Annotated in this window: 190 protein-coding genes, 4 tRNA genes, 2 pseudogenes and 1 riboswitch (1 of these 197 running past the window's edge); of the genes and pseudogenes, 109 read left to right on the top strand and 87 right to left on the bottom strand. The window is 72.8% G+C overall.

Annotation, left to right across the window (positions count from 1 at the left end; genetic code table 11):
* Positions 1-701 precede the first annotated feature (701 nt).
* From ACFZCD_RS28950 to ACFZCD_RS28980, 7 genes are all read right to left on the bottom strand, one after another.
* Entirely contained in the window at positions 702-1,112 is a 411-nt protein-coding gene (locus ACFZCD_RS28950) for a hypothetical protein (protein ID WP_391835892.1), read from the bottom strand.
* Between the two features lie 58 nt (positions 1,113-1,170).
* Positions 1,171-1,404, bottom strand: coding sequence for a DUF397 domain-containing protein (locus tag ACFZCD_RS28955; protein WP_391835894.1), 234 nt, complete (start codon positions 1,402-1,404; stop codon positions 1,171-1,173).
* Positions 1,405-1,459: 55 nt separating this feature from the next.
* Positions 1,460-2,278, bottom strand: a complete 819-nt coding sequence (locus tag ACFZCD_RS28960; RefSeq protein ID WP_391835896.1) for a helix-turn-helix domain-containing protein — start codon at positions 2,276-2,278, stop codon at positions 1,460-1,462.
* A gap of 14 nt (positions 2,279-2,292) precedes the next feature.
* Positions 2,293-2,802: a DUF6879 family protein gene (locus tag ACFZCD_RS28965; protein ID WP_391835898.1), complete on the bottom strand. Its 510-nt coding sequence runs from the start codon at positions 2,800-2,802 to the stop codon at positions 2,293-2,295.
* Positions 2,786-2,995: a hypothetical protein gene (locus ACFZCD_RS28970; RefSeq protein WP_391835900.1), complete on the bottom strand. Its 210-nt coding sequence runs from the start codon at positions 2,993-2,995 to the stop codon at positions 2,786-2,788. The genes ACFZCD_RS28965 and ACFZCD_RS28970 overlap by 17 nt, the downstream gene beginning before the upstream one ends.
* Before the next feature lie 519 nt (positions 2,996-3,514).
* Positions 3,515-3,712, bottom strand: coding sequence for a DUF397 domain-containing protein (locus ACFZCD_RS28975; RefSeq protein ID WP_391835902.1), 198 nt, complete (start codon positions 3,710-3,712; stop codon positions 3,515-3,517).
* 22 nt (positions 3,713-3,734) lie between these two features.
* Entirely contained in the window at positions 3,735-4,604 is an 870-nt protein-coding gene (locus tag ACFZCD_RS28980; RefSeq protein WP_391835904.1) for a helix-turn-helix domain-containing protein, read from the bottom strand.
* A gap of 281 nt (positions 4,605-4,885) precedes the next feature.
* Between ACFZCD_RS28980 and ACFZCD_RS28985 the strand changes: the two genes are divergently transcribed.
* Genes ACFZCD_RS28985 through nadE form a run of 3 tightly spaced genes read left to right on the top strand, consistent with a single transcriptional unit; the run spans position 4,886 to position 6,365 of the window.
* A complete protein-coding gene (locus ACFZCD_RS28985; RefSeq protein ID WP_391835906.1) occupies positions 4,886-5,236 on the top strand; it encodes a DUF6415 family natural product biosynthesis protein in 351 nt (116 codons plus the stop codon).
* Positions 5,233-5,484, top strand: coding sequence for a hypothetical protein (locus tag ACFZCD_RS28990; RefSeq protein ID WP_391835908.1), 252 nt, complete (start codon positions 5,233-5,235; stop codon positions 5,482-5,484). The genes ACFZCD_RS28985 and ACFZCD_RS28990 overlap by 4 nt, the downstream gene beginning before the upstream one ends.
* A 47-nt stretch (positions 5,485-5,531) precedes the next feature.
* A complete protein-coding gene (gene nadE, locus ACFZCD_RS28995; RefSeq protein ID WP_391835910.1) occupies positions 5,532-6,365 on the top strand; it encodes an ammonia-dependent NAD(+) synthetase in 834 nt (277 codons plus the stop codon).
* A 76-nt stretch (positions 6,366-6,441) separates the two neighbouring features.
* Here the strand turns inward: nadE and ACFZCD_RS29000 are convergent, their stop codons facing one another.
* Both ACFZCD_RS29000 and ACFZCD_RS29005 read right to left on the bottom strand, forming a co-directional pair.
* Positions 6,442-6,999: an RDD family protein gene (locus tag ACFZCD_RS29000; protein ID WP_391835912.1), complete on the bottom strand. Its 558-nt coding sequence runs from the start codon at positions 6,997-6,999 to the stop codon at positions 6,442-6,444.
* Positions 7,000-7,083: 84 nt separating this feature from the next.
* Positions 7,084-8,616, bottom strand: coding sequence for a CehA/McbA family metallohydrolase (locus tag ACFZCD_RS29005; protein WP_391835914.1), 1,533 nt, complete (start codon positions 8,614-8,616; stop codon positions 7,084-7,086).
* 316 nt (positions 8,617-8,932) lie between these two features.
* Here ACFZCD_RS29005 and ACFZCD_RS29010 point away from each other — a divergent pair, with 316 nt between their 5' ends.
* The 4 genes from ACFZCD_RS29010 (at position 8,933) to ACFZCD_RS29025 (ending at position 15,096) form a co-directional block, all read left to right on the top strand.
* Entirely contained in the window at positions 8,933-9,793 is an 861-nt protein-coding gene (locus tag ACFZCD_RS29010) for a TIGR03619 family F420-dependent LLM class oxidoreductase (RefSeq protein WP_391835916.1), read from the top strand.
* Positions 9,794-9,991: 198 nt separating this feature from the next.
* Positions 9,992-12,586, top strand: a complete 2,595-nt coding sequence (locus ACFZCD_RS29015; protein ID WP_391835918.1) for a bifunctional FO biosynthesis protein CofGH — start codon at positions 9,992-9,994, stop codon at positions 12,584-12,586.
* 113 nt (positions 12,587-12,699) lie between these two features.
* Positions 12,700-13,902 carry a hypothetical protein gene (locus ACFZCD_RS29020; RefSeq protein WP_391835920.1) on the top strand — a complete coding sequence of 401 codons (1,203 nt, stop codon included), beginning with the start codon at positions 12,700-12,702 and terminating at the stop codon, positions 13,900-13,902.
* Positions 13,903-13,974: 72 nt separating this feature from the next.
* Complete coding sequence (locus tag ACFZCD_RS29025; RefSeq protein ID WP_391835922.1) at positions 13,975-15,096, top strand: ADP-ribosylglycohydrolase family protein; 1,122 nt, start codon at positions 13,975-13,977, stop codon at positions 15,094-15,096.
* 104 nt (positions 15,097-15,200) lie between these two features.
* Here ACFZCD_RS29025 and ACFZCD_RS29030 read toward each other — a convergent pair whose 3' ends face one another.
* The 3 genes from ACFZCD_RS29030 to ACFZCD_RS29040 form a co-directional block, all read right to left on the bottom strand.
* A complete protein-coding gene (locus tag ACFZCD_RS29030; RefSeq protein WP_302868790.1) occupies positions 15,201-15,404 on the bottom strand; it encodes a DUF397 domain-containing protein in 204 nt (67 codons plus the stop codon).
* 187 nt (positions 15,405-15,591) lie between these two features.
* Positions 15,592-16,455 carry a helix-turn-helix domain-containing protein gene (locus ACFZCD_RS29035; protein WP_391836196.1) on the bottom strand — a complete coding sequence of 288 codons (864 nt, stop codon included), beginning with the start codon at positions 16,453-16,455 and terminating at the stop codon, positions 15,592-15,594.
* Positions 16,456-16,891: 436 nt separating this feature from the next.
* The gene (locus tag ACFZCD_RS29040; protein ID WP_391835924.1) at positions 16,892-17,674 is read right to left on the bottom strand and encodes a GPP34 family phosphoprotein; all 783 of its coding nucleotides are present in this window, start codon (positions 17,672-17,674) and stop codon (positions 16,892-16,894) included.
* Positions 17,675-17,937: 263 nt separating this feature from the next.
* Between ACFZCD_RS29040 and ACFZCD_RS29045 the strand changes: the two genes are divergently transcribed.
* Together ACFZCD_RS29045 and ACFZCD_RS29050 are read left to right on the top strand one after the other, a co-directional pair.
* Complete coding sequence (locus ACFZCD_RS29045) at positions 17,938-20,652, top strand: D-alanyl-D-alanine carboxypeptidase (protein WP_391835926.1); 2,715 nt, start codon at positions 17,938-17,940, stop codon at positions 20,650-20,652.
* A gap of 157 nt (positions 20,653-20,809) precedes the next feature.
* Complete coding sequence (locus tag ACFZCD_RS29050; RefSeq protein WP_391835928.1) at positions 20,810-22,759, top strand: MFS transporter; 1,950 nt, start codon at positions 20,810-20,812, stop codon at positions 22,757-22,759.
* Between the two features lie 21 nt (positions 22,760-22,780).
* Here the strand turns inward: ACFZCD_RS29050 and ACFZCD_RS29055 are convergent, their stop codons facing one another.
* The 4 genes from ACFZCD_RS29055 to ACFZCD_RS29070 all read right to left on the bottom strand — a co-directional run bounded on the left by ACFZCD_RS29055 (position 22,781) and on the right by ACFZCD_RS29070 (position 31,082).
* Positions 22,781-25,141, bottom strand: a complete 2,361-nt coding sequence (locus tag ACFZCD_RS29055; protein WP_391835930.1) for an extracellular solute-binding protein — start codon at positions 25,139-25,141, stop codon at positions 22,781-22,783.
* Positions 25,138-26,793, bottom strand: a complete 1,656-nt coding sequence (locus ACFZCD_RS29060; protein ID WP_391835932.1) for a VWA domain-containing protein — start codon at positions 26,791-26,793, stop codon at positions 25,138-25,140. Before ACFZCD_RS29060 ends, ACFZCD_RS29055 begins: the two co-directional genes overlap by 4 nt.
* Before the next feature lie 105 nt (positions 26,794-26,898).
* Entirely contained in the window at positions 26,899-29,310 is a 2,412-nt protein-coding gene (locus tag ACFZCD_RS29065) for a tetratricopeptide repeat protein (RefSeq protein WP_391835934.1), read from the bottom strand.
* Positions 29,307-31,082, bottom strand: coding sequence for a trypsin-like peptidase domain-containing protein (locus ACFZCD_RS29070; RefSeq protein WP_391835936.1), 1,776 nt, complete (start codon positions 31,080-31,082; stop codon positions 29,307-29,309). The genes ACFZCD_RS29065 and ACFZCD_RS29070 overlap by 4 nt, the downstream gene beginning before the upstream one ends.
* Before the next feature lie 426 nt (positions 31,083-31,508).
* Here ACFZCD_RS29070 and ACFZCD_RS29075 point away from each other — a divergent pair, with 426 nt between their 5' ends.
* Both ACFZCD_RS29075 and ACFZCD_RS29080 read left to right on the top strand, forming a co-directional pair.
* On the top strand, positions 31,509-32,138 hold the full coding sequence (locus tag ACFZCD_RS29075; protein WP_391835938.1) for a hypothetical protein: 630 nt from the start codon (positions 31,509-31,511) through the stop codon (positions 32,136-32,138).
* A 318-nt stretch (positions 32,139-32,456) separates the two neighbouring features.
* Positions 32,457-33,104, top strand: a complete 648-nt coding sequence (locus ACFZCD_RS29080) for a class F sortase (RefSeq protein ID WP_391836197.1) — start codon at positions 32,457-32,459, stop codon at positions 33,102-33,104.
* Between the two features lie 7 nt (positions 33,105-33,111).
* Here ACFZCD_RS29080 and ACFZCD_RS29085 read toward each other — a convergent pair whose 3' ends face one another.
* The gene (locus ACFZCD_RS29085; RefSeq protein WP_391835940.1) at positions 33,112-33,621 is read right to left on the bottom strand and encodes a MarR family winged helix-turn-helix transcriptional regulator; all 510 of its coding nucleotides are present in this window, start codon (positions 33,619-33,621) and stop codon (positions 33,112-33,114) included.
* A gap of 73 nt (positions 33,622-33,694) precedes the next feature.
* On the opposite strand from ACFZCD_RS29085, the gene ACFZCD_RS29090 reads away from it, so the two are divergent.
* Positions 33,695-34,813 carry a hypothetical protein gene (locus tag ACFZCD_RS29090; RefSeq protein ID WP_391835941.1) on the top strand — a complete coding sequence of 373 codons (1,119 nt, stop codon included), beginning with the start codon at positions 33,695-33,697 and terminating at the stop codon, positions 34,811-34,813.
* A 162-nt stretch (positions 34,814-34,975) separates the two neighbouring features.
* Here ACFZCD_RS29090 and recQ read toward each other — a convergent pair whose 3' ends face one another.
* Entirely contained in the window at positions 34,976-36,919 is a 1,944-nt protein-coding gene (gene recQ, locus ACFZCD_RS29095) for a DNA helicase RecQ (protein WP_391835943.1), read from the bottom strand.
* 66 nt (positions 36,920-36,985) lie between these two features.
* Positions 36,986-39,136 carry a restriction endonuclease gene (locus tag ACFZCD_RS29100; RefSeq protein WP_391835945.1) on the bottom strand — a complete coding sequence of 717 codons (2,151 nt, stop codon included), beginning with the start codon at positions 39,134-39,136 and terminating at the stop codon, positions 36,986-36,988.
* 284 nt (positions 39,137-39,420) lie between these two features.
* Here ACFZCD_RS29100 and ACFZCD_RS29105 point away from each other — a divergent pair, with 284 nt between their 5' ends.
* Positions 39,421-40,641, top strand: coding sequence for a cytochrome P450 (locus ACFZCD_RS29105; protein ID WP_391835947.1), 1,221 nt, complete (start codon positions 39,421-39,423; stop codon positions 40,639-40,641).
* Positions 40,642-40,646: 5 nt separating this feature from the next.
* Positions 40,647-41,897, top strand: a complete 1,251-nt coding sequence (locus ACFZCD_RS29110; protein ID WP_391835949.1) for a cytochrome P450 — start codon at positions 40,647-40,649, stop codon at positions 41,895-41,897.
* A gap of 80 nt (positions 41,898-41,977) precedes the next feature.
* On the opposite strand, the gene ACFZCD_RS29115 is transcribed toward ACFZCD_RS29110, so the two are convergent.
* From ACFZCD_RS29115 to ACFZCD_RS29125, 3 genes are all read right to left on the bottom strand, one after another.
* Positions 41,978-42,050, bottom strand: a tRNA-Arg gene (locus ACFZCD_RS29115).
* 62 nt (positions 42,051-42,112) lie between these two features.
* Positions 42,113-42,331, bottom strand: a complete 219-nt coding sequence (locus tag ACFZCD_RS29120; RefSeq protein WP_391836198.1) for a DUF4190 domain-containing protein — start codon at positions 42,329-42,331, stop codon at positions 42,113-42,115.
* Positions 42,332-42,542: 211 nt separating this feature from the next.
* Positions 42,543-42,692, bottom strand: a complete 150-nt coding sequence (locus ACFZCD_RS29125; RefSeq protein ID WP_391835951.1) for a hypothetical protein — start codon at positions 42,690-42,692, stop codon at positions 42,543-42,545.
* Between the two features lie 101 nt (positions 42,693-42,793).
* Here ACFZCD_RS29125 and ACFZCD_RS29130 point away from each other — a divergent pair, with 101 nt between their 5' ends.
* Positions 42,794-43,426, top strand: a complete 633-nt coding sequence (locus tag ACFZCD_RS29130) for a TetR family transcriptional regulator (protein ID WP_391835953.1) — start codon at positions 42,794-42,796, stop codon at positions 43,424-43,426.
* On the opposite strand, the gene ACFZCD_RS29135 is transcribed toward ACFZCD_RS29130, so the two are convergent.
* Positions 43,392-44,687, bottom strand: a complete 1,296-nt coding sequence (locus ACFZCD_RS29135) for a M6 family metalloprotease domain-containing protein (RefSeq protein WP_391835955.1) — start codon at positions 44,685-44,687, stop codon at positions 43,392-43,394. The two genes, ACFZCD_RS29130 and ACFZCD_RS29135, sit on opposite strands and share 35 nt — an antisense overlap.
* A gap of 297 nt (positions 44,688-44,984) precedes the next feature.
* Between ACFZCD_RS29135 and ACFZCD_RS29140 the strand changes: the two are divergent.
* Together ACFZCD_RS29140 and ACFZCD_RS29145 are read left to right on the top strand one after the other, a co-directional pair.
* A pseudogene (locus ACFZCD_RS29140) lies at positions 44,985-45,608 on the top strand (TetR/AcrR family transcriptional regulator); the annotation flags it as partial.
* Positions 45,609-45,850: 242 nt separating this feature from the next.
* A complete protein-coding gene (locus ACFZCD_RS29145) occupies positions 45,851-47,362 on the top strand; it encodes an MFS transporter (RefSeq protein ID WP_391835957.1) in 1,512 nt (503 codons plus the stop codon).
* Positions 47,363-47,476: 114 nt separating this feature from the next.
* On the opposite strand, the gene ACFZCD_RS29150 is transcribed toward ACFZCD_RS29145, so the two are convergent.
* Positions 47,477-48,010: a MarR family winged helix-turn-helix transcriptional regulator gene (locus tag ACFZCD_RS29150; protein WP_391835959.1), complete on the bottom strand. Its 534-nt coding sequence runs from the start codon at positions 48,008-48,010 to the stop codon at positions 47,477-47,479.
* Positions 48,011-48,194: 184 nt separating this feature from the next.
* Between ACFZCD_RS29150 and ACFZCD_RS29155 the strand changes: the two genes are divergently transcribed.
* Positions 48,195-48,989, top strand: coding sequence for a dioxygenase (locus tag ACFZCD_RS29155; protein ID WP_391835961.1), 795 nt, complete (start codon positions 48,195-48,197; stop codon positions 48,987-48,989).
* 175 nt (positions 48,990-49,164) lie between these two features.
* On the opposite strand, the gene ACFZCD_RS29160 is transcribed toward ACFZCD_RS29155, so the two are convergent.
* Complete coding sequence (locus ACFZCD_RS29160) at positions 49,165-49,611, bottom strand: hypothetical protein (RefSeq protein WP_391835963.1); 447 nt, start codon at positions 49,609-49,611, stop codon at positions 49,165-49,167.
* A gap of 535 nt (positions 49,612-50,146) precedes the next feature.
* Here ACFZCD_RS29160 and ACFZCD_RS29165 point away from each other — a divergent pair.
* Positions 50,147-51,148, top strand: a complete 1,002-nt coding sequence (locus ACFZCD_RS29165) for a sigma-70 family RNA polymerase sigma factor (RefSeq protein WP_391835965.1) — start codon at positions 50,147-50,149, stop codon at positions 51,146-51,148.
* A 144-nt stretch (positions 51,149-51,292) separates the two neighbouring features.
* Here ACFZCD_RS29165 and ACFZCD_RS29170 read toward each other — a convergent pair whose 3' ends face one another.
* Entirely contained in the window at positions 51,293-52,252 is a 960-nt protein-coding gene (locus tag ACFZCD_RS29170; protein ID WP_391835967.1) for a helix-turn-helix transcriptional regulator, read from the bottom strand.
* A gap of 111 nt (positions 52,253-52,363) precedes the next feature.
* Here ACFZCD_RS29170 and ACFZCD_RS29175 point away from each other — a divergent pair, with 111 nt between their 5' ends.
* The gene (locus ACFZCD_RS29175; protein ID WP_391835969.1) at positions 52,364-53,869 is read left to right on the top strand and encodes an MFS transporter; all 1,506 of its coding nucleotides are present in this window, start codon (positions 52,364-52,366) and stop codon (positions 53,867-53,869) included.
* 1,044 nt (positions 53,870-54,913) lie between these two features.
* Here the strand turns inward: ACFZCD_RS29175 and ACFZCD_RS29180 are convergent.
* The 5 genes from ACFZCD_RS29180 to ACFZCD_RS29200 form a co-directional block, all read right to left on the bottom strand.
* A complete protein-coding gene (locus ACFZCD_RS29180) occupies positions 54,914-56,077 on the bottom strand; it encodes a methyltransferase domain-containing protein (RefSeq protein WP_391835971.1) in 1,164 nt (387 codons plus the stop codon).
* Positions 56,074-56,373, bottom strand: coding sequence for a hypothetical protein (locus ACFZCD_RS29185; RefSeq protein ID WP_391835973.1), 300 nt, complete (start codon positions 56,371-56,373; stop codon positions 56,074-56,076). Before ACFZCD_RS29185 ends, ACFZCD_RS29180 begins: the two co-directional genes overlap by 4 nt.
* Before the next feature lie 84 nt (positions 56,374-56,457).
* Positions 56,458-57,300 (bottom strand): helix-turn-helix domain-containing protein, encoded by an 843-nt coding sequence (locus tag ACFZCD_RS29190; RefSeq protein WP_391835975.1) that lies wholly within the window; start codon positions 57,298-57,300, stop codon positions 56,458-56,460.
* Positions 57,297-57,833: a DUF6879 family protein gene (locus ACFZCD_RS29195; protein ID WP_391835977.1), complete on the bottom strand. Its 537-nt coding sequence runs from the start codon at positions 57,831-57,833 to the stop codon at positions 57,297-57,299. The genes ACFZCD_RS29190 and ACFZCD_RS29195 overlap by 4 nt, the downstream gene beginning before the upstream one ends.
* A gap of 1 nt (position 57,834) precedes the next feature.
* Complete coding sequence (locus tag ACFZCD_RS29200; protein WP_391835979.1) at positions 57,835-58,038, bottom strand: hypothetical protein; 204 nt, start codon at positions 58,036-58,038, stop codon at positions 57,835-57,837.
* 351 nt (positions 58,039-58,389) lie between these two features.
* Between ACFZCD_RS29200 and ACFZCD_RS29205 the strand changes: the two genes are divergently transcribed.
* The 5 genes from ACFZCD_RS29205 to ACFZCD_RS29225 all read left to right on the top strand — a co-directional run bounded on the left by ACFZCD_RS29205 (position 58,390) and on the right by ACFZCD_RS29225 (position 62,551).
* Complete coding sequence (locus ACFZCD_RS29205) at positions 58,390-59,301, top strand: hypothetical protein (protein WP_391835981.1); 912 nt, start codon at positions 58,390-58,392, stop codon at positions 59,299-59,301.
* 77 nt (positions 59,302-59,378) lie between these two features.
* Positions 59,379-59,843, top strand: a complete 465-nt coding sequence (locus tag ACFZCD_RS29210; RefSeq protein ID WP_391835983.1) for a GntR family transcriptional regulator — start codon at positions 59,379-59,381, stop codon at positions 59,841-59,843.
* Positions 59,840-60,775, top strand: coding sequence for an ATP-binding cassette domain-containing protein (locus ACFZCD_RS29215; RefSeq protein ID WP_391835985.1), 936 nt, complete (start codon positions 59,840-59,842; stop codon positions 60,773-60,775). The genes ACFZCD_RS29210 and ACFZCD_RS29215 overlap by 4 nt, the downstream gene beginning before the upstream one ends.
* Complete coding sequence (locus tag ACFZCD_RS29220) at positions 60,772-61,737, top strand: transporter (protein ID WP_391835987.1); 966 nt, start codon at positions 60,772-60,774, stop codon at positions 61,735-61,737. Before ACFZCD_RS29215 ends, ACFZCD_RS29220 begins: the two co-directional genes overlap by 4 nt.
* A gap of 82 nt (positions 61,738-61,819) precedes the next feature.
* The gene (locus tag ACFZCD_RS29225; protein WP_391835989.1) at positions 61,820-62,551 is read left to right on the top strand and encodes a VIT family protein; all 732 of its coding nucleotides are present in this window, start codon (positions 61,820-61,822) and stop codon (positions 62,549-62,551) included.
* Between the two features lie 115 nt (positions 62,552-62,666).
* Here the strand turns inward: ACFZCD_RS29225 and ACFZCD_RS29230 are convergent, their stop codons facing one another.
* Complete coding sequence (locus ACFZCD_RS29230; RefSeq protein WP_391835991.1) at positions 62,667-63,806, bottom strand: P1 family peptidase; 1,140 nt, start codon at positions 63,804-63,806, stop codon at positions 62,667-62,669.
* 13 nt (positions 63,807-63,819) lie between these two features.
* Positions 63,820-65,031, bottom strand: a complete 1,212-nt coding sequence (locus tag ACFZCD_RS29235) for a low temperature requirement protein A (RefSeq protein WP_391835993.1) — start codon at positions 65,029-65,031, stop codon at positions 63,820-63,822.
* 212 nt (positions 65,032-65,243) lie between these two features.
* Here ACFZCD_RS29235 and ACFZCD_RS29240 point away from each other — a divergent pair, with 212 nt between their 5' ends.
* Positions 65,244-65,465 carry a hypothetical protein gene (locus ACFZCD_RS29240; protein ID WP_391835995.1) on the top strand — a complete coding sequence of 74 codons (222 nt, stop codon included), beginning with the start codon at positions 65,244-65,246 and terminating at the stop codon, positions 65,463-65,465.
* Between the two features lie 21 nt (positions 65,466-65,486).
* Here ACFZCD_RS29240 and ACFZCD_RS29245 read toward each other — a convergent pair whose 3' ends face one another.
* From ACFZCD_RS29245 to ACFZCD_RS29265, 5 genes are all read right to left on the bottom strand, one after another.
* Positions 65,487-65,915: an MscL family protein gene (locus ACFZCD_RS29245; RefSeq protein WP_391836199.1), complete on the bottom strand. Its 429-nt coding sequence runs from the start codon at positions 65,913-65,915 to the stop codon at positions 65,487-65,489.
* 133 nt (positions 65,916-66,048) lie between these two features.
* Entirely contained in the window at positions 66,049-66,900 is an 852-nt protein-coding gene (locus ACFZCD_RS29250) for an S-methyl-5'-thioadenosine phosphorylase (protein WP_391835997.1), read from the bottom strand.
* A 120-nt stretch (positions 66,901-67,020) separates the two neighbouring features.
* Positions 67,021-67,326, bottom strand: a complete 306-nt coding sequence (locus tag ACFZCD_RS29255) for an FmdB family zinc ribbon protein (RefSeq protein ID WP_391835999.1) — start codon at positions 67,324-67,326, stop codon at positions 67,021-67,023.
* A 66-nt stretch (positions 67,327-67,392) separates the two neighbouring features.
* A complete protein-coding gene (locus ACFZCD_RS29260) occupies positions 67,393-68,664 on the bottom strand; it encodes an MFS transporter (RefSeq protein ID WP_391836001.1) in 1,272 nt (423 codons plus the stop codon).
* A 226-nt stretch (positions 68,665-68,890) separates the two neighbouring features.
* Complete coding sequence (locus ACFZCD_RS29265; protein WP_391836200.1) at positions 68,891-70,459, bottom strand: potassium/proton antiporter; 1,569 nt, start codon at positions 70,457-70,459, stop codon at positions 68,891-68,893.
* A 260-nt stretch (positions 70,460-70,719) separates the two neighbouring features.
* Between ACFZCD_RS29265 and ACFZCD_RS29270 the strand changes: the two genes are divergently transcribed.
* Positions 70,720-73,578, top strand: a complete 2,859-nt coding sequence (locus tag ACFZCD_RS29270) for a penicillin acylase family protein (protein WP_391836003.1) — start codon at positions 70,720-70,722, stop codon at positions 73,576-73,578.
* Positions 73,579-73,677: 99 nt separating this feature from the next.
* On the opposite strand, the gene ACFZCD_RS29275 is transcribed toward ACFZCD_RS29270, so the two are convergent.
* Positions 73,678-74,271, bottom strand: a complete 594-nt coding sequence (locus tag ACFZCD_RS29275; RefSeq protein ID WP_391836005.1) for a 5-formyltetrahydrofolate cyclo-ligase — start codon at positions 74,269-74,271, stop codon at positions 73,678-73,680.
* An 81-nt stretch (positions 74,272-74,352) separates the two neighbouring features.
* Here ACFZCD_RS29275 and galU point away from each other — a divergent pair, with 81 nt between their 5' ends.
* The 7 genes from galU to ACFZCD_RS29310 all read left to right on the top strand — a co-directional run bounded on the left by galU (position 74,353) and on the right by ACFZCD_RS29310 (position 79,781).
* Positions 74,353-75,255, top strand: a complete 903-nt coding sequence (galU, locus tag ACFZCD_RS29280) for a UTP--glucose-1-phosphate uridylyltransferase GalU (protein ID WP_391836007.1) — start codon at positions 74,353-74,355, stop codon at positions 75,253-75,255.
* Positions 75,256-75,346: 91 nt separating this feature from the next.
* Complete coding sequence (gene glp / locus ACFZCD_RS29285) at positions 75,347-76,624, top strand: gephyrin-like molybdotransferase Glp (RefSeq protein WP_391836201.1); 1,278 nt, start codon at positions 75,347-75,349, stop codon at positions 76,622-76,624.
* Positions 76,625-76,694: 70 nt separating this feature from the next.
* Positions 76,695-77,195 (top strand): cyclic pyranopterin monophosphate synthase MoaC, encoded by a 501-nt coding sequence (gene moaC, locus ACFZCD_RS29290; protein ID WP_391836009.1) that lies wholly within the window; start codon positions 76,695-76,697, stop codon positions 77,193-77,195.
* Positions 77,192-77,686 (top strand): molybdenum cofactor biosynthesis protein B, encoded by a 495-nt coding sequence (locus ACFZCD_RS29295; RefSeq protein ID WP_391836011.1) that lies wholly within the window; start codon positions 77,192-77,194, stop codon positions 77,684-77,686. Before moaC ends, ACFZCD_RS29295 begins: the two co-directional genes overlap by 4 nt.
* 56 nt (positions 77,687-77,742) lie before the next feature.
* Positions 77,743-78,306 carry a GNAT family N-acetyltransferase gene (locus ACFZCD_RS29300; protein ID WP_391836013.1) on the top strand — a complete coding sequence of 188 codons (564 nt, stop codon included), beginning with the start codon at positions 77,743-77,745 and terminating at the stop codon, positions 78,304-78,306.
* A 151-nt stretch (positions 78,307-78,457) separates the two neighbouring features.
* Complete coding sequence (gene glpR / locus ACFZCD_RS29305; protein ID WP_391836015.1) at positions 78,458-79,594, top strand: gephyrin-like molybdotransferase receptor GlpR; 1,137 nt, start codon at positions 78,458-78,460, stop codon at positions 79,592-79,594.
* Positions 79,595-79,707: 113 nt separating this feature from the next.
* Positions 79,708-79,781, top strand: a tRNA-Ala gene (locus ACFZCD_RS29310).
* Positions 79,782-79,888: 107 nt separating this feature from the next.
* Here the strand turns inward: ACFZCD_RS29310 and ACFZCD_RS29315 are convergent.
* Positions 79,889-82,129: an alpha-N-acetylglucosaminidase gene (locus ACFZCD_RS29315; RefSeq protein WP_391836017.1), complete on the bottom strand. Its 2,241-nt coding sequence runs from the start codon at positions 82,127-82,129 to the stop codon at positions 79,889-79,891.
* A 362-nt stretch (positions 82,130-82,491) separates the two neighbouring features.
* Here ACFZCD_RS29315 and ACFZCD_RS29320 point away from each other — a divergent pair, with 362 nt between their 5' ends.
* Entirely contained in the window at positions 82,492-83,769 is a 1,278-nt protein-coding gene (locus ACFZCD_RS29320; protein ID WP_391836019.1) for an ATP-binding protein, read from the top strand.
* Between the two features lie 37 nt (positions 83,770-83,806).
* Positions 83,807-84,301: a hypothetical protein gene (locus tag ACFZCD_RS29325; protein ID WP_391836021.1), complete on the top strand. Its 495-nt coding sequence runs from the start codon at positions 83,807-83,809 to the stop codon at positions 84,299-84,301.
* A 2-nt stretch (positions 84,302-84,303) separates the two neighbouring features.
* On the opposite strand, the gene ACFZCD_RS29330 is transcribed toward ACFZCD_RS29325, so the two are convergent.
* Positions 84,304-84,810, bottom strand: a complete 507-nt coding sequence (locus tag ACFZCD_RS29330; protein WP_391836023.1) for a GNAT family N-acetyltransferase — start codon at positions 84,808-84,810, stop codon at positions 84,304-84,306.
* Positions 84,811-84,845: 35 nt separating this feature from the next.
* Between ACFZCD_RS29330 and ACFZCD_RS29335 the strand changes: the two genes are divergently transcribed.
* Positions 84,846-85,634, top strand: a complete 789-nt coding sequence (locus ACFZCD_RS29335) for an exodeoxyribonuclease III (RefSeq protein WP_391836025.1) — start codon at positions 84,846-84,848, stop codon at positions 85,632-85,634.
* 202 nt (positions 85,635-85,836) lie between these two features.
* Here ACFZCD_RS29335 and ACFZCD_RS29340 read toward each other — a convergent pair whose 3' ends face one another.
* Entirely contained in the window at positions 85,837-86,679 is an 843-nt protein-coding gene (locus tag ACFZCD_RS29340; protein WP_391836202.1) for a MerR family transcriptional regulator, read from the bottom strand.
* 143 nt (positions 86,680-86,822) lie between these two features.
* Here ACFZCD_RS29340 and ACFZCD_RS29345 point away from each other — a divergent pair, with 143 nt between their 5' ends.
* The 4 genes from ACFZCD_RS29345 to ACFZCD_RS29360 all read left to right on the top strand — a co-directional run bounded on the left by ACFZCD_RS29345 (position 86,823) and on the right by ACFZCD_RS29360 (position 89,727).
* Complete coding sequence (locus tag ACFZCD_RS29345; protein ID WP_391836027.1) at positions 86,823-88,346, top strand: flavin-containing monooxygenase; 1,524 nt, start codon at positions 86,823-86,825, stop codon at positions 88,344-88,346.
* Positions 88,343-89,221: an SDR family oxidoreductase gene (locus ACFZCD_RS29350; protein ID WP_391836029.1), complete on the top strand. Its 879-nt coding sequence runs from the start codon at positions 88,343-88,345 to the stop codon at positions 89,219-89,221. The genes ACFZCD_RS29345 and ACFZCD_RS29350 overlap by 4 nt, the downstream gene beginning before the upstream one ends.
* Before the next feature lie 97 nt (positions 89,222-89,318).
* Entirely contained in the window at positions 89,319-89,528 is a 210-nt protein-coding gene (locus tag ACFZCD_RS29355) for a hypothetical protein (RefSeq protein ID WP_391836031.1), read from the top strand.
* A gap of 13 nt (positions 89,529-89,541) precedes the next feature.
* Positions 89,542-89,727, top strand: coding sequence for a hypothetical protein (locus ACFZCD_RS29360; protein ID WP_391836033.1), 186 nt, complete (start codon positions 89,542-89,544; stop codon positions 89,725-89,727).
* A gap of 87 nt (positions 89,728-89,814) precedes the next feature.
* Here ACFZCD_RS29360 and ACFZCD_RS29365 read toward each other — a convergent pair whose 3' ends face one another.
* Entirely contained in the window at positions 89,815-93,066 is a 3,252-nt protein-coding gene (locus ACFZCD_RS29365; protein WP_391836035.1) for a S41 family peptidase, read from the bottom strand.
* Positions 93,067-93,244: 178 nt separating this feature from the next.
* Between ACFZCD_RS29365 and ACFZCD_RS29370 the strand changes: the two genes are divergently transcribed.
* The 3 genes from ACFZCD_RS29370 to ACFZCD_RS29380 all read left to right on the top strand — a co-directional run bounded on the left by ACFZCD_RS29370 (position 93,245) and on the right by ACFZCD_RS29380 (position 97,614).
* On the top strand, positions 93,245-93,844 hold the full coding sequence (locus tag ACFZCD_RS29370; RefSeq protein WP_391836037.1) for a TetR/AcrR family transcriptional regulator: 600 nt from the start codon (positions 93,245-93,247) through the stop codon (positions 93,842-93,844).
* Positions 93,845-93,955: 111 nt separating this feature from the next.
* Entirely contained in the window at positions 93,956-96,172 is a 2,217-nt protein-coding gene (locus ACFZCD_RS29375; protein WP_391836039.1) for an MMPL family transporter, read from the top strand.
* A gap of 245 nt (positions 96,173-96,417) precedes the next feature.
* The gene (locus ACFZCD_RS29380) at positions 96,418-97,614 is read left to right on the top strand and encodes a MarP family serine protease (RefSeq protein WP_391836041.1); all 1,197 of its coding nucleotides are present in this window, start codon (positions 96,418-96,420) and stop codon (positions 97,612-97,614) included.
* Between the two features lie 22 nt (positions 97,615-97,636).
* Here ACFZCD_RS29380 and ACFZCD_RS29385 read toward each other — a convergent pair whose 3' ends face one another.
* Together ACFZCD_RS29385 and ACFZCD_RS29390 are read right to left on the bottom strand one after the other, a co-directional pair.
* Positions 97,637-98,485, bottom strand: coding sequence for an HNH endonuclease family protein (locus ACFZCD_RS29385; protein ID WP_391836043.1), 849 nt, complete (start codon positions 98,483-98,485; stop codon positions 97,637-97,639).
* 120 nt (positions 98,486-98,605) lie between these two features.
* The gene (locus ACFZCD_RS29390; RefSeq protein WP_391836045.1) at positions 98,606-100,639 is read right to left on the bottom strand and encodes an MDR family MFS transporter; all 2,034 of its coding nucleotides are present in this window, start codon (positions 100,637-100,639) and stop codon (positions 98,606-98,608) included.
* A gap of 181 nt (positions 100,640-100,820) precedes the next feature.
* On the opposite strand from ACFZCD_RS29390, the gene ACFZCD_RS29395 reads away from it, so the two are divergent.
* From ACFZCD_RS29395 to ACFZCD_RS29415, 5 genes are all read left to right on the top strand, one after another.
* Positions 100,821-102,011, top strand: coding sequence for an energy-coupling factor ABC transporter permease (locus tag ACFZCD_RS29395; protein ID WP_391836047.1), 1,191 nt, complete (start codon positions 100,821-100,823; stop codon positions 102,009-102,011).
* Position 102,012: 1 nt separating this feature from the next.
* Entirely contained in the window at positions 102,013-102,786 is a 774-nt protein-coding gene (gene cbiQ, locus ACFZCD_RS29400; protein WP_391836049.1) for a cobalt ECF transporter T component CbiQ, read from the top strand.
* Positions 102,783-103,595 (top strand): energy-coupling factor ABC transporter ATP-binding protein, encoded by an 813-nt coding sequence (locus ACFZCD_RS29405; RefSeq protein WP_391836051.1) that lies wholly within the window; start codon positions 102,783-102,785, stop codon positions 103,593-103,595. Before cbiQ ends, ACFZCD_RS29405 begins: the two co-directional genes overlap by 4 nt.
* A 122-nt stretch (positions 103,596-103,717) precedes the next feature.
* On the top strand, positions 103,718-104,890 hold the full coding sequence (locus ACFZCD_RS29410; RefSeq protein ID WP_391836053.1) for a serine hydrolase domain-containing protein: 1,173 nt from the start codon (positions 103,718-103,720) through the stop codon (positions 104,888-104,890).
* A gap of 199 nt (positions 104,891-105,089) precedes the next feature.
* Entirely contained in the window at positions 105,090-105,884 is a 795-nt protein-coding gene (locus tag ACFZCD_RS29415; RefSeq protein WP_391836055.1) for an SDR family NAD(P)-dependent oxidoreductase, read from the top strand.
* A gap of 31 nt (positions 105,885-105,915) precedes the next feature.
* On the opposite strand, the gene ACFZCD_RS29420 is transcribed toward ACFZCD_RS29415, so the two are convergent.
* The 4 genes from ACFZCD_RS29420 to ACFZCD_RS29435 form a co-directional block, all read right to left on the bottom strand.
* On the bottom strand, positions 105,916-106,767 hold the full coding sequence (locus ACFZCD_RS29420; RefSeq protein ID WP_391836057.1) for an EamA family transporter: 852 nt from the start codon (positions 106,765-106,767) through the stop codon (positions 105,916-105,918).
* A 73-nt stretch (positions 106,768-106,840) separates the two neighbouring features.
* A complete protein-coding gene (locus tag ACFZCD_RS29425) occupies positions 106,841-108,196 on the bottom strand; it encodes an acyltransferase family protein (RefSeq protein ID WP_391836059.1) in 1,356 nt (451 codons plus the stop codon).
* A 108-nt stretch (positions 108,197-108,304) separates the two neighbouring features.
* Positions 108,305-109,942: a penicillin-binding transpeptidase domain-containing protein gene (locus tag ACFZCD_RS29430; RefSeq protein WP_391836061.1), complete on the bottom strand. Its 1,638-nt coding sequence runs from the start codon at positions 109,940-109,942 to the stop codon at positions 108,305-108,307.
* Between the two features lie 180 nt (positions 109,943-110,122).
* Positions 110,123-111,934, bottom strand: coding sequence for a dolichyl-phosphate-mannose--protein mannosyltransferase (locus tag ACFZCD_RS29435; protein ID WP_391836063.1), 1,812 nt, complete (start codon positions 111,932-111,934; stop codon positions 110,123-110,125).
* 60 nt (positions 111,935-111,994) lie between these two features.
* Here ACFZCD_RS29435 and rsmI point away from each other — a divergent pair, with 60 nt between their 5' ends.
* The 14 genes from rsmI (at position 111,995) to ACFZCD_RS29505 (ending at position 130,224) form a co-directional block, all read left to right on the top strand.
* Positions 111,995-112,873 carry a 16S rRNA (cytidine(1402)-2'-O)-methyltransferase gene (gene rsmI, locus ACFZCD_RS29440; protein WP_391836065.1) on the top strand — a complete coding sequence of 293 codons (879 nt, stop codon included), beginning with the start codon at positions 111,995-111,997 and terminating at the stop codon, positions 112,871-112,873.
* A 162-nt stretch (positions 112,874-113,035) separates the two neighbouring features.
* Positions 113,036-113,560: a hypothetical protein gene (locus ACFZCD_RS29445; RefSeq protein ID WP_391836067.1), complete on the top strand. Its 525-nt coding sequence runs from the start codon at positions 113,036-113,038 to the stop codon at positions 113,558-113,560.
* A gap of 30 nt (positions 113,561-113,590) precedes the next feature.
* A complete protein-coding gene (locus tag ACFZCD_RS29450) occupies positions 113,591-114,553 on the top strand; it encodes a TatD family hydrolase (RefSeq protein WP_391836069.1) in 963 nt (320 codons plus the stop codon).
* A gap of 122 nt (positions 114,554-114,675) precedes the next feature.
* Complete coding sequence (locus ACFZCD_RS29455) at positions 114,676-116,256, top strand: ubiquitin-like domain-containing protein (protein WP_391836071.1); 1,581 nt, start codon at positions 114,676-114,678, stop codon at positions 116,254-116,256.
* Positions 116,253-117,137: a 16S rRNA (adenine(1518)-N(6)/adenine(1519)-N(6))-dimethyltransferase RsmA gene (rsmA, locus tag ACFZCD_RS29460; protein ID WP_391836073.1), complete on the top strand. Its 885-nt coding sequence runs from the start codon at positions 116,253-116,255 to the stop codon at positions 117,135-117,137. Before ACFZCD_RS29455 ends, rsmA begins: the two co-directional genes overlap by 4 nt.
* A complete protein-coding gene (locus ACFZCD_RS29465; RefSeq protein ID WP_391836075.1) occupies positions 117,134-118,051 on the top strand; it encodes a 4-(cytidine 5'-diphospho)-2-C-methyl-D-erythritol kinase in 918 nt (305 codons plus the stop codon). The genes rsmA and ACFZCD_RS29465 overlap by 4 nt, the downstream gene beginning before the upstream one ends.
* Positions 118,052-118,201: 150 nt before the next feature.
* Positions 118,202-120,736, top strand: a complete 2,535-nt coding sequence (locus ACFZCD_RS29470) for an ABC transporter permease (protein ID WP_391836077.1) — start codon at positions 118,202-118,204, stop codon at positions 120,734-120,736.
* Between the two features lie 82 nt (positions 120,737-120,818).
* On the top strand, positions 120,819-122,633 hold the full coding sequence (locus ACFZCD_RS29475) for an ABC-F family ATP-binding cassette domain-containing protein (protein ID WP_391836079.1): 1,815 nt from the start codon (positions 120,819-120,821) through the stop codon (positions 122,631-122,633).
* 162 nt (positions 122,634-122,795) lie between these two features.
* The gene (locus tag ACFZCD_RS29480) at positions 122,796-124,604 is read left to right on the top strand and encodes a PQQ-binding-like beta-propeller repeat protein (RefSeq protein WP_391836081.1); all 1,809 of its coding nucleotides are present in this window, start codon (positions 122,796-122,798) and stop codon (positions 124,602-124,604) included.
* 318 nt (positions 124,605-124,922) lie between these two features.
* On the top strand, positions 124,923-125,630 hold the full coding sequence (locus ACFZCD_RS29485) for a response regulator transcription factor (RefSeq protein WP_391836083.1): 708 nt from the start codon (positions 124,923-124,925) through the stop codon (positions 125,628-125,630).
* Between the two features lie 214 nt (positions 125,631-125,844).
* A complete protein-coding gene (galT, locus tag ACFZCD_RS29490) occupies positions 125,845-126,897 on the top strand; it encodes a galactose-1-phosphate uridylyltransferase (RefSeq protein WP_391836085.1) in 1,053 nt (350 codons plus the stop codon).
* The gene (gene galE, locus ACFZCD_RS29495; RefSeq protein WP_391836087.1) at positions 126,894-127,868 is read left to right on the top strand and encodes a UDP-glucose 4-epimerase GalE; all 975 of its coding nucleotides are present in this window, start codon (positions 126,894-126,896) and stop codon (positions 127,866-127,868) included. Before galT ends, galE begins: the two co-directional genes overlap by 4 nt.
* Positions 127,865-129,073, top strand: coding sequence for a galactokinase (gene galK / locus ACFZCD_RS29500; RefSeq protein WP_391836089.1), 1,209 nt, complete (start codon positions 127,865-127,867; stop codon positions 129,071-129,073). Before galE ends, galK begins: the two co-directional genes overlap by 4 nt.
* 308 nt (positions 129,074-129,381) lie before the next feature.
* Positions 129,382-130,224, top strand: a complete 843-nt coding sequence (locus ACFZCD_RS29505) for a LuxR C-terminal-related transcriptional regulator (protein ID WP_391836091.1) — start codon at positions 129,382-129,384, stop codon at positions 130,222-130,224.
* Here the strand turns inward: ACFZCD_RS29505 and ACFZCD_RS29510 are convergent.
* The gene (locus ACFZCD_RS29510) at positions 130,183-130,680 is read right to left on the bottom strand and encodes a MarR family winged helix-turn-helix transcriptional regulator (protein ID WP_391836093.1); all 498 of its coding nucleotides are present in this window, start codon (positions 130,678-130,680) and stop codon (positions 130,183-130,185) included. The two genes, ACFZCD_RS29505 and ACFZCD_RS29510, sit on opposite strands and share 42 nt — an antisense overlap.
* A 73-nt stretch (positions 130,681-130,753) precedes the next feature.
* On the opposite strand from ACFZCD_RS29510, the gene ACFZCD_RS29515 reads away from it, so the two are divergent.
* Positions 130,754-131,542 carry a trans-aconitate 2-methyltransferase gene (locus tag ACFZCD_RS29515; RefSeq protein ID WP_391836095.1) on the top strand — a complete coding sequence of 263 codons (789 nt, stop codon included), beginning with the start codon at positions 130,754-130,756 and terminating at the stop codon, positions 131,540-131,542.
* Positions 131,543-131,606: 64 nt separating this feature from the next.
* Here ACFZCD_RS29515 and ACFZCD_RS29520 read toward each other — a convergent pair whose 3' ends face one another.
* Together ACFZCD_RS29520 and ACFZCD_RS29525 are read right to left on the bottom strand one after the other, a co-directional pair.
* Positions 131,607-132,299 (bottom strand): TetR family transcriptional regulator, encoded by a 693-nt coding sequence (locus ACFZCD_RS29520; RefSeq protein WP_391836097.1) that lies wholly within the window; start codon positions 132,297-132,299, stop codon positions 131,607-131,609.
* Entirely contained in the window at positions 132,296-133,276 is a 981-nt protein-coding gene (locus ACFZCD_RS29525; protein ID WP_391836099.1) for an acyl-CoA desaturase, read from the bottom strand. The genes ACFZCD_RS29520 and ACFZCD_RS29525 overlap by 4 nt, the downstream gene beginning before the upstream one ends.
* Before the next feature lie 194 nt (positions 133,277-133,470).
* Between ACFZCD_RS29525 and ppc the strand changes: the two genes are divergently transcribed.
* Entirely contained in the window at positions 133,471-136,206 is a 2,736-nt protein-coding gene (gene ppc, locus ACFZCD_RS29530; protein WP_391836101.1) for a phosphoenolpyruvate carboxylase, read from the top strand.
* 75 nt (positions 136,207-136,281) lie between these two features.
* Here ppc and pth read toward each other — a convergent pair whose 3' ends face one another.
* From pth to ACFZCD_RS29560, 6 genes are all read right to left on the bottom strand, one after another.
* Positions 136,282-136,875 carry an aminoacyl-tRNA hydrolase gene (gene pth, locus ACFZCD_RS29535; RefSeq protein ID WP_391836103.1) on the bottom strand — a complete coding sequence of 198 codons (594 nt, stop codon included), beginning with the start codon at positions 136,873-136,875 and terminating at the stop codon, positions 136,282-136,284.
* A 109-nt stretch (positions 136,876-136,984) separates the two neighbouring features.
* Positions 136,985-137,560, bottom strand: a complete 576-nt coding sequence (locus ACFZCD_RS29540) for a 50S ribosomal protein L25/general stress protein Ctc (protein WP_391836105.1) — start codon at positions 137,558-137,560, stop codon at positions 136,985-136,987.
* A 200-nt stretch (positions 137,561-137,760) separates the two neighbouring features.
* Positions 137,761-138,735 (bottom strand): ribose-phosphate diphosphokinase, encoded by a 975-nt coding sequence (locus ACFZCD_RS29545; protein WP_391836107.1) that lies wholly within the window; start codon positions 138,733-138,735, stop codon positions 137,761-137,763.
* 73 nt (positions 138,736-138,808) lie between these two features.
* A complete protein-coding gene (gene glmU / locus ACFZCD_RS29550) occupies positions 138,809-140,263 on the bottom strand; it encodes a bifunctional UDP-N-acetylglucosamine diphosphorylase/glucosamine-1-phosphate N-acetyltransferase GlmU (protein ID WP_391836109.1) in 1,455 nt (484 codons plus the stop codon).
* A gap of 118 nt (positions 140,264-140,381) precedes the next feature.
* Positions 140,382-140,454, bottom strand: a tRNA-Gln gene (locus tag ACFZCD_RS29555).
* A 29-nt stretch (positions 140,455-140,483) separates the two neighbouring features.
* On the bottom strand, positions 140,484-141,185 hold the full coding sequence (locus ACFZCD_RS29560; protein WP_391836110.1) for a hypothetical protein: 702 nt from the start codon (positions 141,183-141,185) through the stop codon (positions 140,484-140,486).
* A gap of 134 nt (positions 141,186-141,319) precedes the next feature.
* Here ACFZCD_RS29560 and ACFZCD_RS29565 point away from each other — a divergent pair, with 134 nt between their 5' ends.
* A complete protein-coding gene (locus ACFZCD_RS29565) occupies positions 141,320-142,720 on the top strand; it encodes a sensor histidine kinase (RefSeq protein WP_391836111.1) in 1,401 nt (466 codons plus the stop codon).
* A 165-nt stretch (positions 142,721-142,885) separates the two neighbouring features.
* On the opposite strand, the gene ACFZCD_RS29570 is transcribed toward ACFZCD_RS29565, so the two are convergent.
* Positions 142,886-143,395 carry an SUKH-3 domain-containing protein gene (locus ACFZCD_RS29570; RefSeq protein ID WP_391836112.1) on the bottom strand — a complete coding sequence of 170 codons (510 nt, stop codon included), beginning with the start codon at positions 143,393-143,395 and terminating at the stop codon, positions 142,886-142,888.
* Positions 143,396-143,399: 4 nt separating this feature from the next.
* A complete protein-coding gene (locus tag ACFZCD_RS29575; protein WP_391836113.1) occupies positions 143,400-143,954 on the bottom strand; it encodes a YwqJ-related putative deaminase in 555 nt (184 codons plus the stop codon).
* 390 nt (positions 143,955-144,344) lie between these two features.
* On the opposite strand from ACFZCD_RS29575, the gene ACFZCD_RS29580 reads away from it, so the two are divergent.
* The 3 genes from ACFZCD_RS29580 to ACFZCD_RS29590 all read left to right on the top strand — a co-directional run bounded on the left by ACFZCD_RS29580 (position 144,345) and on the right by ACFZCD_RS29590 (position 149,376).
* A complete protein-coding gene (locus ACFZCD_RS29580; RefSeq protein ID WP_391836114.1) occupies positions 144,345-145,322 on the top strand; it encodes an HNH endonuclease in 978 nt (325 codons plus the stop codon).
* A gap of 7 nt (positions 145,323-145,329) precedes the next feature.
* The gene (locus ACFZCD_RS29585) at positions 145,330-148,278 is read left to right on the top strand and encodes an SUKH-4 family immunity protein (RefSeq protein ID WP_391836115.1); all 2,949 of its coding nucleotides are present in this window, start codon (positions 145,330-145,332) and stop codon (positions 148,276-148,278) included.
* A gap of 207 nt (positions 148,279-148,485) precedes the next feature.
* Positions 148,486-149,376, top strand: coding sequence for a cellulose-binding protein (locus tag ACFZCD_RS29590; RefSeq protein WP_391836116.1), 891 nt, complete (start codon positions 148,486-148,488; stop codon positions 149,374-149,376).
* A 120-nt stretch (positions 149,377-149,496) separates the two neighbouring features.
* Here ACFZCD_RS29590 and ACFZCD_RS29595 read toward each other — a convergent pair whose 3' ends face one another.
* The gene (locus ACFZCD_RS29595; protein ID WP_391836117.1) at positions 149,497-151,308 is read right to left on the bottom strand and encodes a lytic murein transglycosylase; all 1,812 of its coding nucleotides are present in this window, start codon (positions 151,306-151,308) and stop codon (positions 149,497-149,499) included.
* Positions 151,309-151,426: 118 nt separating this feature from the next.
* Positions 151,427-152,343: pseudogene (locus ACFZCD_RS29600) on the bottom strand (MFS transporter); the annotation flags it as partial.
* Between the two features lie 528 nt (positions 152,344-152,871).
* Here ACFZCD_RS29600 and ACFZCD_RS29605 point away from each other — a divergent pair.
* The 4 genes from ACFZCD_RS29605 (at position 152,872) to mfd (ending at position 160,505) form a co-directional block, all read left to right on the top strand.
* A complete protein-coding gene (locus ACFZCD_RS29605; protein WP_391836118.1) occupies positions 152,872-153,660 on the top strand; it encodes an ABC transporter ATP-binding protein in 789 nt (262 codons plus the stop codon).
* Positions 153,657-156,230, top strand: coding sequence for an ABC transporter permease (locus ACFZCD_RS29610; RefSeq protein ID WP_391836119.1), 2,574 nt, complete (start codon positions 153,657-153,659; stop codon positions 156,228-156,230). The genes ACFZCD_RS29605 and ACFZCD_RS29610 overlap by 4 nt, the downstream gene beginning before the upstream one ends.
* Before the next feature lie 179 nt (positions 156,231-156,409).
* A complete protein-coding gene (locus ACFZCD_RS29615; protein WP_391836120.1) occupies positions 156,410-156,745 on the top strand; it encodes a hypothetical protein in 336 nt (111 codons plus the stop codon).
* A gap of 226 nt (positions 156,746-156,971) precedes the next feature.
* Complete coding sequence (mfd, locus tag ACFZCD_RS29620) at positions 156,972-160,505, top strand: transcription-repair coupling factor (RefSeq protein WP_391836121.1); 3,534 nt, start codon at positions 156,972-156,974, stop codon at positions 160,503-160,505.
* 41 nt (positions 160,506-160,546) lie between these two features.
* On the opposite strand, the gene ACFZCD_RS29625 is transcribed toward mfd, so the two are convergent.
* Positions 160,547-162,034 (bottom strand): DUF2079 domain-containing protein, encoded by a 1,488-nt coding sequence (locus ACFZCD_RS29625; protein WP_391836122.1) that lies wholly within the window; start codon positions 162,032-162,034, stop codon positions 160,547-160,549.
* 434 nt (positions 162,035-162,468) lie between these two features.
* Between ACFZCD_RS29625 and ACFZCD_RS29630 the strand changes: the two genes are divergently transcribed.
* Together ACFZCD_RS29630 and ACFZCD_RS29635 are read left to right on the top strand one after the other, a co-directional pair.
* Positions 162,469-163,089, top strand: coding sequence for a SurA N-terminal domain-containing protein (locus tag ACFZCD_RS29630; protein WP_391836123.1), 621 nt, complete (start codon positions 162,469-162,471; stop codon positions 163,087-163,089).
* Between the two features lie 34 nt (positions 163,090-163,123).
* Positions 163,124-164,095, top strand: a complete 972-nt coding sequence (locus tag ACFZCD_RS29635) for a nucleoside triphosphate pyrophosphohydrolase (protein ID WP_391836124.1) — start codon at positions 163,124-163,126, stop codon at positions 164,093-164,095.
* 34 nt (positions 164,096-164,129) lie between these two features.
* On the opposite strand, the gene ACFZCD_RS29640 is transcribed toward ACFZCD_RS29635, so the two are convergent.
* The gene (locus ACFZCD_RS29640; RefSeq protein WP_391836125.1) at positions 164,130-164,900 is read right to left on the bottom strand and encodes a hypothetical protein; all 771 of its coding nucleotides are present in this window, start codon (positions 164,898-164,900) and stop codon (positions 164,130-164,132) included.
* Positions 164,901-165,039: 139 nt separating this feature from the next.
* On the opposite strand from ACFZCD_RS29640, the gene ACFZCD_RS29645 reads away from it, so the two are divergent.
* The 10 genes from ACFZCD_RS29645 (at position 165,040) to ACFZCD_RS29690 (ending at position 176,190) form a co-directional block, all read left to right on the top strand.
* Entirely contained in the window at positions 165,040-165,483 is a 444-nt protein-coding gene (locus ACFZCD_RS29645; protein WP_391836126.1) for a DUF6479 family protein, read from the top strand.
* Between the two features lie 12 nt (positions 165,484-165,495).
* Positions 165,496-166,845 (top strand): cytochrome P450, encoded by a 1,350-nt coding sequence (locus tag ACFZCD_RS29650; protein ID WP_391836127.1) that lies wholly within the window; start codon positions 165,496-165,498, stop codon positions 166,843-166,845.
* Between the two features lie 165 nt (positions 166,846-167,010).
* Positions 167,011-168,060, top strand: a complete 1,050-nt coding sequence (locus ACFZCD_RS29655) for a transglycosylase family protein (protein ID WP_391836128.1) — start codon at positions 167,011-167,013, stop codon at positions 168,058-168,060.
* Between the two features lie 260 nt (positions 168,061-168,320).
* Positions 168,321-168,511, top strand: a riboswitch (cyclic di-AMP (ydaO/yuaA leader).
* 3 nt (positions 168,512-168,514) lie between these two features.
* Positions 168,515-169,261 carry a transglycosylase family protein gene (locus ACFZCD_RS29660; RefSeq protein WP_391836129.1) on the top strand — a complete coding sequence of 249 codons (747 nt, stop codon included), beginning with the start codon at positions 168,515-168,517 and terminating at the stop codon, positions 169,259-169,261.
* A gap of 212 nt (positions 169,262-169,473) precedes the next feature.
* A complete protein-coding gene (gene eno / locus ACFZCD_RS29665; RefSeq protein WP_391836130.1) occupies positions 169,474-170,763 on the top strand; it encodes a phosphopyruvate hydratase in 1,290 nt (429 codons plus the stop codon).
* Positions 170,764-170,906: 143 nt separating this feature from the next.
* The gene (locus ACFZCD_RS29670) at positions 170,907-171,371 is read left to right on the top strand and encodes a septum formation initiator family protein (RefSeq protein WP_391836131.1); all 465 of its coding nucleotides are present in this window, start codon (positions 170,907-170,909) and stop codon (positions 171,369-171,371) included.
* Between the two features lie 46 nt (positions 171,372-171,417).
* Positions 171,418-171,960, top strand: a complete 543-nt coding sequence (locus ACFZCD_RS29675; RefSeq protein ID WP_391836132.1) for a DUF501 domain-containing protein — start codon at positions 171,418-171,420, stop codon at positions 171,958-171,960.
* Positions 171,957-172,898, top strand: a complete 942-nt coding sequence (locus ACFZCD_RS29680) for an exopolyphosphatase (RefSeq protein ID WP_391836133.1) — start codon at positions 171,957-171,959, stop codon at positions 172,896-172,898. The genes ACFZCD_RS29675 and ACFZCD_RS29680 overlap by 4 nt, the downstream gene beginning before the upstream one ends.
* A gap of 380 nt (positions 172,899-173,278) precedes the next feature.
* Positions 173,279-174,679, top strand: a complete 1,401-nt coding sequence (locus ACFZCD_RS29685) for an NAD(P)/FAD-dependent oxidoreductase (protein ID WP_391836134.1) — start codon at positions 173,279-173,281, stop codon at positions 174,677-174,679.
* Between the two features lie 194 nt (positions 174,680-174,873).
* On the top strand, positions 174,874-176,190 hold the full coding sequence (locus tag ACFZCD_RS29690) for a class I SAM-dependent methyltransferase (RefSeq protein ID WP_391836135.1): 1,317 nt from the start codon (positions 174,874-174,876) through the stop codon (positions 176,188-176,190).
* Positions 176,191-176,245: 55 nt separating this feature from the next.
* On the opposite strand, the gene ACFZCD_RS29695 is transcribed toward ACFZCD_RS29690, so the two are convergent.
* Both ACFZCD_RS29695 and ACFZCD_RS29700 read right to left on the bottom strand, forming a co-directional pair.
* The gene (locus ACFZCD_RS29695; RefSeq protein ID WP_391836136.1) at positions 176,246-178,765 is read right to left on the bottom strand and encodes an ABC transporter permease; all 2,520 of its coding nucleotides are present in this window, start codon (positions 178,763-178,765) and stop codon (positions 176,246-176,248) included.
* Positions 178,766-178,839: 74 nt separating this feature from the next.
* Positions 178,840-179,622 (bottom strand): ABC transporter ATP-binding protein, encoded by a 783-nt coding sequence (locus tag ACFZCD_RS29700; RefSeq protein WP_391836137.1) that lies wholly within the window; start codon positions 179,620-179,622, stop codon positions 178,840-178,842.
* Between the two features lie 456 nt (positions 179,623-180,078).
* On the opposite strand from ACFZCD_RS29700, the gene ACFZCD_RS29705 reads away from it, so the two are divergent.
* Both ACFZCD_RS29705 and ACFZCD_RS29710 read left to right on the top strand, forming a co-directional pair.
* Positions 180,079-180,161 (top strand) — tRNA-Leu (locus ACFZCD_RS29705).
* 179 nt (positions 180,162-180,340) lie between these two features.
* Positions 180,341-181,201, top strand: coding sequence for a Bax inhibitor-1/YccA family protein (locus ACFZCD_RS29710; protein ID WP_391836138.1), 861 nt, complete (start codon positions 180,341-180,343; stop codon positions 181,199-181,201).
* 102 nt (positions 181,202-181,303) lie between these two features.
* Here the strand turns inward: ACFZCD_RS29710 and ACFZCD_RS29715 are convergent, their stop codons facing one another.
* Positions 181,304-181,534 carry a DUF4287 domain-containing protein gene (locus ACFZCD_RS29715; RefSeq protein ID WP_391836203.1) on the bottom strand — a complete coding sequence of 77 codons (231 nt, stop codon included), beginning with the start codon at positions 181,532-181,534 and terminating at the stop codon, positions 181,304-181,306.
* A 98-nt stretch (positions 181,535-181,632) separates the two neighbouring features.
* Between ACFZCD_RS29715 and ACFZCD_RS29720 the strand changes: the two genes are divergently transcribed.
* Positions 181,633-181,965 (top strand): hypothetical protein, encoded by a 333-nt coding sequence (locus ACFZCD_RS29720; protein WP_391836139.1) that lies wholly within the window; start codon positions 181,633-181,635, stop codon positions 181,963-181,965.
* A gap of 16 nt (positions 181,966-181,981) precedes the next feature.
* Here the strand turns inward: ACFZCD_RS29720 and ACFZCD_RS29725 are convergent, their stop codons facing one another.
* The 3 genes from ACFZCD_RS29725 to ACFZCD_RS29735 form a co-directional block, all read right to left on the bottom strand.
* Complete coding sequence (locus ACFZCD_RS29725) at positions 181,982-182,896, bottom strand: hypothetical protein (protein ID WP_391836204.1); 915 nt, start codon at positions 182,894-182,896, stop codon at positions 181,982-181,984.
* A gap of 227 nt (positions 182,897-183,123) precedes the next feature.
* Entirely contained in the window at positions 183,124-184,344 is a 1,221-nt protein-coding gene (locus ACFZCD_RS29730) for an acetyl-CoA C-acetyltransferase (RefSeq protein WP_391836140.1), read from the bottom strand.
* 107 nt (positions 184,345-184,451) lie between these two features.
* Complete coding sequence (locus tag ACFZCD_RS29735; protein WP_391836141.1) at positions 184,452-185,492, bottom strand: SGNH/GDSL hydrolase family protein; 1,041 nt, start codon at positions 185,490-185,492, stop codon at positions 184,452-184,454.
* 232 nt (positions 185,493-185,724) lie between these two features.
* On the opposite strand from ACFZCD_RS29735, the gene ACFZCD_RS29740 reads away from it, so the two are divergent.
* Positions 185,725-187,131 carry a cystathionine beta-synthase gene (locus ACFZCD_RS29740; protein WP_391836142.1) on the top strand — a complete coding sequence of 469 codons (1,407 nt, stop codon included), beginning with the start codon at positions 185,725-185,727 and terminating at the stop codon, positions 187,129-187,131.
* Positions 187,132-187,504: 373 nt separating this feature from the next.
* Here the strand turns inward: ACFZCD_RS29740 and ACFZCD_RS29745 are convergent, their stop codons facing one another.
* On the bottom strand, positions 187,505-187,939 hold the full coding sequence (locus ACFZCD_RS29745) for a hypothetical protein (protein ID WP_391836143.1): 435 nt from the start codon (positions 187,937-187,939) through the stop codon (positions 187,505-187,507).
* A gap of 109 nt (positions 187,940-188,048) precedes the next feature.
* Between ACFZCD_RS29745 and ACFZCD_RS29750 the strand changes: the two genes are divergently transcribed.
* Positions 188,049-189,428 carry an acyl-CoA synthetase gene (locus tag ACFZCD_RS29750; protein WP_391836144.1) on the top strand — a complete coding sequence of 460 codons (1,380 nt, stop codon included), beginning with the start codon at positions 188,049-188,051 and terminating at the stop codon, positions 189,426-189,428.
* A gap of 125 nt (positions 189,429-189,553) precedes the next feature.
* On the top strand, positions 189,554-190,411 hold the full coding sequence (locus tag ACFZCD_RS29755) for a MurR/RpiR family transcriptional regulator (protein ID WP_391836145.1): 858 nt from the start codon (positions 189,554-189,556) through the stop codon (positions 190,409-190,411).
* A gap of 40 nt (positions 190,412-190,451) precedes the next feature.
* Here ACFZCD_RS29755 and ACFZCD_RS29760 read toward each other — a convergent pair whose 3' ends face one another.
* On the bottom strand, positions 190,452-191,873 hold the full coding sequence (locus tag ACFZCD_RS29760) for an alpha/beta hydrolase family protein (protein WP_391836146.1): 1,422 nt from the start codon (positions 191,871-191,873) through the stop codon (positions 190,452-190,454).
* 241 nt (positions 191,874-192,114) lie between these two features.
* Between ACFZCD_RS29760 and ACFZCD_RS29765 the strand changes: the two genes are divergently transcribed.
* Positions 192,115-192,717, top strand: a complete 603-nt coding sequence (locus tag ACFZCD_RS29765; RefSeq protein WP_391836147.1) for a hypothetical protein — start codon at positions 192,115-192,117, stop codon at positions 192,715-192,717.
* A gap of 30 nt (positions 192,718-192,747) precedes the next feature.
* On the opposite strand, the gene ACFZCD_RS29770 is transcribed toward ACFZCD_RS29765, so the two are convergent.
* Both ACFZCD_RS29770 and ACFZCD_RS29775 read right to left on the bottom strand, forming a co-directional pair.
* On the bottom strand, positions 192,748-194,148 hold the full coding sequence (locus ACFZCD_RS29770; protein ID WP_391836148.1) for a diaminopimelate decarboxylase: 1,401 nt from the start codon (positions 194,146-194,148) through the stop codon (positions 192,748-192,750).
* A 246-nt stretch (positions 194,149-194,394) separates the two neighbouring features.
* Positions 194,395-194,751, bottom strand: coding sequence for a MerR family transcriptional regulator (locus ACFZCD_RS29775; RefSeq protein WP_391836149.1), 357 nt, complete (start codon positions 194,749-194,751; stop codon positions 194,395-194,397).
* Positions 194,752-194,810: 59 nt separating this feature from the next.
* Here ACFZCD_RS29775 and ACFZCD_RS29780 point away from each other — a divergent pair, with 59 nt between their 5' ends.
* Positions 194,811-195,713 (top strand): aldo/keto reductase, encoded by a 903-nt coding sequence (locus tag ACFZCD_RS29780; protein WP_391836150.1) that lies wholly within the window; start codon positions 194,811-194,813, stop codon positions 195,711-195,713.
* 24 nt (positions 195,714-195,737) lie between these two features.
* On the opposite strand, the gene hutI is transcribed toward ACFZCD_RS29780, so the two are convergent.
* The 5 genes from hutI to ACFZCD_RS29805 all read right to left on the bottom strand — a co-directional run bounded on the left by hutI (position 195,738) and on the right by ACFZCD_RS29805 (position 201,622).
* A complete protein-coding gene (gene hutI, locus ACFZCD_RS29785) occupies positions 195,738-196,907 on the bottom strand; it encodes an imidazolonepropionase (protein WP_391836151.1) in 1,170 nt (389 codons plus the stop codon).
* Positions 196,908-196,996: 89 nt separating this feature from the next.
* The gene (locus tag ACFZCD_RS29790) at positions 196,997-198,343 is read right to left on the bottom strand and encodes a formimidoylglutamate deiminase (protein ID WP_391836152.1); all 1,347 of its coding nucleotides are present in this window, start codon (positions 198,341-198,343) and stop codon (positions 196,997-196,999) included.
* Entirely contained in the window at positions 198,334-199,557 is a 1,224-nt protein-coding gene (locus ACFZCD_RS29795; RefSeq protein WP_391836205.1) for an allantoate amidohydrolase, read from the bottom strand. Before ACFZCD_RS29795 ends, ACFZCD_RS29790 begins: the two co-directional genes overlap by 10 nt.
* A 62-nt stretch (positions 199,558-199,619) precedes the next feature.
* Positions 199,620-201,278 carry a urocanate hydratase gene (hutU, locus tag ACFZCD_RS29800; protein WP_391836153.1) on the bottom strand — a complete coding sequence of 553 codons (1,659 nt, stop codon included), beginning with the start codon at positions 201,276-201,278 and terminating at the stop codon, positions 199,620-199,622.
* A gap of 119 nt (positions 201,279-201,397) precedes the next feature.
* Positions 201,398-201,622 (bottom strand): hypothetical protein, encoded by a 225-nt coding sequence (locus ACFZCD_RS29805; protein ID WP_391836154.1) that lies wholly within the window; start codon positions 201,620-201,622, stop codon positions 201,398-201,400.
* Between the two features lie 121 nt (positions 201,623-201,743).
* On the opposite strand from ACFZCD_RS29805, the gene ACFZCD_RS29810 reads away from it, so the two are divergent.
* Together ACFZCD_RS29810 and ACFZCD_RS29815 are read left to right on the top strand one after the other, a co-directional pair.
* A complete protein-coding gene (locus ACFZCD_RS29810; RefSeq protein ID WP_391836155.1) occupies positions 201,744-202,487 on the top strand; it encodes an XRE family transcriptional regulator in 744 nt (247 codons plus the stop codon).
* Between the two features lie 3 nt (positions 202,488-202,490).
* The gene (locus tag ACFZCD_RS29815; RefSeq protein ID WP_391836156.1) at positions 202,491-202,961 is read left to right on the top strand and encodes an NUDIX domain-containing protein; all 471 of its coding nucleotides are present in this window, start codon (positions 202,491-202,493) and stop codon (positions 202,959-202,961) included.
* A 75-nt stretch (positions 202,962-203,036) separates the two neighbouring features.
* On the opposite strand, the gene ACFZCD_RS29820 is transcribed toward ACFZCD_RS29815, so the two are convergent.
* Positions 203,037-203,954, bottom strand: a complete 918-nt coding sequence (locus ACFZCD_RS29820; RefSeq protein WP_391836157.1) for an RNA polymerase sigma factor SigF — start codon at positions 203,952-203,954, stop codon at positions 203,037-203,039.
* A 229-nt stretch (positions 203,955-204,183) separates the two neighbouring features.
* Between ACFZCD_RS29820 and ACFZCD_RS29825 the strand changes: the two genes are divergently transcribed.
* The 5 genes from ACFZCD_RS29825 to ACFZCD_RS29845 all read left to right on the top strand — a co-directional run bounded on the left by ACFZCD_RS29825 (position 204,184) and on the right by ACFZCD_RS29845 (position 208,286).
* A complete protein-coding gene (locus tag ACFZCD_RS29825; protein WP_391836158.1) occupies positions 204,184-204,549 on the top strand; it encodes an STAS domain-containing protein in 366 nt (121 codons plus the stop codon).
* A 232-nt stretch (positions 204,550-204,781) separates the two neighbouring features.
* On the top strand, positions 204,782-205,321 hold the full coding sequence (locus ACFZCD_RS29830) for an ATP-binding protein (RefSeq protein ID WP_391836159.1): 540 nt from the start codon (positions 204,782-204,784) through the stop codon (positions 205,319-205,321).
* A 226-nt stretch (positions 205,322-205,547) separates the two neighbouring features.
* On the top strand, positions 205,548-206,378 hold the full coding sequence (locus tag ACFZCD_RS29835) for an LPXTG cell wall anchor domain-containing protein (protein WP_391836160.1): 831 nt from the start codon (positions 205,548-205,550) through the stop codon (positions 206,376-206,378).
* A 10-nt stretch (positions 206,379-206,388) separates the two neighbouring features.
* Positions 206,389-207,237, top strand: coding sequence for a hypothetical protein (locus ACFZCD_RS29840; protein WP_391836161.1), 849 nt, complete (start codon positions 206,389-206,391; stop codon positions 207,235-207,237).
* Between the two features lie 458 nt (positions 207,238-207,695).
* A complete protein-coding gene (locus ACFZCD_RS29845) occupies positions 207,696-208,286 on the top strand; it encodes a hypothetical protein (protein WP_391836162.1) in 591 nt (196 codons plus the stop codon).
* Positions 208,287-208,347: 61 nt separating this feature from the next.
* Here ACFZCD_RS29845 and ACFZCD_RS29850 read toward each other — a convergent pair whose 3' ends face one another.
* Positions 208,348-209,883 carry a peptide MFS transporter gene (locus tag ACFZCD_RS29850; RefSeq protein WP_391836163.1) on the bottom strand — a complete coding sequence of 512 codons (1,536 nt, stop codon included), beginning with the start codon at positions 209,881-209,883 and terminating at the stop codon, positions 208,348-208,350.
* A gap of 469 nt (positions 209,884-210,352) precedes the next feature.
* Between ACFZCD_RS29850 and ACFZCD_RS29855 the strand changes: the two genes are divergently transcribed.
* Together ACFZCD_RS29855 and ACFZCD_RS29860 are read left to right on the top strand one after the other, a co-directional pair.
* On the top strand, positions 210,353-211,033 hold the full coding sequence (locus ACFZCD_RS29855) for a response regulator transcription factor (protein ID WP_030365213.1): 681 nt from the start codon (positions 210,353-210,355) through the stop codon (positions 211,031-211,033).
* A gap of 76 nt (positions 211,034-211,109) precedes the next feature.
* Positions 211,110-212,363 (top strand): ATP-binding protein, encoded by a 1,254-nt coding sequence (locus ACFZCD_RS29860; RefSeq protein ID WP_391836164.1) that lies wholly within the window; start codon positions 211,110-211,112, stop codon positions 212,361-212,363.
* 53 nt (positions 212,364-212,416) lie between these two features.
* Here ACFZCD_RS29860 and ACFZCD_RS29865 read toward each other — a convergent pair whose 3' ends face one another.
* On the bottom strand, positions 212,417-212,923 hold the full coding sequence (locus tag ACFZCD_RS29865; protein ID WP_391836165.1) for a GtrA family protein: 507 nt from the start codon (positions 212,921-212,923) through the stop codon (positions 212,417-212,419).
* Between the two features lie 148 nt (positions 212,924-213,071).
* Between ACFZCD_RS29865 and ACFZCD_RS29870 the strand changes: the two genes are divergently transcribed.
* The 3 genes from ACFZCD_RS29870 to ACFZCD_RS29880 are packed head-to-tail and all read left to right on the top strand — an operon-like array spanning position 213,072 to position 216,021.
* Positions 213,072-214,265: a 5-(carboxyamino)imidazole ribonucleotide synthase gene (locus ACFZCD_RS29870; RefSeq protein ID WP_391836166.1), complete on the top strand. Its 1,194-nt coding sequence runs from the start codon at positions 213,072-213,074 to the stop codon at positions 214,263-214,265.
* The gene (gene purE, locus ACFZCD_RS29875) at positions 214,262-214,801 is read left to right on the top strand and encodes a 5-(carboxyamino)imidazole ribonucleotide mutase (protein ID WP_391836167.1); all 540 of its coding nucleotides are present in this window, start codon (positions 214,262-214,264) and stop codon (positions 214,799-214,801) included. The genes ACFZCD_RS29870 and purE overlap by 4 nt, the downstream gene beginning before the upstream one ends.
* 14 nt (positions 214,802-214,815) lie before the next feature.
* Positions 214,816-216,021: a dipeptidase gene (locus ACFZCD_RS29880; RefSeq protein ID WP_391836168.1), complete on the top strand. Its 1,206-nt coding sequence runs from the start codon at positions 214,816-214,818 to the stop codon at positions 216,019-216,021.
* 171 nt (positions 216,022-216,192) lie between these two features.
* Here the strand turns inward: ACFZCD_RS29880 and ACFZCD_RS29885 are convergent, their stop codons facing one another.
* Positions 216,193-217,533: a UDP-glucose dehydrogenase family protein gene (locus tag ACFZCD_RS29885; protein ID WP_391836169.1), complete on the bottom strand. Its 1,341-nt coding sequence runs from the start codon at positions 217,531-217,533 to the stop codon at positions 216,193-216,195.
* A 191-nt stretch (positions 217,534-217,724) separates the two neighbouring features.
* On the opposite strand from ACFZCD_RS29885, the gene ACFZCD_RS29890 reads away from it, so the two are divergent.
* Complete coding sequence (locus ACFZCD_RS29890) at positions 217,725-218,885, top strand: acyl-CoA dehydrogenase (RefSeq protein WP_106677496.1); 1,161 nt, start codon at positions 217,725-217,727, stop codon at positions 218,883-218,885.
* A gap of 170 nt (positions 218,886-219,055) precedes the next feature.
* The gene (locus ACFZCD_RS29895) at positions 219,056-219,859 is read left to right on the top strand and encodes a VOC family protein (RefSeq protein ID WP_391836170.1); all 804 of its coding nucleotides are present in this window, start codon (positions 219,056-219,058) and stop codon (positions 219,857-219,859) included.
* A gap of 48 nt (positions 219,860-219,907) precedes the next feature.
* Here the strand turns inward: ACFZCD_RS29895 and ACFZCD_RS29900 are convergent, their stop codons facing one another.
* On the bottom strand, positions 219,908-221,224 hold the full coding sequence (locus ACFZCD_RS29900; protein ID WP_391836171.1) for an LCP family protein: 1,317 nt from the start codon (positions 221,222-221,224) through the stop codon (positions 219,908-219,910).
* A 117-nt stretch (positions 221,225-221,341) separates the two neighbouring features.
* Here ACFZCD_RS29900 and ACFZCD_RS29905 point away from each other — a divergent pair, with 117 nt between their 5' ends.
* Positions 221,342-221,890 carry an acyl-CoA thioesterase gene (locus ACFZCD_RS29905; protein WP_391836172.1) on the top strand — a complete coding sequence of 183 codons (549 nt, stop codon included), beginning with the start codon at positions 221,342-221,344 and terminating at the stop codon, positions 221,888-221,890.
* Positions 221,891-221,936: 46 nt separating this feature from the next.
* Here the strand turns inward: ACFZCD_RS29905 and ACFZCD_RS29910 are convergent, their stop codons facing one another.
* On the bottom strand, positions 221,937-223,460 hold the full coding sequence (locus ACFZCD_RS29910; protein WP_391836173.1) for an LCP family protein: 1,524 nt from the start codon (positions 223,458-223,460) through the stop codon (positions 221,937-221,939).
* 166 nt (positions 223,461-223,626) lie between these two features.
* On the opposite strand from ACFZCD_RS29910, the gene ACFZCD_RS29915 reads away from it, so the two are divergent.
* Positions 223,627-224,643, top strand: coding sequence for a glycosyltransferase family 2 protein (locus tag ACFZCD_RS29915; RefSeq protein ID WP_391836174.1), 1,017 nt, complete (start codon positions 223,627-223,629; stop codon positions 224,641-224,643).
* Positions 224,644-224,693: 50 nt separating this feature from the next.
* Here ACFZCD_RS29915 and ACFZCD_RS29920 read toward each other — a convergent pair whose 3' ends face one another.
* Together ACFZCD_RS29920 and ACFZCD_RS29925 are read right to left on the bottom strand one after the other, a co-directional pair.
* Entirely contained in the window at positions 224,694-226,586 is a 1,893-nt protein-coding gene (locus ACFZCD_RS29920) for an LCP family protein (RefSeq protein WP_391836175.1), read from the bottom strand.
* A gap of 152 nt (positions 226,587-226,738) precedes the next feature.
* Positions 226,739-227,384, bottom strand: partial view of an LCP family protein gene (locus tag ACFZCD_RS29925; RefSeq protein ID WP_391836176.1) — the 3' portion only. The gene runs 1,232 nt beyond the window's last position; 646 of the gene's 1,878 nt are visible here — the last part of the coding sequence; the start codon falls outside the window, past its right edge — the gene reads right to left on this strand; it ends in the stop codon at positions 226,739-226,741.

The following is a 227,384-nucleotide window of genomic DNA, read 5'->3' on the forward strand; positions in this document are numbered from 1 at the left end:
ACCTTGCGCGTGGGTTGTGGCTGGCGGGGAGCTGGCTGCTGCCGCGATGTGGTGCCTGCCGTCGTGGGCGCTTCGCTCAGCTCGCCACCGTCGTGGCTGAGCGGGCGACTGTCCCTGAGTGGGGGCTGGTGGGATGGGGCGGAGCTGGTGGGACAGCTGAGGTGCGCGGCGGGCAGTTAAGCCCCGTTATCCACCCGCATGAGGGCCAGACCGGTTGATAGTGGGGCTCAGAAGGGCGAACAAGCGGCCAGAGAGCAGTTGGGGCCCCGATATCCACCCCTACGACGCTCAGGCCGGTTGATTATCGTGCAGAGAAGGGCGAGCAGCCCGCCAGAGGGCAGTTGAGCCCCGATATCCACCGCCATGACCCTCCGGCCGGTGGATTTCGTGCCAAGAACAGCCCACCAGCCGCCAGCCCCCTCCCCTCCGCACCCACCTGCTCAGCCACAACGGTGGCGCGCCTAGCGAAGCGCCCACGACGGGCCCAGACACATCGCGGCAGCAGCCAGCTCCCCGCCAGCCACAACCCACGCGCAAGGTCTCCTCACGCACCCGCATCCGCGACGGCAGGAGTACGGCGGCCAACACCCCACCCACCCCAGGCAAAAGCAACCGAACCCAAGCCCCCCACCCCTCCCCCTGCTGCCAGCCTGTCTTGACCTCCACCACCTACGGAATGACCGCAGCGTTACGGAAACACATCAACACCCCACGGGACACGGCGCGCCCGGCGCCGCGCGGTTCGGCGAGCAGGTCACCAGGGCCAGCGACAGGAACAGCGGTCGGGCGAGGTAGAAGCCCAGTGACACGTCACCCCCACGGCGCAGGGTGTCCGCAGCGGAAGCGGCACGGTGAGCCAGCTGAGCGGCATCAGCCTCCTCTGCGGACAGGAAACGCGGGGCGAACAAGAAGAGTTGCCCGGCGAGCCAATCCGCAGCCTCCTCCGGCATCGCCCAAGAACCCCGCACGAGGTCCTCCCTCTTGCGAAGCCAGTGGGCCGTCTCCATCGGCGGCACCTCGCACTCCCCGAACGCCTCGGCCCCGGGTCGGCGTGCTCCCTCCCTGTCGAACACCGCCTTGTCGCCCACCCACAGATAACCGTGTACGTGCACCGGCCCTCCCGCCGCGCGAGAGGCGGCCCCGCCCGCGCGGGGCCGCCACCCAGCACCGCTAGGCCGAAAGCCCGAACCGGCGCGGATCGATACCGGCGGCATCCAATTCCGCCGTCGTAAACCTCAGCGGCTCCGCCGCCGGACGCTTACTGTCCCCCAGCGCCCAGATCCCCTCGCCGATCCGGGCAAGGGTGACGCACGACTCGCCGTCCGGGTGCGTATTGCCACCGCACGCCTTGACGAACCGGGCGCCTTCGAGAGGGATCGCGTACGGGTCGAGACGGTTGTTCATGGGGCACCTTCCTTTCTGAGGTGCGCCCATTTTCGGCCTGCATGCGAGGGGCGTTCTAGCTTCTTTCCCGTTCACGAAAGAACTCCTCCCGAATGCCTTCCACCAGGGATCGCATTTCGTGCCCGTAGAGCGCTGCGGCAGAAAACCGCTCAAATGTTTCGGAATGGAGACGTACGTCGCTCGGCTCGCGGGTCGTGAACTCCGCATGGAACGTCTCTACCAGGACCAGCCGGTCGTCGTGGAGGCTGAAGCACGTCATGGGAAAGTCCGGCATGTGGCGGTTCAGCGGCAGCACGCCGATGCGGACATTGGACAGGCGGGAGAGTGAGACCAGCCGGTCGAGCTGGACGGCCATGACGGACGGTTCACAGATCAGCCATCTCAGCACGTGTTCACAGATCAGGAACTGGAACGCTCGCGCCGGCTGGTACAGGGCGCGCTGCCGTTCCAGCCGCGCGGCCATCGTCCTTGCCCGGCTTTCCTCCGGCAGCGCAGGCGGGAGAGCGAAGACGGCTGCCATGTATTCCGGTGTCTGGAGCAGTCCTGGAACCAGCTGACCTTGAAACAATCGAAGGGTGGCCGTTCGGTCCTCGATGGCCTGGATGGTCCGCTGGTGCTTCCACGGTCCCATGCGGCGCAACAGCCGCCAGGCCGTCGCCTCCGTCGCCTCCATACGTGCGGCTTCCAAGAATTCGGCCTTGGCCTCCTCGGAAACGCCGAGCGCGGCGAGGATCAGCTCGACGTCTCGCAACGTAGGGCGGACGCGTCCGTTCTCGATCTTGGAGAGCTTTCCGGCAGACATGGAGGCCCTACGGGCCACGGCTTCACCGGTGCGGCCGGCTGCCGTTCTGACATCCCGTAGGGCCTTACCCAATTCGACATGGCTGCTCAGTTGCGCTGCTCCCAGTATTCAGCGAAAGGCACGGCATGGGCCTGTGCAATGTCTCGATACCGCAGGTATTCGCCGAGTCGCTCGTGCGGGAGCTTGTCCGCTCCAGTGAACCTGCCGGACGGCGTGTAGTGCATGCGGTAGACCTCGGCATCATCGAACAGCCAGAAGTCGTGGTCCGGCAGCCCATGGACATGCTGGTGGGACAGGTCGATGATCCCGATGTTCTCTCCGGCGGCGATATTTCCCGGGTACGCCGAGAGCTCGTAGCGGAGATAGTCGGTCAACGGAGACCGAAGAACATGCACCCGTGCGACCGCCTTCCCCCGGTCCGTCATGGACCGGACCCAGGGGTTGTCACTCCACTCGGGCGGCATGGGCTTGCCCGCCAGAAATGCCTCGAACTCTTCCCGCTCGTCGTCGACGTCGTACGCGCTCAGCGTCTCCAGCCGGAAGGCCGAGGACTCGAACGTGTCGAAGAGACGCCCGAACTCATCCCCGGCCAGCACCGAAGTAGCCCTCCAGAACGGCGGCGGGAACGAGAACAGCAGTCTCTCCCTCCGGCAGGTTGAGCTGGGCAAGCCGATCGGGGTCGGTGAGGATGTAGCCCTGCACCACGTAGTCCCCGGCGTCCTCCGTGCGCCACAGCGTCGGGCACGTTCCGTTCTTGCAGTCAGGGTCCCCCGACAGTTTTTGCAGCATCCCTGCCCCCTTCGTGGTCGGCGGTCCCGTCCGATGCTGCCCAGGACTGGCACGCAGGGCAAGAACCAGTCCTTTCCAATACGGGAAAGAGGGTGAAGCCGCGGTGCTTCGCCGATGCCGCGCCTCCAGACGGCTGCCTCCGGTGGCCCGGTGTGCCGGTGGGGCGATGGCTGGGGTCAAGGCAGGCGGGTCGGCAGAGGACAGTTGAGCCCCGTTGCCCGCCAGCATCTCGGCCCGGTCGGTTGATTTCCGTTCCCGTCCACCATCTGCAGGCGGCCGCCCAGCCACAATGGCGGCGCGTTGAGCGAAGCGCCCACGTCGGGCCCGGCCACATCGCGGCAGCAGCCAGCTCCCCCTCAGCCCACACCTATGCGCAAGGTCTCCTCACGCTCCCGCGGGCATGACGGCAGGAGTACGGCGGCCAACCGCCCACCTGCCCCAGGCAAAAGCCACCGGACCCGCACCCCCCACCCCTCCCCCTGCTGCCAGCCTGCCTTGACCCGCGCCCACCACTCGCCCTCATGTCGCCCACTGCCCGCCCTGGACCCCACGGATGAATGCCGTCCACGCCGCGGCAGGGGTGACGACAGCGGGGCCGTTCTGCTGTTTGGTGTCGCGTATGCCGACGTGGTCGGCGAGAACCGATACCGATACGCATGTGCCCCCGTTGTCCTGGTTGCTGTGCGAGGACTTGAACCAGTCTGACTCGTCGGCCACATCGAGGGACCTGAGGTAGGCGTTAATGGTCTTCGACCTCTCTTGTTAGTCGGTGCAGAAACTCAGCCGTTTGGGCCGGTGCCAGTGCCCCGTCGCGCATTGCGTCGAACCTTCGGTCGTACTTCCAGACCTCGCGCTTCCTGTCGGACACCGTTGTGCCTGCAGATCCTTCGTCCATGACGACGGGGTCGAGGCCGTAGCCGAACTCCAGGAGAACGAAGTTGGAGGTCGCCCGAAAGGTGCTGCGAGCCAGTGGGATGATCTGGACTGTCACATGATCGAGTGCCGCCATGCGCTCGATCTCCAGATACTGCTCGCGCATGATGTCCGGACTGCCGACCATCCGACGGAGGGCGGCCTCATCCAGAATGACGCGCAGTTCTACAGGGTCGTCACAGGTGAGGATGTTCTTGCGTGCCATGCGAAGCGCGACGGACTGGTCAACGAACTCACTTGTCCTCTCCTCTACGTGCTTCGCGCTCATAAACAGAGCGCGAGCGTAGTTCTCGGTTTGGAGGAGGCCGAAGACTACCTGTGAGTGCCAAGCACGCATTGTGTGAGCGTCGGCCTCCAGGCCCACGTACAACGTCGTGCCCGACGGCATGATGTTCTGGTAGGGCCTGTACCAGTCCTTGCTGAGCGAGTCGCGGTGGAGTGCAAGCAACTGATCTCGGTCGTCCGGATCGTTGACGCCGTAGAAATCGAGCAGGTCTTCCAGGTCGCGGACGCGTGGGAGCTGATTGTGTCCGGACTCGACCCTGTGGATCTTGGTGTGTGAGCTCTCGATGGCCTCGGCGGCATCCTTTGTGCTGTACCCCTTCCTCTCTCGGAGGCGGCGGAGCTCTTTGCCTAGCTCCCTCCGACGGAACGTCGGACCGCGTCGTGCTGCCACTTTGAGCCCTCCCGGTGCTGTACCCCGTGCCGCGCCCCTGTACCCCGAGGGCCCGCCCATGCTGGTTCGTGACAAGGCCGAGTTGCCCTTCGAGGTAGGTGTGTTGGCAGTCTTCCACCCCCTGTCCATTGGTGTGCAAGCCATGCCCAGGGCTAGGCATATGCCAATTCTTCTAAGAACTTTGGGAAAGCTTGTGAGTGAACGTTTCGCTGCGGGACCGTAGTTGAGCCGGTCCGGTACAGGTCGGCGCATCCCCCACCCGCTCGCATAGGAGCCGACCCATGCCTCCATTCCCCCGCACCGCCCACACCGGCGGAGGGCTCGCCTACACCCTCCCGCCGCCCGCGGCGACCGGCATCGACGCGACGATTCGCGACGCCGTCGCCATGGACCGCTGGCTCCCCGCGCCCACCCGCGTGAGCGCCATCGCAGACCGGCTCCGGGCCTACATCGGTGACGTGACCAAGGCGCTCGAAGGGGACAACCGCGAGGACGTTCTCGTCGCCGTGCGCGAGGCGCGGCACCGGGTCGGGCTGGGGACGGGTGACGGTTATACGTCCGCGATCACGTACACCCGGGGCCTCGGGCTCGCCGCTCAGGAGCTTCGCCGCTTCGAGCGGGGGACGGCATGAGGCAGGCCTGGCGGACCATCCGCACGTGGTGGTGCCTCTACGGGCAGTTCTCCTGGCCCGTACGCCTCCTTCTACCCGGCCGCCGCCGGGCCTGCGCAGCCGTCCGCGCGTACTGCGCGGACCCCGGCGTCCAGGACGAGTCCCTCCGCCGGCTCGCCCTGCGCATCACTGTGGTCCCGCTCGCCCACACCAGCGGCCCGCCGGCGCTCTCGTCCCCGCCGGGCTGCACCTGCGGCAGGGCCGCTTAACATTCGACGGAGAACAGGAGAACGAGCACAGCACCCGAGGAGCAATCGTGACCGACCTGGCGGCGTCCATATCCCTGCAGCAGGAGATCGCCCGGGAGCTCCAGGTGAGCGCCTCCTTCGACGCGCAGCAGGAGATCGAGCGCCGGGTGGCCTTCCTCGCTGATCAGCTGATGTCCTCGGGGCTGCGTTCGCTCGTGCTGGGCATCAGCGGCGGCGTGGACTCCACGACCGCCGGGCGGCTGTGCCAGCTCGCGGTCGAGCGGGTGCGCGCCGCCGGGCGCGAGGCGACGTTCTACGCGATGCGGCTGCCGTACGGGACCCAGGCCGACGAGAAGGACGCGCAGCTGGCGCTGGAGTTCATCCGGGCCGACCGGGTCCTGACCGTCGACGTGAAGCCCGCCAGTGACGCCGCGCTGGCCGCGGCTCTGGCCGGCGGGACGGTCTTCCGTGACGCGCACCACCAGGACTTCGTGCTCGGCAACATCAAGGCCCGGCAGCGCATGATCGCCCAGTACGCGGTGGCGGGCGCGCACGACGGGCTGGTCGTGGGCACCGACCACGCGGCCGAGGCGGTCTCCGGCTTCTTCACCAAGTTCGGCGACGGCGCCGCCGACGTGGTCCCGCTCACCGGCCTGACCAAGCGGCGCGTGCGGGGCGTCGCAGAGGCCCTGGGCGCACCGGCCGGGCTGGTCTGGAAGACCCCGACCGCCGACCTGGAGAACCTGGACCCGGGCAAGGCCGACGAGGACGCGCTCGGCGTCACCTACGACGACATCGACGACTTCCTGGAGGGCAAGCCGGTCGGGGAGGCCGCCCACGGGACCATCGTCCGCCGCTACCGGCTCACCGAGCACAAGCGGCAGCTGCCGATCGCCCCCTGAGCCCGGCCCTTGGGCCGTTTCCCGGCCCCGGGCCGTTTCCCAGCCCTTGGGCCGCTGACCGGCCCGGCCCGGCCGGTCAGCGCAGGTCCCTGCTGCGGACGTACCGCAGCCCGAACCCGTCCTCATACGGGTCGCCGTCCGAGCCGATCAGCCCCCATATGGGCTGCATCGGCAGCCAGGTCAGACCCAGCAGCCAGCGTCCCACGGTCTGCCAGAAGCGCGGCCGCCCGCCGTCGGCCTCGCGCACCACGCGCGTCATGAGCAGGAACTTGCCCACGGTCGTCCGGAAGATCACGGGCCCCAGCACGTGATGGACGAACGACACCCCGAACAGGCACCCGGCCACACAGGCCCAGAAGACCCCGACGGGCTTGTCCTCCGCGAGCCGGAGGCCGAGCGCGAGACCGGCGACGACCGTGATGGTCCCGTCGATCGCGGCGGAGAGCATCCGGCGCTCGTCACCGACCGCCTCGGGCACGGCGGGACGCTGCGGGTAGGAGGGCGGATAGGGAGACGGGTAGGGAGAGGCCTGCTGCTGGCCGTACGGATGCGGAGGGCCCGAGGCGTACGGCCCGGTCGGGTACTGCTGAGGCTGCTGGGGCTGGTGCTGACGCTGATGCTGGTAGTCGATCACGGGCGCACATCCTGCCCCACCCATGTGACGACTGCTTCTCAGCTCGGTCATGAGACGGGCGTTTCTCCTCAGCCCTTCACCTCCTCACCCCTTCACCTCCTCTCCCAGAAACACCGGGTTCGTCATCGCCACCATCGGCCCCGGCACCCCGGACGCCCCTCCGTCCGCGGCCGGGCGCCGCACCTCCGCCCGTACGTAGGCCGCTTGCGAGGGCGTCGTCCGCCACTCGACCGCTCCGGCCTTCGCCAGCGGTGTCGTGAAGAGCCGCCCCTGATCCGTCACGAACGACGCCGTGCAGCCCTCCGGCACCCCCGACACCTCCAGCCGCACCGTCACCTCCGCACCGGACGCCACCCGCAGCCGCTCGCCGATCCCCGCGTGTGCGCCGCGCCCGCCGCCGACCGCGCCGAACGACAGCCGCACGGACGACGATTCCGCGATCCAGCTGCGGCCCGCCCGGATCCCCGCCTGCAGCGCCTGCCGAGACAGGCCGTCGGCCAGGACCACCGTCTGGGGCAGGCCGACCACCTGCGGTTCGCGGTGGGCGTCGCTGTTGCCCATGGCGGGCAGCCACCGGCCACCGTCCCGCACCGACGAGACCAGCATCGCGTCCCACGCGGCGATCGCCATCTCGTCGTCCGGCGTGTAGGGGCCGTTCCACACCTCCACCGCGTCCGCGTCCTCGAAGCCGAACTTCCAGTTGCAGCCCACGCAGGTCGCGTACGGGTGGGCCGGGACGACGAGGCCGCCCGCCCGGTGGATCGCGCGGGCGAAGCGCGGGAAGGCGTGGTCACGGGCGCGGTAGCGCCAGTCGACGAAGACGCCGGGGTCCGTGCCGAGGGCGACGACGTGGCCGTTGCGGGTGGTGACCTCCTCGCCCGTGAGGATCAGCAGGTCGTCGCCCCACAGGCCCTCCCACGCCCCGTGCGCGGAGGTTGTGTTGTGCTCGGTGGTGGTGATCCAGTCGAGCCCGGCGGCCCGCGCCGCGGCGGCGATCTCGGCGGGCGTGCGCTTGCCGTCGGAGTAGATGCTGTGCAGGTGGTTGTCGCCGCGGTACCAGGCGCGGCCGCGGCCCCGGGCGTGCTGCGGCGGGTACACGGGACGCGGCGTGGCGCCCGCCTCCCCGTACCGCAGCGTGACGGTCACCTCGTAGGCGAGGCCCTGCGGCGCGACGGTGTACGGGCCGAGGACGACGTGCCAGGTGCCGGGCCGCACGGGGCCGGGCAGATAGCCGGGCGTGGCCCGGCCGGCGCTGATCGCGAACTCGGTCCGCGCACCCCCGGACCAGCCGCGGAAGCCCGCGCCGCCCAGCCCCGTACCGCGCTCGTCGAAGATGCCGATGTCGCACGCGTTGCCCTGGGTGCCGTCGGGCACGGCCGGTCTGTCGTACGTGTACGAGACCGCGATCTCGCGCACGCCGGACGGCACTTCCACGGGCAGGTACACGTAGTCGGGCGCTCCGGCCGGCAGCCGCCCGGAGACCCTGCGGGTCTCCTCCCGCCCGGCCCGGCCGTCCGCCGGTCCCTCCGCGTTCGCGAACGTCACGGTATCGAGGGTAAGCACGCCCGCCGCCCCCGCGGCGGCCGTCGTCATCCTGAGCAGATCGCGTCGGTGCATCCGTCTCATAGCGTCCTCCCGCGGAAGGGGCCCGGCTGTCCTCTGCGGGGCCTCCGGCCGGCCCCAGCTGGCCCCGGCTGCCCCCCCGGCCGTATTCCTGCTCTCCCTGGCTGTCCCTGACTGTCCTCCGGGGGCACTGTTGTACGCCCCGGTGGCGCGCAGGGGTACGGGGACGCCCGCGATTGCGACATTCGCGTGTCCGCTCCGCCCCGCCGAGGGCCCGCCGGGCCCGTTTGGGCTTACGGTGAGCCCCATTCCGGGGAGGTCGTCCCCGGCCAGGTCATCAGGAACCAGGACGCCAAGGAGGTGCCGCCGCATGCGGATCGCAACCACGGTCTTCCTCACCGACGAGACGATCAGCCCGGTCCGGCTCGCGAGCGAGCTGGAGCAGCGGGGCTTCGCCGGGCTGTACCTGCCGCAGCACACGCACATCCCGGTCAGCCGGGAGACGCCGGCGCCGACGGGCGACCCGCTGCCGCGCGAGTACGGGCGCGCCCTCGATCCGCTCGTGGCGCTGGGGCAGGCCGCGGCCGTGACCGAGCGGATCGAGCTCGGCACGGGCGTCCTGCTGGTCGCCCAGCACGACCCGGTCGTGCTCGCCAAGCAGATCGCGACGCTCGACTTCGTCAGCGGCGGGCGCTTCACTCTGGGCATCGGATACGGCTGGAACGTGGAGGAGGCCGCCGACCACGGCGTCGAGTGGAAGACCCGGCGCGCCCTGGTCCGCGACCGGATGGCGCTGATGCGGGCGCTGTGGGCCGAGGAACCGACCGGCTATCGCGGCGAGTTCGACTCGGTCGGCGCGAGCTTCGCGCACCCGAAGCCGCTGCGGACGCCGCGGCTGCGCGGCGCCGACGTGCCGCACCTCGTCGGCCCGCGCACCCTGATCGGGGGAGGCGCCGGGCCGAAGCTGTTCGCGCACGTCGCGGAGTACGCGGACGGCTGGATGCCCGTCGGCGGCAGCGGCCTGAAGGAGACGATCCCGCAGTTGCGCCGGGCCTGGCAGGAGGCCGGGCGGCCGGGCGAGCCGCAGGTCGTGCCGTACGCGGTGCACCCCTCGGCGGGGAAGCTCGCCTACTTCGCCGACCTGGGGCTGGAAGAGGTCGTGGTGGGGCTGCCGTCGGCGGAGGAGACGGAGATCCTGCGGGCGCTGGACGCGCACGCGGACTTCCTCTGAGCGCCGCGCGGGCGTGGGCGGTGGAGGGCACGGCCCGGTCATCACACGTCCCCCCCCCCCGCGAGCCGGCCGGCCCCGTAACCCGCCGCCATGACCGGGTGTCATACGGAGGCAACCTCCGTCTCACGTGACGATCCGCACACGAGTCGTTGCCCGCCCTCCTCCGGACGGACCGTCACCCGCTCGTATGCTCGGACAATGACTTCCACCCCGCCGCCCCCGCAGGGACCCGCACCGACCGCCAACGCCATGCGGCGCGCGCTCAAACGCGCACGGGACGGTGTGGCCCTGGACGTCGCCGAGGCCGCCGTCCTCCTCCGGGCCCGCGGCGCGGACCTGGACGACCTGTGCGCGTCCGCCGCCCGGGTGCGGGACGCGGGACTGGAGGCCGCCGGGCGCCCCGGCGTCATCACCTACTCGAAGAGCGTCTTCATCCCCCTCACCCGCCTCTGCCGGGACAAGTGCCACTACTGCACCTTCGCCACCGTCCCCGGCAAGCTGCGCCGCGCCGGCGAGGGCATGTTCATGTCCCCGGACGAGGTCCTGGCCATCGCCCGCCGCGGCGCCGAGCTCGGCTGCAAGGAAGCCCTGATCACCCTCGGCGACAAGCCCGAGGACCGCTGGCCCGAGGCCCGCGAGTGGCTGGACGCGCACGGCTACGACGACACCATCGCGTACGTGCGCGCCATCTCCATCCGCATCCTGGAGGAGACGGGGCTGCTGCCCCACCTCAACCCCGGCGTCATGACGTGGACGGACTTCCAGCGCCTCAAGCCGGTGTCGCCGTCGATGGGCCTGATGCTGGAGACCACGGCCCGGCGGCTGTGGAGCGAGCCGGGCATGCCGCACCACGGCTCGCCCGACAAGGAGCCCGCCGTCCGCCTGCGCCACCTGGAGGACGCGGGCCGCAGCTCCGTGCCCCTCACCAGCGGGCTGCTGATCGGTATCGGGGAGACGCCCGAGGAGCGCGCCGAGTCGCTGTTCGCGCTGCGCCGCGTCGCCCGCGCCTACCACGGCATCCAGGAACTGATCATCCAGAACTTCCGCGCCAAGTCGGACACGGCCATGCGCCGCATGCCGGACGCCACCCTGGACGACCTGGTCGCCACCGTCGCCGTCGCCCGGCTCATCATGGGCCCCTCCGGCTGCCTCCAGGCTCCGCCCAACCTGGTGGCCGGTGAGTTCGCGCGCCTCATCGGCGCCGGCATCGACGACTGGGGCGGCGTCTCGCCCGTCACTCCCGACCACGTCAACCCCGAGCGCCCCTGGCCGCAGATCGAGGAGCTCGCCGAGCGCTCGGCGGCCGCCGGCTTCCGGCTCCGGGAACGCCTCGCCGTCTACCCGGAGTTCGTCCAGCGCGGCGAGCCCTGGCTGGACCCGCGCATCCTGCCGCACGTCCGCGCGCTGGCCGACCCCGAGACGGGCCTGGCCGACGAGAACGCGGAGGTCAAGGGCATCCCCTGGCAGGAGCCCGAGGACGTCTTCGTCCCCTCCGGCCGCACCGAGCTGCACCACACCATCGACACCGAGGGCCGCACCGCCGACCGGCGCGACGACTTCGACGAGGTCTACGGCGACTGGGAGGCGCTGCGCGAGGCCGCCGCGCCCGGCATGGTGCCCGAGCGGATCGACGGCGACGTGCGGGAGGCGCTGCGGCAGGCCGCCGACGACCCCACCCGGCTCACCGACGACCAGGCGCTCGCCCTGCTGCACGCCGACGGGCCGGCCCTGGACGCCCTCTGCCGCGTCGCCGACGACCTGCGCCGCTCGGTCGTGGGCGACGACGTCACCTACATCGTCACCCGCAACATCAACTTCACCAACGTCTGTTACACCGGCTGCCGCTTCTGCGCCTTCGCCCAGCGGCGCACCGACGCCGACGCGTACACCCTCTCCCTCGACCAGGTCGCCGACCGGGCCGCCCAGGCGTGGGACGTCGGCGCGGTCGAGGTGTGCATGCAGGGCGGCATCCACCCCGACCTGCCGGGCACGGCCTACTTCGACATCGCGCGGGCGGTGAAGGAGCGGGTGCCGGGCATGCACGTGCACGCCTTCTCCCCGATGGAGGTCGTCAACGGCGCGACCCGGACGGGCCTGTCCGTACGGGAGTGGCTGACCGCGGCCAAGGAGGCCGGACTGGACACCATCCCCGGCACGGCGGCGGAGATCCTGGACGACGAGGTCCGCTGGGTCCTCACCAAGGGCAAGCTGCCCGCCGCCACCTGGATCGAGGTCGTGAAGACCGCGCACGAGGCCGGGATCCGCTCCTCGTCCACCATGATGTACGGGCACGTGGACCAGCCGCGGCACTGGCTCGGGCACTTCCGGCGGCTCGTCGAGATCCAGCGGGAGACGGGCGGGTTCACGGAGTTCGTGACCCTCCCCTTCATCCACACGAATGCGCCCGTGTACCTCGCCGGCATCTCCCGGCCCGGTCCGACCATGCGGGACAACCGCGCGGTCACGGCCATGGCCCGGCTGCTGCTGCACCCGCACATCACCAACATCCAGACGAGCTGGGTCAAACTGGGCGCGGAGGGTGCGGCGGAGATGCTGCGCTCCGGCGCGAACGACCTGGGCGGGACGCTGATGGAAGAGACCATCTCCCGCATGGCGGGCTCCTCGTACGGCTCGTACCGCTCGATCCGCGACCTGGCCGCCATCGCGGAGGCGGCCGGGCGGCCGTCGCGGATGCGGACGACGCTGTACGGGGAGGTGCCGGCGGAACGGCGGGAGGCGGCGCTGGCTTCGGACGGGCACCTGCCGGAGCTGCTTCCGGTCCTGGACGACTAGGCGACTAGGCCATCGGACGGCTGGACGGCCGGTCTCGGGACGTTCCCGGATGTTGCGGACCTGTTGAGATGCCTCGACAGGTCCGCAACGGTGCGCCGTCTAGGGTGGCCCGCATGTCTTGGCCTCAGAATCCTCAGCAGCCCCACCAGCCGCCGCAGCCGCATCCGCCCCAGCCCCCGCAGGGCACCCCGCAGGGCGGCGCGCCGTGGGGTGGGCCGGAGGCCACTGCCGTCGACCAGCCGGCCGTCGCCCCGCCGAACGGCGGGGTCCACGCGGCGCCCACCGCCTTCGCGCAGCCCGCGGTGACGCCGCCGCATCCGCAGCAGGCCGCGCCGAACGGCGGCGCGCACGCCCAGCCGACGGTCTTCGCCCAGCCCGCGGTCCAGCCGCCGCACCCGCAGCAGGCCGCCGGCGGGCCGCCCCCGCCGCCGGGCGGCTGGACGGCTCCGGCGCCGGCTCCGGCGCCCGCCCCGGGAGCCCCGTCCGGCAACGGCGGCGGAACGAACAAGACGATGCTCGCCGTCATCGGCGGTGTCGTGGCCCTCGCCGTCATCGGCGGCGGCGCGTTCTTCCTCCTCAAGGGCGGCGACGGCGACAAGAAGGACACCAAGGCCGGCGGCACCTCGCAGGCCTCGGGCGCCCCCGCGGCGGGCGACCAGCAGAAGCCCGCCCCGGACGCGGGCGGCAACAGCGCGGCCCCGTCCGACGGCGGCCCGCCGGCCGTGCCCGCCGGCTGGCAGACGCAGACCAGCAAGGAGCACAAGCTCCAGTACTCCGTGCCCGGCGCGGGGGAGAAGTGGAAGGTCTTCCCGCAGGACACGATGCTGGCGTACACCGACGCGTCCGGTAAGCCGCAGATCACGATGCGCGACACGGCCAACTTCAGCGAGGGCGGCTGCGCTTCGTCCGCCAACCCCAACGCCATCGGCGAGGCCGGCAAGGGCCAGCTCGCGACCGTCGGCACGGCGGGCGGCGACAAGTCCCTGAGCATCCAGGAGAACGCCCGCAACTGGGCGGGCAACTGGGGCGTCTACGCGTACGGCGGTCTGGGCAACAAGCCCAAGATCGAGGTCAGCCAGGCCGCGCCCTGGAAGCAGAACGGCATCGAGGGCTGGACCGCCACCGCCAAGGTGCAGGTCCTCAACCGCCCGAGCCCGTGCGTGCCGCCCACGGCCCTCGTCAAGAGCATCGTCTGGAAGCTTCCCAGCGGGGACTTCAGCAGCTGGATCATGTACGCCGACCAGGGCGTCTCCGGCGCGCTGCCGGAGTCGCGGATCGACGAGATCATGAAGACGGTCCGCCCGCTCAAGGGCTGAGACCGCTCACCGGTGAGACCCGCCGGGGCTGAAACCGCTCAACGGCTGAGAACGAGAAGGGGCCGGGACACCATGACCACCACCGCACTGTGGAGCCGGGCGCAGCAGCAGGACTTCCGCGCCCGCGTCCGCGGCTGCCTGCTCGGCGGGGCGATCGGTGACGCGCTCGGGGCGGGCATCGAGTTCCACTCGCTCCACGCGATCCGCGACGCCCACGGGCCCGCCGGCGTCCGCGACTACGTGCGGGCCTACGGGCGGCGCGGCGCCGTCACCGACGACACGCAGATGACGCTGTTCACCGTCGACGGCCTGATCCGCGCCGAGATCCGCGCCGAGGTGCGGCGCGACACCGCCGCCCGGGACGCCCCGGCGGACGTGCACCGCGCCTACCTTCGCTGGCGTGCCACCCAGCGCCATCAGGGTCCCGACCTGCGTGACCCCGCCCTCGGCTGGCTGGGCCGCCAGGAGTGGCTCTACTCGCAGCGGGCCCCCGGCAACGCCTGCCTGTCCGGGCTGGACGACGACCGGATGGGCACCCTCGCCGCGCCGAAGAACCCGGAGTCCAAGGGCTGCGGCACGGTGATGCGCTCGGCGCCGTTCGGGCTGCTGGTGGACCGGGAGCCCGCGGAGGTCTTCCGGCTCGCCGCCGAGTGCGCCGCCCAGACGCACGGCCACCCCTCGGGCGTCCTGGCGGCGGCCGCCTTCGCGGCCATCGTGCACGGCATCGTCCGCGGCGGGACGCCGGAGAGCTCCGTGCACCAGGCGCTCGGCCTGCTGGCGCAGTGGTCCGGCCACGAGGAGACCACGGCGGCGCTCCGGCAGGCGCTCGACGCCGTACGCCAGGGCGCGCCGTCGGCGGAGCGGCTCGAAGCGCTCGGCCAGGGCTGGGTGGCCGAAGAGGCCCTTGCCATGGGCGTCTACTGCGCGCTCGTCGCCGAGGACATGCGCCACGGGCTGCTGCTCGCCGTCAACCACAGCGGCGACTCCGACTCCACCGGTTCGCTCTGCGGCAACCTGCTGGGCGCCCTGCACGGCGAGACCGCGCTGCCGGCCGACCTGCTCGCCGAGCTGGAGGGACGGGCCGTGATCGCCGAACTCGCCGACGACTTCGCGATGGAGCTCACCCAGGCCTCCCAACTGCACGGCCCGGAAGCGACCTCCACGATCTGGGCGGAGCGCTACCCGCAGATGTGACGGCAGGCACGGCAGAACCCCCTCGGCCGGGACGACGGTCCGGTCGAGGGGGTTCTGTGCGGTTCTGCCTGTGAAGGGTGGTGACGTCGTATCGGCGGGACTTGTCAGAAGTCGTATGCGCGACGGGAAACGGTCGTCACAAACGCGGACCAGGCGGCCGGCGCGAAACCGAGAATCGGCCCCTGAGGGTCCTTGGAGTCACGGACCGCGATGGACTGGGGGAGGGGGGAGGCGACCTCCACGCAGTCGCCGTTGGCGAGCGAGTACGAGGACTTGCGCCACGTGGTGTTTCCCTGCTGGATGGCCATGATTGCTCCCATGCCTTGGTGAGTATGTGCCTTGATCAGAAACGCCGGTCGGAAGCCGGTTTCCCGAGGTGCGACCGACGTTACGCGCCAACATCAGCTGACGAATGGCCCATTCACTCGACCGGATGGCATATTCGGGAACGCCCTTCACGGTTGACGGGCGGAGGGTGTACCGTGCGGCGCCGCGTCAGACCTCCGCGGTCCACTCCTCCGCGATCCGGTCGATGAACTGCCGGGAGTGCTCCGCGTTGAGGGCCTGCATTCGCAAATGCTCATACATGACGCTGTAGATCTGCACGTCGTTCGGCTTCTCCAGGTAGAGATCGCTGGTGATCCCCTCCAGATAGACCGTGCTCGCGTCCTGCGGGTCGTTGAACTCGAGGATGGAGAACTTTCCGTACATGCCCGGATGCGCACCCACGTCATAGGGCAGCACCTGCACCGTGATGTGCGGTTCCAGACTGAACTGCACGAGCTGCCGCATCTGTTCCGCCATGATCTCGCGGTTGCCCACGATCCGGCGCAGCGCCGACTCGTCGATGACGGCCCAAAGCCGCAGCGGATTCTCCGGATCGGTGATCCGTTCCTGCCTGCGCATCCGCACCTGCACGCGGCGCTCGATATCGGCGGCCGTCGCCTCGGGCCAGGAGCCCTCCGTCACGGCGCTCGCGTAATTGGGCGTCTGGAGCAGACCCGGTACGAGGGACGCCTCGTACACGCGCAGTGAGGCCGCGTCCGTCTCCAGGCCGATGTAGACGCTGTAGGGAATGTCGCCGAACGCGTGCCACCAGCCCTGCTGGCGCGACTCCTTGGCCATCTGCATCAGCGAATCGACAATGCGGTGGTCCTCGACCCCGTACACCCCGCAGAGATCGCGCACGTCGCGCTGGCTGATGCTGCGGCGGCCGTTCTCCAACCGGCTGATCTTCGACTGCGAGACGAGTAGCCGCTCGGCGACCTCCTCGGCGGTCATGCCCTTGAGCTCGCGGAGCTTGCGCAGCTCCTGCCCCAAGCGGCGCCGCCTAACGGTGGGATTGACACTGGACGCCACGGGACGCACCTCCGGCTCCGTCATGCTGCTGTCTCCTGACCTCGCAGCCTGCCACCACATGCCGGGGCGGCGCTGGAAAATGCCACACAGAGTCCGCCTGCGGTGAACGGTTTGCCGGGGCCGGCCGCGACGGGCCGTGCATCATCCCGTGCATGTGTACGCGGGGTGGCGGACCGGACCGCCGTCCCGGGCGGCCGGCCCGCCACCCCGCGCGATGATGCGGCTCCCGGACCGGGCCGGAGGACTGCGCTGCGGTCGGTCGAGCACTGGGGGTGGTGCGAAGGTGATGCGGTGGTGGTGCAGCGGTGCGGTGGTGCAGTGGTGCCGAGGAGTGATGAAACACGTGCTGTCGTGCGTCGCGCTGTTCTCCGCGGCCCGTGAGGCGCTGCGGGCCCCGGCGGGCCTGTCGCGGCCCTGATGCGGCCCGGCCGCGGTCCTACGAGGCGGCGGCGCCTGCCCGGGCCATCACGGCTGCCCCCTGGGGCTCCTGCCGAGCGACCGCCGCACCGCCGCGGACGGACGTCCGCCGCCCGGACCCGCCGCCGTGCCCGGCCGCGCCGGAACCGGCCGCCGCCTGGGCCCGCCGGGGCTGCGCCCCGACGCCGTTCTGCACGTCCATCACGGCGTGCGCCACGAGGCCGCCCATCGGGTCGTGCCTGATCAGATCCCGCAGCCGCGAGCGGGACGACCGCCCCTCGTTGCCGGGGTAGAGGTGCTTGCCGAGACCCACCGCGTGGGCCAGGGCGGCGAGCGCCGCGGTCCGCGGGTCCGGCGGGACGCCGGTGCGGATCGCACTGTCCAGCCGGGCCCTGATCTCCCGGCTGATCGCGGTGTCCGTCGCCTGGTAGCGCGTCGTCGGCAGCACCCCGCACATCTGGCCCGCCACGGCATGCACCATGCCGCACCGCTCCAGGTGCGTGAGATACGTCTGGCGTAACCCCAGCCGGGGCCCGCCGATCCAGTGGACGGCGCGGACTGGACTGCCGCGGCGGCGCAGCAGTTCGAGCGCGGTGTCCAGCGTCGGATCTCCGGTCGGCCGCGGCATCACCACGGCGATACGATCCCCGTCTGGGGCTATCCGTCCAGCCAGAGCCAGCTCCACTAGCTGCGCCCCGGCGAGACCCAGGTCGAGCGACTGCGGCTGCGCCGTGGTTCCCGTGGCCGGGTCCAAAGCGAGCAGCAGAAGCTCCTCCGGAATTGTTCTGCGGCTCCTGCCCATCCATGCCTCCCCGCGTGGATGACTGACAGGGTGACCCCTCTCACATTGGTCTGTCGAGAGTGCGTGGTGGCTTCGGGTGGGAACCGGTAGGTATGTCGTCTCGTCTAGCACGACGGTGGGCCCGGTCGATCCCTTCTGGCGGTGCGGTTGCGCGGTGGCGGGGCTGCGACACAGGACACTGGTAAGCGTTTGAGAAGGTTCGGCCTGCGGGGTGCGGTGCACCCCGCGGTGGCGTATCGCGTTGGGAATTCGAGGAGGCATCGGTGGCGGGCGAGTCCCCCGGCAAGTCGGAGCAGCGGAAGTCGTCGGGGGAGACGACGCGCGGCGAGCACGACCCGCGACTCGGGGTTTTCCGGGAAACCAACGGAAAGCCGTCCGGGAAAGCTGACGCGCCCGAGAGCGCGGATGCCGCGGATGCCGCCGAAGGCGGCCGTGAGGAAGTGTCCGCGGCGCCCGGCGAGGCCGATGCGATCGCAAAGGCGGCGCCTGACGGCAACGCCGATGGCGAGGGCAACGGCGACGGCGACGGCAAGGGTGAGAGCAAGGGTCCGGGCCGGGTGCCCGGCGGTGACGCCCGGCTGAAGGCCGCGGTGGCGGCCTGGGTGGCCGGAACGGACGAGGACGAGGAGCCGGGTGAGTCCGGTGCGTCCGGTGACGCCGGCGAGGACGCCGCTTCCGGCAAGGACGGGAGCAAGGCCGTTCCCGCCGACCGGGCCACGGCCGTTTTCCGTACGGTGAAGCCGAAGGCCGGCGCCCCGTCCGGTGACGGCGGCAAGGAGGCCGGGTCCGGCTCCACCGCGAAGCCCGCTTCCGCGAACCGGCCGGTGAATGGTTCCTCTTCCGGCAACGGCAACGGCAGCAGCAACGGCAGCAGCAGCGGCAATGGCAGCGGCAAGGCTCCTGTTTCCGGCGAGGACGCCGCCTCCGGCAAGGACGGGGACAAGGCCGTTCCCGCCGACCGGGCCACGGCCGTTTTCCGTACGGTGAAGCCGAAGGCCGACGCCCCGTCCGGTGACGCCGGCGAGGACGCCGGTTCCGCCTCCGGTTCTGCGTCCGGTTCCGGCAAGGACAAGCCCTCCGCGCCCGTCGACCAGGCCACCGCCGTCTTCGGTGCGATCCGCCCCAAGGCGGGCAGCCCGGCCGGCGACGCCAAGGACAAGGGCGACGCCGAGGACGCGGCCAAGGGCAAGCCCTCTGCCGACGATCAGCCGACCGCGCTGATGAAGGCTCCCGAGGTGCCCGAGCGCAAGGCGCCCGCCAAGAGCAGCGCCGCCCAGGGCAAGCCCTCTGCCGATGATCAGCCGACCGCGCTGATGAAGGCCCCCGAGGTGCCTGAGCGCAAGACGCCCGCCAAGGCCCCCGTCAAGGCTGGCACGACCAAGGACAGCGCTGCCAAGACCGGCACCGCCAAGCCCGGCGCCCCCAAGGGCGAGCCGCGCGAGGACTCCGACTCCGAGCGGACCAGCCAGTTCGTACCGTTGAAGTCGCTCGACGGAGCCGCCGCCCCGGCCGCCCCCGGCAAGCCGGGCGCCAAGCCCGCCGCCAAGGCCGCGGCCCCGGCCGCCCCGCCCGCGCCCGCCGCCAAGGCGCCCGCGCCCGCGCCCGCCCCCGCCAAGCCGGCCATCCCGGTCAGCGTCGCCCCGCCGAAGCCGCAGGCCCCCGGCCCCGGTGGCGCCGCCGGTCAGCCGGCCGCGGAGCCCGCCGCGCCGCTGGACCTGCTCGCGCAGCTGACGAACACGCCTCCGCCGCCGGAGACGCCCGTCCGCACGGTCCTGCGCCGGGTGAAGATCTGGACGCCCCTCGTGGTCCTGCTGGCGATCGTCTTCTGCGTGGTGCAGGCGTTCCGCCCGCTGCCGGAGCCGAAGCTGGTGCTCACCGCGAACAAGGCGTTCAAGTTCGACGGCGACAAGGCGCAGATGACGTGGCCGACGTCCGGCCAGGCGTACGTCGAGGTGGACGGCCTCGGCAGCCTGGGCGAGTACGGCGAGGAGAAGCCCGTCCCGATCGCGAGCGTCACCAAGGTGATGACCGCGTACATCACCCTGCGCGACCACCCGATGCAGAAGGGCGACAAGAAGGGCGCCCTGATGACGGTCGACTCCAAGGCCGTGAGCGACTACCAGAAGGGCAAGCCCGAGGGCGAGTCCCTGGTCCGGGTGACCGAGGGCCAGAAGCTCTCGGAGTACGAGGCGCTGGAAGCGCTGATGCTGCCGTCGGCGAACAACATCGCCAAGCTGCTGGCCCGCTGGGACGCCGGTTCCGAGGAGGCGTTCGTCAAGAAGATGAACGACACCGCCAAGGACCTCGGCATGGTGAACACCACGTTCACCGACCCCAGCGGCTTCGACGCGACGACGAAGAGCACCGCGAAGGACCTGGTCAAGCTGGGTAAGAAGGCCATGGCCGACCCGGTCTTCAAGGAGATCTCGGGGCTGACGGAGTACATCGACAGCAACAACGAGAAGCAGAAGAACTTCAACCCGATCGTTCCGCTGTACGGCATCGGCATCAAGACGGGCACGACCACCGCGGCCGGCGGCAACCTGCTGTTCGCCGCGGAGAAGAAGATCGGCGGCACGACGCAGCTGATCATCGGCGCCGTGGTGGCCCAGCACAAGACGCCGATCATCGACTCGGTGGTCGCCGCGACGAAGGACGCGATCGAGTCCGCCAAGAAGGCGCTGGAGGCGAAGACGGTCGTCAAGAAGGGCGACGTCGTGGGCGCCGTGGACGACGGCCTCGGCGGCCGTACCCCGGTCGTGGCGACCAAGGACGTCACCGCCGTCGGCTGGTCCGGCCTGACGGTCGGCCTGGCGCTCAACGACGGCGGCCACAAGCTGCCGCACACGGCGAAGCCCGGCGCCGAGGTCGGCATGCTGACCGTCGGCAGCGGCCCCGGCCAGGTCCGGGTGCCGGTGGCGCTGAAGTCGGCACTGGCCGAGCCGGGCTTCGGTTCGAAGCTCACCCGCCTCGGCTGACGCGAGCGGGCGGCCCGGCAGGCACCGAGCCTGCCGGGCCGCCGCGGCGTGCTAGCGTCGCGAACGTCCGGCACGGCCCCGCGCCGTGCGCCTACCCGCAAGTCCGGGACAGCGTGAAGATGGGGGAAGACTTCGGGGGAAGACGGGGAGAGCCGCAGTGACCACCGTGGGCCCGGCACGGGCCGGCAAGCCGGACGAGCCGGGTAAGCAGGCCGGGCGGGCGACCGCATCCGCAGCAGCATCACCGGCCCCCTCCCCATCCGGCGAACCCGCCGGATCCACCGGATCCATCGAACCCACCGGATCGGCCGGATCCGCCGGAAGCACCCCCAGCGGGCCCCGGACGCCTCCGTCCCCCCGTGAGCGGCTGACCCGCGCCGGCCGTGCCCTGGCCGGCCGCCCCGTGCTGACCACCCTGGCCGTCGCGGCGGTGCTGCACCTGCTCTGGGTGTGGCTCTTCGCGAACAGCGGCGGCGATCTGGCCGCCCAGGACGCCTGGGCGGAGTTCGCCGGCCAGCACCCCGACTCGGCGTACAACCTCGCCTGGTACGGCGGCATGCACCCCGTCTCGTACAGCGTGATCTCGCCGTACCTGATGGCCAGCATCGGCGTCCGCACCACGATGATGATCGCGGGCACGCTCTCCGCCGGGCTGATCGCCCTGCTGCTCGTGCGCAGCAGGGTCGTCCGCCGGCCGCTCGTGCCCGCCCTGTACGGCACCCTCGCGCTGACCTGCAACGCGATCTCGGGCCGGGTCACCTTCGGGCTCGGCACGATGTTCGGCCTGGCGGCCGTCGCCGTGATCTTCGCGTGGCCGATGCGCTGGCGCTCGGAGGGCAAGTACCGCTGGGGCCGCGCGGGCCTGGCCGCGCTGGCGGCCGCGCTGGCGACGGCGTCGAGCCCGGTCGCCGGCCTGTACGTGGGCTTCGTCGCGGCCGCCCTGTGGCTCGGCAAGCGCCGCCCGGCGGCGTACGCGCTGGGTGTCGCCCCGGCCGTGGTGGTGGCCGTCTCGGCGTGGATGTTCCCGTTCTCGGGCCAGCAGCCGATGTTCTTCCCGTCCACGATCCTGCCGCTGCTCAGCGGGCTCTTCGGGGTGCTGTTCGTCCCCAAGGAGTGGCGCACGGTCCGGATGGCCTCGGCGCTCTACATCCTGGCCGTCCTGCTGGTCTGGCTGATCCCCTCCCAGATCGGCACCAACATCTCCCGGCTCGGCATGATCTTCGGCGGGACGGTGCTGGTCGCGGCCCTGCCGGAGCTGAAGGTGCCGCGCCCGGCCGAGCTGCTGAAGAGCGGCCTGCGCTGGACGGCGCTCGTCGCCGCCCTCGCCACCTGCACGATCTGGCAGCTCGCCGTCTCCATCGGCGACATCCAGCACACCACGCCCGCCGCGGCCTGGGCGCGCGAGCTCGCGCCGCTGGTGCACCGGCTGCAGCAGGCCGACGCCGCGCGCGGCCGCGTGGAGGTCGTGCCCGCGCGCAGCCACCGCGAGTCCTCGGCCCTCACCCCGTACGTGAACCTCGCCCGCGGCTGGAACCGGCAGGCCGACCGTGAGCGCAACCCGCTCTTCTACGAGCCCGGTCTCCTCAATTCCTCCAGCTACCGGGCCTGGCTCGACCGCTGGGCCGTGCACTACGTCGTGCTGCCCACCGGCGAGCCGGACCCCGCGGCCGTCGACGAGGCCAAGCTCGTCGCCAAGGGCCAGCCGTACCTGCGCGAGGTGTGGTCCGACGACAACTGGCGGCTGTACGAGGTCGAGTCGCCGACGCCGCTCGCCGACCCCCCGGCGGTCGTGGAGCGCACGGACGCCGAGGGCCTCACCGTCACCGTGAACAAGCCGGGCCCGGTCCTCATCCGCATCCCGTACTCCCCGTGGCTGGGCCTGGTCGACAAGGACGGCAAGGACGTCCAGCCGCCGAAGGCGGGGCCGCGCGGCGAGCCGCCGGTCAACCTCAACGGCTGCCTGTCCAAGGAGGTCCAGGAGGCCCGGGAGGACCGGCCGGAGGACGACTGGACGCTGCTGCACGCCCCGAAGGCCGGCACGTACCACATCGTGGCGCGCTACAAGCTGCCGCGCGGCACGGGCTGCCCGGACGACCTGGCGAGGTAGCGCCCGGCCCGGCGGCGCGGGTCACGCGCAGACGCGGGGCGAGGAGGCCCGCGGGGCGTTCCCCAGCTCCTTCCGCACGCTCTCCAGGTAGGCGAGCACCTGCCGCTGCTTCTCCGGGCCGGGGTCGCTGAGGTAGTCCAGCACCCCGTGCTGGAAGGCGAACCGCATGCGGAGCGGCATCACGTCGGAGGCGTCCAGGCACTTGGGCTGCCGGCTGTCGAGCGCCGCGTTGATGGCGGCGTTCACCCGCTCGGTGCGGGGATCGGGGCGGGGCGCGTCGGCCGTGACGAAGAACGGCCGCCCGGGGTTCGTGGTGATCTTGCGGTCCTTCTCCTCGGGGGGCACGGCGCCCGCCCACACCTTCTGCGCCTCCTTCGTGGTGAGGAACCGCATCAGCGCCTCGGCCGCCCCGGCCCGTCCGCCCTTCTTCGCGAACAGCGTGGCGAAGTCCGCGGACACCTCGGAGGCGGCGGGTCCGCGGGCGATGCCGGGGAGCACCTCGCGCGTGGGCGCGAAGGCGGCGCGCCCGGTGTAGCGGGCGTCGCGGATGAACGAGGCCTGGTGCTGCAGGGTGCACTGATCCGAGGTGAAGATCTCCTGCCCGAAGTCGTCCTTCAGGGCGGCGGCGGCCGGTTCCCTGGTGAAGACGGCCCCGAACGCCTCCCAGGCCCTGGGCACCGCGCCCTCCGACCACGGCAGCTCGCCCCGGGCCCACCGCTCGTACGCCTCGGTGCCGTTCTGCTGCAGCAGGATGTCCTCGATCCAGTCGGTGCCCGGCCAGCCGGACGTGGCGTCCCCGCCCATGCCCGCGCACCACTGGCCGCCGCCGCGGGCCGCGAGGGCGCTGGGAGCCCGGCCGCGGGCGGGGTCGTACCAGACGATGCTCTTGAGGTCGGCCTTGACGGCGACGGCGTAGACCTCGTCGCCCTTGTCGCCGAACCTGGGGGCCCACAGCGGGCCGTACTTGCCGAGGGTCCCCTTGAGGACGGGGGTGAGCTCGCGCGGCGGGGTCTTCGAGGCGACGTACGAGCGGACCTCGCCGAGGCTGGGCAGGATCGCGACGTCCGGCGGGTTGCCCGCGTCCAGCCGGGAGAGCAGCACTTCGCGCAGGGCCGTCGTGCCCTGGTAGTCGACCTTGACGTGGTACTCCGCCATGTAGGCGGCCAGCACCGCCCGGAACCGGGCCTCTTCGGCATCGGTCCAGGAGGCCAGGACGCTGATCCGGCCCTGGTACTCGGGGCGCATGGTGTCGCCGGCGCCGACGGTGGAGAGCAGGACCAGCCACAGGACGAGCAGGACCGTCGCCGTCTCGAAGGAGCGGATCCGCCGGCCGGGGTTCTGCGGGATCCGCGTGAAGCGGTACTCCTCGATGCGGGGCTGGAACCCGATGACGACCAGCGCGGCGATGACGACCGCCGCCAGGAAGATCCCGGCGGGGACGGTGGTCAGCCAGTGCGTGTCCGCCATGCGGTCGCGCACGGCTTCGGTGACGCGGCCCGGGACGGCCGGGCCCCGGGCGGGGTCACGGGCGGGTCCGAGGTCGTCCTGGAGCCGCACGGCGGCGTCACGGGCGTGACGGAGGTCGTCCTGGAGCCGCACGGCGGCGGGCAGGAGCAGCGGCACGAGCGCACCCGCCAGCGCGGTGGCCGCCACGAGGGGGCCGTTGAAACGGCGCCGGAAGCGGCGGCGGAGGAAGAGCTGGGTGTCGACGAGCAGCCGGAGCAGCGCGGCCCACAGCAGGACGGCCGCGCCCCAGGCCAGCTTCAGCAGCCGGCCGAACGACGTCTGCCTGCCGAGCTCGGCCGCCTGGAGGGCCTGGACCTTCTGGAGCCGGGCGAGGACGCCGCTCTCGCTGCGGTTCAGAGTGCGGTCCGCGTACCGCAAGTACGTGTCGCGGAGCTGCTCGTCGGCCTGGCTGCGGGCGGCCTGCCCGATGAGGTAGTCGTACGAGGAGATCTGGCCGGCGACGGTGTCCAGGAGGCTGGGTCCCGGGGCGTCGGCGACGGTGGTCTCGGCCGCCTTCTCCAGGGTCCGCGAGGCGGCGTTGATCTTCGCGCTGTAGTCCTCGCCCGCGCCCTCCGCGGCGGCCACCGTCCCGCCGCGGTTGCGCAGGGCGGTCCTCGCGGCCGTCAGCGACTCCTGCAGGGCCTGCTGGGTCGCGCTGACGTAGCCCATCGCCGGGACGGTCCGGTCGGGCACCTCGGCCGCGCCCCGGCTCACCCCGTAGTAGGCGGTGAGGAGCGCTCCGCAGGCCAGGGCGGTGGCGGTCAGGAGCACGGCCATGCGGCGTATGAGCCAGGGGCGGGTGCCGCGCCAGGGGCCGGTGCCGGTCGGGCCGGCGGGGCCGGGCGGGGGTGTCGTGGTGGACGCGGGGGCGGTCATGCCGCCGGCTCCGGTGGCTCCTGCCCCGGTCGTTCGTGCTGCTCGCGCTGTTCGCGGGGCGCGTGGTTCCCGTGCTGCCCGGGGGCCGGGGCTCCGGCCGCCGGGAGCGGGCTGCGGCACTGCGGGCACACTCTCGCCGTCCCGGGGGAGACGCGGTGGCAGGCGGGGCAGCGCACGTCGGGCCGGGCGGCGGTCTCCGCGCGGTGGCTCTTCCGCTGCCCCGGCAGGGGAGGCGGCGGGGCGGGCTCGCGCGGCGGGCGGGGCTCGTGCCGCGGCGCCGCCTTGGAGCGCCGGGTCCGGGTGCTGTGGTTGGACACCACCCACGCCGAGTTGAGGTCCCCCGCGGTGATCTCGTCGCGCAGCCGGACCCGCCCTTCGCGGGCGTCCTCCACCTCCACCAGCCGCTTCAGCCGGCGCAGCATCTTCTCGTCGCCGAGGTCGTGGGCGAGCCGCACCGCCCGGCCCCACTCCTCCTCCGCGACCCCGGGGCGGCCGTTCTCGAAGGCCTCGCAGCCGGCGTTGACGGCCCGGCCCAGGTCGGCGTAGCCGCCGTAGCGGGCGACGAGGGGGTCGATGCGCGTGGACAGGACGAGGTCGTCGGTCCAGTGGACGAGCAGGGGGACGGGCCTGGGCAGGGCGACGACCGGCTCGGCGGGGTGGTCGCCGAGGCCCTCGGCCACCAGGGACACCGAGGCCAGCTGCATGTCCTCGCCCCTCGGGTCGCCGTCGGGGTCGGCGGTGACGCACAGGTGGTAGTCGCGGGACTCGTCGCCCCACGCGCCGGTCGGGAACTCCCAGGTGCGCTCCCCGGTCCGCACGCCCTCCGGCGTGAGGTCCAGCTCGCTGGGGAAGACCTGTTTGAAGAAGCGGATCTCGCTGCCGACGCGCAGCCGGACGCGGATCCGTATGCCGGGCAGCGACTTGTCCATGGCGTTCTTCATCATCCGCCGGAACTCCGCCTCCAGGTCGGAGTCGTGCTCGACGGCGTCCGCCATGCCGTGCAGCCGGCCGGCGATCTCCCGCAGCTCCGTGGCGGCCCACTGGTCGCCGATGCCGCGCGCGTCGCAGGTGAACTTCCCGGCGCAGCCGTCGAGGACGCGCTCCAGCTCTCCCGGCCGGTCGTGCTCGTTCCTGCCGTCGGTCAGGAGGAGGGCGTGCCGGATGGGGTGGTCCTGACCGTCGGCGGTGAGGAGGTCGCGGGCGCAGGCGAGCCAGGAGGCGATGGCGGTGCCGCCCGCGGCGACGAGGGTGTGCGCGGTGCGGGCGGCGTCGGCGCGGGTGTCGGGGCCGGCGACGGCCATCCGGCCGGTCGCCGGGTAGACGACGCGGGCCTTGTCGGTGCCTTCGACGAGGGCGAAGCGGGTGCCGTCGCGCAGGACGCCGATGGCGGCGGCCGCCGCCTTCCGGGCCGCCGCGATCTTCGTGCTGGGCCAGCTCATGGAGCCGGAGCAGTCGATGACGACGACCTCGGCGGAGGAGGCGTGGGTGGTGAGCCCGGCCAGGCCGTGTCCCTCGACGGTGAGGACGGCGTGGGCCGGTACGGTGCCGGAGCCCGCCGGCACGTACTTGTTCTGGCCCAGCTGGGCGGTCAGGGCGGGCAGGGCCGCCGTGGGCGCGCGGTCTTCCGGGGCGGCCCGGTCATCTCGGTTCATTGCCTGCGTCCATTGCTGCGGTCCATTCGTTCCCCCGGGGTCGGAAGTCGTCGGAAGCCATGGGTCGGGGAGTCCTGTGAAGCCGTGACGAGCGGTCGGGAGCCGTCAGAAGCGGGTCTTGGGGCGGACGCTGTTGGCCAGGTCGACCAGGGTGGCGAGGCCGCCCGGGGTGGGGGCCTGCCGGGCGAGCCGGCGCAGCTTCGCCTCCAGCCGGGTGCGCAGGGCGGACTCCTCGCCGGCCGGGTCGCCGTGGGGGCCGCCGGGGCCGGAGAGGACGGTGCCGCCGCGGCCGCCGGCCGGGGCCGCCGCGCCCGTCCGCGCCACCGCGCGCTCCAGGGCGACGGCGAGGGTCTCCGCCTCCAGCCGGTCGCGGGCCGGGCCGGCGTGGTGGCCCTCGTCCAGATAGAGCCGGGGAAGGCAGTCGAACGCCTCCGCCAGGTCGGAGGGGTCCGGGAGCAGGGCGCCGGAGCCGGTGCGGAGCCGCCCGGACAGGACGCGGACACAGGCGATCCGGGCCGCGTCGTAGTGGCGGGAGACCTCGGGCAGGCTGCCGAGGAGCTCGACGGCTCCGGTGCGGTCACCGGCGGCCAGGCGCAGCCGGGCGAGCCCGAAGACGGCGCTGCCCTGCGTCCGGCTGCGCTGCCACACGGCCTGGTAGTAGCGCTCGGCGGCGGCCCCGTCGCGGCACTTCTCGGCGCAGTAGCCGAGGGCCAGCTTCGGTGCGTACTCGCCGGGCAGGGCGCCGTAGACGAGGTCGAACTTCCGTTGCGCGGCGGCCGGTTCGCGGCGGGCGAGCAGCAGCAGGCCCTCGTGCCAGGGGAGCCGCCAGTCGTACGGGGCCAGGTCCCCGAGCAGCGCGCGCGCCGTGGCCAGGCGCTCGGCCGCCTCGCCGGTCTCGCCCAGTTCGAGGTGGGCGCGCAGCTGCCGGAAGCAGATCTCCGGGGTCTCGTGCCCGGAGGAGTACAGCTGCTGGATGAGGCGGCGGGGGCCGCTGGTGGTGGGCTGGGCGAGCAGCGTGGCGGCCGGGTCGGCGGGGTCGGGGTGGGGGACGGGCAGGTGGTGCGGCACGAGCTCGGGCTCGGGCAGCCCGGGGTCGAGGAGCGGCCGCCGGTCGCCGGTCAGCCAGCGCTCCAGGGGCGGTACGCGGCCGAGCGAGGAGTCGATGAGGGTGGCCGTGGGGGCGAAGAGCGTGGACGGTTCTGGGTGCTCGGTGCCCGTGCGCAGGGAGCGGAGCTCGCGCAGGACGCCGCGCAGCTGCTCGGCCATCTCGCGGGCGGACGCGAACCGGTGGAGGGCGTTCTCGTGGGTGGCGCGGGCGAGGATCCGCCGGTAGGACTCGTCGCCGAGGCCCGGGGCCTTCCTGGGGGAGGCCTCGGACAGGGAGCTCAGCGTCTTGCCGAGGCTGAAGAGGTCGGAGCGGACGGACAGCCCTTCGGCCCCGTACGTGACGACTTCGGGGGCGGTGAAGCCGCGGGCGCCCAGCAGCATGCCGGTGCGGTTGCCCAGCTTGCGGACGGCGCCGAGGTCGATGAGCTTGATCCGGTCCGCGTAGTGCATGACGTTGTTGGGCTTGAGGTCGCAGTAGACGAGGTTCCTGCGGTGCAGGCTCTCCAGGGCGTCGAGGATGCGGCAGCCGTAGGAGAGCACGTACTCGAAGACGCGGTCGTCGCCGAAGGGGCCCCGGCCGCGGGCGATGTGGTCGCGCACCTGGGAGAGGGGCATGCCGCGCACGAACTCCATGACGATGTAGCGGGTGTGGCTGCCGCCCGCCGCCGGGGCCGCGTCCCCGCCCGGGCCGTCCTGGTCGAGGGTGTCCTGGTGGGACACGAAGTTGATGACGCGGACGATGTCCGGGTGATCGGAGCCGATGAGGAACTGCAGTTCCTCTTCCTGGTTCTGCACGGCATCGGGGTCCCGGCGGTTGATCAGCCCCTTGAGGGCCACCGGGGTGTCGTCCAGCCGGGTGTCGTGGGCGAGGTAGACCCAGCCGAGGCCGCCGTTGGCCACGCAGCCCACCACCCGGTACTGCCCGCCGACCAGGTCGCCCGGGGCGAGGCGCGGCCTGAAGTCGTAGGGGTGCCCGCAGCGTTCGCAGAAGCCGACGGGCAGGGCGGGCTGTCCCGCGTACGGCCTGGCGACGACGGCGGTGCAGCCCCGGTGGCCGCAGACCCTGCTGCTGACCGGGGCCGTCGGGTCCTCGACGACGAGGGCTTCGGGGGAGGGGGTGGCGATGACGGGCAGGCCGAGCAGCTCGTCGCGGGCGGGGCCCACGGTGAACAGCGGGTCGGTCTCGGCCCGTCTCCGCGCGCCGTGGGTGGCCGGGCTCTCCAGGCCGGGCGGGGCGCCGGGAGGGGGTGTTCCGGCGTGGTGGCCGCGCGTGGAGCAGAAGCCGGTGGCCTCGACGCGGCCGTCGCAGCCGGGCCGGGGGCAGCGGGCGCCGACGGGCGGTGCGGCGGGGGCGGGCCCGGCCGGGGGGCCGGCGGGGCGTTTGCCGGGGCGGTCGGCTGCGGCGTTCATGCGGGACCGTCCCCTCGCGGCCGGTGCGTGTGGTGGCGCACGGTCTCGGCGAAGCGCTGCACGGCGCGCTCGGCCTCGGCGAGCTCGCAGGGCGCCTGGTGCAGGAGGTTGTGCGCGGCGCGGTAGAGGGGGGCGGCGGCCCGCTCCTCCTCCAGGCTGCGGGCGGCGAGCAGCGCGAAGAAGGCCTCCAGCCGGCCGCGCAGTTCGTTGCGCCGGGCGATCTGCGTCTCGGCCAGGCCGATCGCCTCCTCGACGCGCAGCAGCTCCGCTTCGACGGTGCGCTCGAAGGCGCCGAGGTCGGCGAGGAAGCGCGCGCCGTCCGGCTCGGGGTGGCGGCGCAGCGCGGTGAGGTCCAGCCGCAGGGCGGCGGCCCGCTGCGGCACGGGCCGCACCGGGGCGATCAGGGCGGCCCGGTCGTGGGCGGTGCGCTCGCGGCGCGCGATGTGGTCGATGCGGTCGCGCACCCGGTCGAGCCGGGCGGCGGTGTCGTCCTTGCCGGGGTCAGCCATCCTCAGCGCCAGCTCCAGGCTCTGCGATTCGGGGTTGCGGAAGACGAGGAGCAGCCGGGCGCCCCGGCGGGCCAGGAGGTCGCCGAACTCGACCAGCGCGAGGGGGTCCGCGGCGTAGTCGACGCCTTCCGCGACGATCGTCAGGGGCACGGCGCCGGTGCCGCCGAGCAGGCCGACCGCCGAGCCGCCGTCCCCGGCGGGGCTCAGCCCGAGCCGGTCGGCGACGCGCCCGGCGACCTGGGCGACGGTCTCCCCGGAGACGTCGAGGGCGAGGTCGACGCTGCCGACGGGCGGCAGGAGGTCGTCCGGCTCCTCGGGCTCCGGCCGGTGCCGGGGAGGCGCGGGGCCGGCCGGGGCCGTCGCGTCGGCGGGCGGTTCGCGGTCGGCGAGGGTGACGGCCCGGCTGAGCGTCGCCGCGCGGACGGCCTCGCCCTTCTTGATGACGATCGCCTCCAGCCGCCGGGTGTCCTCCGCGGCGGCGAACCAGCGGGCCAGCCAGCGGGCGAACTCGCGGTCGCGGGCCGCGCCCTGCGGCACCGACGGCAGGCTGTTGCCGCGCTCGCCGGACACGTAGCGGTCGATCTCCGGCAGGTGCCGGACGACGGTCTCGATGGGGATCATGTACGAGAGGTGGAGGCGCTGACCGGCGAGCGCGGCCGAGGAGCGGTCGTCGTAGCGGCTGACGACCATGCCGAGGACGCGGTGCGTCTCCGCGTCGGTGACGGCGGCGCCGCTGAAACCGGGCCGCACCGTCTCCTCGGGGGTCACGGGGAACATCTGCACCCACTCGCCGCGCGGCCCGGACGGCCCGGCGAGGGTGGCCCGGAACCACACCCCGTCCTTGAGCTCCCGCGTGCTGGGGAAGCCGCACATCCAGACGGACCGGCCGCGGGTGGGCGCGACCCGGTGCAGCGGGGCGGCGTGGCGGGCGTCCTGCGGCTCGGCCAGGGTCAGCAGGGCGACGTCGCCCCGGGAGTCCGCCAGCTCGGGCACCCAGCAGCCGTCGGCCACCCGGGCCGGAACGGCGCGGGCGCCGGGCACGCCGACGAGCTCGACCCGTACTTCTGCGGAGGGGACGACAGCACCGGTGGGGCCGATGTGGTCACCGGGGCTGGTGGGGATGACGTGGGCGCAGGTCAGGACCGCATCCGCGGCCAGCAGGATGCCGGCCCCCAGGACCTCGCCGCCGGACGTGGAAATGCGGACCCGCCAAGTCTCGTCGAGCACCTCGGTGTTGACGGGGACCTCGGTCTCCTCCCCCATGGGCGCAGAGCATACGCGCGCCCCCGGCGGAAGTGACCCCTCCGACTGTGGGGTCACCGTTCCGTGTGATTCGCGCGGGTGGCGCGCGCCCCCGGATGCCATGGCGCAGGAAGGGCGCGGAGCGGCCCGCCGGGCGCCGGCCCGCCGAACGGGTGATGCCGGGGCGCCCGAGGCCCGCGCGGGCCGGGGTCACCCGTTCGCCGCGTTCCGGCGCGGCCGTCCCGGTGACGGCACCGTCACCCCGGTGACCTGCCGTTACGCCCACCGGCCGAGGCCCGGAGCCCGTCCCGGAGCGGCGATTCTGATGTGGTGTCAGGGTGCGGGGCGTCCCGGATCCCGGTTCGCTCGGCTCTGAGGAGCGCGGAACCCCCCACTCCCCTTCGGTGGCACATCGAGTGCCGCGGCCGCGCTCACGGAGGAACAAGCATGCGTAACTCACGAGTGCTCACCGGGACCGCCCTGTCCATAGCCGCCCTCGGGCTGGCGAGCGCTCCCGCGCTCGCCGGGGACCTCAACAAGCTGGACGTCGCCCCGAACCCCGTCAAGCCCGGTGCCGAGGTCACGGTGAACACCACCGCCTGCGGCGCCAACGGCTCGGGCACGGGTGACGCCAGCGCCGTCGGCGGCCCGGCCTCGTTCCAGCTCAAGCCCGGCACGCAGAAGGAGTCCGTCGCCGGCACCTTCAAGGTCCCGAACAGCGCGAAGGCCGGTACGTACGGCATCGGCATCAAGTGCCACAGCGGCAAGGAGGCCACGGGCGACGTCGTCGTCTCCGGCGGCTCCGGTTCCGGCTCCGGCACCGGCGGTCCGGGCCACGCGGGCGGCTCGGGCGGCCCGAGCCACAGCCCCAGCCCCAACCCCTCCATGAGCATGGGCGGCGGTTCCTCCTCCACCCCCGCCAAGCCCCCGAAGGGCGGCATGAAGACCGGTGTCGGTTCCACCAGCGACGACTCGGGGATGACCGAGCTCATGGCGGGTGCGGCCGTCCTGGCCACCGCTGCGGCCGGCGGCACCTGGTACCTGCGCCGCCGTGGCAGCAACGGCCACCGCTACTGACGCGCCCCCGGCCGGCTCCGTTCCCTGGTCCCCGAACGCGCGCGCGTCCGGGGACCAGCGGCGCGGTGGACGCGGTGGAGGAGATCCATGTCCCAGTCGCAGAGCGCCGGCGGCGGCCGGCGCGACCGAGGAAGGACCGCGGGACCGGAAGCCCGTGCCGCCGGTCCGGGCGGGTCCCGCAAGGTGCGCAACTCGCGGCGGATGCGGCGGAACCCGCAGCGGCGGCCGCCGGAGGCCGCGCCGGGCTCCGCACCGGCCCCCGGGTTCCGCCCGGCCGCTCCCGCCCGGCGCCCCGGCCGCCCCCCGCCGCGCCCGCGGGTGGGCGAGTCCCGGAGCAAGGCGGTCGCCGCCGCGCTGATCGCCGTGGCCCTGTGCGCGGGCAGCTGGCTGATCCAGCGCGGGGCCGACATCCAGGACCCGCCCCCGCAGCCCTCCGCGGCCGAGGCGTTCCCGGCCGCCGGACCGGGCGCGGGCCCGGCGCCCGGCGAGCACGCGGTGCCGCCGCTGCCGATCGCCCTGCCCACGCGGGTGCGGATACCGGCGATCGACGTCGACGCGCCGCTGGAACCCCTGGGCCTGCTCCCCGACGGCAGCCTCTCCAGCCCGCGGGACGACGAGAGCAACGTCGCCGGCTGGTACGCGGCCGGCGCCGCGCCCGGCACGGCCGGCACCGCGGTCGTCGCCGGCCACGTCGACACCGCCACCGGGCCCGCCGTCTTCTACAACCTCGGCGCCCTGAAGAAGGGGTACCGGGTGGAGGTCGCGCGCGCCGACGGCCGGACGGCGCTCTTCAGCATCGACGCGATCGAGGTGTACAGCCGGACGGACTTCCCGTCGCAGAAGGTGTACGGACCCTCGAAGCGCGCCGAGCTGCGGGTGATCACCTGCGGCGGCGGGTTCTCCGAGGAGAGCCACGCCTACCTGGGGAACGTCGTCGTCTACGCCCATCTCACCGGAGTGCGATGACGGGGCGTCAGCAGTCCGTCCCGCTGCTCCCGCCCTGCGTCTCGCGGGCCCAGGCGGTCAGGCCCGCGACGAACCCCGCCCGGTCGCGGGGCGACAGGCTGTCGAGCGCGCGCAGCAGCGGCTGGGAGCGGCTGGCGATGAACGCCTCGACCGCCGGCCGGTGCGCGTCCGCGACGGCCACGAGCGTGCGGCGGCGGTTCGCGGGGTCCTCGCGGCGCTCGACCAGGCCGGCCCGGCTCAGGGCGCCGACCAGCTCGCTGGTGGTCGACAGCGACAGCCGCATCCGGCGCGCCAACTCGCCCACGGCGAGCGGCTCCTCGGCGAGCAGCTGGGGCAGGACCGCGCCGTGCCGCGCGGTGAGGCCGTGCGCGTCGAAGAGCGCGCGCAGCGCTTCCGGCATCTCGGTGCGGGCCTGGCGGATGTACGGGGAGAGCAGCGGGACGAGGCCGATGGCCTCGGTCTCTTCCGGGGTGGGGAGACGGGGGCGGTGCTTCCCGGGTGCGGGGTCGTGCGGCATACTGCGAGTCTAGATGCTTCGGAAACCCAAACTATTCTGAAACCCAAAGTTGGGTTCAGGGGGGAGCTCCGCCATGCAGACGACCGGATACAGGGACGCGATCAACGACGCGCTGGAGCGCATGGACGACCTGGGGTACGAGCGCGGGGCCGGCGCCGACCTCGCCAACCACGGGCCCATGGGCGCCGAGACGCTCGCCGCCCTCGGCCACGGCACGGAGGTGGCCGCCTGGGTCGAGGGCTACCGCACCGCCATGCCCCACCACGAGGTGCCCGCCCGCAGCTTCGCCCTCGACCCCGCCGACGCGGCGTCCTGGCGCCCGGCGCTCGGCGACTTCTCGCGCGCCGGCGACTGGGAAGAGCTCTTCCGCCGCGAACTCGCCGGCGCGCCCTGGCGCGAGGTGCTCTCCCGCTGGTGGCCGAGGCTCCTGCCCGGCCTGCTCGCGGGCCTGACGCACGGCGTGATCCGTACGGCCCACGCCGTGCGCTCCCTCGCGGCCGTGCCGGAGGAGGCCGGTGAGCAGCCGGCGACGCAGCAGCTCACCGAGCTGGCCCGGGGACTGGCCTACTGGGCCGCCCGGTTCGCGCACGCCCCGGGCGAGGTCAGGATGAGCGGCAGCCACGACCTGGCGGGCGCGGTGGCGGCCCTGCCCCGCACGCCGTACGCGGGCCCGGGCAGGCGGGGACGGGCGGTGGCCGCGGAACGCCTGGCCGCCCCCGCCGGGCTGGCGGGCTACGACGAGGCACTGGGAGCACTGGCCCCCGTGCCTCCCCAGCGGCTGCTGACCGAGATGACGACGACCTTCGCGGGGGTCTACCTGGGCCACCCGGAGCTCTTCCCCGTACCGCTGGTGCACGCGGTCACCGCGCCCGCCGCCGTACGGCTCGTCCTGCCGCACCTGCCCGAGGAGCTCCACGAGCCGTCGGTGGCGGCGCTCTGGCACGTGCACACGGTGCTGCTGCTGGCGTTCACGGACGACAGGGCGGCCGAGGAGAGCGCCCTCAGGGACGCCCAGGAGGCGGAAGTGCCGCCCTTCGACGAACTGATAGCCCGCGCCGTGGAACACGGCGACGAGCACGTCCTCAAATTCACCGAGGCCTGCCGGCGCGAGCACGCCCTCCGCCCGGACCCCCGCTACGGCGCGGCGGTGCTGGCGGCCCAGCACCGCATCAAGCCGAGGCGCCCGCGCTAGCGCCAGTACGGGGGCCGGGCGCCGGTGCCTCCGGGGCAGGGTCCCTGGACCGTATGTTTACGGCGTCCTTCGCCCCTCCGTGTGCCCCGGCACTGGGCGCCGCAAATACACGTCAGCGTCCAGGAACCCCGCCCCTGCGGCCCCGTCGCCCTCCCGCCGTCGTCAGCTGTCCGGTCCGGTCGCCGCGCGGAGCTCCGTCAGGAGCTCCAGGATCTTCTCGCCGTGCTTCGTCAGCTTGCTCTCGCCCACGCCGCTCACCCCGGCCAGCTCGTCGAGCGTCGTGGGCGAGACCGTGGCGATCTCCCGCAGCGTCGCATCGTGGAAGATCACATACGCGGGAACGCCCTGCTCCTTCGCCGTGGCCCCGCGCCAGGCCCGCAGCGCCTCGAAGACGGGCACCGCCTCGGCGGGCAGGTCCACGGGCACGGCCCGCTTGCCGGATCCGCTTCCGCTTCCGGCTCCGGATCCGGAGCCGCCGGACCTGCCGCCCGCCCGGCCCGGCCGCTCCGGCTCGCGGCGCAACCGCACCTCGCGCCGCCCGCCCAGCACCTCGCCGCTCGCCTCCGTGAGGACGAGCGTGCCGTAGTCGCCCTCGACGGCGAGCAGCCCCTGCGCCAGCAGCTGCCGCACCACGCCCCGCCACTGCGCGACGCTCAGCTCGGTGCCGATGCCGAAGACGGTGAGGCCGTCGTGGTCGTGCTGGATGACCTTCGCGGTCTTCTTGCCGAGCAGGATGTCGATGATCTGGCCCGCACCGAACTTCTGGTGCCGCTCGCGCGCCAGCCGGTAGACCGCGGAGAGGAACTTCTGCGCGGCGACCGTGCCGTCCCAGGTCTCGGCGGGGGTGAGGCAGGTGTCGCAGTTGCCGCAGGGGCCGCTCTCCTGGCCGAAGTAGGCGAGCAGCTGCACCCGGCGGCACTCGACGGTCTCGCAGAGGGCGAGCATCGCGTCGAGGTGGGAGGCGAGCCGGCGGCGGTGGGCGTCGTCGCCCTCGGAGCCGTCGATCATCTTGCGCTGCTGGACGACGTCCTGCAGGCCGTAGGCGAGCCAGGCCGTGGAGGGCAGGCCGTCGCGCCCGGCGCGGCCCGTCTCCTGGTAGTACCCCTCGACGGACTTCGGCAGGTCGAGGTGGGCGACGAACCGGACGTCGGGCTTGTCGATGCCCATGCCGAAGGCGATCGTGGCGACCATGACCACGCCGTCCTCGCGCAGGAACCGGGCCTGGTTGGCGGCGCGGACGCGTGCGTCGAGCCCCGCGTGGTACGGCAGGGCGTCGATGCCGTGCTGGACCAGGAACGCGGCCGTGTCCTCCACGCCCTTGCGCGAGAGGCAGTAGACGACGCCCGCGTCGCCCGCGTGCTCGGTGCGCAGCAGCTCCAGCAGCTGCTTCTTAGGGTCGTTCTTCGGCGCGATGCGGTACTGGATGTTGGGCCGGTCGAAGCTCGCGACGAAGTGCCGGGCGTCCTGGAGCTGCAGCCGGGCGGCGATCTCGGCGTGGGTGGCCTCGGTGGCCGTCGCGGTCAGGGCGATGCGGGGGACGTCCGGCCAGCGCTCGTGCAGGGCGGACAGGGCCAGGTAGTCCGGCCGGAAGTCGTGGCCCCACTGGGCCACGCAGTGCGCCTCGTCGATGGCGAAGAGGGAGATCTTGCCGCGGTCGAGGAGCCGCAGCGTGCCTTCGACGCGCAGCCGCTCGGGGGCGAGGTAGAGGAGGTCGAGCTCGCCGGCGAGGAACTCGGCCTCGACCATCCGCCGCTCGTCCTGGTCCTGCGTGGAATTGAGGAAGCCGGCCCGGACGCCGAGGGCGCGCAGGGCGTCCACCTGGTCCTGCATGAGGGCGATCAGGGGGGAGACGACCACGCCGACGCCCGGCCGGACGAGGGCCGGGATCTGGTAGCACAGCGACTTCCCGCCGCCGGTCGGCATCAGGACGAGCGCGTCGCCGCCGGCGACGACGTGCTCGATGACCGCCTCTTGATCGCCGCGGAAGGCGTCGTAACCGAAGACGCGCCGCAGACAGCCCAGAGCCTCACTGCCCGCGGGGGCGGGCGTGGGGGAGGGGGAAGGGATGGGGTCGGCGGGGCGGGCGGTCTCGGTGAGGTCGGCCATGCGGAAAGTCTAGGGCGGTGCGCTGACACGAATGGGGGATGTGGATAACTCCCGGCTCCCCCTGCCCTAGGCCACCTCGATGCCGTAGTCCCCCAGCAGCTCCTCCAGCCCGCCCCGGTACCCCTGCCCGCCGATCACGAAGTCCCAGTCGCCGTTCGCGCGGCGCCGGAAGGAGCCCAGGACGAGGGCCGTCTCGCCCGCCCGGCCGTCGGAGACCTCCAGCTGCCCCAGCTCGGCCCCGGCGGCGTCCGCCAGCCGGATCCGGGCGTCCGTGAACCCCGCGAGGTCGGCGTCCGGATTCACCTGGGGGTCGACGGCCGCGACGAGCACGAGCCGGTCGGCGTCCCCGGGCAGGGCGTCGAAGGCGACGCGGACGGCGGCCTTGTCCCCGCGGGGCGGGGGCACCGCGCGCACGGCACCGTCGGGAGTGGCGGGGTTGTTGAAGAAGACGAAGTGATCGTCGCTGAGGACGCGGGTGCCCCGGCAGACGAGGGCGCACACGTCGAGCGCGACAGCGCCGGACCAGGCCATGCCGAGGACGTTGTGCTCCTCGGAAGAGCCGGAGGAGCCGGAGGAGCCGGAGGAGCCGGAGGAGCCGGAGGAGCCGGAAGCGCCGGGCCCGCCGTCGCCCGCGTCACCCGCCGCCGGCGCCGGGGAAGCGCCCCGCCCCGAGGGCGCCCCGCCCCCGAGCCGGCCCCGCAACCCGTGCCGCCCCAGCAGCCCCACCAGCTCTTCCCCGGAGACGAGAGTGAGGGGTTTGCCGTTCGCGAAGGCGTACGAGCCGGGCCCGAAGCCGGACGTGGTGACCAGCACGCCCTTGTTGGCACCGGCGCCCTGCACGGTGCCGTACAGGTCCCGGACCGCCGTCGGGGGGACCGTCTTGCGGTACCGCTTGACCTGCACGATGATCCGGCCGCCGCTGATCGGGTCGGGGTCCAGGGCCTCGACGTCGACGCCGCCGTCGTTGGACCGGGTGGTCATCACGGCCTGCATGCCCCGCGCGCGGAACAGCTCGGCGACGAGCGCCTCGAACTCGACGGGGTCCATCTCGTACAGGTCGGGGTCGTCGCCCCCGCCGTGCGAGACGACGCCGCGCCCGACCTCGTCGGGCGTCCGGCCCGGCCGTACGGCGGCGAGCTGGTCGGGCCGGGCGGACAGCAGCCCGCCGAGCCCGTCCGTGAGGCAGTCCACCGCGCTGACCTGCTCCAGGTGCAGCCCGGCGAAGACGGAGCGGGAGACGGTGGCCGAGGCGAGGACGATCCGCGCGCGGCGGCCCGTGGCGGGGTCGTGGTCGTCGACGAAGCCGTTGACGACGACGGACTCCAGCACCCCGGACCCGTCCGCGGCGAAGAGGTCGCGCAGCACCAGCAGCACGCACTGGGCCAGCACGTCCCGGTAGACCGCCCGGCGCTGGGCCACGGGCCGCGCCGTCTCCTTCTCCTCGTCGGCGGTCGGCATGTACCGCACGGCCTTGGCCTCCGGCACGATGTCGTACCCCGGCAGCTCCCACATCAGCACCAGCTGCCGGGCCGCCGGGTCGTACGCGGCCGACACCTGGTGCGGGAACTCGGCGGGCCAGGCGGAGGAGGCGTAGAGGGCGGCCGAGAAGTAGTCGACGACGGCGTCGGGATCGCCGGCCCGCAGCGCGGTGACCATCTCCTCCACGCCCGCGTTGTGCTCCCGGACCTCCGCCAGCTGCGCGGCGGCCCACTGCTCGTACTGCCGCCGGTACCCCGCCAGCTGCTGCAGCCGGGTGGCCTCGGCGGCCTGCGCGGCCCGCAGGTCGTGCTCGTACTGCTCGCGCCCGCGCCCCGCGCCGAACCCCCAGCCGCCCTGGGCCTGGTACAGCCCCGGATCCGGCATCGGCACGGGATGCCCCAGGTGCCCCGGAGTGAACGGCTCCACGGTCTCGGGCCGGCGCAGCGCGGCCGTCGAGAACGCCGGCACCCGGCACCCCGCGACCAGCAGCCCCGTCAGCTCGGCGACCCGGGCCTCCAGCTCCTCGGTGCGCCGCCGCGCCTCGGCCTCGCGCCGCTGCCGGTAGGCGGCCCGCTGCTCGCGGTCGGCCCGCGCGGCTTCCCGCGCCGCCGCCCGCTCCTGCCGCTCCTGCTCCCGCTGGAACTGGACGCGTTCCCGGTGCTCGGCCTCCTGGCGGCGCTGCTGCTGACGCTGCGCCTCGGCCCAGATGCCTATCAGTCCACTGGAGCGACGACTCATGCGGACACTTTAGTCATTTAGTAAGTGTTATCCCTGCTCGGGCCCTGGATGCGGGCGCTGCAAGCGATGTGACGCCGCGTCGGCGGCGGCGCGCCGGGCGGTCTCGTAAGCCGTACGGGTGATTTTCCCGGCGCGTCTTATTGCCGGTGCGGCTTTCCGGGGACCTTGGCCTGAGGGGAACGTCCCCGCACAACAGCACGGCTCAGCACGTAACAACAGGCACGTAGCAGCAGGCACACGACAGCACGCACGCAACAGCAGGCAACAGGCGGGCGGGACAGCCGATGGCGACCACGACAGCATCCGACTCCGAGCAGTACCCGGTGCGCTTCTGGGCCGTGGAGGACCTCCGCGGGCTCGACTTCGACCCGTTCATGGCCGAACGGCTGCGGGAGGAGCCCGTCTCCCGGGTCAAGCTGCCCCACGGCGAGGGGCACGCCTGGCTCGTGACGCGCTACGAAGACGTCAAGTTCGTCACCTCCGACCCGCGGTTCAGCCGCCAGGCCGTGCTGGGGCGCCCGATCACCCGGCTGGCCCCCCACTTCATCCCGCTCGACGAAGCGGTGGGCTTCGCCGATCCGCCCGAGCACACGCGCCTGCGCAAGGCCGTGGCGCGCTCCTTCACGCCCGCGAGCCTCGAACGGCTCAGGCCCCGCGCCGAGCGCGTGGCGGGCGAACTCCTCGACGCCATGGAGCGCGAGGGCCCCCCGGCGGACCTGGTGGCGCACCTGCACGGCCCCCTGCCGCTCGCCGTCATCAGCGACCTGATGGGCGTTCCCGAGGACGATCTGCCGCGGATGGCGCACTGGACGAACGTCCTGCTGTCCGCCGGCTACGGCCGGGAGGCCAGCGAGCAGGCGAAGGAGGAAATGGCGGCCTACTTCGTGGAGATGCTGACGCGCAAGCGCGCGGAGCCGGGCCCCGACCTGGCGAGCGAGCTGGCCGCCGCCGTCGCGAAGGGCGACCTCAGCACGGAGGAAGCCGTCGCCATCGCCCTGCTGATCCAGGCCAGCGCCGCCCACGCCGTGCGCAACAACAGCAGCAACATGGTCTACGCCCTGCTCACCCACCCCCGGCACCTGGAGCGGCTGCGCCGCGACCCCGGGCTGCTGCCGCAGGCCATCGAAGAGCTGCTGCGCTACATCCCGCACCGCAATGCGGTCGGCCTCGGCCGCATCGCCATGGAGGACGTCGAAGTGGGCGGCGTGCTGATCCGGGCCGGAGAGGTGGTGCACTCCTCGTACCTCACGGCCAACCGCGACCCGTCGGTGTTCGAGCGGCCGGACGAGCTCGACTTCGACCGGGAGCACAACCCGCACCTGTCCTTCGGGCACGGACCGCACTTCTGCCTGGGCTCGATGCTCGCCCGCCTGGAGTCCGAGGTCATCCTCTCCGCGCTGATCACGCGCTTCCCCGACCTGCGCCTGGCGGAGCCGGTGGAGAAGATCCGGTGGCAGCGGAGCGCCCTCATCAGAGGGCCGGAGCACCTGCCGGTGGTGTGGTGAGCCCGATGACGCACCCTTCTCACCCGGACGGCGAATCCTGCCCGGCGGCCGCCCTGCGGACGCCGGGGGAGACGGTCCACGACTGGCCGGTCGACCACCTGCCCGCCCTCGAATTCGACCCGCTCATGCACCGCCTGCTGCGCGAGGAGCCGATCGCCCGGATCCGGCTGCGGTTCGGCGAGGGCGATGCCTGGCTGGCCACGCGCTACGAGGACGTGAAGACCGTCGCCGCCGACCCCCGGCTGAGCCGTGCGCTCACCGTCGACCGGCCGGTCACCAGCATGACGCCGCACGTCGTGGCCCCGGCCGGCGGCGTCGGCCGCACCGACCCGCCCGACCACACCCGGATCCGCCGCCACGTGGCCCTCACCTTCGGCCGCAAGCGCGTCGCCGCCCTGCGCCCCCGCGCCGAGGAGCTCGCCGACCAGATGCTCTCCCGCATGGCGGAGCACGGCGCCCCGGCCGACCTCACCGAGTGGCTCACCGGTCCCCTGCCCGCCCAGCTCATCGGGGAGTTGCTCGGCGTCCCGCCCCACGACCTCGGCAGGCTGCAGACCTGGCGCAGCGTCATCCTCTCCAGCAACCACTCGGAGCAGGAGAGCAACGCCGTCAAGGGCGAGATCGCGGGCTACTTCAAGGACATGGCCGCGCACCGCCGCGAGCACCCCGGCGACGACCTGTTCAGCGCCCTGGTCGAGGCGCAGCAGGAGGGCGGCCTGAAGATGCCGGAGCTGATCTCGCTCGCGGTGATGCTCGTCCTCAACGGCATGGACGCCGTCCGCAACCAGGTCTCCAACATGGTGTACGCGCTGCTCACCCACCCCGAGCAGCTGGCCGCCCTGCGCGCCGACCCGGCCCTGCTGCCCCGGGCCGTGGAGGAGCTGCTGCGCTACATCCCGCACCGCAACGGCGTCGGCCTGCCCCGCATCGCCACCGAGGACCTGCAGGTCGGCGATGTGACGATCCGCAACGGCGAGGTCGTCTACGTCTCCTACCTGGCCGCCAACCGCGACCCGACGGTCTTCACCGACCCGGACCGCCTCGACCTCACCCGCGACGAGGCCCCCATCCTCTCCTTCGGCCACGGTCCGCACTACTGCGTCGGCGCCCTGATCACCAGGATGGAGGCGGAAGTCATGCTCAGCGCCCTGCTGACCCGCTTCCCCCGCCTGCGGCTCGCCGTCCCGGAATCCGCCATGCGCTGGCGCCGCGGCTCCATCAACCGCGGCCCGGAGTCCCTCCCGGTCGCCTGGTGATCCCCGGGCTGTTTCTCACCGGGGCCTGAGAACGCGAGAAGCCCCTCCGTCCGGCCGGACGGAGGGGCTTCTGCGCCGTGTGCCCCCGGGCAGATTCGAACTGCCGACACCTGCTTTAGGAGAGCAGTGCTCTATCCCCTGAGCTACGGAGGCAAGGTAGCCGCCAGTGTAGCGGGTGGCGGCCACACGGGGTCAGGGGCCGAGGCCACGCGAGGTCAGGAGCCGAAGCTCCACGACACGGTGTGGTCCGAGGTGGCCAGGGACACGAGGACGATCAGGTCGGCGGCGCCCAGCGCCAGGCCGAGGAACGCGCGGCCGCGGCGGGTCGTGCCGCGCCAGAGGGCCAGCGTGGCCAGGACCAGGGCGAGCGGGCCCAGGACGACGTTGAAGACCAGGAGGCCCACCAGGCCGAGGACGAAGGAGGCGACGGCCATGCCGTCGGCGTCACGGCGGCCGGTTGCCTTCTCGGGCCGCGGCGCCGGCTGCGGTGCTTGCTGCGGTGCCGGACGCGCCTCCGCCGCCGCGGGCCGCTCTGCCGTGCGCTCCTGAGCCGCCTGCTCCTGCTCCTGCTCCGTCTGCGTCCGCTCCGCCTGCTTCTGCTCTGCGCGCTTCTGTTCCGCACGCTTCGTCAGTGTCGTCGTCATGTCAGTGCTCCCTCCTGCGCTCGCGGATTGCGAAGACCAGCAGCCACAGCGCGATCGCCGCGGCGGCCGGGACGACCACCGGGAGTGTGAGGTGGGCGGCAGCGCCTACGAGGATCCCCAGGAGGAGCACGGCCGCCACGAGGAAGATCATCTTCTTCCCTTCTTTGGGTGAACAGTTGGAATGACAGTTGTTCACTGAAAGTCAGCGTAGCGCGTCTGGCGCGCTGTGGCAAACAGTTGTTTACTGAACCCATGAGCAGCAGCACCGGCGTCCCCCTCGGCGTCCGCCAGGCCCAGAAGCTGAAGACCCGTCAGGCCCTCCTCGACGCCGCACTGCGGCTGCTGGAGGAGCAGAGCCTGAGCAGCCTGGGGCTGCGGGAGGTCACCCGGGTCGTGGGGGTCGCGCCCGCCGCCTTCTACCGGCACTTCCGGGACATGGCGGAGCTCGGGGTCGCGCTGGTCGAGGAGTCGCTCGGCAGCCTGCACGTGATGATCCGCGCCGTGCTGGCGGAGCAGGAGGACGCGGAGGAGGTCATCGACCGCAGCGTCGCCGCCGTGGCGGAGCACGTGCGGCGGCACCCGGCGCACGTGCGGTTCATCGCCCGCGAGCGGCACGGCGGCGTGCGGGCGGTGCGGGAGGCCATCGCGGCGGAGCTGCAGCGCTTCGGGGACGAGGTTGCGGCCGCGCTCGCCGCGCAGGAGGTCTCGCGGGGCTGGAGCGCCGAGGACGTGCGGATGCTCGCCGGGCTGTACGTCGACCACCTCGTGATGACGGCCTCGGCGTTCCTGGAGGCGCCCCCGGAGCGGGCGCAGGCCATCGCCGACACCGCCGGCCGGCAGTTGCGGCTGATCAGTCTCGGTCGTCGTCACTGGCGCGCGGCCTGACCGTCCGCACGCGCACCTGCCAGTCACCCTCGTCGTTCGCGCCGAGCACGTCGATGGTCACCCCGGGGCCGGTGTACCGCTGCCCGGCCCCGTAGGGGGCGTCGCTCAGCGCCGCGTTGACGTTCAGGTCGTTCGTGTAGCAGCCCCGGCTGCCGGGGGTGGCGTCGGCGACGCGCACCGGCCCGGAGCCCGTGTACATGGTGGTGGTGACCGCGGTGATCAGGACGCCCGGCCGGCAGACCGCGTGGTCCAGGGGGCCGGGCGCCCGCGCCTCCAGTGTGATCACGGTGTGCCGGGAGACGGGGATCACGACGAGTTTGAGGCCGCCGGGGACGGACGTGGGGGTCAGGGCGAACGAGCGGAGGCCCGGCCGGTCCAGGCAGCGCACCTGCGCGGGGGCCAGCCAGCCCAGCTTCCACTTGTGCCAGGCGAGGAAGTCGTTGGACGGCCCCCAGTCCTCGTCCATCGGGTCCCAGTGCCCCACCGGCGTCTTCAGCAGGGCGGAGCCGCGGCCCGTGTAGTAGAGGTCGGGCAGGCCGAAGCTGTGGCCGTTCTCGTGGTTGAGGACCCGGAAGGGGCTGTCGCCCGTCTGGCGGCTCCAGATGAACGAGACGTTCCGGAAGGGCACGCCGTCGGCCGTCGTCAGGCCGGTGGGGGTGCCGGCGAAGGTCACCGAGCGCACGTCCTCGGTGGCCGGCGGGCCCGCGTCCGGCGCGACCAGCACGTTGATCAGGTCGTAGCGCCGGAAGTCGACGGTGTCGTCCGCCGCGTCGAGGATCTCCGCCGAGAGCGCGGCGTAGCCGTCGTCGCTGCTCGGGTCGAAGGGCGTGCCGCGCTCGATCCCGTAGGAGGCGTACGGGCGGGACATCCGGATCCAGCGCAGGACGGGCGTGGAGCGGTAGTCGAGCCGCCCGTAGGAGCTGGCCCGGTAGTAGTCGGCGACCGCCGGGAAGAACTCGGCGTAGCGCTCCTGCGGGCTGGTCGTGGCGGGGGCGTCGGGGAAGTCGATCAGGAAGGTGATCGCGCGCACGGCGCCGCTGGAGGGGGAGTAGCCGGGCGGCGTGCGGGGGGTCTCGGAGACGTTGTCGGTGACCCCGGGCAGCGCGCAGGGGCCGGAGGGTGGCCGCCCTCCGGTGTCCGCGACGACCGCCGGGCCGCCGGACGCGCCGCCCCCGGCGTCCGCCGCGTCCCGGCCCGCGGGCAGCGGCGAGGTCATGGCGAGCGTGGTCACCGCCATGACCAGCAGGGCCAGGGTCTTCATGCCGGGTGCCTCCCAGGGGCGGCCGCCGCGCCGCCCTCTGTGATCACCTTCCGCCGCCGGCCCGCGGCGCGCTCCCCGGGCTGCGGCAGATGGGGCACGCCCGCCGGACACGAATGGACGTACGGGGGGAAGTGACGTGCATCACGCCGCTGCCGCGAAATATCCGGGGACCTTCTCCCCGTTTACCCCTCGTCCGAGAAAAACGGGGAACCTCTCCCCGGTTGTCTCCGGTTCCGGTTATTCGCCGTTCCGGTGGTCCCCACCCCGTCCCGAACCCCGTCCCGAAGGAGCAGGCCCGTGGTCACCGCGCACCCCCCGCGCCTCCGCGCCGACGCCCTGCGCAACCGCGAGCGGATCATCTCCGCGGCGCGCGAGGCGCTCGTCGAGCACGGGGCCGAGAGCTCCCTCGATGAAATCGCTCGACGGGCCGGGGTCGGCAATGCCACGCTGTACCGGCACTTCGCGGACCGCCGCGAGCTGATCCACCACGTCACCCTCTCCGTCATGGCCCGCCTCGCGGACCAGGCCGAGGCAGCACGAGCCGAGGAGCCCGATGCTTTCCGATCGCTGAGGCGGTTCGTCCACGCCGCCGCGGACGAACGCGTCGGCGCGCTCTGCACGTTGCTGGAGGAAGGCGTCGACCCCGGCCACCCCGAGCTGGTGGCGGCGCGCGACCGCCTCGACGGGCAGATCGAGCGGCTCATGGCCGGCGCCCGCGCCTCCGGACAGCTGCGTGACGACATCGCGGTCGGTGATCTCATGGTCGCCGTCACGCAGTTGACCCGGCCGCTGCCGGGCAAGGGCTGCGCGACCTTCGACCAGTTCGTCCACCGGCACCTGCAGGTCTTCCTCGACGGCCTGATGACCCCGGCCCGGTCCGAACTGCCGGGATCCGCCGCCACGCTGGAAGACCTGCGCCGCCACAAGCACTGCTCCGGTGCCGATGCCCGCTCCGGCCCGGAGGCCCGTACGGACTCCGCCGCCGCCACCGAGCCCGCCGCCGGCCGGACCGCCGGCACCACCGGCGGCCGGACCGACGACCGCACGGCCGGCGCCGCTCCGGCCTCCGTGTGACACCACCAGACTTCGCGGACCCCGCCCGGGCCCGCACCGCCCACCACGACCAACCGTCCCGCACCACCGCCGCCGAGGTAGGCACATTCATGCCAGACATCACCACCCCCCTCGACCCCAAGCGCTGGAAAGCGCTCATATTCATCGCGCTGGCCCAGCTGATGGTCGTCCTCGACGCGACCATCGTGAACATCGCGCTGCCCTCCGCCCAGGCCGACCTCGGCATCTCGGACGGCAACCGCCAGTGGGTCATCACCGCCTACGCCCTCGCCTTCGGCGGTCTCCTGCTCTTCGGCGGCCGCGTCTCCGACCTGTGGGGCCGCAAGCGGGCCTTCGTCACCGGCCTGATCGGCTTCGCCGCCGCCTCGGCCCTCGGCGGCGCCGCCGTCAACTCCGCCATGCTGCTGGGCGCCCGCGCCCTGCAGGGCGTCTTCGGCGCGCTGCTCGCGCCCGCCGCGCTGTCGCTGCTCGCCGTCCTCTTCACCGAGGGCAAGGAGCGCGCCAAGGCGTTCGGCATCTTCGGCGCCATCGCCGGTGCCGGCGGCGGTGTCGGCCTCATCCTCGGCGGCGTGTTCACCGAGTACCTCAACTGGCGCTGGACGTTCTTCGTGAACATCCCCTTCGCCGTCGTCGCCGCGATCGGTGCGATCGCCGTGATCCACGAGCCGGCCGGGAGCCGCAACCCGTCGAAGCTCGACATCCCCGGCGTCATCCTGGCCACCCTCGGCCTGGTCTCGCTGGTCTACGGCTTCACCCGCGCCGAGGCCGACGGCTGGACGGCCGGCACCACCCTCGGCCTCTTCGCCGCCGCCGCGGTCCTGCTGCTCGCCTTCGTGATCGTCGAGGGCAGGGTCAAGGCCCCGCTGCTGCCGCTGCGCGTCCTCACCGACCGCAACCGCGCCGGCGTCTACGTCTCGCTGGGCCTCGCGGCCATCGCGATGTTCGGCCTGTTCCTCTTCCTCACCTACTACCTGCAGGTCGTCCGGGGCTTCTCGCCGGTGAAGACCGGCCTCGCGTTCCTCCCGATGATCGCCACGATGATCACCGGTTCCACGCAGATCGGCGCCCGCCTGATGAACCGCGTGCCGGCGCGCTGGCTGATGGGCCCGGGCTTCCTGCTCGCGGCCATCGGCATGATGCTCCTCACCCGCATCAACCTGGACACCTCGTACGCGACGGTCGTCCTGCCCGGTCTGATGCTGATGGGCCTCGGCATGGGTACGGCGTTCATGCCGGCGATGAGCCTCTCCACGTACGGGGTGCAGGCGCGTGACGCCGGTGTCGCCTCCGCGATGGTGAACACCTCGCAGCAGGTCGGCGGCGCCATCGGCACCGCGCTGCTCAACACCATCGCCGCCAGCGCCACCACGGACTACTTCAAGTCCCACATGAACCCGGCCGCCGACCCGAAGCTGCTCACCTTCCAGTCGATGGTGCACGGCTACTCCACCGCCGTGTGGTGGGCGGTCGGCATCCTGGGCCTGTCCGCGCTGATCGCGGTCGTCTTCGTCAACGCCGGTCACCAGGGCGGCGCGGTCGCCGGTTCGGGCGACGGCGAGGGCGAGGGCGTGGAGAACGCCGTTCCGGTGATGGCGCACTAGCGACCGGCCGGCATTGCCGCTCCACCCCTGCACACACTGAAGGCCCCCGCCGTCCCGGCGGGGGCCTTCAGTGTGTGCACAGCCGCTGTCAGCAGCCGTCTCCGGCAGCCGCCCTCAGCGCAGCCAGGGCAGGTCCGCCCCCGCCGGCTGCAGCCCGGTGGCGATCGTCCGGCACATCTCGCCGAACTGGGCGACCTGTTCGGGGGAGAGCCGGTCGAAGAGCGCGGCGCGGACGGCGGCGACGTGGCCGGGCGCGGACCGCTGCAGCATCTCGAACCCCTCGTCGGTGAGGACGGCCAGCTGGCCGCGCTTGTCGGACGGGCAGTCCTCGCGGCGCACCCAGCCGTTCTTCTCCAGCCGGGCGACGGCGTGCGAGAGCCGGGAGCGGGTGATCTTGGCGTGCCGGGCGAGGTCCGTCATCCGCAGCCGGCGGCGCGGTGCCTCGGACAGGGTGACGAGCAGCCCGTAGTAGACGTGCGGCATGCCGGCGTCGCGCTGGAGCTGCCGGTCGAGGTGGTCCTCCAGGAGGGTGGTGGCGTGCAGGTACGCACGCCAGACGTCCTGCTCGGCGTCGCTCAGCCAGCGCGGCCCGGCGGCGGCGGTCCCCTCCTCCGGACGAGCGACGTCCTCTTCGGGTCGTTTGGTCATGACATCCACTGTTTCACCCACCGGCTTCCTGTTGCTGTCAGGCTTCGCTGTCTGTCGCGCGCTGCCTGTCGTCCACTGCCTGTCGCGCGTTGCCTCTCGCGCTGGATTCTTGAAGTTTAAATAAGGCAGGGTTAAGCTCGAACCAAGAGTTTGAGAGTTCAAGCATTTTGGCTTTGGAGGGTTCATGCCTGCCACCGGCACTCCCATCGGCGCACGCATGCCCGCGCTCTACCTCTCGCACGGCGCCCCGCCCCTCGCCGACGACGAGCTGTGGACCTCCCAGCTCGCCGCCTGGTCCGCCGGCCTGCCCCGGCCCACCGCCATCCTCATCGTCTCCGCCCACTGGGAAGAGGCACCCCTCGCCCTCGGCGCCACCGGAACCGTGCCGCTCGTCCACGACTTCTGGGGCTTCCCCGAGCACTACTACCGCGTCCGCTACCCCGCCCCCGGCGCCCCGGACCTCGCCGAGCGCGTCCGCAAGACGCTGCGCGGTGCCGGCACGCCCGTGCAGGACGTCCCGGACCGCGGCCTGGACCACGGCGCGTACGTCCCGCTCGTCGAGATGTACCCGGACGCCGACGTCCCCGTCCTGCAGATGTCCCTGCCCACTCTCGCACCGCGCCGCCTGATGGAGGTCGGGCGCAGGCTCGCGCCGCTGCGCGACGAGGGCGTGCTCATCATCGGCAGCGGGTTCTTCACCCACAACCTGGCGGCGCTGCGGCACGCGGGCTCCGGGCCGCCCGGCTGGTCGGCGGAGTTCGACGCGTGGGGGCGCGAAGCGCTCGCCGCGCAGGACGTCGACGCGCTCCTGGACTTCGAGCACAAGGCCCCCGCGGGCCGGCTCGCCCACCCGCGGACAGAGCACTTCGCCCCGCTGTTCGTCACGCTCGGCGCCGCCGAGGGCGAACTGGACGGCCAGCGCAGCGTGATCGACGGGTTCTGGATGGGGTTGGCGAAGCGTTCGGTGCAGTTCGGGTAGGGGCAGTTCGGGGAGGATGGACGAGGCGGACGAGGCGGACGAGGCGGACGAGACGGGCGAGGCGGATTCGTAGGGTCGCATCGACCCCCACGCTAGGGCCGGTTGCTATATACACGGAACCGTCCGAAGTCCTACGTCGCAGGACCCGTCACCTCACGGTGTCGCGACTTGCGCCTCACATGTCGGCCCGGTGCTCGTGCCAGTGGAAGACGTAGTACGAAGCCACCCCCATGCCCAGCGCCGTCAGCACCCCGATGCCCGCGGAGCGCATCACCGAGCCGCCGCTGAGGCTGTGCAGGAATCCCATGCTGCCGCCGAAGAGCGCCCCGAAGGCCGCCGCGCGGACCTCGGCGATCATCGTGTTGCGCTCGCGGAGCAGGGCGTAGCCGGCCGCCATGGCGATCAGGCCGGCGACCACGCCGATGACCACGGAAGCGCCCGCGGTGTAACCGTTGTTGCCGGCCAGGAAGATGGCGAACAGGCCGAGCGCGACCCCGCCCGTGACGGGTACGGCCCAGGTGAAGCGGGCCGGCCGCCCGGAGCGGAGGGGGGTGCCGCGCGCCACCGGGCCGGGACCCTCGTGGGCCTGGTGGTGGTGCCCGGGCATGATCGAGTGCGTCATCGCGGGGCTCCTCTCCGGTTCCACCGGCTGTTGTTCCACCAGCGCACACCCGGACGGGGGCGGGAGCAACTCGATCACGCGGGGCCTGGCAACCACGGAGCCGCCGGCGCCGTCCTTTGGGGTGGGCGAGCAGTCAAGGGCGACGCTCCCCGGGCCGGGACCGCGCAATGACGGGCGTGAGGACGGGCATGCGCACGAGTGTGTGCGCCCGTGTGCATACGCCCGCGTGGGCGGGGGACGTGACGACCGTCTCACCCGGCTGCGACACCAGGGGTCCGTGAGGATGCCGGGTCACCCTCCCGCGCGGTCTGACCTGCGCTTCCGTGGGTTCCTTCGGCATGTCTTCGGGTCTGTGGCGGCGCAGGATACTGCATGATCAGCAAAAAGAAGACGTCCCGTGGGAATTCTGTCCGGATTCCAGTCGTTCTTTCCATCGGACGGGGCAACCGTGACAGGGTCCGCCCATACCAGGGAGAGCCCTCTCGGTCCCGCGCCCCCGTCCGTCCCGCGACCGACTCATCGCAAGGGAGTACGCATGGCAACCCGTGCCGTCGCCCGTCGTCAGACCGCCGACAAGGGCGCTGAGGGGGCGAGCAGTATGCGCGCCTCCGGGGAGATCGCCGACCGCGACCTGGTGGGGATGTACCTCGACGAGATCGCGCGTACGCCCCTGCTCGACGCAGCCAAAGAGGTCGAGCTCTCCCAGACCATCGAGGCGGGCGTCTACGCCCAGCAGATCCTCGACGGCCTGGAGGAACCGGGGAAGGGTGCCGGAGCCGCCTCGCGCGAGGAGCTGGAGGCCATAGCCGCCGAGGGCGCGCGGGCCAAGGACGTCTTCATCAAGTCCAACCTGCGCCTGGTCGTGGCCGTCGCCCGGCGGTACCCCCGCAGCGGCCTCCCCCTGCTGGACCTGATCCAGGAGGGCAATGCGGGCCTCGTGCGCGCCGTGGAGAAGTTCGACTACACCAAGGGCTTCAAGTTCTCCACGTACGCGACGTGGTGGATCCGCCAGGCGATCACCCGTTCCATCGCCGACCAGTCCCGTACGATCCGGCTGCCCGTCCACCTCGTGGAGGAGCTCGGCCGGATCCGGCGCGTCCAGCGCGAGTTCAACCGCGAGAACGGGCGCGACCCCGACCACGCCGAGATCGCCGAGGAGCTGGGCACCACGCCAGAGCGCGTCGGCGACGTCCTGGACTGGGCCCGTGACCCGGTCAGCCTGAACATGTCCGTCGACGACGAGGGCGAGACCCAGTTCGGCGACCTGCTGGAGGACACCTCCGCCGTGTCGCCCGAGCAGTCGGTGATCGCCCTGCTGCGCAGCGAGGAGCTGGAGGATCTCATCAGCCGCCTCGACCAGCGGACCGCTTCGATCATCAAGGCGCGCTACGGCATCGAGGACGGCCGCGAGCGCACCCTCACCGAGGTCGGCAAGCAGCACGGCCTGACCCGGGAGCGGATCCGGCAGATCGAGAAGCACGCCCTGCTGGAGCTCAAGAAGATGGCACACGACACGGGCTTTGACGCGGCGGCGTAGTGACGTAGCGGCTTAAAAGGGCATAACCTCATAGACCGGGCCCCGGCGCCACCCCCCCTGCGCCGGGGCCCACCTCTCTGCCCCTGTTCGTTCTGCCTGTCCCTCCGCTTCCTGCTTCCGCTCTGCTCACGTTGCCGCGTCTGCTCACGTTGCCGCGCGGCTGATGCGGGCCCCCAGGTGGCGCAGGTGCTCCACCAGCTCCCGCGGCTCGTGGACGGTGAAGTCGCAGTCCAGCAGGGCCAGCCGGAAGGCGATCCACTCCAGGGAGTCGGCGACCTCCAGATCGAGCCGGCAGGTGCCGTCGTCCAGCGGCTGCGGCGCCCCGAGGTGCTGCGGCAGCCGCGCCGCGACGAAGGCGGCCGGGGCGTGCAGCGTCGCGACGATCCGCATCGTCGGCTGCATCCGGGACATCGAACGGTTCATGAACTCGGCCGCGTCCGCCGCGGGCAGCTCGCGCGGGGTGAAGCGCGCGCCCGTCGCGAACGGTGCGCTGACCCGGTCGACCCGGAACGTCCGCCAGTCGCCGCGGTCGACGTCGTAGGCGACGAGGTACCAGCGGCGTCCGGTGCTCACCAGCCGGTGCGGCTCGACGAGCCGCTGCGTCTCGGTGCCGTCGCCCTTGCGGTAGGTGAAGCGCAGGCGTTCGTTGCCGGTGGCCGCCGACGCCATGACGGTCAGCGTCCGCGGGTCGACCGTCGCGCCGTCCCCGGACGTGATCGGGACCGTGGCCGCCTGCAGGGCCGAGACCCGGTGCCGCAGCCGGGACGGCAGCACCTGTTCCAGCTTGGCGAGGGCCCGTACGGACGCCTCCTCGATGCCGTCGACGGCGTGCCCCGCGCCGGCCCGCAGCCCCACGGCGATGGCGACGGCCTCCTCGTCGTCCAGGACGAGCGGGGGCAGGGCGGCGCCTGCCGCGAGCCGGTAGCCGCCGACGGCGCCCATGGTCGCCTGGACCGGGTAGCCGAGGTCGCGCAGCCGCTCGATGTCGCGCCGGATGGTGCGCGTGGTCACGCCGAGCCGCTCGGCGAGCTCGCTGCCGGGCCACTCGCGCGGCGTCTGGAGCAGGGAGAGCAGATTGAGGAGCCGTGCCGGAGTGTCGGTCATGACCTCAGGGTGGCAGCGATGTGGGACACAAGCTGTCCTATATGGAGGCTACGGTCGTTTCATGCGCCAAACGCGCCCGTCCTCCTTACGAACGAAAGGCCAGGTCCATCCATGACCACCGATTCACCGCCCAACGACCGCCGCCGCTGGCTGGCGCTCGCGGTAGTGATGACCGCTTCCTTCATGGATCTGGTCGACGTCACGATCGTCAACATCGCGATGCCCAGCATCAAGCGCGACATCGACGCCTCGTTCAGTGTCCTGCAGTGGCTCAGCGAGGGTTACGCGCTCGCCTTCGCCATCGGCCTGATCACCGGCGGCCGGCTGGGCGACATCTACGGCCGCAAGAAGATCTTCCTGCTGGGCATGGGCGGCTTCACGCTCGCCTCGATGCTGTGCGGCGTCGTCAGCGACCCGAAGCTGCTCGTCGCGGCGCGCGTCCTGCAGGGCCTCATGGGCGCCATGATGGTGCCGCAGGTGCTGTCGATCATCCACGTCACGTTCCCCGCGCACGAGCGCGGCAAGGTCTTCGGCATGTTCGGCGCGGTCGTCGGCCTCGGCGCGGTGTCCGGCCCGCTGCTGGGCGCCCTGCTCACGCAGTGGAACCTCTTCGGCCTCGAATGGCGCCCGATCTTCCTGATCAACCTGCCGGTCGGCATCGCCGGCCTGCTCCTCGGCCGCCGCTTCATCATCGAGTCCAAGGTCCCGAAGGCCCTCAAGCTCGACCTCGTCGGCGTCGCCCTGGCCAGCGCCGGCCTGCTGATGCTGCTCTACCCGCTCACCCAGGGCCGCGAGCACGACTGGCCGCTGTGGGGCTTCATATCCATGGCCGCCTCCCTGCCCGTCTTCGTCGCCTTCGTCGCCTACGAGCGCCACAAGACCCGCAAGGACGGCTCGCCGCTGGTCGAACTGTCGCTGTTCAAGGTGCGGAGCTTCGCGGGCGGCGTCGGCGTCCAGCTGGTCTTCGGCACGGCCACGGGCATCTTCTTCATGGTGTGGACGATGTACATGCAGATCGGCCTGGGCTGGTCCGCGCTGCGGGCGGGTCTGACCGGCATCCCGTTCTCGATCGCCGTCTCGGTCGCGGCGGGCATGTCCGTCCAGAAGCTGGTGCCCCGCTTCGGCCGGAAGGTGCTGCAGGCGGGCGCCGTGGTGATGGCCGCCGGCGTCCTGACGTACATCTGGGAGGCGGACCGCTACGGCGCGGGCATCGCGTCCTGGCAGATGGCGCTGCCGCTGATCGTGATGGGCGCGGGCATGGGCCTGATCGTCTCCCCGATCACCGACGCCATCCTCTCCGAGGTCCCGCGCGAGCACGCGGGCTCCGCGTCCGGCCTGATCAACACCACCATGCAGCTCGGCAACGCGCTCGGGCTCGGCCTGGTCTCGGTGGCCTTCTTCTCGGTCGTGGACGACGCGGACCCGCGCCGCGAGCCGGTGGCCGACATCTTCGGCGGCGCGTTCACCCACGCGATGTGGTGGGTCGCGGGCGGTCTGGCCCTGGTCTTCGCCCTGATGTTCCTCCTCCCGAAGCGGCGGAGGGTGGAGCCCTCGGCTTCGGAGGCGGCCTCGGGTTCGGCCTCGGAGCCGGTGGAAGCGGAGCTGGCGGGGGTGTGAGGGGTGTGCGTGCGCGTGTGCGTGTGCGTACGTGAGTGAAGTGCCGGGCGGACGGGGAGACCTGTCCGCCCGGCACTTTTGTGTGTGGGGGGCGCGGTCGTGGCAGGGCACAGGCCGGCTAGTACGGCTGCGCGGTGCGGGTGGAGTGCCGACTGCTGGTGGGGTGGTGGGTTGAGGTCAAGACAGGCTGGCAGCAGGGGGAGGGGTGGGGGGTGCGGGTCCGGTGGCTTTTGCCTGGGGCGGGTGGGGTGTTGGCCGCCGTACTCGCGTCGTCACGGATGCGGGTGCGTGAGGAGACCTTGCGCGTGGGTTGTGGCTGGCGGGGAGCTGGCTGCTGCCGCGATGTGGTGCCTGCCGTCGTGGGCGCTTCGCTCAGCTCGCCACCGTCGTGGTTGAGCGGGCGACTGTCCCTGAGTGGGGGCTGGTGGGATGGGGCTGGGGTGGTGGGCCTGCTGAGGTGCGCGGCGGGCAGTTAAGCCCCGTTATCCACCCGCATGAGGGCGAGACCGGTTGATAGCGGGGCTGAGAAGGGCAAACAAGCCGCCAGAGAGCAGTTGGGGCCCCGGAATCCACCCCCCTGGCCCTCAGGCCGGTTGATTCCCGGGCTGGGAAGGGCAAAAAGGCCGCCAACAGGCAGTTGAGCCCCCTTATCTGCCAGGACCACCGTCCCGGCCGGTGAATTTCGTGCCAAGAATGGCCCACCAGCCGCCAGCCCCCTCCCCTCGGCACTCGCCCGCTCAGCCACGACGGCGAGGAACTGAGCGAAGCGCCCACGACGGGCCCAGACACATCGCGGCAGCAGCCAGCTCCCCCTCAGCCACGGCCGGAGAGACCGGTCTCCTCACGCACCCGCATCCGGGACGGCAGGAGTACGGCGCCCAACACCCCACCCACCCCAGACAAAAGCAACCGAACCCGCACCCCCCACCCCTCCCCCCGCTGCCAGCCTGTCTTGACCCCAGCCCTTGCGAAACGGGCAGTCGGCTGAATACCCACCGCCCGTTCCAGGAGACCCCGCTACCCGCTACCCCCTGCCCGCCGCCGCTACAGGACGCCATCCGGCCCGTCCAGCCAGACGCGGGTGCGTCCTCCCCGTTCGACGGTCAGGCCGAAGCGCCCGAAGCCGGGCCGGCCATGGTCCTGCCACCACTGGTGTGCTGCCTCCGCCTCGTCCCAGAGTCGGCGCGGACCGGACTGGTAGACCTTGGCCTCGTTCCGGCCGTCGCGGAAGACGGCGGCCGCCCATGACGTATCGGAGAGCCCGTACAGCCAGACGGCGCGTCGGCCCTCCCGTTCCCGGTCGGCTACGTGCGTGACGTCCGGTACGAGCAGGCCCGGCACGAACCCGTCCAGGTCGGCCGCGGGCACCGAGGTGACCGAGGTGGCGGCGCGGTCCATCGCGCCCGGCGGCACGTACGCCGCGTGCTGCCGCCGAACCAGCCGCTGCGAGCGCATTCGCATGAAGCCCACCGGTCGCGTGAAAGGCCCGGACGCGCTCCGGCCGTCCTCGGCGACGACCAGCCGGGCCGTGGCCTCCGCGGGGCCGTAGTACGTGCCCCAGGGGACGAGGATGATCCCGCCGGGGACGGTCTGGTCAACCCACTCGAACGGGATGTTCCGCAGACCGCAGGTCGCGATGATCCGGTCGTACGGGGCGCGCTCGGGGAAGCCCAGGTATCCGTCGCGGTGCAGGACGCGGACCGGCAGCCCCGCGCGTTGCAGGGCCGCCCGTCCGGTCCGGGCCACGACGCCGTCGACCTCCACGGAGACGACGCTCCCGGTCGGCCCGACCCGGTGGGCGAGCAGCCCCGCGTTCCAGCCCGTGCCCGTCCCGATCTCCAGCACCCGCTGCCCTTCGCGGACGTCCAGGTCCGCGAGCATGGAGAAGACCAGGCTCGGCATCGACGACGAGGAACTGAACGCCCTTCCGGGCTCGGGTCCGTTGTGGGCCCCGTCGTCCCACTGCGTGACGATGGGGCAGTCGGAGTCGGCGTACGCCTGCCACGCGTCCGGGTCGCGCGCCTTGTCCACGGTGCGGCTGCGGCCGGTGGCCAGGTCGTGCGGCCACATCACGTCGGGCAGGAAGTCGGCCCGGCACACGGCGTCGAAGGCGGGGACCCAGGCGGGTTCGAGGGCGCCGGTGTCGAGGAGGAGACGGCGCAGTCCGTCCCGGCCGGAGTCCACGGTGTGCGCGGTCGGCGGCGTCACTTGCCGTGCGTCCCGCCACCGGGAGGGGTGGACCCGTCCGGGGTCGGCTCGTCGGGCGGGGTCCAGGGCTGCCCGGGGTGGCCGTCACCTTCGTCCTGGGGCTTTCCGTGGCCGCCGGCCCGCTCGTACGAGGTGTTCGACCGGACGCTCATCACGTGCTCCTTGGGCTGATCGGCGTGCTCCTGCTCGTGGCGCGTCCTCGCTCCTGTGAGGACCATGACGTCTTTCCAGCGGCCGTCGTGGACAGCGGTCGCGCGGTCGAGGGTGAGTTCGAGGCACTGCCTGCATCGGGTCATGGCAGGACCGTAGGAGTGGCGGTTGTCCGCCCGCCCGCCGATTGCACGCGATTGCGCAGTGCTCTGTCTCGTTGCCGGGATTGTTCAGCACGATGCCAGTGCGGCCCTGGCTCGGGCGATCAAGCGATGGGCCTGCGCGCCGGATACGGCGGATTGGTGTAGCCGGTCCCAGACGCGTCCGTACAAGGCGACGTCCTCATCCGACTCGAGATGCAGTTCGGTATTGATGGTCTCGACGATCACGCGGCTGTCATCGAAGATCCAGAACCCGTGCTTCGGGGACAGCGTCAGCGGTGCGCCGAGCGGGATGACGCTGAGGTGTACGCGATCGAGCCCGATCAGGCTGACAAGGCGGTCGAGTTGTCCGGCCATGACCTCTCGGGGGCAGATCAGCGCGTGCAGCGCGCCTTCCCACACCATGACGTGGAAGGTTCGGCCAGGCTGGTACAGCACCTCTTGCCGCTGCATCCGAGCCCGTACCGCTTCCTCGGTGTCCCGCGGTGATCGCATCAACTCGGCGTTGTGCAGGAGCAGGTGCCGGGCGTAGTCCGGGGTCTGGAAGAGGCCGGGAACAACTGTGGCCTCGTACCCGCGCACTGTGGAGGTGCTGCGGTACTCGGCGACGTAGCGTTCCTGGACGCCCCGGTGACCGGAGGCGAGTTGCCGACGCCAGGACCGCTGCTGTGACTCCAGCCCCTTCAGCCGGGCCAGCAGGTCATCGGCCTCGCCGGGGGCTCCGGCCTCCCGTGCCCATGCCTTTAGGTCTTCAGGGGTGGCGGTCTGTTTACCGTGCTCCAGGCGAGACACCTTGGAGCGCTGCCAACCCAGGCGGGCGGCCATGTCCTTTCCGTTGAGGCCGGCCTCGGTGCGCAGCTCACGGAGCCGCGCACCGAGGGCTACCCGGCCTGCCTGGAAATCTGTGCTCACACAGTCGAAGGTACCTGTGCCTGGAACTCGTTTGTGGCGATTGCGTAGTGCCAGGCCGCGTCCCTTGCCTGGCAGGCCTGGACGACCGTCTCGGCGTCTTCGAGGATGTACACGCCGAGCGTCTCGTCCCGATCGTCGATGACGAACTTCATGACGATGCGGGAGTCGAACAGCCAGAAGTCGTAATCCGGCAGCCCGAGGCGGCGGGCCTCGGCTCGGTACATGTTCCGGATGTCCTCGCCCGCCTCGACGTTGCCCAGACCGGAGGCCAGGAGGAACCGCTGTCCTTCGGTCGGCGGGTCATCGACGAGTCGAACTCGTTCGAATCGTTTGCCTTGCTCGGTCTGTCGCCGGACGCTGGTGTGCCACCAGTTTTCCGGGTTGTAGCCGAACGTCTCCCCGCGCTGGAACCGCTCCCAGCTGGGGCTCAACCGGTCCGAGGCGTATCCGCGCCGGGTCTCCAGGCGCCATGCGGTGTGCTCGAATTCTTCGAAGAGGTGCGCAACTTCCTCGAACGGGATCAGCTCGGCCACGTCACTCCTCGGGTGCGAAACGGATCAGCAGCTCGCGCGGGACGACGACGAACGTCTCGGAGTCCTTGACGTCCCGCAGTTGGCCGAGGTGCTGGGGGTCGACGAGGCGCTCGCCTTGAACGACGATGTCGCCCGTCTCCTCGACTTCGTACAGGGTGGGGCAGTTCCCGTGCTCGGAGGTCGTGCCCAGGAATTTGAGCGTCATGACCACATCCCTTCGCGTAGGGCGTTGAGGATCACAGCATGCTGGCGATCGTCGTCGCATGGAGCCCGTTTGCCGAACATTGCGCGAGTGCCTGTGGCTGCTGCTGATTGCGCGCAATCCTTGAGCTCCGGGCCGCGGGGGCCGGAGTCCGAGCGCTTTTTCTGAGGAATGGGGGGTTGGCTCAACCCACCCTCCCTCCCAACCCCGCCTATACCACGGCGGGTTCACTTTCAGTGATCGGGTTGCGACATCCTGTCGCGGCGCTCTAGCGTTCGCAGCAACAAACAACCCCGGTCAGGTGCGGTAACACCTGCCGGGGTTTAACCAACAAGATCGAAAGACCTCGATCCCATGGCTGACGCCGACCTTAGCGCTGCCCCGCGCTCCCCGCACCCCCATCCCTCCGCCTCCCGCGGCTACGGCAAGCGCACCGCACCCGATCAAGCCCCCCGCCGTCGCGACGACTTCGCTCATCTCCGGCCCCGCGAAGCGTCCATCGCCGCCTTCATCGACCGGCTTCCCGACGGGGCCGCGATGGATGCGAAGACCCTGGCGGCCCACCTCGCCGACTACGGGCAGGCCGCCTGCCGGACCGCCTTGCGGCGGCTTTCGGAGGCCGGGCATCTGCGGCGGGTGACGGAGCGGATCAAAGGTGACGGTGGTAGCTGGCACTGGGTCACGCGGACGTATTTCTCCCGTACCGCACGGGATGACGCCTGGTGGGATGCCGTCGTGACCAGCGGCGTTCCGCCGCAGCCCGCCGCCGACCGGCCTGCTGCCCGCCCGCCCCGGCACGCCCGCTCCCGGGCTTACCTCCTCCTCGCCGGAGTCGGCCGCATCGACCCCCGGATGACGCTCTCCGCGGCCGAGTGCCAGGCCCTCGAAGGCCTGGTCCAGCAATGGCTGGATCTCGGCGCCGATGACGAGGAGGTCGTACGGGCGCTCACCGGTGGCCTGCCGGCGGAAGTGCAGTGCGCGGGGGCGTTCGCGCGGCGGCGGCTCACGCACCGGATGCCGCCCGAACGGCCGCCGCTGCCGCCGCGTCCGCTGCCATCGTCCTCACGTCCGCCCCTCCGCATCCTCGAATGCACCGTCTGCCGTACGCCCGGCCGCCCCGAGGCGCTGCCCGGCGGGCTCTGCCGTGACTGCCGGGGTGAGAGCCCTGCTGGTCAGTGGCCCGATCCGGCGGCCGTCCGGGACCGTGCCGACGGGATCCGGCGGCTCGTCCGGGCCGCCGCGCGGGCCACCGCGCTCCCGTCCTAGCCCCGGTCCTGGATTTGACGGCTCCGGCACCCCCTCCGCATCATTCCACTAACACGTTAGTGAAACGAGGGTGCCCGATGATCGCGTTCCGGATCGACCGGCGCAGCGGGGTGGCCACCTATCTGCAGCTCGTGCAGCAGGTCAGGCAGGCGCTCCGGCTGGGGGTGCTGGAGGTGGGGGACCGGCTGCCGACGGCTCGTGAGGTCGTGGAGGCCATTGCCGTGAACCCCAACACCGTGCTGCGGGCCTACCGGGAGCTGGAGCACGAGGGGCTGGTCGAGCCGCGGCCGGGGCAGGGCACGTTCGTGCGGCGGTCCCTGGCGCGGCCGGCCGCGGCCACCGGCGCGCCGCTGCGGGCCGAGGCCGCCGCCTGGGTGGGCCGGGCCCGTGCCGCCGGGCTGGAGCGGGAGGACGTCGCGGCGCTCGCCGCCTCCGTCCTCGACGAGTCCTTTCCACCGCCCGGCCTCCCGCCCCCGTTCACCCCCGCCCCCAGGCCACCGCAGACCCCCACGCCCACGCCCACGCAGGAGGAAGACACGTGACCGACGAACCCACCACCGCACTGCGGGCGACGCGCCTGGGGCGGAGGTTCCGCGGTGGCTGGGCGTTGCGCGACTGCGACTTCGCGCTGCCCGCCGGGCGGATCACCGCCCTCGTCGGGCCGAACGGCGCGGGCAAGAGCACCCTGTTCCACCTCGCCACCGGCCTGCTCCGGCCGACCTGCGGCGAGCTGGGCGTCTTCGGTGCCGAACCGGGCAGCCCGGACGCCCGCGACCGCACCGCGTTCCTCGCCCAGGACAAGCCGCTCTACCCCCGCTTCACCGTGGACGACACCCTCCGCTTCGGCCGCGAACTCAACCGCGACTGGGACCAGGCCGGCGCCGAGCGCATCGTGCGTGCCGGGAACATCTCCCTCGACGCCCGCGTCGGTGCCCTCTCCCAGGGCCAGGCCACCCGCGTCGCCCTCGCCCTCGCCTTCGGCAAGCGCCCCGACCTGCTGCTCCTGGACGAACCGCTCGCCGACCTCGACCCGCTCGTCCGCATCGAGGCGATGGGGCTGGTCATGGCCGAGGTCGCCGACCGCGGCATCACCGTCGTCATGTCCTCCCACGTGCTCTCCGAGCTGGAGAACGCCTGCGACCACGTCCTGCTGCTCAAGCACGGCGCCGTACGGCTCGACGGCGACACCCAGCAACTGTGCGACACCCACATGCGCATCACCGGGCTCGCCGACCCCGCCACCGAGGACGGCCTTCCGGCCGGTCTCGACCGCGCCCGCGTCGTCGAAGCCGCCGTCACCGGGCGGCAGGTGCACGCCCTCCTCCGGCACGGTGACGAGTCCCCGGACGACTCGTGGATCGTCGAAGCCCCCTCCTTGGAAGATCTCTTGCTCGCCTACCTGCGTTCCGGCAACACGCCCGCCGACGCCTCCGATGCTGCCGACGCCTCCGATGCCACCGGGGCCGCCGCATGAACGGCACCCTCTGGCTCGCCTGGCGTCAGCAGCGCGCCCTGATAGTGACCGGCGCCGCCGTCCTCCTCGCCGTCACGGTGTGGGTCGTCGTCCAGCGCGCGGACATGACCGGCTTCATCAGCAGCCACCACATCGACGCCGCCACCTGCAAGGGCTGGGACGGCAAGTGCGAGAGCGAAGCCAGCCGCAAGCTGCTCGACGACTACACCGGCCTCATCCGCGCCCTCGGCACCTTCAGCGCCGCCGTCCCCGTCCTGATCGGCGTTTTCTGGGGCGCGCCGCTCCTCGGCCGCGAGCTGGAGAGCGGTACGTGGAAGCTCGCGCTCACCCAGGGCGTCGGCGCCGGCCGCTGGTTCGCGAGCCGCTTCGCGCTCGCCGCCGTCTGCACCGTGCTCGGGTCGGCCCTCCTCGCCGCGCTCGTCGCCTGGTGGTGGTCGCCGGTCTCCAACATGCTCAACGGCCTCTACTGGCACGACGGCTACATCTTCAACGCCACCGGTCCCGCCGCCGTGGCCTGCGCCCTCTTCGGCCTCGCCGCCGGCACGGCCGCCGGCCTGCTGATCCGGCGCACGCTGCCCGCGATGGCCACGGTGCTCGCCGTCGTCGCCGGCCTGCGGTTCCTGCTCAACACCTTCCGCTCCGACTGGATCGCCCCCACGGCCCGGATCAGCCAGGGCGACGCGCCCCGGCCGGACGTCGGCAGCGCCTGGTCGACCGGCGAGTTCGGCTTCATCGACGCCGCGGGCCGCAAACACGCGATCGCGGACGCCTGCCCCTGGGGCGAGGGCCTCCCGGACCTCAAGACGTGCATGGCCCAGAAGGGCTTCACCGGCCGCTACCACAAGGTCTATCCCAGCAGTGACTTCTGGACCTTCCAGTGGATCGAGACCGCCGTCTTCCTCGGCCTCGCCGCCGCGCTGACGGTCCTCGTCTGCTACGTGCTGCGCCGCCGCCTCCTCTGAGCGCACGTCCGAGCCGCACACCGACCGAAGTTCCGGGTGAGCCTCCCCGAGTGACCCGCGGGAACGGTGGGAACCTCACCTCGTGAGCGATGACACCACCGTGCCCTCTTCCCGACAGCACCAGGAACCCCACGAGGGCGGCCTCGGCAACCGGCTCAACCGGCTCCGGGCCGCCGTCCTCGGCGCCAACGACGGCGTCGTCTCGACCGCCGGCCTCGTCGTCGGCGTCGCCGGCGCCACGGACGCGCGCGCCACGCTGCTGACCGCCGGGCTCGCCGGGCTGCTGGCCGGATCCATGTCCATGGCCGCCGGCGAGTACGTGTCGGTGAGCACCCAGCGCGACTCCGAACAGGCCGCCCTCGCCCTGGAACGCACCGAGCTCGCCGTCGCACCGCAGGCCGAACTCGACGAGCTCACCGCCCTCCTCGAGGGCAAGGGGCTCACCCCCGCGCTTGCCCGCGAGGTCGCCGAACAGCTCACCGAGCACGACGCGCTCCGCGCCCACGCCGAGGTCGAGCTCGGCATCGACCCCGACGAGCTGACCAGCCCCTGGCAGGCGGCCTGGGCCAGCTTCTTCGCCTTCACGGCCGGCTCGCTCCTGCCCCTGCTCGCCATCGTCCTGCCGCCGCCGGACGTCCGGCTGCCGGTCACGGTCGTGGCCGTGCTGGCCGCGCTCGTGCTGTGCGGGTGGGGGAGCGCGCGGATGGGGGACGCGCCGGCCGGGCGGGCGATGCTTCGTAATGCGGCGGGGGGTGCGTTGGCGATGGCGGTGACGTATGCGGCGGGGTCGTTGCTGGGGGCGGCGGGGGTGTGACGGGGCCGCCGGGGGGCGGGGTGCGGCCGGTCGGGTGCGGGTCGTGCGTGGTTGCTCCGCGCCCGCGCGGCGGAGCCGCAGATTGGCACGGTCCCGCGCCCCTTTATCGGGCGCGTTACCGCAGCGGCGATTGCCCGCGCGGTCCCTTATCGGCGCACGCCCCATACAGATCCCCGTACGACGGGAACACCCCGCCCGGGCCGTCCACCGACTCCGCTGCCAGGGCTGCCTTCACCACGGCGCGTGTTACCACGTCCGCGCCTGCCGCCAGGATTTCGTTGAGGGCGCCTGCCGCCAGCAGGGTGGCCATGTCTCCGAAGGCGTCTTCGGTCACCAGGGGGCGGTCGCCCGTGGCCAGGGCGAAGACGGTGTCGCCGTCGTTGAGCAGGTGCACCGGGCGGACGGCGCGGGCCAGGCCGTCGTGGGCCGTGCCGGCGAGCTTCTGGGCCTGGGCCCGGGTGAGCGCGGCGTCGGTGGCGACGACCACGAGGGTGGTGTTGAGCGGCGGCCGTACGGACGCCGCCGAGCGCTTCGCGGACTCTTCCCGGGCGGCCGCCAGCCGCTCCTGCGCGGCCGTGTGCCGCTCCCGGTCGGGGGCCGTCACCGCCCCACCCGCGTACAGCTGCCCGTAGAGGACGCCCGTCGCCGGATCGACCGCCGAGCCCGCCGCGTTGAGGACCGCCAGCGCGGCGACCGTCGTGCCGGACGGGAGGACGGCGCTCGCCGTGCCCACTCCGCCCTTCATGCCGCCGGCCACGGCGCCCGTGCCGGCGCCCACGTTGCCCTGGGCCACGGGCGCGCCCACGTCCTCGCGGGCCGCGGCCTCGGCGGCCTCGCGGCCCAGGGAGGCGTCGGGGCGGGCCCGCCAGTCGCCGCCGCGGCCGAGGTCGAAGAGGGCGGCGGCGGGGACGACCGGGACGACCTGGGAGGGGTCGGGGCCGACCCGGAAGCCGCGGCCGGAGTCCTCCAGCCAGGCCATCACGCCGGACGCGGCGTCCAGCCCGTAGGCGCTGCCGCCGGAGAGGACGACGGCCTCCACGCGCTGGACGAGGTTGCGCGGGTCGAGGGCGTCGGTCTCGCGGGTGCCGGGGCCGCCGCCGCGGACGTCGACGGCGGCGACGGCGCCGCCTTCCGCCGTGAGGACGACCGTGGTGCCGGTGAGTGCGCCGTCGCCGCGGCGGTGGGCGTGGCCCACGCGGATGCCGGCGACGTCGGTGAGCGCGTCCATGGCCCCGGGGGCGGGTGCGTTCGTCATGCAGCCATGCGTATCACGCCTCCGCGGGCGGTGGGTTCCTTGTGGACAACCGGACTCCGGCGGCCACCGTCGCCGCCGCCACCAGACCCGTCAGCGGTACGGCCCTGCTGCCTGCGAACGTGCAGGCCAGGATGGCCAGCGCGGACACCGGCAGCACCAACTGCTGGGCCGCGCCCCGCTTGTGGTGGCGCGAGTGGATCAGCCACATCGAGAAGACGAACAGCGCCGCCGGGACCGTCACCGCGCTCGACGCCGCCGCCGTCGAGATGTGCGCCTTGCCCACGGCCTGCTCGATCGCCACCTCGATGCCCGCACCGATCGCCGCCGCCGACGCGAAGACGAAGAAGTGCCCGTAACCCCACAGGAAGGCCTGCCGGTTGGAGGCCAGGTGCAGGTGGATGGGGACCGCGAAGTAGATCCAGAACGCGGCGAAGATCAGCAGCAGGCCGCCCGCCGCCAGCGGCAGCAGCTCGCCCAGCGCCTCGTGCTCGTCCAGCGCCGACTGCACGGCGACCGTGGCCGCCGAGACCGTCTCGCCCAGCACGATGATCGTGAACAGCCCGTACCGCTCGGCGATGTGGTGCGGGTGCCAGGCCGTCTGCTGCGTTCTCTCGGCGAAGGCCGGGACCCCCAGTTCCACGACGGCCATCACCAGGAACACCCACGGCTTCGCCCGGTCGGGCAGGAACAGCACCCCCAGCCACCCCACCTGGCACGCGCTCACCCCGGCCGCGTACTTCAGCGCCGTCCGCCGCTCCGCGCCCTCGGCGGAGAACGCGGCCCGCAGCCACTGCGAGACCAGCGCCAGCCGCATCACCAGGTAGCCGAACCACACCACCGAGAAGTCGCTCTTCTCGAAGGCGCGCGGGATCCCGGCGGCCAGGATCAGCACGCCGGTGATCTGGACCAGGGTCACCACCCGGTAGAGGACGTCGTCCGTGTCGTACGCGGACGCGAACCACGTGAAGTTCAGCCACGCCAGCCAGATGGCGAAGAACACCATCAGATAGCCGGGCACGCCGTGCTCCGGATGTCCCTCGGCGAGCGCGTGCACCAGCTCGCGGCCCGCGACGGCCACCGCCACGACGAAGCACAGGTCGAAGAAGAGCTCCAGCGGAGTGGCCGTGCGGTGCGCTTCCTCGCGTCCGCGGCCGGTCATCCGGCGCAGCAGGGGGGAGGGCGGCGGCCCGTCGTCCGCGCGGGCCCGGGGGGCGTCCTCGCTCATAGGGCGATTCTCACCGCGCACGGGGGCGCTCCGCGCGGCAGAGCCGTACGTACGGGGCGCTCCGGGCTGCAGAGCCGTACGGGGGCGCTCCGCGCGGTAGAGCCGTACGTACGGGGCTGGGGCGGTTCGGCACCGCCGGTCCGCCGCGTCGCGGTTGCTCGCCGTTGCGGCGGCAGAAAAGTGCCCGGCCCCCGCCCGCTTACCCTGAACCTATGAGTGACACCGCCCCCGAGACCTCCGAGACCCCCGAGGTCGCCCCCCGGCCCGCGTCCCGGCCGCGCAACCCCGCAGCCGCCGCCCTGATCTTCGACGATCCGCTGTCGCAGCAGTCCTCGGACGACACCGACCGCGGCTGGGGCGAGCGGCCCGCCGGTGGCGGGTCCGCCGCGGATCTGGCCCGCTTCCTCGACGAGAAGCCGCCGCACCACATCTGAGCCCGGGGGCCGAGCCCCCGGCTACCGCTGTGCCGGCACCGTCTCCGTGCCCGGCTCGCGGCGCTGTTCCACGAGCGCGTCGCGGATCTGGGCGAGCAGCTCCAGCTCGGTCTCCTTGGCCGGGGCGGCCGGCGTCCTGGCGGCCAGCCGCTCCTGCCAGCGCTTCATGGGCAGCAGCATCAGGAAGTAGACGACCGCGGCCGTGATCAGGAAGGTCAGCGAGGCGCTGAGCACGGCGCCCCACTGGATCGAGACGCCCTGGGTGACCTCGCCGGTCTTGGCGTTCACGGCGCAGGGGCCCTTGATGCAGACCGCGTAGTGGTCGAGGTCCTTCGTGCCGAAGGCGCCCACCACCGGGTTGATCACGCCCTTGACCACCGCGTTCACGATGTTCGTGAACGCGGCGCCGATGACGACGGCGACGGCGAGGTCGATGACGTTGCCCCGCATGAGGAACGCCTTGAAGCCGCCGAGGACCCCGGTCTTCGTCGTCGTCACTGCTCAAGCCCTTCTGTCACTGTTTCCGCCCGGTTGGTCCGGATGTTCCGGAATGAAGGATTCCATATCCAGCCGGGGGGAGGCGTCAGGGCAGTTCGATACCCAGGTCCCAGCCCTTGTGCACGTCCGCGCACAGGCAGCCGCGCTCCTTGGTCTCCGGGAGGGCGGTCACGGCCGCGAAGAGCACCTCGCGCAGCCGGCCGACGTTCTCCCCGAAGACCCGCATGACCTCGTCGTGCGAGACGCCCTCGCCCGTGTCGGCACCCGCGTCCAGGTCCGTGACCAGCGCCATCGAGGTGTAGCAGAGCTCCAGCTCGCGGGCGAGGACCGCTTCCGGGTGCCCGGTCATACCGACGACCGACCAGCCCTGGGCGGCGTGCCAGCGCGACTCGGCGCGCGTGGAGAAGCGCGGCCCCTCGATGACGACCATCGTGCCGCCGTCCACCACCGGCTCCCAGCCCTTGCCGCGCGCCACCGCGACCGCCACCGCGCGGCCGGTGGGGCAGTAGGGGTCGGCGAAGGTGGTGTGGACGACGTTGGGGACGCGGCCGTCGGGCAGCGCCTCGCCGTCGAAGTAGGACTGGGCCCGCGACTTCGTGCGGTCCACCAGCTGGTCCGGGACGACGAGCGTGCCCGGCCCGTACTGCGGCTGCAGCCCGCCGACCGCGCACGGGGCGAGGACCTGCCGCACGCCGAGCGAGCGCAGGGCCCACAGGTTGGCCCGGTAGTTGATGCGGTGGGGCGGCAGGTGGTGCCCGCGTCCGTGGCGGGGGAGGAAGGCGACCCTCCGCCCGGCGAGATCGCCGACGAAGAGGGAGTCGCTCGGCGACCCGTAGGGGGTCATCACCGTGACCTCGGTCACGTCCTCCAGGAAGGAGTAGAACCCCGATCCGCCGATGACGCCTATCTCCGCACGCGCACTGTGCATGTCGACCATGGAGGTCACCCTAACGGCGGGGGCGCGTACGCCACAGAGCCCTTCCCCTCCGTACGGGATCCGTAAGGGACCCGCGGGGAAGGGAAGGGCTCCGGGGGAAGAACCGTAGGGAGAGCCGGGTCAGGCGGCCGACGTGCCGGTACCGGCGGTGGTCGTCGCGGACGGCTTCGTGTCGGTGCTCTTCGCGGCGGTGGTCGTCGTGCTCGACGACGAGGCCGAGGACTTCGCGGGCGAGCTGCTGGACGACGCGCCACGGCTGTCGTTCCGGTAGAAGCCGGAGCCCTTGAAGACGATGCCGACCGCGGAGAAGACCTTCTTCAGGCGCCCCTGGCAGCTGGGGCACTCGGTCAAGGCGTCATCGGTGAACTTCTGCACCGCCTCGAGGCCCTCGCCGCACTCGGTGCACTGGTACTGGTAAGTCGGCACTTGCTCCTCCTGGCACTCTCACTCGTTGAGTGCTAACGACGCTCCATACTGCAGTATTCCGGTCCGTCAGTCCACCGGGACGGCCTCACGGTGACCGACCCCACGTGCCGCGACCACCGACTCCGAGCGCGGAGTCAGGGCCTTCCGCAGCGCCAGCAGGACCAGCAGCGCGGCCGCCGTGCCGCCCAGCGGCACCAGGAAACCGGTGCTCGCGCCGTGGGCGTCGATGAGCCGGCCGCCCACGGTCGCCCCGGCCGCCTGGCCGAGGCCGACGGCGCCGGTCAGCCAGGTGAACGCCTCGGTGCGGGCGCCCGCCGGGACCAGCTTCTCCACCAGTGTGTAGCCGGTGATCAGCGACGGCGCGATGCACAGGCCCACGACCAGGCCCAGGGCGCCCAGCAGGACCATGGAGTGCGCCGCCCACAGCGGGGTCGTGGCCAGCACCAGCAGCGGGAAGGCCAGCAGCAGCCGGCGCTGCGCGCTGATCTTCCACGCGACCACGCCGCAGACGATGCCCGCGATCATGTTGCCCGCGGCGAAGGCGCCGTACATCAGGCCGTTGAGGCCCGGGTCGCCCATCTCCTTGGTGAACGCGGTCATCGACACCTGCATGCCGCCGAAGACGGTGCCGATGCCCAGCATGACGACCGCCAGCACGCGCACGCCCGGCACGGACAGCGCCGAGACGCGCTCGCCGGCCCCGGCCGCACCGGCGGCGGCGCTGCTCGGCTGCGGCTGCGTACGCCGCTGCGTGGCGAACAGCAGACCGCCGGCCAGGGTCAGGACGGCCTCCGCGACCAGGCCGGCGGCCGGGTGGACGCCGGTGCACAGCGCGGTGGCCAGCACCGGGCCGATCACGAAGGTGAACTCGTCGGTGACGGACTCGAAGGCCGCCGCCGTCGCCATCAGGGGCGAGCCGTCCAGCTTGTTCGCCCAGCGGGCCCGCACCATCGGGCCGATCTGCGGCGTCGACGCACCGGCCGGCACGGCCGCCGCCAGCAGCGCCCACAGGGGCGCGTCCGACAGGGCGAGCACCGTCAGCAGCGAGATCGCCGCCGCGTGCACGACGACGCCCGGGATCAGGACCGCGGCCTGGCCGAAGCGGTCCGCGAGCTTGCCGCTCTGCGGAGCGAACAGGGCCATCGCCACGCCCGCGGTCGCCGAGACGGTGCCCGCGGTGCCGTAGGAGCCGGTGGTGTCGTTGACCAGCAGCAGGATGCCGATCGTGAGCATTGCGAACGGCTGCCGGGCCAGGAAGCCCGGCAGCAGGAACGTCCACGCGCCGGGGGTGCGCAGCAGCTGCCCGTATCCGGGCCGTTCGTTGACCGTGGATGCCACGGCCCAGGCCTTTCCGCCGCCTGGTAGCGCGCCACCGGACGGGTTGCCGCCACGGAGCGCGCCGAGAGCTGTCCTCTCGCGCAGGACCGTGGTAGATGCCTTCCGGCCGCCTCGTGCGACCGCGGCCGCCGTGCGGTCGCGCCAGCCCTGCATCAGGCAGAGTTGGTTCGGTGTGAATCTTGGGGTGGAACAGGGGTTTCCTCCCGCGGAGAGCGGGAGTGAATGATTACTTCCTCTTTATCATACGGGGGCCCTTGGATATGCCTATGGCCTTCGTCACAGGAGGCTCCCCGGCGTGCCCGGGGTGGGCCGCCGCCGTCCCTAGCCAGCCCGCCAGCTTGCCGCCCTCGCCGACCGCCCGCAGCCGCTTCTCGGCCGCGTCGCGCACCGGGTCCGTGGCCACCACCAGCAGCTCGTCGCCGAGCCGCAGCACCGTCGCGGGACCGGGCACGAAGCTCTTGCCCTCCCGGACGACCAGCGTGACCGCCGCCCCGGCGGGCAGCCGCAGCTCCGAGACCTCCACGCCGTGCATCCGCGAGCCCTCCGGGATGGAGACCGACAGCAGGTGGCCGCGCAGCCGCTCCAGCGGCGCCGACTCGATGCCGAGGTCCTCCGGCGGCTCCTTCTCGCCCAGCCGCAGGTGCCGGGCCAGCCAGGGCAGCGTCGGCCCCTGGACCAGCGTGTAGACGATCACCAGCACGAAGACGATGTTGAAGATCCGGCGGCTGTCGTCCACCCCCGCCACCATCGGGATGGTGGCCAGGACGATCGGCACCGCGCCGCGCAGCCCGGCCCAGGACAGCAGCGCCTTCTCCTGCCAGGGCGTCCGGAACGGCGCCGTGCTGAGGAAGACGGACACCGGCCGTGCGACCACCGTCAGGACCAGCCCCACGACCAGCGCGGGAACGATGTCGTCGCCCAGCTCGTGCGGGGTGACCAGCAGGCCCAGCAGGACGAACATGCCGATCTGGGCGATCCAGCCGAGCCCCTCGGCGAAGCCGCGCGTGGCCGGCCAGTGCGGCAGCTTGGCGTTGCCGAGGATCAGCGCCGCGAGGTAGACGGCGAGGAAGCCGGAGCCGTGCGCGAGGGCGCCGCCCGCGTAGGCCGCGGTGGCGATGGCCATCACGGCGATGGGGTAGAGGCCGGAGGCGGGCAGGGCCACGCGCCGCAGGCCGTACGAGCCGAGGAAGCCGAACGCGATGCCGATGGCCGCGCCGATCGCCAGCTCCAGCGCGATCTTCCCGAGGAGGAGGTACCAGTGCTCGACCGGACCGGCGGCGGAGAAGGCGACGACGAGGATGACGACGGGGGCGTCGTTGAAGCCGGACTCGGCCTCCAGGACACCGGTGAGCCGGGACGGCAGCGGAACGTTCCGCAGGACGGAGAAGACGGCCGCCGCGTCCGTCGAGGAGACCACCGCACCGATGATCAGGGCCTGCCGCCAGTCGACGCCGGCCAGGTAGTGCGCGGCGGCGGCCGTCAGGCCCACGCTCACCGCGACGCCGAAGGTGGACAGCACGGCCGCCGAGGGCAGCGCGGGTTTGATCTCGTGCCACTTCGTGCCGAGGCCGCCCTCGGCGAGGATGACGACCAGGGCGGCGTAGCCGATCACCTGGGTCAGCCCGACGTCGTTGAAGGAGACGCCGATGCCGTCCTGGCCGAGGGCGACCCCGATGCCGAGGTAGATGAGCAGGCTCGGCAGCCCGCTGCGCGAAGAGATGCGCACCGCCGCCACTGCGACGAGCAGTACGAGGGAGCAGATCAGCAGGAGTTCGTTGAGGTGGTGGACAGTCAGGGGCCGGTCCCTTCACGCGTGCACGGGGTGCATGGTCGGTGGATTGCCGCGAACGGGGCCGGAACGTTCCTCCGGCGCCGATCGGAACTTCATTTCCTCATCTAATATTTTACGGGTTCTTAACGCCTGGCGGGCAGCCGAGGCCGCCAAGAGGGATTGATGTCACTGCACGGTCCGGCATCCGCGTCCGGTCGCCCGGCGCCCTGCGCCTATGGTTGCTTCCAGCACTCCAGGACCACCCTGCCCCTCTAAGGACAGCGATGCCCGCCAACAAGACCGGCCCTTCCGGCAAGTCCGGCAAGAAGAAGGGGCGACGCGCCCGCCTGCTCGTGATCACCGTCGTGCTGCTGCTCGTCGCGGGCATCGGCTTCGGTGCGTACTGGAGCGTCAGCACCGTGCGCGCCTCCTTCCCGGAGACCAGCGGCACGCTGCAGCTCAAGGGGCTCGGCGGGCAGGTGAAGGTCGCGCGCGACGACCACGGCGTCCCGCAGGTCTACGCGGACAACGCCGAGGACCTCTTCCGCGCCCAGGGCTTCGTCCAGGCGCAGGACCGGTTCTGGGAGATGGACGTCCGGCGCCATCTGACGGCGGGCCGCCTGTCCGAGATGTTCGGCGAGGACCAGGTCGAGACCGACGCGTTCATCCGCACCATGGGCTGGCGGAAGGTCGCGCAGGAGGAGTACGACACCAAGCTGTCGGCCGCCACCAAGAAGTACCTCCAGGCCTACTCCGACGGCGTCAACGCGTACCTCAAGGACCATCAGGGCAAGTCGCTGTCCGTCGAGTACGCGGCCCTGGAGTTCCGGAACGACTACAAGCCCGAGAAGTGGACCCCGGTCGACTCGGTCGCCTGGCTCAAGGCCATGGCCTGGGACCTGCGCGGCAACGTGCAGGACGAGGTCGACCGCTCGCTCGCCTCGACGCGGCTGAGCCCCGAGCAGATCGAGCAGCTGTACCCGGCGTACCCGTACGACCGGAACAAGCCGATCGTCGAGGGCGGGGCCATCGACCCGGCGACGAAGGAGTTCGACCCGAAGGCCACGCCCACGGCGCCGGGCACGACCGGTGAGACGGGCGGGACCGGGCGGACCGGTGGTGCGCGGACGGGCACGCCGGGCACCTCGGGCAACGCGGGCACTCCCGGCACTCAGGGCGGCGCCGGCAACAACGGCAGCGCCGCCACCAGTGGTGGCGCGGGCGCGGCCGGCGGCCTGCACACCGGCCTGACGTCGCTGTCCAACACCCTCGACAAGATCCCGGCGCTGCTCGGCAAGTCCGGCAACGGCATCGGCTCCAACTCGTGGGTCGTCTCCGGTCAGTACACGACGACCGGCAAGCCGCTGCTCGCCAACGACCCGCACCTGGCCCCGCAGATGCCCTCCCTCTGGTACCAGATGGGCCTGCACTGCACGAAGACCAGCCAGGCCTGCCCGTTCGACGTGGCCGGCTACACCTTCGCCGGCATGCCGGGCGTCGTCATCGGCCACAACCAGGACATCGCCTGGGGCATGACCAACATGGGCGCGGACGTCTCCGACCTCTACCTGGAGAAGGTCACCTCCGGCAGTTACCTCTACGACAACAAGCAGGTCCCCTTCGCCACCCGCAAGGAGACCATCAAGGTCGCCGGCGGCGACGACCGCACCATCACCGTCCGCTCGACCCGGAACGGGCCCGTCGTCTCCGACCGCAACACCGAGCTGGGCAAGGTCGGCCAGGACGCCCCCGTGAAGGACCCGGCGCCCGACCGCGCCGAGGGTTACGCCGTCTCCCTGCGCTGGACCGCGCTGGAGCCCGGCCGCACGATGGACGCCCTGATGGACCTCAACCGCGCCGGCGACTTCGCGTCGTTCCGCAAGGCCGCGGCCGGCTTCGAGGTCCCCTCGCAGAACCTGATCTACGCCGACACCAAGGGCAACATCGGCTACCAGGCCCCCGGCCGCATCCCCGTCCGCAAGGGCGACGGCCGCATGCCCGCCCCCGGCTGGGACCCCGCCTACCAGTGGACCGGCTACCTCAAGCCGGGCGAGCTGCCGTGGGAGCTCAACCCCAAGCGCGGCTACATCGTCACCGCCAACCAGCCGGTGACCGACAAGAAGTACCCCTACTCCCTCTCGGGCGACTGGGGCTACGGCGCCCGCAGCCAGCGGATCAACGACCTCATCCAGTCCAAGATCAAGGACGGGGGCAAGATCTCGACGGACGACATGCAGAAGATGCAGATGGACAACGCCAGCGAGATCGCCAAGCTGCTCACCCCCTACCTGCTGAAGATCGACGTCAAGGGCTCCAACGAGCGCGAGACGAAGTACGTCCGCGAGGCGCAGAAGCTCCTGGAGGGCTGGGACTACACCCAGGAGGCCGACTCGCCCGCCGCCGCGTACTTCAACGCCGTGTGGCGCAACACCCTCAAGCTGGCCTTCGGCAACAAGCTCCCCAAGGAGCTGCGCGTCAAGGGGCAGTGCCTGCGGGTCCACCCCACCAACGACGCCGGCCCCCAGGAGGACCTGGAGGGCAAGACCCGCCTCGTGCGCGAGTGCGGCGAGCGCGAGCCCGACTCGGCCCAGCCCGACGGCGGCGACCGCTGGTTCGAGGTCGTCCGCTCCATCCTGGACAAGCCCGGCGACGACTGGTGGAAGACCGGCGGCCGCGGCGGCGCCGCCAACCGCGACGAGCTGCTCGCCCAGGCCATGAAGGACGCCCGCTGGGAGCTGACCTCCAAGCTCGGCAAGGACGTCAACTCCTGGAGCTGGGGCCGCCTCCACCAGCTCAACCTGAAGAACCAGACCCTCGGCAAGGACGGCCCCGGCATCGTCCGCTGGATGCTCAACCGCGGCCCGTGGAACCTGGCCGGCGGCGAGGCCGCGGTCAACGCGGCGGGCTGGAACGCGGCGGGCGGCTACGACGTGATCTGGGTCCCGTCCATGCGGATGGTCGTCAACCTGGCCGACCTCGACAAGTCCCGGTGGATCAACCTCACCGGCGCGTCCGGGCACGCCTACAACGCGCACTACTACGACCAGACGGACAAGTGGGCCAAGGGCGAGCTGCTGCCGTGGGCCTTCAGTGCGGACGCGGTGAAGAAGGCGACGGACGCGGAGCTCACGCTCAAGCCGTAAGGCTTGCGGGCGGTGCTCAAGGACGGGCTGGATGGTTCACCATCCAGCCCGTTGGGGGCACCTCCCAGCGGTAGCTGGGGGAGTTTGAGGACGAGCGCGCTAGCGCGAAAACCGCCGTACGCCCGACGGCGTCACCACCGCGTCCACCGGTCGGTCGTGCGGCTCCGCCGGAACCGCGTCGAGGACCTCGTTGTCGTACAGCAGGACCACCAGCGGCGGAGCCGCCCCCGCCTTCTCCAGACGCGCCAGTACGCGGTCGTACGAACCCCCGCCGCGGCCCAGCCGCAGCCCGCGGCCATCGACTGCCAGCCCCGGCAGCAGCACGGCGTCCGCGGACGTCACGGCGTCCGGCCCGAGCCGGACGCCGTCCGGCTCCAGGAGGCCCCGCCCGGCCCGTACGAGACGGTCCGGGCCGTCGTAGGGCGCCCAGTCGAGATCGTTGTCCGCCAGGAGGACGGGAAGCAGCACCCGTACCCCCTCACGGCGGAGCGCCTCCAGGAGCGCGCGCGTGTCCGGCTCACGCCCCACAGACACGTAGGCGGCCACCGTCCCCGCCGCCGCGAGCTCGGGGAGCTCCAGGGCGCGGCGGGCGAGCGCGGCCCCCGACCTGGCCACGTCATCCGCGGTCAATGCGGCCCTCGCCGCCAGGAGATCCCGCCGCAACTCCGCCTTCGTACCGTCGTACTTGATCACTGTGCGTACAAACTCCTTGCGTGGGGGCATACTCGTTGGAGCCTCGTCTTCCGCTCAATCTCAACGGTTAGTGTTCGGCCCATGACTCATTCGCGTCCTCGGATCAGCAAGGCTGTCATCCCCGCAGCCGGTCTCGGCACCCGATTCCTGCCTGCCACCAAGGCCACGCCCAAGGAGATGCTGCCGGTCGTCGACAAGCCGGCGATCCAGTACGTGGTGGAGGAGGCCGTCCTCGCCGGTCTCTCGGACGTCCTCATGATCACAGGGCGTAACAAGCGCCCGCTCGAAGATCACTTCGACCGCAACTACGAGCTCGAAGAGGCGCTGCGCCGCAAGGGCGACGAGTCGCGGCTGGCGCGCGTCCAGGAGTCCAGCGACCTGGCGACGATGCACTACGTCCGCCAGGGCGACCCCCGGGGTCTCGGCCACGCCGTCCTGTGCGCCGCCCCGCACGTCGGCAACGAGCCCTTCGCCGTCCTCCTCGGCGACGACCTGATCGACGCCCGGGACCCCCTGCTGTCCCGCATGGTCGCGATCCAGCGCAAGCACGGCGGCAGCGTGATCGCCCTCATGGAGGTCGAGCACGCCCAGATCGGGCTGTACGGCTGCGCGGCCGTGAAGCCGACGGACGCCGAGGGCGTGGTGCAGATCACGGGCCTCGTCGAGAAGCCCGATCCGGCCGAGGCGCCCAGCAACTACGCCGTGATCGGCCGGTACGTCCTCGACCCCGCGGTCTTCGACGTGCTGCGCGAGACCCCGCCCGGCCGCGGCGGGGAGATCCAGCTCACCGACGCCCTGCAGGCGCTCGCCGCCGAGCCCGGTCTCGGCGGGCCCGTGCACGGCGTGGTCTTCACCGGGCGCCGCTACGACACCGGCGACCGCGGGGACTACCTGCGCGCCATTGTCAGACTGGCCTGCGAGCGTGAGGATCTAGGGCCGGACTTCCGCGCCTGGCTCCGCCGTTACGTCACCGAGGAGATGTAGCACCTTGAGCAGTACCGCCGCCCGCACGGCCCCCGACCCCGCCCCCGGTCCCGTCCCCGCCGCGACGGACGGGCAGGACGGCCCGGACCGCCTGTGGACGGTGGACGAGCACCTCGCCGACATCCTGGCGAAGATCCGCCCTCTGGAGCCGATCGAGCTGCAGCTGCCCGACGCCCAGGGGTGCGTCCTGGTCGAGGACGTCACCGTCCCGGCCGCCCTCCCGCCCTTCGACAACAGCTCCATGGACGGCTACGCGGTCCGCACGGCCGACGTCGAGGGCGCCACGGAGGAGTTCCCGGCGGTCCTCACCGTCGTCGGCGACATCGCGGCGGGCAGCGGGAAGCCGGTCCCGGTGGGGCCCGGCGAGGCCGCCCGGATCATGACCGGCGCCCCGCTGCCGCCCGGCGCCGAGGCCGTCGTCCCCGTCGAGTGGACGGACGGCGGCGCGGGCGCCGGGCCCGCCGACACCATGGCCGCCCACAGCGCGGCCCCCGAGCGCTCCGGCGGGGAGGTCCGCGTCCACCGGCCGGTCGCCGCCCGCGCCCACGTCCGGCCCCGCGGCAGCGACGCGTGCGCGGGCGAGCTCGCCCTCGCCGCCGGGACGGTCCTCGGCCCGGCCCAGATCGGGCTGCTCGCGGCCATCGGGCGGGCCACGGTCCTGGTGCGGCCGCGCCCGCGCGTGGTCGTCATGTCCACCGGCAGCGAGCTCGTCCAGCCCGGCGAGGAGCTCCCGCCCGGCCGGATCCACGACTCCAACAGCTTCGTCCTCGCCGCCTGCGCGCGGGACGCCGGAGCCATCGCGTACCGCGTCGGGGCCGTCGACGACGACGCCGAGACCCTGCGCGCCACCCTGGAGGACCAGCTCATCCGCGCCGACGCCGTCGTCACCAGCGGCGGCGTCAGCGTCGGCGCGTACGACGTGGTCAAGGAGACGCTGTCCGGGCTCGCGGGCGAGGAGGGCAGCGTCGCCTTCCGGCGGCTGGCCATGCAGCCCGGCAAGCCGCAGGGCTTCGGCCGGATCGGCCCGGACCGGATCCCGCTCTTCGCCCTTCCCGGCAACCCCGTCAGCAGCTACGTCTCCTTCGAGCTCTTCGTCCGCCCGGCCCTGCGGGCGCTCAGGGGGCTCGACCCGGTCGACCGCACCCCGGTGCGCGCCGTGTGCACCGACGCCGTCACCTCCTCGCCGGAGGGCCGCCGCCAGTTCCTGCGGGCGCGGTACGCGGCCGAAGAGGGCACGGTCTCGCTCGTGGGCGGTTCGGGCTCGCACCTGGTGAAGGCCCTCGCGCAGGCCGACGCGCTCGTCGTCGTCCCCGAGGACACCACGGCCGTGGAGGCGGGCACGGAGGTCGACGTCATCCTGCTGGGCTGATCTCCTGGCCGCCCCGCCGCGGGGCGCTCCCGGTACGGTGTCTGCCCAACAGGACCGGACCAGGAGAAGCATGAGCAGCGCCGTCCAGGACTCGCCCGAGCCGTCCCGCCTCACCCACCTCGACAGTGCGGGCGCGGCCCGGATGGTCGACGTCTCGGCCAAGGAGGTCACCGCCCGCACGGCCCGTGCGAGCGGCCGCGTCCTCGTCTCGCCGCGCGTCGTGGAACTCCTGCGCGGCGAGGGCGTCCCCAAGGGCGACGCCCTCGCCACGGCCCGCATCGGCGGCATCATGGCGGCCAAGCGCACCCCCGATCTGATCCCGCTGTGCCACCCGCTGGCGATCTCGGGGGTGAAGGTCGACCTGTCCGTGGCCGACGACGCGGTGGAGATCAGCGCCACGGTGAAAACGACGGACCGCACCGGCGTGGAGATGGAGGCGATGACCGCCGTGACCGTCGCCGCCCTGACCGTCGTGGACATGATCAAGGCCGTCGACAAGGGCGCGGTGATCACGGACGTCCGGGTGGAGGAGAAGACGGGCGGGAAGTCGGGCGACTGGAGCCGGTCATGAGGGCCCTCGTCGTCACCGCCTCCAACCGCGCCGCCGCCGGCGTCTACGAGGACAAGGGCGGCCCCCTCCTCGCCGCCGGCCTGGCGGCCATGGGGTTCGCCGTGGACGGGCCCGTCGTCGTCCCCGACGGCGAACCGGTCGCGGCAGCCCTCCGGGACGGCGTCGCCGCCGCCTACGACGTGATCGTCACCACGGGCGGCACCGGCCTGTCCCCGACCGACCGCACGCCGGAGGCGACCCGGCCCCTCCTCGACCGCGAGGTGCCCGGCATCGCCGAGGCCGTCCGGGCCGAGGGCCTGGCGAAGGTCCCCACGGCCGCACTCTCCCGCGGCCTGGCCGGTCTGGCCGGGCGCACGCTGATCGTCAACCTGCCCGGCTCGGCGGGCGGCGTCCGCGACGGCCTGGCCGTCCTGGAGCGGGGAGGGCTGCTGGTCCACGCCGTGGAGCAGGTCCGCGGGGGCGACCATCCGAGACCGGGGGGCCCGCACTGAACGCCGGATGGCCGGCGGAGCCGGCGGACGGCGACGTCGTCCTGCGCCCCATCCGGATGCGGGACCAGCACCAGTGGCGCGAGGTCAACCGGCGCAACCGCGACTGGCTGCGCCCCTGGGAGGCGACCATCCCGCCGCCCCCGCCGGGCGGCCCGGTCACGCACCGCCCCACGTACCGGCAGATGGTGCGGCACCTGCGGGCCGAGGCGAACGCGGGGCGCATGCTGCCGTTCGTCATCGAGTACCAGGGCCGGCTGGCCGGCCAGCTGACGGTGGCGGGGATCACCTGGGGCTCGATGTGCTCGGCCCACATCGGCTACTGGGTGGACGAGGCCGTCGCGGGCCGCGGGGTGATGCCGACCGCCGTCGCGCTCGCGGTGGACCACTGCTTCCGCTCGGTCGGCCTGCACCGCGTGGAGGTGTGCATCCGGCCGGAGAACCTGCCCAGCCGCCGGGTGGTGGAGAAGCTGGGCTTCCGCGAGGAGGGGCTGCGGCCCCGCTACCTCCACATCGACGGCGCCTGGCGCGATCACCTCGTCTACGCGCTGACGGCCGAGGAGGTCCCGGAGGGGCTCCTGCAGCGGTGGCACCGGTCCCGCCCCGGCACACCCCAGAAATAGAATAGATTTTCGAAAATGACCGTCAATCGACGGTATTCGAGTGGACTCGGTCCCAACAATCACAAAAAAAGTTCGAGATATCAGCCGGATCGTGCGACACACCGGGCCAATTGGCGGAATCCCCTGCGCGTACCCCTCTACGGTGTGAACTGTGAGCAGCAGCGGCCTCATCTACGCAGTCATCGTCGGGGCCTGGGCCGCCTACTTGGTGCCGATGTGGCTCCGTAGGCAGGACGAGCTCAATGAAGCCCGTCCGACGGAACGCTTCAGCACCGCCATCCGGCTCTTGTCCGGGCGGGCGGGGATGGAGCGCCGTTACGCCAAGGACCTGGAAGTGCGCGCCGCCGACGACGCGCCGGTCTCAAGCGAGCCCGCGGAGCCGGTGGCCCGCGGGCCCGAGCCGGAAGCGCCGACCGAAATGGTCGACGTCCGGCCCTTCGGCATGCCCGGGGGAGGGAGCGGGGCCCCGGCCGGAGTGCCGGCCTCCGCGGGCCCGCCGCCGGGCTCGCCGGGCGCCTTGGGCTCTTCCGGCGCCCAGGGTGCCGCGGGGGAGCGTGCCGGGGCGTCCGCGACCCCGACGGCCGCCGCCGCGCGCGCCCGGCGCTCGAAGGTCCTCGCGCGCCGGCGCCGCACCACGGTCGTCCTCTTCGTGGCCTTCACCCTGGGCGCGGTCGTCGCGGGCGTCGGCGGCCTGGAGTTCCTGTGGGTGCCCGCCGTCCCGGCGGTGCTGCTCAGCGCCTACATCGTCTACCTGCGGCTCCAGGAGCGGCGGCGCTTCGCCTTCACCATGGACCAGCGCCGCGCCGAACTGGCCGCCCAGCGCCTCCGCGAGGGCCGCGTCCGCCCTCAGCGGGCGGCGGACCCCCACGCCGCCGCCGACCCCGTTGACACCGTCTCCCACCCGGCGCCCGTCGCCGACCGCCCGGCCGAGCCCTCGCCCGCCGCGGGCCGCCGCGCCCTCGTGGAGCAGACGGACCACGCGGAGTGGGTCGACCAGCAGCGCGACCGCGGCGCGGCCGAGAGCTGGGACCCCGTCCCCGTCCCCCTGCCGACGTACGTCACCGCGCCGGTCGCGCCGCGCGCCGGCGACGACGTCGACCTGGGCGCCCCGGACACCTGGAGCTCGGCCCGCTCCAGCACCGCCGACCCGGCCGCCGACCGCGCCGCCGCTGCCGCCGCGGAGGAGCGCCGCCCCTCCCGGCAGCGCCGCCGGCCCCGCGAGCGCGGCCGCACGCCCCTCTTCGACCAGTACGCCGACGACGACCGCCCCCGCGCCGCCAACGAGTGACCCGCACCACTTCACCGGTGCTTCCCCGGCGCTTCCCCGGCCCCGGCCGCTGACCAGCGGGGAGCGGATTTCCGGGCACCCGGATGGAGGTGCTAGAGTTTCACTCGTTGCAAGGGCCTGTGGCGCAGTCCGGTAGCGCACCTCGTTCGCATCGAGGGGGTCAGGGGTTCAAATCCCCTCAGGTCCACCGCAATAGATCCCGTCCGATCTGATAGATCGGACGGGATCTTTTTGTTTTCCATCTGCGTGCCGTCTACTGGCCGCGGAGAGCGCGGTGTTCGGCCCTGCGGCCCGCTACAGCTTCCGGGCCACCTTGTGCGCCACCTTCACCACGTCCCCCGCCGGTTTCGTCCGCAGGACCGGGCGGTGGCGGAGCCACTCCTCCTCCAGGGCGTACCAGTCGATCGGCTTCGGCTTGCGGCGGTCCGTGAGGGAGGCGTCCAGCTCCTTGAAGTAGGCCTTCCAGCGCGTGCGGTAGAGGCCGCCGACCAGGCCCGACCACTCGCGGTTGGCGTAGTCGTGGAGCTTGCCGGTGTCGGCGGAGTCGCGGGGGCCCCAGGTGGTGAGGAGGGTGAGGGCGTCGTGCTCCAGGCGGTCGCGTTCGGCTTCCGAGGAGCCCCAGGCGCGGGCGGCGGCGGTCCAGCGGCTCAGCAGGTGGCGTTCGTCGGTGGCGACGGCCTCCTCCAGGAGGGCCATCCAGTCGAGCCACTGGCCGGTCAGGTCGCGGAAGCGGGCCCGGTCGCCCGCCTCGTGGGCCGCCTTGATCCGGGGGAGGAGGGTGCGGCTGCGGTTGGCGATCGACTGGCGCGTCACGTCCAGGAGGTCGTAGCGGTAGGCGGTGCTGTGCCGCAGGGACGCCGCCACGGCCAGGAGTTCGGGCAGCGCCTTGTCGAATTCCTCCGGGTCGTAGCGGAGCTGACGGGGCGACCAGTTCGCGGCGTGGCTGACGGCCAGGTCGGGGCGGGCGCCGAAGAGGCCGTCGGCGGCCTCGCTCCAGCCGTCCTCGCGGGTCGTGCCGTAGGCGGTGCGGCGCAGGACGTCCCAGGCGCGGACGGCGTGCGGGTCGGCGGCGCCGTAGCGGTAGCGGGGCCACCGCGCGAACCAGTCCTCCAGGCCGATCCGGCCGTCCGTCCAGGCCAGGTCGCTGAAGAGGGCGAGCGCGGCGGGGTTGTTGTCGGCGGCCTCCGGCATCAGGGCGATGCCCTTGAGGGCGCTGCCCGGCTTGGTGCGCCACTCCTCGTAGAGCCGCGCCCAGTCGCGGGTGTTGGCGCCCATGGCCGTGTGGCCGCCGAAGTTCCAGATGGAGCCGAAGGCGTACGGGGTCCCGCCCCAGTCGGCCTCGCGGTCGGTGACCTTGGGGTAGTGGTCGGAGACGCCGTCCAGGACGAGCATCCGGTCGCGGTCGACGGCGTCGACGATCTCGCGGCGCGGGTTCTCCTGCCAGCCGAGGATGGCCCAGGTGGCGTGCGGGTGGGCGGTGCGCAGCGCCTTCTCGACGGCGCGGGCGGCGTCGGCGACGGGCACGTCGCCCGGCTTGCCGCCCTCGTGCAGCAGGTCCATCTTGTACATCGACGTGGCGCCGTAGAGCTCCTTCTGCACGCGGTAGAAGGTGCGGGCGACGCGCCGGAAGTGGGCGGTGCGCGGGTCGAGCCAGTCGGGCCGGCGGAAGCCGCCCCACGTGCCCTGCGGGACGGTGCGGGCGCCGGGGTTCCGCTGGGCGAAGCCGGGCGGCACCGTGCCGTAGTAGCCGGGGAGGACGGGGGTCATGCCCAGTTCGCGGAGCCGGCCGGTGATCTTCTTCGCCAGGGCCGCGCGGCGCTCCAGCAGTGCCGCGGAGACCGGGCCGCCGTAGCCCTCCATGTTCTGCAGCAGCCACCACGGCTGGTGCGCGGGGCCCGGCAGCCACGCGTGCAGTTCGGCGTCGCCGTAGCCGTGCTCGCGGAACGTCCGGTGGTAGACGGCGTCCGCGCCCGCGTAGACCAGCACCTCGTTGAAGCCGTGGAGCGCCAGCACATCGATTTCGTGCTGCCAGTAGTCCCACTCGTTGTAGGGGCCGGTGTAGCCGTCGTTCGTGTCGTTGAGCACGAAGCGGTGGGGGACGTTCGCCGTCCTGGCGACCGGGGTACGGACGCCGGGGAGGCGGTCGGGCAGGGCGGAGGTCTGCGCCCCGTTCCAGGAGAAGTGGGCGTGGGCGACGTGTCTGAGGTACCAGTGGAAGCCGGTGAGCTGCACTGCGGGCGTGGTCCCCGACACCTCCAGCGCGCCCGCCTTCCCGGACACCCGGAAGGCGTCCGCGCCGCCCTTGCGCGGCACCGTGCGGAACGTGACCTGGCGGTGGTGGCCGGGCAGCAGCCGGGCGAGGGCCGCCGCGGCGGCTCCGGGGGCTCCCGGGGCGGCGCCCTCGGCGCCGGGGAGGCCGGCCGGGCCCGCGCCCGGGTTCCCGTCCGGCCCGGCCGCGGCGGCCGCGCCGGGCACCGCCCCGAGTGCCGCCGCCCCCGCGAGGGCGCCCAGAAGCCTGCGACGGTCGATGTGCATGAGTGACCTCCACCGTGACGAGCGCTCGGGGCCTGTCCGGTGGATCACGGCGCCCGCGCGCGCACCCCGGAGGGTGGACCGGCGGTGCCGGACCGCGCGCACCCCCGGCGGCACTCCGCCGGACAGGCAGTACGCGCGGCGATCCTACGAGCAGATGAGCGCCACGCCGCAAGGGCGCGGGCGGTGAACCAGCCACGCCGGTTACATTTGGCACGAATGGCCCCATCGGAACGACCCGGCCTGCTAGGCACCCGCTCTCCCGGAGCCGTCCGGGGAGGCCCCCGTCGGCCACCCGTCCTCACCGAGCTGCGCGCCCTGCGGCTCCCCGTCCCCCCGCGTCAGCCGCCGAGGAGCTGGAAGCCATGGGTCTGCGAACGAAGATCGGCGTGGCGATCACCGTCACCGCCGCGCTGGTCGCGGTCATCATGGGCCTCGTCGTGCACCACCGCACCGCGGTCAGCCAGTGGGAGACGGCGCGCGAGGCCATCGAGAGCCGGCTCGGCACGGCCGTCGAGGACCACGTCGCGGGCGTCGACCGGCCGCGCACCCTCATCAACCCCGAGCACATACCCGGGCCGCTGCGGAAAGCCGTCGAGGAGGGCAGACGCGCCACTTACCTCGACCGCAGCGGCCCCGTACCGATGCTGTGGGCCGGCGGCCGGGCCGGCCGGGACACGATCGTCGTCAAGCACCCCTACACCCGGCAGGCGGAGAACCTCCGCAAGCTCGACGAGGCCCTGTGGTGGGCGGGCGGCCTGGGCACCGCCTTCGCCTGCGTCGTCGGCGTCGGCCTCGCGACCGTCGCCGGGCGCCGCCTCAACGCCTCGGCCCGCACGGCCGAGCGCATCGCCCACGGCGACTTCAGCGCCCGCCTGAAGCCGCGCGGCGGGCAGGACGAGATCGCCCGTCTGATCGTCGCCGTGAACACCATGGCCGACGCGCTGGCGGCCCGCCTCCAGGCCGAGCGCGAGGTCACCTCGAACATCGCCCACGAACTGCGCACCCCCGTGGCGGGCCTGGTCGCCGCCGCCGAGGTGCTGCCGCCCGGCCGGCCCGCGGAGATGGTCCGGGAGCGGGCGCAGCACGTCCGGGCGCTCATGGAGGACGTCCTGGAGGTCGCCCGGCTGGACGGCACCGCCGAGCGGGCCGACACCGAGATCCGGGCCCTCGGCGAGCTCACGCGGCGCGCGGTCCGCTCGGTCGGGGCGGACGGCAAGGGCGCCGCCGCCGAGGTGCGGGTCGTGCGCGACTGCCTGGTCGAGACCGACGGCCGCCGCGTCGAGCGGATCCTGGCCAACCTCGTCACCAACGCCTTCCGGCACGGCAGCGGGCCTGTGGCCGTGGAGGTCGACGGCGGCACCGTCCGGGTCCGGGACGGCGGCCCCGGCTTCCCGCCCGAGCTGCTGACCCGCGGCCCGCAGCGCTTCCGCACGGGCTCGCGCTCCGGCCTCGGCCTGGGGCTGACGATCGCCGCGGGCCAGGCACGGGTGCTGGGCGCGGGCCTGTCCTTCGCCAACCCGGACGGCGGGGGCGCGCAGGCGACGCTGGACCTGACCGCGTCGGTGCGGGACGAGGGCGCGGCGGAAGCGGGGGGACCGGGGGAGGGCGTACGGGGAGAGGCCCGGGAGGACGGCTCCTGACGTGCGGGGCGGGCCGCTTGCCCCAACAGTGGAAGCCATGAAAGACGACAACGTCCTCTTCCTGAACGTGCCCTCGCCCGAGAATGGCCACCGCGCCCTGGACGACCTCCGCGAGGGGCACACCGCCGGCCGGCTCACGCTCCGCGAGGGCGCGGTGATCGCCCGCGCCGACGACGGCAGCCTCGACTTCCCCGATGCCGTCGACAACTCCGGCACGGCCCGCGCCTTCGCCGTCGGCGGCCTGATCGGCGGCCTGCTGGGCATCCTCGGCGGCCCGCTCGGCGCCGTGATCGGCTTCGGCGCGGGCGGGCTCGTCGGCGGCGTGCGCGACGCGCGCGAGGCCACGGCCGCGAACGCCGCCCTGGAGATGCTCGCGGCGGAGGTCCCGCCGGGCAGCACGGTCCTGGTCGCGGAGGTCGTCGAGGACGGGCCCGCGGAGGCGGACGCGATCCTGGCCGCGTACGGGGAGGTCACGCGCTACCGGACGGAGGACATCCGCCACGAGGTGGAGGCGGCGATCGCCGGGAAGTGAGGTCAGCGCGACGGCCGGGGGACGGGGACCAGCGGTTTCGTGAAGCAGCGGCTCCCCTCGTACGTCCGGTACATGCCGAACTTCAGCTGCTCCGGCACCGGTACGTACCCGGACGACACGTACAGCGCGATGGCCTCCGGCTGCATGGTGCCGGTCTCCAGCACCATCCGGGACCGGCCCGCCGCCCGCGCGTCGTCCTCCAGCGCCGCGAGGATCCGCCGCGCGAGCCCGCGCCCGCGGGCCTCCGGTATCACGTACATCCGCTTCAGCTCGGCGTCGCCGTCCGCGTAGCCCTCGTCGCCGGCCTCCTGCGCGCGCCAGCCGCCGGTGGCGACGGGCGAGCCGTCCGGTTCGTAGGCGATGAGATATAGGCCACGCGGCGGGGCGAACTGGGCCGGCTCCAGCGGGGTGAGATCACCGTCTCCGTACCGTTCCACGTACTCCAGTTGCACCCGGTCCTGGAGCTTCACCGCGTCGGGATGGTCGTATGCGACCCGCAAGATCTGCATTCAAGGCATCGTACGGAAGTCGGTATCGTGCCGGAATGCTGACCGTTACGAGCGTAAATGTGAATGGCCTCCGTGCGGCCTCCAAGAAGGGCTTCGTGGAGTGGCTGGCGGGGACCGAGGCGGACGTCGTGTGCCTCCAGGAGGTCCGGGCCGAGCCGCACCAGCTCCCCGGCGAGGTGCGCGAGCCGGAGGGCTGGTTCACGGTGCACGCCCCGGCGGCGGCCAAGGGGCGCGCCGGCGTCTCGCTCTACTCGCGCCGCGAGCCGGAGGCCGTGCGGATCGGCTTCGGCTCGGCGGAGTTCGACGGCAGCGGCCGCTACGCCGAGATCGACCTCCCCGGCGTCACCGTCGCGAGCCTCTACCTGCCCTCGGGCGAGGCGGGCACGGAGCGGCAGGACGAGAAGGAACGCTTCATGGCGGAGTTCCTGCCGTACCTCGTCGGCCTGAAGGCCCGCGCGGCGGCCGAGGGGCGCGAGGTGCTGGTCTGCGGCGACTGGAACATCGCCCACACCGAGGCCGACCTCAAGAACTGGAAGGCCAACCGCAAGAGCGCGGGCTTCCTGCCCGAGGAGCGGGAGTGGCTGGGCAAGGTCTTCGCCGAGTACACGGACGTGGTCCGGGCCCTGCACCCGGGCGTCGACGGTCCGTACTCGTGGTGGTCGTACCGCGGCCGGGCCTTCGACAACGACGCGGGCTGGCGCATCGACTACCTGGTCGCGACGCCGGGGCTGGCGGAGCGGGCCCTGAAGGCGGTCGTGGAGCGGGCGGCCTCGCACGACCTGCGGTGGTCGGACCACGCGCCGGTCACGGGCGTCTTCGGCTGATCCGGACGGGGCCGGCCCGCGGCCGGAAGCCGGGGGCCCGCTTTTCGGCGCAATCATGGCGTTTGCGCGGGCGGAGCCCGGCTTCCCGCCCGCCGGCGGGCGCCCGGCTGCTTCAATGCTCTTCTGCGGAAGCACCGTTGGCCCGACCGGCCGGCGCGCGGGTGTGGTCGCGGCATGGCGCGCCCGTGCGTCCTCGCCGCCGTCAGCCGGGTCTGGCGGGTCCCGGTTCGCCGGCGGCGCCGTGCGCACCGAGCCAGACAGCCGGCTCGGTGCGCACGCGCCGGTCCAGGGCCATGGTGATCTCCGCGTCCATGACGGTCTTGGCGATGCCGCGCAGCTCGTCGAGGGCCGCGGCGGTGGCGGGCGTGCCGGGCTGCAGCCCGGGGAGCACGTGGGTGCGGATGAGCTCGGTGAACGTCCCGGCGAGGGCGTCCGCGTGGGCCCGCACCTCGCGGCCCGCGGCGAGCACGGCGGCCAGCGGGATGCCGTGCCGCACGAGCGCGGTCGAGGCGTCGAGGAGCCGGCGGCTGACGTGGACGATCTCGTCGCCGTCCACGCCCAGGTAGCCCATGTCGAGCGAGGCGGTGAGGTTCTCCGGGGTGACCTCGCCCGCGAAGCGGTCGGCCAGCTCTTCGGGGGTGAGGCGGACGGCGGCCTCCTCCTGCCAGGGGACGGTGATGCGGGCCCCCGCCAGCCCCAGCAGTTCGCCCACGTCCCGCCCGCATTCGAAGGCGCTGATCAGCTCGGCGATGCCGCCGAGGGTGTGCCCGCGCTCCAGGAGCGCGGCGATCGTCCGCAGCCGGGCCAGGTGGTGCGGGCCGTACCAGGCGATGCGGCCCTCGCGGCGCGGCGGCGGCAGCAGCTTGCGCTCGCGGTAGAAGCGCAGCGTGCGGAGCGTGATGCCGGCGGCGTCGGCGAGCTCGGCCGTGCGGTACTGCCGTGCGGCGGGCTCGGCCGGTCCGGCGGGAGCACCGCCGGCGTCGTCCGCCCGCGTGTCCGCCGCCGGGCGGCCCCATTCGTCGCTCATCGCGTCCCCCTCGTCCATGGCCACGCGCGAAGCGTAAGCGTACGTGCGACCCCCGGTAACTTCCTTTCCGCGGACCCCTATCGCTTCGTCGGGCTCTGCCCTACGCTCCCATCGTGCCAGTGATTGCTGGCGCAGTTGTGTCGAATCCGGGAGGCTGCGGCATGGCCGAGCACGAGCGTCAGCACGTACGGGTGGCGGTGATCGGGTCCGGCTTCGGCGGACTGGGGGCGGCGATCCGGCTGCGCCGCGAGGGGATCACCGACTTCGTGGTCCTGGAGCGGGCGGACTCCGTGGGCGGCACCTGGCGCGACAACACCTATCCCGGCTGCGCCTGCGACGTGCCGTCCCACCTCTACTCCTTCTCCTTCGCCCCCAACCCCGCCTGGCCGCGCAGCTTTTCCGGCCAGCCGCACATCCGGGCCTACATGGAGCACGTCACCGACACCTTCGGGCTCCGGCCGCACCTGCGCTTCAACTCCGAGGTGCAGCAGCTGCGCTGGGACGAGGAGCAGCTGCACTGGGAGGTCACCACGGCGGCCGGCGACTACACCGCCGACGTCGTCGTCTCCGCCACCGGCCCCCTCGCCGACCCCCGCGTCCCCGACGTCCCCGGCCTGGACTCCTTCCCGGGCAAGGTCTTCCACTCCGCCCGCTGGGACCACGACTACGACCTGCGCGGCAAGCGCGTCGCGGTGATCGGCACCGGCGCCTCCGCGATCCAGATCGTGCCGGGCATCCAGCCCGAGGTGGGCCGCCTCACGCTCTTCCAGCGCACCCCGCCCTGGGTGCTGCCCCGCTTCGACCGGTCCGTGACCGCCGCCGAGCGCTGGCTGCACACCCGGCTGCCCGCGACCGCGGCGCTGCGCCGCGGTGTCCTGTGGGGCCTGCGGGAGCTGCAGGTCAGCAACTTCACCAAGCACCCGGAGCGGATGCGGGTGGTCGAGAAGCTGGCCCTGTCGCACCTGCACAAGGCCATCGGCGACCCGGGGCTGCGGGCCCGGCTGACGCCGGACTACCGCATCGGCTGCAAGCGCATCCTGCTCTCCAGCGACTACTACCCGGCGCTCGCCCGCCCCAACGTGGACCTGGTGGCCTCCGGGCTGGCCGAGGTGCGGGGCTCGACGCTCGTGGCCGCCGACGGCACGGAGGCCGAGGCCGACGCCATCGTCTTCGGCACGGGCTTCCGGGTCACGGACATGCCGATCGCCCACCGGGTCACCGGCGCCGGCGGCCGGACGCTCGCCGAGGCGTGGAAGGACGGCATGGCGGCCCTGCGCGGCACCAGCGCCGCCGGCTTCCCCAACTTCCTCACCGTCATCGGGCCCAACACCGGGCTGGGCAACAGCTCGATGATCCTCATCATCGAGTCCCAGCTGAACTACCTGGCCGACTTCATGCGGCAGCTGGACACCCTCGGCGGCAAGGCGGCCCTGGACGCCCGCCCCTCCGCCGTGAACGCCTGGAACCGGCACATCCAGCGCCGCATGGAACGCACGGTCTGGAACACCGGCTGCCGGAGCTGGTACCTGGACGCCAACGGCCGCAACACCGTGGTCTGGCCCGGCACCACCGCCGAGTTCCGCAGGGTCACCCGGCAGGTGAACCTCTCCGAGTACCAGGTGCTCCGGCCGCCGCGCGCGCCCCGCCGACCCGTGCCCGCGAGCGCCGCGGAGGCCGGGATATGAGCCGCGTGAGCCTGGAGGGCCAGGTCGCCGTCATCACCGGTGCCGCCCGCGGCGTGGGGGAGCAGCTGGCCCGCAAGCTGTCCGCGCGCGGGGCGCGCGTCGCGCTGGTGGGCCTGGAGCCGGACGAGCTGCGCCGCGTCGCCGCCTCGCTGCACGAGGACGCCGCGCACTGGCACGCGGACGTCACCGACCACGAGGTCATGGCGCAGACCGCCCGCGAGGTCAAGGCGCGCTTCGGCAAGGTAGACATCGTGGTCGCCAACGCCGGGGTCGCCGCGGGCGGCCCGTTCGCGGACTCCGACCCCGCGAGCTGGCGCCGCGTCGTCGACGTCAACCTGACCGGCAGCGCGGTCACCGGCCGTGCCTTCCTGCCCGTCCTCGCCGAGAGCCGCGGCTACCTGCTGCAGGTGGCCTCGCTCGCCGCGCTGGTCCCGGCGCCGATGATGAGCGCCTACTGCGCGTCGAAGGCGGGCGTCGAGGCGTACGCGCGCTGCCTGCGCGCCGAGGTCGCCCACAAGGGCGTGCGGGTCGGCGTCGCCTATCTGAGCTGGACCGACACGGACATGGTGCGCGGGGCCGACGAGAACGACGTGATGCGCGAGCTGCGGCAGCGCCTGCCCTGGCCCGCGAACCGCACCTACCCGCTCGGCCCGGCCGCCGACCGCCTGGTCGACGGCATCGAGCGGCGCTCGGCGCACGTGTACGGGCAGGGCTGGCTGCGCGCGGTGCAGGGCGCCCGCGGCTGGCTGCCCGGCCTGCTCGCCCTCGGCGCGCAACGCGAGATGAGGCGGTACGAGCCGAGGCTCGCGGGCATGCGCGCGGGGCTGGTGGGCGCGGGAGGGGCGGCGGACGAGAAGGAGCGCACGGGGGCGTAGCGCTGCGTAGTCCTCCGATGTGCGCGGCCTCATGGCGCGTGCCAGGCTGTTCCGGGGCAAAGCACCCCAAATCCCCTCAGTGAGGAGTGTGGACAGCATGGGCATCAAGGACGACATGCAGGGCAAGGCCCAGCAGGCCAAGCAGAAGGCGGAGCAGGCCAAGCAGAAGGCGCAGCAGGGCCGCCAGCAGAGCCAGGAGCGCGGTCAGCAGACGCAGGACAAGCTCCAGGAGCGCGGCCAGCAGGCCCGCCAGCAGGGCCAGCGGTCCTTCGACGACATCCAGGACGAGCTCGACGACCGCACCTGAGGGGCTGAGCCTCATGGCCAAGGGAGACAAGGCCAGGAGCAAGGCCGAGCAGCTCAAGCAGCAGCAGGCCCAGAAGGCCGCGCAGTCCGGCAAGAAGTCCAAGCAGAACGCCAACGACAAGGCCCGCGAGGACCTGATCCGCAAGGAGCAGGAGGAGTGGGACCGTCGTGACACGTTCGACGAGAACTTCGAGATCTGACCACGGATCCCGGTACGACGCATCCCGGTAAGGGGCGCACCTCATAGGAGGTGTGCCCCTTACTCAGCTCTACTCCGCTCTGTCTGCTCAGCTCCGCGGCGGCAGCTTCGGCCGCCGCAGGTCCGGCACCCCCGAGTAGTCCGGCGGCCGTGCCGCGCCGTGCCGCTCCAGCAGGTCGAGCGCGATGTGCACCGCGTCGTCGAGCTGCTTGTGCCGGCCCTCGGCCCAGTCGAGCGGCGTGCGGTCGATCTCGACGTCGGGTTCGACGCCGCGGTTCTCGATCGTCCACCCGTAGGCGTCGAACCACGCCGCGTTCATCGGCACTGTGATCGACGTGCCGTCCCCGAGCCGGTGCCGGCCGGTCATCCCGACCACGCCGCCCCAGGTGCGCAGGCCGACCACCGGCCCGATGCCCTGCAGCTTGAACGCCGCGGTGATCATGTCGCCGTCGGAGGAGGTCATCTCGTCGGCGATGGCGACGACCGGGCCGCGCGGGGCGTTGCTCGCGTACGACACGGGCCGGGCGTCGCGGGTGAGGTCCCAGCCGATGATGGTGCGGGTGAGCTTCTCCACGACCAGCTCGCTGATGTTGCCGCCCGCGTTGCCGCGCACGTCCACGATCAGGGCGGGGCGGGACATCTCCATCCGCAGGTCGCGGTTGAACTGCGCCCAGCCGGAGCCGCCCATGTCGGGGATGTGCAGGTAGCCGCACTTGCCGCCGCTGAGTTCGCGGACGACCGCGCGCCGTTTGGCGACCCAGTCCTGGTAGCGCAGGGGGCGCTCGTCGATCAGCGGGACGACGGCGACGCGGCGGGCGTGGCCCTCCGGTTCGGGCGACCGGAACGTCAGCTCGACGGTGGTGCCGCCGGCCGCGGCCAGCAGCGGGTACGGGCCGGCCACCGGGTCGACGGGGCGGCCGTCGACGTGCGTGAGGGCCGCGCCCTCGCGGATGCCCGAACCGGCCAGCGGCGAGCGGGCCTTGGAGTCGGAGGAGTCGCCGGGCAGGATGCGCCGGACCGTCCAGGACCCGTCCTTCTGGTGCGTGAAGTTGGTGCCGAGCAGGCCGATGGCCCGCTGGTAGTGCGGCGGCCCCTCGTTGCGGCGGGCGGGGACGACGTAGGCGTGCGAGGTGCCCAGCTCACCGAGGACCTCGCGCAGCAGGTCGGCGAAGTCGTCGGGGGAGGCCACCCGGTCGACCAGCGGCCGGTACTGGTCGAGCACCGCGTCCCAGTCGATGCCGCACATGCCCGGCTCCCAGAAGTACGCGCGGACGATCCGCCCGGCCTCCTCGTAGGCCTGCCGCCACTCGGCGCCGGGGTCGACGTCGTGCAGGATGCGCCGCATGTCGATGTAGACCGTCGACTCGGGGTCGGGGGTGTCCGTGGCGGGGACGGCCCGCAGGTCGCCCTCGTCGTTGACGACGAGCCGGGTGCCGTCGCCGCTGACCGCGAACCAGTCGAGGGAGCTGGTGAGTTCGGTGCGCTTGGCCTTGGTGAGGTCGAAGTGCTCCAGGGTGGGGCGGCCGGAGGTGTCGGCGGGGTTGGCGAAGGTCTCGCCGAGCGCGCCGGAGATCGGCCAGCGCAGCCACACCAGGCCGCCGCCGCTGACCGGGCGCAGCGCCGAGTACTTGGAGGCGGCCACCGGGAACGGCGTTACCCGGCTCTCCAGTCCCTCCACCTCGATCAGCGTCGGGCCGGCCCCGGTGTCCTCCAGGTCCAGGCCGCCCGCGGCCGGCCGGCCCTCGGCGGACAGCGCGAACGGCGAGGGCGTCGCCGAGGACAGCGGGACGAGGTAGGGGCGGCAGCCCAGCGGGAAGGACAGGTCGCCGGTGTGCACGTCGTAGACCGGGTCGAAGCCGCGCCAGGAGAGGAAGGCGAGGTAGCGGCCGTCGCGGGTGAAGACCGGCTGCTCGTCCTCGAAGCGGCCGTTGGTGACGTCGACGACCAGCCGGTCCTTGAGCCGCGCGATCTTGATCTGGCGCAGGGAGCGGCCGATGCCGGGGTGGGACCAGGCCAGCCACTCCGAGTCGGGGGAGAACGCGAGGTCGCGCACCGGCCCGTTGTCCGACCGGATCAGCTCGCTCACCTCCCCGCCGCCCTCGTCGGAGGTGTCGACGAGCAGCAGCCGCCCGTCGTGCGAGGCGAGGGCCAGCCGCTCGCCGTCGGGGGAGGCGAGGGTCTCGTGCACCCGGCCGATCCGCCCGGCGGCCAGCCGGCGCGGCTCGGCGGGGCCGGCGGCGCGCGGCAGCTGGGCGATCTCGACGGCGTCCTCGCCCTCCGCGTCCGTCACGTAGGCCACCCGCCCGGACGCGCCGAGCATCTCGGGCAGCCGCACCCGGACGCCCGGGGTGTCCGCGATGGTGCGGGCGGGGCCGTCGCGGTGGGTGAGCCAGTAGAGGCTGCCGCGGACCTGGACGGCGCTCGCGCGGCCGGTCGTGTCCACGCTCACGCCGTCGATGTTGGAGGCGGCCTGCACCTGGTACGGGCGGCGCCCGGCGCGCGGGCCGCCCAGCGTCACCTCCAGGCGGCGCGGCTGCCCGCCGGGGCCGAGGTCGTCGACCAGCCACAGCTCGCCCGCGCACTGGTAGACCACGCGCGCCCCGTCGGTCGAGGCGTGCCGGGCGTAGAAGTCGTCGTGGTCGGTGTGGCGGCGCAGCTGGGAGCCGTCGGGCAGGCAGGAGTAGAGGTTGCCGACGCCCTCGTGGTCGGAGAGGAAGGCGATCCGGTCGCCCACAAACATCACCGAGTCGAGGTGGCCGTCGACGTCCGGCACCAGCCGCTGCTCCTTCGCGCCCAGCAGCCACAGCCGGCCCGTGGCCCCGCCGCGGTAGCGCTTCCAGGCGGCCGGCTCGTGCGGCGGTTTGCCGGCCAGCAGCAGGGTGCGGTGCTCGTCCCCGGCCTCGCCGATCGCGATGTCGGACACCGGGCCCCAGGGCAGCCGCAGGCCCGGGCCGCCGTCGGTCGGCACCCGGTAGGCCCACGAGAAGTACGAGAACGGCTGGCCGTGCGAGGAGACGGCGAGGACGTCGTGGCCGCCGTTGCGGTCCGAGGGCGCCCAGCCGCAGACCCGGGTGTCGGTGCTGCCCCAGTAGGTGAGCCGGCGGGCGGGGCCGCCGTCGACGGGGGCCAGATGGATCTCGGGGTCGAGGCTGCGCCAGTTCGTGTAGGCGATGTGGCGGCCGTCGGGGGAGAACCGGGGGTGGCCGGCGCGGGTGCGGTCGACGGTCAGCCGCCAGGCCCGGCCGGGCGCCTCCAGCGGGGCAAGCCACAGGTCGTCCTCCGCGGTGAAGCAGAGGAGATCACCGTGGAGATGAGGAAATCTCAGGTAAGAATCACTCACTCCACCATCGTTTCGGCCGCCGGGAGCCGCGGCAACTCGGTCGGCGGACCCGGGACGGTAACCGGTCGTGACGGAGAACACGGGCGAAACGGCAGCGTTTCGATGCCGCGCCGTCGTATCTTCTAGGTGTACGAAACCGTTTCGTACGCGATGGACCCAGTAACCCAGGGAGGTGGACGTGTCCACGGAACCCGCCGGGCCCGCGGCGCGCCGCACCCGGCTCACCCCCGAGCGCGAGGCCGAGCTCTACGAGGCGGTCCTCGGCATCCTGCGCGAGGCCGGCTACGACGGCCTGACCATGGACGGCGTCGCCGCCCGCACGCACGCCAGCAAGGCCACCCTCTACCGCCAGTGGAAGGGCAAGCCCGAGCTGGTCGCGAGCGCGCTGCGGCACCAGAAGCCGGTCCAGCTGGCGGACATCGACACCGGCTCCCTGCGCGGTGACCTCCGCAAGATGGCCTGCGAGGTGGACGATGACCGGATGGCGCAGGACGCCGCCCTTATGCGCGGCCTGGGGCACGCGATCCACACCAACCCCGACCTGCGTCAAGCGCTGCGCGACGTGCTGATCCTGCCGGAGCACGAAGGGCTCCGCGCCATGCTGCAACGCGCGGTCGACCGGGGCGAGGTCGCCGCGGACAACCCCGCGCTCGGCTTCGTCACGCACATGATGCTGGGCGCGTTCATCGCCCGCTCCCTGATCGAGGACAAGTTCGCGGACGCCGCCTACCTGTCCCGTTACATCGACGCCGTGGTCCTCCCCGCCCTCGGCGTCTGACCCCCCACGGAACACCTCCCCCACACGGCCCACGTGACGTGCCGCTCTCGTCGTCGGGCTGCTTCCCCATGCCCTTGTTCGTCCACTGACCCGACGGGAGCACCACTCCTCGTGGCCACGTTCCTCTACAGACTCGGCCGGCTCGCCTTCCGGCGGCGCTGGTACTTCGCCCTGATATGGGTGGCGCTGCTGGTCCTCGCCGGGGCCGGCGCCGCCACCGCGTCCAAGTCCACCAACAACGACTTCTCCATCCCCGGCACGGAGGCGCAGCGCGCCTTCGACCTGCTGGAGAAGCGTTTCCCCGGCAACAACGAGCAGAACGCGTCCGCCCGTGTCGTCTTCAAGGCCCCGGAGGGCCAGAAGCTCACCGACCCGAAGAACAAGGCGGCCGTCGAGAAGGTCATCGGCGAGCTGAAGCACAGCGCGCAGGTGGCCGCCGCGGCCGACCCGTTCACGGCGAAGACCGTCAACCCGGCCGGCACCACCGGCTACGCCTCTGCCGCGTACAAGGTCAAGTCCATGGACCTGACCGAGGACTCGCGCACCGAGCTCAAGGAGGCCGCGCAGCACGGCCGTGACGCCGGGCTGACCGTCGAGGTCGGCGGCAGCGTGCTGCAGCAGATGCCCGAGGGCGGCTCCGAGGTCATCGGCATCGCCGTCTCCGCGGTCGTCCTGCTGATCACCTTCGGTTCGCTGGTCGCCGCGGGCCTGCCGCTCCTGACGGCCGTCATCGGCGTCGGCATCGGCGTCTCGTCCATCGCGGCGCTCGCGCCCCTGCTGGACCTCTCCGCCAACACCTCCACGCTCGCCATGATGATCGGCCTCGCGGTCGGCATCGACTACGCGCTGTTCATCGTCTCCCGCTACCGCGCGGAGCTGGCCGAGGGCCGCGAGCGCGAGGAGGCGGCCGGACGGGCCGTCGGAACCGCCGGTTCCGCGGTGGTCTTCGCGGGTCTCACCGTCGTCATCGCGCTGGCCGGCCTCATGGTCGTCAACATCCCCATGCTGACGAAGATGGGCATGGCGGCGGCGGGCACGGTCACCATCGCGGTGCTGATCGCGCTCTCGCTCATCCCCGCCCTGCTCGGCTTCGCCGGCAAGCAGGTGCTGGCCCGCAAGGTCCGCAAGGCCGGGCCGGACGCCGTCGCCGGCGACAAGCCGAACATGGGCACCCGCTGGGCCCGCTTCGTCCTGCGCAAGCCGGTCCTGGTGCTCGTGGCCGGTGTCCTGGGCCTGGGCGCCGTCGCGGTGCCCGCCGCCTCCCTGGAGCTGGGTCTCCCGGACGACGGCGCGGCCTCCAAGACCAGCACGCAGCGCAAGGCGTACGACCTGCTGTCCGAGGGCTTCGGGCCGGGCTTCAACGGCCCGCTCATGGTCATCACGGACGTCGAGGGGGCCAAGGACCCCAAGGGTGCGGTGCAGAAGGTCGGCGACACCCTGAAGGGTCTCGACGACGTCGCCACCGTGACGCCGGCGCACTTCAACCCGGCCGGTGACACGGCCATGCTCACCGTCGTGCCCAAGTCCAAGCCGACCAGCACGGAGACCGAGGACCTGGTCCACGCGATCCGCGACAAGGGCGTCTCCCTCAAGGCCGACACGGGCGCGCAGGTGCTCGTCACCGGCTCCACGGCGATGAACATCGACGTCTCGCAGAAGCTCAACGACGCCCTGCTGCCCTACCTGGCGCTGGTCGTGGGCCTCGCCTTCCTGCTGCTGATGGTCGTCTTCCGGTCGGTGCTGGTGCCGCTGAAGGCCGCGCTCGGCTTCCTGCTGTCGGTGGTCGCCGCGCTGGGTGCCGTCGTGGCGGTCTTCCAGTGGGGCTGGCTGGGCTCCGTCTTCGGCGTCGAGGAGACCGGGCCGATCATGAGCATGATGCCGATCTTCATGGTGGGCGTCGTCTTCGGTCTCGCCATGGACTACGAGGTCTTCCTCGTGACGCGGATGCGGGAGGCGTTCGTCCACGGCGAGCGGCCCGGGCAGGCCGTGGTGACCGGCTTCCGGCACGGGGCGCGGGTGGTGACGGCCGCCGCCATCATCATGATCAGCGTCTTCGCCGGCTTCATCGGCTCCTCCGAGCAGATGATCAAGATGATCGGCTTCGGCCTGGCCATCGCCGTCTTCTTCGACGCGTTCGTGGTCCGCATGGCCATCGTCCCGGCGGTGCTGGCACTGCTCGGCAAGGCGGCGTGGTGGCTGCCGGGGTGGCTCGCGAAGATCCTCCCGAACGTGGACGTGGAGGGCGAGGGCCTGCAGAAGCGGCTCGCGACGCCGGGGGCACCGGTGACGCCCGAGGCGGACGAGGACCGGGAGCTGGTCAAGGCCTGACCTGCCTGCCTGACCCGCTTCCCCTGCGCGACTGCGGCCCGGCGGTGCGGCTCCCCCTTGCGGGTGGGCGGCACCGCCGGGCCGCGCCGTTTCCGCGGCCGGCCCCGAGCCCGCCCCGGCGTGGCGTACGCCATGAATTCGCCCGGAATGGGAACCGCCCCCCGTCGTATCAGCGTTTCTTCAAGTCCACGGGTCGACGACCCGTGGGCGTGGTCGGGGGCGCGCGCGAAGGAAAGGGCTCCACCTTGAACCTGCTCGATCTGCTGCTGTTGCTCGTCGTGCTCGGCTACGCCGTCTCCGGCTACCGCCGGGGCCTCGTCGCCAGCGTCGTGCTGCTCGCCGGTTTCCTCGGCGGAGCCGTCCTCGGTGTGTGGGCGCTGCCGCTCGCCCTGGAGCCCTTCGACGCGGGGACGGCCACGGCGGCGGTCGTCGCCGTCCTGGTGGTCCTCGTCCCGGCCGCGATCGGCCACGCCCTGGCCGCCCGCCTCGCCTACGGCCTGCGCCGCAGGCTCACGTGGGCCCCGGTCCGGGGCGTGGACGGCATCGGCGGCGCCGCCGTCAACTCGCTGGCCGTGCTCCTGGTGGGCTGGGTCGCCGCGAGCGTGCTCGTCTCGGCGAATTCACCCCTCCTCACCCGGCAGATCAAGGACTCCGCCCTCCTCGGCGCCGTCCAGAAGGCGATGCCCGAGCAGGCCCCCACCTGGTTCAGCCGCACCACCGACGCCCTGAACGGCGCCGGATTCCCGCAGGTCTTCAACCCCTTCGAGAACGAGCCGGCGACGAGCGTCGCCCGGCCGTCCGGCGACGCCGTCACCCCCGCCGCGACGCGCGCCGCCCGCGAGAGCGTCGTCAAGGTGGAGGGCATAGCGAGCACGGGCGAGGGCCGCCGCGGCCAGGAGGGCAGCGGCTTCGTCTACGCCGCGCAGCACGTGATGACCAACGCCCACGTCGTGGCGGGCGTGCGCACCCCCACCGTGCGCGTCGGCGGCGTCGGCAAGGCGTACGAGGCGAAGGTCGTCCTCTTCGACCCGCGCACGGACGTCGCCGTCCTGGACGTGCCCGGCCTCAAGGCCCCCGTGCTGCCGTTCGACAAGAGCGCGAAGCGCAACGACGCGGCGATCGTGGCGGGCTTCCCGGAGAACGGCGGCCTCGACGTCCGCGCGGCCACCGTCGCCAACGAGCTCCGTGCCAAGGGCCAGGACATCTACGGCGACGGCGTGACCACCCGCCAGGTGTACTCCGTACGGTCCACCATCCGCCCGGGCAACTCGGGCGGCCCGCTCCTGACCCCCTCGGGCCGGGTCTACGGCGTGGTCTTCGCCCGCTCCACGGCCGACGCGGAGACGGGCTACGTCCTGACGACGGCGCAGGTCGCGGACGCCGCCCGGCGCGCGGCCGCGGCGACGGAGCCGGTGACCACCGGGAGCCGGGCGGCGCTGTAGCCCCGCCCGGCCCCGGGCGGGGTCAGGACGCGGGAGCGGTGGTGGCCCGGCAGCCCGCCAGGACCTGCTGCAGCTTGGCCTTCTCCGCGCTGGTGACGGTCAGCCGGTAGTAGTCCTTCACCCCGATCCACGCTTGGCTGTAGAGGCACGCGGCTCCGGCCTGGGGCAGCCACTTGTCCGGTCCCTTGTCGCCCTTGCGGCGGTTGCTCCAGGTGGACACCGCGATCAGCTGCGGCGTCGCGGTCAGGTCGTTGGCGAACTCCTGCCGCTTCCTCGGCGTCCAGGAGCGCGCCCCGGAGCCCCACGCGTGCCGCAGCGGCACGATGTGGTCGATGTCCACGTGCGCGGGATCGGCCATGTCCCTGTTGTCGTACTCGCTGTGCCACCGGCCGCCGACGACCTTGCACTTGCCGTCGAGCTTCGCCGGGACGAGGGACTGGAACTTGAGGGCGATCTGCCGTGTGGTGCACCGTTCGACGCCGTGCCGGACCCAGCACGTGGAGCCGAAGGCCGCACGGTGGTAGCCCTTGCTGCTGAAGGCCTTGACCTTCAGTTCGCCCAGCATGTGCCGGGCCTCCTTGACGTCCGGGAGGTTCCGGGGCCACTTCAGGGGCAGGCCGCGGCCGTGCTTGGCCGGGCCGGACGCGGCCCCGGTCTTGGGCGGCTTGCTGTAGACGTCGCCCTCGTCCGCCGCGGGCCCTTCGCAGGCGTTCTCGTCGAAGTCGAGAGGGGCTCGGTGCTGCTGCCCGGCGTGCGGGGCGGCGGGCGCGGGCGGCGGGGGCGTGGCCCGGGCCGCGGTCCCGGGGAGCGCTGCGGGAAGGGTGGCGATGGCGATGGCGATGGCGGTTCCCAGACGTCTGTACCGGCGCATGACGCATCTCCTCAAGGCTGCTGCGGATGCCGATGTGTCCGTCATGAGGGATTGCCAAGCGCGAGGTTAAAAGTGCGCTTTTATGACTAATTCACCCTTCCGGGCAGGGAAGTTGCTCCGTCACACCGCGATCCGTTCCTGTGTGTCCTCCGCCTCTTCCGCCTCCTCCAGCAGCCGCGCCGCCAGCGCGTCCAGCGCGCGGTCGAGCCGGGCCCGGTCCGCGGGGTCGCTCACGTCCCAGTCGCCCAGGCGCTCGGCCAGCCACGAGCGCCAGGTCGCGCCCAGCCGCTCGATCTCCGCCTCGCCCGCGGCCGTCAGCGCCAGCGCGTCCCCGTCCCGCCGCGCGTACCCCGCCTCCACCGCCCGCGCGAACGCCGGCTCCAGCACCTCCGGCGGCATCCGGTGCGCGGCCGCCACCGAGGACAGCGCGGCCTCGCCGCGGACGCGCAGCCGCCAGTGGATCTGGCCCAGCGTCCACGCCTCCGCCGGACCGAGCGGGCTGCCCGACTCCGCCAGCACCTGCCGGCTCACCGGCCCCTTCGCCTTGCGCATGACGCCCGCCACGGCCCGCTCCAGCTGCCGCTCCGCCTCCGCGGAGTCCGGCGCGGCGAAGCCCTCGCCCATGTCGGCCGCACCGGCCCGCGCACTGTCGCGCAGCGGCACCTCCTTGAGGAACCACGCCGCGACGAAGCCCGCCAGCGCCACCGGCACCACCCACAGGAACACGTAGTTCACGGTCTCCGCGTAGGCGTCGACGACCGGCCGGGCCTGCCCCGGCGGCAGCGCGGCCAGCCGCTGCGGGCTGACCACGGCGGACGGCGGGACGCCGGGCGAGCGGAGCAGCGCCTCGGCCAGGTTCGGCTTGAGCCGGTTGCCGTAGAGCGTGCCGAAGACTGCTGTGCCGAAGGCGCTGCCGAGCGTGCGGAAGAACGTGACGCCCGAGGTGGCCGTGCCCAGCTCGTGGTACGGGACGGTGTTCTGCACGGCGATCGTCAGCACCTGCATGGCCAGCCCGATGCCCGTCCCCAGCACGAACATGTACAGCGATTCGAGCCACGCCCCCGTCGACGCCCCCATCGTCGACATCAGGAACAGCCCCAGCGCCATGACGGCCATGCCCGCAATGGGGAACGCCCGGTAGCGCCCGGTGCGGCTGATGACGACGCCCGAGACCATGGACGCGCCCAGCAGCCCGGCGACCATCGGCAGCGCCCGGACGCCCGACATCGTCGCCGAGACCCCGTCCACGTACTGCAGGTACGTCGGCAGGTACGTCAGCGCGCCCAGCATCGCGAAGCCCACGATGAAGCTGAGGACGGAGCAGACGGTGAAGACGGGGTTGCGGAAGAGGTGCATGGGGAGCATGGGCTCCGCGGCCCGCTGCTCCACCAGGACGAACGCGGTCAGGAGGACGACCGCGCCCGCGAAGAGACCGATGATCACGGGCGAGGCCCAGGCGTACGTGCTGCCGCCCCACTCCAGGCCCAGGACGAGCGCGGAGGCGCCCGCGGCCACCAGCGCGATGCCCGCGTAGTCGATGACGGGCCGCACCGCCGAGCGGACCGCGGGGACGGTCCGTGCCGCCATCACCACCATCACGACGGCGACGGGCACGTTCACGTAGAAGCACCAGCGCCACGTCGCGTGGTCGGTGAAGACGCCGCCGAGCGTCGGGCCGACGACCGTCGTCACGCCGAAGACCGCGCCCAGCGCGCCCTGGTACTTGCCGCGCTCGCGCAGCGGGATGACGTCCGCGATCAGCGCCATGGCGGTGACCATCAGGCCGCCGCCCCCGATGCCCTGCACGGCGCGCGCCGCGATCAGCATCACCATGGAGCCCGCGGCGCCCGCGAAGACGGAACCGGCCGTGAAGACGACCGCGCTGAGCTGGAAGACGACCTTCCGGCCGAAGAGGTCGCCGAACTTGCCGACGAGGACCGTCGAGACGGTCTCGGCCAGCAGGTACGCCGTGACCACCCAGGCCATGTGCCCGCCGCCGCCGAGGTCCGCGACGATCGTCGGCAGGGCGGTGGAGACGATCGTCTGGTCGAGGGCCGCGAGCAGCATGCCGAGCACGATCGTGACGAAGACCAGGTTCGTGCGGCGGCGGCCGAGCACGGGCGGGGCCTTGGTCACCGGCGGGGCCGTGGTCATGAGCCCAGCATTCGGGGGACGGGCGCGGGCCGCCACCGGGGCGGCGCCGGGGGTGTCACCGGGGGCGGCGCGCGGCGGGGCGAGGGGCGCGCAGCCGCGTGTCGCAAGCTCTTGCGAACGATTCGCAAAGAGCCCCTATCATCGAGCGGCCCGTTGCGGGCAGGAAGTGAGGGGTGACGCCATGCACGTACCCGACGGATTCATCGACGCGCCGGTCTCCGCCGGCACCGCCGTGGTCGCCGCGGCGGCCGTCGCCGTGAGCCTGCGCGGTGCCCGGCGCGAGCTGGACGACAAGGCCGCGCCGCTCGCCGGCCTCGTCGCGGCGTTCATCTTCGCGGTTCAGATGCTGAACTTCCCCGTGGCGGCGGGCACGAGCGGGCACCTGCTGGGCGGCGCGCTGGCGGCGGTCCTCGTCGGCCCGTACACGGGGGTGCTCTGCATATCCGTCGTCCTGCTCATGCAGGGCGTCCTCTTCGCGGACGGCGGGCTCACCGCGCTCGGCATCAACATCACCGACATGGGCATCGTCACGACGGTGGTGGCCTACGCGGTCTTCCGCGTGCTGGTGCGGGTGCTTCCGCGGGGGCGTACGGGGCTGAGCGTGGCGTCGTTCGCGGCGGCTCTGGTCTCGGTCCCGGCCGCGGCGGCCGCCTTCACCCTGATCTACGCGATCGGGGGGACGACGGACGTCCCGGTGCACCAGGTGTTCACGGCGATGGTCGGCGTCCACGTCCTGATCGGCCTGGGCGAGGCGGTGATCACCGCGCTGACGGTGAGCGCGGTGGCGGCGGTCCGCCCGGACCTGGTCCGCGGCGCGCAGGGTCTCTTGCGCCCGCTGGAGATCCGCACGGCCGCGGTCACGAGCCCGGCGTTTTCTTCCCCCCGCGATGACGACCAGCCACAGCGGCGCAGCCCGGCGGTGCCGAGCGACCTCGGGCCGGATGGGCACCGCCGGTCCGGTCCGGAGGGGCTGAGCGCCGTCGCGGCGGAAGGAGTGGCCGAGGCCTCGGCCGGGTCCCCGGGCCCCCGCAGCGGGAAGCGGTGGTGGCTGGCCGGGGTGGCCGCGGCGCTCGTCTGTGCCGGGGGGCTCAGCTACTACGCCTCCACCAGCCCCGACGGCCTCGAAAAGGTCGCCCACGACAAGGGCATCGACAGCAAGGAGGAAGCGCACGCCGCCAAGGACTCCCCCCTCGCCGACTACCAGGTCAAGGACGTCGCCGACGAGCGCCTCTCCGGCGGCCTGGCCGGCGTGATCGGCGTCGGCGCCACCCTCGCCGTCGGCACGGGCGTCTTCGTCACCCTCCGCCGCAAGCGCGACCGCGACCGGGACTCCGACCGGGCCCGCCCCGCATCCGAGCCGGCGGCCCGCTGACATGTCCGCCGGTCACGCCCACAAGCTCTACCGCCACGCCGACAGCCCCGTCCACGCCCTCCCCCCGCACTGCAAGATCGCAGCCGTCCTCGCCTTCGTCCTCACCGTCGTGGCGACCCCGCGGGAAGCGGTCTGGGCCTTCGGGCTCTACGCGGTGCTCGTCGGCGCCGCGGCGGCCGCGGCGCGCATCCCCGCCCGCTTCCTGCTCCGCCGCCTGCTGATCGAGATCCCGTTCGTGGCGTTCGCGCTGCTCATGCCGTTCGTCGTCCCGGGCGAACAGGTGCGCCTCCCGGGCGGGCTGTCCGTCAGCGAACCCGGCCTGTGGGGCGCCTGGAACGTCCTCGCCAAGGGCACCCTCGGCGTGGCCGCCTCCGTGCTCCTCGCCTCGACGACGGAGCTCCGCTCGCTCCTCCTCGGCCTGCAGCGCCTCCGCATGCCCCCGCTGCTCGTCCAGATCGCCTCCTTCATGATCCGCTACGGGGACGTGGTCACCGACGAGATGCGCCGGATGCGCATCGCCCGCGAATCCCGCGGCTTCACCGCCCGCGGCGTACGCCACTGGGGCGTCCTGGCCAGGTCCGCGGGCGCGCTGTTCATCCGCTCCTACGAGCGCGGCGAACGCGTCCACCTGGCGATGATCAGCCGGGGCTACACCGGCACGATGCCCGTGACCGACGACGCGCCCGCGACCCGTACGCAGTGGACGCACGCCGCCGCACTGCCGCTGGCCGCCCTCGCGGTCTGCCTGACCGGATGGACATGGACCCTGACATGACGACGACAGCCCGTACGACGACGGCCCGCCCGGGCCCCTCGCCCCTCTCCCTGGACGTCTCCGGCCTCGCCTACGCCTACCCCGACGGCCACCAGGCCCTCTTCGGCGTCGACCTGGAGGTCGCCCGCGGCGAGCGCGTCGCGCTGCTCGGCCCGAACGGCGCCGGCAAGACGACGCTCGTCCTGCACCTCAACGGCATCCTCGGCGGCGGCCTCGGCACGGTCCGCGTCGCGGGCCTGCCCGTCGAGAAGCGGAACCTCGCCGAGGTCCGCCGCCGCGTCGGCATCGTCTTCCAGGACCCCGACGACCAGCTGTTCATGCCCACCGTCCGCGAGGACGTCGCCTTCGGCCCGGCCGCGGCGGGCCTGCGCGGCGCCCGGCTCACGGCGTGCGTGGACAAGGCCCTGGCGCAGGTCGGCATGGCCGGCTACGCGGACCGCCCGCCGCACCACCTCTCCTTCGGGCAGCGCCGCCGCGTCGCCGTGGCGACCGTCCTCGCCATGGAGCCGGAGATCCTCGTCCTGGACGAGCCCTCCTCCAACCTCGACCCGGCCTCCCGCCGCGAGCTCGCCGACATCCTCCGCTCCCTGGACGTGACGGTGCTCATGGTCACGCACGACCTCCCGTACGCCCTGGAGCTGTGCGAGCGCTCCGTCGTCCTCAGCGAGGGCGTCATCACGGCGGACGGCCCGACCCGGGACCTGCTGTGTGACGAGGAACTCATGCGGGCCCACCGCCTGGAGCTGCCGTTCGGCTTCGACCCCCGCACGGCGCGGCCGGACGAGGCCGTACCGGGCGGGCGGAAGTGACCGGGAGCGCCGCGGGCTGACGTGTTCGCGGCGGGTCCCTCCACCCCCGGTCTACGCGCATTGACGACCGCGTTGCACCATGGTGGAGGAATTTGCGGCAATCGGCACAGGAGCAGGCAACAGTGGTGGACGTCCAGGGCACGGTGGCGGACGGTTTCGAACCGGTCCGGGACGCCTTCGCGGAGAACTTCGCCCGGCGCGGCGAGCGGGGTGCGGCGGTCGCCGTCTACCGCGAGGGGCGCAAGGTCGTCGACCTGTGGGGCGGGGTGCGGGACGCCGACGGCGGCGAGGAGCCGTGGCGGCGCGGCACCGCGCAGATCGTCCGCTCCGCGACGAAGGGCGTGGCGGCGGCCGTCCTGCTGCTCCTGCACCAGCGCGGACAGGTGGACCTGGACGCGCCCGTCGGCACGTACTGGCCCGAGTTCAAGGCGGCCGGCAAGGAGCGCGTCCTCGTCCGGCACCTCCTCTCGCACCGAGCCGGGCTGCCCGCGCTCGACACGCCCCTCACCCCCGCCCAGGCCGTCGACGGCGTCAGCGGGCCCGCGGCGCTGGCCGCCCAGGCCCCGGCCTGGGAGCCGGGCACGGCGCACGGCTACCACGCCCAGACGTACAGCTGGCTGCTCGGCGAGCTGGTCGAGCGCATCACCGGGCGGCCCATCGGGCGCTGGGTGGCCCAGGAGATAGCCGGGCCGCTGGGCCTGGACCTATGGCTGGGCCTGCCGGAGGCGGAGCAGGACCGGGTGGGCCGCATCGCCGACATCGAGCCGCCGGCGGCTCCGCCGTCGGCGGGGCTGCGGGTGCGCCCGAAGCAGGCCGTCACCGACGCCTACCGCGACCCGGAGTCCCTCACCCGGCGGGCCTTCGCCGCGATCTCGCCGGCGGCGGACGAGAACGACCCGGCGTACCGCGCCGCCGGGCTGCCCGCCTCCGCGGGCATCGCCACGGCGGACGCGCTCGCCCGCTTCTACGCGTCCCTGATCGGCGACGTGGACGGCGTGCGGCGCCTCTTCGCGCCCGCGACGCTGACGCTGGCCCGCACGGAGGAGTCCGCCGGACCGGACAAGGTCCTGGTCGTCAGCACCCGCTTCGGCCTCGGCTACATGCTCCACGGCCCGTCCTCCCCCCTCCTCGCCCCCGGCTCCTTCGGCCACCCGGGCCGCGGCGGCTCCCTGGCCTTCGCCGACCCGGAGTCGTCGCTGTCCTTCGCGTACGTCACGAACGGCATGCAGAAAAACGTCACGGCGGACCCCCGCGCCCAGTCCTTGGTACGGGCCCTCGCGAACACGCTCGCGTAACGGGGCCCCTGGCGGGGGCGAGTGGCCCGGCCACGAACTCCCGCCGCAGCGGTGCTCAGCCCCTACGGATGTATCCGGCGGCGCCGAGCGGCCTCCGGCCCGTGGGGCACCGCCGGCCCGCGCCGCGCATGTGGCGCCCAGGCGCGGTTCGTGCCGGGACTCTTTCGTCCGCGGCCGCGGGTGCCTACGGTTGCCATCCATGCAGCCCCTGAAGCGCTTCGACGGCTACTCCGTCCTGGTCACCGGCGCCGGCCGTGGCATCGGTGCCGCCACCGCGCGCCGCCTCGCCGCCGAAGGCGCCCGCGTCCTCGTCACGGACCTCGACGGCGACCGGGCCGCCCGCTGCGCGGCCCGGCTCCGGGAGGACGGTCTCGCCGCCGAGGCGCACGTCTGCGACGTGGGTGACCGGGCGGCCGTCGAGGCGGCGGTGGCGTACGCCGTGGAGCGGTTCGGCGGGCTGGACGTGCTGGTCAACAACGCGTACTCGTTCCACGCCGACCCCCCGCTCGTCGAGGACGTCACCGACGACGCCTGGTCGAGGGACCTCGACATCACCCTGACCGGCGCGTTCCGCTGCGTACGGGCGGCCGTCCCGCACCTGGCCGCGGCCCCGGACCGCCGCGGCGCCGTCGTCAGCATCGGCTCCGTCAACGGCGAGCAGGACTACGGCAACCACGCCTACAGCGCCGCCAAAGCAGGCCTGGCGGGCCTGACCCGCACCCTCGCGGGCCAGTGCGCGCCCCGCGGCGTACGCGTCAACCTCGTCGCCCCGGGCACGGTCCGCACGCCCGGCTGGGACGGCCGCCCGGGCGCGCTGGAGCGGGCGGCGGAGCAGTACCCGCTGGGCCGGGTCGGCGAGCCGGAGGACATCGCGGCGGCCGTCGCCTTCCTCGCCTCGCGCGACGCCGCGTGGATCACGGGCGTCACCCTGCCCGTGGACGGCGGCATCCTCATCGGCAATATCGGCCTGCAGCGCGCCTTCAAGGGGCAGTGAGCCCCGGCCCCCGTCCCCGGGCGTCGCGGCCTCACCCCGCGTGCAGCATCATCCCGATCCCCGCCACCATCAGCCCCGCCGCCGCCACCCGCGGCGCCCCGAACCGCTCCTTGAAGAACAGCGCCCCGATCGCCGCCCCCACCAGGATCGACGACTCCCGCAGCGCCGAGATCGGCGCGAGGTCCGCGCGCGTCTGCGCCCACAGCACGAGCCCGTACGCGGCCACCGACAGCGCCCCGCCCGCCAGCCCCCGCACCGCGTACGGCCTGATCTCCGCCGCGAACCGCCCGCGCCGCGTCACCATCGCGTACACGGGGATCGCGCAGCCCTCCAGGATCATCAGCCACGCGATGTAGCCGAGCGGCGTCCCGGAGGCGCGTACGCCGAGACCGTCCACGACCGTGTACGCGGCGATGGACAGGCCCGTGGCCGCGGCGGCGGCGACGGCCGCCCAGTGCGGCCGCGCCCCCGCGCCCCGGATGCCCCAGAGCGCGAGCCCGACCAGCCCGGCGGAGGCCACGAGCACCCCCGCCGCCTGCCAGCCGCCGGGCGTCTCGCCGGCGAACACGGCGGCCAGGACGGTCACCGCCAGCGGCGCCGTGCCGCGGGCGATCGGGTACATCTGCCCGAAGTCGCCGAGCGTGAACGACCGCATCAGCAGCATCTGGTAGACGACGTGCAGCACGGCCGAGCCCAGCAGGTACGGCCACGCCGCGCCGTCCGGCAGCGGCGCGAAGCAGGCCAGGACCGCCCCGCACAGCGTCCCGCCGCCCCCGACGAGCGTGAAGGCGAGGAGCTGGTCCCTGATGCCGTGCGCGATGGCGTTCCAACTGGCGTGCGTGACGGCGGCGATCAGGACGGCCGTGGCCACCAAAGGGGTCATGGGCCAGGACGCTAGCGCCGTGTGTACGGTGCACGCGATGTTGCGCGTCACACGGAGGCGCTCACGGAGGCGCTCACGCCCTGCCGGCGCCGGACCTGCCCGCCGTCTCCACGAGCAGCCAGCCGGCCGCGCACATGAGGACGGTGACGGGCGCGGTGACGCGCACCGCGACGAGCACGGCGGAGTGCCCTTCCAGGAGCCCGCCGAAGCCCACCATGGACAGCCCGAGCACGCCGAAGAGGGCGAGGGTGACGCCGAGGGCGGCCGCGGGGGCGGCGCCGCGCCGGGCGGAGGCGGCGCTCGTGCCGGAGGCGGGCGACGGCGGCTGTTCGGCCTGGCGGAAGACGGCGACGAGCAGCGCCGTCACGGCCGCCGCGGCCGCGATGCGGGGCGGCACCTGGAGCCACCAGTCCGCGCTCGCCGGCTCCGGCAGCGGCACGTGCGCCGCGAGCATCGCGCCGTAGACGCCGAGCATCGCCGTGAGGTGCCAGAGGAAGGCCGTCATCGCGATGCCGTTCGCGGCGATGACGGAGCGCCAGACGCGAGGGCGGGCCACCGCGCGCGTCATGGGGCCGCGCAGCAGCTCGACCGCGCCGATCAGCCACATGCCGTGGCAGAGCAGGGCGGCGGTGGGCGGCGCCATGTTGCTGATCTTCTCGCCCGGCATGCCCACCATCGACAGGGGGTACGGGCCGGAGGCCACGAGCGCGACGGCCCCGGCGAGCCCGGCGGCGGCGAGGACCGCGGGCCGGCGCAGGCGCCCGTCGGCGCGCAGGAAGCCGAGCTGGTGGACGGCCAGCCAGACGAAGGCGAAGTTGAGGAACTCGACGTACGGGACGCCGGCCGCGAACCGCAGCACGTCGACCGCGGCCGCGGCCGCGACCAGGGCGGCGAAGGCGCCCCAGCCGTAGCGCTCGTGGAGGCGCAGGAGGGGCGGGGTGAAGGCCACCATGGCGAGGTAGATGCCGATGAACCAGAGCGGCTGGGCGACGAGCCGGGCGGCGACGTCCGTCAGCGCGCCGTTCCCGCCCGCCAGTTGTACGGCGAGCGCGCCCGCGCCCCAGACGGCGACGAAGAGCATCGTGGGGCGGAGGAGGCGCTGGAGGCGGGCGCGGAGGAAGAGGGCGTAGGCGGGGCCGCCGCCGGTGCGGCGGGCGAGGGAGCGGTAGGAGAGGGCGTGAGAGAAGCCGCCGACGAAGAAGAACACCGGCATCACCTGCAGGAACCAGGTGAGCAGTTGCAGCTTCGGCTCGACCGCGAGCAGGTTGCCGACGGCGGCCCGGCCGCCGCCGTCCACGGTCACGGCGGCCATGAGCCAGTGCCCCAGCACGACGGTCCCGAGGGACGCCACGCGCAGCAGGTCGATGACGCGGTCGCGCCCCCCGGGTGTCGCCGCGGCGAGCTCCCGCGCGCTGATCTTCTTTCCCATGGGAGCAAGGTCGCGCGCGGGGGCGCCCCCGCACCACTGCCGGGATACTCAGATCGCATCTGAGTACGGGCGGCCGGAAGGGGCGCGGGCACCGCCGGATCCGTCCGCCTAGGACGCCCGCAGGACCGAGGCCACGACCGGGCCCGCCGAGTCGCCGCCGTGGCCGCCCCGCATGACCGTCGCCGCTGCCGCGACGTCGCCGCGGTACGCGGTGAACCAGCCGTTCGGCTGCGGCTGGCCGTCGACCTCCGCCGACCCCGTCTTCGCGCCGACGTCGCCGCCGAGCCCGGACATCGCGTGCGCCCCCGTGCCGGACGTGGCCGTGAGCCGCATCATGCCCCGCAGCTGTTCGGCGATGCCGCCCGGCAGGGGCCGCGCCGCCCGCGCGAGCTGACGGTCGTCGACCGACGGGTCGACCAGGTAGGGCTGGTGGAAGGAGCCCGCCCGCACGGTCGCCGCCATCGACGCGACGTTGAGCGCCGACATCTGCACCTTGCCCTGCCCGATCATCGCCGCCGCCTTCCCCGCCCCGGACTCGGCCGGCACGCTGCCGTCGAACGTCGCGACGCCCGGCTTCCACTCCAGGCCCAGCCCGAAGACGTCGCGCGCCTCGGCCGCGAGCGCCCCGTCGTCGACGTTGCCGGCCAGGGAGATGAAGGCCGTGTTGCAGGAGGCGGCGAAGTCCTGGGCGAAGGTCGCGCCGGGGTTCTCGCTCTCCTCGACGTTGTGGAAGCGCATCCCGTACGTCGCGTACTTCGGGCACGGCAGCGGCTTGCCGGGCGAGGCCTTGCCGGTCTCCAGCAGCATCGCCGCCGTGACGAGCTTCATCGTGGAGCCGGGCGCGGTCTGCCCCATCAGGGCGACGTTGAACTCGGTCTTCCTGGAATTGGCGACGGCGAGGATCTCGCCCGTACTGGCCTTGAGGGCCACGACCGACGCGTCGTCACGGCGGTTCACGGCCGCCTCGGCCGCCCGCTGCACCCCCGCGTCGAGGGTGGTCTTCAGCTGGGCGGACTTGCCCTTGGAGACGACGTGCAGCGTCTTCGGCGCTGCGGCCCCGGCCCCGGACCCGGCCCCACTCGCCGGCACGGCCCGCACCTCCACCGCCGGCTCGCCCCCCGCCTTCGCCCCGAACCGCTTGCGCAGCTGCGGCAGTACGGAGGCGAGCGACGGGTAGTCCTTGGCGTCCAGCTTCGTGCCGTTGCGGTCGAGCGCGTCGAGCTCGGGCGGCGCGCCCGCGTTCGTCTGCAGGGTCTCGCCCTGCGCGAGCTGCGGGTGGATGACGGCGGGCTGCCAGTCGACGAGGGCCTGCCCGGTGCTCCGGCCGCGCACGACGTCGAGCGAGGAGTCGTACGTCCAGGTCGAGCGCTGCTTCCCGTAGGAGATCTCGGCGCTCACCGAGAACGGCACCTTGGCGCCCTGCGGGGTGCCGGGCTTCAGGGACACCTTCTCGACGTGGGCGGTCTCGCGGTAGCCGGCGAGGGCGGCCGTCGCCGCGCCGCTGTTGTCGGTGAGGGCCGCGGCCTTGGCCGTGTCGCCGGACTCCCAGGCGGCGAGGAAGTCGCGCGCCGTCTTCTTGACCTCGTCCGCCGTCGGCGGCCCGGTTCTCAGCGGGGCGGGTTTCCCGTGTGCGCCTGTCGACCCGTCACCCGCCACTGCGTCGACCAGGTTGTACGCACCCAGACCGGCCGCCCCCACGATCCCCGCGGCCACGACCCCGACAGCGATCCTCACACCCTTGCGCATGCGTCAGCCCCCTCCAGGCCCCGAGCCTCCCCGCCCGGTTTAATCATCTGATTAAAACCTCTGTGTGGGCACTGTACGGGAAGGGTGGGGCGAGAGAGGGCGATTTGGCCGGAACCGGTCCTTCGGGGGGTTCTCGGGGGCCCTAACGAGTCACTGACTTAACGTCACATTCACGAATCGTCAGATCCACGAGTCGAACCACATCCGGTTCCGCCACGCCCCCATCGGGATCGGCTGCCCGGTGTAGATCGGCCAGAAATAGATGAAGTTCCAGGCGATCAGCAGCACCAGCGTGCCCGCGCCGACCGCGCCCGCCACCCGCCGCCGCTCCGAGGACCCCGGCGGCCCCAGGATCGCGCCGGTCATCATGGCCAGCGCCAGGCACAGGAACGGCAGGAACGCCACCGCGTAGAAGACGAAGATGGTGCGCTCCTGCCACAGGAACCAGGGCAGGTATCCGGCCGCGACCCCGCACAGCACCGCGCCCGCCCGCCAGTCGCGCCGCAGCGCCCACCGGTAGAGCAGGTACAGCACGGCGAAGCACGCCGCCCACCACAGCAGCGGGGTGCCCAGCGCGAGCACCTCGCGGGCGCACTTGTCCGCCGCGTCCACCGGGCAGCCGTCCTCGCCGGGCTTCGGCGACTCGTAGAAGTACGAGACGGGGCGCGCCTGGACCAGCCAGCTCCACGGGTTGGACTGGTACGTGTGCGGCGAGGTGAGCGTGGTGTTGAAGTCCCACACCTCCTGCTCGTACTTCCACAGGCTGCGCAGCGGGTTGAGGATTCCGGAGAGGAAGCCGTCCGTGCCGTAGCCGCCGTCGTTCTCGGCCCAGTGCCGGTAGTAGCCGCTGTGCTGCCAGCCGTTCTTCTCGCTGTACGTGCCGCTGTTCGCGAACCAGCCGCTCCACGACGCCACGTAGACCGCCAGGGCCACCGGCACCGTCGACAGGAACGCCCACGGCACGTCCCGGCGCAGCGCCGAGCGGTACGGGCGGCGCGCCCCCGCCGTGCGGCGGGCCCCCGCGTCCCACAGGACGACCATCAGGCCGAACGCGGCCAGGAACACCGCGCCGTTCCACTTCGTGGCGCAGGCCAGGCCCAGGAACACGCCCGCCGCGATCCGCCACGGGCGCAGGCCGAGGCGCAGGCCGTCGCCGACCCCGTCGTCGGGGCGCGCCACGCCGTCCTCGCCGACCGGCAGGGCGGCGGCCAGCCGGGCGCGCGACCGGTCGCGGTCCACGAGGACGCAGCCGAACGCGGCCAGCACGAAGAACATCAGCACCGAGTCGAGCAGCGACGTGCGGCTCATCACGAAGTGCAGGCCGTCCACGGCCATCAGGGCGCCCGCGACGCAGCCCAGGAAGGTGGAGCGGAAGAGGCGGCGGCCGATGCGGCACAGCATCAGCACGGACGCGGTGCCGAGCACCGCCACCATGAAGCGCCAGCCGAACGGGTTCAGGCCGAAGAGCCATTCGCCGATGCCGATGACCCATTTGCCGACGGGCGGGTGCACCACGTACCCCGGCGCGTCCGGGACGTCGGTCCAGCCGGCGATGACCTTGTCGTTGATGTCGTCCGGCCACTTCGCCTCGTAGCCGTAGCGCCACAGCGCCCAGGCGTCCTTGGCGTAGTAGGTCTCGTCGAATATCACGGCCTTGGGGCTGCCCAGGTGCCAGAAGCGGAGCAGGCCGGCGAACAGGGTGACCAGCAGCGGGGCCGTCCAGCCCGAGGTGCGCGCCAGCCGGCGCGCGATTTCCGGGCGGAAGCCCAGCAGTGACCACAGCCGCGTGCCCGGCTCCGGGAACGGGGGTACGAGCCGCTCCCGCACGTCCGTCTGCGGCCGGGCCGCGTAGCCGAACCGGCGGAGTCTGAGCTGCCACGGGGGTGGCTGCTCGCCTGCGGTCCGGCCCTTCGGGGCGTGCGTTGCGGTGTCACTGGTCACCGCGCCATCGTAGGGAACCAGCCTGTGGGGCGGCGGATCACCGCGGCGCATGTCCGCGCCCGGCCCGCCGGGCGGCCCCCGCCGCCGCGGTCGCCTGGGAGAATGAGAGGCGTGACTGGAACGCTCGTACTTGCAGGGACTCCCATCGGCGACGTCGCCGACGCTCCCCCACGCCTCGCCGCCGAGCTCGCCGCCGCCGAGGTGATCGCCGCGGAGGACACCCGCCGCCTGCGGAGGCTGACCCAGGCGCTGGGTGTGCACACCACCGGCCGGGTGGTGTCGTACTTCGAGGGGAACGAGTCGGCCCGTACGCCCGAGCTGGTGGAGGCGCTCGCGGGCGGTGCCCGCGTCCTGCTCGTCACGGACGCCGGCATGCCGTCCGTGTCCGACCCGGGCTACCGCCTCGTCGCGGCGGCCGTCGAGCGGGACATCAAGGTCACGGCCGTCCCCGGGCCGTCCGCCGTGCTGACGGCGCTGGCCGTGAGCGGCCTGCCCGTGGACCGCTTCTGCTTCGAGGGCTTCCTGCCCCGCAAGGCCGGCGAGCGCCTCGCCCGCCTCCGCGACGCGGCCGCCGAGCGCCGCACGCTGGTCTACTTCGAGGCCCCGCACCGCCTCGACGACACCCTGGCCGCGATGGCCGAGGCCTTCGGCGCGGACCGCCGCGCCGCGGTCTGCCGCGAGCTGACGAAGACCTACGAGGAGGTCAAGCGCGGCCCGCTGAAGGATTTGGCGGCCTGGGCCGCCGAGGGCGTCCGCGGCGAGATCACGATCGTGGTGGAGGGCGCCCCGGAGCCGGGGCCCCAGGAGCTGGGCGCCGAGGAGCTCGTGCGCCGCGTAAGGGCGCGCGAGGAGGCCGGCGAGCGCCGTAAGGAAGCCATCGCGGCCGTGGCTGCGGAAGCAGGCCTACCCAAACGAGAGGTCTTCGATGCCGTCGTGGCAGCAAAAAATGCGCCACATCAGGGCCCATCGGAGAGTAAAGGGATAATCTGAAAAGCAAAGCTTAGGCCTGGCAGCCTGGGATTTTGGGCAGTGCGACGCCAAGTTTGCCCCAATTCGGGGGATAGGCTGCTGCGTCTTCGCCGGGATGGGCGTTCCCTGGTGGTGGGACGTCCGGTCCCGGAGAGACTTGTCCTCAGGACAAGAGGAGCTGCCATGAGCGAGATCGCAGGAACCTCGAACGGTGTCCACTCGATAGCCGGCCCGCAGCCGGTCCCCGAGCGCAGCACATTCGCCGCCGCACCCCCGACCGTGCTGGAGACGGACACCGTGCACGAGTCGTACTCCTTCGCCTGCATGCGGTGCGGCCACGGCTGGGAGCAGTCGTACGAGATCAAGCACCACACGGACGCCGAGGGCCGGCCCTTCGTCATCTACTACGCGGACGGCGAGCGCGTGCCGTCCCCGCTGACCCGCCCCACCTGCGTGAACTGCGGCGAGCACGTCGTGCGCATCATGCGGTCCGGCCGCGTCTCGCTCATCGCGGACGTCCTGCACCGCCCCGCCCACGAGGTCCCGGCCACCCAGCAGGCCCCCGCTGGCCCCCTGCACGCCGGCGGCCCCGAGCCGTGGCACCGGAAGCGGCGGGAGGAGGGCTCCGGCGAGCCCGAGCGGGACCACCACTGGCACCTCTCGGACCTCCTGCACCCCTTCCGGGCCCACCGCGAGCACCAGCGCTAGAGGCGAACACGCCCGCCTAGAATCGCTCGCATGGCGGCAACAGCATCGAACGGCAACGCACAGGGCCGGAACGGCAAGAACGACAAGGACGCCCCGCCGCCGCTCCCGGCGCCGCTCGGCGTTCCCGTGGCCGATTCGCACACCCACCTGGACATGCTTCCCATGCTGCCGCTGGAAGGTGCTCCCACCAGTGGCCGCCCCGGAAGCGACGACACGGTCCGCGAGGCACTCGCCAAGGCCGCCTCCGTCGGCGTGACGACCGTCGTCCAGGTGGGGTGCGACGTCGCCGGCTCCCGGTGGGCGGCGGAGACGGCCGCCGCGCACGACGGCGTCTGGGCCACCGTGGCCCTGCACCCCAACGAGGCGCCCCGCATCGTCCACGGCGACCCCGACGGCTGGTCGCGCCAGGGCACCCGGCCCGCCGGCGGCCCGGAGGCCCTGGACGCCGCCCTCGCCGAGATCGACCGCCTGGCCGCGCTCCCGCAGGTCAAGGGCGTCGGCGAGACCGGCCTCGACTTCTTCCGCACCGGCCCGGAGGGCATGGCCGCGCAGGAGTACTCCTTCCGCCGCCACATCGACATCGCCAAGCGCCACGGCAAGGCCCTGGTCATCCACGACCGCGAGGCCCACGCCGACGTCCTGCGCGTCCTGGAGGAGGAGGGCGCGCCGGAGGCCGTCGTCTTCCACTGCTTCTCCGGCGACGCCGCCATGGCGAAGGTCTGCGCCGACAACGGCTACTACATGTCCTTCGCCGGCAACGTCACCTTCAAGAACGCCCGGCCCCTCCGCGACGCCCTCACCGTCGCGCCGCTCGACCTGATCCTGGTCGAGACCGACGCGCCCTTCCTGACCCCCGCCCCCTATCGCGGACGGCCCAACGCGCCGTACCTCATTCCGGTCACGTTGCGCGCCATGGCGGCCCACAAGGAGATCGGCGAGGACGCCCTGGCCACAGCCGTGGCGGCGAACACCGCGCGGGCTTTCGGCTACTGAGCGCCACCGCGCGCCCCCTGCACGCCCCCGCGCCCCGCGACACCGTGTGATGATCCGACTTTGGAGAGTGACGTCCCCTCCGCTACAGTCCCGGGCCGAAGCCCGACCCAGGGGAGCGTCACGTGACTCATGCACAGGGCAGCCCCCGCGCCGCACGCAGCGGTGCGGCGGAAGCACCGCCGTACGACCCGTTCGACCCTTACAGCCCCTACGCCGCACACGACCCGTACGACCCGCACGATCCGTACTTCGACGGCCGCTACGACCTGTACGCCGCCTATGTGGCCCCGGTCGGGCCCTACCCGATATACGAACCGGCGCCGGCGGCCGGCGGCCCGGGCCCGGCTCCGTACGACCCGTTCCTGCCCGAGCCGCGCGAGTCCGCAGGCCCCGGCCGGCCGCACGACGACCAGGCGTACGACCTGCCCCACGAGCCGCCGCACCTGCCGCGCCAGCCCCTGACCAGGGAGGCGTACGCCGTCGGCGGGACGGCGGACGGCGCCGTGGAAGCCCCCTCCGCGCGCGAGGCCCCGGAGACCGCCGCGGCCCGCCCCGCCTCCGACCGGCGCGCCGGCAGCCGCGGCCGCAAGCGCCCGGGCGACCGCCCCGACGCCCTGCGCAAACTGCTCCCGCAGGCCCTCGTCGTCGCGTTCCTGGCCGGCGGCACGTCCGCGTTCGTCGCCGACGACAAGACCGTCCGCCTGACCGTCGACGGCCACGAGCGCGTCCTGCACACCTTCGCCGACGACGTCGACGAGCTCCTCGCCGACCAGGGCATGGACCTCGGCGAGCACGACGCCGTCTCGCCCGGCCACGGCCACGACCTCGCCCGCGGCGACGAGATCTCCGTCCGCTACGGCCGCCCCCTGGCCCTCACCCTCGACGGCGAGCACCACCGCATGTGGACCACCGCCCGCACCGTCGACGGCGCCCTGCGGCAGCTCGGCGTGCGCGCGGAGGGTGCGTACCTCTCGGCCGACCGGTCCGCCCCCATCGGCCGCCAGGGCCTGGACCTCGACGTGCGCACCGAGCGCACCGTCACCTTCATGGCCGACGGCCGCGAGCGCACCATCCGCACCAACGCCGCCACCGTCCACGAGGCCGTCGAACAGGCCGGCATCTCCCTCCACGGCGAGGACACCACCTCCGTCGACCCCGACAGCTTCCCCCGCGAGGGCCAGACGATCTCCGTCATGCGGATCACCGGCAGCCAGGAGGTCCGCGAGGAGCCCATCGACTTCACCACCGAACGCCACGACGACCCCACCCTCTTCAAGGGCACCGAGGTCGTCTCCCAGCGCGGCGAGAAGGGCGTGGAGCGCATCACGTACGCGCTGCGCACCGTCAACGGCGTCAAGCAGAAGCCGCGCCGCATCGCCTCCGAGACCGTGCAGCAGCCCCGCCCCCAGATCGTGCGCGTCGGCACCAAGGCCCGCCCGGTGTCCGTCCAGAGCGCCGGCGCGGACGGCCTGAACTGGGACGGGCTCGCCCAGTGCGAGGCCGGCGGCCGCCCGGACGCCGTCGACCCCTCCGGCACGTACGGCGGGCTGTACCAGTTCGACACCCACACCTGGCACTCCCTCGGCGGCAGCGGCCGCCCGCAGGACGCACCCGCCTCCGAGCAGACGCTGCGGGCGAAGAAGCTCTACGTCAGCCGGGGGGCGAGCCCGTGGCCCGTGTGCGGCCGTAAACTTCACGGGTGAGCTCCAGCCCCAGCCCCAGCGCAGACGAACCCGGCGCCCTCCTCGGCCCCGCCGACATCCGTGAGCTGGCCGCAGCCCTCGGGGTCCGCCCCACCAAGCAGCGCGGCCAGAACTTCGTGATCGACGCCAACACGGTCCGGCGCATCGTCCGCACCGCCGGAGTGCGGCCCGACGACGTGGTCGTCGAGGTCGGCCCGGGCCTGGGGTCGCTGACCCTCGCCCTGCTGGAGGCCGCCGACCGGGTCGTCGCGGTCGAGATCGACGACGTGCTGGCGGCCGCCCTGCCGTCGACCATCGCCGCGCGCATGCCGGAGCGGGCCGACCGCTTCTCGCTCGTCCACTGCGACGCCATGCACGTGCAGGAGCTGCCGGTCGCGCCGACCGCGCTCGTCGCCAACCTGCCCTACAACGTCGCCGTGCCGGTCCTGCTGCACATGCTCGACCGCTTCCCCGGCATCGAGCGCACGCTCGTCATGGTCCAGGCCGAGGTCGCCGACCGGCTCGCCGCCGCCCCCGGCAACAAGGTCTACGGCGTGCCCTCCGTGAAGGCCAACTGGTACGCGGAGGTCAAGCGCGCGGGCGCCATCGGGCGCAACGTCTTCTGGCCCGCGCCGAACGTCGACTCGGGCCTCGTGTCGCTGGTCCGCCGGGACAAGCCGATCGAGACGACCGCGACGAAGGACGAGGTCTTCGCCGTCGTCGACGCGGCGTTCGCCCAGCGCCGCAAGACGCTGCGGGCGGCGCTGGCCGGCTGGGCCGGCTCCGCGGCCGCCGCCGAGGCCGCCCTGGTGGCGGCCGGTGTGTCGCCGCAGGCGCGCGGCGAGGCCCTGACCGTGTACGAGTTCGCCGCCATCGCCGAGCAGAAGGGTGCCGCTCAGTGACCGCGGCCGGTTCCGTGACTGTGCGCGTCCCCGCGAAGGTCAACGTCCAGCTGGCGGTCGGCCCGCTGCGCCCGGACGGCTTCCACGACCTGGCCAACGTCTTCCTGGCGGTCGGCCTGTACGACGTGGTCACGGTGACCGCGGCGGACGAGCTGCGGGTGACCTGCTCCGGCCCGGACGCCGGTCAGGTGCCGCTGGACGCGAGCAACCTCGCGGCCCGCGCCGCCCTGGCCCTCGCCGCGCGGCACGGCCGGGAGGCGAACGTCCACATCCACATCAGCAAGGACATCCCCGTCGCCGGCGGCATGGCGGGCGGCAGCGCGGACGGTGCGGGCGCGCTGCTCGCGTGCGACGAGCTGTGGGGCACGGCCGCCTCGCGCGAAGAACTGCTGGAGATCTGCGCCGAGCTGGGCAGCGACGTGCCGTTCAGCCTGGTGGGCGGGGCGGCCCTGGGCCGCGGCAGGGGCGAGCTCCTGACCCCCGTCGAGACCGGCGGCACCTTCCACTGGGTGTTCGCCGTCGCCGACGGCGGCCTGTCGACCCCCGCCGTGTACGGGGAGTGCGACCGGCTGCGCGCGGACTCGCCCGTCCCCGCCCCGGACCCCTCGCCCGCGCTGCTGGAGGCCCTGCGCGCCGGGGACGCGGTGGCGCTGGCGGCCGCGGTCGGCAACGACCTGCAGGCGGCGGCGGTCTCGCTGCGGCCCTCGCTGAGCGCGACGCTCGCGGCCGGCACGGAGGCGGGCGCGCTCGCGGCGATGGTCTCGGGCTCCGGCCCGACCACGGCGTTCCTCGTCAGCGACGAGTCCCAGGCCGAGAAGGTCGCGGAAGCCCTGAAGGCCTCGGGCACCTGCCGGGCGGTCAGGGTCGCGGCGGGCCCGGTCCCCGGCGCGACCGTCCACCCCTTCGGCGAGTAGCACCCGGCGCACCCGGAAGCAGCGTGCGGGCGCCCGCCCGGCTCGTCGCCGGCGGTGCGCCCCACGCCCCGCGGTAGGGCTACCCCCACCCCCGTTGACCTGCTGTTCCCATGGGGCGGGGCGGGCCGCGTCCCTAGCGTGGAGCCCGTGATGGGCAAGCTCGCAGCGCGTTCGCTGCGCCACCGTATCGGCGGCTTCACCGCCACCTTCCTCGCGCTGTTCATCGGCGCCACGCTCGTCATGGCCTGCGGGGGCCTGATGGAGACCGGCATCCGCAACACCGCGCCTCCCCAGCGCCTCGCGGGCGCCGGCCTGCTCGTCACGGGAGACCGCACCCACCAGGTGGCGACCAGCAAGAAGCACAAGAGGACGACCGCCCTCCCCGAACGCGTCGAACTCCCGGCCTCCCTCGCCGGCACCCTGCGCGCCGTCCCCGGCGTGCGGACCGCCACCGGCGAGCGCACCTTCGACGCCGCCGTGCTCGGCCCGCGGCCCGTCGCCGCCGAGGCCCACGGCTGGGAGTCCGCGGCGCTCACCCCGTACGTCCTCGGCTCGGGCACCGCCCCCGCCGGGCCCGGCGACGTGGTCCTCGACGCCGCGAGCGCGCACCGCGCGGGCGTCACGACCGGCGACCGGGTCCGGATCGCCGCGCACGGCGCCTCCGCCCCGTACCGCGTGAGCGGCATCGCCCGGCCCGCGCCCGGCCGGGACGTCCCCCGGGCCACCCTCTTCTTCTCGGAGCCCGAAGCGGCCCGCCTCTCGGGCCGGCCGGACACCGTCGCCGACATCGCCGTCACTCTCGCCCCCGGCGCGCACCCCGGCGCCGTCCGCAAGGGCGTGGCCGAGGCCCTGGCCGGACAGCCCGTCACTCTCCTCTCCGGCGACGACCGGGGCGCCGTCGAGCACCCCGAGGTCATGCAGGGCGGCGAGGACCTCGTCGCGCTGTCGGGCGTGGTCGGCGGGCTCGTCGTCCTCGTCGCGGCGTTCGTGGTGGCCGGGACCGTCGCCCTGTCCGCGCAGCAGCGCAGCCGGGAACTGGCCCTGCTGCGGGCGATCGGCGCGACCACCGGCCAGCTGCGGCGGATGCTGCTGGGGGAGACCCTCATGGTCATGGCGCTCGCGGGCGCCGCGGCCTGGCCCGCCGGGCCCGCCACGGGCCGGCTGCTCTTCGGCACCCTGGTCGACAGCGGCATGGTCGCCGACACCGTCCGCTTCAGCCAGGGCTGGATCCCGGCCGTGCCCGCCTACGGGGCGCTGCTCCTGACCGCCGTGCTCGGCGGGCTGCTCGGCACCGCCCGGGCGGTGCGCGCCAGGCCCGTGGAAGCGCTCGGCGAGGCCGCCGTCCAGAAGCCCGGCCTGCACCCCGTACGGATCGTCCTCGGGCTGGTGTTCCTGGCGGGCACGATCGCCCTCACCCTCGTCACCTCGCTCGTCCTGCGCGGCCCCGTGGCGGCGAGCACCGCCGGGCCGACCGTGATGTGCTGCGCCATCGCCCTCGCCCTCCTCGGCCCGTGGTTCGCCAAAGCCGTCACCCTCCTCCTGTACTGGCCCGTGCGTCTGCTCACCGGCCCCGCCGGGCGCCTCGCCGTGCTCAACGCCGCCGCCCGTACGGCCAGGACGGCGGCCGTCGCCACGCCGGTCATGCTGGCCACCGCCATCGCCACCGGCAACCTCTACCTGCAGACCACCACGGCCGCCGTCACCGAAGAGGCGTTCGCGGAGAACCTGCGGGCCGACGCCGTCCTCACCTCGGCGGCGGGCGGGACCGACCCGGCGCTGCTCGCGCGGGTCCGCGCGCTGCCGGGCGTCGCCGGGGCGAGCGCGTACGTCACGAGCACCGCGTACACCGAGAAGCCGCACGACGGCGGCGAGAACAAGAAGGGCCTGCGCCTGCAGGGCGTCAGCGCGGAGGGCGCGGCGCAGACCCTCGCCGCCGACGTGACCGCCGGCCGCCTCGCCGACCTCTCCGGCAGCACCATCGCCCTGCCGGAGAGCATCGCGCACCGCATGCACCGCGGGGTGGGGGACACGATCGGCATCCGGCTCGGCGACGGCACGCCCGTGGACGTGCGGATCGTGGCGCTGTTCAAGGGCCGCGAAGGGTTCGAGTCCGCGCTGACCAGCGCCGGGCTCCTCGCCCCGCACACGACCGCGGGCCTGCCGGCGCAGCTCCTGGTGCGGGCGGCCGGCGACCGGGACCGGCTGATGGCCGGCCTCACCGCCCTGGCCGCGCAGCGCCCGGAGCTGAAGGTCGCCGGACGGGAAGCTGTCACCGCGGCCCACGCACGGGACAACCGCACCCAGGCGTCGGTGAACTACCTGATCATCGGGATGCTCGTCGCGTACACGGCGCTGTCGGTCGTCAACACGACGGCCGTCGCCGTCGGCAACCGCCGCAAGGAGTTCGCCCTCCAGCGGCTCACCGGGGCCACGCGCGGGCAGGTGCTGCGGATGATGGCGGTGGAGGGCGGGCTGGTGGCCGCGGTCGGCCTCCTCCTGGGCACCGCGGCCGCGGCCACGACCCTGGTCCCCTTCAGCATGGCGCTGGGCCGCACGGCCCTCCCCGCCGGGCCGCCGGAGATCTTCCTGGCGGTGGTGGGAACGGCGGCGGTCCTGACGCTGGCGGCGACCCTGGTCCCCACCTGGTGGGCGCTCCGGGCGCGGCCGGTGGAGGCGGCGCGGTGAACCGGGGGCCGGGACCGGCCCCGGAACCGCTCGCCCGGGGGCATGGGATCCTTGGAGCCAGGACCCCCGAGCAAGGAGCGGCATGGCAGCCAACCTCGTCAATCTGGAAGCCGTCGAAAAGGTGTACGGCACCCGTGCACTCCTCGACGGCATCTCCCTCGGCGTGAACGAGGGCGACCGGATCGGTGTGGTCGGCCGCAACGGTGACGGCAAGACCACCCTGATCCGGATCCTCGCCAAGCTGGAGGAGGCGGACAAGGGCCGGGTCACGCACGCCGGCGGCCTGCACCTCGGCGTGCTCACGCAGCACGACTCCCTCGACCCCGCGGCGACCATCCGCCACGAGGTCATCGGCGACCTGGCCGACCACGAGTGGGCGGGCAGCGCGAAGATCCGCGACGTGCTGACGGGCCTCTTCGGCGGGCTGGACCTGCCCGGCTTCGCCGACGGCCTGGACACGGTCATCGGCCCGCTGTCCGGCGGCGAGCGCCGCCGCATCGCCCTCGCGAAGCTCCTGATCGCCGACCAGGACCTGATCGTCCTGGACGAGCCCACCAACCACCTCGACGTCGAGGGCATCTCCTGGCTCGCCCGCCACCTGCAGCAGCGCCGCTCGGCGCTCGTCTGCGTGACGCACGACCGCTGGTTCCTCGACCAGGTGTGCACGCGCATGTGGGACGTGCAGCGCGGCGTCGTCCACGAGTACGAGGGCGGCTACAGCGACTACGTCTTCGCGCGCGCCGAGCGGGAGCGCATCGCCGCCACCGAAGAGGCCAAGCGGCAGAACCTGATGCGCAAGGAACTGGCCTGGCTGCGCCGCGGCGCCCCGGCCCGCACGAGCAAGCCCCGCTTCCGCATCGAGGCCGCGAACGAGCTGATCGCGGACGTGCCGCCGCCGCGCGACAGCGCCGAGCTGATGAAGTTCGCGAGCTCCCGGCTCGGCAGGACCGTCTTCGACCTGGAGAACGTCACCGTCCAGGCCGGCCCCAAGGAGCTCATCAAGCACCTGACGTGGCAGCTGGGCCCCGGCGACCGGGTCGGCCTCGTCGGCGTCAACGGCGCGGGCAAGACGTCGCTGCTGCGAGCGCTCGCGGACGCCGCCGCCACCCAGGGCGAGAAGCAGCCGGCGGCGGGCAAGGTCGTGGTCGGCAAGACCGTCAAGCTGGCCTACCTCTCGCAGGAGGTCGGCGAACTCGACCCGGCCAAGCGGGTGCTGGAGGCCGTCCAGCAGGTGCGCGACCGCGTGGACCTCGGCAAGGGCCGGGAGATGACGGCGGGACAGCTGTGCGAGAAGTTCGGCTTCACCAAGGAGAAGCAGTGGACGCCGGTCGGCGACCTGTCCGGCGGTGAGCGCCGCCGGCTGCAGATCCTGCGCCTGCTGATGGACGAGCCCAACGTCCTCTTCCTCGACGAGCCCACCAACGACCTCGACATCGAGACCCTGACCCAGCTGGAGGACCTCCTCGACGGCTGGCCCGGCTCGATGGTCGTCATCAGCCACGACCGGTACTTCGTCGAGCGCACCACCGACCGGGTCTTCGCGCTCCTCGGCGACCAGGCCCTGCGGATGCTGCCGCGCGGCCTGGACGAGTACCTGGAGCGGCGGCAGCGCGTGATCGAGGCTGCCGCGCCCGCCGCCGCCCCGGCCGCGGCACCGGCGGCCGACGCCCCGAAGCAGAAGTCCGCGGGGGACGCGCGCGCGGCGAAGAAGGAACTGCAGAAGATCGAGCGCCGGCTCGACCGCATCAGCGAGCAGGAGGCGAAGCTGCACGCGCAGATCGCCGAGCAGGCCACCGACTTCGAGGCGGTCGCCAAACTCGACGCGGAACTGCGGCAGCTGGCGAACGAGCGCGAGGAACTGGAGCTGCGCTGGCTCGAACTGGCGGAGGACGCGTAGCCGTTCCGGCGGCGGCCCGGAGGTGAAGGGGGACGCCCCCTTCACCGGGCCGGTTGTCCGGTAGCGGCAACAGTCTCGTCACGGGCCGGTCTCGACCCGTGTCCCGTCAGTACCGGGTGATAAAAAGAACATCCGCCAGCCCCGCCGCAACGAGGAAAGCTGATGTCAACACCGCCCCCGCCCCAGCCGCCCAACCAGCCGCCGCAGGGCTTCGGGGCACCCAGCCCCTCGTACGGCTATCCGCCGCAGCAGCCCCCGCAGGGCCCGCCCGCCCCTCCGCTGGGCCCTCCGGGCCCCCCGCCGGGAGCGTCGCAGCCCGGCTACGGATACCCGCAGACCCCGCCGCCCCCGCCTCCGCCCGCCGCGCCGCAGACCCCGCCCCCGGGCGGCTACGGCTACCCGGGCCCGGGCCAGCCGCCCGCCGGCCAGCCCGCCCAGGGCTACCCGCAGTACAACGCGTACCCGCAGCAGCCCGGCCCGTACGGTGCGCCCGGCCAGTACCCCGGTGCGCCCGGCGGCGCCGGCGGCAACGGCGGTGACGGCGCCAAGAAGAAGCGCATGGCGATCATTGCCGGTGCCGTGGCGGCCGTCCTCGTCCTCGCGGGCGGCGGCATCTGGTTCGCCACCCGCGGTGGCGACGACGACACGCCCAACGTCTCCAGCAACGGCCAGACCGGCGGCAACGGCGGCACCGGCAACAAGGGCGGCAGCGGAGGCGGCGGCAAGCCCAAGTCCCTCGACGGCAAGCTGCTCTTCAACGTCGAGCAGGAGAAGGTCGACGACCTCGTCAACATGAAGGGCATGTGGGCCACCGACCAGGCGGTCGCCAAGGCCGACGTGTACAAGATCGTCGGTTATGGCCTCTCCGGCGGCAAGAAGTGGGAACTCCCGCTCGACGGCGCCGTCTGCTGGTCCAGCCCGCAGGCCACCGACGACGGCAAGGCCGTCGTCCTGGTCAGCGACGGCAAGCCCAGCGACGAGAAGAAGTACGGCGGCCCCTGCACCCAGGTCATCGCCTTCGACGTCAACAAGGGCACCAAGCTCTGGCAGAAGTCGGCCAAGAACGGCGACCGCGACATGACCTTCTCCGAGGTCACCATCGGCGGCGGCACCGTCGCCGCGGGCGGCATCAGCGGAGGCGCCGCCTGGGCGCTGGAGGACGGCAAGGAGCTGTGGAAGCCCAAGGCCGACGGCGACGACTGCCGCGACGCCGGCTACGGCGGCGGCAGCAAGCTCGTGGCCGTGCGCCGCTGCGGTGACATCGAGCGGGGCATCGTCACCATCCAGACGCTCGACCCCAAGTCGGGCGCCGTGAAGTCCTCGTACCAGATGCCGCCCGGCCTCGCCTGGCCGCACGTCGCCTCCACCGACCCGCTCGTCGTCGCCGTCAACGCGGGCGGCAACAAGGGCAACGGCGCCTCCGACTTCCTGGTGATCGACGACAGCGCCAAGGACGGCAAGCTGCGCAGCAAGATCTCCACGGACAACGGCAAGTACGAGCCGCGCTGCCCGTCGACCGAGGTCGAGGGCTGCACCAAGCTGTCCATCACCAAGGACACGCTCTACATGCCGACCGAGGACCACTCCTCCGGCGACCCGAACCAGGCCGGCCGCGTCAACGAGATCGTCGCCTTCGACCTGGCCAGCGGCCAGACCAAGGGCAAGACGGACGGCACCCCCGGCTCCAGCCTCGTGCCCCTCGGCGTCGACAAGGACGGCTACCCGGTCGCGTACCAGATCGCGACCTACAACGCCGGCGGCAAGGTGCTGCGCATCGACCCCAAGACGTACAAGGCCGACGTGCTGCTGAAGAACGCCGACGAGACGTCCAAGCCCGAGCGGGACCTGTCGCCCGACTTCCAGCAGGGCCTGTGGGCCCAGGGCCGGCTCTTCCTCGGCACGAACTACGCCCACCGCAGCTCCGCCGTGCTGGGGAAGCAGTACACCATGCTCGTCTTCGGAGCGAGCTGACGCGGAAGGCTGACGCGGAGGCCGTCGCCCCCGTTGACGCCACGTGATCACGGCGCCGCCGGTACAGCGGTTTACGACCGCTTGGCGCCGTGATCAAGCACAATTGACACCGGACACGTCGTATCCCTGCTCGTCGCGCTGCCGTGCCTGAACGATCCGTTTCAGTCGCGAAGTACACGTGATTGGCAGGGATTTCGGCATTCCGGGGGACTTCTCACCGGTAAGGGGCGCGCAACGTCGAACAAGCGTGTAGCTTCCGGGGTCGAGGGGTCGACAAGGAGACGTAGAGACGTACGCGGGGCGACAGGGGGCAAGCGCATGGGCGTGCGGCTCATGGTGGTCGACGATCACCGACTGCTGGCCGAGGCGCTCGCCTCGGCCCTGAAGCTGCGCGGGCACCGGGTCCTGGCCGCGGCCGCGCCGAGCGCGGGCGCCGCCGATCTCGTGGTGAGCCGCGCACCCGAGGTGTGCCTGCTGGGCACCGCCACGCCCGCCGAGCCGGGGGCCTTCGATCCGATCGTCCGGATCAAGCGCGACCGCCCGCAGGTGGCCGTCGTCGTGCTCGGGCCCGTCCCGAGCCCGCTCGGCATCGCGGCCGCCTTCGCCGCCGGCGCCTCGGGCTACGTGCGGCACAACGAGCGGATCGAGGGCGTCGAGCGCGCCATGATGAAGGCGCGGGCGGGCGAGGCGGCGGTCGATCCGCAGCTCCTGCAGGGCGCGTTCACGGAGCTGCTCAACCCCGCCGCCCAGCCCGACGACGAAGGCGCGCGGTTGCTCCAGCTCCTCACCCCGCGGGAGGTCGAGGTCCTGGTCCGGGTCGCCGAGGGCGAGGACACCCGCCTGATCGCGGCCGGCATGGGCATAGCGCCGAGCACGGCCCGCACGCACGTGCAGCGGGTGCTGATGAAGCTGGGGGTGGGGTCGCGGCTGGAGGCGGCGGCGCTCGCCGCCCGCACGGGGCTGCTGGACCGGGCGGCCGCGGGGCCGGGGCCGTTGCCGCCGCCGCGGGGTCCTGCAGGCCCGTAGCACGGGGCTCCGCCCCGGACCCCGGTCCTCAAACGCCGGACGGGCTGAGTGTGTTGGGGGCCAACGCCTTGCTCTTGCGGAAGCCGCAACGAAATCAAGCCTGTCCGGCGTTTGAGGACACCGCGCGTTCAGCGCGGCCGGGGCCCGGGGGGCTCACCCCGGTTACGGGAAGGGGCGGGGTGGGGAGAAGAAAGCCGTGAGCCCAGCGCGCCCCGTGAGGAAGACGGCAACCAAGCTCGCCGACGGCCGCGAGCTGATCTACTACGACCTCGACGGCGACGTCATACGCGAGCCCGCGGACGACCCCCGCCCCCTTCACCCCGTCACGACCACCCTCACCGAGATCCGCCACGACCCGATCCTCGACGAGGACGTGGTCATCGCCTCGCACCGCCAGACCCGCACCTTCCTCCCGCCCGCGGAAGCGTGCCCCCTCTGTCCCTCGCGCCCCGGCCGCCCCACCGAGATCCCCGCTTCCGACTACGAAGTGGCCGTCTTCGAGAACCGGTTCCCCTCGCTGACGGGCAACGCGGGCCGCTGCGAGGTGGTCTGCTTCACGGCCGACCACCACACCTCCTTCGCCGCCCTCGGCCCCGACCGCGCCGCCCTCGTCCTCGCCGCCTGGACCGACCGCACCGCCGAACTGGCCGCGCTCCCGTCCGTGCGGCAGGTGTTCTGCTTCGAGAACCGCGGCGAGGAGATCGGCGTCACCCTCGGCCACCCGCACGGCCAGATCTACGCCTACCCCTTCGTCACCCCGCGCACCGAGCGCATGCTGGCCTCGGCCGCCGCGCACGCCGCCCGCACGGGCGGGCGCAACCTCTTCGACGACACCGTGGCCGCCGAGCGCGAGGACGGCAGCCGCGTCGTCCTCGACACTGCCCACTGGACGGCCTTCGTCCCGTACGCCGCCCGCTGGCCCTACGAGGTGCACCTCCACCCCCGCCGCCGCGTGCCCGACCTGCTCGCCCTGGACGACGCCGCCCGCACAGAGTTCCCACAGGTCTACCTGGAACTCTTGCGCCGGTTCGACCGGATCTTCGGCGAGGGCGAGCCGCCCACCCCGTACGTCTCCGCGTGGCACCAGGCGCCCCTCCGGCACCCCCGCAGGAGTGAATTCGCGCTCCACCTCGAGCTCTTCACCATCCGCCGGGCCCCCGGAAAGCTGAAGTTCCTCGCGGGTTCCGAATCCGGCATGAACGTGTTCATCAACGATGTGCCGCCGGAGGCCGCGGCGGAGCGACTGCGAGAGGTAGCGGGCAAATGAGCGAGAGCAGCAGGAAGTGCCTGGTCACGGGCGGCGCGGGCTACATCGGGAGCGTCGTGGCGGCGCACCTGCTGGCCGCCGGGCACGCCGTGACCGTCCTCGACGACCTCTCCACCGGCCACCGGGCCGCCGTCCCGGCCGGTGCGGCCTTCATCGAGGGCCGCGTGCAGGACGCCGGGCAGTGGCTCGACAGCTCCTACGACGCCGTGCTGCACTTCGCGGCCTTCTCGCAGGTCGGCCAGTCCGTCGCCGACCCCGAACCGTACTGGCGCAACAACGTCGGCGGCACCGCCGGCCTGCTCGCCGCCATGCGCGACGCCGGCGTGCGCACCCTGGTCTTCTCCTCCACGGCCGCCGTCTACGGCGAACCGGACGCCGTCCCCCTCACCGAGGACGCCCCCACGGCCCCCACCAACCCCTACGGCGCCACCAAGCTCGCCGTCGACCACATGATCAGCGGCGAGTGCACCGCCCACGGCCTGGCCGCCGTCTCCCTGCGCTACTTCAACGTGGCGGGCGCGCACGGCCGTTACGGCGAGCGGCACGCCCCGGAGACCCACCTCATCCCGCTCGTCCTGCAGGTGGCCCGCGGCGAGCGCGAGGCCGTCGCCGTCTACGGCGACGACTACCCCACCCCGGACGGCACCTGCATCCGCGACTACATCCACGTCGCCGACCTCGCCGAGGCCCACCTGCTGGCCCTCTCCGCCGCGCGCGACGGCGAACACCTCATCTGCAACCTGGGCAACGGCAACGGCTTCTCCGTCCACGAGGTGATCGAGACCGTCCGCAAGGTCACCGGCCACCCCGTCCCGCAGACCACCGCCCCGCGCCGCCCCGGCGACCCGGCCGTCCTCGTCGCCTCCGCCGAGCGCGCCCGGGAGACCCTCGGCTGGACGCCGCGCCGCCCGGACCTCGCCGGAATCGTCGCCGACGCCTGGGAGTTCGCGCGCCGCGGACCGGAACAGTGACCGGCGGTGCCGTGACGGGCTTCGAGGACGCCTACGGGTACGCCCCGGAGGGCGTCTGGTCCGCGCCCGGCCGGGTCAACCTCATCGGCGAGTACACGGACGTCAACGAGGGCCACGTCCTGCCGGTCGCGCTGCCGCAGCGCACCCGCGTGGCCGCCGCGGCCCGGACCGACGGCGTGCTGCGCCTGCGCTCGCGCGACGTGCCGGGCCCGGCCGGACTGCCCCTGGACGGCCTCGCCCCCGGCCGCGTGACGGGCTGGGCCGCCTACCCGGCCGGCGTCGCCTGGGCGCTGCGCGAGGCCGGCCTGCCGGTCGGCGGCGCGGACGTGTACGTGGAGAGCGACGTCCCGGCGGGCGCGGGGCTGTCGTCCTCCGCCGCCCTGGAGGTCGCGACGGCCCTGGCGCTGACCGAGCTGCACGGGGCCGCCCCGTGCGACCGCCCCGCCCTGGCCCGGCTGGCCCAGCGCGCCGAGAACGCCTTCGTGGGCGTCCCCTGCGGCGTCATGGACCAGACGGCGTCCGCCTGCTGCGTCCCCGGCCACGCCCTGCACCTCGACACCCGCGGGCCCGCGCTGCGGCAGGTGCCCTTCGACCTGGCCGCCCACGGCCTGCGGCTCCTCGTCGTGGACACCCGCGTCCGGCACGCCCTGGCGGACGGCGCCTACGCGGCGCGGCGGGCGGGCTGCGAGGCGGCGGCACGGGCCCTGGGCGTACGGGCACTGCGGGACGTGCCGTACGGGGAGCTGGAGGCGGCGCTGGGAGCGCTCGCCGACCCGGCCCTGCGGCCGCTGGTGCGGCACGTCGTGACGGAGGACGAGCGCGTGCGGGACGTCGTGGCACTCCTCGCCGCGGGCGAGCCGCGCAAGGCCGGTCCGCTGCTGACCGCCGGGCACGCCTCCCTCCGCGACGACTTCGCCGTCTCGTGCCCGGAGCTCGACCTGGCCGTCGCGGTCGCGAACGGAGCGGGCGCGCTCGGGGCGCGGATGACGGGCGCGGGGTTCGGGGGATCGGCGCTGGCGCTCGTGGAGGAGGGCGGGGCGGAGGCGGTGGGCGCGGCCGTCACAGCCGCCTTCGCCGCGGCCGGGCACCGCCCGCCGCGGGTCTTCGCGGCGGTGGCGAGCGGTGGGGCGCGGCGGGAGTTCCCGGGCGACGGCGGAGGTGAGGTCGGCGTGCGGGGTGAGGAGGAGCCGGCAGGTCCTCCGTGATCGTGCAGTCGGGCATGGTCAACTTCGCGTCGTTCCACGTCGTTCACTGCCTCAATACTGAACAGAAAGCTCACCATAAACAGGCGGGTCGAGCAGTTTTGCCAATCGGCTTCCGTTGCGGGACCCCCGCCGTACGCTGATGCACAGCGTCGGTGGGGGCCGGCGCTGATCAGGGGGCGCGACAGGCAGGTACGACGCCCGGGGCGGGGTGCAAGTCGACAAGTGCGGCGGCGGCCGTGCGGTGTGTGGCGGCCCCGGACCGGGCGCCGTACCCGCACTGACCGCCGCCCGGGAATGTGGGGGTGGCAGTGGCACGTATTCGGGTACTGGTGGTCGACGACCACCGCATCTTCGCCGAGTCGCTCGCCGCCGCCCTCGCGGCCGAGCAGGACGTGGACGTCTCGGCGGCCGGCAGCGGGCCGGCGGCGCTGCGCGCGCTGGAGCGGGCGGCGGCCGAGGGACGGCGCTTCGACGTGCTGCTGATCGATGCCGATCTGGGCACGGTCGGGCAGGACGGCGGCGGTGTGCCGGGCCAGCTCAGGGGGCCCGTGCCGCACGGTGCGGCCCTCGGGCCGGGCCACGGGCCGGCGCACGGCGGGCCGGTGCACGAGGGCGGCGGGCCGGGCGAGGGCGCGGTCGACGGGATCTCGCTCGTGGCCGGCGTCCGCAGCGCGCACCCCGCGGTGCGGACGGTCGTGCTCGCCGAGCGCGACGACCCGCGGCGGGCCGCGGCGGCCCTGCAGGCGGGCGCCGGGGGCTGGGTGGCCAAGGACTGCTCGCTGTCCCGGCTGCTGGCCGTCATCAGGGGCGTCCTGCGCGACGAGACGCATCTGCCGCCCGCCCTGCTCACGGGCGTGCTGCGGGAGCTCACGGCGGCGCGGAAGCACCGTACGGAGAGCGAGCGGCTGGTCGAGTCGCTGACGCCGCGCGAGCGCGAGGTGCTGCGCTGCATGGTGGCCGGGCTGGGCCGCAAGGCCGTTGCCGAGCGGCTGTACCTCTCCCCGCACACCGTCCGCACGCACATGCAGAACGTCCTGGGGAAGCTCGGCGTGCACTCCACGCTCGCGGCCGTCGCGCTGGCGCGCCGGGCCGGGGTGGGACCGGTGGACCTAACCGGGAGTGTTGTCGAACGGGGCGGTCAGCTGGCGTAGCAGATCGGCCAGCTCGCGGCGCTGGGTGCGGGACAGCTCGGCGAGGATGGCGCGCTCCTGCTCCAGGAGCCCGGCCAGGGCCTCGTCGGCGCGGTCCCGGCCCTCGTCCGTCAGGCGCACGAGCACGCCCCGGCGGTCGCTCGGGTCGGGCTCGCGGCGGACCAGGCCCTTCTTGGCGAGCCGGTCGATGCGGTTGGTCATCGTGCCGGAGGTGACCAGCGTCTGGGTGAGCAGCTGCCCGGGGGAGAGCTGGTACGGGGCCCCGGCGCGGCGCAGCGCCGTCAGGACGTCGAACTCCCACGGTTCGAGCTCGTGCTCGGCGAAGGCGAGGCGGCGGGCGCGGTCGAGGTGGCGGGCGAGCCTGCTCACGCGGCTGAGCACCTCGAGTGGCTCCACGTCGAGGTCAGGGCGCTCGCGGCGCCACGCTGAAACCAGCCGATCGACCTCGTCCTCCATGACGATCAGTGTAGAGGGTCTGTCGACATGAAGTCTCTTGACGTCAAGATATTCGGGTGGCGATCCTGGAGGTATGACGACTTCCGCTGCCACGCCTGTCTGGGACCCGGAGCAGTATCTGCGTCACTCGGGCCCCCGCTCCCGCCCCTTCGCCGACCTGCTGGCCCGCGTGCCGCTGCGCGATCCCGCGCGGATCGTGGACCTGGGCTGCGGCCCGGGCAACGTTACGGCGCTGCTCGCCGAGCGGTGGCCGGAGGCGCGGATCACAGGCCTGGACAACTCGGAGGAGATGTTGCGGGAGGCGCGTGCGCACGTGCGGGGCGTCTCCTTCGCCCACGCGGACCTGCGGGAATGGGCGCCGGAGGAGACGTACGACCTGATCGTCTCCAGCGCGACGTTCCAGTGGGTGCGGGGCCACGAGGAGTCGTTCCCGGCGTGGGTGGGCGCGCTCGTCCCGGGCGGGGTCTTCGCCTTCACCGTGCCGGGGAACTTCGGCGCACCGAGCCACGTGCTGCTCCACGAGCTCTGCGAGAGCGCGGCGTGGCGGGACCGGCTGGGCGGGCTCCAGCGGCCCGGCCACGTGCTCACTCCCACGGAGTACCTGGAGCGGCTCGCCGGCCTGGGCCTGACGGTGGACGCCTGGGAGACGACGTACGCCCATGTGCTGACGGGCGAGGACGCCGTCCTGGACTGGACGAAGGGCACGACGCTGAGGCCGGTCCTGACGGCGCTCCGCGGCGACGCGGGGGCGACGTCGCGCTTCCTGGCGGACTACGGGGCACTCCTGCGCGAGGCGTACCCCGCGGGCCCCCACGGCACGGTGTTCCCGTTCCGGCGGATCTTCGTCGTAGCGAGCCGGTGAAGGGGCCGCGAGCGAGCCCCTTCGGACGAATCCGCCGCGGCGGACCCGGGGGTGCCGGGGCGTCCTAGGCGCGACGGTGACCCACGAGTCGTGGTTTCGGCTCCAGGCCGTCCAGACCGTGCCACGCCAGATTCACCAGGTGCGCCGCGACCTCCGCCTTCTTCGGCTTGCGGACGTCCAGCCACCACTGGCCCGTCAGGGCGACCATGCCGACCAGGGCCTGGGCGTACAGCGGGGCGAGCTTCGCGTCGAAGCCGCGGGCCTTGAACTCCAGGCCCAGGATGTCCTCGACCTGGGTGGCGATGTCGCTGATCAGCGACGCGAACGTGCCCGTCGACTGCGCCACCGGCGAATCGCGGACGAGGATGCGGAAGCCGTCCGTGTACGTCTCGATGTAGTCGAGGAGGGCGAAGGCGGCCTGCTCCAGCAGCTCCCGCGGGTGGCCCGCGGTCAGTGCCCCCGTGACCATGTCCAGCAGCTGCCGCATCTCACGGTCGACGACCACCGCGTACAGCCCCTCCTTGCCGCCGAAGTGCTCGTAGACGACCGGCTTGGAGACCCCGGCCTTCGCCGCGATCTCCTCGACCGACGTGCCCTCGAACCCCCGCTCGGCGAAGAGCGTGCGACCGATGTCCAGCAGCTGCTCCCGGCGCTCCGCGCCGGTCATCCGCACCCGCCGGGTGCGACGGGTCCCCGCAGCCGGGGCCCGGTCCTTGTTACTGGTGGTCTTGCTGTCGATCGCCACGCTGTCAATCATGCCGCGTGAGCGGCACTCTCCTTCCGCCGGGAGTCCAAGCGGTCCGCCTTCGGCCACCGCACGTCGTAGGCCCAGCCCGCCTGCTCGAACCAGCGGATCAGGCGGGCGCTGGAGTCCAGCTGCCCCTTCAGCACACCATGCCGGGCCGCCGTCGGGTCCGCGTGGTGCAGGTTGTGCCAGGACTCGCCGCAGGACAGGATCGCCAGCCACCACACGTTGCCCGAGCGGTCGCGCGACTTGAACGGCCGCTTGCCCACGGCGTGGCAGATCGAATTGATCGACCACGTCACATGGTGCAGCAGGGCGACCCGCACCAGCGAACCCCAGAAGAACGCCGTGGCCGCACCCTGCCAGGACCAGGTGGCCAGACCGCCGACGAACGGCGGGATCAGCAGCGACACGGACGTCCACAGGACGAACTGGCGGGAGATCCCCCGGATCAGCGGATCCTTGATCAGGTCGGGGGCGTACTTGTGCTGCGGGGTCTGCTCCTCGTCGAACATCCAGCCGACGTGGGCCCACCACAGCCCCTTCATCAGCGCCGGCACCGTATCGCCGAAGCGCCACGGCGAATGCGGGTCCCCCTCGGCGTCCGAGAAGCGGTGGTGCCTCCGGTGATCGGCGACCCAGCGCACGAGCGGGCCCTCCACCGCCATCGACCCCATGATCGCCAGAGCGATGCGCAGCGGCCGCTTGGCCTTGAAGGAGCCGTGTGTGAAATAGCGGTGGAAGCCGATCGTGATCCCGTGGCAGCCGATGTAGTACATCGCCACCATCAGGCCGAGATCCAGCCAGCTCACGCCCCAGCCCCAGGCCAGCGGGACCGCTGCGACCAGGGCGAGGAACGGCACGGTGATGAACAGCAGCAGGGCGATCTGTTCGACGGAACGCTTGCTGTCGCCACCCAGCGTGGCGGAGGGGAGCGGGGCTTCCTGGGCCTTCGGCGCGTCTTCGATCACGTCGGGGCTTGCAGTCATGGGTTCCCTCATGGGGGTCGGGGCATGGCTACGGTTCCGTAACCTACGGCTTCGTAAGTATGGCAGGGCGGGAGCACGGAGCAAGAGGGCTGTGGACAACCGCGCGTCGTGCGGCGACCTATGCTGGTGGGCGTCGGACAGCGCGGTCCGCAACCCCTCCAGACGTGCCAGAAACTCTGCAAGGAGCCGCACCTGTGAGCAGTGCCGACAACACCAACGCCGCCCTGCGCGCCGACATCCGCCGCCTCGGCGACCTCCTCGGCGAGACGCTGGTCCGCCAGGAGGGGGAAGAGCTCCTGGACCTGGTCGAGAAGGTCCGCGCCCTCACCCGCAGCGACGGCGAGGCCGCCGCGGAGTTGCTCGGCGCGACCGACCTGGAGACCGCCGCCAAGCTCGTCCGCGCCTTCTCCACGTACTTCCATCTGGCGAACGTCACCGAGCAGGTGCACCGCGGCCGCGACCTCGGCGCCAAGCGCGCCGCCGAGGGCTCGATCCTCGCCCGCACCGCCGACCAGCTGAAGGACGCCGACCCCGACCACGTGCGGCAGACCGTCGAGAACCTCGGCGTACGCCCCGTCTTCACCGCACACCCCACCGAGGCCGCCCGCCGCAGCGTCCTCAACAAGCTCCGCCGCATCGCCGAGCTGCTCGACGCCGTGCCCGGCCCGGCCGCCGGCGGCGCCGGCGACAAGCGCCGCACCGACCTGCGCCTCGCCGAGAACATCGACCTGCTGTGGCAGACCGACGAGCTGCGCGTGGCCCGCCCCGAGCCCACGGACGAGGCCCGCAACGCCATCTACTACCTGGACGAGCTGCACGCCAACGCCGTCGGCGACGTCCTGGAGGACCTCGCCGCCGAGCTGGAGCGCGTCGGCGTCGCGCTGCCCGCCACCACCCGCCCGCTCACCTTCGGCACCTGGATCGGCGGCGACCGCGACGGCAATCCCAACGTGACCCCGCAGGTCACCTGGGACGTGCTGCTCCTGCAGTACGAGCACGGCATCACCGACGCCCTCGACCTCGTCGACGAGCTGCGCGGCGCCCTCTCCAACTCCATCCGCAACAGCGGCGCCACCGAGGAGCTCCTCTCCTCCCTCCAGCGCGACCTCGAATTGCTGCCCGAGATCAGCCCCCGCTACAAGCGCCTCAACGCCGAGGAGCCCTACCGCCTCAAGGCGACCTGCGTCCGCCAGAAGCTCGTCAACACCCGCGAGCGGCTGGCCCGCAACACCCCGCACGAGGAGGGCCGCGACTACCTCGGCACCACCGAGCTCCTCGCCGACCTGCAGATCCTCCAGGACTCGCTGCGCGCCCACCGCGGCCGCCTGATCGCCGACGGCCGCCTGGAGCGCGCCCTGCGCACCCTCGCCGCCTTCGGCCTGCACCTGGCCACCATGGACGTCCGCGAGCACGCCGACGCCCACCACCACGCCCTCGGCCAGCTCTTCGACCGCCTCGGCGAGGAGTCCTGGCGCTACGCGGACATGCCCCGCGACTACCGCCGCAAGCTCCTCGCCAAGGAGCTGCGCTCCCGCCGGCCGCTCGCCCCCAGCCCCGCGCCCCTCGACGCGGCCGGCGCGAAGACCCTCGGCGTCTTCGGCACCATCCGCGAGGCCCTGCAGAAGTTCGGGCCCGAGGTCGTCGAGTCGTACATCATCTCGATGTGCCAGGGCGCCGACGACGTCTTCGCGGCCGCCGTCCTCGCCCGCGAGGCCGGCCTGATCGACCTGCACACCGGCTGGGCGAAGATCGGCATCGTGCCGCTCCTGGAGACCACGGACGAGCTCAAGGAAGCCGACCGCATCCTCGACGACATGCTCGCCGACCCCTCCTACCGGCGCCTGGTCGCCCTGCGCGGCGACGTCCAGGAGGTCATGCTCGGCTACTCGGACTCCTCCAAGTTCGGCGGCATCACCACCTCCCAGTGGGAGATCCACCGCGCCCAGCGCCGCCTGCGCGACGTGGCCCACCGCTACGGCGTCCGCCTGCGCCTCTTCCACGGCCGCGGCGGCACCGTCGGCCGCGGCGGCGGCCCCACCCACGACGCGATCCTCGCCCAGCCCTGGGGCACCCTGGAGGGCGAGATCAAGGTGACCGAGCAGGGCGAGGTCATCTCCGACAAGTACCTCATCCCGGCCCTCGCCCGGGAGAACCTGGAACTGACGGTCGCCGCGACCCTGCAGGCCTCCGCCCTGCACACCGCGCCCCGCCAGTCCGACGAGGCCCTCGCCCGCTGGGACGCGGCCATGGACACCGTCTCCGACGCCGCCCACTCCGCCTACCGGCGCCTGGTCGAGGACCCCGACCTGCCCGCGTACTTCTTCGCCTCCACCCCGGTGGACCAGCTCGCCGAGCTCCACCTCGGCTCGCGCCCCTCGCGCCGCCCCGACTCCGGCGCGGGCCTGGACGGCCTGCGGGCCATCCCGTGGGTGTTCGGCTGGACCCAGTCCCGGCAGATCGTGCCCGGCTGGTTCGGCGTCGGCTCCGGCCTCAAGGCCGCCCGCGAGGCCGGCCTGGACACCGTCCTGGACGAGATGCACGAGCACTGGCACTTCTTCCAGAACTTCCTGTCCAACGTCGAGATGACGCTCGCCAAGACCGACCTGCGCATCGCGCAGCACTACGTCGACACCCTCGTGCCCGACGAGCTCAAGCACGTCTTCGACGTCATCAAGGCCGAGCACGAGCTGACCGTCCAGGAGGTCCTGCGGATCACCGGCGAGGCGGAGCTCCTCGACGCGAGCCCGGTCCTGCGGCAGACGTTCCGCGTGCGGGACGCGTACCTGGACCCGATCTCGTACCTGCAGGTGACGCTGCTGCACCGGCAGCGGCAGGCCGCCGAGCGCGGCGAGACGCCGGATCCCCTGCTGGGCCGCGCCCTGCTGCTGACCGTCAACGGCGTTGCGGCGGGCCTCCGCAACACCGGCTGACGGCTCACCGAGCCCTGGAACGACGGCGGCCCCGGCTGACAGAGTCAGCCGGGGCCGCCGTTCGAGAAGCAGGTGTCAGTTGTTGTACGTGCTCTGGGCGCGCTCCAGGCCGTCCACGATCAGTGACTCGACCGCGTCCGCGGCCCGGTCCACCTCGTAGGCGAGCTCCTTGCGCTCCGCCGACGAGAAGTCCTTCAGGACGAAGTCCGCGACGGGCATCCGGCCCGGCGGCCGGCCGATCCCGAACCGCACCCGGAGATAGTCCGGGCCCAGCGCCTTCGTGATCGACTTCAGGCCGTTGTGGCCGTTGTCGCCGCCGCCGAGCTTCAGCCGCAGCGTCCCGTAGTCGACGTCCAGCTCGTCGTGGACGGCGATCACCCGCTCCACGGGCACCTTGTAGAAGTCGCGCAGCGCGGCCGTCGGTCCGCCCGACAGATTCATGAACGACATCGGCTTGGCGACCACGACCCGCCGGGCCGCCGGGCCGGGCGCCCCGAGGCGGCCCTCGACGACCTGGGCCCGCGATGCCTTGTGGGCCTTGAACTTGGCGCCCATCCGCTCCGCGAGCAGGTCCGCGACCATGAAGCCCACGTTGTGGCGGTTGCCCGCGTACTCCGGCCCGGGGTTGCCCAGGCCCACGATCAGCCAGGGGCTGGAGTCGTCCGTCATCTGCATGTCTCCTTCACCGTCAACCGTAGCCAACCGCACATAGCCCGACCGCCGCCCCACTCCGGGGAGCGGGACGGCGGTCGGAAAGAAAAGCCGGGTGCGGCGAGGATCAGGCCTCGGTGCCCTCGGCGTCGTCGGCCGGGGCGGCCTGGCCGGCGACGACGTGCAGGACCACGGTGTCGGCGTCGACGGCGAGGGAGACGCCGGCCGGCAGGGTGATGTCCTTGGCCAGGACGGAGGCGCCGGCCTCAAGGCCCGCGACGGAGACGGTGACGGCCTCGGGGATGTGGGTGGCCTCGGCCTCGACCGGCAGGGCGGTCAGGGTGTGCTCGAGGAGGTTGCCGCCGGGGGCCAGCTCGCCCTCGGTCTGGACCGGGATCTCGACCGTGACGGTCTCGCCGCGCGAGACGACCAGCAGGTCGACGTGCTCCAGGAAGCCCTTGAGGGCGTCACGCTGGACGGCCTTGGGGATGACGAGCTCGTCGCGGCCCTCGATGTCCAGGGACAGCAGGACGTTCGGGGTCTTCAGAGCCATCATCAGGTCGTGGCCCGGCAGGGTGACGTGGACCGGCTCGGCACCGTGGCCGTAGATGACGGCGGGAACCTGGTTGGCGCGGCGGATGCGGCGGGCGGCGCCCTTGCCGAACTCGGCACGGACCTGGGCGGGGATCTTGATCTCAGCCATGGTGCACTCCTCGTGAGCGGTTTACCGGTGGACCGTTACCCGGCCTCGTACGGACCTGCTACGAAGAGCGCGTCGATAACGGACCGCCGCACATGAGTGCGGCCTCCCTCGCCGAGCAACTCAGGGAGTGTACCCGGCGGGGGAGGCCGCCAAGAAATCGATCAGAGACCGCGATCAGAGACTGATCGTTTTTGCGAGGCTCACTGCTCCTCGAAGAGGCTCGTCACCGAGCCGTCCTCGAAGACCTCGCGCACGGCGCGCGCGATGGTCGGGGCGATCGACAGCACCGTGATCTTGTCGAGCTCCAGCTCACCCGGCGTCGGCAGGGTGTTGGTGAAGACGAACTCGCTCACCTTGGAGTTCTTCAGGCGGTCCGCGGCCGGGCCGGAGAGCACGCCGTGCGTGGCCGTCACGATGACGTCCTCGGCACCGTTGGCGAAGAGGGCGTCGGCGGCGGCGCAGATCGTGCCACCGGTGTCGATCATGTCGTCGACCAGGACGCAGACGCGGCCCTTCACGTCACCGACGACCTCGTGCACCGTGACCTGGTTGGCGACGTCCTTGTCGCGGCGCTTGTGGACGATCGCCAGCGGCGCGCCGAGGCGGTCGCACCAGCGGTCGGCGACGCGCACGCGGCCGGCGTCCGGGGAGACGACGGTCAGCTTGTCGCGGTCGACCTTGGCGCCCACGTAGTCGGCGAGGATCGGCAGCGCGAAGAGGTGGTCGACCGGGCCGTCGAAGAAGCCCTGGATCTGGTCCGTGTGCAGGTCGACCGTGAGGATCCGGTCCGCGCCGGCCGTCTTGAACAGGTCGGCGATCAGGCGGGCCGAGATCGGCTCGCGGCCGCGGTGCTTCTTGTCCTGGCGGGCATAGCCGTAGAACGGCACGACCACGGTGATGGAGCGGGCCGACGCGCGCTTCAGCGCGTCGATCATGATCAGCTGCTCCATGACCCACTTGTTGATGGGAGCCGTGTGGCTCTGCATCAGGAAGCAGTCCGCGCCACGGGCGGACTCCTGGAAGCGGACGTAGATCTCGCCGTTGGCGAAGTCGAATGCCTTGGTCGGGACCAGGCCGACGCCCAGCTGGTGCGCGACCTCCTCGGCAAGCTCGGGGTGGGCGCGGCCGGAGAAGAGCATCAGCTTCTTCTCGCCGGTCGTCTTGATCCCGGTCACAGCACAGTCTCCTTGGATGTCGCTTTGTGTGCGCTTATCACGGTACGCCCCGCACGGCGCACCCGTGTCACGGTCACTGCTCGCCGTCGGTCTCCCGGCGAGCGGCGGAAGCGGCCTGTGCGGCTGCGCTTCCCGGGCGCTTACGTGCCACCCAGCCCTCGATATTCCGCTGCTGTCCACGTGCGACGGCCAGCGAACCCGGGGGCACATCCTTGGTGATGACCGAGCCGGCGGCGGTGTACGCGCCGTCCCCGATCGTGACCGGAGCCACAAACATGTTGTCCGATCCGGTACGGCAGTGCGAGCCGATCGTGGTGTGGTGCTTGTTCACACCGTCGTAGTTCACGAAGACGCTCGCCGCGCCGATGTTGCTGTACTCGCCGATCGTCGCGTCACCGACGTAGGACAGGTGCGGCACCTTGGTGCCCTCGCCGATCTCGGCGTTCTTCATCTCGACGTACGCGCCGGCCTTCGACTTGGCGCCGAGCCGGGTGCCCGGGCGCAGGTAGGCGAAGGGGCCGACGGTGGCGCCCTCGCCGATCACGGCCGAGTCCGCGACGGTGTTGTCGACGCGGGCGCCGGCGCCGACGGCGGTGTCCGTCAGGCGCGTGTTCGGCCCGACCTCGCAGCCGGTGGCCAGGCTGGTGGCACCGGTCAGCTGGGTGCCGGGGTGGACGAGCGCGTCGGGCTCGACGGTGACGGTGACGTCGATCCAGGTCGACGCCGGGTCCACGACGGTGACGCCGCTCATCATCGCCGCGTGCAGCAGCCGCTCGTTGAGGAGCTTGCGGGCCTCGGCGAGCTGGACGCGGTTGTTGATGCCGAGGATCTCGCGGTGGTCGTCCGCGACGGCCGCGCCCACCCGGTGGCCGGCCTCGCGCAGGATGCCCAGGACGTCCGTCAGGTACTCCTCGCCCTGGCTGTTGTCCGTGCGGACCTTGCCGAGCGCGTCCGTCAGCAGCTGGGCGTCGAACGCGAAGACCCCGGAGTTGATCTCGCGGATCTCGCGCTGGGCGTCCGTGGCGTCCTTGTGCTCGACGATCGCGGTGACGGCGCCGCTGTCGTCGCGGACGATGCGCCCGTAGCCGGTGGAGTCGGGGACCTCGGCGGTGAGCACCGTCACGGCGTTGCCGTCGGCGGCGTGGGCCTCGCTCAGCTTCTTCAGCGTCGCGCCGGTGAGCAGCGGGGTGTCGCCGCAGACGACGACCACGGTCCCATCGAGCGTGATCCCGCTGTTCGACAGCTCCTCGAGCCCCATGCGCACCGCGTGGCCGGTGCCGTTCTGCTCGTACTGCACGGCCGTGCGGACCTCGGGGTCGATCTCCGCGAGGTGGGCGGAGACCTGCTCGCGGGCGTGCCCGACGATCACGACGAGGTGCTCGGGGTCCAGCTCGCGGGAGGCGGCGACGACGTGCCCGACGAGGGAGCGGCCGCAGATGGCGTGCAGGACCTTGGGGGTCGCCGACTTCATGCGGGTGCCCTCACCCGCTGCGAGGACGACGACGGCTGCCGGGCGGTTGGCGCTCACGGGTGTGCCCTTCGGCTTCGAGGGGGTGGACACCCGCAGGATACCGGGGCGTAAGAGGGGGGAAACGCGCAAGGGTCCTGACCTGGGCGGTCAGGACCCGATGGATTCGAACCTGCAGCTCCGCCGCCAGGACTCGAACCCGGACCGAAGAGCACCAAAAGCTCCCGTGCTGCCAATTACACTACGGCGGATGGCAAACTAGGCCAAAAAGGACAATCGCTTAGATCGTCGCTTTGGCCCCCACCACTATGCCGTACCACCAGCCCTCGATGCGACGGTATAGGTCGGCGCTTCCGCGGACGTCGACGACGAGGCAGCCGCGATAGCCCTCGCCCGCGTTCTTGCGGACGGTCTTCGGGTTGTGCTTCTTGAGGGTCGTCTTCTTCAGACCGGCGACATCGATCCCCGCCAGGTCGGCCCAGAATTGCTCCGCCTGCCCGATGTCGGCGTTCTCGTGAATCATGACGCGGTACTGAATCCGCCCGGGCTCCACGCCAAGGAGTGCCAGCCAGGCGAGATAGACCTGGATCATGTCCGGATCGCTGTTGATGAAGGTGGCTCTCTCGCTGAGCCTGTGCGGCTTGCTCTTCGCCCCCTCGGACCAGTAGAGGCCGACCCCCACGAGAAACAGCTCGCGGTCGGTCATGCGGCCGATCTCATGAGCGGCGCTGAGCCTGTCCTGCTGCCGGACGATCGCCTGGCGCTGCCGGTGCGGCGCCCACCGCGCCTCCTGCATCGCATGCATCTGCTCCGGCGTCTTCTGCGGCTTCGGTAGATCCCTCACCCACAGTGACACCGAGCTCTTCGACACCCCCAGCTCCGCCACGATCTCGTCGTACGTCCTGCCCGCTCGCCGCAGCTCGCGGGCCCGCTGCTGCAGCTCTGTCTTCGCTTGGACCATGCGTACAGCCTTGCGATACATGTCAGCTCATAAGGCGAAACTGCGGTGCATTCACCAGTTCGAGGGAGAAGTGTGTTATTCCGGTCTACCGAAGCCGGTCCCGTGCTGCCGCGCGCACGGGAAAAGGCGTGGCGGGCTTCCGTAGTCTGGGTGGTATGACCACAACGGGGGCAAACGCGGGGGCGGGCGCGCGCGGCGCGCCGGACGGGCCTTGGTGGTGGACGCGGCGGCGGAGCATGGTGTTCGACGTCGTGCTGGCGCTGGTGTCCGCACTGGAGTGCGCGGCGGAGGGCGCGGCCTTCGCGGGCGAGCACCGGATACCGGTGGCGCCCGTGGCCCTGGTGGGGCTGCTCACCGGCGCCACGCTGATCTTCCGGCGCCGGTGGCCGGTGGCCGTCGTCCTGCTGGGGATCGCGATCACCCCGGCCGAGCTGGGGTTCCTGCTCGGGATCGTCGGTCTGTACACGCTGGCCGCCTCGGACGCGCCCCGCCGGCTGACGGTGATCCTCGCCGCGGTGTCCGTGGCGGGCACGTTCGCGGTCACCCTGGCGAAGTTCCACCAGAACGTGGCCGAGGACGGCGGCCCGCCGGACCTGTGGGCGACGCTGTTCTTCTCCGCCCTGGTGGCGCTGGGGCTCACCGCGCCCCCCGTGCTGACGGGCCTGTACGTGGGCGCGCGGCGCCGGCTGGTCGAGAGCCTGCGGGAGCGCGCGGACGGCCTGGAGCGCGAGCTGTCGCTGCTCGCGGAGCGGGCCGAGGAACGTGCGGTCTGGGCGCGCAACGAGGAGCGCACGCGCATCGCGCGCGAGATGCACGACGTCGTGGCGCACCGGGTGTCGCTGATGGTGGTCCACGCGGCGGCGCTGCAGGCCGTGGCCCTGAAGGACCCCGAGAAGGCCTCGCGGAACGCGGGCCTGGTCGGGGACATGGGCCGGCAGGCGCTGACCGAGCTGCGCGAGATGCTCGGCGTGCTGCGGACGTCCTCGGAGGAGTCCGTGCCGGAGGCGGCCTCGGCGGCCGACTCGCGGCGCTTGGCGGAGGTCGCCGCGGCGGCCTCGGCGCGGGTGTCCGCGGGCGTGGGCGCGGGCGGGCCCGGCGCGGCCGGCCTCGCGGGCGGCGGGTCGCCGTCCGGTGACGGTCCGTGTCTGGACGGTCTGGAGGACCTCGTCGGGCAGTCGCGGGCGGCCGGGATGGCCGTCGAGCTGGCCGTGGAGGGCGAGGAGCGTTCGTACGGCGCACGGGTGGAGAGCACGGCGTACCGCGTGGTGCAGGAAGCGCTGACCAACGTACACAAGCACGCGCCGGGGGCGAAGGCCGTCGTGCGCGTGGCGCACCGCGCGGAGGAAGTGGCGCTGCAGGTGGAGAACGGCCCGTCGGAGGGCGGTGCCGCCGCTCCGGGCCTGCCGAGCGGGGGCAACGGCCTGGTCGGGATGCGGGAGCGGGTCTCGGCGCTGGGCGGCGTGTTCGTGTCCGGGGCCACGGACGCGGGGGGTTTCCGGGTGTCGGCGGTCATCCCGGCGGCGGTGGAAGCGGGCGCCGGGAGCACGGGGGCGTAGGGCGGAGCGCGGGCGCTCGCCCGTTCCGGGCGGGTGCGCTTCCCGCCGCCCCGGAGCCGGCCGGTGCCCCCGCCGGGATTCGGCCGGTTCTCGCCCGGCTTTTGGCCGGTTCGCGTTGCTCCGGTCAGCGGGGCGGGTCGCGGCGGGCGCGGTACGGGGCGGCCGTCAGCGGCGTCCCGTACCGGCCGACAGCCGGGACGGGCGGGTCCCGCTGACGAGCGTGCCGATGGCGTGGTCGATGTCCGAGCCGAGGTACCAGTCGCCGGTGTGGTCGAGGCTGTAGACCCGGCCGAGGGCGTCGATGGCGAGCAGCGCCTGCCCGTCCGCCTCCTGCCCGAGCGGGCACACGTCGGCGCCCAGGGCGCGCCCCAGGTCGGCGACGGTGCGCGCGAGGTGGAGCCCGTGCAGCGGGTCGATGTGGAAGGGCGTCGGAGCGATGTGCCGGCCCGCGCCGGTCCCCGTGATGTGCAGGCCGCCGAACTCCGCCCACGCCTCGACGGCGGCCGGGAAGACGGTGTGCCGGTGGCCGGCCGGGGAGGTGTGGGCGCGCAGGGCGTCGGCCCAGTTCTCGGCGGCCTTGATGTCCCAGCGGCCGGGCTGCCACCCGGCTTCGCGCAGGGCGGCGTCCACGGCGGTGGGGAAACGGGTGGCCGCGGTGCGGTCGAAGGCGCGCATGAGGTCAGCCCTTGCTCTTGGTGGTGGCGGCCTTGGCGGGCGCGGCGAGGTCGACGCTGCGCACGCCGAAGTGCGTCAGCAGCGCCGTGCAGGAGCGGCAGGGCGGGGCGTAGTCGCCGTGCCGCGGGTCGCCGTCCTCGCGGATGTGCCGGGCGGTGAGCTTGGCGTGCTTGAGGGCGCGCCGGGCCTCGCCGTGGGTGAGCGGTTTCCGGGCGGCACGTTTGCTGCGGCCGTTCTCGTGGGCGGTGAGGAAACGGGTGAGCAGCAGTGCCTCCGGGCACCGGCCGGTGAAGCGCTCGCGCCGGTCGCTGGTGAGCGTGTCGAGGAAGTCCTGGACGAGCGGGTGCAGCGCCGGCGGTACGTCAGCCTTGCCGCCGGTGCAGGTCAGCGTCTCGCCGCGGACGGACAGGGCGGCGGCCACGGCGGGCAGGATGCCGTCGCGGCGGTGCAGCAGGGCGGGGGGCCGGTCGGTGTCCTCGGTGCTCCAGGTGAGCCGGGGGTCACCGGAGGCCGCCGTGCCGTGGTCGTCGGCGGGCGGTCGGTCCTGAGTCGTGTGCATGGTGGTTCTTCCCTCCCGGCAATCCCCCTGTTGCGGGGATCAGCCTGCCAAACGGGACGGCAGGTGTGGAAGTCAGGTCAGGGTTGGGCGGGTGCCGTGTGATGTTCATGTGTCGGATGGTCAGGCAGGTGGGGGCGCGGCCGCACCGGCGGGAGGGTGCTCACGGGGCGTGACGGACGCCCGCCGGCCCGGCCCGGGGGCGGGTGCTCCGACCTGGGCGGGGCCCCCGTCTTGCGGTACCGCATAGGCTGTGCCGCACGGGGTGTTCTCGGCCATGGGGACACCGGCCGGCCGGGCCGCCCCGTGGCCCGGGCGGGGGTCCGGTGACGCGCGGCGACCGCGGCGTTCGTCGGGGCCTTTCGGATCCACAGTCAGCAGGGGGCTTCCGTCATGACGACAGGTCGGCTCGGGCAGCAGGCCGCGCCACCGAATGCGGCCTACGCCGGGCAGGTCGTGCACTTCCCGGACCCGGTACGTGCCGGCCGCTACCCCAAGGGGGTGCGGATGGACGACTCGGGCCATCCGGATTTCTCGCCGTACGCGCGAGCGGCCGCGGAGATCGCGGAACCGCCCGAGGGCTTCGGCGTGGACGAGCTGCGGCTGACCGACTACGTGTCGGCCAACGCGGCCCTGCACGCCGCCGGTCACGAGCTGTGGGCCAGCCTGCCGCCGGTGGCGACGCCGCACGGCTGGACGTGGCACCACGTCCCGGACACCCGCCGGCTGGAGCTGGTCCCCGCCGAGGTCAAGGCGCTGCTGCGGCACCACGGCGGGCTCGCGACGGCCGCCGTGGACCAGGAGAAGCGCGGCACGCGCCCCCTGCAGGAGACCCGCCCGGTGCACTTCGCCCTGCCCCAGCGGGACCTCGCGGTGACGGAGGAACAGGTGCAGGGCGTCGAGGAGGACCTCGGCTACCGCCTGCCGGGCGCGTACCGGGCGTTCCTCAAGGCGGCGGGCGGCTGTGCGCCGGTCGGCGCCGCGCTGGACGCGGAGCTGGGCCTGCTGATCGACCAGCCGTTCTTCACCGTGCGCGACGAGGCCGCCGTGAACGACCTCGTCTACGTCAACAAGTGTCTGCGCGACCACTTCACCAAGGACTATCTGGGCGTGGGCTTCGTCCAGGGCGGCGTACTGGCCGTCAAGGTGAAGGGCGAGGCGATCGGTTCGGTCTGGTTCTGCCCGTACGACGACGCGCGCGACCGGGACGGCTGGACGGTGCAGGAGCGGGTGGAGCGGCTGCTGCTGCCCTGTGGTGAGGACTTCGACGTGTTTTTGTCGCGGCTGGCGGGCGGTCCGCCCGAGCTGGAGACGGTGGCCGGCCTGATGGTGGACGGCGGCTTCGCCCATGCCGTCCCGGTGGAGGGGTGAGCGCGCGGTGGTGACGTTCGCGCAGGCGCAGGAGCGCGGTGAGCGCTGGGCCAACGGTGACGTGCCGGCGTACCAGCACCGGGAGGTGCGGGTCCGCGAGTTCGACCTGGGCTTCGTGGTGTGGGCCGAGGACCGCGATGGGGGTACCTCCCAGGCGTCCAGCTCTGGGGGAGGTCCGACGTCGGACGGCGGCCGGGTCAGGCTGGTGATCGCCCGGGACAGCGGCGAGACGACGCTGTGGCCGGGGCTGCCGGTGGGTGAGGTGATCCGGCGCTACGAAGAGGAGTACGGGGCCGTGACCGTGGAGGAACCGGAACCGTCGGACACCCCGCCGAAACGGCTGGACCTGAACGCGACGTCGTTCCTGCTGAGCCCACCGCAGTGGCTGCAGGACGCGGCGGACGCGATGGGCATCCCGGACCGCAGGACGGGGCCGGCGTCCGGCGGGGGATCGCTGGGCAGGGGAGTGCCGGCGGGACCGCCTTCCGGCGTGGCTGCGGGCGGCGCCTCGGGCGCCGGTGTGCCTGCGGGCTGGGAGCCGGGCGCGCCTGACAGTGCGTTTGCGGCCGGGACCGCCGGCGGGGCCGACGGTGCGGGATCGGCTGCCGGCTCGCCTACGGGCGGGGCTGCGGCGGGCGCTTCCGGCGCTTCGGGTTCGTCGGCCGGTGCGCCTGCGGGCGGCGACGCGAGCGCGTCGGCCGGTGCGCAGGGCGGCGCGCTTGCGGGTGCGTCGACCGGTGGTGCTTCGGGTGCGCCCGCGGGCTGGGATTCCGGGTCGTCCGACGGCTCGTCGGCCGGTGTGCCTGCCGACGCCGGTGCGTCCGCGGACTCGTCTTCCGCTGGTGTCCCGGGTGTGCCTGCCGGCTGGGGTTCCGGGCCGTCCGGCGGTGCGTTCGCGGCTGGGGCCGCCGGCGGGCCTTCGGCATCCGACGACGCCTCTACGGGTGCGCCTGCCGGTGCGGCCCCCGGCGCTTCCGCCGGATCCGGCGCGTCCTCGGACGCGTCGCACGGCGGCCCGGTGCCGCCGCCGGCACCCGCGCCTCCCGCGCCCGCGGCGCCGGTCACGCCCCCCGCACCGCCCGCCGGACCCGCGCCGGAGGCGACCCCGTGGGCCGCGGCCGACACGCACACCGCGGACGAGGACGACGAACGCTCGGTCGGTCTGCCGGCCACGGTGCTGGCACCGGCCCTGTCGGGGACGGACGAGGACGACACGCCGCCTCCGGGCGTCGGCCCCGAGGCGAAGACGGCGCTGATGGCGGCGGGCAGTGCGCTGCCGAAGACGACCATCGCGCCCGCTCTTGACGCTCCGTCGGCACCCGCGGGCGCCCCCGTACCGCCGCCCGCGGCACCTGCCGGGGCTCCGGTCCCGCCGCCCGCGGCCCCGGGCCGCCCGGGTGCGCCCGTACCGCCGCCCGCCGCCCCCGGTACTCCCGGTGCTCCGGGAGCTCCGGGGCAGCCGCAGGGCGCCGGCGTCCCCGCGCCGCCCGCCCCGCCCGCGGCTCCCGGCGCCCCTGCCGGTCCCGGCGGCGGCGCGGCCTACGCCGCGACGATGCTGGCCACCCCCGGCACCCCGGGCATGCCCGGCCCCGCACCGGCCGCCCCCGGCGCACCCGTACCGCCCGGTCCGCCCGCCGCGCCGGCAGCCCCCGCCGCGCCCGCGCCGCCGGCCGGTCCCGGTGGGGTGCACCACGCGGCGACCATGCTCGCGAGCGCGCCCGGCGGCCCGGCGGTGCCCGCCGCCCCGGCCGCTCCCGGGGCTCCGGGTGCTCCCGGCGCGCCGGGCCGGCCCCCCGCGGCCCCCGGCCGGCCGGGCACCCCGCCGCCCGCGGGCCCCGGCGGCGTGCACCACGCCGCCACGATGCTCGCGAGCCCGGGCACGCCCGGCATGCCCCCGGCCCCGCAGGGCCCGGCCGCGCCGCAGGCGCCCGCCGCCCCCGCGTACGGCTACCCGCAGGCCCCCGGCGGCCTGCCGACCGTCGGCCCGGGCTACATGGCCGTCCTGCGCTACCGTGCGCACGACGGTTCCGAGCAGCAGATCATCCGCCGCAGCGCGCCGGGCACGCCGCACCCCGAGTGGCAGATCCTGCACGAGCTGATGGCGCTGAACGTGCCGCGCGAGCAGGTGCTGGAGCTCCACACGGAGTTGGAGTCCTGCGACGGCCCGGGCGGCTACTGCGCCCGCATGGTGCGCGACAACTGGCCGCAGGCGACGGTGAGTCACACCGCCGCGTACGGCCGCGACCACGCCACGCGCCAGCAGGGCGTCCGGCATCTGATAGCGCATCAGGGCGAGCTGCACCAGGTCGCGGACGGCCCCGCCCGTCCCGCGCCGAACCGGGTGCCGCTGCCGCACCCCGGCCAGGTGCCGCAGGCGCCTCCGGTCGGCCCGGACGTGATCGCCCGGGAGCTGGCCGAGTCGTTCGGCCCGCAGGGCGTGTTCCGGTTCGAGCAGCGCGCGGTGTCGCGCCAGGGCGTGCCCGACATCGTCGCGCAGACGCTGGTGTGGGCCGGTGTGCCCGTGGACTGCGGGCCGTTCTTCTGGGGCCAGGCGCAGCCGGGCCGGCCGGTGCCGACGCTGGCGGAGCTGGCGGCGGAGCGGCGGGTGCAGCCGGCGCCGGACGCGGGCTCGTACCTCGTGATGGGCACGGACTTCGGCAAGCAGCTGTGCGTGCAGTACGGCACGGCGCACATCGTGGCGGTGCCGCTGGAGGCGGGGCCGGGCGGTTCGTCCGTTCCGCCGCAGTTCGTCAACACGAGCCTGCCTCAGTTCGTTCGCTCTTTGGCGCTGCTCGGGAAGATGTGGCGGTGGCGCTACGGGTTGACGCCCGAGCAGGCGGGCCGCTGGACGGTGGATTTCCAGGAACAGCTGATGGCGCTGGACACGGCCGCCTTGTCCTCGCCGGAGAACTGGTGGTCGGTGCTCCTGGAGCAGATGTGGGACGGCCTGTTCTGACGGAACGGGCTGGGTGCCGACGGCGCGGGGCGCCCGATCCGGGATGAGGGTCGGGCGCCCCGTGTCGTAGGTTGGCGCATCCTTGACAGAAGAAGCGGGCGGAGTGTCGCGTCATCGGCACTTCCCGTGGTCCAGGGATGATGTGCGCCAGACTGCGTCACATACCGGACATCCGGGATATAAGGGGCTTCAAGGATGAGTGCATCGGTGTCTCCCGACGGTTTCGCCGTCGTACGGGGCCGGGGTTACCGGCCCGAGCAGGTGGATCGCGCTCTCGCCGAGTTCGCGCGCCGGCGGGACGCGGCCTGGGAGCGGGTGGCGCGGCTGACGGTCCTCGCGCGCGAGATGGAGGAGGAGGCCCAGCGGCTCGGACAGGTCGTGGCGCAGCTCCCGCCGCAGACGTACGAGTCGCTCGGCCAGCGGGCGCAGGGCCTGCTCTTCACGGCCCAGGCCGAGGCGGCCGGCCTGCGGGAGCGGGCCGAGGCGGCCGCCGCCGGGATGACGGAGGCGGCGGAGGCGCACGGCCGGGCGGTCCGGGACGCCGCCCACCACGAGGCCACGGCGGTACGGGCCGAGGCCGAGGAGTGGGCGCGGCAGGCGCTCGCCGCGGCCGAGACCGTGGCCGACGACGTCATCGCCGTCGCCCGGCGGGACGCCAAGCAGCGCCGCGAGGACGCGGCGGCGGCGCTGTCGGAGATGCGCGAGCGGACGGCGGCGGCGCTCGCCGAGCAGGAGAAGGACCACGCGGAGCGGTGGGAGGCGGCGGGGCGCGAGATCGCCGAGCGCGAGGCCGCGCTCGACACGCGCATCGCCGCGATGGAGGAGTACGCCCGCAACACGCTGGCCGAGGCGCAGCGCCGCTACGCGGAGGCGGAGGAGGCGGCGCGGCACGGCCAGGAGGACGCGGAGGCGCAGGGGGCGGCGCTGATCGCGCAGGCGCGGGTGCGGGAGGAGAGGATCGTCCGCGACATGGAGCGGAACCTCCGCGAGCACGAGGAGCGCCGCGAGGAGCTCCGCGCCCACATGGCCCACGTCCGCCACAGCCTGGCCGCCCTCACGGGCAAGCCGGTGGCGGAGGACCTGGGGGCGGGGGATTAACCCGGCCACGTACGCGTACGGCGGGCCGGGCACCGCCGGGCGCAGCCGGCGTCCCTGAATCCGCCGCCGCGGCGCGTAACCACGACGGCGGATTCCGGCGGTGCCGTACAGGCTGCCGCGCTACGCCTTCGGCGCCGGCGCCGAAGGCGAAGGCGTAGTCGTCGGGGCCTTCACCGTCAGGCGGAAGGTGTGGACCTTGCCGTCCGCCGTCGTCACGGTCAGGGCGTAGTCACCGGAGTGCCCGTCCGTCAGCAGCGCCGGAAGCGTGAGGACGCCGTCCTTGTCCGTCGTCCCGGCCTCCAGCCGCCACGTCCGCTTGCCGTCGGGGCCCTTGAAGTAGGGACCGACGCCCGTGCAGCCCTCGGTGGCGGGCGTCTTGCAGTCGGCCTTGGTGACCGTGGCGGTGATGGCCGAACCGACGACGTCCTTGCCGTCCTTCGTCAGCACCTTGACCGCGAACCGGTCGGCGAACGAGCCATTGGGGTCGGCCTTCAGGGCCGGATCACCGATGACGACGACCCGGTCGGCCTCCCGCACGGACACCATGCCCGTGAACGCCACGGCCGGCACTTCCCGTTCGCGCCCGACGACCGTCGCCGTCACCGTGACCTTGCCGATCCTGGGCTGGGCCACGACCGGCAGCGCCGTGGCCGTGCCGTCCTTGCCCGTGGTGACGGTCAGCTCCGTGGAGGCGTCCGTGAAGGCCGCTCCGGCGCCGCTCAGCACGAACCGTACGCGCGCTCCCGCCACCGGCTTCCCGGACTTGTCCTTGACCAGGACCTGTGCCCGTTCCTTGAACGTCTCGCCGGCGGTCGTCTCCCAGGCCTTGCCGTCGCCGACCCGGTCCAGGCGGCTCGCCTGCGCGGGCGGCGTGGGAGGCGTGGGCTTGTCGCCCCCGTGGTCGCCCCCGCCGGGCTTGTCCGGCGGCGTGCCCGGCTTGGCGGGCGGTTCGCTCGGCTTCCCGGGCGTACCCGGCTTGGCGGGCGCCGGCCGCGCCGACCCGCCGGACGACGGCGGCACCGGCTTCGACGACCGGGGCGGCTGCACCGGCTGCGAGGGCTGCGACCCACCGGTCCCGCCCGGCCCCGCCGGATTCGGCCGCCCGGACGGCGCGTTGCCACCCGGCACCGCCGGAAGGTCGGGCAGGGAGGACACGTTGCCCTCCTGGTACGCCCGCATCCACGCCGTGACGGCGTCCACGTACGAGCGCGCGTTGTTGTAGCTGAGGATCGCCTTGTCGAGATCCCCCGCCCGGTTCATGTCCTTGCCGCCCGCGCACAAGTACTTGGCGGTGCCGAGCGCGGCGTCGTAGATGTTGTTGGGGTCCTTCTTGCCGTCGCCGTTGCCGTCGGCGCCGTAGGACGCCCAGGTGGACGGCAGGAACTGCGTGGGGCCGACGGCCTCGTCGTAGACCTTGTCGCCGTCGAGCGCGCCGCCGTCGGTGTCCCTGACCAGCGCGAAGTCTTTGCCGTCCAGCGGCGGCCCGAGGATCGGCTTGTCCGTCGTGCCGTCGGCGGTCAGACGCGTGCCGCTGAAGGTGGCGTGCTCGGTCTCCACCTTGCCGATGCCGGCTATGAGCTCCCACGGCATGTGGCAGCCCGGCATGTCGGCCGCGGCGCGCTGCGCGGCCTTGCGGTAGGCGTCCAGCGCGATCGAGGGGATGCCCGTGGCGCTGTCCTTGGCGCCTTCCTTGCCGCCGCCCTGCGCGCCGGGGAGACCGGCGGGGCCCTTGGGTCTGAGGTCGGGGAGCGAGAGGTTGGGGGTGCCGTGCGGCATGCCCTGCGGGTTCTTCGGGTCCTTCGCGGGATCGCCCGCATCCGCCGTGTTGTGCGGCGGACTGGCGCCGACCGCGGCCGTGAGACTGGCCACGAGCAGGGCCGTGCACAGACCCTGCCGGGAGACGCTGGCAGCGCGCGTAGGGAGTATCTTCACGATGCTGCTTCCTTCGGAGACCTGCGGCCTGTGCGAAGGGGTGCACGACGTCCCCCCTCGACCATGACACCGAACACTAATTCCCTGTGGCCCCAATTGTCTTGCCCGGGGGGCGGCTTCACGTATTATTCGCCCTTCGTTCCCCCTCAACTCCCGCCCTTTTGCCCCTTTCCTGACATTTGTCCGAGGCGAGTTCTGCAGGGGTGTCCCCCGTGTGCACGGGGAACTGCCGTGGCGCGAGCGTCAGTAGGGCGAGCAGTGCCGGCCATGCCGCGCAGGCGGCCCCCAGACAGACGTGGTCGACGGCCGCCGAGACGGCCTGCCGCAGATATCCGGCCGCTTCCGCGGTGAGGGAGGAATCCGCGGCTCCGGCAGGTCCCGCGTGTCCCGCGCCTCCCGCGTGTTCCAGGGCGCGCGAGACGGAGTCGAGGTCCGTGGGCAGCCCGGGGCGCACGGCGGCCGGGGCGTCCGCGAGGCGGGCGGTGAGCGTGGCGTTGGCGACGGCCCCGAAGAGCGCCGCCCCCACGCTCTGCCCCACCTGCCGGCAGAACAGCACCGAGGCGGTGACCGTGCCCCGCTCCGCCCAGCGCGATGCCGGTGGCGGCGCAGGTGTGGATGCCGGTGCGCTGGTGGACGCGGTTGCTGAGGGTGGCGGATACGGGCCGGCTCAGCGTCATCGCGGAGAGGACCGACCCGGCGGCGATCGGGCCGAGGCCCAGGACGGCCTGGGCGTACGTCGGCAGGAAGACGGTCGGCGCGATCATCAGCAGGCCGAGCGCCCATGGCGAGGTTGACGGACCGGATCGCGGGCCGGCGCCAGACCCAGCCGGGCAGCACCGGCGCGGCGGCCCGGCGCTCGACGGCGGCCGTCGCGCCCGCGCACGCGGCGCTGCCCGCGAACAGCGCGAGGGAAGGCGCCGAGAACCAGGGCCGGGCCGTACCTCCCCGCACCAGCGCGCAGATCAGCAGCCCGCCACTGGCGAAGACGCCCAGCGCGCCCGGCCAGTCCACGCGGGTACGGGCCCCGGCCTCCCGCAGCCGGCCGGGCCGCGCCTCCCGCAGCCGGCCGGGCCGCGCCTCCCGCAGCCCCGTCCGCCCCGTTCGCCGCGCCGGTCGCGCCGGCGTCGCCTGTGCCCGCAATCCCGTCTGCCCCGCCCGCCGCTCCGCCCCCGCCTATGCCCGGTCCCCGTCCCCCGCTCCCGTCCATGCCGCCTCCCCGGAGATCGTTTCCCCTTGCACGCATGCGTCGGTCAGGGTCTCATTTGCGCCTGACGCAGCGGCAGGGTGCAGACTCGGGCCCGTTCGAACCCCGAGACCGGCGGGCCCGCCGGCCCGTCATCCCCTAGGGGTCGTTCCTGGCTTTCTCCTGCTCGTCCGGGCCACCCGGTTCGTACCGCAGGGGGAGGAGCGGGGACACCCCGCTGCCTAGCCTTTTCGATGTCGGCCGCAGAGCGGTGGTGGGGCTTACCCCACCTCGGATACACGGACGAGCACCATCGCCCAGGCCCCCGCATCCGGGCAGGCTGTGGACCGCACGAGCAATGAACACCTAGGAGACCCACCGTGACAACGGCTGTATCGATTCCCAAGACCGGGGGCAGTGGAGGGCATGCGGCCGTCGCGGCGAGGGCCCGCCAGGTCGTGAAGGCCTACGGGGCCGGCGAGACCAGGGTCACCGCCCTCGACCAGGTGGACGTGGACATCGCCCGCGGGCAGTTCACGGCCATCATGGGCCCCTCCGGCTCCGGTAAGTCGACCCTGATGCACTGCCTGGCGGGTCTGGACACCGTCACCTCCGGGCAGATCTTCATCGACGAGACCGAGATAACCGGCCTCAAGGACAAGAAGCTCACCCGGCTCCGCCGCGACCGCATCGGCTTCATCTTCCAGGCCTTCAACCTGCTCCCGACGCTCAACGCGCTCGAAAACATCACGCTCCCCATGGACATCGCCGGCCGCAAGCCGGACCGGGCCTGGCTCGATCGCGTCGTGGAGACCGTCGGCCTCGCCGGGCGCCTCAAGCACCGGCCCAACCAGCTCTCCGGCGGCCAGCAGCAGCGCGTCGCCGTGGCCCGCGCCCTCGCCGCCCGCCCCGAGATCATCTTCGGGGACGAGCCGACCGGAAACCTCGACTCGCGCGCCGGCGCCGAGGTGCTGGGCTTCCTGCGCCGCTCCGTGGACGAGCTGGGCCAGACCATCGTCATGGTCACCCACGACCCCGTGGCCGCCTCCTACGCCGACCGCGTGCTGTACCTGGCCGACGGCCGGATCGTGGACGAGATGTACAGCCCGACCGCCGACGCGGTCCTGGAGCGGATGAAGAACTTCGACGCGCGTGGACGGGTGTCGTGACCGTTCTCAAGACCTCCCTGCGCAACTTCCTCGCGCACAAGGGCCGCATGGCGCTCTCCGCCGTCGCGGTCCTGCTGTCGGTGGCGTTCGTGTGCGGCACGCTCGTCTTCACCGACACCATGAACGCCACGTTCGACAAGCTCTTCGCGAACGTCGCCTCCGACGTGTCCGTCGCCCCCAAGAAGGACGACGACGCCCGGGAGACCGGCAAGCCGCAGGCCCTTCCCGCCGCCCTGCAGGGGAAGCTGGCGAAGGTCGACGGCGTCGCCAAGGTCGAGCCGCACGTCACCAGCATGCAGCTGACCGTCGTGAACGGGAAGAACAAGAGCCTCAGCCCCACCTCCGGCGCCCCCACCGTGGGCACCAACTGGGACGAGAGCCAGAAGAAGTCCGTCGAGATCACCAGCGGCCACGCCCCGCACGGCCCGGCCGAGGCCGTCCTCGACTCCGACACCGCCGACAAGCACGGCGTGAGGACGGGCGACAAGCTCCGCGTCATCGCCGTCCCCGGCGACTTCACCGTGAGCGTCGTCGGCATCGCCACGTACAAGACCACCAACCCCGGCGCGGCCCTCCTCTACTTCGACACCGCGACCGCACAGGCGAAGCTGCTCGGCAGCGCGGACGCCTTCAGCAGCTACGGGCTGACCGCCGCGTCCGGTGTCAGCAACGAGCAGCTCAAGGAGCGCGTCACCGCCGTCCTCGGCTCCTCCGCCGGCGACTATGCGGTGCGGACCGCGGCCGAGTCCAAGGAGGAGAACAAGAAGGACGTCGGTTCCTTCCTCGACGTCATGAAGTACGCGCTGCTGGGCTTCGCCGGCATTGCCGTCCTCGTGGGCATCTTCCTCATCGTCAACACCTTCTCCATGCTGGTCGCCCAGCGCACCCGGGAGATCGGCCTGATGCGGGCCATCGGCGCCGGCCGCCCGCAGATCCTCCGGTCGGTGCTGACCGAGGCGCTGCTGCTCGGCGTCGTCGGCTCGGTGCTGGGCATCGGCGGCGGCGTCGCCCTCGCCGTGGGCCTGATGAAGGTCATGGGCTCCATGGGCATGAAGCTCGACATGGGCGACCTCACGATCAAGGCCACCACACCGGTCGTGGGCCTGCTCATCGGCGTGCTCGTCACCGTGCTGGCCGCCTGCCTGCCCGCCGTCAAGGCCACCCGGATCTCCCCGATGGCCGCCCTGCGCGACGCCGGCACCCCGGCGGACGGCAAGGCCGGCAAGGTGCGCGCCGCCATCGGCCTGGTGCTGACCGCCCTGGGCGGGCTGGCGCTGGTCGCCACCGCGCAGGCGGGCGACGCCGCGGCGGGCTCGGGCATGCTCGCCATGGGCGTGCTGCTCACCCTCATCGGCTTCATCGTCGTCGGACCGCTGCTGGCCGGCTTCGTCGTCCGCGTGATCAGCGCGATCGTGCTGCGGGTCTTCGGGCCCGTCGGCCGGCTCGCCGAGCGCAACGCGCTGCGCAACCCGCGGCGTACGGGTGCCACCGCCTCCGCCCTGATGATCGGCCTCGCGCTGGTCGCCGCCCTGTCGGTGGTGGGCTCCTCGATGGTCGCCTCGGCCACGGACCAGCTCGACAAGTCGGTGGGCGCGGACTTCATCGTCCAGTCCGAGAACCAGCAGCCGCTGAGCCCGGCCGTGGTCAAGGCCGTCACCTCCGCCGGTCACGTCGCGCACGTCACCGAGTACGCGATGGTCAGCGCGAAGATCACCACGCCGGACGGCAAGACGGCCACCCAGCGGCTCTCCGCGGTCAGCCCCACCTACGCGGACGACGTGCGCGCGGAGACGGTCAAGGGCAGCCTCAAGGACGCCTACGGCAAGGACGCCATGTCCGTGCCGGAGGGCTTCGCCAAGGACCACGGCATCAAGCCGGGCGACCGGCTGAAGGTCACCATGGCCGGCGGCCGCCCGGCCGAGCTCACGGTCAAGGCCGTCACCTCGGACGACACCAGCATCGACCAGGGCGCGATGTACACGAACATCGCCACCGCGCGGAGCCACCTCCCCGCGGACAGGATGCCGCTGGACTTCATGCTCTTCGCCAAGGCCGCCGACGGCGGGACGAAGGAGGCCGCGACCGCGCTCAAGGCGTCCGTCGAGCAGTACCCGCAGGTCAAGGTCCGCGACCAGTCCGACTACAAGAAGCTCATCCAGGACCAGGTCGGCCAGCTGCTCAACATGATCTACGGCCTGCTGGCCCTCGCGATCATCGTCGCGGTGCTGGGCGTCGTGAACACCCTGGCCCTGTCGGTCGTCGAGCGCACCCGCGAGATCGGCCTGCTGCGGGCGATCGGCCTCTCGCGCCGCCAGATGCGGCGCATGATCCGCCTGGAGTCGGTCGTCATCGCCCTCTTCGGCGCCCTGCTCGGCCTCGGCCTGGGCATGGCGTGGGGCACCACGGCCCAGAAGCTCCTGGCCCTCCAGGGCCTCGGCGTCCTGGACATCCCCTGGCCGACGATCACCGTGGTCTTCCTCGGCTCGGCTGTGGTGGGCCTGCTCGCCGCGCTGGTCCCGGCGTTCCGGGCGGGACGGATGAACGTCCTGAACGCGATCGCGACGGACTAGCAGGCTGCTGCCCCTGCGAGGGGACCGGCGGCAACGGGCTCCGGCCCGCGCCCCCGGCCCCCGAAGGAGGCCCGGCCCGGACGCGCCACGGGGGTGCGTGTCCGGGCCGGGCCTTTGTGCGCTCACCGTCCGGCGCGGTCAGCGGGGTCGGCCGCTCGCCGCAGATCACCGCCTGCCGCTTGATCCGGTACGAGACCCGGTGCGCCACGTGGGGCGGCAGTGGGGGCTCGATGCTGCCGGGACGGCCACGCTCGACCACCCGGTTGCCGCAGTCCCTCGACAAGGACGATCCGGCGTGGCGGGCCGCGATGGACGAGATCCGGCAGATCATGGACATGGCCAGGGCGAAGGTCGCCAGGCCCGCGACGACCTCCGCGCCGCCCGCGATGGGTGACCGGGGCCGGGAGTACGACCCTGATGCCCGGCATGTCATCGGCGAGACGCCGAACCTCGCCTTCGTGGCACGGGCGGAAGAACGCGCCGACGAGCTCGTCCGGGCCGCGGCGGCCCTCTGACCGTCGTGCGGCAGCAGCGTCTGCACATCGTCCAGATCACCGCCTGGCCGCTCTGACCGGCCCGGTCGTAGGCGCCCCGGGGGCCCGGAACCGTCGGGCCGCGAATGTCGGCGCAGCGTCGTAGGCTGGGGCTCACCCGGCCCGTGACACGTGTCGGGCCGTTCGCGTTGTCACCCCTTGTCGTAACTGTCGCCATCCTTGCCACCCCGGGACGGAAAAAGCCTCCATGAGCCTGCACGGTCTGCTCGACGCCGTCGTCCATGATCCGGCGCTCGCCGAAGCGGTGAAGGCCGCGGCCGACGGCAACCGCCCGCACGTCGACCTCGTCGGCCCGCCCGCCGCCCGGCCCTTCGCCGTCGCCGCGCTCGCCCGTGATGCCGGGCGCCCCGTGCTGGCCGTGACGGCCACCGGCCGCGAGGCCGAGGACCTCGCTGCGGCCCTGCGCTCCCTGCTGCCGCCGGACGGGATCGTGGAGTACCCGGCCTGGGAGACGCTGCCCCACGAGCGCCTCTCGCCCCGCTCGGACACCGTCGGCCGCCGCCTGGCCGTGCTGCGCCGCCTCGCGCACCCGAGCGCGGACGACCCCGCGGCGGGCCCGGTGAGCGTCGTCGTCGCGCCCGTCCGGTCCGTGCTGCAGCCGCAGGTCAAGGGGCTCGGGGACCTGGAGCCGGTCAGCCTGCGCGGCGGGCAGAGCGCCGACCTCGAGGAGGTCGTGGACGCCCTGGCGGCCGCCGCGTACGCCCGTGTCGAACTGGTCGAGAAGCGCGGCGAGTTCGCCGTTCGCGGCGGCATCCTCGACGTCTTCCCGCCGACCGAGGAGCACCCGCTCCGGGTCGAGTTCTGGGGCGACGAGGTCGAGGAGATCCGTTACTTCAAGGTCGCCGACCAGCGCTCGCTGGAGGTCGCCGAGCACGGCCTGTGGGCGCCGCCCTGCCGCGAGCTGCTGCTGACCGAGGACGTGCGGCAGCGGGCGGCGGCCCTGGCCGAGGAGCACCCGGAGCTCGGCGAGCTCCTCTCCAAGATCGCCGAGGGCATCGCGGTGGAGGGCATGGAGTCCCTCGCCCCGGTCCTGGTGGACGAGATGGAGCTGCTGCTGGACGTGCTGCCGGCGCGCGCGATGACGGTCGTGTGCGACCCGGAGCGGGTGCGGACCCGCGCCGCGGACCTCGTGGCCACCAGCCAGGAGTTCCTGCAGGCGTCCTGGGCGGCCACGGCCGGCGGCGGCGAGGCCCCCATCGACGTGAACGCGGCCTCCCTGTGGGGCATCGCGGACGTCCGCGACCGGGCCCGCGAGCTCGGCCAGATGTGGTGGTCGGTGAGCCCGTTCGCCGCCGGCGAGGACCTGGACGGCGACACGCTCAAGCTCGGCATGCACGCCCCCGAGTCCTACCGCGGCGACACCGCCCGCGCCCTCGCCGACACCAAGGGCTGGCTCGCCGACGGCTGGCGCACCGTCTTCGTCACCGAGGGCCACGGCCCCGCGGCCCGTACGGTCGAGGTCCTCGGCGGCGAGGGCATCGCCGCCCGCCTCGACGCGGACGTCGACGGCCTGTCGCCGTCCGTCGTCCACGTCTCCTGCGGCAGCCTCGACAACGGCTTCGTGCACCCGGGCCTGAAGGTCGCCGTCCTCACGGAGACGGACCTGTCCGGGCAGAAGTCCGTCAGCAAGGACATGGGCCGGATGCCGGCCCGCCGCCGCAAGACCATCGACCCGCTGACGCTCCAGGCCGGCGACTACATCGTCCACGAGCAGCACGGCGTCGGCCGCTACATCGAGATGGTGCAGCGCACCGTCCAGGGCGCCACCCGCGAGTACCTCCTGGTGGAGTACGCCCCCGCCAAGCGCGGCCAGCCCGGCGACCGCCTCTACATCCCGACCGACCAGCTGGAGCAGGTCACCAAGTACGTCGGCGGCGAGGCCCCCAGCCTGCACCGCCTCGGCGGCGCGGACTGGACGAAGACCAAGGCGCGCGCCAAGAAGGCCGTCAAGGAGATCGCCGCCGACCTGATCAAGCTGTATTCGGCGCGGATGGCCGCCCCCGGCCACTCCTTCGGCCCCGACACCCCCTGGCAGCGCGAGCTGGAGGATGCCTTCCCGTACGCGGAGACGCCCGACCAGCTCACCACCATCGCCGAGGTCAAGGAGGACATGGAGAAGTCCGTCCCCATGGACCGCCTGATCTGCGGCGACGTCGGCTACGGCAAGACGGAGATCGCGGTCCGCGCCGCCTTCAAGGCCGTGCAGGACGGCAAGCAGGTGGCGGTGCTCGTGCCGACCACGCTGCTGGTGCAGCAGCACTTCGGCACGTTCTCCGAGCGCTACGCCCAGTTCCCCGTGGTCACCAAGGCCCTGTCCCGCTTCCAGTCGGACGCCGAGGCCAAGGCCGTCCTGGAGGGCCTGCGCGACGGGTCGGTCGACATCGTCATCGGCACGCACCGCCTCTTCTCGTCCGAGACGAAGTTCAAGGACCTGGGCCTGGTCATCGTCGACGAGGAGCAGCGCTTCGGCGTCGAGCACAAGGAGCAGCTGAAGAAGCTGCGGGCGAACGTCGACGTCCTGACGATGTCCGCCACCCCCATCCCGCGCACCCTGGAGATGGCCGTCACCGGCATCCGCGAGATGTCGACCATCACCACCCCGCCGGAGGAGCGCCACCCGGTGCTCACCTTCGTCGGGCCGTACGACCAGAAGCAGATCGGCGCCGCGATCCGCCGCGAGCTGCTGCGCGAGGGCCAGGTCTTCTACATCCACAACCGGGTCGAGTCCATCGACCGGGCGGCCGCGCGGCTGAGCGAGATCGTCCCCGAGGCGCGGATCCGCACCGCGCACGGCCAGATGGGCGAGAGCCAGCTGGAGCAGGTCGTCGTCGACTTCTGGGAGAAGAAGTTCGACGTCCTGGTCTCGACCACGATCGTCGAGTCCGGCATCGACATCTCCAACGCGAACACGCTGATCGTGGAGCGGGGCGACAACTTCGGGTTGTCGCAGCTGCACCAGCTGCGGGGCCGCGTCGGCCGCAGCCGCGAGCGCGGCTACGCCTACTTCCTCTACCCGCCGGAGAAGCCGCTGACCGAGACCGCCCACGAGCGGCTCGCCACCATCGCCCAGCACACGGAGATGGGCGCCGGCATGTACGTCGCCATGAAGGACCTGGAGATCCGCGGCGCGGGCAACCTCCTCGGCGGCGAGCAGTCCGGCCACATCGCGGGCGTCGGCTTCGACCTCTACATCCGCATGGTCGGCGAGGCCGTCGCGGACTACCGGGCGTCGGTCGAGGGCGGCGAGGAGCAGCCCGAGGCGCCGCTCGAAGTCAAGATCGAGCTGCCGGTGGACGCGCACGTCCCGCACGACTACGCCCCCGGCGAGCGCCTGCGCCTGCAGGCCTACCGCGCCATCGCCTCCGCGAACAGCGAGGAGGACATCCGCGCCGTCCGCGAGGAGCTCACCGACCGCTACGGCAAGCTGCCGGAGCCCGTGGAGAACCTGCTGCTGGTGGCGGGCCTGCGGATGCTGGCCCGGGCCTGCGGGGTCGCCGACATCACCCTCCAGGGCTCCAACGTCCGCTTCGGCCCGGTGGAGCTGCGCGAGTCCCAGGAGCTGCGGCTCAAGCGGCTCTACCCGCGCACGGTCATGAAGCCGGCCACGAAGCAGGTGCTGGTGCCCCGCCCGGCGACGCGCCAGATCGGCGGCAAGCCGCTGGTCGGCCGGGAGCTGCTGGCGTGGACCGGGGAGTTCCTGACCACGATCCTCGGGTCGTAGGCGGCAGGAGGACCGGCAGCCGGGAACCGGCAGCGGGAGAACTAGGAGGCGGGAGGGGCCGCCTCCGACTTCTTCAGCACCGCGTAGCCCCCCTCGTTCCCCAGGAGCAGGTACCGCACGCCCGGGTGCATCCGCTCGCCGTCCGCGACGAGGTCCTCGGGGCCCTTGCCGTCCGCCAGGTGCATGGCTATGTAGTCCGGTGCGATGCCCCGCGTGTCGCCGATCCAGAAGACCCGGCACCGGCCGGCGAGGCGGCTTATGGGGACGATGTCGGCCTCGACGCTCGCCCCGTCGGGTATCCGGTCCAGGAGCCGTTCCGTCGCGCGGACGGACTCCGGGACGCGGTACGTGGCGGCCTCGGTCAGGGAGTAGAGGGGAAGGGACGCCGTCAGGGCGAGGGACGCGGCGAGCACGGCGCCGGGCAGGTGGTGCGCGTACGAGCGCAGCAGCGGCCGGCGGCTGTCGCGGGCCCGGGCCACGGCGTCGGTGAGCGCGATCATCACGACCGGCATCAGGACGGCGTTGTAGTGCCAGTCCGTGCCCCAGTAGTGGTCGTCGTGGGAGGCGAACCGCCACGCCAGCGTCGGCAGGGCGGCGATCAGGACGGGCGAGCGCAGCGCCAGCAGGCCGGTGGTGGGCAGCAGGATCCACAGCAGCGTGCGGACCGCCGTGTCGGCGGGGATCGTGGGGGAGGGGCCCGCGCCGCCGTCGAGCTTGTCCCAGTAGTCGTAGGCGCCGCCGGTGTTGAAACCGGGGATGATCAGCCCGAAGGTGATCGCGGCGGCGGCCAGGCCGAAGACGGTCAGCCCGGTGGCCAGCGGGGCCGCCCCCTGGGGGACGCCCTCGCCGCGGGCCTTCGCGCCGCGCAGCCGGATCAGGACGATCACGCCGATCGCGGCCGCCGTGATGCCGAGGTCCTCCTTGACCAGGACCAGGGGCACGGCCCACAGGACCGCGGCCCGCCAGCGCCCGCGCACCACCGCTTCGAGGGAGAAGGCGAGCAGCGGCATCGCGAAGGCGATCTCGTGGAAGTCGAAGTCGACCGCGCGCTGGACGCCCCACGACAGGCCGTAGGCGATGCCGACGGCCAGCCCGCGCTTGCGGCCGAGCAGCCCGGCGGCGAGCCGGGCGACCGGTATCGCGGACAGGGCGAAGAGCACGGCCTGGGCCACGAGCAGGGTGACCGGGGAGGGGAAGAGCCGGTAGAGGGGCGCGAGGAGGGCGGTGACCGGGCTGAAGTGGTCGCCGAGGATGTTCGTGCCCGGCCCCTTGAGGTCGGCTATCGGCGCCCGGAGGTGGGCGTAGCCGCGGACGGCCTGCTCGAAGATGCCGAGGTCCCAGGACATGGTCAGCATGCGGCGGTGCCGGCACAGGGACAGCGTGGTGTAGAGGACGAGGAGGGCGCCCGCGAGCCAGTAGGGGTCCCAGCGCGGGGCACGCAGGGCCGCGGCGCGGGCCCGCGGGCCGGGCGCTGCTGCCTCGGCCGCGGGCCCGCCCGGGGCCGGAGCGGTGGCGGCGGCCGAGTCCATGGGGGAGTCCTTCGTTCCGGGGACGGTGGGATGACTGAGGGATGACAGTCGGAAAAGATACGCGGAGCCTCGCCGGCGCCCGGCCCCCTTTCCGAGAGACGAGTGGTCTCGCCGGGTGGTTCGGCCGGAACCTGTCGTTCTTCTCTCAGCACCCCGCCGTTCAGAGCCCGCGCTACGGCTCCCGGCCGTCCGGCACCCCGGCGTCCGGCGCCCGGCCCCCCGCCCTCCGGCGCGCGGCTGTCCGGTGGGCGGCCGTTCGGCGTCCGGCTGTCCACCACCCCGGCGTTCGGCCCGGTCCTCCCGCCCCCGCGCCGTTCCGCACATCCCGGCGCCCCGCGAATCGTTGGTCGAATCGGTGGCCCGGGCCACCCGGACTCCCTACCATCGATCACCGCAGGTCGATCACCGTCGCACGACCGCCGCCGGGAGGCTTCATGATCCGCCGAAGGACCGCGCTCTCCGTCACCTCCGCCGCGCTGCTCGCGGCAGCCCCGCTCCTGACCGCCTGCGGCCAGACCGCCCATCCGGGCGCCGCGGCCGTCGTGGGCGGTGACCGGATCACCGTCTCCCAGCTGCAGCGCCAGGTCGCGGACGTCCGCGACGCGCAGCGGTCCTCGCCGCAGGGGGAGCAGCTCACGGCGAACAGCGCCCGGCTCGGCCAGGACACGCTGGTCCGCCTCATCCAGTACCGCATCGTGGAGAAGGCCGGCAAGGACAACGGCGTCGAGGTCACGCGGCGCGAGCTGCAGCGGCAGCGAGCCGACGTCGAGGCGGCCAACGGAGGGGCCGAGGCGGTGCGCGCCCGGTTCCTCGCCCTCGGCATCGCGCCGGACCAGATCGACCAGGCCCTCGCCATGGACTTGGTGCGCTCCAAGCTGGACGGCAAGTTCGGCACCGCCCGGACGAACGAGATCCTGATGCGCACCTCCGACGCGCTGCACGTCGACGTGAACCCGCGCTACGGCGTGTGGGACGGCAAGCGCGGAACCGCCCAGTCCGCGCTGGAGCCGTGGCTGCGGCCCGCGGAGCCCGGCGGGATCGCGCGCCCGGCGTGAGCCGCGCGCGGGCCGGTCGCCTAGGCTCGGCGGTGTGAACGACTCCGCCGACTCCGCACCGGGCCGCATCGTCCTGCTCACCACCAGCCACCGGGTCGCCCCGGGGCTGCTGTCCTGGCCCGCGTGGCAGGCGCTCCGCGCCGCCGACCGGGTGCTGTGCGCCGACGCCGGCCACCCGCAGCTGCCGTATCTGCGGGAGGCCGGCATCGAGGTCGAGCACGGCTCGGCCACGGCCCGTGAGCTGGTCGGCTTCTGCCAGAGCGGGCGGCGCAGCGCCGTCGTCCTCACCTCCGCCGAGGGCGAGTCCGCGCTCACCGACGGGCTCGCCCGGCTCGCCGGCTCCGGCCGCGAGACGATGCCGGCGCTGGAGCTGCTGCCCGGTTCGTACGACCTGCCCGGCGCGCGGCTGCTCGACCTGGTGCAGGTCATGGACCGGATCCGGGTCGCCTGCCCGTGGAGCGGGATCCGCACGCACGAGGACCTCGCGAAGTACGCGCTGGAAGAGACGTACGAGCTCCTTGAGGCCATCGAAACCGGGGACCGCGAGGCGCTGCGGGAGGAGCTGGGCGACGTGCTGCTGCAGGTCGTCTTCCACGCGCGGATCGCGCAGGACGACCCCGACGAGCCGTTCTCCGTCGACGACGTCGCCGGGACGATCGTCGACAAGCTCATTCACCGGCACCCGCACGTCTTCGGCGAGGAGTCCGCGGAGACGCCGGAGGAGGTGCGGGAGCACTGGATGCGGACGAAGGCGGAGGAGAAGGGGCGCGGGTCGGTGACCGACGGCGTTCCCATCGGCCAGCCGGCGCTCGCCCTCGCGGCGAAGCTGGCCTCCCGCGTGCGCTCGCAGGGCCTGGACGTCACCGTCCCCGCGGGCGACGGCATCGGCTATGAACTGCTTGCCCTGGCCGTACGGGCGGAGGCCTCCGGCACGGACCCGGAAACGGCCCTCCGCGCGGCGGCCCGCACGTACCGCGACGCGATCCGCGCGGCGGAGGGTTTCTAAGCAGCCTCTCCGCGTATCTCCCGGCCGCGGCGGGTCAGGCCGTCTTCGCGGCCGCGGCCGTGAGCTTTTCGGCGGCCTTGGCGAGGGCCTTGTCGAAGGCGGCCTTGCCGCGGTCGCCGTGGTCGCTGTAGTTGTTCAGGACCGTCGTGACCGCCCCGTGGCTGCGCACCGTGCCGAGGTCGAAGTCCATCTGCATGTCGCCCGTGACGACGGTGACGGCGTAGGTGACCGTCTCGTCGCCGTACGCCGGCCGCTGCCCGGCCGGCTTCTTCACCTTCACCGTGGCCTTCTTGCCGCTGTCCTGGGCGCTGAAGACCGCGCACTTCTCGACCGCGGTCCGCAGCCCGGCCATGGCCTTTTCGGCCTGCGCCCGCTCGTAGCCGCTGACGTCCTGGGCGACGGTCGTCTGGTCGCCCTTCTTGGTGAAGACGACCTGGGCGTTGGCCTTGTGGTCCTCCTCCAGCCGGCCCGTGTTGAGGACGTTCGTGATCGGCGCGCACTCGGGCTTGGAAGGGCTCTTGATCTCCTCGTCGCCGCCCTGCGACTTGTCCAGGCCCGTGTTCGGCTCCAGCTTCCAGCCGGCCGGCAGGTCCGTGAGGGCGACGAGCGCCTGCTGGGCCTGGTCGGCGGTGATGGAGGCGGGCGCGGCGGCCGCGCCCTTGTCCTTCTTGTCCTTCGCGCCGCCGGAACCCGAGGGCTTGTCCGCCCCGGAGGCGGAGCCGGCGCCGCCGTCGCAGGCGGTCAGGAGCAGCAGCGACGAGGCGGCCAGGGCCACGAGAGCGGTCCGGCGGGGGCGAACGTGCACAGGGTTTCCTTAGAGGAGAGATCAAAAAGACCAAAAAGTCGAACGCAAGTATGCATGTGCCGAAACCGCCCCCCGACTCGGGCACCCGTTCGGCCTACGGACCGTCTTGTCCGGGCGACGGGCGGGTACCCGGAAGGTCATGCGCATTCAGTACGCACACCTCGCCGACCTCGCCGCCCCGCACTGGGCCGGCGGGATCATCCAGTTCATCGTCGGCCTCTTCGTCGTCGCCCTGCTGATCGTGGCCGTGGTCAAGGGCTTCCGGAAGCGCGACGAGGAACCGCCCCCGCCCTCCCAGCCCCAGCGCAGGCAGGGCGCCTGGCAGACCCGGGAGGAGCACGAGACCGGGCCCACGTCGCCCGACCACGGCCCGGGCCACAACGACGACGAGGAGAACAAGGTCGGGTACGTCACCGAGCACCGCGAGGCGGACGAACTGCACCCCGAGGCGAACGGCGAGCGGGTGCTGCCGCACGAGATCCACAACCCCGGCAGCCACCCCGAGGAGCTCCCCGAGGAGCGCAAGAAGTGGAACCCCGGCGGCAGCGGCGGCTTCGGCAGTGGCGGCCCCGGTCACCACTAGTAGCGTCAAGGGGTGCACGACGCGAACGACAAGAACGACGCCCCGCCCTGCCCTCCCCTCTTCACGTGGGAGTTCGCCGCCGACCCCTACCCCGCCTACGCCTGGCTGCGCGAGCACGCCCCCGTGCACCGCACCACCCTGCCCAGCGGCGTGGAGGCCTGGCTGGTCACCCGGTATGCCGACGCCCGCCAGGCGCTCGCCGACCAGCGCCTGTCGAAGAACCCCGTGCACCACTCCGAGGCGGCCCACGGCAAGGGCAAGGTCGGCATCCCGGGCGAGCGCAGCGCCAACCTGATGACGCACCTGCTCAACATCGACCCGCCGGACCACACCCGGCTGCGCCGCCTCGTCTCGAAGGCGTTCACCCCGGGCCGCGTCGCCGAGTTCGCCCCGCGGGTGCAGGAGCTGACGGACCGGCTGATCGACGGGTTCGCGGGCAAGGGGGAGGCGGACCTCATCCACGAGTTCGCGTTCCCTCTCCCCATCTACGCGATCTGCGACATGCTCGGCGTCCCGCCCGAGGACCAGGACGACTTCCGCGACTGGGCCGGGATGATGATCCGCCACGGCGGCGGCCCCCGCGGCGGGGTGGCCCGGTCCGTCAAGAAGATGCGGACCTACCTCGCGGAGCTCATCCACCGGAAGCGGGAGGACCTCGGTCTCGGCGAGGACCTCATTTCGGGACTGATCAGGGCAAGCGACCACGGCGAGCACCTCACCGAGAACGAGGCCGCCGCCATGGCCTTCATCCTCTTGTTCGCCGGTTTTGAAACAACTGTGAACCTGATCGGTAACGGAACCTACGCGCTGCTGCGCCATCCCGGGCAGCGCGAGCGCCTCCAGCGCGCCCTCGCCGAGGGCGACGAGACCCTGCTCGCCACCGGCATCGAGGAACTGCTCCGCTACGACGGCCCGGTGGAGCTGGCGACCTGGCGGTTCGCCACCCGGGACCTCACCCTCGGCGGGCAGCGCATCGCCGAGGGCGACCCCGTCCTCGTCGTCCTCGCGGCCGCCGACCGCGACCCCGGGCGGTTCGCCGACCCCGACACCCTCGACCTCTCCCGGCGCGACAACCAGCACCTCGGCTACGGCCACGGCATCCACTACTGCCTCGGCGCCCCCCTCGCCCGCCTGGAGGGCCGGACCGCCCTCGCGACCCTCCTGCGGCGCCTCCCGGACCTGCAACTGGGTGCCGGACCGGAGGACCTGCGCTGGCGCGGCGGGCTCATCATGCGCGGCCTGCGCACCCTGCCGGTGACGTTCACCCCGGAGGCCGGCGGCGAGGCCGGGCCCACCGGCAAACCGGGCACAAACGCCGTTCCTTACCACGGTGCAAACCACCCCGAATCCGGGTCCGCCTGACCTCTCGTCAGCCCGCGTGACCTCGGCGTGACCTCCGCTACACCGGCTTGTGACTCCGGTGAGGCGTCGCTATCTTCAACCACCATTCCGACGCCACACGAGAGGCAACCGCCCATGAGACCCGGAAACGGCCGACATCGCCGCCCCCGTCAGATACCCGCCATCGTGGTCGCCGCAGGGGTGACCGCCTCCGGAATCGCCATGCCGCTGCTCGCGGCAACCGGTGCGAACGCCGCCGACGCCGGCACCTGGGACCGCGTGGCCCAGTGCGAGAGCGGAGGCCTGTGGAGCGCCGACTCCGGCAACGGGTCCTACGGGGGACTGCAGCTGACCCAGGACCTCTGGGAGCGCTACGGCGGCCGGGAGTACGCGCCCCGGCCCGACCTCGCCAGCCGTGCGCAGCAGATCGCCGTTGCCGAGCAGATCCTCGAGACCAAGGGCACCGGCACCTGGTCGAGCTGTGCGTCGATCGGAGGCCTCACCTCGGACGGTGCCCCGGCGGAGGTCAACCCCGGCGGCACACACGCCCCCGCGAGCGACTCGACGCCATCGCGCGCCCCGGAGCGCACCACTTCGCCCTCCACGCCGTCCGAGCCGCGCGAGCCCTCCAAGCCGGAGAAGCCCTCCACGGCCCCCTCGCAGTCCGGGAAGCCGTCGGCGGAGCCTTCCGCTCAGCCGTCGTCCGGCAAGCCCACGCCGGACCGGCCGTCGGGCAGCCCCTCCGGCAAGCCGTCCGGCAGCCCGTCGCACGACGCCTCGCCGAGTGCTCCGGGAACCACTGGACCGAGCGACAAGCCCGGTGACGACGCGTCGGGCGATACTCAGGAAGGCCGCCACCGCAAGCCCTCCTCGTCCCCCTCGGACGACCCGACCTCGATCCCCACGACTCCCGCGACGCCGTCCCAGGGCACTCCGGACGGTTCCGGTTCGGCGGCGGGGCAGGCGTCGGACGGCGTGGAAGCCGGTACGGGCAAGCATCGTGCCGACCCGTCACGTTCGGACGACGGTCGTTCATCGCGCGGCGGCGGCGAGGGCCGCACCGGTAGTCCCACGGCCACCGGCTACACCGTGCGTCCCGGTGACAACTTGTCAGTCATCGCCGAACAGCAAGCGGTCAACGGTGGTTGGCAGTCCCTCTACCACCGCAATGAGAAAGTGGTCGGATCCGATCCTGACCTGATCCGTCCTGGTCAGAGGCTTGAGGTCGGTAAATAGACCGGTAGTTCGCGGCGAATGTCCGTTCCAGTCGAAAGTGAGACATGGGTCTCTTTGCCAGTTGGCGGAATGCCGCCTTCCCCAACTTGGCAAACCCCCTTCTACCTGCGGAAACATCATGTTTCCCTGGGTAACAAGGGGCAACTGTGGCTGGAAAGAGGGGTTTGAACCCATGCCGCGACTGTGTTTACCGTCGTGACCGCTCGCCACCGCGAGCACCACGGTCGTCACGCCGAATCCTGCCGACGGCCGGTGGAGTCGTCGCGCAAGCGCCGTAGGCAGGAGCGGGGGAACCAAGGTAGGCGCCGGAAACGGCTCCTCGGCCGAAGGCCGCGGGTCCGGGACCGGCTAGGGGTGAAGCCGAGCGTGCTCGCAGAGCAGGCACGCGAAGCCGGGCGAACTCACAGCCCGAACCCGACAGCTCACCTCGTAGGCGTCGGTGAGGAAACGACTCATGTCCAAGGGCAAGCACCGTCGTCCGTCCAAGGCCGCTCGAATCATCACGCTCGCCGGTGTGACCGGCGCAGCCGTTGCCGCCCCGCTGATGGTCGCCACCTCCGCCAACGCCGCGTCCGTCTCGACGTGGGACAAGGTCGCCGAGTGCGAGTCGGGTGGCAACTGGGCCATCAACACCGGCAACGGCTACTACGGCGGCCTGCAGTTCTCGCAGTCCTCCTGGAACGCCGCCGGCGGCCAGAAGTACGCCGACCGCGCCGACCACGCCTCCAAGGGCGCCCAGATCGCCGTGGCCGAGCGGCTGCTGGCCATGCAGGGCCCGGGCGCCTGGGGCTGCGCCGGTGCCGGCAACCTGTCGTCCGGCGGCGCGAAGGCCGACGTCGACCCGGGTTCGGGCTCCCACACCAAGTCCTCCCGCTCCGGCGGCTCGGTGTCGGGCAAGTCGCACGCGGACCGCAGCGAGCGCCAGGCCGCGCCGAAGAAGGCCGCGCCGAAGCACACCGCCCCGCAGGCCGCCGAGCAGGACGAGACCCCGGCCCCGAAGCAGGCCGCGCCGAAGCACACCGCTCCGCAGTCCTACAAGGTCGGTGACGGCGAGTACGAGGTCAAGGAGGGCGACACCCTCTCCAAGATCGCCGAGGCCAAGAACGTCAAGGGCGGCTGGCAGAAGCTGTACGACCGCAACAAGGACGTCGTCCAGGACGCCGACGTGATCTTCGTCGGCCAGAAGCTGCACCTCAGCTGACCGAGCTGACGGGGGCGGCCCACGCGAGTGGGCCGCCTTTCTTTGCCGTTTTCCGGACAATTCATCACTCGTACGGTGATCTCAGCGTTTGTGATGGTTTTGCTGCTTTTTCGGATTTCTCATCCCGGAAACACGGTCCAACGGCGAGCCGAGCCTCCGGCGCCCGTTAGGCTCGTGCTGCAGAACCTCAGACACACACGAAGGAGACCCTCGTGCCGTCCATCGACGTCGTCGTAGCTCGCGAGATCCTCGACTCGCGAGGCAACCCCACGGTCGAGGTCGAGGTCGGCCTCGACGACGGCTCCACGGGCCGTGCCGCCGTGCCGTCCGGCGCCTCCACCGGCGCCTTCGAGGCCATCGAGCTCCGTGACGGTGACAAGAACCGTTACATGGGCAAGGGCGTCGAGAAGGCCGTCCTGGCCGTCATCGAGCAGATCGGCCCGGAGCTCGTCGGCTACGACGCCACCGAGCAGCGCCTGATCGACCAGGCCATGTTCGACCTGGACGCCACCGACAACAAGGGCTCGCTCGGCGCCAACGCCATCCTGGGCGTCTCCCTGGCCGTCGCGCACGCCGCCTCCGAGGCGTCCGACCTGCCGCTCTTCCGCTACCTGGGCGGCCCGAACGCGCACCTGCTGCCCGTTCCGATGATGAACATCCTGAACGGCGGCTCGCACGCCGACTCCAACGTGGACATCCAGGAGTTCATGATCGCGCCGATCGGCGCGGAGTCCTTCTCCGAGGCCCTGCGCTGGGGCACCGAGGTCTACCACACCCTCAAGGCCGTGCTGAAGGCCAAGGGCCTGTCCACCGGCCTGGGCGACGAGGGCGGCTTCGCCCCGAACCTCGGCTCCAACCGCGAGGCCCTCGACCTCATCCTCGAGGCCGTCAAGCAGGCCGGCTACACCCCCGGCCAGGACATCGCGCTCGCGCTCGACGTCGCCGCCTCCGAGTTCTACAAGGACGGCGTCTACAAGTTCGAGGGCCAGGACCGCTCGGCCGCCGAGATGACCGAGTACTACGCCGAGCTCGTCGAGGCGTACCCGCTGGTCTCCATCGAGGACCCGCTGTTCGAGGACGACTGGGACGGCTGGAAGACCATCACCGAGAAGCTCGGCGACAAGGTCCAGCTCGTCGGTGACGACCTGTTCGTCACCAACCCCGAGCGCCTCGGCCGCGGCATCGAGGAGGGCGCCGCCAACGCCCTGCTGGTCAAGGTCAACCAGATCGGCTCGCTCACCGAGACCCTCGACGCCGTCGAGCTGGCCCAGCGCAACGGCTTCAAGTGCATGATGTCGCACCGCTCCGGCGAGACCGAGGACGTCACCATCGCCGACCTGGCCGTCGCCACCAACTGCGGCCAGATCAAGACCGGTGCCCCGGCCCGCTCCGAGCGCGTCGCCAAGTACAACCAGCTCCTCCGCATCGAGGAGATCCTGGACGACGCCGCGGTCTACGCCGGCCGCAGCGCCTTCCCGCGGTTCCGCTCCGCGAACCAGTAGGAGCCGCAAGGGCCGCCGCCCACCGGGGCTGACACGGCCTCAGAACCGCAGCCTCACCCCGTCCCCGGCCACGGTCCCGTACCGTGGCCGGGGACGTACGTTCGTAGCGAGGCTGCGGGCGACCAGGACCTCGGGGAGGCGAAGTGGCGGCGGACCGCTCCACCGCGACCAGGCTCAGGGCACTCGGCTCGGTGCTCGTCCAGGGCTCCACGGCCCGCGTCTACCGCGCCCGGGGCCCGCGCCGCAGCCGGCTCACCGGCCGCGCGGCGCTGCTGGCGCTCGTCGTGTGCTCGCTGGTCGTCGCCCTCGCCTACCCCATGCGCCAGTGGGTCACCCAGCGCTCCGACATCGCCGACCAGCGCCGCCAGTCCGAGCGCGCCCGCGAGCAGGTGCAGCGGCTGCAGGACGAGAAGGCGCGCCTGGAGGACCCGGCGTACGTCGAGCAGCAGGCGCGCGAGCACCTGCACTACCTGCGCCCCGGCGAGACGGGCTACAGCGTGGTCGACGGCAGCGGCACCGCCCGGCGGCCCCGGGACCAGGGCACCGCCGACCGCCCCTGGTACAGCAACCTCTGGGACGGCGTGGACACCGCCGACAACCCGCGCTGACCCGCATCCCCTCACACCACCGAGCGAAGACGAGCACGAGCGACACATGGAAACCCCTCCGCCCCAGACCGAGTCCACCGAGCCCACCGCCGCCGACATCGAGGCGTTCAAGGAGCAGCTGGGCCGCCCGCCGCGCGGACTGCGCGCCATCGCGCACCGCTGTCCCTGCGGCAACCCCGACGTGGTCGAGACGGCCCCCCGGCTGCCGGACGGCACGCCGTTCCCGACCACGTACTACCTGACCTGCCCGCGCGCCGCCTCCGCGATCGGCACGCTGGAGGGCTCGGGTCTGATGAAGGAGATGCAGGACCGGCTGGCGACGGACCCCGAGCTGGCCGCCGCCTACCGCGCCGCGCACGAGGACTACCTCCGGCGCCGCGACGCGATCGAGGTCCTGGAGGGCTTCCCGAGCGCCGGCGGCATGCCCGACCGCGTCAAGTGCCTGCACGTGCTGGTGGGTCACTCGCTGGTCGCGGGCCCCGGGGTGAACCCGTTCGGCGACGAGGCGCTGGCGCTGCTGCCCGAGTGGTGGGCCAAGGGCCCGTGCGTGACGCCGTGCGCCGCTCCGGCCGGGGGTGACGAGCAGTGACCCGCGTCGCGGCCGTCGACTGCGGCACCAACTCGATCCGCCTGCTCGTCGCCGATCTCGACGCCGCGACCGGTGCGTTCACCGAGCTCGACCGCCGGATGACGATCGTCCGCCTGGGCCAGGGCGTGGACCGCACGGGCCGGCTCGCGGACGAGGCGCTGGAGCGGACGTTCGCGGCCTGCCGGGAGTTCGCGGAGGTCATCCGCGAGCTGAAGGCCGAGCGGGTGCGCTTCGTCGCCACCTCCGCCTCGCGGGACGCCGAGAACCGCGAGGACTTCGTGCGCGGCGTCGTGGAGATCCTGGGCGTGGAGCCCGAGGTGATCAGCGGTGACCAGGAGGCCGAGTTCTCCTTCACCGGCGCCACCAAGGAACTGGCCGGCCGCGCGGACCTCGCGAAGCCGTTCCTGGTCGTGGACATCGGCGGCGGCTCCACGGAGTTCGTCGTCGGCGAGGACCACGTGCGGGCGGCGCGCAGCGTCGACGTCGGCTGCGTGCGCATGACCGAGCGTCATCTCGTCGAGGACGGCGTGGTGGTGGACCCGCCGACGCCCGAGCGCATCGCCGCGATACGCGAGGACGTCGAGGCCGCGCTGGACCTGGCCGAGGAGACCGTCCCCCTGGAAGAGGCTCGCACGCTCGTCGGCCTCGCGGGTTCGGTGACCACAGTCGCGGCGATCGCACTGGGGCTGACCGACTACGACTGGACGCGGATCCACCACGCGCGGATCTCGCTGGAGCAGGTCCGGGAGATCACCGGCCGGCTGCTCGCCTCGACGCACGAGGAGCGCGCGGCGATCCCCGTGATGCACCCCGGCAGGGTCGATGTGATCGCCGCCGGAGCGCTCGTCCTGCAGGCCGTCATGGAGCGCGTGGGCGCCCATGAGGTCGTCGTGAGCGAACACGACATTCTGGACGGAATCGCCTGGTCCGTCGCCTGAGAAGGCGTCCCGTGACGGCCCCTCCGGGGGCCTCCGGGGAAAAGTTCGTGAAATCCTTCACATGAAAAAAGGGAGCGTTGGCGGCGCGAAGGGGTCCATTGGGCCCTTCCGGGACCCCTGGAGGCTCCCGCGGCGGGATACCGTCCGGTTTCGGGCGGGTTAAAGGGACGCTTATGCGACCGCCCGCGAGGCAGTGGTCTAGTCCTCTCGCGGCCCGCAAGGCCAGTTCAGCAGGGGTTCCCAACGCTCTGACCGGCCGAGTGGTTCCCTTGCGGGCGTATGGCATGGGTCACGGTGGCGGCGGAGTGTAGCAGATACCCCCCGAACCCTTGTGAAGGGGCGCACGAGCACCCCTGCGCAGAGTGCTGGATACTCGAATCATGAGCACCACGGAGCGTCCACGGATCCTCGTAGTAGGCGGTGGGTACGTCGGCCTGTACGCGGCGCGCCGCATCCTCAAGAAGATGCGGTACGGCGAGGCGACCGTCACGGTCGTCGACCCGCGTTCGTACATGACCTACCAGCCCTTCCTGCCCGAAGCAGCTGCCGGCAGCATCTCCCCCCGCCACGTCGTGGTGCCGCTGCGACGCGTGCTCCCCAAGGCGGAGGTCCTCACCGGCCGCGTCACCACCATCGACCAGGACCGCAAGGTTGCCACCGTCGCCCCCCTCGTCGGCGAGGCGTACGAGCTGCCCTTCGACTACCTGATCGTCACGCTCGGCGCCGTCTCCCGCACCTTCCCGATCCCCGGCCTCGCCGAGAACGGCATCGGCATGAAGGGCGTCGAGGAGGCCATCGGCCTGCGCAACCACGTCCTGGAGCAGCTGGACAAGGCCGACTCCACGACCGACGAGGAGATCCGCCGCAAGGCGCTGACCTTCGTCTTCATCGGCGGTGGCTTCGCGGGCGCGGAGACCATCGGCGAGGTCGAGGACATGGCCCGCGACGCCGCCAAGTACTACCCGAACGTCAAGCGCGAGGACATGCGGTTCGTCCTCGTCGACGCCGCCGACAAGATCCTCCCCGAGGTCGGCCCCAAGCTCGGCGCGTACGGCAAGGCGCACCTGGAGAGCCGCGGCATCGAGATCCACCTCTCGACGTCCATGGACTCCTGCATCGACGGCCACGTCGTGCTGAAGAACGGCCTCGAGGTCGACTCCAACACGATCGTGTGGACCGCGGGCGTCAAGCCCAACCCGGCGCTGGCCCGCTTCGGCCTGCCGCTCGGCCCGCGCGGCCACGTCGACACCCTGCCGACCCTCCAGGTCAACGGCACCGACTACATCTGGGCCGCGGGCGACAACGCCCAGGTGCCGGACCTCGTCGGCCGCGCCGCGGGCAACGAGAACGCCTGGTGCCCGCCGAACGCCCAGCACGCGCTGCGCCAGGCCAAGGTCCTCGGCGACAACGTCATCTCGGCGATGCGCGGCTTCGGCGCCGCCCAGACCGAGTACAAGCACGCCAACAAGGGTGCGGTGGCGGGCCTCGGCCTCCACAAGGGCGTGGCGATGATCGTCATGGGCAAGATGAAGATCAAGCTCAAGGGCCGCCTCGCCTGGTACATGCACCGTGGCTACCACGGCATGGCCATGCCGACCTGGAACCGTAAGATCCGCGTCTTCGCGGACTGGACCCTCGGCATGTTCCTCAAGCGAGAGGTCGTCTCCCTGCGCGCCATGGAGAACCCGCGCGAGGAGTTCTACGAGGCCGCGAAGCCGGCCCCGCAGCCGAAGGCCGGCTCCGCCCCGTCGGACAAGACGGAGAAGGCGAAGGCCTCCTAGCAGTACCCGCGGCCCGGCCGCGGTCAACCAGTCGGCAACGGCGTCCACCAATCCGTGGGGTGGGCGCCGTTGCCGTATGTCCGGCCACCCACAGTCGATCTAATCTGACGGAACGGGACTACCGTACGGGCCCTTGGTGTTTAGGTGTCAGTTGAACGTTTCTCCTGACCTTGCATCATGGAGGTGTGTGCGACATGGCCGACGCCGCTCGACGGCTCACCGCGCTCGCGGAAGAGGTGCTGGGAGCTCCGCTCCCGGTCCGGCTCCGCGCCTGGGACCGCAGCGAGTACGGCCCCCCGGGCACGCCCGTCCTGGTGATCCGCCGCCGCCGCGCCCTGCGCCGGCTGCTGTGGAAGCCGGGGGAGCTGGGCCTCGCCCGCGCCTGGGTCGCGGGCGACATCGACGTCGAGGGCGATCTCTACGAGGCGCTCGACCTGCTGGCCGGCTCCCTCTGGGAGCGCGGTGAGGGCACGCCCCGCTCCGGCCTCGCCGCCCTCCTGACCGCGGTGCGCGATCCGCGCCTGCGCGCCGCGGGGAGCGAGCTCGTGAAGCTCGCCGGCCCCGGACTGCCGCCCCGCCCGCCCCGCGAGGAGGCCCGCAGGACCGGCGGCCCGCTGCACACCCTGCGCCGCGACAAGCAGTCCATCAGCCACCACTACGACGTCGGCAACGCCTTCTACGAGCGCGTCCTCGGCCCCTCGATGGTCTACTCCTGCGCGTACTGGGGGCCGGGCGAGGACGGCGCGTCCACTCTCGAAGAGGCCCAGCGCGCCAAGCTCGACCTCGTCTGCCGCAAGCTCGCCCTCGGACCCGGTCAGCGCCTCCTCGACGTCGGCTGCGGCTGGGGCTCGATGGTGCTCCACGCGGCGCGCGAGTACGGGGTGAGCGCCGTCGGCATCACCCTCTCCGAGGAGCAGGCCGCGTACGCCCGCAAGCGCATCGCCGAGGCCGGCCTGGCGGACCGCATCGAGATCCGGGTCCAGGACTACCGCGAGATCTCCGACGGCCCCTTCGACGCGGTCTCCTCCATCGGCATGGCCGAGCACGTCGGCTCCGCCCGCTACGCCGAGTACGCGGCCGACATCCATGCCCTCCTCAAGCCCGGCGGCCGGCTGCTCAACCACCAGATCGCCCGCCGCCCCCTGAAGGACGAGGAGGCGTACGAGGTCGACGAGTTCATCGACCGCTACGTCTTCCCCGACGGGGAGCTCGCCCCCATCGGCCGGACCGTCGCCCAGCTGGAGGAGGCCGGCTTCGAGGTCCGCGACGTGGAAGCGCTGCGCGAGCACTACGCCCTGACGCTGCGCCAGTGGGTGGCCAACCTGCAGGAGCACTGGGCGGAGGCCGTGCGCCTCACCTCCGCGGGCCGCGCCCGCGTCTGGCGGCTCTACATGGCCGCGTCGGCCCTGTCCTTCGAGCGGAACAGGATCGGCGTCAACCAGGTGCTGGCCGTCCGCACGCCGGAGGCGGGCGCTTCGGGGATGCCGCTGCGGGCGCGCGACTGGCGCTGAACGCGGCGCGGGGCCCGGTCCGTTCGGACCGGGCCCCGCGCGTGGGGTCGTACCGCTACTCCGCCTTGATGGCGGACAGCATGTTCAGCTTCGCCGCCCGGCGGGCCGGCCACAGCGCGGCCAGCACGCCGACCACCGCGGCGAGCAGCAGGAACAGGCCCATCCGGCCCCACGGGAGCACGAGCTCGTAGGTGTTGAGCGCCTTGCTGAGCAGGTCACCCGCCGCCCAGCCGAAGAAGACGCCCAGGCCCACGCCCATCACACCGCCGAAGAGCGAGATGACCAGCGACTCCAGACGGACCATCCGCTTGATGCCCTTGCGGTCCAGGCCGATGGCGCGCAGCATGCCGATCTCCTGCTGACGCTCGAAGACGGACATCGCCAGGGTGTTGACGACGCCGAGGACGGCGACGACCACGGCCATGGCCAGCAGGCCGTAGAGGATGTTCAGCAGCAGGTTGATGCCCTTGGCGATGCTGTTGGAGATGTCCTTCTTGGTCTGGATCTGGATGGCGGGGTTGTCGCCGAGGGCCTTGCGGATCGTCTCCTTGGCGGACTCGCTCGCCCCGCCCTTGGTCTTGACCATGACCTGGCGGTCGCTGATCTCGCTCTGGTGCGGGGCGATGGTCCTGACGTCGACCAGCATGCCGCGCATCAGGTCGTTGCCCTTGTAGACGCCGGAGACCGTCAGGGTGCCCTTCTTGCCGTCCTCGAAGGTGACGGGGACGGACGAGCCGGGCTTCCAGTGGTGCGTACGGGCGGTCGCGTCATCGATGACGACCTTGTCGCCGGACAGGCCGTCGAACGACCCGGCCGTGAAGTCCAGCTCGGTCAGCTTCCCGATGGTCGCGCCGTTGACGCCCGAGAGGTTCTTGTGGTCGCCGCCGACGCGGGACGGGGACATCCGCACGGGGCTGCTGGCCGTGACGCCGGGGTGCGCGGCCAGCTTCTTCTCCACGTCGGGGGAGAGCGGGGTCATGCTGGCCATGGAGACGACGTAGTCGGCCTTCATGGAGGACGTGGCCATCTTGTCGATGGCCTGCTGGACGCTGCCGGCGATCACGGTCATGCCGGTGATCAGGGTGAGCCCGATCATCAGCGCGGAGGCGGTCGCGGCGGTGCGGCGCGGGTTGCGGACCGCGTTCTGCCGGGCGAGCTTGCCGGGCATGCCGAACAGGCGCAGCACGGGAGCGGCGGCCGCGATCATCGGGCGCGACAGCAGCGGGGTCAGCACGAAGATGCCGATGAGGACCACGCCGGCGCCGAGGCCCATCGTGTTGGAGCCGGAGGCGGTGAGCACGACGGCGGCACCGATCGCGGTGAGGGCGCTGCCGATGGAGTTGCGCACGACGAGGGAGCGCGTGGTGGGCGCGGCGTGGACGCTGTTCATCGCGGCGACCGGCGGGATCTTCGCGGCGCGGCGGCCGGGCAGCCAGGCGGACAGCATGGTGACGACGATGCCGACGACGAGCGAGACCAGGATCGTGCTCGGCTCGATGACCAGCGGGCCGTCGGGGAGCGGGGCGCCGTTGCCCTTGAGCAGGGACCGCAGGCCGGCGGCGATGCCGACGCCCGCGAGGAGGCCGGTGACGGCGGCGACGGTGCCGACGAGGAACGCCTCGATGAGCACGGAGCGGGTGACCTGGCGGCGGCTCGCGCCGACCGCGCGCATCAGGGCCAGTTCCTTGGTGCGCTGGGCGACCAGCATGGTGAAGGTGTTGGCGATGATGAAGATGCCGACGAAGAGCGCGATGCCGGCGAAGGTCAGCAGGATGTTGCGCATGGTGCTCTGGTCCTGCGCGATCATCCGGGCCTGCTCGTCGGCGAGCTGCTTGCCGGTGGTGGCCTCGGCGTCGGCGGGCAGGATCTTCTCGACGGCGGCCTTGAGGGCGGCCTGAGAGGTGCCCGGGGCGGCCTTCACGTCGATCTCGCTGAACTCGCCGGGCTTGCCGTAGAGCTTCTGCGCGGTGGGGGTGTCGAAGAGGGCGAGGCTGCCGCCCGCGGAGACGTTGCCGTCGTCGGTGGTGAAGATGCCGGTGAGCTTCTGCTGGAGCACGGGACCGTCGACGGAGACGCGGACGGTGTCGCCGGTCCGGTAGCCGCCGCGCTCGGCGGTCTTCGCGTCGAGGGCGATCTCGCCGGCGCCGTGGGGCGCGCGGCCGCTCTTCAGCGGGTAGCGGGCGTCCTTGCCGCCGACGCCGGGGTAGTAGTTGGCGCCGGTGGAGTTGAAGCCCTCGCCTATGAGCGCGCCGTGCTTGTCGGCGATGGCGGCGAAGCCGCTGACGCTGCCGGTGGCGCCGGCCGCGCCGGGCACGGCGGCGGCCCGGTCGAGCAGGCCCTGGGTGAGCTTGGGGGCGTCACCGGGGTTGCCCTTGTCGTCGCTCTGCCGGTGGGGCTGGACGGCGACGTCGACACCGGTGAAGCCCTTCTCGGAGCTCTTCTGCTGGGCGGCGGAGAGGGTCGAGGTGAAGACCAGGGTGCCGGAGACGAAGGCCACGCCGAGCATCACGGCGAGTACGGTCATCAGCAGCCGGGCCTTGTGCGCGAGTACGTTGCGCAAGGCGGTACGGAACATGGTCTGTGTGTCCTGGGGGAGTGGGCCCGTGCCGGGCCGTCGTCGGGAGGCGGGGATGCGGCGGGAGCCGTTCCTCAGCTCGTGCGGCCCTTGGCGTCGAAGCGCTTCATGCGGTCGAGGACCGCGTCCGCGGTGGGCTCGCGCATCTCGTCGACGATGCGGCCGTCGGCGAGGAAGACCACGCGGTCCGCGTAGGAGGCGGCGACGGGGTCGTGGGTGACCATGACGACGGTCTGGCCGAGCTCGCGCACCGAGTTCCGCAGGAAGCCCAGGACCTCCGCGCCGGAGCGCGAGTCGAGGTTTCCGGTGGGCTCGTCCGCGAACATGATCTCGGGCTTGCCGGCCAGCGCGCGGGCGACCGCCACCCGCTGCTGCTGGCCGCCGGAGAGCTGGTTGGGGCGGTGCTTGAGGCGCCCGGCGAGGCCCACGGTGCCGACGACCATGTCCAGCCACTGCCGGTCGGGCTTCCGGCCGGCGATGTCCATCGGCAGGGTGATGTTCTCCAGCGCGGTCAGCGTCGGCAGGAGGTTGAACGCCTGGAAGATGAAGCCGATCTTGTCGCGCCGCAGCCGGGTGAGCTTCTTGTCGTTGAGCGTGGTCAGCTCGGTGTCGCCGATCGTGGCCGAGCCGCCGGAGACGGTGTCCAGGCCGGCCATGCAGTGCATCAGCGTGGACTTGCCGGAGCCCGAGGGGCCCATGATCGCGGTGAACTCGGCCTGCCGGAACTCGACGGAGACCGCGTCCAGGGCGACCACCCGGGTCTCGCCCTCGCCGTAGACCTTGCTGAGGCCCGTGGCGCGGGCTGCCACTGCCGTGGGGCGGGCGGCGGTCTGGACGCCGTAGGGGGAGGTGGTCACGGTGGCGGGCTCCTGTCGGGACGACGGCTTGGGGGGACCCCTCCATCGTCGGCGCCGTACGGCCGCCGGAGATCAGACCCTGTTCCCGTTCCGGGGGCAGACCTCGGTCGGACCCGGGCGGCGCTCCTCCTCCTTGGGTATGACACCGGCCCTGCGGCGGGGCGCGGGGCGTGCGGGCGCCGGGGACGGGCGCGCACCGGGCGGAAGGCGGCGAGATTGCGACAATTCCGCACCCTGCCCGGGGTGCCCCGGTGAACGGGGGGTATCGGCCCGTGGCATGTGCCTTTGGCGTCGTTCCAGTACTGATGCACCCTCAGTTGCCAATAAAATAAGACAACCTCGGGTCATCGTTCCGCTGTTTGGGGGGCGCTCCCCGGCTAGGCTCGTCCTGCTCTCCTCTTACCAGGGAGGCTCGCGCGCCTTTCCTGCCTGTACGCCTGTACACCCGAGAGCGCTGCCCGGATGGTGGAATGCAGACACGGCGAGCTTAAACCTCGCTGGCCCTTCGGGCCGTGCCGGTTCAAGTCCGGCTCCGGGCACTCACCTGCTCTGTGTCCCCCACTCTCCGTAGGGAACCGGATGCCACCGGTTTGCGTTCTCCCCGTAGTGGCGGGGGCAGTGCGCTCGAAAAGATCCTTCCAAAGCACGAGTGCATTCTTTTGCCCACCTATTACTCTTGGTCGCAAGGCCGCGCAGGGCGGCCACGGATGGAGTGAGGATGAGGAGCAGCAACCCGGTCTTCTCGCGGCGGTTCCGCGGCAACAACGGCTACGCGGGCTTCAACGCGGCGCCGCAGGCCGGGACCGCGGCCCAGGGCAACCCCTACGCGAGCAATCCGTACGCGCAGCCCACCAACCCCTACGCCCAGCCCCACGGCGGCCCGGATCTCCGGCAGGGCTATCCCCAGGCCCCCGCCGGCACGGGCCGCATGACCATGGACGACGTCGTCATGCGCACCGGCATGACGCTCGGCACGGTCATCCTCGCCGCGGCCGTCGGCTGGGGGATCAACCTCCCGGTCGCGCTCGGCTACGGCGCGGGCTTCGTCGCCATGCTGCTGGCCTTCGCCCAGTCCCTGTTCCTGCGCAAGCCGGTCCCCGCGGTGATCCTGGCGTACGCCGCGTTCGAGGGTCTCTTCCTCGGCGTGGTCAGCAAGGCCTTCAACCACTACGCGCAGGGCGCCCCGGTCCAGGCCGTGCTCGGCACGATGCTCGTCTCGGTCGGCGTGCTCGTCGCGTACAAGACCCGCCTGATCCGCGTCGACCGCCGCTTCGTCCGCTTCGTGACGGCCGCCCTGATCGGCTTCGTCCTGCTGATGATGGTGAACCTGATGTTCGCCGTGTTCGGCGGCGGTGACGGCCTCGGCCTGCGCACGGGCTGGCTGGGCGTCCTCGTGGGCGTCGCCGGCGTGCTCATCGGCGCTGCGGTCCTCGCGATCGACTTCAAGCAGGTCGAGGACGGCGTCCAGTACGGCGCGCCCCGCGAGGAGTCGTGGTTCGCGGCCTTCGGCCTCACGGTCTCGCTGGTGTGGATCTACATCCAGATGCTGCAGCTGATCGGCGTGCTGAACGAGGACTGACCCTTGCGCGCCGCATGAGCGGCCGCGTACGACGAAGGGCCCGGGAGGATCTTCCCGGGCCCTTCGCCTATGCGCCGTGGGGGAACGGACGGGGGGCGCTGCTCACAGCAGCTTCCGAGCGGCCCGTCGGAGGTCGTACTCGTGGACGATCGCCTTGGCGTGGCCATATGCGAGGTCGTGCTCTCCGCGCAGCCAGCTGACCTTCTCCTCGAAGCGGAAGAGGGAAGGGCCTTCGTCGACCGTGCGCAGCCAGTCGGCGACTTCGCGGCCGGTGCAATGGGGGATTCGGGAGAGCAGGTTCCGGTGGGTCTCGTCGGAGAAGACGTGGGACATCGGCGCCTCCGGACGCGTCGAATGATGGTCCTTCATGTCACCGTGCCCGAGTGTGCAGACGTTGGCAACACTCCCGCAACGGCGCATAGGCTCGCGCTGTGGATGATGTGACGTCTCTTCTGGCCGCCGTGGACGCTTTCGCCGACCGGCTGCGGACCCTGCCGCAGTCCCGTCTGAGCAGGGGAGCGGCTGCGGAAGCGCTGTCCCTGGCCCGGGAGCTGGCGGCGCGGGCGCAGCGGATCGAGGAACCGGGCACCGCGGTGCCGAGGGAAATGCCCGAGGCCGGGATGTTCGCGGTCGCCGACCAAGTGGCGGTGGCCGGTCATGATTTGGCCGAAGCGCTCACCGCCGGCGGCGGGGAGCGGACGCCCGGGGGCGCGGCGGAGGCGGTGGCCCTGGTCGAGGCGGCGGCGAAAAGGTGTGGTTTGTAGCGGTACGCCTACCGCGTCACAGGGACGCGATGACGCGGTCCGCCAGGACGTAGATCTTCTCCGCCCCGCAGCCGAAGGTCAGCGCGTACGCGCCGGAGACGCCGGAGCCGCCCAGCAGGACGGGCTCCTCGCCGGCGCGCAGGGCGTCCGCGAGGCGCTCGGCGGTCTCGCGGTGGCCGGGGGTCATGCAGACGGTGGTGCCGTCGGCGAAGACGTAGACGTCGAGCGTGCCGAGCGGGCCGGGGCGCACCTCGGCCAGCGGGACGCCGGCCTGGGCGAGGGCGGTGAGCCGCTCCACGGTGCTCTCGTGGTCGCCGGTGCGGGGCGCGGGCGAGAAGTCGGGGTGGGAGGGGTGGCGGCGGCGCGCGGCGGCCAGCTCGGGGGAGTCCGCGGCCTCGGCCTCGGCGGCCGCGGCTTCGGAGAACTCGGCGAGCTCGGCCAGGTCGCCGAGCCCGGCCAGCCCGGCCGGGTCCGTGAGCTCGGTGAGTTCCGCGAGCTCGGCCAGCTCGGTCAGTTCGGCCGTCGGCTCCAGGCCCGCGAAGTCGGCCTGGCGGGGCAGGTAGAGACCGCCGTAGGGGCCCTCGGCGAAGTCGTCGCCGAGCGCGTGCAGACCGGGCAGCCCCGGCAGGGAGTCGCCGGCTCCGCCGAGGTCGCGGGCCTCCTGGGCGGCCCAGAACGCGCGGGCCTCGGCGAGCTCCCGCTCGCGCTCCTCGGCGAGGGCGTCGGCGACGGCCGCCCGTATGTCCGCGAGCTCCGCGGCGGGGGCGGTGCGCGCGGCGGGCACGGTGGCGTGGGCGGTGCGCTCGGCGGTGGCGGCCGCGAGGTCGGCGCGCAGGGCGGTGATCTGGCGGCGCAGGCCGCGAGTGGCGTACAGGGCGGCGGCGCCCGCGGCGGTCGCGGTGGCCGCGGCCAGCAGCAGGGCAAGGGACATGGCGCTCACTGACGTACTCCCGGTTGCTATGGATCCCCCAGATTCCTACCTCAGCTTGAGGCCCGCTTCCCGGTGACCCCAGTGCAAAACGTCATGAAGCGGGCGGGACCTACGTCCTGGACGTTGTTCCTTCAACATCTCTGACCTGCGGAAACGAATCGCCCCCGGGACGTTCGTCACATCCTGGGGGCGATTCGGTCACGGTTGAGCAAGGAGCCCGCTGCGGCTCAGCTCATCCGCTCGATGACCATCGCCATGCCCTGGCCGCCGCCGACGCACATCGTCTCCAGGCCGAACTGCTTGTCGTGCCACTGCAGCGAGTTGATGAGCGTGCCGGTGATGCGGGCGCCCGTCATGCCGAAGGGGTGGCCGACGGCGATGGCGCCGCCGTTGACGTTCAGGCGGTCGATGTCGATGCCGAGGGCCTGGTAGGCCGGGATGACCTGGGCCGCGAACGCCTCGTTGATCTCGACCAGGTCGATGTCGCCGATGCTCATGCCGGCCCGCGCGAGCGCCTGCTTGCTGGCCTCGACCGGGCCGAAGCCCATGATCTCGGGGGAGAGGGCGGAGACGCCGGTGGACACGATGCGGGCCAGCGGGGTCAGGCCCAGCTCGCGCGCCTTGGTGTCGGACATGATCACCAGGGCGGCGGCGCCGTCGTTGAGCGGGCAGCAGTTGCCCGGGGTGACCCGGCCGTCCGCGCGGAACGACGGCTTGAGGCCCGCCACGCCCTCCATGGTGACGCCCGCGCGCGGGCCGTCGTCCTTGCTGACGACCGTGCCGTCCGGGGTGGTGACCGGGGTGATCTCGCGCTCCCAGAAGCCGGCCTTGATGGCCTCCTCGGCGAGGTTCTGCGAGCGGACGCCGAACTCGTCCATCTCCTCGCGCGAGATGCCCTTCAGGCGGGCCAGGTTCTCGGCGGTCTGGCCCATCGCGATGTACGCGTCCGGGACCAGGCCGTCCTCGCGCGGGTCGTGCCACTCGTCGCTGCCCTGCTCGGCGCGGGCGGCGGTGCGGGCCTCGGCCTCCGCGAAGAACGGGTTGTGGCTGCCGGGCATGCCGTCCGAAGAGCCGTTGACGGTGCGGGAGACCGTCTCCACGCCGGCGGAGATGAAGACGTCGCCCTCGCCGGCCTTGATGGCGTGCATCGCCATCCGGGACGTCTGCAGGGACGAGGAGCAGTAGCGGGTGATCGTGCAGCCCGGCAGGTGGTCCATGCCCATCTGCACGGCCACGATCCGGCCGAGGTTGTGGCCCTGCTCGCCGCCGGGCAGGCCGCAGCCGAGCATCAGGTCGTCGATCTCGCGCGGGTCGAGCCCGGGGACCTTGTCGAGCGCGGCCTTGATGATCGTCGCGGTCAGGTCGTCGGCACGCATCTCCTTCAGCGAGCCCTTGAAGGCGCGACCGATGGGGGAACGGGCGGTTGAGACGATCACGGCTTCGGGCATCACGGCTCCATGGCGTGAGAAGGCAGGACTGGGTGGAAGTTACCCGCCCGTAGGGTCCGGGTCACGGCTTGGTCACTGTGAGAGCGCTCACGGGCGCCACCCCCTGTCTAAGAGGACCCCCGGGACGCCCGGGACCACACGTGGTGGGGGGTCGGGTCCGTGTGGGCCGGGAGGCGGCGCCTCTTCCGGTGTTTCAGGAGCGCCCAGCGGCCGCGGGCGGCCGTCACCTCGGTGCCGGCCTCGGCCGCCGCCTCGGCAGCCGCCCGGGCCACCGGCAGGATGCCCTCGCGCCGGGCCGCGTCCGGCCGCTCCTCGTCCTCCGGCCACAGCCCCAGCGCCGCGCACAGCGTCGGCAGGACGGCCATGGCGGCCGTCGCGTACCCCTCGGCGGACGGGTGGAAGTTGTCCGGGCCGAACAGCTCCCGCGGGTTCGCCGCGAATTCCGGGCCGAGCAGGTCGCCCAGCGACACCGTGCGCCCGCCCGCCTCGATCACCGCTATCGTCTGCGCGGCCGCGAGCTGCCGGCTCAGCCGCCGGGCGACCCACCGCAGCGGCTGGTACACGGGCTCGATCGTGCCGAGGTCGGGGCACGTGCCCACGACGACCTCGCTGCCCGCCTCCCGCAGCCGCCGCACCGCGTCCGACAGCAGCCGTACGGACCGCGCCGCGGGCATCCCGTGCGTCACGTCGTTCGCACCGATCATGATCACGCAGACGTCGGGCGCCCGCTCGGCGTCGTCGAGCAGCAGCGTGACCTGCCGGTCCAGGTCGTGCGAGCGCGCCCCGGACAGGGCCACGTTCCGCAGCTCGACGGGCCGCTCGGCCACCGCCGCGAGTCCGGAGGCGAGCAGCGCGCCGGGCGTCTGGCGGGGCCGGTGCACGCCCTGGCCGGCGGCCGTGGAGTCGCCGAGCAGGCCGAGCAGCAGCGGCTCGCGCCCGAGCCGGTGCACGAAGGCGGAGCCGTAGCGGCCGTCCGCGTGGGGCGGGGCGCCGTTGAAGCCGCCGACCACCCGGCGGGCGAGCCGCACCTCGGTGAGCAGGACGCCCGCCGCGGTGGCGCCGAGCAGGCCGATCCCGCCGCCCCCGTAGGCCGCGGCAGCCGCGATCCGCCGGGCGGCCCTCGCCCGTGACGTGATGATGGGTGACATGGACCGGACCTCCTCCGCAGCGCCGGTCACCGGACCCGCAGCACGGGCCTCCGGGCGGCGTAAACGGTTTTACAAACACTTCATAAAAACACCGCACCCTTGGCAGAGCGCGCTATGAGCAGGGTGCCCCGCGCGCGCACCTCTGCAACGCGCCGTTGGAGCGGCCGCAGGCGTTCTAGGCTGGCCGTACGGGTACGCGAGACCGCTAGTGCCCCCGACCGCGGAGATCACCGTGCAGTATCACGATTCGATGATTGAGCTCGTTGGCAACACCCCGCTCGTGAAGCTCAACAGCGTGACCGAAGGCATCGAGGCCACCGTGCTCGCCAAGGTCGAGTACTTCAACCCGGGCGGTTCCGTGAAGGACCGGATCGCCCTGCGCATGATCGAGGCCGCGGAGAAGTCCGGCGAGCTCAAGCCGGGCGGCACCATCGTGGAGCCGACCTCCGGCAACACGGGCGTCGGTCTCGCGATCGTGGCCCAGCAGAAGGGTTACAAGTGCATCTTCGTCTGCCCGGACAAGGTCTCCACTGACAAGATCAACGTACTGCGCGCCTACGGCGCCGAGGTCGTCGTCTGCCCGACCGCCGTCGACCCCGAGCACCCGGACTCGTACTACAACGTCTCCGACCGCCTCGTACGCGAGACGCCCAACGCCTGGAAGCCCGACCAGTACAGCAACCCCAACAACCCCCTGTCGCACTACCACTCCACCGGTCCGGAGATCTGGGAGCAGACGGCGGGGAAGATCACCCACTTCGTGGCGGGCGTGGGCACCGGCGGCACCATCAGCGGCACCGGGCGCTACCTGAAGGAGGTCAGCGACGGCCGCGTCAAGATCATCGGCTCCGACCCGGAGGGCTCGGTCTACAGCGGCGGCTCGGGCCGTCCGTACCTGATCGAGGGCGTCGGCGAGGACTTCTGGCCCAGCGCCTACGACGGCACGGTCACCGACGAGATCATCGCGGTCTCCGACAAGGACGCCTTCCAGATGACGCGCCGCCTCGCCAAGGAGGAGGGCCTGCTGGTCGGCGGCTCCTGCGGCATGGCGGTCGTCAGCGCCCTGCGCGCCGCCGAGAACCTCGGCCCGGACGACGTCGTGGTCGTCCTGCTGCCGGACAGCGGCCGCGGTTACCTGAGCAAGATCTTCAACGACGAGTGGATGGCGGACTACGGCTTCCTGGAGGAGGCAGGCGACGCCGCCCGCGTGGGCGACGTGCTGCGCCGCAAGGACGGCGGCCTGCCCTCCCTGGTGCACATGCACCCGGAGGAGACGGTCGGCGAGGCCATCGAGGTGCTCCGCGAGTACGGCGTCTCGCAGATGCCCATCGTCAAGCCGGGCGCGGGGCACCCCGATGTGATGGCCGCCGAGGTCATCGGCTCGGTCGTGGAGCGCGAGCTGCTGGACGCCCTGTTCACCCAGCGCGCCTCCCTCTCCGACCCGCTGGAGAAGCACATGTGCGCGCCGCTGCCGCAGGTCGGCTCCGGCGAGCCCGTGGCGGACCTGATGGCCGTCCTGGGCGAGGCGGACGCGGCGATCGTGCTCGTCGAGGGCAAGCCCACCGGTGTGGTGAGCCGTCAGGACCTGCTGGCCTTCCTCGCGGAGAGCTCCGGCAAGGCCAACGGCGCCGCCAAGTAGCCCTTCCGGCGCGGCGGCCGGGAGGGTGCTTTCCGGCTGCCGCGTGAACGGGGCCCGGACGGGCGGCACGTCAAAGGTACGTATGCGTCACGCGCCCGCAGCACCGGCTTAACAACGGCCCGGCATAGTGGAGGTGCCGGGCAGGGGCTCGCCCCGCCGGCACCGAGCGGCGGCAGGACCTCCGGAGCGGCTCCCGGACTCCGCAGCCGTCCGGACGCGGCTCACCGGCCCTGACCCGGCCCGTGTCCCGCGGGGGACCGCCGTCGTCCCGACCCCGGCCTCGGCCGGGGTGCGGCGGTCTCCCGCGCTTCCGGACCCCTCCCCGGCCCCGCCCCGGCCCCTTCCCCGGCCCTGCCCCCGCCCGCCGCAGCGCTCACTCCCAGTCGGAGTCCTGCTCCCGCCCGGGCTTCGGCTGCCGGTGCCGCCAGGGGAACAGCCCCGTCACGTTCAGGGCGTTGACCCCGACGATTCCCGCCCAGCTCACCAGCAGGCCGGGCAGGTGCGCGTTCACCACGGCTATCGCGGAGAGCGGGATCGCCAGCACCAGGGACACCGCGGCGAAGCCGAAGCGCTCGCCGAAGGTCCCCGGGCCCGTCCCGTCCGGGGACGGCCGCGCGCCGCGGGCGACGGCCATCTGCGTCTCCGCCGCCTGCCGGCGCACCCGCCGGTCGATCGCGGCGTCCAGTTTCCGGTCGACCTTCTCCAGGAAGGCGTCGACCAGTTCGTCCTCGTACTCCGGGCCCAGTTCCTTCCGGGTCTCCAGAGTCGCGGCGAGATCCTTCTTCAGCTCATGGTCACGGCCCATCATGCTCAGGACGATACGGTCGGCGGGGCCCCGTGTCGCTGGGGCCAGCACCCGTATCCGCCGTAGGGGCAGCCCCGTCGCCGTGCCGGGGCGCCGCTGGAAGGAGCAACCCGTGCCCGGACCGTCCGGACCGTCCGACGTCCTGCTGACGCATCTCGCTCCGGGGGTGGGCGAGGACCGCCCGGACGCCCTCACCGTCGCCGGGCGGGCCTGTTCCCGCGAGCGACTGCTGGGCGCCGCCGCGGCGGTGGCGCACCGCATCGCGGGCGCCCCGGCCGTCGCCGTCCACGCCGACGCCTCCCTGGAGACCGTGGCGGCCGTCGTGGGCGGGCTGCTCGCCGGGGTGCCGGTGGTGCCGCTGCCGCCGGACGCCGGGCCCGCCGAGCGCGGCCACATCCTGCGCGACTCCGCCGCCGCCCTGGTGCTCGGCGGCACCGGCGGGCTGCCCGTCGACCTGGGGGAGCGGCGCGACTGGTCCGGCGCCGAGCCCGCCCCGGACAGCACCGCCCTGATCCTCTACACGTCCGGCACGACCGGCGCCCCCAAGGGCGCCCTCATCCCGCGCCGCGCGGTCGCCGCGGGCCTCGACGGGCTCGCGGGGGCGTGGCAGTGGACCGCCGACGACACCCTCGTGCACGGGCTGCCGCTGTTCCACGTCCACGGTCTCGTCCTGGGCGTCCTGGGGGCGCTGCGCACCGGCTGCCGCCTCGTGCACACCGGCCGCCCGGCGCCCGGGGCGTACGCGGCGGCCGGCGGCAGCCTGTACTTCGGGGTGCCGACGGTGTGGTCCCGCGTGGTGCGCGAGCCGTCCGCGGCGCGGGAGCTGGCCAAGGCCCGGCTGCTCGTGTCGGGCAGCGCGGCCCTGCCCGCGCCCGTCTTCCGGGACCTGGAGGCCCTCACCGGGCAGCGGCCCGTGGAGCGCTACGGCATGACCGAGACCCTGATCACCGTCTCCGCCCGCGCGGACGGCGAGCGCCGGCCGGGCGCCGTGGGCACCCCGCTGCCGGGTGTCCGCACGCGCCTGGTCGCGGCGGAGGGCGGCATCGGCGAGCTGGAGGTCTCCGGGCCGACGCTCTTCAGCGGCTACCTGGGCCGCCCGGAGGCCACGGCGGCCGCGCACACGGCCGACGGCTGGTTCCGTACGGGCGACATCGCCGCCGTCGACGAGGACGGCACGCACCGCATCGTGGGCCGCGCCTCCACCGACCTGATCAAGTCCGGCGGCTACCGGGTCGGGGCGGGCGAGGTGGAGAACGCCCTCCTGGACCACCCGGCCGTCCGCGAGGCCGCCGTCGTCGGCGTCCCGCACGACGACCTGGGGCAGGAGATCGTCGCCTACGTGGTGGCCGACGGCGCGACGGAGAAGCAGCTGATCGACTTCGTGGCCGGCCACCTGTCCGTACACAAGCGGCCGCGCCGCATCCGCTTCCTTGACGCCCTGCCGCGCAACGCCATGGGCAAGCCCCAGAAGAAACTCCTGCCGCCGATGTGACAGGAGGGCTCCGGGGGACGCCACCACCCTGCATAATTCCATGCAGGGTGGGTGATGGGTGAATGGCTGCTGCCGCGATCGTCCGGCCCCGCCCCCGACGACCGCCGACGACGATGGAGGGCCCGATGAGCGACACCGGGGGCGAACCGGAAGCCACCGCACGGCTGCAGAAGCTCTTCGAAGGGCACCGGCTGACGCCCACCCAGCGCCGCATCGCCCACTGCATGGTGCGCCGCGCCGCCGACGCGCCCTTCCTCTCCAGCGTCGAGCTCGCCGAGCTCGCCGGCGTCAGCCAGCCCTCCGTCACCCGCTTCGCCGTCGCCCTCGGCTTCGACGGCTACCCGGCGCTCCGCCGGCACCTGCGCGACGTCGTCCCCTCCGCGGACGCGCCCGCCGAGGGCGAGGGCGCGCACAACGAGTACCAGCAGGCCGTCCAGGTCGAGATCGACAACCTCCGCCACCTCGCCTCCGTCCTCGCCGACCCCGCCCCCGTCACCCGCGCCGGCCGGCTGCTCGCCGCCTCCCGGCCCCTGCTCGTGCTCGGCCTGCGCGCCGCCACCGCCCAGGCCGCCGGCTTCGCCTACTTCGCCCGCAAGGTCCACCCGGACGTCCGCCTCCTGGACGAGGGCGGCACGCTCCTCACGGACCGCATCGACGCGGCCGTCCGGGCCGGGGCGAGCACCCTCCTGTGCTTCGCCCTGCCCCGCCACCCGCGCGAGGTCGTCGAGGCGCTGCAGTACGCCCGGGCGGAGGGGCTGACCGTCGTCACCGTGGCCGACTCGACCTTCGCCCCGGTGGCCCGCCACAGCGACCTCCTGCTCCCCGCCGCCGTCGGCACGGGCCTGGCCTTCGACACGGCCTGCGCACCGATGCTGCTGGGGCGCATGCTGCTGGAGGCCATGTGCGACGCGCTGCCGGACGCGCAGGCGCGCCTGGAGGAGTTCGACGCGAAGGCGGCGGCGCGGGGGCTGTTCGTGGAATGACGGCCGGCTGTCCTTGAGCCGGTCGTCCTTGAGCCGGCCCTCAGAGCCGGTTCTTGGGCCCGTCCTCGGGCTGATCGCCCTTCAGGCGGCCGGCCTTCAGATAGCGGTCGAAGAACGACACCACGTACGCGCGCGTGGCGGCCACCGCCCGCTCCGGGCGGAGCGTGCCGATGTCCTGCTGCAGCGCGTCCTCCGTCAGGGCGCCCTGACGGACGAGCGCGGGCAGCAGGGACGGCGCGTCGGTGAAGGTGCCGTGCCGGGCCCCGGCGAGAGTCGCCTGGCGCTGGTCGCCGCGCGACTGCTTCAGGAAGGACGCCCACGACACGGTGTTGTCGTCCGCGCCGGGGCCGTCCGACCCGAGCAGCAGGAACGGCCGGTCCACGCCCTCGCGCGCGACGGTGCTCAGCTTGCTGCCGGTGCTGTCGGGCAGGGGGAAGTCCATCTGCCCGTCCATGTTGATCCCCGCCCGGATGCGGCGGTCGTCGTGCATGGCCTGTGCTGCCGTGAAGCCGCCCGCGGACTGCCCGGCCATGCCCACCCGCCGCAGGTCCATGGCCTGCCCCAGGCCGTTCGGCAGGCCCCGCCGCCAGCCGGCCGAGCCGAGGGTGTCGAGCACGAACCGGGTGTCGTCCACCCGGGCCTTCATCGCCGTGCGGAGCGCGGCGTCGACGTCGCGCACGGGTGCGCCGGCGAGCGCCGGCAGCACCGACTCCGCCAGACGGCCGCCGGGGAGCAGCACCTCGGAGGAGTCGTAGGTGTGGTCGACGGTGACGACCACGTAGCCGCGCGAGGCCAGCTCCTCCACGAGGGTCGTGTTCCACGTCCGCGGGTCGCCCAGGCCGGACGAGTACAGCACCACCGGCAGGGCCCGGGCGGCGCGCGCCACGGGGACGTCGACGCGTGCGTGCGTGCGGGTGGATGCCCAGTCGGCGGCGTCCGGGCGGACGCCGTAGTTGCTGCTGCCCGCCCCCTGCGCCGAGCCGAAGTGGGCTGCGGAGACGGCGTCCATGTGAGGTGCGGCCGGTGCGCCCGTGCCGCGGTCCGCGGGGTAGAACAGGCTGACCATGACCTCGCGCCGGCCCTGTTCCGGCTTCCACGGGTCCGCCCGGGACGTGTCCACCAGGTGGCGCACGGTCGTGCCGACGGCGTACGGGCCGGTGGGCGCCGGCAGGGCGGCGGGGCGGGCGCCGGGGGCGGGAGTGACGCGGTTGTCCCCAGGACGCGTGGCGGGCCGTGCCGCCGCGTGTGCTTCCGTCGGCACGAACGCGCTCAGCAGCCCGGTCAGGGCCAGGGCTCCGGCGGCGGCGACGGCCCGGCGCCGCAGCCCGCCGCCGTCCCTCCCGTCCCGGATAGCACTCCCGTCCCGGATAGCCGTCCGGCCCCGGGTATCCGTCCGGCCCCGGGTCTCCCTCCCGCGCTTCTCGCCCCGTGCGCCCGTGTCCCCCGTGGTGTGGATCGCCATCGTCGGCCCCTCCTCCGCTCGTCCCCCGGCAGGGACGACTCGTCTCCCGGCAGGGACGACCTTAGGGACCACACGAGTGCGCACACGTCATACGGAGGAGCCAAGTCCGGGGCGATACCGGGGTATGACACTCCTGTGGGGGACACCCCGCAGGATTCTCAGCTCGCACTCAGATTCGTTGGCTAGCCTGCCGTGACGAGTCGGGATCGAGGGGATTTCAGAGGGAAAGGCGGGTTTCGACGTGGGGCGCGGTTCGTATGCGCTGGCGCGGGTGGCGGTGATCGTCAGAGCGCCGGCCGGATGGCTGTGGTGGACCGGGGTGCTGGGCGCGGGCGTCGGCGCCCTGGTGCCCGGCCTCACCGGGCGGCGCATCGGCGTCCTCGCCGGGGCGGCGCTCTTCCTGATCACCGCCGGTGCGGTCTTCGCGGCACGCCGCCGGCGCTATGCGGCGCTGGCGCGCGGCGCGTCACGGGCGGGCCGGTCCGTCTTCCTCCAGGACCGCGCCGTCACCCTGCGGAACTGGCGGCGCGCCCGCCGCTGGTGGCTGCTCGGGGCGTTCCTCGCCGCCATGGGCTCGTCCTTCGCGGTGCCCTCCGCGGCCGGCATGGCGCTCGCCGGGGCGGGCGCGGGCCTGTGGGCGAAGGCCCTGTGGCTGGGCGGCCTGGAGCGCCGCTCCGGGTCGCTGCTGTGGGTCCGTACGGAGTGGGCGCAGGCGTCCCCCGCCGCCGGGCCCGTGCGCGGCTATCTGTGCACGGGGCTCGCCGCGGGCGACGCCGCACCCGGGGGCGGACGGCGCCGCGCCGGACGCGCTCCGGCCGGCACGGTGGTCAGCGAAGCGCGCTGACGCCCGGGCGGCGGGCAGGCCCGCGTCCGGTCAGCGAAGCGCGCCGAGGTCCGCCGCGTGGGCGCCGCCGCTCTCGGCGACCAGCTCGTCGAGGGTCTGCGGGGCCCGGACGGTCGCGAACCGCACGCCGTCACCCTCCTCCGCGTCACCCCCCTCATGCGCGTCACCCTGCTCTTCTGCGGCCACGTAGCCGTAAACCCCTGGGCGGGGCAGAGAGTTGTACGCGAAGTGGTTCGAGAAGTAGTACGCGCCGGTGTCGAGCAGCGCCACGTGGTCGCCCGCCTCCAGCAGGGGCAGCGGCCGGTCCACCGCGACCACGTCGCCCGCGAAGCAGCAGGGGCCCGCGACGTCCTGGTGCACCGGCGGCCCCGTCTTCGGCCGCCCCAGGGCGTCGAAGGCCGCCACCCGCAGCGGCCAGGACGCGGGCGCGAACACGGTGCGCGTGGCCACCTGCGCGCCCGCGTGCGTCACGGCGATCCGCCGCCCGCCCGCGGTCTTCGTGTACTCCACGCGGGCCAGCACCAGGCCGCTCTTCGCCAGCAGGGAGCGGCCGAACTCCGTCACCAGCCCGTAGCGCCCGTCGAACAGGCCCGGGGCGGCCTCCGCGAGCAGCCGGGCGTACGCGCGGAAGGTCGGGGTCACGTCGTCCGACGCGAAGTTCACGGGCAGTCCGCCGCCGATGTCCAGCGTGGTCACCTGCCGGCGCCCCACCGTCCGGTTGACCTCCTCCGCCAGCTCGTACGCGGCCCGCACACCGGCCGCCATCAGCTCCAGGGGACAGCCCTGGGAGCCCACGTGGGCGTGCAGCCGGGTGAGCCACGGGCGCTCGGCGAAGGCCCGGAGGAGCCAGGCGCGGGCGCCTTCGTCACGCAGCGCCACCCCGAACTTCGAGGTGTCCGTGGCGGTGCTCAGCGCGCCGATGCGGCCGCCGCCCACCTGGGGGTTGACACGGATGCCGAGAGGGGAGCGGGGCGGCCCCGCAGCTCCCCGCAGCATCCCGTCCAGGCGGGCGAGCTCCTCGCGGCTGTCGGCGTTGACCGCCACGCCCAGGGCGAGGGCCTCGCGCAGCTCGGCGGTGGTCTTCACCGGGGAGTCCAGGACGATCCGCTCCGGAGGCACCCCCGCGGCCCGCGCCAGCGCGAGCTCTCCCGGGCTGGCCACCTCGGCCCCCAGCCCCTCCCCGGCGAGCAGCCGCAGCACGGGCACCAGGGAAGCGGCCTTCACGGCGAAGGCGTGCAGGGTCGCTCCGGGCGCCGCCCCGGCCTCCTCGAACGCCTCCCGCAGGGCCGTGGCGGCCGCCCGGACGCCCTGCACGTCGAGCAGCCCGGCGACAGGGGACCACGCGGGCAGCAGCCCCTGCCGGACCGCGGCCCGCACCACTGCAGCGAGGGACATGGAGCCACTCCACCACACGGGTCGCAAAAATCGCATGCGCCGCGGGCGGTTTCCGCACACGATGAGCTCCATGCGCGCCGGCACGACCGGGCGGTTCCGGCCGGAATGGATTCGCCAAAACTGAGCAGCCATTCCCTGCGGAGACCGCTCGGGCGTGTGCGGAGCCGTTGCGGGCCGGTACGGGGTGCGAGCCGGACCGGCCCGGGGCGGAAGCGGTCAGCACGCCCGCGCTGCACGACGCCTTCGACCGGCTCATCGGTGCCGGTCGATGGTCGTGCGGACTCACGCAGCGGCGGCCTCGGTGGCAGTGAGCAGCCCGGCCAGCGCCGTGCGCGTCTCCTGCAGCTCCCCGATGCGCGCGTCCAGCCCCCGGAGCTGCTCACGCAGGTGCAGGGCGACGCACGGGTCGAAAGCGGCCTCGCCCGCGCCCCGTACGCACGGCAGGACGTCCCGGATCACGCGCGTCGGCAGGCCCGCCGACAGCAGGACGCGGATGCGGCGGACCGTCTCGGCGGCGTCCTCCCCGTAGCGCCGGTGCCCGCTGGGCAGGCGACGGGAGTCCAGCAGGCCCTGCTCCTCGTAGTAGCGCAGCAGCCGCACGCTCACTCCGGTCTCGCGCGCCAGATCACCGATCTTCATATGAGCTGCCTCACACGGGGTTGAATCTCACACGGATGTGAGAACTTAGCGTTCCGGTCATGACGAACAGCACGACAGCCCCCGCTTCTTCCCCCGTCACCGGCATCGGCGGCGACCTGACCGTCACCCGCATCGCCTACGGCGCGATGCGGCTGGCCGAGACCCCCGCCGGGCTCACCGACCTGATGCAGGCGCCCATCTGGCGCGCGCCCCAGGACCGCGCCGGCGCCGTCGCGCTGCTGCGGCGCGCGGTCGAGCTCGGCGTCGACCTCATCGACACGGCCGACGCCTACTCGCTCGGCGAGAGCGAGGAGCTCATCGCCGAGGCCCTCCACCCCTACGACGGCGTCACGGTCGCCACCAAGGTCGGCGTCGTACGGCCGAGCCCCGGCGAGTGGGTGACGCAAGGTCACCCCGCCTACCTCCGCCAGCAGGCCGAGCTGGCGCTGCGCCGGCTGCGCGTGGAGCGCCTGGACCTGCTCCAGCTGCACCGCATCGACCCCGAGTACCCGCTCGCCGACCAGCTCGGCGCGCTCCGGCAGCTGCAGGACGAGGGCAAGGTGCGGCACATCGGCCTTTCCGAGGTGACCGTCGGCGAGCTGCGGGCGGCACGGGAGATCGCCGACATCGCCTCGGTGCAGAACGTGTACAACCTCTCGGAGCGCGGCCACGACGACGTCGTCGACTACGCCGCCGCGCACGGCATCGCCTTCCTCGCCTACTTCCCGGTCGCGGTGGGCGCCCACGCGGCCGAGGGGGGACCGGTCGCGGAAGTGGCGCGCGAGGTGGGGGCGACGCCCGCACAGACGGCGCTCGCCTGGCTGCTGCACCGCTCGCCGACGCTCGTCCCGCTCCCCGGCACGCGCTCGCCCGCCCACCTGGAGGAGAACACCGGCGCCCTGGGCGTCCGGCTGACGGACGCCCAGTACGCCCGGCTGGACGCGATCGGCAAGCAGGGCTGAGCGCGCCGCCGCCGGCAGCCCGCTTCAGGCCTCCCGTATGCCCGCGCGCCAGACCGCCGAGACCAGCGGCACCCCCGGGCGGTACGCCAGGTGGACGTGCGACGGGGCGTCGAGGAGGGCCAGGTCGGCCCGGGCGCCGGGGACGATGCGGCCCACGTCCGTACGGCGCAGGGCGGCCGCGCCGCCCGCCGTCGCGGACCAGACGGCCTCGTCCGGCGTCATCCCCATGTCCCGCACGGCCAGCGCGATGCAGAACGGCATGGAGCTGGTGAACGACGAGCCGGGGTTGCAGTCGGTGGACAGGGCGACCGTGGCCCCCGCGTCCAGGAGGCGGCGCGCGTCGGGCCACTGGGCGCGCGTCGAGAACTCCGCGCCGGGCAGGAGCGTCGCGACGGTCGTGCCGTTGGCCAGGGCGTCCACGTCCGCGTCGGTCAGGTGGGTGCAGTGGTCGGCCGAGGCCGCGCCGAGCTCGACGGCCAGCTGGACGCCGGGCCCGAAGGTGAGCTGGTTGGCGTGGACGCGCGGGGTCAGCCCGCGGGCGGCGCCGGCGGTGAGGATCGTCCGGGCCTGGTCGCCGTCGAACGCGCCCTTCTCGCAGAACACGTCGACCCAGCGCGCGTGCGGGGCGCAGGCGTCGAGCATCGGCCCGGTGACGAGGTCCACGTACGCGGCCGGGTCGTCGGCGTAGTCCGGGGAGACGATGTGGGCGCCGAGGTAGGTGACCTCGTCGGTGTGGGCGGCGGCGATGCGCAGCGCGCGGGCCTCGTCCTCGACGGTCAGGCCGTAGCCGGACTTGGTCTCCAGGACCGTGGTGCCCTGGCGCAGGGCTTCGCGCACGTAGCGCCGGACGTTGGCGTCCAGCACCTCGTCGCTCGCGGCGCGCGTGGCGGCGACGGTGGTGCGGATGCCGCCGGCGCTGTAGCTCCGGCCGGACATCCGGGCGTGGAACTCGGCGGTCCGGTCGCCCGCGAAGACCAGGTGGGAGTGGGAGTCGACGAAGCCGGGGAGGGCGGCCCGGCCCTCGGCGTCGACGCGGTTGTCAGTGGCGGGTGCTTTGCTGGACATGCCGACCCAGACGACGCGGTCGCCGTCGATGACGACCGCCGCGTCCTGGACCGTGCCGAGGGGGCCTTCGCCGAGGGAGGGGTCGTTCGTGACGAGGCTGCTGATGTTCGTGATGACCGTCGTCGCCATGGGGGTGCGGCACTCCTTTGGTCTGTTCGGTGGTCCGGGCCGCCTGCGCGGCCCGTACGGCCTGTTCCGGGTGTCCGGGCGCGCCGGTCTCAGCCGCGCACGGCCGCGACCGACTCCGCCAGCGCGCGCGGCACGTCGGCCACGAGCTGGTGCGTCCCGTCCCGCACGATGTGCCGGCCGCCGACCACGGTGTCCCGCACGTCCGCGCCCGTGGCCGCGAATACGGCCGTCTCGGCCGCGAGGGCGGGCGGCGGGCCCGCCGTGCGCACGGAGTCCAGCGCGACGGCCGTGAGGTCCGCGAGCGCGCCCGGCGCGATGCGGCCCGCCTCCTCCCAGCCGAGGGCGGCGTGGCCGTCGGCGGAGGCGGCGCGCAGCAACTGGACGGCGTTCCAGTGGCCGCGGGTGCGGGTGTGCAGCCGCTCGTCCATCTCCATCGCGCGCGCCTCTTCGAGCAGGTCGACGACGGCGTGGCTGTCGCTGCCCAGCGAGAGCGGGGAGCCCGCCTCCTGCAGCGCGCGGGCCGGGCCGATGCCGTCGGCCAGGTCCCGCTCGGTGGTCGGGCACATGCACACGCCCGTGCCCGAGTGGCCGAGGAGCCGGATGTCGCCCTGGGTGAGGTGCGTGGCGTGGACGGCCGTGGTGCGCGGGCCGAGCACGCCGTGGTGCGAGAGGAGGGCCGTGGGCGTGAAGCCGTGCGCCTCGACGCAGGCGTCGTTCTCGGCGGTCTGCTCGGACAGGTGCACGTGCAGCGGGGCGTCGCGCTCCTGCGCCCACGCGGCCACGGTCTCCAGCTGGTCCGCGGGCACCGCCCGCACGGAGTGGACGGCCGCGCCGATGCGGGTGTTGCCGTCGCCCTTGAGGGCCGAGGCGCGCTCGGCCCAGAGCTCGGCGGTGCCGTCGCTGAAGCGGCGCTGGTGCTTGTTCGGCGGGGCGCCGAAGCCGGAGGAGAGGTAGCAGGTGTCGAGGAGGGTGATGCGGATGCCGGCCTCGGCGGCGGCCGCGATCAGAGCCTCGCCCATGGCGTTGGGGTTGTCGTAGCGGGCGCCGCCGGGGAGGTGGTGCACGTAGTGGAACTCACCGACGGAGGTGATGCCGGCGAGGGCCATCTCGGCGTAGGCCGCGCGGGCGAGCGCGAAGTAGTTGTCGGGGGTGAGGTTGTCCGCGACGCGGTACATGACGTCGCGCCAGGTCCAGAAGGTCCCTTCGCCCGCCTGGGTGGCTCCGCGCAGGGCGCGGTGGAAGGCGTGGCTGTGGGCGTTGGCCAGGCCGGGCAGCGTGATCCCCCGGAGCGTCACCGCTCCGGGGGGCGGGGCCAGCAGGCCCGGCCGGACGGCCGTGATGCGGCCGTCCGCGCCGGTCTCGATGACCACGCCCGGCTCGACGCCGGTGTCGAGTAGGGCGTGCTCCGCCCAGTAGGTCTGTGCCGTCAGCGACACGCCAGGCCCTCCAGTACGTCGGCGAGTGCGGTCACCCCGGCCAGGCAGTCGCCCTCGGAGGCCGTTTCGGCGGGTGAGTGGGAGACGCCTGTGGGGTTGCGTACGAACAGCATGGCGGTGGGGACGGCTCCGGAGAGGATTCCGGCGTCGTGTCCCGCCCCCGTACCGAGGACGGGAACGCCCGCGCGCCCCTCGTCCCCCGCGCGCCCGCCGGCCCGGTTCAGGATGCGGCCGAGCTCGTCGCGCAGGGCGTGCTCGAACTCCACGACCGGCGTGAACGACTCCCGGGTGATCCGGACGCCGACGCCGTCGCGCTCGCCGCGCTCCACGGCCGCCTTCTCGATCTCGGCGACCACGAGGTCGAGGGTCTCCTGGTCGGCGGCGCGCGAGTCCAGCCAGCCGCGGACCAGGGACGGGATGGCGTTGACGCCGTTCGGCTCGACGCTGATCTTCCCGAAGGTGGCCAGGGCCCCGGCCAGGCGGGCCTTCTTGCGGGCCGCGAGCACGGTGGTGGCGTAGGTCAGCATCGGGTCCCGGCGGTCCTCGATGCGGGTGGTGCCGGCGTGGTTGGCCTCGCCGTGGAAGTCGAACCGCCAGCGGCCGTGCGGCCAGATGGCGGAGGCGATGCCGACGGCCTCGCCGGAGTCGGCCAGGGACCGGCCCTGCTCGACGTGCAGCTCGACGAAGGCGCCGATGCGGGCGAGGCGGTCCGGGTCGGCCCCGATGGCTTCCGGGTCGTGGCCGGCGCGCTCCATGGCCTGCGGCAGGGAGATCCCCTCGGCGTCGCGCAGCGCGTGGGCCTTGTCGAGGCTCAGCTGTCCGGCGGTCAGCCGGGAGCCGACGCAGGCCAGGCCGAAGCGGGCGCCTTCCTCGTCGCCGAAGTTGACGATGGCGAGCGGGCGGGACGGCCGCACGCCGCGGCCGCGGAGCTCGTCGAGGGCGGCGAAGGACGAGACGACGCCGAGCGGTCCGTCGAAGGCGCCGCCGTCGGGGACGGAGTCCAGGTGCGAACCGGTGACGACGGCGTCCCCGGCCCCGGGGTCGCCCAGCCAGGCCCACTGGTTGCCGTTGCGGTCGGTCTCGTAGGCGAGCCCGCGGGACTCCGCCTGGTCGCGGAACCAGGCGCGGCAGTCCGCGTCGGCGCCGGTCCAGGCGAAGCGGCGGTAGCCGCCGGTGCCGGCGTCACGGCCGATGGCGCCGAGGTCGCGCCACATCTCGTGGAAGGACGGCGCCTGCGCGGGGACGGGCGGGGCGGCCGCCGCGTCCGCGACGTCGCTCACGACTCCTCCCGCATCGGGACGCGGACCCCGCGGTCGGCCGCCACCGACTCCGCGATGTCGTACCCCGCGTCGACGTGCCGGATGACGCCCATGCCCGGGTCGTTCGTCAGCACCCGGCGGATCTTCTCGCCGGCGAGCGCCGTGCCGTCGGCGACCGTGACCTGGCCCGCGTGGATCGAGCGGCCCATGCCGACGCCGCCGCCGTGGTGGATCGAGACCCACGAGGCGCCCGAAGCGACGTTGACCATGGCGTTGAGCAGCGGCCAGTCCGCGATCGCGTCCGAGCCGTCCAGCATGGCCTCCGTCTCGCGGTACGGCGAGGCCACGGAGCCGCAGTCGAGGTGGTCGCGGCCGATGACGACCGGTGCGGACAGCTCGCCGCTCGCCACCATGTCGTTGAAGCGCTCGCCCGCGCGGTCCCGCTCCCCGTAGCCCAGCCAGCAGATGCGCGCCGGGAGCCCCTGGAAGTGGACGCGCTCGCCGGCCATCTTGATCCAGCGTGCGAGGGACTCGTTCTCGGGGAACAGGTCGAGGATCGCCCGGTCGGTCGCCGCGATGTCCTTCGGGTCGCCGGAGAGGGCCGCCCAGCGGAAGGGGCCCTTGCCCTCGCAGAAGAGGGGCCGGATGTAGGCCGGGACGAAGCCGGGGAAGTCGAAGGCGCGGGTGTAGCCCGCGAGCTGCGCCTCGCCGCGGATGGAGTTGCCGTAGTCGAAGACCTCGGCGCCGGCGTCCTGGAAGCCGACCATGGCCTCGACGTGCCGGGCCATGGACTCGCGCGCCCGGGTGGTGAAGTCCGCGGGCTTCTCGGCCGCGTACGTGGCCATCTCGTCGAAGGAGACGCCGACGGGCAGGTAGGCGAGGGGGTCGTGGGCGGAGGTCTGGTCCGTGACGATGTCGATGGGCGCGTTCATCGCGAGCAGCTGCGGGACGAGCTCCGCGGCGTTGCCGAGGACGCCGATGGACAGCGGGCGGCGGGCGTCGCGCGCCTCGACGGCCAGCTGCAGCGCGTGGTCGAGCGAGTCGGCCTTCACGTCGAGGTAGCGGTGCTCGATGCGGCGCTCGATGGCGCGCGGGTCGCAGTCGATGCAGATGGCGACGCCGTCGTTCATGGTGACGGCGAGCGGCTGGGCGCCGCCCATGCCGCCGAGACCGGCCGTCAGGGTGATCGTCCCCGCCAGCGTCCCGCCGAACTTCTTCGCGGCCACGGCCGCGAAGGTCTCGTACGTGCCCTGCAGGATGCCCTGCGTGCCGATGTAGATCCACGAGCCGGCCGTCATCTGCCCGTACATGGTCAGGCCGAGGTGCTCCAGGCGGCGGAACTCCTCCCAGTTGGCCCAGTCGCCGACGAGGTTGGAGTTGGCCAGGAGGACCCGCGGCGCCCACTCGTGGGTCTGCATCACGCCGACCGGCCGGCCGGACTGGACGAGCATCGTCTCGTCCTGCTTGAGCGTCTGCAGCGTGCGGACCATGGCGTCGAACGAGCGCCAGTCGCGGGCGGCCTTGCCCGTGCCGCCGTAGACCACGAGCTTGTCGGGGTGCTCGGCCACCTCGGGGTCGAGGTTGTTCTGCAGCATGCGCAGAGCGGCTTCCTGCTGCCACCCCTGCGTGCTCAGCTGGTTGCCTCGCGGCGCTCGTACGGGTCGCGGTCCGGACATGGGGCCCTGCCTCCCTGGCTGCTGCTCTGAATAGAACACTGCACATATTGGGCCGCTGAATAGCTCTAGTCAACGGGTCGCGGGCGACCCGGCGGCCCCGCGGCGCCCGCCCACCCGCCTCAGGGCCGCCACCGCCGCTCCGCGTTCACCTCCGCCACCCTGGCCCGCAGCCGCTCGGCCACGCCGACGGGCTCCAGATCCTCGAGCGAGGCGATCCACTCGCGACTCCCCCCGAAGGCCTTGAGCCGCACCCACGTGGGCGAGGCCGCCAGGGTCACTTCACCGACGCGGTCGCGTCGCGTGTCCAGAACCATCGAGCCCACTTCCAGCTTGTCCAAGTCCATGCCGCCAGGATTGTGCGGCTCGCTGGGACGGGGGAACCTCCGGCAAACCCCACTCAGGGACGTCCTGGAGCGAGTAGAACGTCCCTGGCGAGGGCCAAGCGTTGGGAGCGGGGTGCCAGATATGCGGAATGAGCGATTACGCCTTGCTGTGGCCGCAGGGGGCTGGACGCACGTGACTCTTGCTGCACAGGCAGGCGTAGATCCCAAGACGGTGGAACGCTGGATCAACCTCGGCCGCACGCCACGTCGTGTCACGGCGCTTTCTGTTGCCGAGCTGCTGGGCGAGGATGTCTTCGCGCTCTGGCCGAGGCTGCGGCAACCGAAGGCCGCACGGTCGGTGAGCCCAGAGCTGGTAGCACTTTACGAACGCCGAGCAGACGTTCCCGTATCGGCTTTCGCCGATCTCTTCGCGCAAGCCCGGCAGCGCATCGATGTACTGGTCTACGCCGGGCTCTTCCTGCACGAAGGCTATCCGCGCCTGAGGGAACTGCTGCGCGAACGAGCCTTGGAAGGGTGCACCATTCGCATCGCTGTCGGTGACCCGGACAACCCCAACGTCCGGCAGAGGGGCAGCGAAGAGCGGTTTGGGTATGGCATCGAGTCACGGTGCAGGCTGGCGCTCATGCACTACCTGCCTCTCAGCGGCCTTGCCGGGGTCCAGCTGCGTACGCACGGCGCGACCCTCTACAACAGTCTCTACCGTGCCGATGACCAGTTCTTGGTGAATGCACATGTCTGGGGTGCCAACGCCTACGGTGCGCCGGTGTGGCACCTGCGACGCAACGGCGACGGTGGCATGTTCGACGCATATGCGGAGAGCTTTGATGCCGTGTGGGCAACCGCTGCCCCCGTGCAGGAAGGCTGACAGATGACCCGGACCGAGTTCTACGACGACCCCGCCGCGCCCGAGCCCAACCGCCTCGTCGTGGCCGCGTCCGCCGTCGTGACGGACGGCGAGGGGCGGATCCTGATGCAGCGTCGCGCGGACAGCGGGCTGTGGGCGTTGCCCGGGGGCGGGATGGAGATGGACGAGTCGCTCGTCGGGGCCGCCGTGCGGGAAGTGCGGGAGGAGACCGGACTGGAAGTCGAGGTCACCGGGCTCGTCGGAACGTACACCGACCCCCGGCACGTCATCGCGTACGGCGACGGCGAAGTGCGGCGGCAGTTCAACGTCTGCTTCGCGGCGCGGATCACCGGCGGGACGCTCGCCATGTCGGACGAGTCGACGGAGCTGCGGTTCGTACGGCCCGGTGACGTGCCCGCACTGGACATGCACCACACGCAGCGGCTGCGCGTGCAGCATTTCCTGGAGGGGCGCGAGCGGCCGTACCTCGGCTGAGGTCGCGTCACAATGCCGCGCGCCGCACGGGATCCCCGTGCGGCGCGCGGCAATGTCGGCGGAGGTCGCGGGACCTCACTCCTCGGTCAGCAGGCCTCTGCGCAAGCGCACCAGCGTGCGGGAGAGGAGGCGCGAGACGTGCATCTGGGAGATGCCCAGTTCCTCGCCGATCTCCGACTGGGTCATGTTCGCCACGAACCGCAGGGACAGGATCTTCCGGTCCCGGTGCGGGAGTTCGGCGATCATCGGCTTGAGGGAGGCGACGTACTCGATGCCCTCCAGGCCGTGGTCCTCGTAGCCGATGCGCGCGGCCAGCGTGCCCTCGGCCTCCTCGTCCTGGGACTGGGCCGCGTCCAGGGAGCTCGCCGAGTAGGCGTTGCTGGCGGCCATGCCCTCGACGACCTCGTCCTCGGTCAGGCCGAGGCGTTCGGCGAGTTCGCCGACCGTGGGGGAGCGGTCCAGGGCCTGGGCGAGTTCGTCGCCGGCCTTGGCCAGGTCGATGCGGAGCTCCTGGAGCCGGCGCGGCACGCGCACGGACCAGCTGGTGTCGCGGAAGAACCGCTTGATCTCGCCGATGATCGTCGGCATCGCGAAGGTCGGGAACTCGACGCCGCGGCTGAGCTCGAAGCGGTCGATCGCCTTGATGAGGCCGATCGTGCCGACCTGGACGATGTCCTCCATCGGCTCGCTGCGCGAACGGAACCGGGCGGCGGCGAACCGCACGAGCGCGAGGTTCAGCTCGACCAGCGTGTTGCGTACGTAGGCGTATTCGTGCGTGCCCTCTTCGAGCGCCTCCAGGCGGGCGAAGAGCGTCTTCGACAGGGCCCGGGCGTCCTGCGGGGCCATCTCGCCGGGGGGCGTGCGGCCGGTTTCGCCGAACTCGTCGTATTGGGACCCGTCGTAAGCGGGCAGGGACTGGGGCAGGGGTGCCGACGACGCCGTACGCGGTTCCGTGTGCGTTTCGTCGAGCCGGGGTGACATGGTCTCCTCCATCATTCTCGGCATATGGCTGCCGATGCCGTCGCGTCGTGCTGCGGTGAGCGGCGCCTCCAAAGCCGTTCGTGGCGGATGTCGTCCTACTAGCCCTACCTGCCCGCACCCGGACATCGCAAGTGCCGGATGTCCGGATATGTGCATAATGCCGGACCTTTGGCTACCGAACGCCGTAGGGAAGGCGTAGTGTTCTCGAAGCGCCACGCAGGCACACCGAGAAGGGATGCGCATGGATCGCGGGATGGTCGGCAGCGCGAAGGGCCGGCTGAATGTAGCCGTCCGGCGGGACGGATCGAGCGCGATCGTGACGCCGGTGGGTGAGCTCGATCACCACACGGCGGATGTGCTGCGTGAGCCCCTGGAGGCCGCCATCGCGGACGGCGCCGTGCGAGTGGTCCTGGACTGCTCCCAGCTGGACTTCTGCGACTCCACCGGCCTCAACGTGCTCCTCGGTGCCCGGCTGCAGGCCGAGGCCGCCGGCGGCGGAATCCACCTGGCTGCGATGCAGCCCGTGGTCGCCCGGGTCTTCGAGATCACCGGCGCCGAAGCCGTCTTCACCGTGCACGACACGCTCGACGCCGCGCTCGCCGGCTGAGCCCCCGCATCGGCACCCGTCCTGTGTGTTACGCAAACGTTATCCGGGCCCGGTCCGGATCCACGTCCTGCAGTTGTATGCATCACAGGATCGTCACTCAAGAAGTGGGTGTTCTCACGAATCGGTCGGGCAGGAGTCTGCTGAATCCGTTCCGTGCGTCCGACGTGTCCGCCCGTCCTACGTTCGTCCTACGTTCCGTTCTGAATCGGTGAATCGGTGAGGTGAAGCGCTGATGAGCACCACCCGGCCGTGCCCTCCGCCGGGCGACCCCGGTCCGGGGGCGGACGGCGCCGCCTCGTCCGGCGCACCGTCGCCGGACGGGCCTCCGTCGTACGCACGCTCCGAGCCGGGCTCCCCGCCGGGCGGCGGTGCGCGCCGGCTGCGCCTCGTCGGGGTCAGCGGCGCCGTGCCGATGTCCCGTGACTTCACCCGGCAGGCGCTCTACGACTGGGGCTGGCTGCCGGCCGCCGGTGCCGACCACCGCGCCGCGGCGGAAGACGTCCTCCTCGTCGTCTCCGAGCTCGTCACCAACGCCTGCCTGCACGCCGACGGGCCCGAGGAGCTGCGCGTCAGCTGCGCCGGCAAGGTGCTGCGCCTGGAGGTCGTCGACCTCGGCGCCGGCACCCCCGCCCCCCGCACCCCGCACCGGGCCGGGCGGCCCGGCGGCCACGGGATGTTCATCGTGCAGCGGCTCTGCCTGGACTGGGGCGTCGTGCGGAACGAGAGCGGGGCCGGGAAGACGGTCTGGGCGGAGCTGGCCGCGCCGGGCTAGGCCGGTTCGTTCTCCGCCGCCTCTTCCGCCTCCGCCTCCGCCTCCTACTCCTCGCTTCCTCCTCTCTCGTCACTTCTCTCTTGGCTTCCGCCTCTCCTTCTCTTCCTTCCTCAAGGTCCCCGGCGTACTGTCTGCGCCCGATCTGATGTGCCGTCAGTAGCGCTCGGCTTCCGGTTGCGCTCGGTCGCGGCACCGGACGAGAGGGGAACCAGAGGTGTCCCACGAGGTGTCCCGCACTCCACGCCGCGCACTCGCCGTCGCCGTGACCCTCGCCGGCGGGGCCGTCCTGCTCGGCGCCCCGGCCGCGCACGCCGTCACGATCGACGTCGCCTACGCGTGCAAGACCCCCATCGGCGACAAGAGCGCCGTCTCGCCCATCGACATCAAGGGCGTCGCGGACGGCAGTTCGTACAAGCTGACCATGTCCTTCGAGAAGGGCGTCTCCTCCAGCCCCATCGAGCTCGGCAAGGGTGCGATGAAGCCGAGCGCCGTCATCAAGCTGGGCGGCGCCGACAGCGGCACCGTGGCCGTCTCCGGGCCGGCCAACGCGGAGCCGATACCCGCCAACACGCCGATCAAGATCAGCGACCTGTCCGGGACGTACACCCCGAAGAAGAGCGGCAGCGTGACCTTCACCGCCTCCACGCTGACCATTTCGGCGCTGGGGACGACCACGACCTGCACGCCCACGAACGATCCGAAGCCGTCGCTGACGCTTGAGGTCAAGGGGGACGGCGGGACGGGATCCGGAGGGTCCTCCTCTACGGGGGGATCGTCCAGTGGCGGTTCTGCGAGTGGGGGGTCCACGAGTGGGGGGTCCACGAGTGGGGGTTCCGCGAGTGGGGGTTCCGCGAGTGGGGGTTCCTCCAGCGGCGGTTCCGCTACGGGCGGCTCGTCGTCCACCGGCGGTTCCGCCTCCACCGGCGGCGGTCAGCTTCCCCAGACCGGGCCCGCCGACTCCACCGTCGCCCTCGGCACCCTCGGCGGCACCGTCCTCCTCACCGGCATCGCCGGCACCCTCTGGCTGACCCGGCGCCGCCGCGCCGGCGCCCGCTGAGGCAGCCGCCTTGCACCGCCGTCCCGTCCGCCGTCTCGTGACGGCCCTCGTCCCGGCGCTCCTCTGCGTGCCCGCCGGGCCCGTCGCCCCGGCCGCCCTCGCCGCCGGTGACCGGACCTGGTCGGCCGCGCCCGCCCCCGCCGGCACGGAGGCGCCCGGACCGGACGACAGGACGTCGTTCTACCTGGAGGGCGCCCCCGGCGCCGTGCTCGCCGACAAGCTGTCCCTCGTCAACCCGGCGAACCGCCCCCTCTCCCTGGAGCTCCGGGCGTCCGGGCCCTGGATCTCCCTCGCCCGGCGGCAGGTGCGGGTGCCCGCCCGCACCCGCGCCGACGTCCCGCTCACCGTGACGGTCCCCGGCGGCACCGAGGCCCGCGACCGCTCCGGGGCCGTGGTCGTCAGCGGAGAGGGCCGGGACGTACGCGTACGGGTCGCGCTGCGGGTCAGCGGGCCGCCTGCGCCGCCTGCGCTGCCCGCGCTCGCCGTCGAGAACGTCCGGGTGAGCGGGGCGGGCGGCGGGCGCGGCGCGGTCATCCGGTACGCGGTCGTCAACCGCGGCAACACGGTGCTGGCCCCGCGCCTCGCCATCCGCGCCGACGGGATCTTCGGGACGGTCCTCCGCCGTACGGTCGGTGACGCGACCGGCACGCTGCCGCCGGGGCACGTGGTGCAGCGGGTGGAGCGCTGGGCGGACGCGCCGCGGGTGGACTCCGTGACGGTGCGGGTGACGGCCACGGCGGCGGACGGGGTGCGGGCGAGCGGGGCCGGGTCGTATACGCCGGGGCGGTGGGTGCTGCCGGGCGTGGGCGGCGGGGTCGCCGCGTTGGTGTGGTGGTTCGTGCGGCGGCGGTCCGGGTGACCGGCCGCGTCGTGGGCCGGCGCCGGGGCCTCCGGGGCAGGGTCCTGGACTGTATATTTACGGCGCCCCCCGCCCCTGCGCCCGCTCACCCGGCACCTGGCGCCGCAAATACACGTCAGCGTCCAGGACCCTGCCCCTGCGGCCCCGGCGCCTCCCTGGTCGCCCTTCTGCTGGCCGTCTTCGTTCTCCTGTCCTCTGCAGGCGCCGCTGTGGCCGATGGTGGTCCGCCCAGGCTCTCCCTGGATCGGTCGGAGGCCGGGAAAGGCAGCACGGTCGTGGTGCAGGGGGAGGGGTGGCGGCCGTCGGCGTTGCTCACTCTGCTCGTGTGCGGGCAGGACATGGTGGGTGGCACCAACGATTGCGCCAATGCGGACGGGCGGACGGTCACTACAGGGAGTGACGGGCGCTTCCGGAGAGAGGTCTCCGTTGCTGAGCCGCCCCGGCCCTGTCCTTGTGTGGTGCACGTCGCCACGGTCATGGGTGGTGCCCAAGCTGCTGACGTCCCGCTCGTCGTCGCCGGGCACCCCGTTGCCCCCGTGCCCTCCGGCGCCCGGCTGGGCGTGCTAGCCGCACGGCTGGAAGGCTCCAGCGGGCTGCTCACCTGGTTCGGGGCGCCACCGGCCCGGCGGCTGGTGGTCACCGTGGGGAACCTCGGTACCGGGGCCGTCAAGGACCCCGTCTTCCGCATCGGCACCGCGCGGGGCGTCCTCGCGCCCTCCTGGGAGGAGCGGAAGTGGCGCGGCACCATCCCCGCCGGGCAGCGCGGCCGCATCGCCTTCGACGTCGAGCTCGCCGCGGGGGCTCACGGGCCCTACGAGGTGTCGATGGAGTACGGCGGCAAAGTGCTCGTCACGGAGCCCTGGGACGTCGCCCGGCCCTGGGGAGTGACGCTGTTCTGGGTGCTGCTGGGGGGCGTGGTGGCCGTCGGGCTGTTCCGGGTGGGGATGGCCGTCGTCGACCGGCTGCGGCCGCCGCCTCCTGCCCGGGGGGACGGGGTTCCTCCGGCTCTTCCCTGGTTCAGCCCCGGGACCGTGCCGCCTCCCGAATGAACGAGGGCCCCCGGCGCGTTCTCGCGCCGGGGGCCCTGTGCGTCCTGCTCCTGAGCGGTCCTTAGCGGACGTCGCCCATCTGTCCCTCGATCTTCTTGCGGGACATCCACACCGCGAAGCCGGCCAGGACGGCGGCTCCCGCCTGTCCGAGGATCACGCCGACACCGTTCAGGTCGACCTTGGCCTCGGCCAGCAGCGTCATGGTGCAGTCACCCGCGGTCACCGCGAGGAACCAGACGCCCATCATCTGGCTCGCGTACTTCTGCGGCGCCATCTTGGTGGTGAGCGACAGGCCGACCGGGGAGAGGCACAGCTCGCCCATGGTCTGGATGCCGTAGATCATCAGCAGCCAGGCGGGGCTGACCTTCGTGCCGTCGGCGGCCATCCCCATCGGGATGGCGAAGACGAAGAACGAAGCACCGATGATGACCATGGCCATGGCGAACTTGACCGTGGTGCTCGGCTCCCGGTTGGTGCGGGCGAGCCACAGCCACATCCAGGCGAAGACCGGGGCCAGGGCCATGACCCACAGCGGGTTCACCGACTGGAACACCGTCGACGCGAAGCCGATGCCGAAGATGTTGTCCGCGGTCTTCTTCTCGGCGAAGGTCGACATCGTCGAACCGGCCTGGTCGAAGATCATCCAGAACACGGCGGCGGCGACGAAGAACCAGATGTAGCCGCTGACCTTGGTCTGCTCGCTCGCGGTCAGTTCCTTGTCGCGCTTGATGCGGGTCAGGACCGTGATGGGGACGATCATGCCGACCAGCGCGAGCGGGATGGTGGCCCACTTCTGCGTGAAGTGGCCGGTGCCCGCGACGACGCCGTAGAACGCGGCCGCGACGGCCAGCCAGAAGAACGCCTTGAGGAGCGTCGACTTGCGCTCCGCGGCCGTCAGCGGCTTCGGGACGACGCTGCTCTGCGGGCTGAGGTGGCGGGTGCCCCACAGGAAGAAGAGCAGACCGAGGCCCATGCCGACCGCGGCGATCGCGAAGCCCAAATGCCAGTTGACCTTCTGGCCGACGGTGCCGATGACGAGCGGCGCGGCGAAGGCGCCGGTGTTGACACCGATGTAGAAGATCGTGAAGCCGCCGTCGCGGCGCGGGTCCTGCGGGCCGTCGTAGAGGTGGCCGACCATCGTGGAGATGTTGGCCTTCAGCAGGCCCGAGCCGATCGCCACCAGCGCGAGGCCGGCGAAGAAGGTCGGCTTGCCGGGGATGGCCAGGGTCAGGTGACCGGCCATGATGACGGTCGCCGCGATGGCGACCGTCTTGCGCGGGCCCCAGACGCGGTCGCCGAACCAGCCGCCGGGCATGGCCAGCAGGTAGACCATCGCCACGTAGACGGAGTAGATGGCCACCGAGCTCGCCTCGGGCATGGCCAGACCGCCGCCCTGGCTGTTGGGCTTCGCGTCCGGACCGCCGGCGATCAGGTAGACGACGAGGAGGGCGCGCATGCCGTAGTAGCTGAAGCGCTCCCACATCTCCGTCATGAAGAGGGGGGCCAGGCCGCGGGGGTGGCCGAGGAAGGTCTTGCCGCCGGAAACGGGAGAGGTCATCTCCTGCTCGGCCGCACCCTTCGTCAGGCTGGACGCCATGTCGATCCTTGTGTGCTCGGGACGCGCGGGTGCAGCTCCTACGCGCCCGGGTGGGGGTTGGCCGGCACCGGATCACCGCGCGCCCGCCCCCCGCGCCCGGGGGGTCGCTCCCTCTCCTCCGAGGGACCGGCAGGACGGCCGTGACCGGGATCCACGTCCCCGCGCACCTTCGCGCGACGGACCCGGCCGCCAGGTCATTCACTGGATAACAAGACTGGGGTATCCAGTCCTGTGCACAACAGAGACCTCCGGCGCGCCGAAAACGATCCGAAGGTCCCCCCTGTAGCTACAGACTGCTGGTCACCATACGTCACACCCCGCCCGGAAACGGAAGGAGTTGAGACGGGGATCACAGGGGATCGGGGAACCGTTTCCGGACCCTCAAAGGTCCAGACCGGGCTGTCAAGGGTTGCCGCCGGTAGCTTCCGGTACGCCTCTGACGTGGGCCCGAGCGGACTACCATCTGTCCATGACCCGAGTACTGCTCGCCGAGGATGACGCATCCATCTCGGAGCCGCTCGCACGCGCGCTGCGCCGCGAGGGGTATGAGGTGGAGGTACGAGAAGACGGTCCCACGGCGCTGGACGCCGGGCTCAAGGGAGGGGTGGACCTGCTCGTCCTCGACCTCGGGCTGCCCGGCATGGACGGACTGGAGGTCTGCCGCCGGCTGCGCACCGAGGGCCACGGCTTCCCGGTCCTCGTGCTCACCGCCCGGGCCGACGAGGTGGACACCGTGGTCGGCCTGGACGCCGGTGCCGACGACTACGTCACCAAGCCCTTCCGCCTCGCCGAACTGCTGGCCCGCGTCCGGGCCCTGCTGCGGCGCGGCACCGTCGAGGCCCACCAGCAGCCGCCCGCCACGCACGGCGTCCGGATCGACGTCGAGTCGCACCGCGCCTGGATGGGCGACGAGGAACTGCAGCTGACGGCGAAGGAGTTCGACCTGCTGCGCGTGCTCGTCCGGGACGCGGGGCGCGTCGTCACCCGCGATCAGCTGATGCGCGAGGTCTGGGACACCACGTGGTGGTCCTCCACCAAGACCCTCGACATGCACATCTCCTGGCTGCGCAAGAAGCTCGGCGACGACGCCGCCAACCCCCGCTACATCGCCACCGTGCGGGGCGTCGGGTTCCGCTTCGAGAAGAGCTGAGTCCGGCCGCCGGGCGGGCCGCACAGGCCCGTCCGGCGGGACCAGCATTCGTACCACCCCGCCCGGAGGGCAACCCGTGCGCCGCCGACTGATCAATTCCACGCTGGCCGTCGTCCTCGTCGTGATCGCCGTCTTCGGCATCTCGCTCGTCATCGTCGAGACCCGCACGATCGAGAGCAGCGCCCAGGAGAGCGTGCAGTCCGAGGCCGTGCGGCTCGTCAGCATCGTCGACAGCCGGCTCGTCGGGGGCGAGCGGGTCGAGTCCGGGATCCTCAGCGAGCAGATCACCGCCGACCGCTACGCCCGGATCGAGATCCCCGGGCGCGCGCCGATCGAGATCGGGGACCGGCCCGAGGGCGGTGTCATCGCCGATGCGCGCAAGGGCGAGCAGGGCGAGCTCGTCCGCGTCGAGGAGTCCCGCTCCACCGTCAGCCGCGAGGTCGGCCGCACCCTGCTGGTGATCCTCGCGGTGGCGCTGCTCGCCGTCGTCGCCGCGGTCTTCCTGGCCGTGCGGCAGGCCAACCGGCTCACCGCCCCGCTCACCGACCTCGCCGAGACCGCCGAGCGGCTGGGCTCCGGCGACCCCAGGCCCCGCCACCGCCGCTACGGCGTGCCCGAGCTGGACCGGGTCGCCGACGTGCTGGACAGCAGCGCCGAGCGCATCGCGCGGATGCTCACCGCCGAGCGCCGGCTGGCCGCGGACGCCTCGCACCAGCTGCGGACGCCCCTGACGGCGCTGTCCATGCGGCTGGAGGAGATCACGCTCACCGACCAGCCGGAGACCGTCAAGGAGGAGGCGACGATCGCCCTCACCCAGGTCGAGCGGCTGACCGACGTCGTCCAGCGGCTGCTGACCAATTCCCGCGACCCCAAGTCCAGCTCGGCCGTCACCTTCGACCTGGACGAGGTCATCAAGCAGCAGATCGAGGAGTGGCGCCCCGCCTCGCGCAGCGAGGGCCGCGCCATCGTCCGCTCGGGCAAGCAGGGGCTGCGGGCCGTGGGCACGCCGGGCGCCGTCGCCCAGGTCCTCGCCACCCTCATCGAGAACTCGCTGATGCACGGCGACGGCACCGTCGCCCTGCGCACCCGCGTCACCGGCAACCAGGCCGTCGTGGAGGTCACGGACGAGGGCCCGGGGGTGCCGCCGGACCTGGGCGCGCGGGTCTTCGAGCGCACCGTCAGCGGGCGGAACTCCACCGGGCTGGGGCTCGCGGTCGCCCGGGACCTCGCCGAGGCCGACGGCGGGCGCCTGGAGCTGCTCCAGGGCAACCCGCCGGTCTTCGCGCTCTTCCTCAGCCGCGAGGCGGACGAGTCGGAGGAGCTTCTCTGACGCCCTCCGGAGGCCCGTCGCCCACGGCGTCTACTTACGGGCACCCACGGCGTCTACTTACGGGCCTCCGCGGGCTCGGCAGGGGCCGCCAGGAACGATTCGGCAGTCTCCACGGCCTCCCGCGCCGGCAGCGCGCGGAAGACCCACGTGCGGTAGGACCAGAAGCGGAAGACCGTCCCTATCCCCAGGCCGATGACGTTCTTCGCGATGTTGTCCGCGAGCGGGGACGTCAGGCCGAAGCCGTAGTGCGAGAGGGCCAGGATGCCGTTCTCGATGATCAGGCCGGCGCCGCTGAAGAGCAGGAACAGGCTCATCTCGCGGCTGCGCCGGCTCCGCTCGCAGTCGCGGTAGGTCCAGTAGCGGTTGCCGACGTAGTTGGTGGCGATCGCCACGGCCGTGGCGATCACGCCCGAGCGGACCACCGCGAGGTGGAAACCGTGGACGCAGATGTTGAACACGAGGAAGTTGACTACGAACCCGATGGCCCCGACCGCGCCGAACTTCGCGATTTCGCGGGCCAGCCGCTCCAGCCGGGAACGCACTGCGCGCCGTTGACTCATGAGATCGTCAGGCTCCGTTGAATGGGCGTCTTGGGGCGTGGGGCAGCTTTCATGCTATCGAGCGGTCTCCGCCGCCGATGGGCGGAGTCGGTGAACGCGAGACGAACGCGAGTCATATCGGCCAGGGGGGCACACGCCGCCTTTTCGGATGATCCTCCGAACACGGTCCGGGGCGGTTCCCTCGTACGGATACCCTGGTGGCGTGACGTTCCCGGTAGTCGGCATGGTCGGCGGCGGCCAGCTCGCCCGCATGACCCACGAGGCGGGCATCCCCCTCGGCATCAAGTTCAAGCTGCTCAGCGATACTCCGCAGGACTCGGCGGCCCAGGTGGTCAGCGATGTCGTCATCGGCGACTACCGCGACCTGGAAACCCTTCGTGCTTTCGCACAAGGGTGTGACGTGATCACCTTCGATCACGAGCACGTGCCGACCGAGCACCTCCGGGCCCTGGAGGCCGACGGGATTCCCGTCCGCCCCGGGCCCGACGCATTGGTGCACGCCCAGGACAAGGGCGTGATGCGGGCCAGGCTCGACGCGATCGGGGTGCCGTGCCCGCGGCACCGCCTCGTCGAGGACCCCGCCGATGTGGAGCGCTTCGCCGCGGAGGGCGACGGTTTCCCCGTTGTCCTGAAGACCGTACGCGGCGGATACGACGGAAAGGGGGTTTGGATCGTCCGCAGCGCAGAAGAGGCGGGTGAACCGTTTCGCGCGGGCGTGCCCGTCCTCGCGGAGGAGAAGGTCGCCTTCGTCCGCGAGCTCGCGGCGAACGTCGTCCGCTCCCCGCACGGCCAGGCCGTCTCCTACCCCGTCGTCGAGTCCATCCAGGTCGACGGCGTCTGCGACACGGTGATCGCCCCCGCGCCCGGCCTCTCCGCCGAGCTGTCCGCGCAGGCGCAGGAGCTCGCCCTGAAGGTCGCCAAGGAGCTCGGCGTCGTCGGCCACCTCGCCGTGGAGCTGTTCGAGACCGCCGACGGCCGCATCCTCGTCAACGAACTCGCGATGCGCCCGCACAACTCCGGCCACTGGACCCAGGACGGCGCGGTCACCTCGCAGTTCGCCAACCACGTGCGCGCCGTGCTCGACCTGCCGCTCGGCGACCCCCGCCCGCGCGCCAAGTGGACCGTCATGGCCAACGTGCTCGGCGGCGACTACCCCGACATGTATTCCGCATATCTCCATTGCATGGCGCGCGACCCGGGCCTGAAGATCCATATGTACGGCAAGGACGTCAAGCCCGGCCGCAAGGTCGGACACGTCAACACCTACGGCGACGACCTGGCGGACGTGCGCGAGCGCGCGAGCCACGCCGCCGGATATCTGCGAGGAACGATCACGGAATGACTGGCTCCCCCGCCGCCGGCCCGGTCGTCGGCATCGTCATGGGCTCCGACTCCGACTGGCCCGTCATGGAAGCCGCCGCCAAGGCCCTGGACGAGTTCGAGATCCCCTACGAGGTCGACGTCGTCTCCGCGCACCGGATGCCGCGCGAGATGGTCACCTACGGGGAGCGGGCCGCCGGCCGCGGCCTCAAGGCGATCATCGCCGGCGCGGGCGGCGCCGCCCACCTGCCCGGCATGCTCGCCTCCGTCACCCCCCTGCCGGTGATCGGGGTGCCCGTCCCGCTGAAGTACCTGGACGGCATGGACTCCCTGCTCTCCATCGTCCAGATGCCCGCCGGGGTGCCGGTCGCCACCGTCTCCGTCGCCGGAGCCCGCAACGCCGGCCTGCTGGCCGTCCGCATGCTCGCCGCGCACGACGCCGACCTGCTCGCCCGCATGCAGCACTTCCAGGACGAGCTCAACGAACAGGCCACGGACAAGGGCAGGCGGCTGCGCGCGAAGGTGCAGGGCGCCACCGGCTTCGGTTTCGGCAAGTGACCCGGGGAGCGACGATGACGGACCAGCTGCTGGACCGCGCCCGCGAGCTCCTCGCCGTCCACCCCGTCGCCGACGGCCACAACGACCTGCCCTGGGCCCTGCGCCAGCAGGTCCGCTACGACCTCGACCGGCGCGACATCGCCCGGGACCAGAGCGCCACCGGGCTCCACACCGACCTGCCGCGGCTGCGGGCCGGCGGGGTCGGAGCCCAGTTCTGGTCCGTGTACGTCCGCACCGACCTCGCCGGGGACGAGGCGGTCAGCGCCACGCTCGAACAGATCGACCTCGTACGGCAGCTGGCCGACCGCTACCCCGGCGAGCTCCGGCTCGCCCTCACCGCCGACGACATGGAGGCGGCGCGGGCCGAGGGGCGCATCGCCTCCCTGATGGGCGCCGAGGGCGGGCACAGCATCAACTGCTCCCTGGCCACGCTGCGGGCGCTGCACCGGCTCGGCGTGCGCTACATGACGCTCACCCACAACGACAAGGTCCCCTGGGCCGACTCGGCGACCGACGCCCCCGCCGCGGGCGGGCTCACCCGCTTCGGCGAGGAGGTCGTGCGCGAGATGAACCGCGTCGGCATGCTCGTCGACCTCTCGCACGTCTCCGACGACACGATGCGGGACGCGCTGCGGGTGAGCGAGGCGCCGGTGATCTTCTCGCACTCGTCGGCGCGGGCCGTCTGCGACCACCCGCGCAACGTTCCGGACGACGTGCTCGGCGCGCTCGCCGCGAACGGGGGCGTGGCCATGGCCACCTTCGTGCCGAAGTTCATCCTGCCGGAGGCCGTCGCCTGGACCCGGGCCGCCGACGAGAACCTGCGGGCGCACGGCCTGCACCACCTCGACACCTCGCCGCGGGCGATGGAGCTGCACCGCGCCTTCGAGGCGGAGCACCCGCGGCCGATCGCCACGGCGTCGACGGTCGCCGACCACCTCGACCACATGCGGGAGGTCGCCGGCGTCGACCACATCGGCATCGGCGGCGACTTCGACGGCACGGCCTTCACCCCGTCCGACCTCGCCGACGTCTCCGGCTACCCCCACCTCATCGCCGAACTCCTGCGACGGGGCTGGTCGGCCGCGGACCTGGCGAAGCTGACGTGGCAGAACGCGGTACGGGTGCTGCGGGACGCGGAGTCCACTGCGCGGAGCCTCTCCGCGGTCCGGGGCCCGTCGATCGCCACGATCGACACCATGGACGCCCCGACAACGCCCTGAGACAGGGCCTCACCTGCCCGGCACCGTGCACAGGTGTGGTGAGCCGGTCCTTACCCGCTCCTGCACAGGCGCCGTGAGGCCGGCCTCGCCCATCCGCCGCCGCGGCGCTCAGCCACCACGGCGCGGCCCGGCGGTGCCGCACCGGGCCCCGCCCGTGGGACTGGGCAGCCGTCAGGCGCGAGGGCGGCCCATCGCGCGGAAAGTCCAGCCCGCCTCGCGCCACGCCGCCGCGTCCAGCGCGTTGCGGCCGTCGATCAGGTGGCGCTCCGTGACGACCGCGCCGACCGCCGCCGGGTCGAGCTCCCGGAACTCGCCCCACTCGGTCAGGTGCAGCACGACCCGCGCGCCCCGGCACGCCTCCAGCGCGCTCGGCGCGTAGGCCAGGGTCGGGAAGAGGCGCCGCGCGTTCTCCATGCCCTTCGGGTCGTAGACGGTGACCTGGCCGCCCTGCAGGTGTATCTGCCCGGCGACGTTGAGCGCGGGGGAGTCGCGGACGTCGTCCGAGTCCGGCTTGAACGTCGCGCCGAGCACGGCGACCCGCTGCCCGAGGAAGCTGCCGCCGACCGCCTCGCGCGCCAGCTCCACCATGTGCGCCCGGCGGCGCATGTTGATGGAGTCGACCTCGCGGAGGAAGGTCAGCGCCTGGTCCGCGCCGAGCTCGCCGGCCCGGGCCATGAAGGCGCGGATGTCCTTGGGCAGGCAGCCGCCGCCGAAGCCGACGCCGGCGCGCAGGAACTTCTTGCCGATGCGGTCGTCGTGGCCGATGGCCTCGGCCAGCTTCACCACGTCGCCGTCGGCGGCCTCGCACACCTCGGCCATGGCGTTGATGAAGGAGATCTTCGTCGCGAGGAAGGAGTTCGCGGCGGTCTTGACCAGCTCGGCGGTCGGGTAGTCGGCGACGACGAAGGGCGTGCCCTCACCGATCGGCCCGGCGTACACCTCGCGCAGCAGCTTCTCGCCCCGCTCGCCGGAGACGCCGACGACGATGCGGTCGGGGTGCAGGGTGTCCCGGACGGCGAAGCCCTCGCGCAGGAACTCGGGGTTCCAGGCCAGCTCGACCTCGTCGCCGGCCGGGGCCAGCTCGGTGAGCAGCCGCGCGAGCCGCGCGGCGCTGCCGACGGGGACGGTGGACTTGCCGACGACGAGCGCGGGCCGGTGCAGCACGGCGGCGAGGGAGGTGACGGCGGCGTCGACGTAGGACATGTCGCACGCGTACTCGCCGTGCTTCTGCGGAGTGTTCACGCAGACGAAGTGGACGTCGCCGAACTCGCCGACCTCCTCCCAGGAGGTCGTGAAGCGCAGCCGCCCGGTCGAGCCCTCCAGCCCGGCCACGTGCTTCTGCAGCAGCTCCTCCAGGCCCGGCTCGTACATCGGGACCTTGCCGCGCCCGAGCATTTCGATCTTCCCGGGGTCCACGTCCAGGCCCAGCACCTCGAAGCCGAGCTCGGCCATGGCCGCGGCATGGGTGGCGCCGAGGTAGCCGGTGCCGATCACGGTGATCCTGGGGGCCATGCGTGCTCCATGTGCTGACGGGCGGGACTGCGGTGCCCGAGCATAGTCGGGCCCCGAGCAGGGAAGGAGCGGGGTGGACGGCGGTACGGGCGGGCCCGGTGGAGCGCTGTCGGCAAGCTCACGTATCCGTGTCCCGGGGCCGCCCCTAGAATCAGGGTTACTAAACGGTAGTTAACTCTGGGGAGTACGCCTTGGCGGGAAACACGGACTTCGACCTCTACCGGCCGTCCGAGGAGCACGACGAGCTGCGCAAGGTCGTGCGCCAGCTCGCCGAGGAGAAGATCGCCCCGCACGCCGCCGCGGTGGACGAGGAGGCCCGCTTCCCCCAGGAGGCGCTGGACGCCCTCGTCGCCACGGACCTGCACGCGGTGCACGTCCCCGAGGAGTACGGCGGCGCCGGTGCCGACGCCCTCGCCACGGTGATCGTCATCGAGGAGGTCGCCCGCGTCTGCGTGTCGTCCTCGCTGATCCCCGCGGTCAACAAGCTGGGCTCGCTCCCGGTGATCCTCTCCGGCTCCGAGGAGCTGAAGAAGAAGTACATGGGCCCGCTCGCCAAGGGCGACGCGATGTTCTCGTACTGCCTCAGCGAGCCCGACGCGGGCTCGGACGCGGCCGGCATGAAGACCCGCGCCGTGCGCGACGGCGACTTCTGGGTCCTCAACGGCGTCAAGCGCTGGATCACCAATGCCGGCGTCTCCGAGTACTACACGGTCATGGCCGTGACCGACCCCGAGAAGCGCTCCAAGGGCATCTCGGCCTTCGTCGTGGAGAAGGGCGACGAGGGCGTCTCCTTCGGCGCCCCGGAGAAGAAGCTCGGCATCAAGGGCTCCCCGACCCGCGAGGTCTACCTCGACAACGTCCGCATCCCCGCCGACCGCATGATCGGCGCGGAGGGCACGGGCTTCGCCACCGCGATGAAGACCCTGGACCACACCCGCATCACCATCGCCGCCCAGGCCCTCGGTGTCGCCCAGGGCGCGCTCGACTACGCCAAGGGCTACGTCCAGGAGCGCAAGCAGTTCGGCAAGCCGATCGCCGACTTCCAGGGCGTCCAGTTCATGCTCGCCGACATGGCGATGAAGATCGAGGCGGCCCGCCAGCTCACCTACGCGGCGGCCGCCAAGTCCGAGCGCGGCGACGCCGACCTCACCTTCCAGGGCGCGGCCGCCAAGTGCTTCGCCTCGGACGTCGCCATGGAGGTCACCACGGACGCCGTCCAGCTCCTCGGCGGCTACGGCTACACCCGTGACTACCCGGTGGAGCGCATGATGCGCGACGCGAAGATCACGCAGATCTACGAGGGCACGAACCAGGTCCAACGCATCGTCATGGCGCGCAACCTGCCGAAGTAGCCGGACGCCGCCGGGCATCACCGTCGCGGCCGGTCGCCGTTGCGGCGGGCAGAAAAGTGCCCGGCACCTTTCTGCCCCCGTACGGGCGTACGCCGCTGGCGGGCGGGCACCCCGGAGCCGATCCTTGTGACGAGGACGTCCGTAATCGCCCCCCGCCTGGAGGCACCGCCATGCCCGACGTCACCGGCCCGTACGCGCCCGGCACCCCCTGCTGGGTGGACCTCATGGTCCCCGACCAGCAGGCGGCGCTCGACTTCTACCGCGACCTGTTCGGCTGGCAGGCAGAGGTGGGCCCGCCCGAGACCGGCGGGTACGCGGTCTGCGAGCTGGACGGCAAGCCCGTCGCCGGGATCATGGCGGCGATGAACCCGGACGGCAGCAAGCCGGACCCGATGCCCCCGGCCGTGTGGACCACCTACCTGGCGACTGCCGACGCGGACGCCACGCAGTCCCGGATCGTCAGCAACGGCGGCACGGTGATGATGTCCGCCATGGACGTCATGACCATCGGCCGGATGGCCGTGGCCGCCGACCCGACCGGCGCCGTCTTCGGCCTGTGGCAGGCGCGCGACTTCGCGGGCGCGAAGATCGTCAACGAGCCCGGCGCCGTGATCTGGAACGAGCTCAACACCAGCGACACCGCCACCGCCTCCGGCTTCTACGCCAAGGCGCTCGGCATCAAGGCCGCCCCCATGGAGGGGGCCACCGGCTACTTCTCGCTGGAGGTGGACGGCCGCATGGTCGGCGGTCTGCAGGGGCTCGCGAGCATCGACGGCATCCCGCCGGACACGCCCTCGCACTGGCTGACGTACTTCTCCGTGGACGACACCGACAGCACGGTCGACGCGCTCGTGCGCGCCGGCGGCAACGTCCTCAAGCCGCCGTTCGACATGATGGCGGGCCGGATGGCCGTCGTGCAGGACCCGCAGGGCGGCACGTTCGCCGTCATCAATGCCGCGGAGCCCGGCCAGTAGTCCGCAGACCGCAGTCCGCAGAGGATCCCCGGCCGGGCCCCGTGTCCGTCACTTGTCGGCGACGGTGACCTTCTCGTCCTTCTTCAGCTGGCCGAAGAGCTGCCCGGCCTTGGCCATGTCCCACTTCACGGCCACCCCGTCGCTGGGCGTGGGCAGGTTCGGGTTCGCGATCGGGACGGTCATCTGCTTGCCGTCGCCGCCCGTGACGCCCTTCATCGCCCAGAACATGTCCATCAGGTCGAACAGCCCCATGTCCTTGTCGACGATGAGCGTGTCGAGCCCCGAACCGATCACCGGGTAGAGGCGGAAGGGGTTGAGGACGGTCGCGGGCGAGGCCGCCTGCTTCGCGAGCGTGTTCAGGAACTTCTGCTGGTTGCGCATCCGGCCCAGGTCCTGGTCGGCCTCCTGGTGGCGCTGGCGGACGAACGCCAGCGACTGGGCGCCGTTCAGCTCCTGGCAGCCCGCCTTGAAGTCCGCGCCCGAGTCCCGGTCCTTCAGCGGCTTGTCCAGGCACATCTCCACGCCGCCCAGCGCGTCGACCAGATTGCGGAAGCCGCCGAAGCCGATCTCCGCGTAGTGGTCGATGTGCAGGCCCGTGTTGAACTCGATCGTCTGTGCGAGCAGCTCCGGGCCGCCGTCCGAGTACGCCTGGTTGAGCTTGTGGGTGGACTTCGGGAAGTGCTTGCCGGACTTCTGCCCCGTGAAGGCGGGGATCGTGACGTACGAGTCGCGCGGCAGGCTCAGCATCGTGGTGCCGTTGTCGCCCGTGTGCAGGATCATCATCGAGTCGGTGCGCTTGCCGTCCGCCGACCCCGTGTGCAGTTCCTTCTTGTCCTCGTCCGACAGGCCCTCGCGGCTGTCCGAACCGACGATCAGGTAGTTCGTGCCCTCGCCGGACGCCGGCCGGTCCTTGACCTTGCCGAGGTCCACCTCCTGGCGCAGCTTGGAGTCGGCCCAGAAGTACGTGCCGAGCGAGACCGCCAGCAGCAGGGCGACGAAGGTCACCAGGCCGACCTTGATGCGCTTGCGCCAGTCCGGGCGCGTGGCGCGCGGCGGACGGCCGCCGGTGCCGGGCCCCGCCGGGCCGCCGGGCCCGCCCGGGCCGTTCGGGGCGCCGCGGCCGTAGACCTGTCCGGTGTTGTATCCGTCACTGCCGTGACCGTCGACGGGGCCGCCCTGGCCGACGACGCGGTGGCCGCCGGCGACCGGGGCCCCGTCGTAGCCCTGGGGCGGGCTGTACTGCGGCGGCGGAGCCGCCCGCCGCACGTGCGGCATGGCACGTGCGCCCTCCGGCTCGGCGCCCGTGCTGCCACGCCCGTACGCCTGCCGACGGTTCTCGCTCCGCCCTCCGGGCCAATCGCTCATGCACGAAGTGTGCCCTGCGGGCGGGCCGGCCGGCGATCGGCTACGTGTTCGGGGCACCCCTGTTGCAGAGCTGATGCAATCCTCCGGCTTTCACGCACCCGGCATACAGTGGTGGACATGACCATTCAGGACCGGAGCCCGGAGCAGGAGATAGCGGGCAAGCCGACCTCTGCCGCCCGTACGACGCTCTCGCACATCATGACCGGCAGTGACACCAATCTGCTGGGCACCGTCCACGGCGGCGTGATCATGAAGCTGGTGGACGACGTCGCCGGCGCCGTCGCGGGACGGCACTCCGGAGGCCCTGCGGTCACCGCCTCCATGGACGAGATGGCCTTCCTCGAACCGGTCCGCGTCGGCGACCTCGTCCATGTGAAGGCCCAGGTCAACTGGACCGGGCGGTCCTCCATGGAGGTCGGCGTGCGGGTGCTCGCCGAGCGCTGGAACGAGTCGACGCCGGCCGTGCAGGTCGGCAGCGCGTACCTCGTCTTCGCGGCCGTCGACGAGAACGGCAAGCCGCGGCCCGTGCCGCCGGTGCTCCCCGAGACGGAGCGCGACCGGCGCCGCTACCAGGAGGCGCAGATCCGCCGGACGCACCGCCTCGCGCGCCGCCGGGCGATCAAGGAGCTGCGCGACGCGCGGGCTGCCGAGGGCATCGAGGACTGACCCCCTCGGGCCGGCCCGTCAGAGCACCCCGTCCCACGCTGGCCCGCTACACCAGGCTCTTCTCCGGGCACAGCACCTTGTCCCCGGACACCGCCCCCGGGCGCTGCGCCTGCGGCACCTGCGGCTTCACCGGGCTTCCGGGGCCCGCCGGGGTCACCGATCCGAAGTCCGTGCCCACCGTCACCTTCATCAGCGGGCCCTGCCCCGCCACGGGCCGGAGCTCCGCGTCCGGCAGGGCCGATGCCAGCGTCCGGACCGCGTGGTCCCAGTGCGGGTCGTACTCGATCACCGTGCGCCGCACCGCCGGCCCCGGCGCGTCCGCGGGCAGCCCGGTCGTGGCGAAGCCCATGGCCCGCAGCGCGCGGTCCGTCTCCCGGGCGAGGCCCCGGCGGCCGGAGCCGTTGTAGACCTGGATGCGGATCTGCCCCGGCGCCGTCTCCGGCGGCGCCGGCGAGGGCGAGGGGGAGGGCGGCAGCGCGGGCCCCGGCACCGGCGGCTTCGCGTCGTGGGCCTGCCGCTGCGGCCGGGTCGTCAGCGGCCGGTCCTCCCGTACGGACTCGAAGAGGCGCGCGGCCGCGGCGTCGTCCCACTTCACCGTCGAGCCCACCCGCGGCACGGGATAGTTCGCCGACCCCACCGGCACCGACACGAACTCCGCCGACGCGGGCGAGAGGTTCTTCATCGCCCGGCCGAGCCCGATCAGCGTCTCGCCGTCGAAGCCCCGGTCCGCCCGCACCGAGCCCAGCAGGGTCGCGGCGACCTGCTGGAACTTCACCGGGTTCAGCAGCGCCCCGCCGTCCGTCGCCGTGTGCAGCAAGGAGGCGAGGAAGCGCTGCTGCCGCTGCATGCGGCCCAGGTCGGAGGCCCCGTCGAGGTGGCGGGAGCGGACGTACTGCAGGGCCTGCCCGCCATTCAGGGTGCTCGTGCCGGACGGCAGGTCGAGCCCGCTGTAGGGGTCCTTCAGCGGCCGCGACGAGCACACCTGCACCCCGCCCACCACGTCCACGGTCCGCATGAAGGTGGTGAAGTCGACCTCCAGGTAGTGATCGACGTGCACGCCGGTGAGCTGCTCCACGGTCCGTACGGTGAGCCCCGGGCCGCCCTCGGCGTACGCGGCGTTCAGCTTCTGCGGGTGGGCGGGGCGCGGGCGGCCCGCGTCGTCGACGTGGGCGGGGATCTCGGCGTAGGTGTCGCGCGGCAGGCTGATCACGGAGACCCGGTCCCGGGCGGCGGACAGGTGCAGCAGCATGACCGTGTCCGTGCAGTGGCAGGCCGCGCCGCCCAGGTGGTAGCGGCGCCGCTGATCGGCGTCGATCCGGTCCCGGGCGTCGGTGCCCACGAGCAGGATGTTCATGCCCTTGCTGGTCGTGGCGGGCCGGTTCGACAGGCCGCGGAAGGGGTCCACCCGGCCGATGCGGTGGTCGATCCCCGTCACCACGGCGTGCCCGAGGCCGCTTGCCACCAGGACGGCCGTGGCGCCGAAGGCCGCGAACCGCAGCCCCCAGCGCCGCCGGCGGGGGGCGCCGTGGCGGGCCCGGCGCGGGGTGGGGTCAGGAGCCGGTGCGGTCATGGCGGGAAATGTAGGTCAATACGATCAGCAGTCCGCGTTTCCACGCCGTCCGGACCCCCGCTGCCACCCGGGCGGGAGCGTCCGTTCCGCCATAAGCGGTAACGTGACGGACGACTCCGTCGGCTCCCCCCACCCGTCCGGGGGGACCCCGTATCCCCGAGGAACCATGTCCGAACAGCAGCCGCCCGCCGTTTCCGTGATCATGCCGGTGCTCAATGAGGAGCGGCATCTGCGCACGTCAGTGCGGCACATCCTGGAGCAGGAGTACGCCGGCGAGCTGGAGGTGGTGATCGCCCTCGGCCCGTCCACGGACCGTACGGACGAGATCGCCGCCGAGCTCGTCCGCGAAGACCCGCGGGTCCACACCGTGCCGAACCCCACCGGCCGGACGCCCGCCGCCCTCAACGCCGCGATCAAGGCGTCCCGTCACCCGATCGTGGTGCGCGTGGACGGTCACGGCATGCTGTCGCCGAACTACATCGCGACGGCCGTGCGCCTGCTCGACGAGACGGGCGCGCAGAACGTGGGCGGCATCATGCACGCCGAGGGGGAGAACGCCTGGGAGCAGGCCGTCGCCGCGGCGATGACGTCGAAGATCGGCGTCGGCAACGCCGCCTTCCACACCGGTGGCGCGGCCGCCCCGGCCGAAACCGTGTATCTGGGCGTCTTCCGGCGCGAGGCGCTGGAGCAGCAGGGCGGGTACAACGAGGAGTTCATCCGCGCCCAGGACTGGGAGCTGAACTTCCGGATCCGCGAGGCGGGCGGGCTGATCTGGTTCTCGCCGGAGCTGAAGGTCTCCTACCGGCCGCGCCCGAGCGTGAAGGCGCTGGCCAAGCAGTACAAGGACTACGGCCGCTGGCGCCACGTCGTGGCCCGCTACCACCAGGGCTCGATCAACCTGCGCTACCTCGCGCCGCCGACCGCCGTCGTCGCCATCGCCGCGGGTCTCGTGGTGGGCGCCGCGGTCACCCCGTGGGGCCTGGTCGTGCCCGGCGGGTACCTGGCGGCGATCGCCGCCGGTTCGGTCCCGGCGGGCAAGGGGCTGCCGCTGAAGGCGCGGGTGCAGATCCCGGTAGCGCTGGCCACGATGCACATGTCGTGGGGGTTCGGCTTCCTGACCAGCCCGCGGTCGCTGGCGAAGAAGGTCATCGCGAGCCGGCGGGAGCCGGTGCGGGCCTCCTGATCGCGTTTCCGTGAAGGGCCGGACGGGTTCGTCCGGCCCTTCACGCATGCTCAGAAACGATTCAGCGAGTTGACCTTCATACAGGCGGAGGTGTCGCTGCCGTTGAGCGGGTCCGCGCTCTCGGGGGCCTTGTTGTCGGCCTCCTTCTTGGGCTTGTCGTCTCCCTGAGTTCCCTGAGTCCTGTCGTCGTCGCCGGGCTTCCCGGTCTTCTCGCCGGCAGCGGACTTCTCACCCGCCCCGGACTTGTCACCGGTCCCGGTCTTCTCGCCCGTCGCGGGCTTCGTGCCCTTGTCGTCCCCGCTGGCGTCGTCGCCCTTCGGGTACGTCGTCCCCGCACGCCAGTCCCCGCCGATCACCAGCGTCAGCCCGTCGACCGCGGTGGACATCCGCACCGCCCGCTCCGGCAGCCCGAGGGCCTTGGCCAGGGCCTGGGCGTCGGCCCGCTGGGAGGTCTTCGCGTAGCTGAGCGTCGTATCGGCCTGGGCCCGCGGCGACGAGTCCGAGATGGCCTTGGTGAAGCCCTGCTTGACGAGCGCCGCGGCGATCTCGGCACCGCGGCCGGTGACCACCGGCTGGGTGGCCGTGCCGGTGCCGTTGAACACCGTCACCGCGATGGAGCCCTTGGGCGAGGCCGGCACGGACGGCGCCGCGCCCTTGTCGTCCTTCTTCTTGTCCTTGCCGTCGAGCGCGATGTCGCTGCGGACGAGCGAGAACAGCTTCTCCGCGTCGCCCGGCTTGGGGATGACGTGCGCGTCCGGGTCCCACGGGTCCGACGCCCACGGCATGGTGGTCATGGTGATCCGGTCGGACGGCACGCGCTTGATGTCGTCGGCGAGGTCGTAGAGCTTCTTGACCGAGCCGAGGTCCTTGTCGACGGTGAGCGCCTTGGTGGCGGCCTCGGCGAGGTCGGTGAGCTTGTCCGGGTCGGTGAGCTTGGTGCCGGACTTCAGCTGGCGGACCATCGCGTTCATGTACATGTGCTGGGCGTGGGTGCGGCCGATGTCGCTGCCGTCCTCGAAGCCGTGGCGCGTGCGCAGCCACTGCAGGGCCTGCTGGCCCTTGACGTTGTGGGTGCCCTTCTCCAGGCGCAGGCCGGACAGCTTGTCGTAGACGTTGTTGTCCACGCAGACCGGGACGCCGCCGACGGCGTCGGCCATGTTCACCACGCCCGAGAAGTCGATCATCATGAAGTGGTCGATGGGGATGCCGGTGAGCTCTTCCCAGGCGGCGACGGTGCAGCCGGGGCCGCCGTTCATCAGGCTGGTGTTGATGATCTGCCGGTTCGTCTCCTTGTAGACCGTCCCGTCGTCGGGGTCGGTGCACTTGGGGATCGTGACCCGGGTGTCGCGCGGGACGCTGATGACCGACATGTTGCTGCGGTCGGCCGAGACGTGGACGAGCATCTGCACGTCGGCGAGCGGCTTGCGGCCGGCGTCCTCGCGGGCGCCGCCGAGGGCGACGTTCTCGGCGGTGTTCCGGCTGTCGGAGCCGAGGAGCAGGATGTTCAGCGGGCGCTGGCCCTCGGCGTTGGCGGCACTGCGGTCGAGCCGCTTGTCGCCGAGGTTGAGCAGGTCCTTCTTCAGGTTGCCGTTGAGGTGCTGGTAGTAGAAGTAGCCCGCGGCGGAGGTGCCGAGGACGAGGACCGCGAGGCAGAGCGCGGCCCAGCGGGCTATTCGGGCGGCGCGGGCGCGGCGGCCGGGCGGTGCTCCGGCGCCGGAGCCTTCCCCGGCTCTCCCGTCCTGCCCGGCCGTGGCGTCCTGGCCGCTCTTCGCGGCCTTCCCGCTCTCTCCGGCCTTTCCGGACTTCCCGTCCTGCCCGGCCTCCGGCCCGGTGTCCTTCCCGGCGTCCTTCGCCGTCTTCTCCGCGGCCCCGGCGCCGTCCTTCTCGCGTGCCCCCGGCACGCTCTCGCGCGCCTGCGGCCCCCGCACGCGGCTTTGCCGCATCAGGCCTCCCCTAAGTGGTGCGTCCGGCCCGATGGGCAGGCGTGTGGTGTCTCGTCGATCGGTGCGCGCCGGTCCGGGCGCGCGGCAGGGCCGGCCTGCGGTTCAACAGACCGGCCGTCCGATAGTGAGATGCATGTGGGCGGTGCCTGGGTTCACTTGGCGCAGATGTTCTTGTCGTCCGCTTCGACCTTTTGGATGCCTTCCGGAGCCTTTGCGGGCGCCTCGACGTGAACCGGGGTGCCCGCGGCCTTGAAGTCCGAGCCCAGGACGAGGGTCATCTCGGCCGGGGCGGCGCTGCCGGAGCTCTGCTTGAGGGCGTCGGAGTCGAGGCCCATGACGTCGGCGAGGCGGCGCGCCTGGTCGGCCTGGGCCGGGGCGAACTCCAGGACCGTCTTGTCGGCCTTCTTGCCGCCGGGGGCGTTGCCGCCGTTGCTGCTGTGGAGGATGCCCTTGCTGTTCTGCATCCAGCGGACGGCCTCCTGGGCGGCGCCGATCTTGCCGCTGCCGTTGAGGACCTTGACCCGGACGGCCGCGGGCTCCGCGCGCGGGCCCTGGAGCAGGGCGGCCTGCTTGGCGTCGGCCTGCTCCTGCTCCTTCTTCTCCTTCTCCTTCACCTCGGTGAGGGAGACGTCCTGACGGACCATCGCGAACAGGGGGTCGGCCTTCGCCTTGTCGAGGACGACCGTCTTGTGGTTCTTGCCCTCGGCGGGGTTGTCGAGGACGGGGACGGTGGCGAAGGTGATGTTCTTGAGGTTGACCCGGCTGAGGTCCTTCGCCAGCCGGGTCAGGTCGCTGACG

Origin of the sequence: Streptomyces sp. NPDC008001 (assembly GCF_042958085.1) — a bacterium.
Classification (GTDB): Bacteria; Actinomycetota; Actinomycetes; order Streptomycetales; family Streptomycetaceae; genus Streptomyces.

What these genes read in the sequence shown, in the direction of transcription:
- ACFZCD_RS29110 (WP_391835949.1), top strand. Translation starts at nt 40,647, where the DNA reads ATGACGCACCCTTCTCACCCGGACGGCGAATCCTGCCCGGCGGCCGCC.
- ACFZCD_RS29775 (WP_391836149.1), bottom strand. Translation starts at nt 194,751, where the DNA reads ATGAAGATCGGTGATCTGGCGCGCGAGACCGGAGTGAGCGTGCGGCTG.
- hutU (WP_391836153.1), bottom strand. Translation starts at nt 201,278, where the DNA reads ATGTCCGGACCGCGACCCGTACGAGCGCCGCGAGGCAACCAGCTGAGC.
- ACFZCD_RS29335 (WP_391836025.1), top strand. Translation starts at nt 84,846, where the DNA reads ATGCTGACCGTTACGAGCGTAAATGTGAATGGCCTCCGTGCGGCCTCC.
- ACFZCD_RS29235 (WP_391835993.1), bottom strand. Translation starts at nt 65,031, where the DNA reads ATGAGCGAGGACGCCCCCCGGGCCCGCGCGGACGACGGGCCGCCGCCC.
- ACFZCD_RS29730 (WP_391836140.1), bottom strand. Translation starts at nt 184,344, where the DNA reads ATGCCCGAAGCCGTGATCGTCTCAACCGCCCGTTCCCCCATCGGTCGC.
- ACFZCD_RS29295 (WP_391836011.1), top strand. Translation starts at nt 77,192, where the DNA reads ATGAGGGCCCTCGTCGTCACCGCCTCCAACCGCGCCGCCGCCGGCGTC.
- ACFZCD_RS28985 (WP_391835906.1), top strand. Translation starts at nt 4,886, where the DNA reads ATGCCTCCATTCCCCCGCACCGCCCACACCGGCGGAGGGCTCGCCTAC.
- ACFZCD_RS29060 (WP_391835932.1), bottom strand. Translation starts at nt 26,793, where the DNA reads ATGAACCGAGATGACCGGGCCGCCCCGGAAGACCGCGCGCCCACGGCG.
- ACFZCD_RS29040 (WP_391835924.1), bottom strand. Translation starts at nt 17,674, where the DNA reads ATGGGCAGGAGCCGCAGAACAATTCCGGAGGAGCTTCTGCTGCTCGCT.
- ACFZCD_RS29525 (WP_391836099.1), bottom strand. Translation starts at nt 133,276, where the DNA reads ATGACTGCAAGCCCCGACGTGATCGAAGACGCGCCGAAGGCCCAGGAA.
- ACFZCD_RS29395 (WP_391836047.1), top strand. Translation starts at nt 100,821, where the DNA reads ATGCACGTACCCGACGGATTCATCGACGCGCCGGTCTCCGCCGGCACC.
- ACFZCD_RS29355 (WP_391836031.1), top strand. Translation starts at nt 89,319, where the DNA reads ATGGGCATCAAGGACGACATGCAGGGCAAGGCCCAGCAGGCCAAGCAG.
- galU (WP_391836007.1), top strand. Translation starts at nt 74,353, where the DNA reads ATGACTCATTCGCGTCCTCGGATCAGCAAGGCTGTCATCCCCGCAGCC.
- ACFZCD_RS29360 (WP_391836033.1), top strand. Translation starts at nt 89,542, where the DNA reads ATGGCCAAGGGAGACAAGGCCAGGAGCAAGGCCGAGCAGCTCAAGCAG.
- ACFZCD_RS29170 (WP_391835967.1), bottom strand. Translation starts at nt 52,252, where the DNA reads ATGACCGACACTCCGGCACGGCTCCTCAATCTGCTCTCCCTGCTCCAG.
- ACFZCD_RS29345 (WP_391836027.1), top strand. Translation starts at nt 86,823, where the DNA reads ATGGCCGAGCACGAGCGTCAGCACGTACGGGTGGCGGTGATCGGGTCC.
- ACFZCD_RS29055 (WP_391835930.1), bottom strand. Translation starts at nt 25,141, where the DNA reads ATGACCGCCCCCGCGTCCACCACGACACCCCCGCCCGGCCCCGCCGGC.
- ACFZCD_RS29810 (WP_391836155.1), top strand. Translation starts at nt 201,744, where the DNA reads ATGCGGAATGAGCGATTACGCCTTGCTGTGGCCGCAGGGGGCTGGACG.
- ACFZCD_RS29900 (WP_391836171.1), bottom strand. Translation starts at nt 221,224, where the DNA reads ATGAGCGATTGGCCCGGAGGGCGGAGCGAGAACCGTCGGCAGGCGTAC.
- ACFZCD_RS29755 (WP_391836145.1), top strand. Translation starts at nt 189,554, where the DNA reads ATGAGCGACACCGGGGGCGAACCGGAAGCCACCGCACGGCTGCAGAAG.
- ACFZCD_RS29425 (WP_391836059.1), bottom strand. Translation starts at nt 108,196, where the DNA reads ATGGGAAAGAAGATCAGCGCGCGGGAGCTCGCCGCGGCGACACCCGGG.
- ACFZCD_RS29690 (WP_391836135.1), top strand. Translation starts at nt 174,874, where the DNA reads ATGGCCGACGCCGCTCGACGGCTCACCGCGCTCGCGGAAGAGGTGCTG.
- ACFZCD_RS29445 (WP_391836067.1), top strand. Translation starts at nt 113,036, where the DNA reads ATGAGCGAGATCGCAGGAACCTCGAACGGTGTCCACTCGATAGCCGGC.
- ACFZCD_RS29915 (WP_391836174.1), top strand. Translation starts at nt 223,627, where the DNA reads ATGTCCGAACAGCAGCCGCCCGCCGTTTCCGTGATCATGCCGGTGCTC.
- ACFZCD_RS29470 (WP_391836077.1), top strand. Translation starts at nt 118,202, where the DNA reads ATGGGCAAGCTCGCAGCGCGTTCGCTGCGCCACCGTATCGGCGGCTTC.
- ACFZCD_RS29905 (WP_391836172.1), top strand. Translation starts at nt 221,342, where the DNA reads ATGACCATTCAGGACCGGAGCCCGGAGCAGGAGATAGCGGGCAAGCCG.
- ACFZCD_RS29385 (WP_391836043.1), bottom strand. Translation starts at nt 98,485, where the DNA reads ATGCGCCGGTACAGACGTCTGGGAACCGCCATCGCCATCGCCATCGCC.
- ACFZCD_RS29850 (WP_391836163.1), bottom strand. Translation starts at nt 209,883, where the DNA reads ATGGCGTCCAGCCTGACGAAGGGTGCGGCCGAGCAGGAGATGACCTCT.
- ACFZCD_RS29325 (WP_391836021.1), top strand. Translation starts at nt 83,807, where the DNA reads ATGAAAGACGACAACGTCCTCTTCCTGAACGTGCCCTCGCCCGAGAAT.
- ACFZCD_RS29710 (WP_391836138.1), top strand. Translation starts at nt 180,341, where the DNA reads ATGAGGAGCAGCAACCCGGTCTTCTCGCGGCGGTTCCGCGGCAACAAC.
- ACFZCD_RS29725 (WP_391836204.1), bottom strand. Translation starts at nt 182,896, where the DNA reads ATGTCCCTTGCCCTGCTGCTGGCCGCGGCCACCGCGACCGCCGCGGGC.
- ACFZCD_RS29010 (WP_391835916.1), top strand. Translation starts at nt 8,933, where the DNA reads ATGCGGATCGCAACCACGGTCTTCCTCACCGACGAGACGATCAGCCCG.
- ACFZCD_RS29025 (WP_391835922.1), top strand. Translation starts at nt 13,975, where the DNA reads ATGACCACCACCGCACTGTGGAGCCGGGCGCAGCAGCAGGACTTCCGC.
- purE (WP_391836167.1), top strand. Translation starts at nt 214,262, where the DNA reads ATGACTGGCTCCCCCGCCGCCGGCCCGGTCGTCGGCATCGTCATGGGC.
- ACFZCD_RS29405 (WP_391836051.1), top strand. Translation starts at nt 102,783, where the DNA reads ATGACGACGACAGCCCGTACGACGACGGCCCGCCCGGGCCCCTCGCCC.
- ACFZCD_RS29625 (WP_391836122.1), bottom strand. Translation starts at nt 162,034, where the DNA reads ATGGACTCGGCCGCCGCCACCGCTCCGGCCCCGGGCGGGCCCGCGGCC.
- ACFZCD_RS29435 (WP_391836063.1), bottom strand. Translation starts at nt 111,934, where the DNA reads ATGCGCCGCGGTGATCCGCCGCCCCACAGGCTGGTTCCCTACGATGGC.
- ACFZCD_RS29745 (WP_391836143.1), bottom strand. Translation starts at nt 187,939, where the DNA reads ATGATGGGCCGTGACCATGAGCTGAAGAAGGATCTCGCCGCGACTCTG.
- ACFZCD_RS29220 (WP_391835987.1), top strand. Translation starts at nt 60,772, where the DNA reads ATGAACGGCACCCTCTGGCTCGCCTGGCGTCAGCAGCGCGCCCTGATA.
- ACFZCD_RS29560 (WP_391836110.1), bottom strand. Translation starts at nt 141,185, where the DNA reads ATGTATCGCAAGGCTGTACGCATGGTCCAAGCGAAGACAGAGCTGCAG.
- ACFZCD_RS29485 (WP_391836083.1), top strand. Translation starts at nt 124,923, where the DNA reads ATGGGCGTGCGGCTCATGGTGGTCGACGATCACCGACTGCTGGCCGAG.
- ACFZCD_RS29715 (WP_391836203.1), bottom strand. Translation starts at nt 181,534, where the DNA reads ATGTCCCACGTCTTCTCCGACGAGACCCACCGGAACCTGCTCTCCCGA.
- ACFZCD_RS29320 (WP_391836019.1), top strand. Translation starts at nt 82,492, where the DNA reads ATGGGTCTGCGAACGAAGATCGGCGTGGCGATCACCGTCACCGCCGCG.
- ACFZCD_RS29350 (WP_391836029.1), top strand. Translation starts at nt 88,343, where the DNA reads ATGAGCCGCGTGAGCCTGGAGGGCCAGGTCGCCGTCATCACCGGTGCC.
- ACFZCD_RS29090 (WP_391835941.1), top strand. Translation starts at nt 33,695, where the DNA reads ATGCAGACGACCGGATACAGGGACGCGATCAACGACGCGCTGGAGCGC.
- ACFZCD_RS29805 (WP_391836154.1), bottom strand. Translation starts at nt 201,622, where the DNA reads ATGGACTTGGACAAGCTGGAAGTGGGCTCGATGGTTCTGGACACGCGA.
- ACFZCD_RS29510 (WP_391836093.1), bottom strand. Translation starts at nt 130,680, where the DNA reads ATGGAGGACGAGGTCGATCGGCTGGTTTCAGCGTGGCGCCGCGAGCGC.
- ACFZCD_RS29415 (WP_391836055.1), top strand. Translation starts at nt 105,090, where the DNA reads ATGCAGCCCCTGAAGCGCTTCGACGGCTACTCCGTCCTGGTCACCGGC.
- ACFZCD_RS29240 (WP_391835995.1), top strand. Translation starts at nt 65,244, where the DNA reads ATGAGTGACACCGCCCCCGAGACCTCCGAGACCCCCGAGGTCGCCCCC.
- ACFZCD_RS29855 (WP_030365213.1), top strand. Translation starts at nt 210,353, where the DNA reads ATGACCCGAGTACTGCTCGCCGAGGATGACGCATCCATCTCGGAGCCG.
- ACFZCD_RS29675 (WP_391836132.1), top strand. Translation starts at nt 171,418, where the DNA reads ATGGAAACCCCTCCGCCCCAGACCGAGTCCACCGAGCCCACCGCCGCC.
- ACFZCD_RS29020 (WP_391835920.1), top strand. Translation starts at nt 12,700, where the DNA reads ATGTCTTGGCCTCAGAATCCTCAGCAGCCCCACCAGCCGCCGCAGCCG.
- ACFZCD_RS29885 (WP_391836169.1), bottom strand. Translation starts at nt 217,533, where the DNA reads ATGGCCCCCAGGATCACCGTGATCGGCACCGGCTACCTCGGCGCCACC.
- ACFZCD_RS29005 (WP_391835914.1), bottom strand. Translation starts at nt 8,616, where the DNA reads ATGCACCGACGCGATCTGCTCAGGATGACGACGGCCGCCGCGGGGGCG.
- ACFZCD_RS29105 (WP_391835947.1), top strand. Translation starts at nt 39,421, where the DNA reads ATGGCGACCACGACAGCATCCGACTCCGAGCAGTACCCGGTGCGCTTC.
- ACFZCD_RS29570 (WP_391836112.1), bottom strand. Translation starts at nt 143,395, where the DNA reads ATGCGCGCCTTCGACCGCACCGCGGCCACCCGTTTCCCCACCGCCGTG.
- ACFZCD_RS29475 (WP_391836079.1), top strand. Translation starts at nt 120,819, where the DNA reads ATGGCAGCCAACCTCGTCAATCTGGAAGCCGTCGAAAAGGTGTACGGC.
- ACFZCD_RS29645 (WP_391836126.1), top strand. Translation starts at nt 165,040, where the DNA reads ATGCGCATTCAGTACGCACACCTCGCCGACCTCGCCGCCCCGCACTGG.
- ACFZCD_RS29565 (WP_391836111.1), top strand. Translation starts at nt 141,320, where the DNA reads ATGACCACAACGGGGGCAAACGCGGGGGCGGGCGCGCGCGGCGCGCCG.
- ACFZCD_RS28955 (WP_391835894.1), bottom strand. Translation starts at nt 1,404, where the DNA reads ATGAACAACCGTCTCGACCCGTACGCGATCCCTCTCGAAGGCGCCCGG.
- ACFZCD_RS29185 (WP_391835973.1), bottom strand. Translation starts at nt 56,373, where the DNA reads ATGACCCGATGCAGGCAGTGCCTCGAACTCACCCTCGACCGCGCGACC.
- ACFZCD_RS29175 (WP_391835969.1), top strand. Translation starts at nt 52,364, where the DNA reads ATGACCACCGATTCACCGCCCAACGACCGCCGCCGCTGGCTGGCGCTC.
- ACFZCD_RS29340 (WP_391836202.1), bottom strand. Translation starts at nt 86,679, where the DNA reads ATGGACGAGGGGGACGCGATGAGCGACGAATGGGGCCGCCCGGCGGCG.
- ACFZCD_RS29085 (WP_391835940.1), bottom strand. Translation starts at nt 33,621, where the DNA reads ATGCCGCACGACCCCGCACCCGGGAAGCACCGCCCCCGTCTCCCCACC.
- ACFZCD_RS29825 (WP_391836158.1), top strand. Translation starts at nt 204,184, where the DNA reads ATGGATCGCGGGATGGTCGGCAGCGCGAAGGGCCGGCTGAATGTAGCC.
- ACFZCD_RS29130 (WP_391835953.1), top strand. Translation starts at nt 42,794, where the DNA reads ATGAGCAGCAGCACCGGCGTCCCCCTCGGCGTCCGCCAGGCCCAGAAG.
- ACFZCD_RS29830 (WP_391836159.1), top strand. Translation starts at nt 204,782, where the DNA reads ATGAGCACCACCCGGCCGTGCCCTCCGCCGGGCGACCCCGGTCCGGGG.
- ACFZCD_RS29145 (WP_391835957.1), top strand. Translation starts at nt 45,851, where the DNA reads ATGCCAGACATCACCACCCCCCTCGACCCCAAGCGCTGGAAAGCGCTC.
- ACFZCD_RS29205 (WP_391835981.1), top strand. Translation starts at nt 58,390, where the DNA reads ATGGCTGACGCCGACCTTAGCGCTGCCCCGCGCTCCCCGCACCCCCAT.
- ACFZCD_RS29430 (WP_391836061.1), bottom strand. Translation starts at nt 109,942, where the DNA reads ATGCGCAAGGGTGTGAGGATCGCTGTCGGGGTCGTGGCCGCGGGGATC.
- ACFZCD_RS29735 (WP_391836141.1), bottom strand. Translation starts at nt 185,492, where the DNA reads ATGTCACCCATCATCACGTCACGGGCGAGGGCCGCCCGGCGGATCGCG.
- ACFZCD_RS29300 (WP_391836013.1), top strand. Translation starts at nt 77,743, where the DNA reads ATGCGGGACCAGCACCAGTGGCGCGAGGTCAACCGGCGCAACCGCGAC.
- ACFZCD_RS29160 (WP_391835963.1), bottom strand. Translation starts at nt 49,611, where the DNA reads ATGACGCACTCGATCATGCCCGGGCACCACCACCAGGCCCACGAGGGT.
- ACFZCD_RS29210 (WP_391835983.1), top strand. Translation starts at nt 59,379, where the DNA reads ATGATCGCGTTCCGGATCGACCGGCGCAGCGGGGTGGCCACCTATCTG.
- ACFZCD_RS28990 (WP_391835908.1), top strand. Translation starts at nt 5,233, where the DNA reads ATGAGGCAGGCCTGGCGGACCATCCGCACGTGGTGGTGCCTCTACGGG.
- pth (WP_391836103.1), bottom strand. Translation starts at nt 136,875, where the DNA reads ATGACGGACGACTCCAGCCCCTGGCTGATCGTGGGCCTGGGCAACCCC.
- hutI (WP_391836151.1), bottom strand. Translation starts at nt 196,907, where the DNA reads ATGGCGACGACGGTCATCACGAACATCAGCAGCCTCGTCACGAACGAC.
- ACFZCD_RS29770 (WP_391836148.1), bottom strand. Translation starts at nt 194,148, where the DNA reads ATGCGATTTTTGCGACCCGTGTGGTGGAGTGGCTCCATGTCCCTCGCT.
- ACFZCD_RS29330 (WP_391836023.1), bottom strand. Translation starts at nt 84,810, where the DNA reads ATGCAGATCTTGCGGGTCGCATACGACCATCCCGACGCGGTGAAGCTC.
- ACFZCD_RS29135 (WP_391835955.1), bottom strand. Translation starts at nt 44,687, where the DNA reads ATGAAGACCCTGGCCCTGCTGGTCATGGCGGTGACCACGCTCGCCATG.
- ACFZCD_RS29270 (WP_391836003.1), top strand. Translation starts at nt 70,720, where the DNA reads ATGCCCGCCAACAAGACCGGCCCTTCCGGCAAGTCCGGCAAGAAGAAG.
- ACFZCD_RS29540 (WP_391836105.1), bottom strand. Translation starts at nt 137,560, where the DNA reads ATGGCTGAGATCAAGATCCCCGCCCAGGTCCGTGCCGAGTTCGGCAAG.
- ACFZCD_RS29820 (WP_391836157.1), bottom strand. Translation starts at nt 203,954, where the DNA reads ATGGAGGAGACCATGTCACCCCGGCTCGACGAAACGCACACGGAACCG.
- ACFZCD_RS29315 (WP_391836017.1), bottom strand. Translation starts at nt 82,129, where the DNA reads ATGCACATCGACCGTCGCAGGCTTCTGGGCGCCCTCGCGGGGGCGGCG.
- ACFZCD_RS29450 (WP_391836069.1), top strand. Translation starts at nt 113,591, where the DNA reads ATGGCGGCAACAGCATCGAACGGCAACGCACAGGGCCGGAACGGCAAG.
- mfd (WP_391836121.1), top strand. Translation starts at nt 156,972, where the DNA reads ATGAGCCTGCACGGTCTGCTCGACGCCGTCGTCCATGATCCGGCGCTC.
- recQ (WP_391835943.1), bottom strand. Translation starts at nt 36,919, where the DNA reads ATGGCCGACCTCACCGAGACCGCCCGCCCCGCCGACCCCATCCCTTCC.
- ACFZCD_RS29165 (WP_391835965.1), top strand. Translation starts at nt 50,147, where the DNA reads ATGGCAACCCGTGCCGTCGCCCGTCGTCAGACCGCCGACAAGGGCGCT.
- ACFZCD_RS29920 (WP_391836175.1), bottom strand. Translation starts at nt 226,586, where the DNA reads ATGCGGCAAAGCCGCGTGCGGGGGCCGCAGGCGCGCGAGAGCGTGCCG.
- ACFZCD_RS29760 (WP_391836146.1), bottom strand. Translation starts at nt 191,873, where the DNA reads ATGGCGATCCACACCACGGGGGACACGGGCGCACGGGGCGAGAAGCGC.
- ACFZCD_RS29520 (WP_391836097.1), bottom strand. Translation starts at nt 132,299, where the DNA reads ATGATTGACAGCGTGGCGATCGACAGCAAGACCACCAGTAACAAGGAC.
- ACFZCD_RS29580 (WP_391836114.1), top strand. Translation starts at nt 144,345, where the DNA reads ATGACGACAGGTCGGCTCGGGCAGCAGGCCGCGCCACCGAATGCGGCC.
- ACFZCD_RS29125 (WP_391835951.1), bottom strand. Translation starts at nt 42,692, where the DNA reads ATGATCTTCCTCGTGGCGGCCGTGCTCCTCCTGGGGATCCTCGTAGGC.
- ACFZCD_RS29865 (WP_391836165.1), bottom strand. Translation starts at nt 212,923, where the DNA reads ATGAGTCAACGGCGCGCAGTGCGTTCCCGGCTGGAGCGGCTGGCCCGC.
- ACFZCD_RS29515 (WP_391836095.1), top strand. Translation starts at nt 130,754, where the DNA reads ATGACGACTTCCGCTGCCACGCCTGTCTGGGACCCGGAGCAGTATCTG.
- ACFZCD_RS29150 (WP_391835959.1), bottom strand. Translation starts at nt 48,010, where the DNA reads ATGACCAAACGACCCGAAGAGGACGTCGCTCGTCCGGAGGAGGGGACC.
- galE (WP_391836087.1), top strand. Translation starts at nt 126,894, where the DNA reads ATGAGCGAGAGCAGCAGGAAGTGCCTGGTCACGGGCGGCGCGGGCTAC.
- cbiQ (WP_391836049.1), top strand. Translation starts at nt 102,013, where the DNA reads ATGTCCGCCGGTCACGCCCACAAGCTCTACCGCCACGCCGACAGCCCC.
- ACFZCD_RS29630 (WP_391836123.1), top strand. Translation starts at nt 162,469, where the DNA reads ATGATCCGCCGAAGGACCGCGCTCTCCGTCACCTCCGCCGCGCTGCTC.
- ACFZCD_RS29480 (WP_391836081.1), top strand. Translation starts at nt 122,796, where the DNA reads ATGTCAACACCGCCCCCGCCCCAGCCGCCCAACCAGCCGCCGCAGGGC.
- ACFZCD_RS29575 (WP_391836113.1), bottom strand. Translation starts at nt 143,954, where the DNA reads ATGCACACGACTCAGGACCGACCGCCCGCCGACGACCACGGCACGGCG.
- ACFZCD_RS29795 (WP_391836205.1), bottom strand. Translation starts at nt 199,557, where the DNA reads ATGTGGCGCGACCTCGGCGCCATCGGCCGTGACGCCGGCACCGGCGGC.
- ACFZCD_RS29155 (WP_391835961.1), top strand. Translation starts at nt 48,195, where the DNA reads ATGCCTGCCACCGGCACTCCCATCGGCGCACGCATGCCCGCGCTCTAC.
- ACFZCD_RS29685 (WP_391836134.1), top strand. Translation starts at nt 173,279, where the DNA reads ATGAGCACCACGGAGCGTCCACGGATCCTCGTAGTAGGCGGTGGGTAC.
- moaC (WP_391836009.1), top strand. Translation starts at nt 76,695, where the DNA reads ATGAGCAGCGCCGTCCAGGACTCGCCCGAGCCGTCCCGCCTCACCCAC.
- ACFZCD_RS29200 (WP_391835979.1), bottom strand. Translation starts at nt 58,038, where the DNA reads ATGACGCTCAAATTCCTGGGCACGACCTCCGAGCACGGGAACTGCCCC.
- ACFZCD_RS28970 (WP_391835900.1), bottom strand. Translation starts at nt 2,995, where the DNA reads ATGCTGCAAAAACTGTCGGGGGACCCTGACTGCAAGAACGGAACGTGC.
- ACFZCD_RS29245 (WP_391836199.1), bottom strand. Translation starts at nt 65,915, where the DNA reads ATGCGGGGCAACGTCATCGACCTCGCCGTCGCCGTCGTCATCGGCGCC.
- ACFZCD_RS29070 (WP_391835936.1), bottom strand. Translation starts at nt 31,082, where the DNA reads ATGGGGGAGGAGACCGAGGTCCCCGTCAACACCGAGGTGCTCGACGAG.
- ACFZCD_RS29075 (WP_391835938.1), top strand. Translation starts at nt 31,509, where the DNA reads ATGCGTAACTCACGAGTGCTCACCGGGACCGCCCTGTCCATAGCCGCC.
- ACFZCD_RS29780 (WP_391836150.1), top strand. Translation starts at nt 194,811, where the DNA reads ATGACGAACAGCACGACAGCCCCCGCTTCTTCCCCCGTCACCGGCATC.
- ACFZCD_RS29230 (WP_391835991.1), bottom strand. Translation starts at nt 63,806, where the DNA reads ATGACGAACGCACCCGCCCCCGGGGCCATGGACGCGCTCACCGACGTC.
- ACFZCD_RS29695 (WP_391836136.1), bottom strand. Translation starts at nt 178,765, where the DNA reads ATGTTCCGTACCGCCTTGCGCAACGTACTCGCGCACAAGGCCCGGCTG.
- ACFZCD_RS29120 (WP_391836198.1), bottom strand. Translation starts at nt 42,331, where the DNA reads ATGGCCGTCGCCTCCTTCGTCCTCGGCCTGGTGGGCCTCCTGGTCTTC.
- ACFZCD_RS29250 (WP_391835997.1), bottom strand. Translation starts at nt 66,900, where the DNA reads ATGGTCGACATGCACAGTGCGCGTGCGGAGATAGGCGTCATCGGCGGA.
- ACFZCD_RS29390 (WP_391836045.1), bottom strand. Translation starts at nt 100,639, where the DNA reads ATGACCACGGCCCCGCCGGTGACCAAGGCCCCGCCCGTGCTCGGCCGC.
- ACFZCD_RS29815 (WP_391836156.1), top strand. Translation starts at nt 202,491, where the DNA reads ATGACCCGGACCGAGTTCTACGACGACCCCGCCGCGCCCGAGCCCAAC.
- ACFZCD_RS29065 (WP_391835934.1), bottom strand. Translation starts at nt 29,310, where the DNA reads ATGAACGCCGCAGCCGACCGCCCCGGCAAACGCCCCGCCGGCCCCCCG.
- ACFZCD_RS29420 (WP_391836057.1), bottom strand. Translation starts at nt 106,767, where the DNA reads ATGACCCCTTTGGTGGCCACGGCCGTCCTGATCGCCGCCGTCACGCAC.
- ACFZCD_RS29030 (WP_302868790.1), bottom strand. Translation starts at nt 15,404, where the DNA reads ATGGCCATCCAGCAGGGAAACACCACGTGGCGCAAGTCCTCGTACTCG.
- ACFZCD_RS29015 (WP_391835918.1), top strand. Translation starts at nt 9,992, where the DNA reads ATGACTTCCACCCCGCCGCCCCCGCAGGGACCCGCACCGACCGCCAAC.
- ACFZCD_RS29895 (WP_391836170.1), top strand. Translation starts at nt 219,056, where the DNA reads ATGCCCGACGTCACCGGCCCGTACGCGCCCGGCACCCCCTGCTGGGTG.
- ACFZCD_RS29660 (WP_391836129.1), top strand. Translation starts at nt 168,515, where the DNA reads ATGTCCAAGGGCAAGCACCGTCGTCCGTCCAAGGCCGCTCGAATCATC.
- ACFZCD_RS29100 (WP_391835945.1), bottom strand. Translation starts at nt 39,136, where the DNA reads ATGAGTCGTCGCTCCAGTGGACTGATAGGCATCTGGGCCGAGGCGCAG.
- ACFZCD_RS29910 (WP_391836173.1), bottom strand. Translation starts at nt 223,460, where the DNA reads ATGACCGCACCGGCTCCTGACCCCACCCCGCGCCGGGCCCGCCACGGC.
- ACFZCD_RS29870 (WP_391836166.1), top strand. Translation starts at nt 213,072, where the DNA reads ATGATCCTCCGAACACGGTCCGGGGCGGTTCCCTCGTACGGATACCCT.
- ACFZCD_RS29880 (WP_391836168.1), top strand. Translation starts at nt 214,816, where the DNA reads ATGACGGACCAGCTGCTGGACCGCGCCCGCGAGCTCCTCGCCGTCCAC.